This window comes from Dyadobacter soli (assembly GCF_900101885.1).
Taxonomy (GTDB): domain Bacteria; phylum Bacteroidota; class Bacteroidia; order Cytophagales; family Spirosomataceae; genus Dyadobacter; species Dyadobacter soli.
The window spans coordinates 1-230,686 of record NZ_FNAN01000010.1; the positions used below are offsets into that span (position 1 = coordinate 1).

190 protein-coding genes and 1 tRNA gene (1 of these 191 cut by a window edge) are annotated in these 230,686 nt (G+C 50.5%); 94 read left to right on the plus strand and 97 right to left on the minus strand.

Annotated features, from left to right (window positions below):
- The 3 genes from BLQ88_RS16985 to BLQ88_RS16995 all read right to left on the minus strand — a co-directional run.
- On the minus strand, positions 1-296 hold a 296-nt coding region (locus BLQ88_RS16985; RefSeq protein ID WP_143016862.1), incomplete at its 3' end, for a hypothetical protein.
- Positions 297-1,045: 749 nt separating this feature from the next.
- Positions 1,046-1,558, minus strand: a complete 513-nt coding sequence (gene lspA, locus BLQ88_RS16990) for a signal peptidase II (protein ID WP_090152442.1) — start codon at positions 1,556-1,558, stop codon at positions 1,046-1,048.
- Positions 1,558-2,247, minus strand: coding sequence for a 3-keto-disaccharide hydrolase (locus BLQ88_RS16995; protein WP_090153141.1), 690 nt, complete (start codon positions 2,245-2,247; stop codon positions 1,558-1,560). The genes lspA and BLQ88_RS16995 overlap by 1 nt, the downstream gene beginning before the upstream one ends.
- Positions 2,248-2,392: 145 nt before the next feature.
- On the opposite strand from BLQ88_RS16995, the gene BLQ88_RS17000 reads away from it, so the two are divergent.
- Complete coding sequence (locus BLQ88_RS17000) at positions 2,393-4,210, plus strand: M61 family metallopeptidase (RefSeq protein ID WP_090152444.1); 1,818 nt, start codon at positions 2,393-2,395, stop codon at positions 4,208-4,210.
- Between the two features lie 42 nt (positions 4,211-4,252).
- Here BLQ88_RS17000 and BLQ88_RS17005 read toward each other — a convergent pair whose 3' ends face one another.
- The 3 genes from BLQ88_RS17005 to BLQ88_RS17015 all read right to left on the minus strand — a co-directional run bounded on the left by BLQ88_RS17005 (position 4,253) and on the right by BLQ88_RS17015 (position 8,580).
- Positions 4,253-6,406, minus strand: coding sequence for a T9SS type A sorting domain-containing protein (locus BLQ88_RS17005; protein ID WP_143016863.1), 2,154 nt, complete (start codon positions 6,404-6,406; stop codon positions 4,253-4,255).
- Positions 6,407-6,556: 150 nt separating this feature from the next.
- A complete protein-coding gene (locus BLQ88_RS17010; protein ID WP_090152450.1) occupies positions 6,557-7,324 on the minus strand; it encodes a TIGR03915 family putative DNA repair protein in 768 nt (255 codons plus the stop codon).
- A complete protein-coding gene (locus BLQ88_RS17015) occupies positions 7,324-8,580 on the minus strand; it encodes a putative DNA modification/repair radical SAM protein (RefSeq protein WP_090152453.1) in 1,257 nt (418 codons plus the stop codon). The genes BLQ88_RS17010 and BLQ88_RS17015 overlap by 1 nt, the downstream gene beginning before the upstream one ends.
- 139 nt (positions 8,581-8,719) lie before the next feature.
- Here BLQ88_RS17015 and BLQ88_RS17020 point away from each other — a divergent pair, with 139 nt between their 5' ends.
- On the plus strand, positions 8,720-9,472 hold the full coding sequence (locus BLQ88_RS17020; protein ID WP_229212741.1) for a thioredoxin family protein: 753 nt from the start codon (positions 8,720-8,722) through the stop codon (positions 9,470-9,472).
- Here the strand turns inward: BLQ88_RS17020 and BLQ88_RS17025 are convergent, their stop codons facing one another.
- From BLQ88_RS17025 to BLQ88_RS17035, 3 genes are read right to left on the minus strand one after another with little or no spacing between them, the layout of a single operon-like run.
- Positions 9,473-10,273: a GNAT family N-acetyltransferase gene (locus BLQ88_RS17025; protein WP_090152459.1), complete on the minus strand. Its 801-nt coding sequence runs from the start codon at positions 10,271-10,273 to the stop codon at positions 9,473-9,475.
- 28 nt (positions 10,274-10,301) lie between these two features.
- Positions 10,302-10,841, minus strand: coding sequence for a hypothetical protein (locus BLQ88_RS17030; protein WP_090152462.1), 540 nt, complete (start codon positions 10,839-10,841; stop codon positions 10,302-10,304).
- Positions 10,838-11,314 (minus strand): RNA polymerase sigma factor, encoded by a 477-nt coding sequence (locus BLQ88_RS17035; RefSeq protein ID WP_090152464.1) that lies wholly within the window; start codon positions 11,312-11,314, stop codon positions 10,838-10,840. Before BLQ88_RS17035 ends, BLQ88_RS17030 begins: the two co-directional genes overlap by 4 nt.
- Positions 11,315-11,406: 92 nt before the next feature.
- Here BLQ88_RS17035 and BLQ88_RS17040 point away from each other — a divergent pair, with 92 nt between their 5' ends.
- Positions 11,407-12,243 (plus strand): sulfurtransferase, encoded by an 837-nt coding sequence (locus tag BLQ88_RS17040; protein WP_090152466.1) that lies wholly within the window; start codon positions 11,407-11,409, stop codon positions 12,241-12,243.
- Between the two features lie 40 nt (positions 12,244-12,283).
- On the opposite strand, the gene BLQ88_RS17045 is transcribed toward BLQ88_RS17040, so the two are convergent.
- Positions 12,284-13,162: a c-type cytochrome gene (locus BLQ88_RS17045; RefSeq protein ID WP_090153143.1), complete on the minus strand. Its 879-nt coding sequence runs from the start codon at positions 13,160-13,162 to the stop codon at positions 12,284-12,286.
- Positions 13,163-13,339: 177 nt separating this feature from the next.
- Here BLQ88_RS17045 and BLQ88_RS17050 point away from each other — a divergent pair, with 177 nt between their 5' ends.
- Together BLQ88_RS17050 and BLQ88_RS17055 are read left to right on the plus strand one after the other, a co-directional pair.
- Positions 13,340-14,341, plus strand: a complete 1,002-nt coding sequence (locus BLQ88_RS17050; RefSeq protein WP_090152469.1) for a helix-turn-helix domain-containing protein — start codon at positions 13,340-13,342, stop codon at positions 14,339-14,341.
- Between the two features lie 16 nt (positions 14,342-14,357).
- Positions 14,358-14,888: a YceI family protein gene (locus BLQ88_RS17055; RefSeq protein ID WP_229212721.1), complete on the plus strand. Its 531-nt coding sequence runs from the start codon at positions 14,358-14,360 to the stop codon at positions 14,886-14,888.
- 4 nt (positions 14,889-14,892) lie between these two features.
- On the opposite strand, the gene BLQ88_RS17060 is transcribed toward BLQ88_RS17055, so the two are convergent.
- Positions 14,893-15,153: a hypothetical protein gene (locus BLQ88_RS17060; protein ID WP_229212722.1), complete on the minus strand. Its 261-nt coding sequence runs from the start codon at positions 15,151-15,153 to the stop codon at positions 14,893-14,895.
- Positions 15,154-15,293: 140 nt separating this feature from the next.
- Here BLQ88_RS17060 and BLQ88_RS17065 point away from each other — a divergent pair, with 140 nt between their 5' ends.
- Together BLQ88_RS17065 and BLQ88_RS17070 are read left to right on the plus strand one after the other, a co-directional pair.
- The gene (locus tag BLQ88_RS17065) at positions 15,294-15,992 is read left to right on the plus strand and encodes a class I SAM-dependent methyltransferase (RefSeq protein WP_090152475.1); all 699 of its coding nucleotides are present in this window, start codon (positions 15,294-15,296) and stop codon (positions 15,990-15,992) included.
- Positions 15,993-16,181: 189 nt separating this feature from the next.
- Positions 16,182-16,439 (plus strand): T9SS type A sorting domain-containing protein, encoded by a 258-nt coding sequence (locus tag BLQ88_RS17070; RefSeq protein WP_090152478.1) that lies wholly within the window; start codon positions 16,182-16,184, stop codon positions 16,437-16,439.
- A gap of 47 nt (positions 16,440-16,486) precedes the next feature.
- On the opposite strand, the gene BLQ88_RS17075 is transcribed toward BLQ88_RS17070, so the two are convergent.
- From BLQ88_RS17075 to BLQ88_RS17085, 3 genes are all read right to left on the minus strand, one after another.
- On the minus strand, positions 16,487-17,356 hold the full coding sequence (locus tag BLQ88_RS17075) for a tetratricopeptide repeat protein (RefSeq protein ID WP_090152480.1): 870 nt from the start codon (positions 17,354-17,356) through the stop codon (positions 16,487-16,489).
- A 128-nt stretch (positions 17,357-17,484) separates the two neighbouring features.
- Positions 17,485-17,718 carry a hypothetical protein gene (locus BLQ88_RS17080; protein WP_229212723.1) on the minus strand — a complete coding sequence of 78 codons (234 nt, stop codon included), beginning with the start codon at positions 17,716-17,718 and terminating at the stop codon, positions 17,485-17,487.
- Between the two features lie 78 nt (positions 17,719-17,796).
- Complete coding sequence (locus BLQ88_RS17085) at positions 17,797-18,426, minus strand: pyridoxamine 5'-phosphate oxidase family protein (RefSeq protein ID WP_090152486.1); 630 nt, start codon at positions 18,424-18,426, stop codon at positions 17,797-17,799.
- A gap of 80 nt (positions 18,427-18,506) precedes the next feature.
- Between BLQ88_RS17085 and pdxR the strand changes: the two genes are divergently transcribed.
- Both pdxR and BLQ88_RS17095 read left to right on the plus strand, forming a co-directional pair.
- The gene (gene pdxR, locus BLQ88_RS17090) at positions 18,507-19,976 is read left to right on the plus strand and encodes a MocR-like pyridoxine biosynthesis transcription factor PdxR (protein ID WP_090152489.1); all 1,470 of its coding nucleotides are present in this window, start codon (positions 18,507-18,509) and stop codon (positions 19,974-19,976) included.
- Positions 19,973-21,184 carry an MFS transporter gene (locus BLQ88_RS17095; RefSeq protein ID WP_090152491.1) on the plus strand — a complete coding sequence of 404 codons (1,212 nt, stop codon included), beginning with the start codon at positions 19,973-19,975 and terminating at the stop codon, positions 21,182-21,184. The genes pdxR and BLQ88_RS17095 overlap by 4 nt, the downstream gene beginning before the upstream one ends.
- On the opposite strand, the gene BLQ88_RS17100 is transcribed toward BLQ88_RS17095, so the two are convergent.
- Positions 21,179-21,547 carry a helix-turn-helix domain-containing protein gene (locus BLQ88_RS17100; protein ID WP_090152494.1) on the minus strand — a complete coding sequence of 123 codons (369 nt, stop codon included), beginning with the start codon at positions 21,545-21,547 and terminating at the stop codon, positions 21,179-21,181. The two genes, BLQ88_RS17095 and BLQ88_RS17100, sit on opposite strands and share 6 nt — an antisense overlap.
- Positions 21,548-21,671: 124 nt before the next feature.
- On the opposite strand from BLQ88_RS17100, the gene BLQ88_RS17105 reads away from it, so the two are divergent.
- A complete protein-coding gene (locus tag BLQ88_RS17105) occupies positions 21,672-21,950 on the plus strand; it encodes a hypothetical protein (RefSeq protein ID WP_090152497.1) in 279 nt (92 codons plus the stop codon).
- Between the two features lie 187 nt (positions 21,951-22,137).
- On the opposite strand, the gene BLQ88_RS17110 is transcribed toward BLQ88_RS17105, so the two are convergent.
- Together BLQ88_RS17110 and BLQ88_RS17115 are read right to left on the minus strand one after the other, a co-directional pair.
- Positions 22,138-22,689, minus strand: a complete 552-nt coding sequence (locus BLQ88_RS17110) for a pyridoxamine 5'-phosphate oxidase family protein (protein WP_090152499.1) — start codon at positions 22,687-22,689, stop codon at positions 22,138-22,140.
- 23 nt (positions 22,690-22,712) lie between these two features.
- Positions 22,713-24,734: a heavy metal translocating P-type ATPase gene (locus BLQ88_RS17115; protein WP_090153149.1), complete on the minus strand. Its 2,022-nt coding sequence runs from the start codon at positions 24,732-24,734 to the stop codon at positions 22,713-22,715.
- A 220-nt stretch (positions 24,735-24,954) separates the two neighbouring features.
- On the opposite strand from BLQ88_RS17115, the gene BLQ88_RS17120 reads away from it, so the two are divergent.
- Entirely contained in the window at positions 24,955-25,215 is a 261-nt protein-coding gene (locus BLQ88_RS17120) for an AbrB/MazE/SpoVT family DNA-binding domain-containing protein (protein ID WP_090152501.1), read from the plus strand.
- Positions 25,209-25,529 (plus strand): type II toxin-antitoxin system PemK/MazF family toxin, encoded by a 321-nt coding sequence (locus BLQ88_RS17125; RefSeq protein ID WP_176885013.1) that lies wholly within the window; start codon positions 25,209-25,211, stop codon positions 25,527-25,529. The genes BLQ88_RS17120 and BLQ88_RS17125 overlap by 7 nt, the downstream gene beginning before the upstream one ends.
- Here the strand turns inward: BLQ88_RS17125 and BLQ88_RS17130 are convergent.
- Positions 25,522-26,976 carry an aminotransferase-like domain-containing protein gene (locus BLQ88_RS17130; protein ID WP_090152507.1) on the minus strand — a complete coding sequence of 485 codons (1,455 nt, stop codon included), beginning with the start codon at positions 26,974-26,976 and terminating at the stop codon, positions 25,522-25,524. The genes BLQ88_RS17125 and BLQ88_RS17130 overlap by 8 nt on opposite strands.
- A gap of 102 nt (positions 26,977-27,078) precedes the next feature.
- On the opposite strand from BLQ88_RS17130, the gene BLQ88_RS17135 reads away from it, so the two are divergent.
- Genes BLQ88_RS17135 through BLQ88_RS17165 form a run of 7 tightly spaced genes read left to right on the plus strand, consistent with a single transcriptional unit; the run spans position 27,079 to position 34,481 of the window.
- The gene (locus BLQ88_RS17135) at positions 27,079-28,008 is read left to right on the plus strand and encodes a DMT family transporter (RefSeq protein WP_090152510.1); all 930 of its coding nucleotides are present in this window, start codon (positions 27,079-27,081) and stop codon (positions 28,006-28,008) included.
- On the plus strand, positions 28,001-28,471 hold the full coding sequence (locus BLQ88_RS17140; protein ID WP_090152513.1) for a mycothiol transferase: 471 nt from the start codon (positions 28,001-28,003) through the stop codon (positions 28,469-28,471). The genes BLQ88_RS17135 and BLQ88_RS17140 overlap by 8 nt, the downstream gene beginning before the upstream one ends.
- A gap of 5 nt (positions 28,472-28,476) precedes the next feature.
- Complete coding sequence (locus BLQ88_RS17145; protein WP_090152515.1) at positions 28,477-28,839, plus strand: nuclear transport factor 2 family protein; 363 nt, start codon at positions 28,477-28,479, stop codon at positions 28,837-28,839.
- A 3-nt stretch (positions 28,840-28,842) separates the two neighbouring features.
- Entirely contained in the window at positions 28,843-30,237 is a 1,395-nt protein-coding gene (locus tag BLQ88_RS17150; RefSeq protein WP_090152518.1) for a pyridoxal phosphate-dependent decarboxylase family protein, read from the plus strand.
- 52 nt (positions 30,238-30,289) lie between these two features.
- On the plus strand, positions 30,290-30,784 hold the full coding sequence (locus tag BLQ88_RS17155) for a hypothetical protein (protein ID WP_090152521.1): 495 nt from the start codon (positions 30,290-30,292) through the stop codon (positions 30,782-30,784).
- Positions 30,785-30,786: 2 nt separating this feature from the next.
- The gene (locus BLQ88_RS17160) at positions 30,787-32,598 is read left to right on the plus strand and encodes a M64 family metallopeptidase (RefSeq protein ID WP_090152523.1); all 1,812 of its coding nucleotides are present in this window, start codon (positions 30,787-30,789) and stop codon (positions 32,596-32,598) included.
- 50 nt (positions 32,599-32,648) lie between these two features.
- The gene (locus BLQ88_RS17165; RefSeq protein ID WP_090152526.1) at positions 32,649-34,481 is read left to right on the plus strand and encodes a T9SS type A sorting domain-containing protein; all 1,833 of its coding nucleotides are present in this window, start codon (positions 32,649-32,651) and stop codon (positions 34,479-34,481) included.
- A 50-nt stretch (positions 34,482-34,531) separates the two neighbouring features.
- Here the strand turns inward: BLQ88_RS17165 and BLQ88_RS17170 are convergent, their stop codons facing one another.
- From BLQ88_RS17170 to BLQ88_RS17230, 13 genes are all read right to left on the minus strand, one after another.
- Positions 34,532-34,840: a hypothetical protein gene (locus BLQ88_RS17170; RefSeq protein ID WP_090152529.1), complete on the minus strand. Its 309-nt coding sequence runs from the start codon at positions 34,838-34,840 to the stop codon at positions 34,532-34,534.
- Between the two features lie 5 nt (positions 34,841-34,845).
- Positions 34,846-35,610 carry a ParA family protein gene (locus BLQ88_RS17175; protein WP_090152530.1) on the minus strand — a complete coding sequence of 255 codons (765 nt, stop codon included), beginning with the start codon at positions 35,608-35,610 and terminating at the stop codon, positions 34,846-34,848.
- Between the two features lie 311 nt (positions 35,611-35,921).
- On the minus strand, positions 35,922-37,181 hold the full coding sequence (locus tag BLQ88_RS17180; RefSeq protein ID WP_090152533.1) for an MFS transporter: 1,260 nt from the start codon (positions 37,179-37,181) through the stop codon (positions 35,922-35,924).
- Positions 37,182-37,202: 21 nt separating this feature from the next.
- Entirely contained in the window at positions 37,203-37,442 is a 240-nt protein-coding gene (locus BLQ88_RS17185; protein WP_143016864.1) for a hypothetical protein, read from the minus strand.
- A gap of 39 nt (positions 37,443-37,481) precedes the next feature.
- Positions 37,482-38,069 (minus strand): TetR/AcrR family transcriptional regulator, encoded by a 588-nt coding sequence (locus BLQ88_RS17190; protein ID WP_090152539.1) that lies wholly within the window; start codon positions 38,067-38,069, stop codon positions 37,482-37,484.
- Positions 38,070-38,202: 133 nt separating this feature from the next.
- Positions 38,203-39,684, minus strand: a complete 1,482-nt coding sequence (locus BLQ88_RS17195; protein WP_090152541.1) for an HsdM family class I SAM-dependent methyltransferase — start codon at positions 39,682-39,684, stop codon at positions 38,203-38,205.
- Positions 39,685-40,131: a type II toxin-antitoxin system VapC family toxin gene (locus BLQ88_RS17200; protein WP_090152544.1), complete on the minus strand. Its 447-nt coding sequence runs from the start codon at positions 40,129-40,131 to the stop codon at positions 39,685-39,687. It abuts the gene before it with no gap.
- Complete coding sequence (locus BLQ88_RS17205) at positions 40,128-40,355, minus strand: hypothetical protein (protein WP_090152547.1); 228 nt, start codon at positions 40,353-40,355, stop codon at positions 40,128-40,130. The genes BLQ88_RS17200 and BLQ88_RS17205 overlap by 4 nt, the downstream gene beginning before the upstream one ends.
- Before the next feature lie 41 nt (positions 40,356-40,396).
- Positions 40,397-41,059 carry a hypothetical protein gene (locus BLQ88_RS17210; protein WP_090152550.1) on the minus strand — a complete coding sequence of 221 codons (663 nt, stop codon included), beginning with the start codon at positions 41,057-41,059 and terminating at the stop codon, positions 40,397-40,399.
- The gene (locus BLQ88_RS17215) at positions 41,041-41,541 is read right to left on the minus strand and encodes a hypothetical protein (protein ID WP_090152553.1); all 501 of its coding nucleotides are present in this window, start codon (positions 41,539-41,541) and stop codon (positions 41,041-41,043) included. Before BLQ88_RS17215 ends, BLQ88_RS17210 begins: the two co-directional genes overlap by 19 nt.
- Positions 41,542-41,669: 128 nt before the next feature.
- Positions 41,670-42,692: an acetate and sugar kinases/Hsc70/actin family protein gene (locus BLQ88_RS17220; protein ID WP_090152556.1), complete on the minus strand. Its 1,023-nt coding sequence runs from the start codon at positions 42,690-42,692 to the stop codon at positions 41,670-41,672.
- Between the two features lie 51 nt (positions 42,693-42,743).
- Entirely contained in the window at positions 42,744-43,757 is a 1,014-nt protein-coding gene (locus BLQ88_RS17225) for a hypothetical protein (RefSeq protein WP_090152558.1), read from the minus strand.
- Between the two features lie 20 nt (positions 43,758-43,777).
- Complete coding sequence (locus BLQ88_RS17230) at positions 43,778-44,476, minus strand: hypothetical protein (protein ID WP_090152561.1); 699 nt, start codon at positions 44,474-44,476, stop codon at positions 43,778-43,780.
- Between the two features lie 191 nt (positions 44,477-44,667).
- On the opposite strand from BLQ88_RS17230, the gene BLQ88_RS17235 reads away from it, so the two are divergent.
- Entirely contained in the window at positions 44,668-45,588 is a 921-nt protein-coding gene (locus BLQ88_RS17235; RefSeq protein ID WP_090152564.1) for a sugar phosphate isomerase/epimerase family protein, read from the plus strand.
- A gap of 784 nt (positions 45,589-46,372) precedes the next feature.
- Here the strand turns inward: BLQ88_RS17235 and BLQ88_RS17240 are convergent.
- Both BLQ88_RS17240 and BLQ88_RS17245 read right to left on the minus strand, forming a co-directional pair.
- Positions 46,373-47,374, minus strand: a complete 1,002-nt coding sequence (locus BLQ88_RS17240; RefSeq protein WP_090152567.1) for an alpha/beta fold hydrolase — start codon at positions 47,372-47,374, stop codon at positions 46,373-46,375.
- A gap of 82 nt (positions 47,375-47,456) precedes the next feature.
- Positions 47,457-48,620 (minus strand): MFS transporter, encoded by a 1,164-nt coding sequence (locus BLQ88_RS17245; RefSeq protein WP_090152571.1) that lies wholly within the window; start codon positions 48,618-48,620, stop codon positions 47,457-47,459.
- A gap of 311 nt (positions 48,621-48,931) precedes the next feature.
- Between BLQ88_RS17245 and BLQ88_RS17250 the strand changes: the two genes are divergently transcribed.
- The 3 genes from BLQ88_RS17250 (at position 48,932) to BLQ88_RS17260 (ending at position 51,971) form a co-directional block, all read left to right on the plus strand.
- Complete coding sequence (locus BLQ88_RS17250; protein WP_090152574.1) at positions 48,932-50,437, plus strand: serine hydrolase domain-containing protein; 1,506 nt, start codon at positions 48,932-48,934, stop codon at positions 50,435-50,437.
- Positions 50,438-50,512: 75 nt separating this feature from the next.
- Complete coding sequence (locus tag BLQ88_RS17255) at positions 50,513-51,160, plus strand: hypothetical protein (RefSeq protein ID WP_090152577.1); 648 nt, start codon at positions 50,513-50,515, stop codon at positions 51,158-51,160.
- 193 nt (positions 51,161-51,353) lie between these two features.
- Positions 51,354-51,971 (plus strand): DUF6134 family protein, encoded by a 618-nt coding sequence (locus BLQ88_RS17260; protein WP_090152580.1) that lies wholly within the window; start codon positions 51,354-51,356, stop codon positions 51,969-51,971.
- A gap of 5 nt (positions 51,972-51,976) precedes the next feature.
- Here BLQ88_RS17260 and BLQ88_RS17265 read toward each other — a convergent pair whose 3' ends face one another.
- The 7 genes from BLQ88_RS17265 to BLQ88_RS17295 form a co-directional block, all read right to left on the minus strand.
- A complete protein-coding gene (locus tag BLQ88_RS17265) occupies positions 51,977-53,107 on the minus strand; it encodes an efflux RND transporter periplasmic adaptor subunit (RefSeq protein WP_090152582.1) in 1,131 nt (376 codons plus the stop codon).
- Positions 53,108-53,131: 24 nt separating this feature from the next.
- Complete coding sequence (locus BLQ88_RS17270; protein WP_090152585.1) at positions 53,132-56,392, minus strand: efflux RND transporter permease subunit; 3,261 nt, start codon at positions 56,390-56,392, stop codon at positions 53,132-53,134.
- 24 nt (positions 56,393-56,416) lie between these two features.
- Positions 56,417-57,808, minus strand: coding sequence for a TolC family protein (locus BLQ88_RS17275; protein ID WP_229212724.1), 1,392 nt, complete (start codon positions 57,806-57,808; stop codon positions 56,417-56,419).
- A 147-nt stretch (positions 57,809-57,955) separates the two neighbouring features.
- Positions 57,956-58,867 carry a helix-turn-helix domain-containing protein gene (locus tag BLQ88_RS17280; protein WP_090152591.1) on the minus strand — a complete coding sequence of 304 codons (912 nt, stop codon included), beginning with the start codon at positions 58,865-58,867 and terminating at the stop codon, positions 57,956-57,958.
- Between the two features lie 158 nt (positions 58,868-59,025).
- Positions 59,026-59,439, minus strand: coding sequence for a hypothetical protein (locus BLQ88_RS17285; RefSeq protein ID WP_090152594.1), 414 nt, complete (start codon positions 59,437-59,439; stop codon positions 59,026-59,028).
- Positions 59,440-59,749: 310 nt separating this feature from the next.
- Positions 59,750-60,631: a bestrophin family protein gene (locus BLQ88_RS17290; RefSeq protein ID WP_090152596.1), complete on the minus strand. Its 882-nt coding sequence runs from the start codon at positions 60,629-60,631 to the stop codon at positions 59,750-59,752.
- Positions 60,628-61,215, minus strand: a complete 588-nt coding sequence (locus BLQ88_RS17295; protein ID WP_090152599.1) for a 3'-5' exonuclease — start codon at positions 61,213-61,215, stop codon at positions 60,628-60,630. The genes BLQ88_RS17290 and BLQ88_RS17295 overlap by 4 nt, the downstream gene beginning before the upstream one ends.
- Before the next feature lie 123 nt (positions 61,216-61,338).
- Here BLQ88_RS17295 and nspC point away from each other — a divergent pair, with 123 nt between their 5' ends.
- The gene (gene nspC / locus BLQ88_RS17300; RefSeq protein ID WP_090152601.1) at positions 61,339-62,496 is read left to right on the plus strand and encodes a carboxynorspermidine decarboxylase; all 1,158 of its coding nucleotides are present in this window, start codon (positions 61,339-61,341) and stop codon (positions 62,494-62,496) included.
- Positions 62,497-62,648: 152 nt separating this feature from the next.
- On the opposite strand, the gene BLQ88_RS17305 is transcribed toward nspC, so the two are convergent.
- Positions 62,649-63,545, minus strand: coding sequence for a PIG-L deacetylase family protein (locus BLQ88_RS17305; protein ID WP_090153151.1), 897 nt, complete (start codon positions 63,543-63,545; stop codon positions 62,649-62,651).
- A 194-nt stretch (positions 63,546-63,739) separates the two neighbouring features.
- On the opposite strand from BLQ88_RS17305, the gene pyrG reads away from it, so the two are divergent.
- The 5 genes from pyrG to BLQ88_RS17330 all read left to right on the plus strand — a co-directional run bounded on the left by pyrG (position 63,740) and on the right by BLQ88_RS17330 (position 71,682).
- Positions 63,740-65,404 carry a CTP synthase gene (gene pyrG / locus BLQ88_RS17310; RefSeq protein WP_090152603.1) on the plus strand — a complete coding sequence of 555 codons (1,665 nt, stop codon included), beginning with the start codon at positions 63,740-63,742 and terminating at the stop codon, positions 65,402-65,404.
- A gap of 87 nt (positions 65,405-65,491) precedes the next feature.
- On the plus strand, positions 65,492-67,300 hold the full coding sequence (gene yidC, locus BLQ88_RS17315; protein ID WP_090152607.1) for a membrane protein insertase YidC: 1,809 nt from the start codon (positions 65,492-65,494) through the stop codon (positions 67,298-67,300).
- Between the two features lie 121 nt (positions 67,301-67,421).
- Entirely contained in the window at positions 67,422-69,125 is a 1,704-nt protein-coding gene (locus BLQ88_RS17320) for an ABC transporter substrate-binding protein (protein ID WP_090153154.1), read from the plus strand.
- Positions 69,126-69,145: 20 nt separating this feature from the next.
- Positions 69,146-70,438: a glutamate-1-semialdehyde 2,1-aminomutase gene (gene hemL, locus BLQ88_RS17325; protein WP_090152609.1), complete on the plus strand. Its 1,293-nt coding sequence runs from the start codon at positions 69,146-69,148 to the stop codon at positions 70,436-70,438.
- Between the two features lie 227 nt (positions 70,439-70,665).
- The gene (locus BLQ88_RS17330; RefSeq protein WP_090153156.1) at positions 70,666-71,682 is read left to right on the plus strand and encodes a glycosyltransferase family 2 protein; all 1,017 of its coding nucleotides are present in this window, start codon (positions 70,666-70,668) and stop codon (positions 71,680-71,682) included.
- Positions 71,683-71,867: 185 nt separating this feature from the next.
- On the opposite strand, the gene BLQ88_RS17335 is transcribed toward BLQ88_RS17330, so the two are convergent.
- Positions 71,868-72,638, minus strand: a complete 771-nt coding sequence (locus BLQ88_RS17335) for a class I SAM-dependent methyltransferase (RefSeq protein ID WP_090152612.1) — start codon at positions 72,636-72,638, stop codon at positions 71,868-71,870.
- A gap of 110 nt (positions 72,639-72,748) precedes the next feature.
- On the opposite strand from BLQ88_RS17335, the gene BLQ88_RS17340 reads away from it, so the two are divergent.
- Positions 72,749-73,075, plus strand: a complete 327-nt coding sequence (locus BLQ88_RS17340) for a hypothetical protein (protein ID WP_229212725.1) — start codon at positions 72,749-72,751, stop codon at positions 73,073-73,075.
- Between the two features lie 35 nt (positions 73,076-73,110).
- Here the strand turns inward: BLQ88_RS17340 and BLQ88_RS36750 are convergent, their stop codons facing one another.
- Positions 73,111-73,263: a hypothetical protein gene (locus BLQ88_RS36750; RefSeq protein ID WP_015810647.1), complete on the minus strand. Its 153-nt coding sequence runs from the start codon at positions 73,261-73,263 to the stop codon at positions 73,111-73,113.
- Positions 73,264-73,407: 144 nt separating this feature from the next.
- Between BLQ88_RS36750 and hisS the strand changes: the two genes are divergently transcribed.
- From hisS to BLQ88_RS17410, 14 genes are all read left to right on the plus strand, one after another.
- Positions 73,408-74,778 carry a histidine--tRNA ligase gene (gene hisS / locus BLQ88_RS17345; protein ID WP_090152617.1) on the plus strand — a complete coding sequence of 457 codons (1,371 nt, stop codon included), beginning with the start codon at positions 73,408-73,410 and terminating at the stop codon, positions 74,776-74,778.
- Positions 74,779-74,825: 47 nt separating this feature from the next.
- The gene (hisG, locus tag BLQ88_RS17350; protein WP_090152618.1) at positions 74,826-75,689 is read left to right on the plus strand and encodes an ATP phosphoribosyltransferase; all 864 of its coding nucleotides are present in this window, start codon (positions 74,826-74,828) and stop codon (positions 75,687-75,689) included.
- Positions 75,690-75,713: 24 nt separating this feature from the next.
- On the plus strand, positions 75,714-76,982 hold the full coding sequence (gene hisD, locus BLQ88_RS17355; RefSeq protein WP_090152620.1) for a histidinol dehydrogenase: 1,269 nt from the start codon (positions 75,714-75,716) through the stop codon (positions 76,980-76,982).
- A gap of 69 nt (positions 76,983-77,051) precedes the next feature.
- Positions 77,052-77,480, plus strand: coding sequence for an Xre family toxin-antitoxin system antitoxin (locus BLQ88_RS17360; RefSeq protein ID WP_090152622.1), 429 nt, complete (start codon positions 77,052-77,054; stop codon positions 77,478-77,480).
- Positions 77,480-77,932 (plus strand): RES family NAD+ phosphorylase, encoded by a 453-nt coding sequence (locus BLQ88_RS17365; RefSeq protein WP_090152623.1) that lies wholly within the window; start codon positions 77,480-77,482, stop codon positions 77,930-77,932. Before BLQ88_RS17360 ends, BLQ88_RS17365 begins: the two co-directional genes overlap by 1 nt.
- A 36-nt stretch (positions 77,933-77,968) precedes the next feature.
- On the plus strand, positions 77,969-79,042 hold the full coding sequence (gene hisC / locus BLQ88_RS17370; RefSeq protein WP_090152626.1) for a histidinol-phosphate transaminase: 1,074 nt from the start codon (positions 77,969-77,971) through the stop codon (positions 79,040-79,042).
- A gap of 43 nt (positions 79,043-79,085) precedes the next feature.
- A complete protein-coding gene (locus BLQ88_RS17375; protein ID WP_090152628.1) occupies positions 79,086-79,607 on the plus strand; it encodes a hypothetical protein in 522 nt (173 codons plus the stop codon).
- 93 nt (positions 79,608-79,700) lie between these two features.
- Positions 79,701-83,024: a UvrD-helicase domain-containing protein gene (locus tag BLQ88_RS17380; RefSeq protein WP_090152631.1), complete on the plus strand. Its 3,324-nt coding sequence runs from the start codon at positions 79,701-79,703 to the stop codon at positions 83,022-83,024.
- Positions 83,025-83,161: 137 nt separating this feature from the next.
- Complete coding sequence (locus tag BLQ88_RS17385; protein WP_090152634.1) at positions 83,162-86,596, plus strand: response regulator; 3,435 nt, start codon at positions 83,162-83,164, stop codon at positions 86,594-86,596.
- 2 nt (positions 86,597-86,598) lie between these two features.
- Positions 86,599-87,414: a CheR family methyltransferase gene (locus BLQ88_RS17390; RefSeq protein ID WP_090152636.1), complete on the plus strand. Its 816-nt coding sequence runs from the start codon at positions 86,599-86,601 to the stop codon at positions 87,412-87,414.
- Entirely contained in the window at positions 87,411-87,995 is a 585-nt protein-coding gene (locus BLQ88_RS17395; protein WP_090152639.1) for a chemotaxis protein CheB, read from the plus strand. The genes BLQ88_RS17390 and BLQ88_RS17395 overlap by 4 nt, the downstream gene beginning before the upstream one ends.
- 17 nt (positions 87,996-88,012) lie before the next feature.
- A complete protein-coding gene (locus BLQ88_RS17400) occupies positions 88,013-89,956 on the plus strand; it encodes a response regulator (RefSeq protein ID WP_090152642.1) in 1,944 nt (647 codons plus the stop codon).
- 86 nt (positions 89,957-90,042) lie between these two features.
- A complete protein-coding gene (locus tag BLQ88_RS17405) occupies positions 90,043-90,810 on the plus strand; it encodes a hypothetical protein (protein WP_090152644.1) in 768 nt (255 codons plus the stop codon).
- A gap of 431 nt (positions 90,811-91,241) precedes the next feature.
- The gene (locus BLQ88_RS17410; protein ID WP_090152646.1) at positions 91,242-91,676 is read left to right on the plus strand and encodes a MarR family winged helix-turn-helix transcriptional regulator; all 435 of its coding nucleotides are present in this window, start codon (positions 91,242-91,244) and stop codon (positions 91,674-91,676) included.
- Positions 91,677-91,769: 93 nt separating this feature from the next.
- Here the strand turns inward: BLQ88_RS17410 and BLQ88_RS17415 are convergent, their stop codons facing one another.
- From BLQ88_RS17415 to BLQ88_RS17445, 7 genes are all read right to left on the minus strand, one after another.
- The gene (locus tag BLQ88_RS17415; RefSeq protein WP_090152649.1) at positions 91,770-92,600 is read right to left on the minus strand and encodes a DUF4097 family beta strand repeat-containing protein; all 831 of its coding nucleotides are present in this window, start codon (positions 92,598-92,600) and stop codon (positions 91,770-91,772) included.
- Positions 92,601-92,604: 4 nt separating this feature from the next.
- Positions 92,605-93,471 (minus strand): DUF4097 family beta strand repeat-containing protein, encoded by an 867-nt coding sequence (locus BLQ88_RS17420; protein ID WP_090152652.1) that lies wholly within the window; start codon positions 93,469-93,471, stop codon positions 92,605-92,607.
- A 21-nt stretch (positions 93,472-93,492) separates the two neighbouring features.
- The gene (locus BLQ88_RS17425; RefSeq protein ID WP_090152655.1) at positions 93,493-94,332 is read right to left on the minus strand and encodes a HEAT repeat domain-containing protein; all 840 of its coding nucleotides are present in this window, start codon (positions 94,330-94,332) and stop codon (positions 93,493-93,495) included.
- A complete protein-coding gene (locus BLQ88_RS17430; RefSeq protein WP_090152658.1) occupies positions 94,319-94,843 on the minus strand; it encodes an RNA polymerase sigma factor in 525 nt (174 codons plus the stop codon). The genes BLQ88_RS17425 and BLQ88_RS17430 overlap by 14 nt, the downstream gene beginning before the upstream one ends.
- A gap of 314 nt (positions 94,844-95,157) precedes the next feature.
- Positions 95,158-95,640: a PA2169 family four-helix-bundle protein gene (locus tag BLQ88_RS17435; RefSeq protein ID WP_090153158.1), complete on the minus strand. Its 483-nt coding sequence runs from the start codon at positions 95,638-95,640 to the stop codon at positions 95,158-95,160.
- 53 nt (positions 95,641-95,693) lie between these two features.
- A complete protein-coding gene (locus tag BLQ88_RS17440; RefSeq protein ID WP_090152660.1) occupies positions 95,694-96,806 on the minus strand; it encodes a hypothetical protein in 1,113 nt (370 codons plus the stop codon).
- Between the two features lie 104 nt (positions 96,807-96,910).
- Complete coding sequence (locus BLQ88_RS17445; RefSeq protein ID WP_090152663.1) at positions 96,911-99,346, minus strand: ABC transporter permease; 2,436 nt, start codon at positions 99,344-99,346, stop codon at positions 96,911-96,913.
- A 234-nt stretch (positions 99,347-99,580) separates the two neighbouring features.
- Between BLQ88_RS17445 and BLQ88_RS17450 the strand changes: the two genes are divergently transcribed.
- The 3 genes from BLQ88_RS17450 to BLQ88_RS17460 all read left to right on the plus strand — a co-directional run bounded on the left by BLQ88_RS17450 (position 99,581) and on the right by BLQ88_RS17460 (position 101,433).
- Entirely contained in the window at positions 99,581-100,150 is a 570-nt protein-coding gene (locus BLQ88_RS17450; RefSeq protein WP_090152664.1) for a Crp/Fnr family transcriptional regulator, read from the plus strand.
- A 75-nt stretch (positions 100,151-100,225) separates the two neighbouring features.
- Positions 100,226-100,882 carry a metal-dependent hydrolase gene (locus BLQ88_RS17455; RefSeq protein ID WP_090152667.1) on the plus strand — a complete coding sequence of 219 codons (657 nt, stop codon included), beginning with the start codon at positions 100,226-100,228 and terminating at the stop codon, positions 100,880-100,882.
- A 332-nt stretch (positions 100,883-101,214) separates the two neighbouring features.
- Complete coding sequence (locus BLQ88_RS17460) at positions 101,215-101,433, plus strand: hypothetical protein (RefSeq protein ID WP_090152669.1); 219 nt, start codon at positions 101,215-101,217, stop codon at positions 101,431-101,433.
- A gap of 87 nt (positions 101,434-101,520) precedes the next feature.
- Here BLQ88_RS17460 and BLQ88_RS17465 read toward each other — a convergent pair whose 3' ends face one another.
- The gene (locus tag BLQ88_RS17465) at positions 101,521-102,492 is read right to left on the minus strand and encodes a methyltransferase domain-containing protein (RefSeq protein ID WP_090153160.1); all 972 of its coding nucleotides are present in this window, start codon (positions 102,490-102,492) and stop codon (positions 101,521-101,523) included.
- Between the two features lie 162 nt (positions 102,493-102,654).
- Here BLQ88_RS17465 and BLQ88_RS17470 point away from each other — a divergent pair, with 162 nt between their 5' ends.
- Both BLQ88_RS17470 and BLQ88_RS17475 read left to right on the plus strand, forming a co-directional pair.
- A complete protein-coding gene (locus BLQ88_RS17470) occupies positions 102,655-103,557 on the plus strand; it encodes a helix-turn-helix domain-containing protein (protein ID WP_090152672.1) in 903 nt (300 codons plus the stop codon).
- Between the two features lie 87 nt (positions 103,558-103,644).
- The gene (locus BLQ88_RS17475) at positions 103,645-104,490 is read left to right on the plus strand and encodes an oxidoreductase (RefSeq protein ID WP_090152675.1); all 846 of its coding nucleotides are present in this window, start codon (positions 103,645-103,647) and stop codon (positions 104,488-104,490) included.
- A gap of 9 nt (positions 104,491-104,499) precedes the next feature.
- Here BLQ88_RS17475 and BLQ88_RS17480 read toward each other — a convergent pair whose 3' ends face one another.
- The 7 genes from BLQ88_RS17480 to BLQ88_RS17510 all read right to left on the minus strand — a co-directional run bounded on the left by BLQ88_RS17480 (position 104,500) and on the right by BLQ88_RS17510 (position 112,024).
- A complete protein-coding gene (locus tag BLQ88_RS17480; RefSeq protein ID WP_090152677.1) occupies positions 104,500-105,135 on the minus strand; it encodes a hypothetical protein in 636 nt (211 codons plus the stop codon).
- A gap of 191 nt (positions 105,136-105,326) precedes the next feature.
- Positions 105,327-105,713, minus strand: coding sequence for a DUF5618 family protein (locus BLQ88_RS17485; protein ID WP_090152680.1), 387 nt, complete (start codon positions 105,711-105,713; stop codon positions 105,327-105,329).
- 146 nt (positions 105,714-105,859) lie between these two features.
- A complete protein-coding gene (locus BLQ88_RS17490) occupies positions 105,860-106,207 on the minus strand; it encodes a DUF5618 family protein (protein WP_176885018.1) in 348 nt (115 codons plus the stop codon).
- Positions 106,208-106,294: 87 nt separating this feature from the next.
- Positions 106,295-109,441, minus strand: coding sequence for an efflux RND transporter permease subunit (locus BLQ88_RS17495; RefSeq protein WP_090152685.1), 3,147 nt, complete (start codon positions 109,439-109,441; stop codon positions 106,295-106,297).
- Position 109,442: 1 nt separating this feature from the next.
- Entirely contained in the window at positions 109,443-109,742 is a 300-nt protein-coding gene (locus BLQ88_RS17500) for a DUF190 domain-containing protein (RefSeq protein WP_090152688.1), read from the minus strand.
- Positions 109,743-109,754: 12 nt separating this feature from the next.
- A complete protein-coding gene (locus tag BLQ88_RS17505) occupies positions 109,755-110,765 on the minus strand; it encodes an efflux RND transporter periplasmic adaptor subunit (protein ID WP_229212727.1) in 1,011 nt (336 codons plus the stop codon).
- Between the two features lie 2 nt (positions 110,766-110,767).
- A complete protein-coding gene (locus BLQ88_RS17510) occupies positions 110,768-112,024 on the minus strand; it encodes a TolC family protein (protein WP_090152691.1) in 1,257 nt (418 codons plus the stop codon).
- 221 nt (positions 112,025-112,245) lie between these two features.
- Here BLQ88_RS17510 and BLQ88_RS17515 point away from each other — a divergent pair, with 221 nt between their 5' ends.
- Genes BLQ88_RS17515 through BLQ88_RS17530 form a run of 4 tightly spaced genes read left to right on the plus strand, consistent with a single transcriptional unit; the run spans position 112,246 to position 115,629 of the window.
- On the plus strand, positions 112,246-113,607 hold the full coding sequence (locus BLQ88_RS17515) for a sensor histidine kinase (protein WP_090152694.1): 1,362 nt from the start codon (positions 112,246-112,248) through the stop codon (positions 113,605-113,607).
- Positions 113,608-113,624: 17 nt separating this feature from the next.
- Positions 113,625-113,996 (plus strand): response regulator, encoded by a 372-nt coding sequence (locus tag BLQ88_RS17520; RefSeq protein ID WP_015810614.1) that lies wholly within the window; start codon positions 113,625-113,627, stop codon positions 113,994-113,996.
- The gene (locus BLQ88_RS17525; RefSeq protein WP_090152698.1) at positions 113,993-115,039 is read left to right on the plus strand and encodes an adenylate/guanylate cyclase domain-containing protein; all 1,047 of its coding nucleotides are present in this window, start codon (positions 113,993-113,995) and stop codon (positions 115,037-115,039) included. The genes BLQ88_RS17520 and BLQ88_RS17525 overlap by 4 nt, the downstream gene beginning before the upstream one ends.
- A gap of 2 nt (positions 115,040-115,041) precedes the next feature.
- Positions 115,042-115,629 (plus strand): HD domain-containing protein, encoded by a 588-nt coding sequence (locus BLQ88_RS17530; RefSeq protein ID WP_090152702.1) that lies wholly within the window; start codon positions 115,042-115,044, stop codon positions 115,627-115,629.
- Here BLQ88_RS17530 and BLQ88_RS17535 read toward each other — a convergent pair.
- The 10 genes from BLQ88_RS17535 to BLQ88_RS17580 form a co-directional block, all read right to left on the minus strand.
- Entirely contained in the window at positions 115,624-118,896 is a 3,273-nt protein-coding gene (locus BLQ88_RS17535; protein WP_090152705.1) for a cyclic nucleotide-binding domain-containing protein, read from the minus strand. The two genes, BLQ88_RS17530 and BLQ88_RS17535, sit on opposite strands and share 6 nt — an antisense overlap.
- A gap of 103 nt (positions 118,897-118,999) precedes the next feature.
- The gene (locus BLQ88_RS17540) at positions 119,000-121,267 is read right to left on the minus strand and encodes a cation:proton antiporter (protein WP_090152709.1); all 2,268 of its coding nucleotides are present in this window, start codon (positions 121,265-121,267) and stop codon (positions 119,000-119,002) included.
- An 84-nt stretch (positions 121,268-121,351) separates the two neighbouring features.
- Positions 121,352-122,836: a mandelate racemase/muconate lactonizing enzyme family protein gene (locus BLQ88_RS17545; protein WP_090152712.1), complete on the minus strand. Its 1,485-nt coding sequence runs from the start codon at positions 122,834-122,836 to the stop codon at positions 121,352-121,354.
- 256 nt (positions 122,837-123,092) lie between these two features.
- A complete protein-coding gene (locus BLQ88_RS17550) occupies positions 123,093-124,025 on the minus strand; it encodes an RraA family protein (protein WP_090152715.1) in 933 nt (310 codons plus the stop codon).
- A 31-nt stretch (positions 124,026-124,056) separates the two neighbouring features.
- Positions 124,057-125,589 (minus strand): SusD/RagB family nutrient-binding outer membrane lipoprotein, encoded by a 1,533-nt coding sequence (locus BLQ88_RS17555; RefSeq protein ID WP_090152718.1) that lies wholly within the window; start codon positions 125,587-125,589, stop codon positions 124,057-124,059.
- 151 nt (positions 125,590-125,740) lie between these two features.
- The gene (locus tag BLQ88_RS17560) at positions 125,741-129,118 is read right to left on the minus strand and encodes a SusC/RagA family TonB-linked outer membrane protein (RefSeq protein WP_229212728.1); all 3,378 of its coding nucleotides are present in this window, start codon (positions 129,116-129,118) and stop codon (positions 125,741-125,743) included.
- A 304-nt stretch (positions 129,119-129,422) separates the two neighbouring features.
- Positions 129,423-130,508: a FecR family protein gene (locus BLQ88_RS17565; RefSeq protein ID WP_090152723.1), complete on the minus strand. Its 1,086-nt coding sequence runs from the start codon at positions 130,506-130,508 to the stop codon at positions 129,423-129,425.
- Between the two features lie 431 nt (positions 130,509-130,939).
- Positions 130,940-131,548 carry an RNA polymerase sigma factor gene (locus tag BLQ88_RS17570; protein ID WP_090152725.1) on the minus strand — a complete coding sequence of 203 codons (609 nt, stop codon included), beginning with the start codon at positions 131,546-131,548 and terminating at the stop codon, positions 130,940-130,942.
- Between the two features lie 172 nt (positions 131,549-131,720).
- Positions 131,721-133,733 carry a plastocyanin/azurin family copper-binding protein gene (locus BLQ88_RS17575; RefSeq protein WP_090152728.1) on the minus strand — a complete coding sequence of 671 codons (2,013 nt, stop codon included), beginning with the start codon at positions 133,731-133,733 and terminating at the stop codon, positions 131,721-131,723.
- A gap of 25 nt (positions 133,734-133,758) precedes the next feature.
- Positions 133,759-135,486: a 3-keto-alpha-glucoside-1,2-lyase-like domain-containing protein gene (locus BLQ88_RS17580; RefSeq protein ID WP_090152733.1), complete on the minus strand. Its 1,728-nt coding sequence runs from the start codon at positions 135,484-135,486 to the stop codon at positions 133,759-133,761.
- A gap of 625 nt (positions 135,487-136,111) precedes the next feature.
- Between BLQ88_RS17580 and BLQ88_RS17590 the strand changes: the two genes are divergently transcribed.
- Together BLQ88_RS17590 and BLQ88_RS17595 are read left to right on the plus strand one after the other, a co-directional pair.
- Positions 136,112-139,429: a SusC/RagA family TonB-linked outer membrane protein gene (locus BLQ88_RS17590; protein ID WP_090152739.1), complete on the plus strand. Its 3,318-nt coding sequence runs from the start codon at positions 136,112-136,114 to the stop codon at positions 139,427-139,429.
- 18 nt (positions 139,430-139,447) lie between these two features.
- Positions 139,448-140,974 carry a SusD/RagB family nutrient-binding outer membrane lipoprotein gene (locus BLQ88_RS17595; RefSeq protein WP_090152741.1) on the plus strand — a complete coding sequence of 509 codons (1,527 nt, stop codon included), beginning with the start codon at positions 139,448-139,450 and terminating at the stop codon, positions 140,972-140,974.
- Positions 140,975-141,106: 132 nt separating this feature from the next.
- Here the strand turns inward: BLQ88_RS17595 and polA are convergent, their stop codons facing one another.
- A complete protein-coding gene (gene polA / locus BLQ88_RS17600) occupies positions 141,107-143,992 on the minus strand; it encodes a DNA polymerase I (protein ID WP_090152743.1) in 2,886 nt (961 codons plus the stop codon).
- A gap of 463 nt (positions 143,993-144,455) precedes the next feature.
- Here polA and BLQ88_RS17610 point away from each other — a divergent pair, with 463 nt between their 5' ends.
- On the plus strand, positions 144,456-146,540 hold the full coding sequence (locus tag BLQ88_RS17610; protein WP_218132919.1) for a S9 family peptidase: 2,085 nt from the start codon (positions 144,456-144,458) through the stop codon (positions 146,538-146,540).
- A gap of 147 nt (positions 146,541-146,687) precedes the next feature.
- Here the strand turns inward: BLQ88_RS17610 and BLQ88_RS17615 are convergent, their stop codons facing one another.
- The 6 genes from BLQ88_RS17615 to BLQ88_RS17640 form a co-directional block, all read right to left on the minus strand.
- Positions 146,688-147,971 carry an O-acetylhomoserine aminocarboxypropyltransferase/cysteine synthase family protein gene (locus BLQ88_RS17615; RefSeq protein WP_090152750.1) on the minus strand — a complete coding sequence of 428 codons (1,284 nt, stop codon included), beginning with the start codon at positions 147,969-147,971 and terminating at the stop codon, positions 146,688-146,690.
- 118 nt (positions 147,972-148,089) lie between these two features.
- Positions 148,090-148,620 carry an NADPH-dependent FMN reductase gene (locus BLQ88_RS17620; RefSeq protein WP_090152753.1) on the minus strand — a complete coding sequence of 177 codons (531 nt, stop codon included), beginning with the start codon at positions 148,618-148,620 and terminating at the stop codon, positions 148,090-148,092.
- Between the two features lie 47 nt (positions 148,621-148,667).
- Positions 148,668-149,192: a DinB family protein gene (locus BLQ88_RS17625; protein ID WP_090152756.1), complete on the minus strand. Its 525-nt coding sequence runs from the start codon at positions 149,190-149,192 to the stop codon at positions 148,668-148,670.
- A 68-nt stretch (positions 149,193-149,260) separates the two neighbouring features.
- Positions 149,261-150,208, minus strand: coding sequence for a helix-turn-helix transcriptional regulator (locus tag BLQ88_RS17630; RefSeq protein ID WP_090152759.1), 948 nt, complete (start codon positions 150,206-150,208; stop codon positions 149,261-149,263).
- A gap of 36 nt (positions 150,209-150,244) precedes the next feature.
- The gene (locus tag BLQ88_RS17635; RefSeq protein ID WP_090152761.1) at positions 150,245-151,258 is read right to left on the minus strand and encodes an LLM class flavin-dependent oxidoreductase; all 1,014 of its coding nucleotides are present in this window, start codon (positions 151,256-151,258) and stop codon (positions 150,245-150,247) included.
- A 116-nt stretch (positions 151,259-151,374) separates the two neighbouring features.
- Positions 151,375-151,746 (minus strand): DUF2147 domain-containing protein, encoded by a 372-nt coding sequence (locus BLQ88_RS17640; protein ID WP_229212729.1) that lies wholly within the window; start codon positions 151,744-151,746, stop codon positions 151,375-151,377.
- Positions 151,747-152,006: 260 nt separating this feature from the next.
- Here BLQ88_RS17640 and BLQ88_RS17645 point away from each other — a divergent pair, with 260 nt between their 5' ends.
- The 4 genes from BLQ88_RS17645 to BLQ88_RS17660 all read left to right on the plus strand — a co-directional run bounded on the left by BLQ88_RS17645 (position 152,007) and on the right by BLQ88_RS17660 (position 155,198).
- Positions 152,007-152,303, plus strand: a complete 297-nt coding sequence (locus BLQ88_RS17645; RefSeq protein ID WP_090152767.1) for a hypothetical protein — start codon at positions 152,007-152,009, stop codon at positions 152,301-152,303.
- 22 nt (positions 152,304-152,325) lie between these two features.
- Complete coding sequence (locus BLQ88_RS17650) at positions 152,326-153,555, plus strand: GAF domain-containing sensor histidine kinase (protein WP_090152769.1); 1,230 nt, start codon at positions 152,326-152,328, stop codon at positions 153,553-153,555.
- A 115-nt stretch (positions 153,556-153,670) separates the two neighbouring features.
- Entirely contained in the window at positions 153,671-154,897 is a 1,227-nt protein-coding gene (locus tag BLQ88_RS17655) for an RsmB/NOP family class I SAM-dependent RNA methyltransferase (RefSeq protein WP_090152774.1), read from the plus strand.
- 70 nt (positions 154,898-154,967) lie between these two features.
- Positions 154,968-155,198 carry a hypothetical protein gene (locus tag BLQ88_RS17660; RefSeq protein ID WP_090152776.1) on the plus strand — a complete coding sequence of 77 codons (231 nt, stop codon included), beginning with the start codon at positions 154,968-154,970 and terminating at the stop codon, positions 155,196-155,198.
- A 54-nt stretch (positions 155,199-155,252) separates the two neighbouring features.
- Here the strand turns inward: BLQ88_RS17660 and BLQ88_RS17665 are convergent, their stop codons facing one another.
- The 3 genes from BLQ88_RS17665 to BLQ88_RS17675 form a co-directional block, all read right to left on the minus strand.
- Positions 155,253-155,702 (minus strand): SRPBCC family protein, encoded by a 450-nt coding sequence (locus tag BLQ88_RS17665; protein ID WP_090152779.1) that lies wholly within the window; start codon positions 155,700-155,702, stop codon positions 155,253-155,255.
- A 203-nt stretch (positions 155,703-155,905) separates the two neighbouring features.
- On the minus strand, positions 155,906-156,811 hold the full coding sequence (locus BLQ88_RS17670) for a helix-turn-helix transcriptional regulator (RefSeq protein WP_090152781.1): 906 nt from the start codon (positions 156,809-156,811) through the stop codon (positions 155,906-155,908).
- Positions 156,812-156,817: 6 nt separating this feature from the next.
- Positions 156,818-157,675, minus strand: coding sequence for a ThuA domain-containing protein (locus BLQ88_RS17675; RefSeq protein ID WP_090152784.1), 858 nt, complete (start codon positions 157,673-157,675; stop codon positions 156,818-156,820).
- A 137-nt stretch (positions 157,676-157,812) separates the two neighbouring features.
- Here BLQ88_RS17675 and BLQ88_RS17680 point away from each other — a divergent pair, with 137 nt between their 5' ends.
- The gene (locus BLQ88_RS17680; RefSeq protein WP_090152787.1) at positions 157,813-159,930 is read left to right on the plus strand and encodes a Tex family protein; all 2,118 of its coding nucleotides are present in this window, start codon (positions 157,813-157,815) and stop codon (positions 159,928-159,930) included.
- A gap of 53 nt (positions 159,931-159,983) precedes the next feature.
- On the opposite strand, the gene BLQ88_RS17685 is transcribed toward BLQ88_RS17680, so the two are convergent.
- Complete coding sequence (locus tag BLQ88_RS17685; RefSeq protein ID WP_090152790.1) at positions 159,984-160,430, minus strand: SRPBCC domain-containing protein; 447 nt, start codon at positions 160,428-160,430, stop codon at positions 159,984-159,986.
- A 95-nt stretch (positions 160,431-160,525) separates the two neighbouring features.
- Here BLQ88_RS17685 and BLQ88_RS17690 point away from each other — a divergent pair, with 95 nt between their 5' ends.
- A complete protein-coding gene (locus BLQ88_RS17690) occupies positions 160,526-160,981 on the plus strand; it encodes an SRPBCC family protein (RefSeq protein ID WP_090152792.1) in 456 nt (151 codons plus the stop codon).
- Here BLQ88_RS17690 and BLQ88_RS17695 read toward each other — a convergent pair.
- From BLQ88_RS17695 to BLQ88_RS17730, 7 genes are all read right to left on the minus strand, one after another.
- Positions 160,978-162,300, minus strand: coding sequence for a putative porin (locus BLQ88_RS17695; RefSeq protein ID WP_229212730.1), 1,323 nt, complete (start codon positions 162,298-162,300; stop codon positions 160,978-160,980). The two genes, BLQ88_RS17690 and BLQ88_RS17695, sit on opposite strands and share 4 nt — an antisense overlap.
- Before the next feature lie 42 nt (positions 162,301-162,342).
- Positions 162,343-162,690 carry a hypothetical protein gene (locus tag BLQ88_RS17700; RefSeq protein WP_090153165.1) on the minus strand — a complete coding sequence of 116 codons (348 nt, stop codon included), beginning with the start codon at positions 162,688-162,690 and terminating at the stop codon, positions 162,343-162,345.
- Positions 162,691-163,221: 531 nt separating this feature from the next.
- Positions 163,222-163,875, minus strand: a complete 654-nt coding sequence (locus tag BLQ88_RS17705) for an NAD(P)-dependent oxidoreductase (protein ID WP_090152797.1) — start codon at positions 163,873-163,875, stop codon at positions 163,222-163,224.
- Positions 163,876-163,942: 67 nt separating this feature from the next.
- A complete protein-coding gene (locus tag BLQ88_RS17710) occupies positions 163,943-164,353 on the minus strand; it encodes an Rrf2 family transcriptional regulator (RefSeq protein ID WP_090152800.1) in 411 nt (136 codons plus the stop codon).
- 347 nt (positions 164,354-164,700) lie between these two features.
- A complete protein-coding gene (locus BLQ88_RS17720) occupies positions 164,701-166,386 on the minus strand; it encodes a SusD/RagB family nutrient-binding outer membrane lipoprotein (RefSeq protein WP_090152803.1) in 1,686 nt (561 codons plus the stop codon).
- Positions 166,387-166,428: 42 nt separating this feature from the next.
- Positions 166,429-169,824, minus strand: a complete 3,396-nt coding sequence (locus tag BLQ88_RS17725) for a SusC/RagA family TonB-linked outer membrane protein (protein ID WP_090152805.1) — start codon at positions 169,822-169,824, stop codon at positions 166,429-166,431.
- A gap of 445 nt (positions 169,825-170,269) precedes the next feature.
- Complete coding sequence (locus BLQ88_RS17730) at positions 170,270-172,477, minus strand: T9SS type B sorting domain-containing protein (protein ID WP_090152807.1); 2,208 nt, start codon at positions 172,475-172,477, stop codon at positions 170,270-170,272.
- 64 nt (positions 172,478-172,541) lie between these two features.
- On the opposite strand from BLQ88_RS17730, the gene rlmD reads away from it, so the two are divergent.
- Complete coding sequence (rlmD, locus tag BLQ88_RS17735) at positions 172,542-173,939, plus strand: 23S rRNA (uracil(1939)-C(5))-methyltransferase RlmD (RefSeq protein ID WP_090152809.1); 1,398 nt, start codon at positions 172,542-172,544, stop codon at positions 173,937-173,939.
- A 278-nt stretch (positions 173,940-174,217) separates the two neighbouring features.
- On the opposite strand, the gene dnaB is transcribed toward rlmD, so the two are convergent.
- Positions 174,218-175,837, minus strand: coding sequence for a replicative DNA helicase (dnaB, locus tag BLQ88_RS17740; protein WP_090152812.1), 1,620 nt, complete (start codon positions 175,835-175,837; stop codon positions 174,218-174,220).
- A gap of 247 nt (positions 175,838-176,084) precedes the next feature.
- On the opposite strand from dnaB, the gene BLQ88_RS17745 reads away from it, so the two are divergent.
- From BLQ88_RS17745 to BLQ88_RS17755, 3 genes are read left to right on the plus strand one after another with little or no spacing between them, the layout of a single operon-like run.
- Complete coding sequence (locus tag BLQ88_RS17745) at positions 176,085-177,032, plus strand: PhoH family protein (RefSeq protein ID WP_090152814.1); 948 nt, start codon at positions 176,085-176,087, stop codon at positions 177,030-177,032.
- On the plus strand, positions 177,013-178,290 hold the full coding sequence (locus tag BLQ88_RS17750; protein ID WP_090152817.1) for a T9SS type A sorting domain-containing protein: 1,278 nt from the start codon (positions 177,013-177,015) through the stop codon (positions 178,288-178,290). The genes BLQ88_RS17745 and BLQ88_RS17750 overlap by 20 nt, the downstream gene beginning before the upstream one ends.
- A gap of 6 nt (positions 178,291-178,296) precedes the next feature.
- Complete coding sequence (locus BLQ88_RS17755; protein ID WP_090152820.1) at positions 178,297-180,078, plus strand: ComEC/Rec2 family competence protein; 1,782 nt, start codon at positions 178,297-178,299, stop codon at positions 180,076-180,078.
- A 36-nt stretch (positions 180,079-180,114) separates the two neighbouring features.
- On the opposite strand, the gene BLQ88_RS17760 is transcribed toward BLQ88_RS17755, so the two are convergent.
- Complete coding sequence (locus BLQ88_RS17760) at positions 180,115-181,200, minus strand: DUF922 domain-containing protein (RefSeq protein WP_090152824.1); 1,086 nt, start codon at positions 181,198-181,200, stop codon at positions 180,115-180,117.
- Positions 181,201-181,272: 72 nt separating this feature from the next.
- On the opposite strand from BLQ88_RS17760, the gene BLQ88_RS17765 reads away from it, so the two are divergent.
- The gene (locus BLQ88_RS17765) at positions 181,273-181,752 is read left to right on the plus strand and encodes a deoxycytidylate deaminase (RefSeq protein WP_090152828.1); all 480 of its coding nucleotides are present in this window, start codon (positions 181,273-181,275) and stop codon (positions 181,750-181,752) included.
- Positions 181,753-181,841: 89 nt separating this feature from the next.
- On the opposite strand, the gene BLQ88_RS17770 is transcribed toward BLQ88_RS17765, so the two are convergent.
- The gene (locus tag BLQ88_RS17770) at positions 181,842-182,357 is read right to left on the minus strand and encodes an FKBP-type peptidyl-prolyl cis-trans isomerase (RefSeq protein ID WP_090152831.1); all 516 of its coding nucleotides are present in this window, start codon (positions 182,355-182,357) and stop codon (positions 181,842-181,844) included.
- 96 nt (positions 182,358-182,453) lie between these two features.
- On the opposite strand from BLQ88_RS17770, the gene BLQ88_RS17775 reads away from it, so the two are divergent.
- From BLQ88_RS17775 to BLQ88_RS17785, 3 genes are all read left to right on the plus strand, one after another.
- Complete coding sequence (locus BLQ88_RS17775; protein WP_090152833.1) at positions 182,454-183,056, plus strand: acyl carrier protein phosphodiesterase; 603 nt, start codon at positions 182,454-182,456, stop codon at positions 183,054-183,056.
- A 60-nt stretch (positions 183,057-183,116) separates the two neighbouring features.
- On the plus strand, positions 183,117-184,136 hold the full coding sequence (gene holA / locus BLQ88_RS17780; RefSeq protein WP_090152836.1) for a DNA polymerase III subunit delta: 1,020 nt from the start codon (positions 183,117-183,119) through the stop codon (positions 184,134-184,136).
- Positions 184,137-184,240: 104 nt separating this feature from the next.
- Positions 184,241-185,152, plus strand: a complete 912-nt coding sequence (locus BLQ88_RS17785) for a DNA-3-methyladenine glycosylase family protein (RefSeq protein WP_090152839.1) — start codon at positions 184,241-184,243, stop codon at positions 185,150-185,152.
- Here the strand turns inward: BLQ88_RS17785 and BLQ88_RS17790 are convergent.
- The 4 genes from BLQ88_RS17790 to BLQ88_RS17805 all read right to left on the minus strand — a co-directional run bounded on the left by BLQ88_RS17790 (position 185,141) and on the right by BLQ88_RS17805 (position 188,237).
- On the minus strand, positions 185,141-185,401 hold the full coding sequence (locus tag BLQ88_RS17790) for an Ada metal-binding domain-containing protein (protein ID WP_090152841.1): 261 nt from the start codon (positions 185,399-185,401) through the stop codon (positions 185,141-185,143). The genes BLQ88_RS17785 and BLQ88_RS17790 overlap by 12 nt on opposite strands.
- A 42-nt stretch (positions 185,402-185,443) precedes the next feature.
- Entirely contained in the window at positions 185,444-186,145 is a 702-nt protein-coding gene (locus tag BLQ88_RS17795; RefSeq protein ID WP_090152844.1) for a 2OG-Fe(II) oxygenase, read from the minus strand.
- A 111-nt stretch (positions 186,146-186,256) separates the two neighbouring features.
- Positions 186,257-188,035: an ABC transporter ATP-binding protein gene (locus tag BLQ88_RS17800; protein ID WP_090152846.1), complete on the minus strand. Its 1,779-nt coding sequence runs from the start codon at positions 188,033-188,035 to the stop codon at positions 186,257-186,259.
- A 128-nt stretch (positions 188,036-188,163) separates the two neighbouring features.
- A tRNA-Met gene (locus tag BLQ88_RS17805) sits at positions 188,164-188,237 on the minus strand.
- Between the two features lie 198 nt (positions 188,238-188,435).
- Here BLQ88_RS17805 and BLQ88_RS17810 point away from each other — a divergent pair.
- The 6 genes from BLQ88_RS17810 (at position 188,436) to menD (ending at position 195,665) form a co-directional block, all read left to right on the plus strand.
- A complete protein-coding gene (locus tag BLQ88_RS17810; RefSeq protein WP_090152849.1) occupies positions 188,436-188,828 on the plus strand; it encodes an START-like domain-containing protein in 393 nt (130 codons plus the stop codon).
- Complete coding sequence (locus tag BLQ88_RS17815) at positions 188,828-190,324, plus strand: LptF/LptG family permease (RefSeq protein ID WP_090152851.1); 1,497 nt, start codon at positions 188,828-188,830, stop codon at positions 190,322-190,324. The genes BLQ88_RS17810 and BLQ88_RS17815 overlap by 1 nt, the downstream gene beginning before the upstream one ends.
- 103 nt (positions 190,325-190,427) lie before the next feature.
- Positions 190,428-190,703 (plus strand): 30S ribosomal protein S15, encoded by a 276-nt coding sequence (gene rpsO, locus BLQ88_RS17820; RefSeq protein WP_090152853.1) that lies wholly within the window; start codon positions 190,428-190,430, stop codon positions 190,701-190,703.
- Between the two features lie 112 nt (positions 190,704-190,815).
- Positions 190,816-192,957, plus strand: coding sequence for a polyribonucleotide nucleotidyltransferase (pnp, locus tag BLQ88_RS17825; RefSeq protein WP_090152856.1), 2,142 nt, complete (start codon positions 190,816-190,818; stop codon positions 192,955-192,957).
- A gap of 63 nt (positions 192,958-193,020) precedes the next feature.
- Complete coding sequence (locus BLQ88_RS17830) at positions 193,021-193,884, plus strand: sigma-70 family RNA polymerase sigma factor (RefSeq protein ID WP_015810559.1); 864 nt, start codon at positions 193,021-193,023, stop codon at positions 193,882-193,884.
- A gap of 98 nt (positions 193,885-193,982) precedes the next feature.
- Positions 193,983-195,665, plus strand: coding sequence for a 2-succinyl-5-enolpyruvyl-6-hydroxy-3-cyclohexene-1-carboxylic-acid synthase (menD, locus tag BLQ88_RS17835; protein ID WP_229212731.1), 1,683 nt, complete (start codon positions 193,983-193,985; stop codon positions 195,663-195,665).
- Between the two features lie 5 nt (positions 195,666-195,670).
- On the opposite strand, the gene BLQ88_RS17840 is transcribed toward menD, so the two are convergent.
- On the minus strand, positions 195,671-196,705 hold the full coding sequence (locus tag BLQ88_RS17840) for a tetratricopeptide repeat protein (protein ID WP_090153168.1): 1,035 nt from the start codon (positions 196,703-196,705) through the stop codon (positions 195,671-195,673).
- A gap of 28 nt (positions 196,706-196,733) precedes the next feature.
- Here BLQ88_RS17840 and BLQ88_RS17845 point away from each other — a divergent pair, with 28 nt between their 5' ends.
- From BLQ88_RS17845 to trmB, 7 genes are all read left to right on the plus strand, one after another.
- Positions 196,734-196,985 carry a hypothetical protein gene (locus BLQ88_RS17845; protein ID WP_090152862.1) on the plus strand — a complete coding sequence of 84 codons (252 nt, stop codon included), beginning with the start codon at positions 196,734-196,736 and terminating at the stop codon, positions 196,983-196,985.
- A gap of 160 nt (positions 196,986-197,145) precedes the next feature.
- Positions 197,146-200,154, plus strand: coding sequence for a tetratricopeptide repeat protein (locus tag BLQ88_RS17850; RefSeq protein WP_229212732.1), 3,009 nt, complete (start codon positions 197,146-197,148; stop codon positions 200,152-200,154).
- A 45-nt stretch (positions 200,155-200,199) separates the two neighbouring features.
- Positions 200,200-201,870 (plus strand): TonB-dependent receptor, encoded by a 1,671-nt coding sequence (locus BLQ88_RS17855; RefSeq protein WP_090152866.1) that lies wholly within the window; start codon positions 200,200-200,202, stop codon positions 201,868-201,870.
- Between the two features lie 30 nt (positions 201,871-201,900).
- Entirely contained in the window at positions 201,901-202,968 is a 1,068-nt protein-coding gene (locus BLQ88_RS17860; RefSeq protein WP_090152868.1) for an HU domain-containing protein, read from the plus strand.
- Positions 202,969-203,074: 106 nt separating this feature from the next.
- Positions 203,075-204,001 carry a hypothetical protein gene (locus tag BLQ88_RS17865; protein WP_090152870.1) on the plus strand — a complete coding sequence of 309 codons (927 nt, stop codon included), beginning with the start codon at positions 203,075-203,077 and terminating at the stop codon, positions 203,999-204,001.
- 7 nt (positions 204,002-204,008) lie between these two features.
- Complete coding sequence (locus BLQ88_RS17870; RefSeq protein ID WP_090152872.1) at positions 204,009-205,310, plus strand: bifunctional folylpolyglutamate synthase/dihydrofolate synthase; 1,302 nt, start codon at positions 204,009-204,011, stop codon at positions 205,308-205,310.
- 14 nt (positions 205,311-205,324) lie between these two features.
- The gene (gene trmB, locus BLQ88_RS17875) at positions 205,325-205,984 is read left to right on the plus strand and encodes a tRNA (guanosine(46)-N7)-methyltransferase TrmB (protein ID WP_090152873.1); all 660 of its coding nucleotides are present in this window, start codon (positions 205,325-205,327) and stop codon (positions 205,982-205,984) included.
- Positions 205,985-206,054: 70 nt separating this feature from the next.
- Here trmB and gap read toward each other — a convergent pair whose 3' ends face one another.
- Entirely contained in the window at positions 206,055-207,068 is a 1,014-nt protein-coding gene (gene gap / locus BLQ88_RS17880; RefSeq protein ID WP_090152877.1) for a type I glyceraldehyde-3-phosphate dehydrogenase, read from the minus strand.
- Between the two features lie 391 nt (positions 207,069-207,459).
- On the opposite strand from gap, the gene BLQ88_RS17885 reads away from it, so the two are divergent.
- The 11 genes from BLQ88_RS17885 to BLQ88_RS17935 all read left to right on the plus strand — a co-directional run bounded on the left by BLQ88_RS17885 (position 207,460) and on the right by BLQ88_RS17935 (position 228,824).
- Positions 207,460-208,275 (plus strand): 2,3,4,5-tetrahydropyridine-2,6-dicarboxylate N-succinyltransferase, encoded by an 816-nt coding sequence (locus BLQ88_RS17885; RefSeq protein ID WP_090152880.1) that lies wholly within the window; start codon positions 207,460-207,462, stop codon positions 208,273-208,275.
- A gap of 243 nt (positions 208,276-208,518) precedes the next feature.
- Positions 208,519-208,908: a helix-turn-helix transcriptional regulator gene (locus BLQ88_RS17890; RefSeq protein ID WP_090152881.1), complete on the plus strand. Its 390-nt coding sequence runs from the start codon at positions 208,519-208,521 to the stop codon at positions 208,906-208,908.
- A 614-nt stretch (positions 208,909-209,522) separates the two neighbouring features.
- Positions 209,523-212,699 carry a SusC/RagA family TonB-linked outer membrane protein gene (locus BLQ88_RS17895; protein WP_090152884.1) on the plus strand — a complete coding sequence of 1,059 codons (3,177 nt, stop codon included), beginning with the start codon at positions 209,523-209,525 and terminating at the stop codon, positions 212,697-212,699.
- An 11-nt stretch (positions 212,700-212,710) separates the two neighbouring features.
- Positions 212,711-214,216: a RagB/SusD family nutrient uptake outer membrane protein gene (locus BLQ88_RS17900; protein WP_090153169.1), complete on the plus strand. Its 1,506-nt coding sequence runs from the start codon at positions 212,711-212,713 to the stop codon at positions 214,214-214,216.
- Positions 214,217-214,537: 321 nt separating this feature from the next.
- Positions 214,538-216,847 (plus strand): DUF1549 domain-containing protein, encoded by a 2,310-nt coding sequence (locus BLQ88_RS17905; RefSeq protein ID WP_090152887.1) that lies wholly within the window; start codon positions 214,538-214,540, stop codon positions 216,845-216,847.
- Positions 216,848-217,034: 187 nt separating this feature from the next.
- Positions 217,035-218,462 carry a DUF1501 domain-containing protein gene (locus tag BLQ88_RS17910; RefSeq protein WP_090152890.1) on the plus strand — a complete coding sequence of 476 codons (1,428 nt, stop codon included), beginning with the start codon at positions 217,035-217,037 and terminating at the stop codon, positions 218,460-218,462.
- 553 nt (positions 218,463-219,015) lie between these two features.
- Positions 219,016-222,261 (plus strand): SusC/RagA family TonB-linked outer membrane protein, encoded by a 3,246-nt coding sequence (locus tag BLQ88_RS17915; RefSeq protein WP_090153171.1) that lies wholly within the window; start codon positions 219,016-219,018, stop codon positions 222,259-222,261.
- Positions 222,262-222,299: 38 nt separating this feature from the next.
- Positions 222,300-223,811, plus strand: a complete 1,512-nt coding sequence (locus BLQ88_RS17920) for a RagB/SusD family nutrient uptake outer membrane protein (protein ID WP_090152893.1) — start codon at positions 222,300-222,302, stop codon at positions 223,809-223,811.
- A 270-nt stretch (positions 223,812-224,081) separates the two neighbouring features.
- A complete protein-coding gene (locus BLQ88_RS17925) occupies positions 224,082-226,778 on the plus strand; it encodes a c-type cytochrome (protein ID WP_090152895.1) in 2,697 nt (898 codons plus the stop codon).
- Positions 226,779-227,021: 243 nt separating this feature from the next.
- Complete coding sequence (locus BLQ88_RS17930) at positions 227,022-227,918, plus strand: hydroxypyruvate isomerase family protein (RefSeq protein ID WP_090152898.1); 897 nt, start codon at positions 227,022-227,024, stop codon at positions 227,916-227,918.
- A gap of 24 nt (positions 227,919-227,942) precedes the next feature.
- Positions 227,943-228,824, plus strand: a complete 882-nt coding sequence (locus tag BLQ88_RS17935; RefSeq protein ID WP_090152901.1) for a hydroxypyruvate isomerase family protein — start codon at positions 227,943-227,945, stop codon at positions 228,822-228,824.
- 246 nt (positions 228,825-229,070) lie between these two features.
- Here BLQ88_RS17935 and BLQ88_RS17940 read toward each other — a convergent pair whose 3' ends face one another.
- Positions 229,071-229,562: a hypothetical protein gene (locus tag BLQ88_RS17940; protein ID WP_090152902.1), complete on the minus strand. Its 492-nt coding sequence runs from the start codon at positions 229,560-229,562 to the stop codon at positions 229,071-229,073.
- 26 nt (positions 229,563-229,588) lie between these two features.
- Positions 229,589-230,686 carry the 3' portion of a C10 family peptidase gene (locus BLQ88_RS17945; protein ID WP_176885015.1) on the minus strand. Its footprint extends 234 nt past the window's final position, so only the last 1,098 of its 1,332 coding nucleotides appear in the window; its start codon lies beyond the right edge, outside the window; its stop codon occupies positions 229,589-229,591.

Here is a 230,686-nt window from a genome sequence, read left to right on the forward strand (position 1 = left end):
TCCAACTGGATTGTTTCGGAAGGTGTACTATCGGAAACAACCTTTTTCTTTTCCTGTTTTCCCTTTGCCATACTCCTAGGCCTCAACCCTGAATTACCTTTTAAAACTTTGGTTTTTGAATCGTAGCCCAACTTTCGCATCCAGCGCAGCAGATGGCCGCGTTCTTTGCTCTGGCTCGTATATTTCTTCCAAATTTCAAGCTTTGAATAGTCAGTCGAAAGATACTCCTTGATGATCTGGTGCCGCTCCTCATCGGTAAACAAATTACCGTCCTTTTTGAAAAATATCTTACCCATTTTGAAATTGGTTGGTGTAAACCTATTTCAGGACAAGACAATAGCTACCTGGATACGCCATGGTTCGCCGGCCCCAGCGGGGCCACCTGCGTTCTTGCTATAAAATGCCTGACAGCATTTTAATCGTGCGATGAATGCGTCTTTTGCTACCAATGTTACGTGCCTGACGGCACTTGAATGGAATATGGGAGGCGTAACTTTGCAAGGCAACGACCAATCGCGTTAGCGATGTAACCTTGGTAGTAAAATCAGGGATTCAATTTAGGGGCAAATGCCGTCAGGTATTTGATAACAATGCAGCCGACTAGCGAAAGTAGAAAGCCCCGGCGGGGCCTACTGTTTATGGCTACGCGGATACGCCTTGGTTCGCCGGCCTCTGCGGGGCCATCTGCATTCTTGTTGTTACATGCCTGACTGCATTTTAATGAGGCGATGAATGCGGCGTTTGCTACCAATGTTACGTGCCTGACGGCACTGAATGGAATATGGGAGACGCAACCTTGTAATGCAACGACCAATCGCGTTAGCGATGTAACCTTGGTAGCAAATCAGGGATTCAATTTAGGGGCAAATGCCGTCAGGCATTTAACAACAACGCCTAACCGTGAATACAGGAGGCCCCGCCGGGGCCGGCCAATACGGAGAAATCCGGGGAGCTATAAACAGGTAGCTCCTCCGGAGCGGGCGTTTGCTTCGTAAGCGGTTATTTTGCAATTACTTACATTACATGCAGGCATCACGGCCCTCAATCAAATCCCCGGAAAGCGGGACTTCTGGCGGGTGTAGGATTGGTATAGGAAAATGAACATCCCGGTCATGATCGAGACGTCGGCCATATTGAAAATGCCGGTTTGGAATAGCCCGAAATTGATGTGCATGAAATCGGTTACCGAGCCGTGGACGAGGCGGTCGTAAATGTTGCCGATGCCGCCTCCGATAGCGAAACTCAATGCCAATGCACTCAGCCAGGTCAGATTTTTTTTCGTGAGTAAATAAATAATGCCGAAAAGGAGCGCAATCAGCGGGATTACGGAGAGTACGAAAATTTTGATCGAATCGGGTAACGAGCTGCCGATGCTCAGAAATGCACCCGTATTTTCGACGTAGGTGATGGTGACGTAGTCCTTGATCACGTGGATCGTTTGGTAAAAGCCCACATTCTCCCTGACCACGCTTTTCGAGATCTGGTCGCAACCAATGTTGGCGATCAGTATCACGACGATGGCAATATTTCTGACAAGGCGGTTTGATTTGAAATTCATTATTTGGACAATGCTTTAATCGGCGTCAGTTTCACATCTTTGAACTCAACTTCGGAGCCTTCCGACTGCAATGCGATCTGTCCTTTGGAAGCAGTTGCATCATAGCCGTAGTTGACGAGCACGCCATTGAGCCACACCTTAATTGAATTCTTAACACATTCGATCACCATCGAATTCCATTCGCCGAGCGGCTTTTCGGTGCCGTCGGTAAGGTTGGGAATGCGGCGGAGCTTGTCGCCGTTTACGCCCCATTTTTCCTTCGGTCCGCGGCGTTTCTCCATGTCGGGCACGGTAATGTCTTCCTGAATGCACCAGAAATCGCCGGCGTTTTGGTTCATAAGTTGTATTTCAATGGATTTGGGAAACATTTCATACAAATCGCGTGGCTTTGAAACGAACACCAGCGCACCGCAATTGCCCGGCTTTCCTGCGAAGCGGTACTGAAAGGTAAAGCGGAAGTTTTCGTGCTGCGCGTCCGTGATCAGGTGCCCGCCGGGTGTTCCCAGGCTCACGAGCAGGCCATTACGCACGAGAAACGGATTGATGACATTCGGGTTTTTGTCCATTTCCGGCACGTCGATATGCCAGCCTTTGAGGTCTTTACCGTTAAAAAGTGCCTTCGTCTGGCTGAATGCGTGCTGGGATGTGATGGCGAGGGTTAGCGCTAAGGGAAGGAAGAGTTTCTTCATGGACGTCGGTACTATTACGGTTTTAATGGGATTTGAATCGGAAAAAATAAGCAATAATCGGGTTAGTAGGTGTATGGGCGCTTCAAATGTTCGGTTATTGGGTTAAATTGGCGCCTTATCACTTCAAAAAACACTTCATTAGTCCATGAAAAAACTGGCCGCTTTGCTCGCCACGCCCATGTTTTGCTCGTATGCTTTCGCGCAGACGATCCGTTACGACGTATCTTTTCCCAACATCGTCCACCACGAGGCCCGCATCGCATTGAGCGTTTCCGACGCGCCTCAGAAGGAGTTGTTGTTCAGAATGTCGCGCTCGTCGCCGGGCAGGTACGCGACGCACGAGTACGGGAAGAACGTGTATGATGTGGCCGCCGTCGATAAGTCGGGCAAGCCGGTTCCGGTGCAGCGCGTGGACGGCGATGTTTATAAAGTAGCCGGTATCAACGGTTTTGTAAAAGTTGAATACACATTATACGCCAACCACGCCGACGGTACTTATGCCGGGATTGACGCGAGCAGCGTGCATTTGAACATGCCTGCCGCATTCATGTGGGTGAAAGAGCTGGAAAAGGCGCCGATTACCGTGGCATTCAATCTGCCAAAAGCTAATGACTGGACGATCGCTACCCAGCTCAAAACAACCGGCGAAGCGAACGTTTTCACTGCACCCGATTTGCAATACTTCATGGATTCGCCCACCAAAATCGGGAAGCTGACTATCAAGGAATGGACGGTACCGAATGCGGACAACAAGCCGTCGCAATTCAGGCTTGCGTTGGAAGCCAAAGCCAGCGACTCGCTCGCTACGGCATTCGCGAACAAAATAAAACGCATTACCGAAGAAGCCAGGATGGTTTTCGGGGAATTTCCGGCATTTGACAATGGCCACTACACATTCCTGGCGAGCATTAATCCCTATGTAAAAGGCGACGGCATGGAGCACCGCAATAGTACAATGATCGCGCTCCCGGTCGCATTCGATGGTTCGGACAATCTGCTGGGCGTGTTTTCGCACGAGTTCTTCCACACCTGGAATGTCGAGCGCATTCGGCCGAAAACGCTGGAACCCTTCAATTTCGAGAAGAGTAATATGAGTTTCGAGCTCTGGTTTGCCGAAGGGTTTACCCAATACTATGGCGAGCTGTTGCTAGAAAGAGCCGGTTTCGACTCGCTCGAAGAGTATTGTAAAACGCTGACATCCCTGGTAAATACAAAAGAGAACACCGCCGGTGCCAAGCGCATTTCGCCCGTACAGGCCAGTAGCAATGCTGTTTTCGTAGACGCAGGCGTTGCGATCGATAGGACGAATTACCCGAATACTTATACTTCCTACTATCCTTACGGTGCTTCCATAGCGCTCGCATTGGATCTTCAATTGAGAAGTAGAGGGCTGAATCTCGATGATTTTATGAAAGCAGTTTGGGCAAAACATGGCAAGCCGGAGATTGCTTATAATGTATCAGACCTGGAAATTGTTTTGGCAGCATACACCAAAGACAAAGCATTTGCACAGCAGTTTTTTGCCAAATACATTACCGGACATGCGTCGCTGGACTATGGCCCGCTATTGGCGCATGCGGGCCTGCTCTTGAAAAAGCAATTCGAAGGTCAAGCCTGGATAGGCGATATGCACTACGCAGAAGGTGCGGGATTGACGATCACATCCAATACCATCGTGGGAAGTCCGCTTTACGAGGCTGGATTGGACATCGACGATGAAATTTTGAAAGTGGATGGAAGACTGGTATCTAAAAACGACGAGTTGATTTCAATACTCAAAAACCACAAACCCGGCGACCACATCGCCGTTGAATACAAGCACCGCGGGGAACCCAAAACTGCGATGCTGGAATTGGCCGAAAATCCGCGTTTGCAGGTGGTCACAAATGAAGACGCTGGTAAACCGGTGTCCGCCGAAATGACGGCCTTCCGGAACGCCTGGCTTGGAAGTAAATGGAAATAAGCAAAAAAGCGGTTGCCCGTCCCCAGGCAACCGCTTTTGCATTTAGCGTGTGAGTAAAATCTTCTTGGTTTCTACCGAATCCGGCTTCTTCACTTGCAGCAGGTAAATCCCGGCAGGGGCATTGTCGAGGGTAATGCGTTCCTCGTGCGCGCCCTTGCCTCTGACACTGCGCGTATGCCACACTTTTCCTTGCACGTCGGTCACCTTAATGGTACCGGTTTCACCTGTTTTTAGATTAAATGTCGCTTTGAACTCGCCGGGAGCCGGGTTAGGGAAGGCTTGCAGGAGCGGTGGATCGCTTTGATTCTGAACAAATTCCGGCGCGGCCATTCTTGCGTTGCTCTCGCTGTTTCCGACGCAGATTTTATCCTGGCGTGTGGCAGTACCAGGTAATCCCTGAATGCGGATAGTGTTGTTACCGGCCGACAGATTGAGATTGAATGTTTCTTCGCGCCAAACGATGTTCCAGCTGTAAGTAGGGGGCAACTGCAATGCCGGGATCGCGATATTTCCATTTACCGATACACTTACTTGTGCATTCGGCTCGGCGTAGTAACGTAAGGTCACCGGATACATTCCCGAGGTAGGCACGTTCGGGATGTCGTAGTCGACATAGTAATCGTAATTGTTTTGTGCACCTTTGGTCTGGCCGTTCGATGCGTTTGGATCACTGCTGTTAGGACCGTTGCCGGCCGACCATTCGGATTCCTTACACACGCTGAACGGTCCGGATGGAGCGTCGCACCCGCTGACGGTTATATCAACACCCAGGACAACTGACACACAGCCATTCTTGGAAGCTACCAACGAGTAGGTATATGTACCGTTGCCGGAAGGCGGCAAAATTGTAGTGGAAGCGGTTGTTGCATTTATGCCCTGCCCGAGCCATTTGTAGGCCACCGATCCGCAATCCGGACCCACGCAGGTCGAATTCAGGTCTACGGTCGTCGAGCATGCTGGGGTGAGTGTTGAGGCGGAGGCAGACACAATGAAGTTACACGCCGACGGATACACAGGTCCGCTGCTTCCCGTAACGCATATTTTGTCCTGACGGATAACCGGATAGCCGAACCCACTCCAAATTTTAATCCTGTTATTACCTTCCTTCAAATTGAAAGTATAGGTCTTCTCAGCCCAAACGACATTCCACGAGCCCGATGCTTCCAAGCCTGTCAGCGGCGCTGTTTCTTCACCATTCACGCTGATCGTAATGCCGGTAGGATGGGTAGAATAGTAGCGCAACGTTACCTGGTGAGGTCCGGTTGTTTTTACTCCGTTAATTTCATATTCAACAGAGTAACTCGGACCATTCTGCGTGCCGCGGGTTTTGCCGTTCGAAGCATTGGGGTCGTCGGTGATTTCCCCGTCGCTAATGGAATTTTCCGCTTCCACGCACGTAGTGAAAGGCCCGGAAGGGACCGGGTCGCAATTGACCATAACTAGTACCCTGGACGCCATCAATCCGCAACCTTCTTTGGTGGCGGTAAGAAAATAATTATATCCCGCGCTCACCTTGGGCGCCGGTACAGAAACGGACTGGCCCGTAAAATTCAGCCCGCCGCCCGACCAGTCGTATGCTACGCCGTCACAGGCACCTGCGCATTGCGCCGTAAACGTAAGGGTTTCCGAGCATTGCGCATTAGGTTTGTCCACCGTTGCATATACATCGAAATCGCATTCTGGCTCGCTGGGGCCATTTTCCAGCCAGCAGGCCTTATCCTGCCTTACATTGTATCCGGGCAGCTCTGCAATCTTCACCGTGTTACCGCCCGCCCGCAGGTTTACCTCAAACGTATGCTCGCGCCACGCGATGTTCCAGGAATGCGAAGCAGGAAGTGTTACTTGCATCGATGACAAGGTATCATTATTGACTGTGACCATTACCGGCGAGTCCTGCTCCGCATAGTACCGAAGCGTAATCTGATACTTGCCGGGGACATAAACGCTGGTCGAATACGAAACCCAGTAATCCGACCCGTCACGGGCACCGCGAGTCAGATTATCGGAAGCGTTCGGGTCCGAAGAAATGGGGCCATTACCATTGGACGTTTCCGCTTCGAAACACATTGAAAACGGTTCAAAGGCAGGAGCAGCATTAACTTTGGATGAATTACCGGCGTAACCGCCGGCGGGAGCGGCAGCATGAGAAGCAATCGCTGAGAGCAGCAAGCAAAGAATGAACGTAAAGGTTTTCATAGCATGCAGGAAAATGTGGATGAATGGACCTTCCAATGGGAATCATTGGAAAAGACAATCGGGACTTGAATTGTCTACATTTCCGGAGACACGGGCGGAAATGTAAACCGTGGCGACATGCTCAAAAAAATTAATGATTATCAGGCAAATCTATCCCTGCTTTTCCGAAAGGTACTTCCAATAGCGCCTGGGGACGTGCCTTACGTGCAGGCGTGTGTTCTTGCGCGCCTGAATGTTGGTACTTTTGAAATATTCCTGCCAAAGTAAACTGTATAACTGCTCTTTCGGGTCGAGCAAATCAGCGGGGAGCGCGTTCACGATCGACATCTGCGGAGCTTCGTCGAGCTCAATCTCTTCCGTTTTTTCCAGATCGTAATACAGCCCGTATTTTCTCTTCAGATCATAAATAATCCATCGCTGGTCGGCATAGCGGTTCTGAAAATGCTCGGGGAGGAGGGGCAGCACGTCAAAATCAGGTTCTATGTGAGCATAGTAAATGCCGTCACCGGTCTTTTGAAACCGTATGAATGCCTCCATCCGGTGTTTTTCACGATGGACTTTCTGTGCCATTTGAGAAACGGCGAGCACGTCGGGGTGCGCAAAATTTTCAGTTGCTCCGGGAGGCTGATCGATGATGTATCGGGCAAAATTGAGCAAATGCTGAAAAGTCTCCGGCTGTTCGGAAAGAAATGCTTTATAAAACCGGAACTGCCATTCTTTGCCCAGTTTTTTACAAAGCCCTTTCCACACACGCTTGCCTTTTTCACGGTCCGAAACGACGCGAAAGCCCGAGTCGAATACGTCGGGAACATAAAGCGATTCGGTCACCAGCTTCACCACCTTCGATTTCCGTTGGTAGCATTCAAAAACGGCAGTGAGTAACCCTTCCAGCGATCCGTCGAAAATATAGAGCTCCATCAGAAAAGCGACAGTTGGTTGTTCGGGTTCGAGAGGTATTTGCTTTTGCTTTCGGAAAGAATCAGGCCTTTGATATGCCCCGCTTCATATTCTTTGAGCTGCATCGGGCTGTCGGCATAGCGGATAAAATGGCGCGCCTTGCGGAATGCAATGCCCAGTTTTCGCAAATGGTTTTCATACAACCGGTTAAACTTCCGCGCCTGAACGATTTTTAATGCAGAAGCGACGCCAATGCCGGGTACCCGCAAAATCATATAGTAATCGGCCGTGTTAATGTCCACCGGGAATTGATCGAGGTTACGCAATGCCCAGCTGAGTTTCGGATCGACGTCCGCTTCGAGGTTCGGATGAACGTCGTTGAGGATTTCCTGTACTTTGAAACCGTAGAACCGCATGAGCCAATCGGCCTGGTAGAGACGGTTTTCGCGGATCAAAGGTGGCTGCGAACCAATTACCGGCAACCGGGCGTCGTTGCTGATCGGAATGTAGCCGGAGTAATACACCCGTTTCAGGGAAAAACTCTGGTAAAATGCATTCGCGGTATGCAATATCTCCTTATCCGACTCCGGCGTAGCGCCCACGACGATCTGCGTGCTTTGCCCGGCGGGCACGAATTTCGGTACGCTTTTGATCAGCGCCTTTTCGTTTTCAAATTGCGTAATGTTGTTTTGAATGTATTTCAAAGGCTTTTTCACCTCGGCATGCGACTTTTCGGGCGCGAGAAGTTTCAGCCCAGTCTCCGTCGGCATTTCAAGGTTAATACTCATCCGATCGGCATACATACCCGCCTCGCGTAGTAACTCGTCGCTCGCGCCAGGGATCGTTTTCAAATGAATATAGCCATTGAAACGTTCTTCCTGCCGGAGTTTTTTCACAATGCGGACCAGCCTTTCCATCGTATAATCGGCATCTTTGAAAATGCCCGAGCTCAGAAACAGCCCTTCGATGTAGTTGCGCCTGTAAAAATTCATGGTCAGCTCCACGACCTCTTCCACGGTGAATGCGGCACGTTTTATATCGTTGCTGCGCCGCGACACGCAGAATGCGCAATCGAAAATGCAATGGTTGGTAAGCAGTATTTTCAGCAGCGACACACACCGGCCATCTTCGGTGTAGGTGTGGCAAATCCCCGTTCCTTCCGCATCTCCAATTCCTTTGTTCTCATTTTTCCGGTTACTGCCGCTCGACGAGCAAGAAACGTCGTATTTCGCAGCATCGGCCAGAATCCCCAACTTCTCACGGATCCGCTCGTACATACCCAATTTGCAATTAGTTAAATTTGTCTAAAATATTGATCGGCATTAACCTGTTATTAGGAGGTCGTGCTGAGTGAATATTTGTGCATGAAAATACCAAAAATATGATACTAATACAATCTTTCGGGACGGAATGTTGGTGAGACGTTTGAATAAATTTGCTATATGTTTGCTGGTGGTGATCGGAACATCCAGTTTTTCAGCGTTTTGCCAGTCCGACGAGCCCAAAGTGACCCGCTACAATGGCAAGGTGAGCCAGCAGATTGTCATGACCCGAGAATCGCCGATTATTGACCACGCCACCGGCAAGCGGATCAGTTACGAAACCTACGACAACATGCTCCGGCGCAATCCGGGACTGTACAAGACGCAGCCGATTTTTGATAAATTCGGGAAAGCCTCTTCATTTGAAATCATCAAAAGGAGCCAGTTGCACATTCAATCCGACGGTTCGGTCATGAACAATCCCGACCTGATGCCGGAAATAGGGGAGCCCATTGCCCCGTTTGTCATGCGCGGGCTCGATGGAAAGGAATACGATTCGGAGAAGTTAAAGGGCAAATACATTCTGCTGGGCTTTTGGGTGAGGTACGAAAAGCCGCTGTACACGTTCGCCAGCACGAAAGTGATCTCGAATTTTGTCGATGAAAACAAAAAGAAAGGTGTCGAGATCATTTCCCTCGGCACGACGCTCAACACCGAGGAAGAATGTTTGGAAGCGATCCCGAAACGGAACTGCGGTTTCATTCCCGTTCCGGAATCGTATGGTTTCAACCATCGGTACAAGATCAGCGAGACGCCCTATTTCATATTGGTCGACCGGAAAGGGATCGTAAGGGCTATGGCGCCGCATACCGAGTTTTCCAAGATCAGCGACCTGGTGCTGCGCTGACTAGCCCAATGCGCCGCTGATGCGGTTGTAGAGGCGTTCGGGATGCCACACCCTGCGCGGGCCGAGGATCATGCGCCGCGACGTCCGGTACATATCGTAACCAATTTCATTGAGGTATTTCAAGCCTGTGGTGTTGCCCATGGGCAGGATCGCCACAGGCCGCGTCGCCGAGCGGAATAGTATCAATGCAAATCCGGCTTCGTCGCTCGCCGCTATCACCGGGCCGTCGCTCCAAGTGGGCAGGTACACGCCCTGCAAATGGCCATTTGAATCGATATACAGGAATGCTTCCGGGAGAAACTCGGCCATTACGCCGCGCCGGTCTTCACCGGACACCATGCGGTCGATTGCGTAGGCAGCCTCGCGAAATTGCTCGCTAAATGGCTGAATGTGAATAGAATGTTGTTCTGCAACAAGCTCGGCCCTTCTCAAATGCGCATATTGCCCTTCGACTTCGAAGCCCTGTTTCAAATATACGGGGTATCCAAACTCCGTAGCGTCGAGGTAAATGGTCGGGTAGCGGTTCCGGTCGACGCTTTCGATCAGATTCCGCGTGATAGCGCTGCCGAGGCCTTTGTTCCGGTGCTCGCCATGCGTTATAATGCACGCAAGCCACACCGTATCGTTGTGATAAATAGCGGTGCCGACCGCAACAGGCTGACCGTTTTCGGAAATCTTGATCGGCTTGCAGCAGTCAGATTTTAAAAAGTAACTGAATCGGGGGCGGATATCGCCCCAGCCCTCCGGTTCGAGAGCGGGTAGGTAGGCAATGTCGTCTTCTGTAAATTCCTGGCAAATCATGGCATGGATCGTTAGTCCCGCTAAAATGTCAAAAATCTGCTTCCAACTGTCTGAAATGTGCTATTTTTCTTTGCCAGCTGATCCATGAATAAGCGAACAGCAGGATGAAAGTGATGATCAATGCGCTCAAAATGATGTATTTACGTTGCGTAAAAACCGTTTGATAAGTAAGAAAGCGCAGCAGCGCAGCGGCATACACTACCGACGATACCAGGGAGAATGCCGCCATTCGCCTCAATGAATGTACCTGCCTGGCCAACGCCTCGCGGAGATTCCCGCTTACCATTGGATTTTGAATGTGCAGATAGCCCAATGCATTATTAGTAATGTAAAGAGCGATGCTCAAAATCAGCATTGCATTTACGGCCAAAGGCTTTTGAGCCCCATCAAACCCATCATAAAAAAGAAGCAGGAGCGCGGTAAGAGCAACCATTTCTGTCATGAACTTAATCCGCAATTTGCGGAGTGCGGGGTGGTTGCGGACGCGTGTCATAGCGGCAAGCTCCTTTTCGGAAAGTGATTCGTGACCGGCATTGCGCCAGTCGGATTTCAAATCATCGATATTCATAAGTTCGTCGAAGTTGAAAGAGTTCTGAGTTTTTCTTTGATGCGGTTGAGCTTTACGCCCACGTAGTTTTCGGAAATGCCTGTTATTGAGGCGATTTCGGCATAGGAGTAATCTTCGAGATACAAGGAAATAAGTGCCCGTTCGGGCTCGCTCAGCGTGCGTAATGCGCGGAAGAGCCATTCTTCCCGTTCCGAAGTGGTTTCACTCGTGTCGGCGAGGTCGGGCGGATGTTCGGAAAGTGAAACGGGAGGCCGCTGCTTGCGGTAGGACGCCATAGCCGTATTGAGCGCAATGCGGTAAATCCAGGTCGTGATCTTTGCCTCGTGACGGAAACCGGGGAATGCGCGCCAGAGCTGGTACACGATTTCCTGAAAAAGGTCCTGCTGATCCTCGGGCGTGTTGCGGTACATTCTGCTCACCTTAAAGATGATCCGCTGATGCGCCCCGATCGTTTCAAGAAAAATTTTCTCCATAAAAATCAAATCTTTCCCAATAGGTTGCGAGGATTGGGAAAAACTTATCAAAAACAACGTTATTTACCAAAGTTTTTTCAAAAGACCCGGAGATGAATATCATTACAGCAGACCAGCTCAGAACGATTCTGGAAAATGAAGACCCTATTGTGATCGATGCACGGGGTGGGACCGATGCCCTGGAACGGTACAACCAGGCGCATCTCGAAAATGCCCAGTTTGTAGACCTTGAAACCGATTTGTCGGAGAAAGCCGGCGATCCGGCTGATGGCGGGCGGCATCCATTGCCCTGGCCGGACGATTTCGGGCGTTTTTTAGGGATTCTCGGCATTAGCCCTTCATCCACGGTGGTTGTATATGATGATAAAAAAGGCGCCAATGCCGCAGCGCGTTTCTGGTGGATGCTCAAAGCGGCTGGTCATGAAAAAGTATATGTAGTAAGCGGCGGGTTGGACGCGATCACCGAAGCCGGGATCGATTTAACCCAAAAAACGGCCTCGCTGCACGCATTGGAAGAATACCCTATCAAAGGCTGGCAAATGCCGCTGGTGGATGCGGACGATGTGGCGCTTGCTGCGGCCGATCCGGAGTCGATGGTAATCGATGTGCGCGAGCATTATCGCTACCTGGGCGAAAGCGAGCCGATCGACCTCGTTGCCGGACACATTCCGGGCGCTGTCAATATCCCTTATACTTCCAACCTCGACGGAAAAGGCGAGTTTATGCCACCGGCCGACCTCGCTGCGAAATACAAGGAAGCACTGGCCGACAAAGATCCCCGCAAAGTGATCGTGCATTGCGGCTCGGGTGTGACCGCATGCCACACGCTGCTCGCGCTTGCGGAGGCGGGTATGCATGGCGCGAGCCTGTACGTGGGCTCGTGGAGCGAGTGGTCGCGTACGGAGCGACCCATTGCCACAGGCGAATGATATCAGTACCGGGCCGGACCTCAAAGTCCGGCCCGGTCGTTTATTGGATCGATTGCAGGTAGTCGTAGAGCGAAGAGAGCTCACCGCGCGTGTATTGCGCAGTCATTTTCCAGGGCATATCCTCATTTTTCAATACATGGCCTTCCGGCGTCTTTCCGGAGGTGAGCGTGGCGATGAACTGTGCTTTCGTCCATTGACCGAGGTGGCCTGCCCGGGTAATGTCGGGTACCGGCGGAAAGCCCGGCGCGAGCGGTTCGCCACCTTTGAAATTCTCGCGATGGCATCCCGAGCACGACACCGCCAGGTATTTACCCTGTGCCGCACCTTCCGCCGAGTCAGCCCGGGCGATCATCGGTTTGTCGTGATCGATCTTTTCTACGGATAGCAGCGGCATTTTCCCTAGATAGCTCATAATTACCGCAACCGGCCCCAGATCATTTTCAGGAAGCGTATTGTCGATCTTCGGGATCTGGCGGCAATAGGCGATCAATGCGGCCATATCCTGCTGCGAAAGCAATGCGGTTTCATGGGACGGCATAAAAAGCAGCGGCTTGCCGTCCTGGTGAACGCCGTGCCGCAGCGCCACAAGCCAGTCGGACACTTCGTAACTCGCAGGTAAACCTCCCGCTCCCTTTGTAAGGTTGCCCGCAACGAGGCGGCCGATCGCGCCGTCGTCGTTCATTACTTTACCTTCCAAATTACTCCCATGGCAATCCTGACAACCTATAATGGCTACCAAATGCTTTCCTCGGGCAAGGGCAGCGCTGTCCGAGGGGATTTCAATGCTTTCTTTTTCAAAAACATACGCTTTGTTCATCCGGCTTTTCATGGAAACCGAGATGTAGGTGTAGGTACAAATTGCTGCAAGCAGGACTACGGCCAGGACAATGCCCGTCCATTTCAAGATTTTTCTGATCATGGCTTTTGAAGTTTTGAACAAAAGTGGGGAGTGCCACATTGCATTGGCCTACGCAAAACGGATAAAAATCTACGACAAACGGATTTTGTCGATTAATCGGGCCGATCACTCAATAAGAAGCGGGTGGGAGGCGGTAACAGGCGTATTTTCGTGCTGTGTTAAAACCGTTTAAGTCGTATGGGAGCCACATTTATCCATTCCGCTGATATCCTCGATTTCAATCCGATCCCCAATCCGCAATCGGTCATTCCGGGCGTACCTGTGGATAATCAGGGAGAGTTTCTGACGCGTTACCATCCCAAAGTGGGCGAGATGAAGTTCAAAAGCTTGCTTTTTCCGCATCTGCACCTGATGAACCTGCACTGGACGTCGCGGGAGGATGTGGTACTCTACGATAGCACGCCGGTAGATACGATTAATATCAATTTCCACATGGCTGGGAGGCTCGATACCAAGTTTGAAGGACTTTCGCACGACCTCAACATGCGCCCGGGCAAGCATAACCTCGTTTTTTCGCCGGAAGGTGCCGATACCAACCGGGTGGCAGCTAATGACTCGCTCGAAATGTTCCATATCAGCCTCGACAAGGCGTTTTTTGCCAACCTGATCGGTTGCGACGATCATTGGAGCGAGCGCATTCACAAAAATTTGCTTCATAACCGGCCGTTTTCGGGCATTACCGGCACGGCTGACACGACACCGCTGATGCACAGCCTGATCCGTGAAGTGAAGCAATGCAGGCAAATGGGCGCAATGCGTAATCTAATGATCCAATCCCGCGTGTTGGAGTTGCTGGCTTTGCAGATCGAACAGTTCCGCGGACCGGAACGGGTAGAGGGCATTTCGGCAGCCGATACCGATAAACTGTATCAATTGAAATATTTCCTGGACACCCATTTCCTCGAAGAATTCTCCCTCGCAGAGCTCTCGCGGGTTTGCCTTTTGAATGAGTTTAAGGTTAAAAAAGGGTTCAAGGAACTGTTCGGTAACACGGTTTTCGGCTACCTGCGCCAACTACGGATGGGCTACGCGGAACGGTTGCTGCTGGACGCATCGTGTTCAGTGGAAGAGGTTTCGGATCTCCTGGGATATGAGCACGCGCAGCATTTTTCAATTGCCTTCAAAAAGTACCGGGGAATAAATCCCTCGATGATCAGAAACAAGCGCACAATAGCATAATTGCATTGAAATGACGATGAGAAAATATTTAACACTGGTCAGTTTATTGATAATGAGCGGGTATGTATTTGCCGTTATAACCGGCTGGCGCATTGCCGAAGGTTATCAAATCCGGTTCGACGGCAAGTATGCGCATGGCTCTTTTCAAAAAATGGAAGGAAATATCCGCTTCGATCCGGCTCAGCCCGAGGAATCCCGCTTTGAGGTGTGGGTAGATGTCGCGTCTATCGATACGGGTATCGAGCTTAAAAACAAACACGCCAGAAGCGACAAGTGGTTCGATGCTGAGAAATACCCGCGCATTAGTTTCGTCTCAACGTCCGTCAGCCGGACTGACACCGGTTTTGTGGTGCGCGGCGATCTGGAATTAAAAGGTATTAAGAAGGAAGTCGCCATTCCCTTCGCATTCGCGAGCGAGGGCGGGCAATATGCTTTTTATGGAAAGTTTAAGGTTAAACGGGGAGATTTTGGCATTGGAAAGTTAAGCGGCAAAGAGTCGGATTCCACTGCCGTGGAAGTCTCTGTCCCCGTCTTCGCGATCGAATAGCATTTTATTGCTCCCGAAGCGCTTCGAGCTGAAAGAGCAAGTCCTGCAACTCCTGCTCGGCCGCCCTTAGCGACCGCATTTCCGCACTTTCGACCACATTCTGCGCCGGGTCGTCAAAGTTCTTCGTTTCTTCCATCACCTCAGGGTTCTCGCGGTTTTCAGGCGCGAATGCGATGCTTTCTTCCAGATTTGTACGCTCGAAGTCGATCTGTTGCCTTTTTGCAAGAATTTTATCTTCCAGTTGTTGCCGTTCGGTTGTGCTCATAGCCATCATTGTTTTTGAATATTGCCTTAAAATAACCGATCCAGGCAATTTACTCAATAGAAGAGGGTAATTTCATCTACGAACTTATCTTGACGATCATTGAACAGTTCAGATACATCTAATGATAACTTAGCAAAACTATGGACTACGTAAATGGGTCGTCTGATTACCTGAGCGCCAATCCGGGTTGGCATGTTGAAGATTCGCCCTGGAAGGCCTCTCAGATCATCAAAATGCTGAAAAGAAAGAGCCTGCACCCCAGATCGATCGTGGAAATTGGTTGTGGTGCTGGCGAAATCCTCAACCAGCTTTATGAACGCTGGGACGACAAGGCCGTAAAGCTTTGGGGTTACGACATCTCGGCGGATGCGTATGCATTTTGTAAACAGCGTGAAAAGGATCGTTTGAAATTTGTTCACGGCGACCTGCTGAAAACGGGTGAAAGGTTCGACGTACTGCTAATGATCGACGTTTTCGAGCATGTGGAAGATTACTTCGACTTTATCCGTAAAAGCGCGCGTCACGCCGAATACAAGATTTTTCACATCCCGCTCGACCTCTCTGCTTTGGCCGCAATGACCGGTCATCTGATGAAATTGCGGCATTCTGTTGGCCATATTCACCATTTCAGCCGTGAAATGGCGCTCAACACGTTGAAGGACTGTGGTCTCGAAGTGGTCGACTGGTTTTATACCCTTTCGGAATTGGAATTGAACTACGGCCGGCACAATTTCAATGGAAAGGTCGTCAATTCATTTCGAAGAGCTTTGTATACCGTCAATCCGGAGCTCGCCGTGAAAACGGTAGGTGGATTTTCACTTTTGGTTTTAGCAAAATAAGAAAACACACAGCTAGTTTACCCCGTCTAGGCGCGGCCCGTTCGTTCGGGTCGCGCTTTTTTTTCCGTTCGGTCATTGCTTTCAAGCCGGTTGAACAACGTATTTGACGTAAGGAAAATGTCTTTACACATTGCACGCATCATTTCACACTTTTGTCGGGGTGCGCCCGGCAGCCACACAGAAACCAACATGAAGAAAACAGAAGATTTGAAGCGGGAGGTAACAATTAGTCCCAATCCGGCCCGGGACGAGGTCCGGATCGGCGGTGTCAAACGGATGGAAATCGCATCGATCGTCGTGTGGACGCGCTCGGGACATGCGATTACATTGCGGGAAAAGCAGAACGGGACCATTGACGTATCGCACGTCAAGCCGGGACTTTACTCGCTGGTAGTCACTTGCTGGGACGGGTCCATGATTGCGAAAAGGATTTCAATTCGCCGGTAAATGCAAGGGGCCGATGGCGGGCAGGTGCGCCTTGGTGCGCCTGTCCGTTATTTCATATTGAAAGCCCGCTTCAAAAAACCGCCCAGGAAACTGGCAGCGAATGTGAGGATCATGGAACCGTAAAGGCTGAAATTTTCAAGCTCCTGACGTGCCCCGTCGCCCGGTGGTGATGTGAACAGGAAGTAGCCTGCAACGAGGAGAATGCATTGCATGGCAGCCAGCAGCCAACCTTTATATGGCTCTGCGAAGCCGATGGAGATGGCCGCGAAAACGGCCACCAGGTAGGGCATGTGAATGCTTTCCGCATTATTAATAACGTAAAGCAGCAATGCGCTCGTCAGTATGATCATGGCCATGTTAATGACCAGCCTTTTGTCGAAGAATGGCGTTTTGGATGCCGCATGTGTACCAGGCCTGCTTTTCAGCTGCTCCGATAATTCGTTTGCATGGTTAGCGTCGGCTTCTGCCTCGTTTGTGAGACCAAGCAGGACAAATGCTTTCGAGCGCCATTCGTAAGGTGCGGCGCTGGTTTCTTCGGAAAGCGTTACGGCCCGGTTGAAAGCTGCCAGGGCTTGTTCCGGTTGGTTTTGTTCCAGGTACAGCTTGCCGAGTTCGAGATGAAGGGTAAATACCTGATCGTCGTAGCTCTGGCCAGCCTGGAAGTCGGTTAATGCTGCTTCCGTATTCCCGAGTTTTTTCTGACACATGCCGCGGTACAGGTACGCAATGCTGGATTTGGGTTTTTGCCTGATCCTCGCATCAAAATAGTCGAATGCTTCGCCGGTTTGGCCACTTTCAAAAAGTTTTATTCCCTCCGCGAGAGCCGCAGCCTCTTTTTCGCTGGGCGTGCGCAGGTCGGCGTAGTTGCGGAGGTAGTAGATATAGCCGAAAAAGGCGATTACAACCAGAAATTCCATATTGTTTGTAATAAATCAGCGCATGACAGTCCAATGATGGCGCCAAAATTCGGTACCGACGGCCGCAAATCAAAAAGGAACTTAGTGGATTGTTCAATGAAAAGTGTGAATGGTAGCAAAGTGCCCTTTCAGACGAGGATCACCGTATTAGGTTCGCCGCCATTTTCGGTACTCAGCGCGGAGTAGGTCAGGGCAATGCGTTTGCCGGTATTTTCGGCCATTTCAAGCAATTGGAAAACTTTTTCCTCTCCCTCGATTCGCAGCGCCTGGTACAAAATGTTCCCGTAATTGAACTCGCGGGAACCCAGTCCATTCTTTAAAGCCGCCAGCTGATACCGGTCGAATATTTCCTTTCCTGACATGAAGTGCAACATTTGGGTGTGATATTGCAGGTGAATTTGCCCGAAAGATGCTCGAACCGGTATCAAAGTTGCATGCGGTTAACTTAAATGTTGAGGAAGTGGAATATTTTGGCTCGTCGCGTCGGCAATTGGTTGGCCGCGCTGGGTTTCCAGCGGTATTAAGCCCGACCAGATAGGCAGTTCCAGGTCCTCCGGCTCGTCCTTCGGCATTCCGTCGCGCATTTTGGCGGAAGCTTCGTCAAAAGAAAATGCCAGGGCGGTCGTTTTCCGCACTTCACTGTCGGTCATCGGGCGCAGGTAATCCCAGCTGTCGGGTACTATTTTATTGGTAAGCCATTCAAATGCCGCCCGTTTTGTCTCGATATCTTCTATCTTTTCCGCGTTGGAAAAAATAACCACCGACCGGTAGTTCACTGAATGGCTGAATGCCGATTTCGCGACAACGAGCGAATCGGTAAGCATCACGGAGATACAAACCGGTATTCCTTTCTCGATTTCCCTGATAAAATGGCTGCCTACCGAGCCGTGAATGTAAATTTTGTCTTCATAGCGGACAAAAGCCGTTGGAATGGAGAACGGCTTATTGTCCACCGCATAGCTAATAGTGCAAAACAATGCTTCGTCGAGGATCGCACAGATTGTTTCATGCTCGTAATATGTGCGTTTGGCGAGCCGGCTGGGTACGAGATAGGGTGGTAGCGTATTCATTGGGCTTTGTTTTTCTTCAAAATTATCGTTTAATTGGCCTATCTCTTTAATCCAATATTTTAAATGATGGTAGTCCAATCATGATGAATGTGCTATCGACGCTGATCACGCCGGAAAAAGGCGGAAAGCAGCCCGTGTACCTTCAAATTGCCAATCAGCTTATGTCTCTGATCAAAAATGGTACGCTGCAATCCGGTTACAGATTGTTGAGCACGAGGCAGCTGGCGACTATTTTAAAGGTGCACCGGCGAACGGTCGTGCAGGCGTACGATGAGTTGCTCGCGCAAGGTTGGCTGGAAAGCCAGACCGGGAATGGGACATTCGTTGCCCGCAACCTTCCCGATTTGCGTCCGCTTCCGCTTCCCGTGGAAAAAGCGGCTGACAGGGACCCGCTTAAAAAGGCTGGTTTTCAGTTTGAAAAGCCGGTTCATTTAGACAGGCCCGTGCTGAAAGCGGGTTTCCGGCTCCACCTGGACGACGGCTTTCCCGACCCGAGACTAGCGCCGCTGGAAGACCTTTCGCGTGCGTACAGGAGCCAGCTGTTGCATGGTAATTCCTACACGCGGCTGGGCTATGGCGAAACCAGTGGTACCAACTGGCTGCGGCAGGAGCTGTCCACCCATTTGAACGAAACGCGCGGGCTCAAAACTTCTCCGGCCAACATCCTGATTACGAGGGGAATGATAATGGGAATGTACCTAGCTGTAACGAGCCTCTTGAAACCGGGGGATTGCGTAATCAGTGCTTCGCCCGGTTGGTTTGGGGCGTCGATGAACTTCACGCAGGCGGGTGCGAATGTGCATTATCTGCCTGTGGATGAGCATGGTATGGATGTCGATGCGGTGGAAGAAGTATGTTTGAAACAGCCCGTCAGAATGGTGTACATTACATCACATCACCAATATCCTACCGCCGTCGCATTGCGGCCCGATCGCCGGATCAAGTTGCTGAAACTCGCTGAAAAGTATGGTTTTGTGATTTTTGAGGATGACTATGACTATGATTTTCACTATTTAAGCAAGCCGCTCCTGCCGCTTTTCGGGGCCGATCAGGCCGGTATGGTGCTGTATTGCGGCTCGTTTACCAAAACGATTTCTCCCGCTTTCCGGATCGGTTACCTCGTGGGGCCGGAGGACGTGATTGCACATCTGGCCTCGCTGCGGCGCATTATCGACCGGCAGGGCGACACGATGCTCGAAAATGCAATCGCGGAGTTGCTTCAAGCGGGTGTCATTCAGCGGCATTTGCGGAAGTCGGTGCGCGTTTACAAGCAGCGCCGCGACCTGTTTTGTGATTTGCTTAAAACAGAACTTTCCGATCACGTCAGCTTCGATATTCCCGACGGCGGAATGGCGGTTTGGACGTGTTTTGACCCTAAAATCGATATTGCAAGGCTTGCAGAAAGGGCCGCGCAAAAGGATTTGTATTTCTCAAACGGAAAAGTTGCGGGATATCCGCCGAAGTTCAGGAACTATATACGCCTCGGATTCGCTTCTTCTAACCCGGACGAACTGGAAGAAAGCGTAAAGATTATCAAGGATTTGTTATGATCAGGAAAGTTATCGGTGCTTACAGGGCATCTTTCACTGGCCTCAGTCGGGAAACCTGGCTGCTGAGCGTGGTGATATTGGTGAACCGCTGCGGGTACATGGCCGTGCCGTTTATGAGCATGTACATTACACAAAGCCTGCATAGGAGCATCGAGGATGCCGGGCTGATCATCACGCTGTTCGGCGTAGGTTCGATGCTGGGTGCGATGGCGGGCGGCTATCTTACCGACAAGCTGGGTTTTCAGCCCGTACAGATTGGCAGCCTGATACTGAGCGGCGTATTCTTCATTCTTTTCAGCCTCGTAACCGATTTCCTGCTGCTTTGTGGGCTGATCGTCGTCCTCAGTTTTTTTGTAGAAGCATTCAAACCGGCCAACCAGACGGCCATCGCGGCCTATTCAACACCTGAAAACCTTATACGGTCCTATGCGCTCAATCGCCTGGCTACCAATATCGGTTTCGGGTTCGGTACCGGTGTGGGAGGGCTGCTGGCGGCGATTAATTACCATCTTTTGTTCTGGGTCGACGGTGTGGTATATGTGCTGGCCGGATTGCTTATCGTGTTGCTGCTGCCTAAAAGAAAACATGTTACGAAAAACGACTTCCCCGTGGAGGCGGACGTGAGCACCGGTTCTCCCTGGAAAGATGCCTTTTTTGTGCGCTTCCTCGTAATGGTCACGCTTTATATGTTGTGTTTTGTGGTGCTGTTCAGGCTTGTACCGGTGTATTGGAAAGAGGAAATGGGCATTGGAGAGTCTACCATCGGCATCATGCTGGGCATGAACGGGCTGATCATTGCCTTGTTCGAAATGGTGCTCGTGCAAAACCTTGCTAATCGGAAACCCGACTATTTTTATATGGTTGCAGGGCCGATTTTCAGCGCATTGGCGTTTCTGGCGCTCGTGGTGCCGCACGTTTTGCCGGTGATTTTGGCAGTTGCGACCGTCGTGCTGTTCACGACGGGTGAAATGCTGGCTTTTCCTTATCTGAGTACTTTTGTGATGAGCCGGGCCAGCGATCTCAACCGCGGCAAATATTCCGCGGCCTACTCGGTATCGCAATCGGTGGCTCAGATCATCGGCCCCGTCATCGGCGCGTACGTGGCCGGGCATTGGGGGTACAGCGCATTGTGGATGCTGCTGATCTTGACCAGTTGTATTTGTGCGCTGGGTTTCCGGTCGCTGTTCCAGCGAAACCTGGCCTTATGAGGCAGGCTCCTCGCCGGGCTCTTCCACTTTCTGTACCTGGTCCAGTTGTTCTTTCAGGGTCGTGATCCGGTCAGCTTCGAGTTCGAGCGCCTTGCGCTGGAGGTCGATCAGATCGTCCTTCCTGATCATAATATATTGTTCGCGGGGTTCCTCGAACATCGGCGCTTCACCTACCAGTTGCGCGACCGTGGTATCGAAGAGTTCGGCCATCATCCGGAGCTCGGCGAGGGACGGATCGTTTCTTCCGTTTTCCCAGTTTGATATCACTGCCTTGCCCGATTTTTTCAAAGCCTTGGCCAGCTTATGCTGGTTCCAACCCGCCAATTCGCGGCATTTTCTTATTCTTTCGCCAACAATGGACATTAGTTATAAGTTTGATATAAAAATACTTGACTATTGTATACTTAATCTGTACCTTTGTTAGGTACTTTACTTAGGAGCTTCTGTAAAGCGCAAATTACAATTTTTTTATACACACCTACATCGTATGACCGAGTTACAAGCACGAGTCGCTGAATTTGGCGGCTTATCCATCAAAGAGCGCCTCCTTTCAAGATTTATCAGAGCCCGCAATATCGTGGGCAAAGGCTGGCGCGGAATTCTCGCTGATAGCGACCCGTTTTTCAACACCAAGCTTGGCGGGGATTTCTTAACATCAGTAGCACAGGCAGTTTCGGACAGCAGCCGAGGGAACGTCGACCGTATCGAACGTGTGACCGTTGCCTTGGAAAAGGTGGCAGGCATTACGCCGGTCTCCGTCGTTTGACCAATTATTTTTCGGTAGGTTTCATTGATTCACCGGAGGCTATTTCTGGCCCTTAGAATACGTGTACTATCGGAAAGGCCTGATTGGATTTGCGCATTCGAGGACTCGAATGTGTAAGGAAACCTGTGCTGAATCGCGCAGCAGGTACAGAACTACTGAACCTGCTGCGTATTCATTGACCTTCACCCTATGGCGTGGAGGCAAAGATGCCTGTGTCGAAACCATCGATACTGGCCATGTTTTTGCGTGCCCAATAGTCGTGGATGCCGTCTGGTCCTTGTTTTCTCGCCCATGCGTTTAGCTCCTCCCGTTCGCGGTTGTAATCCATGAACGGCACAGCCATGCCGCAGGAGGTCTGGACCAGGTCTACCTGTATGTCTATCAACTGTCGCGCGCCTTCGAGCGGGGGAAAAAGCGGTGAGTATTCGTGCCATTCGGGGTCGGCCGGATGGTAGGCTTTGCCATGCCCGTACAGCCTCAGGATGAGCGGCTTGCCTTCGAATGCGCAAAACATGATGGTAATGCGGTCGTTCAGAAGCAGATGCGCGGCAGTTTCGTTGCCACTGCCGGTCACGTTCAGCCACATCACTCGGTTCGGGCCGAGGATACGGAACGAGTCCATGCCTTTCGGGGAAAGATTAACGGTGCCGGTTTCAGCCGCAGTCGCGACGAAGTAGATATTTTGTTTGTCGATGAACGATTGCAGTTCCGGCGTGATCCGGTCGAGTTGCTTTCCCATTTTACTTTATGAATGCAGGCTAACTAAATTTTCTTTCCCTGGATGCGATAGGCATTCAGAATGGCGAGCAGCGCAACGCCTACGTCGGCGAAAACGGCTTCCCAGAGTGTAGCGACGCCGCCCGCGCCGAGGGCCATCACTGCTATTTTAACTCCCATAGCGAGTGAAATGTTCTGGTAAACGACAGATTTGGTGACTTTTCCGATCCTTACCGCCGCGGCAATGCGGGACGGTTGGTCATTCTGGATTACAATGTCTGCGGTTTCAATGGTGGCGTCCGAGCCGAGTGCGCCCATTGCTATACCCGCGTCCGCGAGGGCGATCACCGGCGCGTCGTTCACGCCGTCGCCCACGAATGCAATGTGTTTACCCTGATCTTTGAGCTCCTGCACGATCCTCACCTTATCCTCGGGTAACAATCCGCCATAACTTTGGCTTATACCAAGTTCTCCGGCCACCTTTTTGACAACAGCTTCCTTATCGCCTGAGAGCATGATGGTCGAAATACCCAGACTTTTCAATTCGGATACCGCTTTGCCAGCATCTTCCTTGATCTCGTCGGCGATCAGGAAATAGCCTGCGTATTGGTTGTCGATCGCGACTACGACGAGCGTTTCGACGAGGGAAGCCAGTTCGGCAGGATAGGTCACGCCGTGTCGATGAAGTAATTTCGTGTTGCCTGCGAGCACCGCTTTTCCATCCACATTACCTTTCAACCCATGCCCTGCGATTTCCTGCACGTCGGTTGGTTTGGTCAATGCAAAAGCCCCCGCTGATGCCACCACCGCTTTGGCGACCGGATGCGTCGAGTAGCTTTCCAGGGATGCGGCAATGCGGATAAAATCGGGCTTCGCAATACTTGTTTCAATCTTTTGAACTTCAAATACGCCTTTGGTAAGCGTACCGGTCTTATCCGAAACAACCGTATCGATTTTTGTAATAACATCCAGAAAATTAGCGCCTTTGACCAAAATTCCATTGCGGGAAGCAAGCCCGATGCCGCCAAAGTAGCCGAGCGGAATGGAGATCGTGAGTGCGCAGGGGCAGGCGATCACCAGGAAGACCATGCCACGGTAGAGCCATTGATCAAAATTGTAATCCGCCACAAAAAGCGCGGGGACCACGATGATAAGCAGTGCCAGCAGAAAGACCGCGGGCGTGTATACGCGGGCGAGGCGGCTGATCAGCAGTTGAGTAGGGGCTTTCCGGGCGCTCGCTTCCTGCACCATTTCCAGTATCCGCGAGAGTTTGGAGTCCTTGAAAAGTGCTTTCACCTCTATCTCGACCGACTTTTCGATGGAGATCATACCCGCAAGCACATTTTGACCTTGTTCGATGGTCTGCGGTTTGGGCTCGCCGGTCAATGCGGCGGTGTTGAAGATGCCTGATTCAGAATGCATTTCACCATCCAGCGCCACTTTTTCGCCCGCTTTTACCAATATTTTTTCACCGATCCGAACCTCGTCCGGCGCGATTTGCACAGGTTGGTCGTCACGCAGAACGGTCACCATATCGGGACGGATATCGAGCAGCGCTTTGATCGACCGCTTCGACCGGCTAACGGCAATGTCCTGAAACAGTTCACCGATCTCGTAAAAGATCATCACCGCGACGCCCTCCGAAAATTCCCCGATGTAGAAAGCGCCGAAGGTAGCGATGGTCATCAATGTAAATTCATTGAAAAAATCGCCCCGGCTTGCTTTGCGGAATGCCAATGCTACGGTTTTGTTTCCCGCCAGCACATAAGCGACCAACATCATCGCGATTTCGACCGGACGGGGAAGTTCGATTTTGAAAATGAATGTCAGAACGAGAAACACGGCCAGAATCGCCAGACTCAGCCACAGCATCCAGCGGCTTTTGAGAATGCCGGCGTCGCCGCCAGAGCCGTGGTTATGGTCACCGTGGTCATGATCATGATCGTGATCATGGTCATGTGTGTGATCGTGGTTATGCTTATGCTCCGAATGTTTGCCGTGTTCATCGGATTTTGCCGAGCAGCAGTCGTCGTGCGCGTGGGAAGAGGTATGTGCGTCGAGTTTCATAATGCAATTATCAAATACAAATGCGCCTGCGGTAATGCGCAGCAACCGCGCCGCAGGATCATTACAAAGGTAGGTTACAAAGCCATGCAACAGGGTTACAGGTGCTGAAAATCAAGTAATTGCAATATTGTTGCGATTGTTTTTAAGCTCTTGATCAGCCGCTTGCGCATTGGAACGGGTTGAAGTTTTGATTCGTTATAACAAATTATAACTTTGTATTATGCTGACCAAAATTCGACGGATCGGAAATTCCCAGGGAATTTTGCTTTCCAAAACCATGCTGGACCAGGTTGATATTGAAGAATATGTCAATGTCGAGATTAAAGGAAATGCTATCATGATTTTCCCAGCAAATATCAACCCGCGTGAGGGGTGGGCTGAGCAGTTTCGTTTGGCCAATAACGATGCAGCCGCCGACGAGGATGAAAATCTGATGAATGATGTTCCGAATGCTTTTGATGATTCGGAGTGGACATGGTAATAAAAAGATTTGAAATCTATTTCGCGTCGCTAGATCCTACCTTAGGAAGTGAAATCAGAAAAACACGACCCTGCCTGATCGTTTCTCCGGATGAAATGAATGATCACCTCAATACGGTCATTATTGCCCCTTTGACTTCTACTACCCGCAGATATCCAACCTGTGTTAACTGCCATGTTGACGGCAAGGACGGCCAAATCGCGTTGGATCAGATGCGGGCCATCGATAAGACCAGGTTGACTAGAAAAATAGGACAACTTGATCCTCCGACGGCCCAGCAGGTTTTGAGTTTGCTGAGAAAAATGTTCAGTTAGCAACACATGATTGTCCCAGTCCCGTCACCAACTCGCCCAACTTCCTTAACCCCGCATCGATCACCGTGTTGTAGGGCGCGCCGAAGCTGATGCGGATGTAGTTGCTGAACCGGGCATCGGTACTGAAAATTTGGCCCGGGGCAATGCTGATACTCTCCTGAATGGCGCTTTCGAACAGTTCGAATGCGTTGATGCCCTTGTTCAGCTCGATCCAGAGCACATAACCGCCCTGCGGCCTCACGAGCCGGGTGTCGGGCGGGAAATAGTCGCTGATCGCCTGCACGTAACGCAGGCATTGTGTGTGCAGCGACTTGCGTAAATGCCTCATATGCAAGTCGTAACGACCGGTTTCAAAGAAATTGGCGACTGCCGCCTGGGTAGGCGTGGCCGATGAAACCGTGTGGGTTATCTTGTTGCTCAATACTTTGTCCTTGAACCGCCCGGGAAGGCACCAGCCCACGCGGTAACCCGGCGCCAATGTCTTCGAAACGGACCCGCAGAGCATTACCAGCCCGTTTTTATCATAACTTTTGCAGGTACCGGGCCTGGTTTTGCCGAAATACATTTCCCCGTAAATATCATCCTCGATGAGCGGGATCTGCCTCGCTGCCAGCATTTCAACCAGCTTTTTCTTGCGATGATCGGGCATAAGCGCGCCTGTGGGATTGGAGAAATTGGGCACGAACAGCACCGCTTTGATGGGAATGGTTTCGAGCGCTTTTTCAAGGTATTCGAGATCGGCACCTTCGTCGGGGTGGCAGGGAATTTCGAGCGTTTTCAGGCCGAGTGTTTTCATAATATTGAAAATCCCGAAATAAATCGGGTTTTCGATCGCGACGGTATCGCCGGGCTCGGTGACGGCTTTCAGGCAGAAAATCAATGCCTCCATGCAGCCCTGCGTGGTGATAACCTCGTCCTCGCTCACATTTCCTTTCCAGTTGAATGCGTATTTGGCAATTTGTTTACGCAGTGCCAGGTTACCCTGCACATCATCGTACTGCGTGCAGCTGTGCGGGCTTTTCCGGAGCGCTTCGATCATCGCCTTGTTAAGTTTTGCTTCCGGTATGAGCTCGGGAGACGGGGCAGCGACGGAGAGCCGGATGATCCGCTCGTTGGTGATCGTTTTATAGACTGTCCGGATCATGTCATCGACATTCGCCTTTTCTATGACCAGGCGCGGTGGCGTATTATGAAGCCGTTCCGGAGCATTAATCGGTGAAAAGCGCACGAAATAGCCCGATTTGGGCCGTGCTTCGATAATGCCCTTGTTTTCCAGTTCCACGTATGCCTTAAATGCCGTGCTGAGACTGATGCCCTGTTCCTTGCTCAGCGCCCGCAGCGACATCAGCTTGTCGCCTGCTTTCAGAATGCCTTTCTCGATCTGCGCCGCAAGCCGATCGGCAATTTGTGAATAGAGAAAATCCTCGCGAATGCCTTCTTCCACCATTTTCTGTAAAATTTTAATCTGTTATGCTCAAAAATAACAAAAGTGAATCTGTTTTTTAGTATTTGAAAGCCGGAATTTTGTGGCGTTCAATGTAAAGCAGCTATGAAAAATAATCTGACGGCCTATTTAGCTTTAATAATGGTGTGTTTCTTCTGGGGTACTACCTACCTGGCGGCACGCATCGGGGTGTCGGGTTTCCCGGCGCTGTTTTTTATGGGTTTCAGAAACGTAGTGGCCGGTGTATTGTTACTGTTTTTTCTAATTCTTAAAAACAGGTCATTTCCCTGGAAATGGGCTGATATAGGCCTTCAATTGGTTCCCGGCTGGTGCATGATCACGTTCGGGACCGGGCTGGTAGGCTGGTGTGTCCAGTTCATTCCGAGCGGTTTGGCGGCATTACTGTATGCAACTGTACCGCTTTTTACGATTTTGATCAACATCGCCGCCCGGAAAGAGGAACGTCTGAATGCGCATGTGGGAGCAGGCGTGCTGCTGGGACTGGCGGGTGTAATGCTCGTTTTCAAGGATAATCTCGAATACCTGGCCGACCGGAATTCGTTTCTGGGGATCTGTGTAACGCTGGCTTCGTGCGTGTCGTGGTGCCTGGGCGGGCTGTATACCAAAAGTTTCCCCGGCAGAACCGACTCCTTCTTCAATGCGGCGATCCAGATGACGGCGGGTGGGATCGGGCTTTTTGTGTTGAGCGCATTCAACGAGGACTGGACCAATTTGCCGGTGATGCAGACCCAATCGGTGCTGGCGCTGCTCTACCTGATTTTTTTTGGCTCCATTCTCGCTTTTGGTTCGTATCTGTTTGCCATGTCCAGGCTGCCCGCAGGATTGGTGTCGATTTATGCGTACATTAATCCGCTGGTAGCGCTGGTTTTAGGCTTTTTTATATTGGATGAGAAAATCACCTGGCTGACTACGCTCGCGTTTGCCGTGACGCTGGGTGGTGTTTTCCTCGTAAACCGCGGCTACCAGGTTCAAAAGCGAAAAAATTCACTAACACTCATCAACTCCCATGAATAGCCAGGTATTCGTCACCTTGTTCAGCCGCGACATCCAAAAGCTCCGAAAGGAAGTTGAACAGTACCATTCGGAAGATGCATTGTGGGAACCGATTCCCGGAACCATCAATCCGGGAGGGAACCTTTGCCAGCACCTGATCGGCAACCTGCGTACCTATGTGGGCCGGACGCTCGGCGGGTATGCGTACGTACGCGACCGTGAGGCGGAGTTTCGCCAACGCACGTTTACACAAATCCAAATGCTCAGGGAAATCGACCAGTTGCATGAGATCGTGATCCGCACACTGGAAATGCTGGACGAAACGAAAATGGAAGAAGCGTATCCCAGGGAAGTGCTGGATATGTTTCCGGAACAGCCTGTGCGGCTGGTTCTCACACATCTGCTCGCGCACCTTTCCTGGCATTTGGGACATCTGAATTATCACCGCCGCTGGATTACGCAGGTTCGGCCGGCACAACCATAAGCAACATGCATTTGACAGAACAAGCGGCGCAATCCTTTGCAACACAATGGATTGGTGCCTGGAACCGCCATGACCTTCCGGCAATCATGGCATTGTATTCAGAAGACATCCGGTTTTATTCACCGTACATTATTAAGCTGGAAATGAATGCGGAAGGAATGATCAATAGGAAGGCTGACCTTGAAAAGTACTTCGGAAAAGCCCTCGGCATTTACGCGGACTTGCACTTTGAGCTGCATCAGGTACTTACCGGCGCGGATTCTGTGATTTTGTATTACAAAAGCGTCAACAATCGGATGGCTGCGGAGCTGATGCAGCTCGACGAATCCGGTAAAATCAGTTTGGTAAAGGCACATTATAATGCTTAGTATATGTTTGAATTATTTGAAAATGAATTGAATAAACTGGAATCGGTTCTCGATCAGGTTAAAAATACAAGTCTGGATTTTCTTGAAAATCTGCGTGAAAGACCTACTTACATTGTCGAGCAATTGGCAAAATCCTATGATCTGGCGGATTCAGGCGGCGGCGCACTGGCGAGCCTGGAGATTTTCCGGCAGCATTACGAAAAGCTGATGGTAGCCAGCCCGGGGCCGCGCTATTGGGGTTTTGTAACAGGCGGTGCAACACCCGCTGCTATTGCGGGCGACTGGCTTACAGCGGTTTATGATCAGAATACGCAAAGTTTGCAAGGTGCGGGAGATGTATCCGCAATCGTTGAAAAGGAGACGATCCGGTTACTATGCCAGCTGTTGCATTTACCGGATGATTTCACGGGCGGTTTTGTAACAGGCGCCACGATGTCAAATTTCACGGGACTGGCCGTAGCAAGGCAGTGGGCTGGTGAGCAATCGGGGCGTGACATTTCGCGGGAGGGTACGTCTGGTGAACTGGTGGTAATGGCCGCCACGCCGCATTCGTCGGTCATTAAATCGTTGGCGATGCTGGGGATAGGTAGTAACAATGTGCTTCGCATTCAAGTCCTGGATGGCCGGGAGGCAATGGATCTGGCAGATTTCGAGCAAAAACTCATTGATAACCAGGATCGTCCGATCATCGTCAGTTGCAGTGCGGGAACGGTAAATACCGTCGATTTTGACGACATTAAAGCCATTGTAGCATTAAAAAAGAAACACAAGTTTTGGCTGCATATCGATGCGGCATTCGGCGGTTTTGCGGCTTGTGTGGCGTCTCAGCGCCATTTGCTCGAAGGCTGGGAGCAGGCCGACAGCATTACCATCGACTGTCATAAATGGATGAATGTGCCTTACGACAGCGCGGTAGCCTTGGTGCGGAAGGAGCATAGTCGGTTGCAGGTGAGCACTTTCCAGAATTCCAATGCGCCTTATCTGGGTGATCCTTCGGAAAATTTTTCCTACCTCAATTTTCTCCCTGAAAATTCCCGCAGGTTCCGCGCGCTACCTGCCTGGTTTAGCCTCACAGCTTATGGCCGGAATGGTTTCGAATGGATCGTGCAAAACAGTATTGATCGCGCCCGGGAGTTTGAGAATTACATTGAATCCAGCGGGCATTTCGAATTGCTTGCTCCGGTGCGGCTAAATGTAGTCTGTTTTCGCCTCAAAACCGGTACCGAAAGAATGTGCGTTTTTCTGGATCAATTAAATCGTCGCGGAAAAGTTTTCATGACGCCGACTTTGTTATCGGGCGAGCCAGCTATGCGAGCTGCGTTCGTGAATTACCGAACGGAAAAAGAGGATATTCTTATAGCCATTCGGGAGATGGAAGAAGTAATGCAAGCCTTGTGAAAATCGTTAATTAAGCTGTAAATTGACTTCCGTACAGCTTTTTTCGGAACACATGCTACGTTTTTTTTCCATGGCCGCCATCGTGCTCGCCGGCTTGCTGATGCTCGAATGCAGGTCGGGGCGTGCGGTGCTGGCAGTCAGTGAACTACCTGATTATAATAAGCAGTCGGCAGACCATATTATCTTCTTAAACTTCCGCATTACGGGTAAGCCGGGCGGAAATGAGCGGGTGGAGCTGGCATCCGCTAATGTCGGTGACGGGAAAATGAAAGACATTTCCCGTCCCGTCCATTCTCCTTATCAAATCAAAGCAGTTCCCCGCTACAAGACCAGCGCAATCGAGCGCGAAATGGTATTTGAACATCCATTATTGAGAAACGCTGAGGTTAGCGATCCCGGCGGCCATATCCGGCAGGTGGAAGCGACGGCCAGCGAGGGTAGCTTACTCGTCCGCTTGCAGCAGCATGCGGGCCTCAACCAATTGGAGCTTTTTAGTGTCAGTCCTGAAAGCGGAACTGTAAAAATTTACACCCTCGATTTCAAATAGCCATGAAAATCATTTTTACCACACTAATTGCCATTTGCATTGCCAATGCTGCCTTTTCGCAGCATTATCAGGTCGATACCCTCTATAAAAATGGTCCGTTGGATAACCGGATCAACGTCGTCATTCTCGGCGACGGCTTCACGCAGGAGCAGATGCCGACATTCGCGGCGGAAGCCAAAAAGTTCGCCGACTTTTTCCTCGCCTATAATCCCTATCAGGCTTACCGCAGCTATTTCAACTTTTTCGCCATTCGCACTCCTTCCAAAGAAAGTGGTGTTACCAACCCCGGAAATGCGCCGGATGCTTACAAAGATCAACCGGTGGGTAACAAGGATACATTTTTTGGCGTGTCGTTCGGCAGTCAGATACACCGGCTGGTCGAAGTTCGTAAATGGGATGTGCTTTACAGCGTGATGGCGAGCAACTTCCCTGAATACGATTTGATAGTAGTGCTTGCCAATACGGATTACTATGGCGGCTCCGGCGGCCAGATTGCCGTTCACACATTGCATAAGGATGCAAATACGATAGGCGTGCATGAGATCGGGCACACTTTCGGGCGTGTGAGCGATGAATATTGGGCAGGCTCTATTTATGGTACGGAGGCGGCAAATATGACCGCCAATAACGATCCCGCGACGATCAGATGGAAAAACTGGCTGAGCAACCCGCCGATCGGCATTTATAAGCATGGCCCGGATGGTGACGCGGCAAAATGGCACAAGCCTGCCAATGGAACCTGTCTGATGGAATATCTCAATCAGGAATTTTGTGCTGTTTGCAGCGAGGCTACCGTGGAAAGGCTTTTAGAAATAGTTAATCCAATTGAAAAATTCGAACCGGGCACAGCCGGAAGAGTCGATATCGACCAGCACAACACATTTAACCTGAAACTATTAAAACCTGACCCGAGCACATTGCAGGTAGCGTGGCGCCTGAATGGCAAATTGCTCCCTTTTTCCGGGGAGGAGCTCACGCTAAAAAGCAGCGAGGTACCCGATTCGGCGGCGTTGACAGCCTCCGTTTTTGATAACACAATGCTCAGTCGGAGGAATGACGCGCGGGTAAACCGTACGCGTGAGATAACGTGGTCGCTCAAATCGTCCGTTCCGGCAGAATTCAGAATTGTAACATCCGCGGATTCCGTGTGCGCTGGTGAGGAAGTTGTTTTGACCGCATTAGGCTGCCCGGTAGCCCCGAGCTGGTCGACAGGCGAAAAAGGTAAATCCATCACCGTGAAGCCCGAACAAACAACCACCTTTTCTGCAACCTGCAATGCACAAGGCGCCCCGATCAGGACAGCGCAGGCGCTCGTGAAGGCAATGCCGCTGCCGAACGCCACTGCCACCAATGGCGGACCTTATACCGTGGGGCAAGCTATCGAACTCACCGCAACAGGCGGCGTAACGTATTTGTGGCGCGGCCCTATGTTTTTCGCCTCCACATTTGCGCATGTATTTTTGAATGGCGCGAAGCTCGAACAGGGCGGCCTTTACGAAGTTGTTGTGACAGATGTAAACGGCTGTTCCAAAACGGCACAAACGGAAGTTACCGTCGACCCGATTCTTTCGGCGCCAAACGATCCTGCTGTAATGGTTACCGTTTCGCCTAATCCGGCGCGGGATTATATTTCAGTGGAAACCAGTCTAGCCGGTAGATCCAATATCACATTGTACGACCAGGCGGGCCGGGAAATGCGTTCGAAATCGTTTGTGAAGAAAACCGATATGAAGCTGGATGTGGCGGCGGGGATGTATTTGTACCGGTTTACAAATGGAAGCAGGGAGATTTCGGGGGAAGTGGCAGTTCAGTAAGCGGCCGGGGAGCTTTGGGAATTTTATTACCACACTATAAATAAATAATAATGAAGACATTAATCGCCATCATTTGGATGTCGTGCGTGTATGTGAACACGCTTGGGCAACACTATCAGGTAGATACGCTCTACAAAACCGGCCCGCTTGACAATCGCATTAACGTGGTCATTCTGGGCGATGGTTTCACCGAAGATGAAATGCCAAAGTTCGCTGCTGAGGCGAAGACGTTTGCTGATTTCTTTCGCAACTTCGAGCCCTACGACCGCTATCAGGCGTATTTCAATTTTTTCTTAATCAAAACCCCTTCACAGGAAAGTGGTATCACGAATCCCGGTACTGCTTCTGACGCTTATCCGGACCAGCCGGTTAAGACAAAAGATACATTTTATGGAGTAGCGTTTGGTGAAAGCATTCATAGAATGCTTCATGTTACAAAAAACGATGTGTATCAGGATGTTTTAACCAGGCATTTTCCTTCATACAACCTGGTTATTGTAATAGCCAACACTGAGTATATGGGAGGGGCAACCGGCCCTGCGGGTGTTGGAGGCGCTGCTGCTATATTCAGTCTTCAGGAGAATGCAAACCGTGTCGGTATGCATGAAATAGGGCATCTATTTGCAGACCTCGCGGATGAATACTGGCAGTATCCGTATGGTTTTTATTTGAGAGAAGGTCCTAATATCACGAGGGATAGCTTGGAAACAACGGTTAAATGGAAGAATTGGCTGGAAAATCCTGCTATCGGGGTTTACAGGCATGGTGCTGAGGGTAATGCGGCAGAGTGGTACAAACCATCCTCGGGTACATGCCTGATGGAGGAAATGGACAAAGCCTATTGCGTTGTCTGCCGCGAAACTATCGTGGAAAAGATCCTGCAACTCGTCAATCCGGTCGAAAGCATTGAGCCGGATACCACGTTTGAAATTAATGCCGACAAACAGCGGACGTTCAGACTAAATCTGTTAGAGCCCGATCCTAATAGCCTCCGAACGGAATGGTACCTCAATGGAAAGAAAATCGGTGGCAATCCCGACCAATTGGTGATACCCGATGGGGTTCCTGACCGTTCGGAACTTGTCGCGATGATTTTCGATTCGACCTCGATGAGCAGGAAGGATAATGCGGGAAAGTTTCGCGAAAAGACGGCTCGCTGGGTTTTACGGTCGGATAATCCGCCTCGTTTTGAGGTGGTTGCGTCAAGGGGAACAGTTTGTGCGGGTGACACCATCGTATTAACGGCTTATGGCTGCGCAGGCGAGGTAAGCTGGTCGACAGGAGATGCAGGTAAGTCGCTCATACTGGCAGCATCCAGCAGCGAAGTCTACAAAGCGGAATGCAAAACTGTTGGAAAACCAGCCTTGCATGATGAAATACCTGTAATCGTCAAATCACTGCCGCCAGCCACAGCAGGGAATGGCGGCCCTTATGTAATAGGGCAGACGATCGAGTTAATCGCTTCTGGCGGCGTAGCTTATCAATGGAGCGGTCCGAGAAGATTCTCCGCAGATACACAAACAGCCACTATACCGGGCGCCAGCATTCACAGCTCTGGGACCTACGAAGTAAAAGTGACTGGCGAAAATGGTTGTTCGAAAACGGCTACCACCGAAGTGAAGATCGAACCCATTTTGTCCGTTGGGAGTCACGAACAGGGATGGTTTAAAGTTTTTCCGAACCCGGCCAAGGATCATATCACGGTTGTGACAACGCTGCCAGGCAAATCAGAAATTATGGTGTACAATGCATTAGGCAAAAAGGTGCTTACAAGATCATTTCAGTCTAGCATTAACATTAATGTAGATTTACCAGACGGAATTTACCTGTGCAAATTTAGAAATGGCAACAGAGAGGTTTCGCGAAAGGTAATTATTGAATAACTTAAAACACGATACAACAAAAAAGTCTCCTTTTGGGAGACTTTCGTTTTCTATACCAATGCCGATTTAGGCTTTCTGCCGACTTTCGTTCGGTTGCGTATCTTGTCGGGGCGGGGGCGGATTTCTTTGTCCTGAAAATACAGCTTTAAGGATTCGATGATGATATCTTTTTGCGTCAGACCTTCCCAGTAGCCGTAATCCTTCATATTTTCCATCAGCACAAAATCACAATCGAAGGTAACTTTGGTGGCCGCTCCGTCAATGACTTCGGCGGGTGCCGGGGTGATTGCTACGACGGGCTCTTCCTGTACTTCGGGTAGCGGTAGTGGCGCAAAATCAAACTTTCTCTCCTTAGCCATACGTGTCAGTTATTTATTCGTTCCAGTATTTCTTTTGTTAACTTATAATAATCTTCTGCTCCGTTACTTTGTGGTGCGTAATCGAAAATCGTCGTTCCGTTGGCCTGCGCTTCCGACAATGCAATGTTGTCGCGAATGTACGCTTCCATGAAAACCTCGCCCAACTGCTCCCGCGTCGCCATGATCAGTTCGTGGCTGATCTTCTTCCGGATCTTCGGGTTGTAGCGCGTAGCGAATACGCCACCGAGGTTGGTGCTCGGGCTGATCTTTTTAATCTCAGCCGAATACACCAGGAAGTTCCGCAAACCCTCGTAGCTCAAAAACTCCGCCTGCAACGGTACGTAATACTGGTGGCATGAAACCAGCGCCAGCCTCGTGTTTCCGTAGAGGGCGGGAGGGCAGTCGATGATCACGAAGTCGTAACGGTCCTTCACTTTTTCCAATGCAATTTTCAGGTTGAAAGGAAAAACGGGCGCCGACTTGATCGTGTCTTCCCGGTGGATCATTTCGGCTGATCCGGGCAGTACATCAATGTCTCCAACTCGCTTGACGATCTCATCAAATTCGTATTCGCCGGTGATGAAAGAGCCGCTGTCTTTTTTAAGCCCGGCATGATGGATACCGAAACTTTTGGTAAGACTAGCCTGCGCATCCAGGTCAATTACCAGTACTCGTGCATTGGCAAATTTGCTGAGACCGGCAGCAATACTCTGGGCAGATGTAGTCTTTCCCACACCACCTTTGTTGTTGACAATACTGATGATTTTCATTTAAAAGTATTATAAGTATAAAAAGTTAATAGTTTATTTCACGTCCGATACGTAAATAAACGTAAAATAATTTTAACCCTAATCCTTATAAATAGAAAGTCGTAAAAGTTTTTGTCGTGGTAAATGTATCAATCATTTTAAATGAATAAAAAGTATTAAAAGAATTTTTTTATAAATATTTACAATTTATTGATTTTGAGACGTGTATAAACGGCTGTCACCCTGAGCAAAGTTGAAGGGCAAATGCGATAACGTCGCCGCACTGCCCTTCGACTTCGCTCAGGGTGACAAATCAACTAGATCAAAAACCTCTAAACCGCCGGATTAGGCGCATTCGCAGGCGTTACCGCTGCCAATTTTGCCGTCACATACTTGTGAATGCGGTACATCAGCAGCGCCGTTACGATCACCGCGAACACCACCACGTCGCCGAGCAACGGATAGTTTTCGATGAACCCTGTGCTCGTTTCAGAAACGATAAACCCTGCGAGTAGCGACGCAAGCCCACCGGCGATTTGCTGGATCGACGAATTGATACCCATATAGGCGCCGCGGTCGGCGGGGTCGGGGACGGCCGTCATGAGGGCCGAAGCGGAGATCATCCGGCCGGTGATCCCGATAAAAAGCAGGACATTCAAACCGATGATAATCCAGAGCGGCGTCACGCTGAGATTGCAATAGATAAGCGTCATGATACACGTCACGGTGGAGCCCATCAGGAACACTTTGTACTTCCCGGTTTTGTCGCTCAGCTTCCCGATCATCGGACTAAACACGAGCATCGAAATGCCGGTCACCATATACAATGTCGGGAGGGATGCTTCGGCAATGCCGAGGTTGTGTACCCCGAATGCAGTACCAAACGGCATCAGCATAAAGCCGCCGGTAGCGAGCAGTGCGGTGGCCGCAAAACCTTGGAGGTACTCGGGCCGCGATAGTGTTTTACCGAGGTGCTGGAATGCATTACCTTGTCGTGGAATTTTCAAATGCGCGTCGATTGGTTTCATTCGGGTTACGATGAAGACCCCGACGATCAGCCCCAGCCCGACGATCATCAGGAATGGCGCGTGCCAGTTGAACTGGTTGGCAAGGTATAGGCCGATGGGGATGCCCAATACCTGGCTGCTTGCGAAAGCCATTTGCACAAACCCCATTACCCGACCGCGAACATCGATCGCAAAAAGATCGGTGATAATGGCAAAGCTGATCGAGCCGATAACACCGCCGAAAATGCCGGTGAATACGCGGGCAGCAAGCAGCAAATGGTAAGTAGGGGCAATCCCGCAGAAAAACGTGCCGACCAGGAAGCCGACGTAGAAGAACAGCAGCAGTTTTTTGCGGTCGAATTTGTCGGCAAAACCGGCGGTAAGCAGGCCGGAAGCCCCGGCGCTGAATGCATATGCGGACACAACGAGGCCGAACTGGCTGGTGGTAATGGATAGTTTGTCGAGCAGGATGTAGCCTAACGGCGATAGTACCATGAAATCGAGTACAACTGTAAACTGCAAAGTGGCTAAAAGCGCTATGATGAACTTTTCATAGCCGGTAAAAGTGGGTTTGGTTTCGGACATAAAGTTTGATTTTGTAAATTTTTAGTCTGTTAATTCTTCGCATACGTAACCTGCGCGGGTAACCAGCTCGATCACCGGCCCGCAGTGCGCATGTGTGGCCTCGATACGCAATACCTTGTCGATATCGCCCAGATCGACGTTCCATTTCAGGATTTCCGGGCAGTTGTCCAGGGTACCGGCGATCGATTTCACTTGTTTGGGATTGTTGATGTTGGTCTTGAAAACCAGCACAAACGCCTCGGTCATTCTATGGTCGTTCATGGCAAACAAATTAAGATGTGGACCGGTTTCAGCTTTTTGCTAAGGTTTTAAAGCTTTTAACACCAATCCGAGTGTCAGATTGATTTTCTCTTCATCGAAAACAAACGGAGGGCGGCCAGGCATACTTTTGCCCGCAATATGGAACTTGACGAGCTGGTAAAGCGGTGCAAATGCAATGGACCAGTAAATTTCAACCGGTAATGGGACAATTTCCCTGCGGTCGATCGCATTGTGTACAAACCGCTGCATTGCCTGCAAAAACCGCGTATCTACCGTCGAACGCTCCACCAGCGGCGAATGCTTCACCTGCTCCATGAACGTCATGCTGTACGGATTTTCGAGGCAATACGTCATGCGATTGATCCACTGCCGCTTCAAACCTTCATCGAAATGTGCGTCCGGATCGAAATTCAGCAATGTAGCTTCGGTCATTTTGCGCGATTCGTCGGTGTACACCTGCTGGATCAGGTCTTCACGATCTTTGAAATAAATGTAAATCGTCGCGACCGATACGCCTGCGGCTTTTGCAAGTTTGTGCATGCTCAGCCCGTCGAAGCCGTGGTTCACAATCAGTTCTATGGCTTTTTCACGGATCTGCGCCTCCTTGTTAGCGTCTCTGATTCTCAATGTTCAATGTGTTTTTCATCATGCAAATATAAATGAACGTTCGTTTATTTATAGGTTTTTGGATTGATATTTGGGTACTATCTTGAGTAAATTGAAGTTGGAAAACGCGGGGATACCGTAATGCTTGCTCGGCTCAGAAGTGATCCGTAACGATAAAATTCTCGATTACTTTCTTGTTGTAACCCTTGTATCCACCCTGGAAATCCCGTCCCGCAACGGCGACAAAATTGGCCATGCGCTGGGAGTTAAGTTGTTCCAAAAGTTGCTGATAATCACCATCGTATTTAATAAAGTAACCTGAATACACAGTAACATCCGGGTTTTCGTACAAAATGAAATTGGGCTCGCGGTTCATAGGCGAGAAAATGATCTTCTTTCCAAAAGCATTATCGAGCCCCTGCGCCCGCCCGAACGCGTACCACGCCACCGCATTAGGCTTCCCGTTATCACGACGATCCAATTCGGATTTTACTTTAAGCAGATAAGAAAATGTTTGCGGAAAATCGGTTTTAAGTGTTTCCTCTGGGATAATGCGCTGTTTATCAGATGCATCTTTTTGGTAGGGAAATAGAATATATTCGGTCACGTCGTCGTCCGCGCCTTTCAGTTTGGAGCCTTTGATAATCGGTTTCAGCAGGTCTTTTTCCAGGTGTGTGAAGAAGCCATTCTTGTTTTTAGCATACACCACACCATTTTTTTCACTAATAATATTGAACAGGTACAATCCATCGGCCAATGTGGTAAGGCCTACGGAGATTTTACAAATGTCACCCAGGCGTTGCCCGTCCGGCTCGTTCTGTGCCTGGACGGACAGCTGCCAGGGCAAATCCTTCTTCAACTCCGAATGCGGAATAGCGCGGCCTTCATATTCAAACCGGTTATTCACACAATGCTCGAACCAAAACGGATCGCCCGGTTCGCCGCCGAAGATGGTGATGGCAGGGTAGGTCGAAGCCGCGCCAAAGACCGGTACCGTGCGATAATTGGTAATGTGCCGTAGGTTGCGATTTTTAAGAAAGTATTTGCGTAGCGGCCCGCCCGATTCCGAAACCAGGTAGGAATTTGGCGTTATCATCGCACAAATGCCGTTGACCGCCAATAGTTTCGATGCCAGTTGAAAGAAGGCGATGAATGCATCGGTCGATCCGGTACTGCAAAATGAATAATGTTTTTGAATGTATTTCCGCTGAATTTCCGGCAAATGCTGAATGCGGATGTACGGCGGATTCCCGACGATCAGGTCGAATTTTTCCTTCGAGCGCCATTGCTTTAGTGCGTCACACTTCTTCAAATTCCAGTTCACTTCGATACCGAGTGGCGCCACGAGTGCATCGAGGTTTTCACGGCATCGTGCAAGGGCATTTTTATCGATATCCCATCCGTGCAGATGTTGCAGTTTGTCAACCAACTGATCAACAGGCGTGGTACGGATGATAAACTCCGCCATAGGAACCAGAAAGCGCCCATCGCCGCACGCAGGGTCGAGCATGCGTTTTCTACTCAGATCAGCCTCATAAAAACCGCAGTGCCCAAGCATCTTATCGACGATATGAAAAGGCGTATAAACCTGGCCCAGCAATTTCTTGCGCGCATACGTGCGGGTTTGTGAAGCCATTTAGAAGTCGATACCTGGTTTTTTGTGTAGTGTTTTTATTACGAACTGGGATGGCGTCAGAATCCGGATATTTTCTGCGAATGGTTCGAAATCCGCTACATTGGATGTAATCAAGTAATCGCAATGTTCTCCCAATGCGGTTGCATACTGGAATGCATCTTCCAAATCTTTAAAACCTGCCGCCATACCCTTGGTAAAGACCGATTTGTCAGAAATACTGATATTTAAGAAGGAAAGATAGGCCTCCAACCTTGCGCAAAGCGCTTTCCCACGTATGCCATTTTTGCTCATGATATACACAAAAGTATACAATGAACCCGGTGAAATAAAAACCGGGATTTGATCTTTTCGTGCTTTAAAGAGAATGTAAGCAATTTCAAGGGGTTGGCCAGTCTGTCTTTCCAGCGCATGGTCGAGTAATGCGTTGGTATCCAGAAATAACCTCATAAGCGATGTTTATCGGCGATCATCATTTGTTTGATTTGAGCATCCGACAGCTTACTGAATGGCCCTTTGGCGCAGCCCATGAGTAGAAACGGCAGTGAGTTTCGGAATTCTTCTTTTTCTACCGACGTGGTGGCATGGTAGGGCGCCCTGAAATCCTCGAACCGTGCAATGTTCTCGGGTTGTTCGGGATATTGTTTGGCAGGTGTCTTTTTCAGATTTTTCATAAGGTTGACGAGTGTGTTACAAATGTACAACCGCAACATACTCATTTCAATTCACACAATCTGAATCCCTTTATCCTGCGGAGCGAATGAGTTACTACCGGTGGCGCGATGTCGGAGAAAGGCACTTCGTAAGTCGATTCGTTAAAGGAAAAGGTGGTTCCGTCTGTCCGGGTACGCTTCGTGCCTTTGTGAAAAAGCATGCCGATGTCGCCGTTTTCCAATGCCGCTTTATCAATAAACCCAAGTAAAGAGGCAATGGTGCCGTCGGTTTCGGATTGGTGGAAGGAAATGCAGAAGTAATGCGAGGTCTTGGAACCTGGCTTGTGAAGCTGCGATGAAGGGATATTTAAAACGTAGTCACCGGCGAGGATGCCGGAGCGGCGTTTCATGGATTTGATGTCGACGGCGAAATCTTCGGTGTCGGAGCGGATGAGGAAGTCCTGGCCCCAGTCCTGGCCATCGGTAGCGCCGAAGGAGCGGGTTGGGCGGGGTAGGTGGTAGCAGTCGGCGAAGACGATTTCCCCGAGCGTGCCCGTGAAGCGCATCATGCGCGTCTGCGCGAGGCGGTCGGCATTTTTATCCCAAATGTTCGAAATGTGGTGATGCTTTATCGAATGGTCGACCAGTTGACGGGCAAAAAGCTTCTGCTCGTCGCTGACGGAGATTTGAATATACGTGCCGTTGTTCAGAACAATTTGCTCCATGCAAACCTGATGGCTAGCAAAGTGAGTACAAAACCGATTAAAATGACCGAAAATGGAACGTAAGTAAATGCTACTAAGTGGATTCTATCGAAAAGCCACATTACGCCGATGAGCGCGGCGATTAAGGTAAGAAATCCTGATATTTTCCCAAAACCGGGTATCAGGGAGAATGGGATCTTGCTTTTGATCAACATCAGCGTGATCGCCATCGAAATGATGGGCAAATACTGTAAAACGATGTCGGCTTTCCAGATACTCTGGCGTTCGAAGAGGAAAAGATAAATGTTGAGCGTCACCGCGAAGATGCCCGGAATGCAAACGGCGTAAACGAGGACCGCGTAAACAATGCTCCAAAATTTAACATCCCGGCTTCCGTCGGCCATCATGCCTACCACCCACGCCGTAAATGGCAATATCAAAAAGTAAACTACCGCAGGCCAGGGATTAGATGAAACGGAGGCGAAGAATTGTTGGAGCGTCATGATTTAGGGAAGGAAAGGAGGAAAGGGATGAAGGGGATAAAAGGGTGGATGGAAGAAGGAGGAAGGAGAATAGGGCCGAGAGAAATTCCCTTCGTCCCTTTCCTCCATCCTCCCTTTCCTCCCTTATTTCAAAGCCCTAATAAAAACCCGATCGTAAAATTGGCATCCCAATCGAATACGAATTGCTGGCAGCCTGTGGCGTCGGTTACGGCTTTATAAATGTTAACTCCGGCTTTGGATTTGGCGTTGGTTAGTTTGGAATAGGCCAGGGGAGCGCTCAGTGTGGTGTAGCGTTCTTTGCCTTTGCGTACTTCCTTCGCCATTTCGAAAGGTACGCCGCCGATGATAAAGCAAGTATTGCGCAGGTTGGCAGGTACTTGTTTGGCCTTCGCGCTTACTTCCTGGTACACTTTCGAATCGTCGGTTCCGTCCTGGAAATATTTGGCACCGTAGGATTCCAGGGCTGAAATTTTGCCGCCGTTGATCCACGAGATCTTGGTGTTGCCCGAGCCAATGTCCACGACAAATGCCTTGTCCGCATAGTCGGCCGGCAATACCGATTTCAATGCCAGCTGGCCCTCCTGTTCGGCGGTAACCTGGTTCACCACATAGCCGAGCGACTTCAGAACGCGGGTAATTTTAGTGGTAACATCCGCCTTCGCAGCCCCTGAACTTACCACGAAATGAATGTCCTTGCTACCCACACCGTAGTCGAGCATGGTGCCAATGTACTTTTTCAAACCAATGCGCACGTCTTCGTCGGTGGCCATATTCTCGGTCACAAGGCTATTGCCGAACTCCGATTTTTCGAGTTTCCAGCGTTTTTCCTGATCGACAGTTATAACAAATGAGTTGAAACCGCTCGCGCCAAGCTCTACGACGCCTTTCAATTTGCCATCCACGGGCGCGGGCGACGTGTACGTAAATGCGCTCTCGCCCGAAGTGGTTGCTTCACTATTGGATGATGTGCCCGGGTCGGACGCGGTGCTTTCTGCCTCGCCGGTCGTGGCTTCCGTCTGAGGGCTTTGTGCCTGATCTTCGGCCATCTGGTTCAGGGCTTTCTGCCCGCCGAGGTACTTGTACCCAACGAAAATGGCCCCCAAAATAAGCGCGGTGATGATCAACCGGCCGGCAACTGTTAGTCTTTTCATGTAGTTATGATGTGTAAAATGAGAAATATGAAGCGAATAAATGAAGAATTATCAGTCGAGAAGCCCTTTGTAGCTGGAATCTTTCGGCGTATCTATCGATCGGGTAGTCGGCGCGGGCGAGTCCAGCTGGATCAGCCTAAACTGACCCGAGTTGTAAGCTTCCAGCATCGCCTGGCCTTTGTCGGATAGCAAACCATTCTGCACGTCCACGCCGTTGATAAAGTCCAGTGACAAATCCATCGCTCGTTTCATTTCCCCCAACTTCTGGCTCATATCGTCCTGAATGTATTCCATTGATTCGTCGAAATAGAACTTTTTATCAGGATTACCCTTGAAAATGCTGATCGCGGTACGCAATGCATTGGAGCTCTCTTTTACAATTCTATATTCAGCTTCTTTGAGTTTAACTTTTATCTCAGTCTCTTTAATAATGTAATCTGCGCTCTTGTTTACCTTTTCCATAAATTCGAGCACCGTCTTCATATTCCGCTGTAAGGGAAGCAGCTTCTCATTCATTTCCTGTAAACCAGCGCCTTCGATGGTCGCGAGCGATGCCGTTTCCTTCATACCCGGGCGGTCGAGCATCGTGCTCGCCTTATTAGCTTCGGCAAATTTCTGTTTGATGCGCTCGTTGTTTTCATTGATATTCTTGTTGAGCTTCACCAGTTGGCCCGCCAGCGTGTTAATCTGCCCTTGCATTTTCTCGCGCTTCTCTTTCAGGTCGTCGACGTAAATCTTCATGATCGCAATCGGGTCGAGCTTGATGATGAGGCCGGTAACGCTGCGCATTAGCGATTTGAAAAGGAAGAATGCTGCGGTACGAACATCTTTGCTGGTCAGCAGGAAGATCACGAGCGCGAGTACGGCCATCAGGAAGCCGAGATATAGCGTATTTTGGGTTACTTCGATCAGGAAAGCCGCGATTTTGTTCCAGAAATAGAGGGCCACGGCCCCGACACCTCCCAGGAAAAGGAGGGAAGTAATGCCTTCCGGTCGGCTCCAATAGGACTTCTTGGAGTTGTCCTCCTGCGAGCCGCCGATCTGGGTGAAATCTGGTGTTGCCATTTGATTTAGTTGTCAGGTTTTTATTGAAGATATTGATTGATTTTCGCCAGATCGGACTGGATCTGGTTTACAAAACTTACATACGTGACCTCGAAGCTGTCCTTGTTGGAATTGATCTTCGCGGTTTGCTCCGAAACTTCGCCCGAAATCTGCCCCAGGCGGTTCTTATTATCGTCGATTTTCTTTTGTAAATCAATGATTTGCTGCGCATAGGCCGCATTCGTGTCTTCCAGCTTTTTGTGCTCGTCCTGCAATGCACCCACCCGTTCCTTGATCGCCTTTTCGACGTCTTTCAGGAATGCATCGCGGTCCTTATTCAGGATTCCCAGATATTGATCGGCGGAAGTTTTGAGAACAGTGGTGTCCTTGGCGCCACCCATTGCCTTGAAACTCGCCCAAGCCGCCTGAAACTGCTTTTCTTCACCCAGGCCCAACCCATCCATGCTTTGCAGCGCCTGTTTGTATTCGAAATAATCGGGGCCAGGCAGGTTTGCTTTTTCGAGGAGGGTGACGAAATGCTCCGTAAACTTTTTGTCGATCTGGCCGGTTCCCGCCGCGTTCGTGACCGTCGCGGGAGCGGGCGTGGGTGCAGGCCGGGGAGATTCGGGAGCAGGTGTTGCCGCCGGTTTCGACGTTGCCGTGCCGGTAGCCGTTTCTTCTGCGTCTTTGATAAAAAAGCTGAGTATCTTCTTACCGATACCCGGTTCGGAGTCTGCCATGGGTGATAAAGTGTTTAGGTTCATTGTTTTTGTCGGATCAATATTACTAAAATTCGCATGATTTCATAGGGGGCGATATTTACCGGCGGTGCCCTGCATGGATGAAGCCGCTGAAATTTTGGATGGGATTTTCCGGTAATCCTTGAAAGCCGGTCGTTTTTTGTGGATGTTTGCCAAAAAACTGGATCCTTATGCTGAAATTAGGTTTTAATAGTGCAATCCTCGCCGATTTCGGCTTTGAACACGTCGTTCAATTTGCCGGAAATAATGGCTTTTCATGTGTGGAAATGATGTGCTGGCCGGCCGATAATGCCGACAGCCGCCGGTACGCGGGCGTGACGCACATCGATGTCAACAACCTCACCGACCATAAGGTATCGACCATCAAACACCAGCTCAGCGAAGCGGGCATCTTCATTTCGGCGCTGGGCTACTATCCCAATCCGCTCGATCCCGACCCGAACCGTTCGGAATATTACCTTGAACACATCAAACAGGTGATCCGCGGGGCGGCAAAGCTCGACATCCCCGTAGTGACCACCTTCATTGGCCGTGACCCTTCTAAAAGCATTAAGGACAACCTCGCGCGCTTCGCCGATGTGTGGCCTTCCATTGTAAAAGTAGCAGCGGAAAACAACGTGAAAATCGGCATCGAAAACTGCCCGATGTTTTTCACCGACGACGAATGGCCGGGAGGGAAGAATCTCGCGATCAGCCCCGCGGTATGGGACCGCATGTTCGAAATCATCCCCGACCCGCTATTCGGCCTGAACTACGACCCGTCGCATATGATCTGGCAAATGATGGATGAATTGCTGCCAATTTATAATTATAAATCGCGTTTACATCACGTCCATCTGAAGGATGCGAAAGTTTACAAAAATAAATTAAGTAATGTGGGCATTATGGCCAACCCGTTGGAGTATCATTCGCCCAAACTCCCTGGCCTCGGAGACGTAAACTGGCGCGGTTTCTTCGCCGCGTTGACCGATGTGCGCTATCGCGGACCGGTTGTGATTGAGGTAGAAGATAAGGCCTACGAGGGGAACATTACGGACGTGAAAAGCGCCATTCTCACCAGCAGGAACTATGTTAGCCAGTTTCTCGGATGACCGCATGGTCTAGAAAACGTTATAAGTGTATGGTTGCTCAATGAATTTCAATCAAAACCTACATTCGCTTGAAGTTACATGCCTGACGGCATTGACATCCTTCATGACTTCGTTGCTGTTGCTACCAATGTTACGTGCCTAATGGCACTGGATTGAGAATGAGCCCAATCGCGTAGCGATGTAATCTTGGTAGTAATGGAAACCTCCGGCGAGGAGGGAAATGCCGTCAGGCATGCAACAGCAGCGCAGGGGCTGTGCGATGTTGCGTTTTATTTAGAGTTGAAACACTGCAACAAAGCGTGTAATTTGTCTTTGCTTGCGTATGAAAGGCGACGTTTATACTTGCAGGAAGGCGCCTCTTGCGCTTACTTTGCTGTCGTGTCTCTGGCGTATCTCGTGCACTTACTTTGCTGTTACATGCCTGACGGCATTGACATCCGTAATAAATTCGTTGCCCTTGCTACCAATGTTCCGTGCCTAACGGCACTTGATCGAGAATGAGCCCAATCGCGTAGCGATGTAATCTTGGTAGTAATGGAAACCTCCGGCGAGAAGGGAAATGCCGTCAGGCATGTAACAACGGCGCTGGGGCTGTGCAACGCTGCGCTTCATTCAGGCTTGTGAAATGCCTCAACCAATGGCATAGCTCAGCTTCGCATGCGTATGTAGAGCAGCGTTTGTCACTGCCGCGACCGAAAAATGCCGCACGGTCAGCGATCCATACGGCATTGATAATAATTTATATTTGTAATTTACGTAATTAATAATTGTAAATCATAATTTACTACTTCTCCAAAAACCGCAATAACGGCGTTATAAACCTTTTAAAATCCTCGACGTGCGGCAAATGCCCGATATTGTCCAGCGCCACTAATTCACTGTTGGTGATCTTCGCCTTCGTTTGTTTACCCAGCTCCGGATAATTTCCAAGGGTTTTTCGCACATTCTCAGGCGCCAGGTTCTTGCCCACGGCGCTGCGGTCGCGCTGGCCGATGATGAGCAGCGTGGGAGCCTTAATCTGCCCGAATTCATAGCAAACTGGCTGTGTATAGATCATATCATACGTCAATGCGCTGTTCCAGGCCACTCTGGGATAGTCTTTCCCCAGCGTCCAGCCGGCGAGAAGGTTCGCCCATTTGGTATAAGCGTCCTTCCATTTGCCGTCGTAGTAGCTGTTCAGCTGATAGTTTTTAATGGAATTGAAATCGCTTTTCAGCTCGCTCATGTACCATTTGTCTACGGGCTGGAACGGCACTTTCACCTTGTAATCTTCCAGGCCGATCGGGTTTTCGAGGATGAATTTTTCGACCATTTGCGGGTACATCAATGTGAAACGGGTAGCCAGCATTCCGCCCATCGAATGGCCCAGAACGGCCACTTTGGTAATGCCCAGCTTATCCAGGATCTTTTTGGTATTGGCTGCGAGATCATGAAACGAGTACTGGTAATGCAGTGGTTTGGTCGATTTGCCGAAGCCGATCTGGTCGGGGATGATCACGCGAAAGCCTTTTTCGGTTAATGCTCTGGCCGTTTCTTCCCAGTAGGCGCCGTTGAAATTTTTCCCGTGCAGGAGCATAACCGCCCGCCCGTTCGCGTGCGTAGGGCGCACGTCCATGTACGCCATGCGAAGCTTTTCGCCCTGCGATTCGAATTCCAGGTAATCGACTGGAAAAGGATAGGTATACGCTTCCAGGTTCATATCCAGCGGCCGCAGCGAGTCGTTTTGCGCATTGACGGCCGTAAGCGAAAGGAATAGCAGGCCGATGCCCAGGCTGAGTTTTTTCATAGGTTTTGAGCTTTGAAAAATAAAAAGAGGATAACGTCGCCGCTATCCTCTCCCAGGAGTGAAAAATATGTACCAGTATGTCTTAGTCGATCAAACGGGCTTTGGTTGACAGATAGGCCGTCAGCGTTGCCAGTACGCCTACGATCGCGAACGACCAGCGGAGGTTGGCAAATTGCGCAACGATACCGATCAACGGCGGGCCGATGAGGAAGCCGATGAAGCTGATGGATGAAACCGCCGCCAGCGCCATTCCTGCCGACATGGTTTTAGATTTGCCGGTAGCGCTGTAAACCAGCGGAACAACCGATGATACACCGAAACCTACCAGCAGAAAACCGATTGTTGCAGTAATAAGGTAGGGGAATGCAACCGCGATGGCAAGTCCGCTACCCATCAATGCACCGCTCAATTGCAGCATTTTACGACGTCCGAGGCGGTTGGCAAGCCAGTCGCCGGCGAAACGGCCGCCTGTCATGGTGCCCATAAATGCCACGTAGCCGAGGGTAGTCATCGAAGACGGCACGTGAACCGCTTCCTGGAAATAAACGCCGCTCCAATCGAACATCGCACCTTCGCAGACCATCGCACAGAACCCGATCAGGCCGAGTGTAAGCAGGTCGCGGTCGGGCTTGACGAACATCGGCTGTGCTTCGTCCGAGTCTTTTTCCGTATCCGGCATCGTGTGCTTGTAGGCCGTGAAAATAACGGCGAAAGCCAGTAACGCAATGACGATGAAGTGAATATGAGGAGGAATGTGTACCGAAATGAACAGCGAGCCGATCATTGCGCTCACAAAGCCCGCAAGGCTCCACAAGCCGTGAAATGAGGCCATAATCGATTTTCCGTAGACTTGCTCCACCGCCACAGCCTGGGTGTTTACCGCAATGTTCGTAAGGTTACCCCAAAGCCCGAATGCGAACAAGGCGATTACGAGTTGCTCGGTGCGGGTTACGAAACCGATGAATGTCAGTGTAATAGCATACAGAACGGCGCCGATCAGCACCATTTTCTTGCTGCCGTAATGCGTTACCATCCAGCCGGAAATGGGCAAGCTCGCCATTAAACCGAGCGGAAGTGCCAGGAGCACGGTACCAAGGCCGCCTTCTGTCAGGTGCAGCATGTTTTTAATGTCCGGGATCCGGCTCGCCCAGGCGGCGAAGCTCAGGCCTTGCACGAAGAAGAAAGCTGCGACGGCCCATCTTAAATATTTTCTGGAATCGGAAGGGGCGAATATTGAATAATTCATGAGTGGTGTGATTCTTAGGTCTTTTATATAATTTTTTTAATTTTCTCTGGATTTGGCCAAGTGACTTGAAAATTGCATTCTGAATAGTTTTCAATCCTTAGTACTGCAAAATTAACGCATTTGACAATCATTAGATTCAATCGAATTGTACTTTTTTGATGATATAAAAAAGTATGTATTGTACTAATCTAAGAATCGAGCGACTTGAATTATTTACCGGCTGATAATAGGGCAGTTATCAGGAAAAAAGTAGGCAAAACGACCTGCGTTTTTTAAATTCACCGTTTCCCTAACCAACCCCTGCATCAACAATGCGCATCATTTTTACCACATTCTTAAGTTTACTCACCCTTCAAGCCTGGTCACAAGCGGGCTCGCCGGAGCGGCTGGAAAAGATCAAAGCGACCTTACCGGTGATGGAACGGATGTACCAAGATTATTCAGAGAAAAACCATTTCCCAGGTCTGGCATTCGGGCTGGTGGTGGATGGGAAGCTGCTGCTGTCCGGCGGTAATGGCTTTTCTGAGATTGCTACTTCCACGAAAGCAAGCCCGAAATCGCTTTTCCGCATTGCCTCTATGTCGAAAAGTGTGACGGCCATGGGCATTCTCGCATTGCGGAAGGAGGGGAAGCTGAAACTCGATGACCCGGCCTACCTCTATATTCCGGAATTGAAAAATATGCCGTCGCTTACCAAAGATGCGCCCTCAATTACCATTCGGCATCTTCTCACACACATGGCCGGCTTTCCGGAGGATAATCCGTGGGGCGACCGCCAGCTCGATACCAAAGACGAAGACCTGATCACATTGATTTCCAAAGGCATTTCCTTTTCCAATGTGCCGGGTGTGACTTACGAATATGCCAACCTGGGCTTTGCCATGCTGGGGAAGATCATCACCAACGTGTCGGGCAAGCCGTATCAGCAATACATTAATGAAGTGATTTTCAAACCACTGGATATGACCAGTACCATCTGGGAATACACCGAGGCACCCAAAAATCTGCTGGCGCACGGTTACCGCTACGAAGACGACATCTGGAAGGAAGAGGAGCTGGAACACGACGGGACCTATGGTGCCATGGGAGGGCTCATTACTTCCATCGACGATTTCAGTAAATATGCAGCCTTCCATTTGTCGGCCTGGCCGCCTTCTTCCGGGGCTGAAACCGGCCCGGTACTGCGCAGCGATGTGCGGGAAATGCAAATGCCCTGGAATTTCAGCAGCCTCAATGCCTCCTATAAATACCCGAACGGACGCCCCTGCGCGATGGTTTCCGCTTACGGGTACGGGCTGCGGTGGAGCAGGGACTGCGAGGGCAGGACGGGCATCGGTCACACGGGCGGGTTGCCGGGTTTTGGCAGCCAATGGCAGATATTTCCGGAGTATGGCATCGGCATCATCGCCCACGCGAACCGTACGTACGCGGGCATGGCGACCATTAACACCGCTGTGCTGGACACGATCATTGCATTAGCCGGGCTGAAACCGGTGCCGGTCTCCGTTTCGAACATTTTGAAACAACGAAAAGAACAACTTGTAAAGCTGCTGCCCACCTGGCTGAATGCGGAGCAAAGCGGTATTTTCGCGGAAAATTTCTTTCCCGACCGCTCCGTACCGCACCGCCGCAAAGAGTTGGATGCATTGCTCGCCAAAGCGGGTACCATGACCGGTTCAACCGAAATGGTGGCTGAAAATCAACTCAGAGGCACATTTATGCTGAAATGCAGTTCCGGAAACATCCGCGTGTTTTTCACGCTTTCGCCCGAAAACCCTGCATTGATCCAGCAGCTCGATTTTTCGTTGGCAAAATAATGTTTTGAGAAAAAATGAAGAGCGCATAGGGGGATCGATGGGGCCGGTTGTCTCGGAAGAAACAACTTAGCAATCATGAAAAGGACTCTTTTATCACTCATCTTCATGCTCGGCCTCGGTGCCACCGTAAGCACCTTTGCGCAGGATAACCAAACGCTATTTCAAAGCCGGGGAATTTATCGCTCGGGAGGCTACGCGGCCATTTCCAATAAATTCACGAAAATCAATGGCGATTACGCGAATATGGCCGAGTTGTACGGCGGCTGGTACATTAACCAGCGCTTCTTGGTGGGAATTGGGGCTTCTGCAACGACCAACTACATACCCGTGCCTGCATTGGAACAGAATTTCCCGGCCCGTAAGATGACTTATCAGTACGGCCAGTTCGGGTTAATGACGGAATATGTGTTCGCGTCGACGCGTAAGGTGCATTTCACAGCCAATTTGCTGACGGGCGCGGGATTTACAATGCAATACGACCGTCGCGATTTCGACGACTGGGACTGGGACGATTGGGATGACCGCCACGACGACGACAGAGACCCTAATTGCTTTTTCGTGATGGAACCCGGCGTGCAGGTGGAATTCAACCTGTTGAAATGGATGCGGTTCAGTCCGGGCGTATCGTACCGTAAAGCATTTAATGCAAAAGGCAATGGCCTTACCGACAGTGATTTGAGTAATGTCTCGTACAATCTGACCTTGAAACTCGGGCGGTTCTAAGCACGGAGGGGGATTGGGTGCCGTTCAGTAACTGGTGTGGCATTTAATCCCCCTTTTTCCTAAACGGTCATCACTCTTCGAATGCATTCTGTTAAGTTAACATCTTGATAATCTTTGATCAAGGGCAATAGGAACGGAAATAATGAAGTTATTAAGGGATTGCAAACGATTGGGAAACAAAACAAAAGGAAAGATGCGTGTATCGGGATTTGCAGTGATCGGGTGTTTAATGCTCGCTATTTCAGCTGCCAGCGGGCAGAATGTATACGATGTGATCGTAGCGGGCCGCACCATTGGATCTTTGAAAGTATTCGATGAGAAAGGCGCAGAGGATACCGAGACACACCGTATCGAGTCGGATTTCAAAGTGATGTTTTACAAAGGTTCCTACTCGACACAAACCAATTATATTCAGGGGAAACTCGTCTCCGCTACCTGCGCGCACCACGTCAACGGCGATCTCAAAGAGAAAACGCTCACCAAAACCAGCTCCAAAACGCTTTATGAAGTGCTGTTCTCCGGCGAGGATGTGGAGGACAAACCCAATGTTCTGGTGAACAAGCCCATTAGCAGCACCATTACCAGCCTTTATTATAAGGAACCCATCAACATTACGGAGGTGTATTCCGAACGTTATGGCAAAATGTGCAACATCCGCAAGCTTTCTGAGGGCAAATACGGTGTAACGCTGCCGGACGGGAAGGAAGGGGTTTATTCCTACAAAAACGGCCTTTGCCGTGAGGTAAAGACCGATCTTGCAGGTTTTAAACTAAGAATTGTATTGAAAGAGGGCAAAACCGCGATGCGCTGAAAGCCCTAGATCGTTTCCTGTTTCACATTCTTCAAATCCGAATTGTCGCGTATTTCTTCATTGGCGACTTTCACCAGCACATCACCTTCTTTCACATCGCCGAAAATTTCGGTTTTTTCGGTACTGCTGCTGCCCGTTTTTACCGGTACCCAAACCGCCCGTTTATCCACTACCTTAATCACGTAAGTGCCTTGTGTAGAGTTCAGTACCGCTGTTCTTGGAACGGCGAATGTGCTGGCATCACCGGCCAGTGGGATCGAAACTTCGGCGATCATACCGGGTAAAAGTTTTCTATCAGTGTTAACTACATCCATTTCCGTGCGTTGCGAGCGCAAACGCGCGTCCAGCGCACCCGCAAGGCGGGTTACCTTGGCCGGGAACTGCTGGTTAGGCAGCGACTTCACCTTGAATGTTACCTGGCTCTGGTTTTTGAGGTAGCTGGTATATTGCTCCGGTACACTCACCACCAGACGCAGCTTGCGTTGCTCCACCAATGTAAAGAGCGGGAACTCCGATCCTTTGCCCGACGGGCCCACGTATGCGCCCGTACTCACATTACGCGCAGAGATAATGCCGCTGAATGGTGCGCGTATTTCGAGGTAATTGCGGGTGTCCGTGATTTCGCGGCTGGCCGAGCGCGCCGCGTCGAGCTGGGCGAGGTCGGAGCGCTGTTTGGCTAATGCTACGTCCAGGTCGTTTTGCGAAACGGTGCCTGGCGTTTTGCTGGTTTCGAGCAAACGGTCGTAATTGGCTTTGCTGGCCTGGTAAATGGCTTCGAAAGATTTCAACCGCGATTCGCTCGTTACGAGCTGGGAGGTGAGCTCGGGCGCCTCCATTGTGGCCAGCAGCTGGCCTTCGCGTACCTCGGTACCCACGTCCACGTGAAGTTTCTTGACAAAACTGCTCACTTTGGCATAAATATCCACATGCTGGAACGCAATCAGTTCACCGGGGATCTGAATGTTCGATACGAGTTGCTCTTTTTTAAGAGGGAATGCGTCTACCACATGCGCGCTGCTTTCGGCTGCCGCTTTTTTGCCTTCTTCTTCTTCGGCCCGTGACGAACCGCAGCTTTGCAGGACCGTCGCTGCACCTGCAACGAGTACGGTCATGGCGATTTGATGAATATGTCTCATAGTCGGATAGGTTCGATGTTGTGATTAACGGGTCATTGGAATATAAAACTTGCTTTCTTCATCCTCAGGGTCGAGGGATACGCTTTGCGTCGATGCCTTGCCTTGTCCCCATGCAAATACAAGCGGGAGAATGAACAATGCCGCAAATGTGGAGGCGATCAGCCCGCCGATCACCGCGCGGCCCAGCGGCGACGACTGGTCACCCGCTTCGCCAAGCCCGCTCGCCATCGGGATCATCCCCACCACCATCGCTACGGCGGTCATCACGATAGGGCGAAGCCGCAAACCAGCCGATTCTTTGGCAGCTTCAATGGCATTGCCGCTGTGCCTGCGCAGTTGTTCGGCATTTGTTATCAAAAGCACGGCATTGGAGATCGATACCCCCACGGACATGATAATGCCCATGTAGCTTTGAAGGTTCAATGTGGAACCCGTCATCATCAGCAATGCGAGGGAGCCGAGGATCACCGCGGGTACCGTAGCCAGTACAATCGCTGATACTTTAAACGATTGGAAGTTGGCTGCAAGCATCAGGAATATTACGATGATGGCGACCACCAAGCCATTTTGAAGGCTGTCGAGGGTGTCGGTCAATGTCTGGCTCAGACCCACAAGCTCTACGGTAAGCCCGCGCGGCAGTTCGCCGAGGGAAGCCAATGCTTTACGCACGTCGGCTTGTGCTACCCCGAGGTCGGTATTGTTCAGGTTGGCGGTTACTGATAGCACGGGCATGGCGCCGAGGTTGTCGTTTTCGCCGTAAGTTGTGTCGGGCGTAATGGTGGCAACGTCGCTCAGCACGGGGCGGTTGTTGTTTCTGAGCAATGGAATTTCACCCATTTCCTGGATGCTGTTCATTTTGCTTTCCGGTACTTGTACCTGCACCGCGTAGCTGAAACCGCCTTTTTCATCGACCCAGATATTCTTGTCCGTGTATCGCGACGAGGAAGTCGAAGCGATCAGCGATCTCGAAACATCATTCATATCCACGCCCAATTGCGCTGCCCGAATACGGTCTACTTCGATTTTAATCGCCGGGTATTTGGTGGATTGCCCGAGCTGGATGTCGCGCAGGTAGCTGATTTCTTTCAATTTAGCTATAACCTTTTGCGCATATTGCTCGTTCAGCTTCTTATCACGCCCCGACATCCGTACTTCGATAGGAGTAGGAGAGCCCTGGCTGAGGATTTTATCGGTCAATTCAATCGGTTCAAATGATGGCGTTACGTCCGGCATTGCCAGTTTCATTTCCTTGCGGATCTTTTCTTTCAGTTCATCCAGATTGGCATGAAACCCTTCATGCAAACCTACCTGCAATGCCGCCTCGTGCGGGCCTGCCATGAACAGGTAAATAGGGCTTACCGAGAACAAACCGGGGTGCTGACCGACGTAAGCGGAAGTCACCGACACATTCTCAGGACCGACGAGTTTCTTGATGATTTCAATTGTTTTCAACGTTTTTTCCTCCGTCCGCTCCATACGCGTTCCTTCGGGAGCACGCAGGCGCACCTGGAATTGGCTGCCGTTTACTTTGGGCAAAACATCCTTTCCAATGCTGTTCAACAAGAATGCGGCCAATGCCGTGGTGATGATCAGGTAGGCAGCCACTATGGGTTTGCGGTAAGGCATTACCCGATTGATAAAGCGCATAAAACGTGCCCGTATCCGCTCGAATGCGCTGATTTTGCCATTCTGGTCGGCATCGGCCCGGTGGATCAATGCTTCTTTTTGGGCATCGGGATCTTTGCTGAGGCCCGAGGCTGCAAACTCTTCGGCATCGGTCATTTCCGAGCCGTCGGCTTTTTTGTGGTGCTTCACTTTCATGATCCAGTTGGCCATCACCGGCACGAATGTCTGCGCCAGGAAATAGGAAACGATCATACTGAAACCGATCGCCAATGCCAGCGGCAGGAACAGCGAGCCTGGAATGCCGCCCATCGTAAATGCAGGGGCGAATACGGCGAGGATACAAAAGAGGATCAGCAACTTGGGAAATGCGATTTCCTTACAGGCATCCCAGATGGCGAGGGCCTTGGGCTTGCCCATGTCGAAATGCTGGTGAATGTTCTCGATCGTCACAGTACTTTCATCTACCAGGATACCGATAGCGAGTGCTAATCCGCTCAATGTCATGATGTTGATCGTTTGTCCGAACAGGTTCAGGAACAAAACGCCGGAGATAATGGAAGTAGGGATGGTCAGGATCACGATCAACGCACCGCGCGGGTCGCCGAGGAAAAGGAGTACCATCAAGCCTGTGAGGATGGCGCCGATGGCCCCTTCCGTAAGCAAGCTTTTCACGGAGTTCATTACATAGGTCGACTGGTCGAACTCGTAACTCACCTTCACATCTTCCGGCAATGCATTCTGAATGCGTGGAAGGGCCTTTTTCAGGTTTTGAACCACCTCCCAGGTAGAGGCGTCGGCTCCTTTGGCAATGCTCAGATATACGGAACGCTTGCCATTTACCAGGCCGTAACCTGTGGTAATGTCGGCGCCGTCTTCCACGGTAGCCACATCGCGAAGGTAGAGATTTTGCACGCCGCCCTTGAAAAGCGGGATATTCTCGAAGTCCTTCACATTGCGGACCGTCGTGTTGGTAGGGGTAATGTAATTCTTATCGCCAATGCGCACATTCCCCGAAGGCGCCGTCTGGTTATTAAGCCGCAATGCTTCCACGAGCTGGTCGGGCGTAAGGTTATGGGCGCGCAGGAGTTCCGGATCGGCCTTCACGACGATCGTACGAATGTTACCGCCAAAAGGAGGGGCCGAAACCAGACCGGGGATCGAGGTAAATGTCGACCGCACATACACGTTCGCGAGGTCGAGCAGTTCGTTGTTGCTCCGTTTGTCGGAGCTCAGTACCAGCTGGCCCACGGGCAACGTCGAAGCATCGAAGCGGATAATGAACGGCGGGTTGGAGCCCGGCGGGAAAATGGCCTGCGCACGGTTGGTGAATGCACTAAGCTCCGCCGATGCCTGTGCCATATTGGTGCCGGGGTAGAAGTTCACCTTCATCAGGGTGAGGCCCTGGATGTTCTTGGTTTCAATGCTTTTAACACCGTTTACGTATAAAAGGATGTTGATATATTGTTTGGCGAAGAAGGTCTCCATCTGGTCGGGCGTATATCCCCCGAACGGGTGGGCAATGTACATCACCGGCAAATCCAGTTTCGGGAAAATATCGACCTTGATCTTCCGCACCGCATCGATACCGAAAAAGAATAAACCGGCCACTATCACCATGATGGTGATCGGTTTACGTAATGCAAAACGTATTAAATCCATGTTACGAAAATGTAAGTTGTAACGCTACTGATTCAGAAAAATACCGATATCGCCTGCGGCCGCAGCTTTGAGCAGTATCGCCTGCCAGATGTTCGTTGCGGCGATGTCGCGGCTGGTTTCGGCCCGGTTCAGGACGTAGAGTGCCTGCGTCATGTCCACGATATTGCTCAGGCCGTTTTTATACAAAACACTCTTCTGCAAATAGGCGTCGGAAGCCGATTGTACCTGCACAGGCGCCTCACGATAATTGGCAATGGCGTTTGTGATCTTCGTTTCCGAAAGAATGAGCTGGTTTTTAAGCTGCTGGTCGGCCAGGTCGTATTCTTCTTTCAATGCATTGGAAACAAACTTTTGCGACATTACCTGTTGTCGGGTCCGTAGAATGCTCGTCATATTCCAGCTGGCACCCACACCGAGCAGGTAGTTATACCGCACCGGCTTGATCCCTTCGAAATAATTCTGGGTATAGGCCGTCTGGTCGCTCGCATAGCGTGAGGAGAATCCGGCTCCGCGTCCCTGAAACACCCCGAACAGCGAGAATGTCGGCATTCCGAGGGTATGAAAATATTTGGCCTGCTGCTCGCTTACGGCAATACGGTTGGCATAAAACTTCAACAGCGGATGGTTCCCGGTCTTGTTAAGAGAATCTGCGATGGTGCGCGGAATGCGGGTCAACAGCATCGTATCGAGCTGGAAACGTTGTTCGGTAATGCCCATGAGCCGGGCCAGGTTGTTGGCCTGCTCCTGTTCAAAATCCCTGGCCTGGGTAATGCTGATCTTTGCATTGGATACTTCCGCATTGGCCAGCGACGAATCCACGCCGGGTATCAGCCCGTTTTTGGCGCGGGTTACCACCACCGTTTTCAATGCATTGGCGCGTTCCAGGTTGTTCTCCCAGGAACGGATCAGGCGCTGGGCGGCTAGCACGTTCAGGTAGGCAGCTGCCACGCGCACGCTATGCTGGAACTGTTCCTGTTCAAGGTCGGCCCGGTCGCGGTTCACAGCCGACTGCGCCACGTTGATACGCTCGCGAGCGCGGCCAAACGCAAAGAAGTCCCAATTGACGTTGGTCAGGTACATCGCCCCGAACGCAGAATTCCAGTTCTGGCCAGGTAGGGGCAAACCCGACGATGCTACCGAAAGCCCGAGGCCGTAAAGCGGGCCGTTCTGGCCGTTCACCGTACCATAGTCCTGCTGGGCCTGTAAATTGAGATTGGGTAAATACTCCTTTTTGCTTTGCAGCACGGTCGCCTTGGAGGCGCTGAGGTAGTTGTTTTTGGCTTTAATGCTCCCGTAGTTGGAGACTGCCGTTTCCACGGCCTGTTGTAACGTAAGTGTTTGGGCACACAGTTTTTCACCGGCTCCGACCAGCGAGAGGGTCAGAAACAGGGAGGGGAAATACTTCTTCGATGTCATTTGCATTCAGAATTATATGGCAACTGAACCGGGGCGCGTGTGTGGGGATTGGCTGCAGGGCCCGTCGAGTTGCTTCGCAAAGGTAATCCGACGTACCGGGGCAATGTTTATTACTTTCAAACAATATCTTATAAAATTCAAACATCCCTAGCGTTCGAGGACCCGGTACGATTTGGGAGTGGTGCCGATTTGCTTCTTGAAAAGATTATTGAAGTAGGCGGGGTATTCGAAACCAAGGCAGAACGCGATCTCGGCAATGCTCCAGTTGGAATGCCTGAGCATTACCTTGGACTGCGCCAGCACACGGTCGATAATGTGTTCGGTGGTAGTTTTCCCGGTGATTTCCTTCAAGGCCCGGTTCAGGTGGTTCACGTGTACGCCGAGCCTGTTGGCATAGTCCTTGGCGGTTTTCAGTTGGAGCTTATGCTCCGGTGATTCGATCGGAAACTGGCGTTCGAGCAGGTCCTGGAATTGGTGGGAAAGCTTCGCAGAACCATTCACATGTACGTCGCTGATCTCGGAAGGCTGCATTTTCATCGCCTCGTGCGCGAGCACGTTCACGTAGTTGCGCATCAGGTCATACTTGTGCACGTACCCCGACGCGATATCGGTCTGCATTTTACCGAAAATGCTGAGCAGGTACTCTTGCTGTTCAGCATTGATAAAATACACCGGGATGGAGTCGGTGCGCTGAATCGGGCAGTCGGCAACCGTCGCCGAACGGTTGATCGTGCCCAGGAACTGATCCGTAAACAAACAGAAGTAACCCGATTGCTCATCCGAAAGCGCCTGCCACGAATACGGTACATTTCGGTTGAAGAAAACCAGTGCATTGCGGTTGATCTCGATCTCCTGGTTGCCGTAGGTAATTTTCCCTTTTCCGAGGATAAGCGAGATCTTGTAGAAATCCCGCCGGGCATAAGAAGTGTACTTGTTGCAGAACACCCGGGAGAATACATTGAAATGACCTTCATCCCCGGTCGTTTTGTCGGGACCTTTCAATCCTTTTGCTGCGGGGTGTGTTTGGTAAAAATGCGCTACGGTCTCATTCGGTATCATGGCCTGAAATTATGAAATTCAAATATCGGGCACAAAGCCGAGGGGTTAAAAATTAATTAAATAGGTCGGGCGCTTGATATCGTCATAAAATTTCAGGTTTAAACAAAAAAAAACGCCGGCCTCAATCGAAGCCGGCGTTTTCAGCAACTATACAATGGTTAATCTTGCGTCGGATAGGCCTTATCCGGCGTGTTATAGTAGTCAGCCAGCTGCGCCGTGTCCTTGTTCACACTGATAGTGGGGGTTTTGTAGTTTCTCGGCGAGGTGAGCGGGTTGATTTCCACTCCTTCTGGCTTGTATTCGCGCATGATCACGAGCGAGGCCGGGCGCGGTGCATATTTGGGCGTCGTGCTTGCATATTTCGTCTGGTACTTGCCGAAACGTTCGACAGTCCTCAGGTTCGCGACGCGTATCGTATTCTGGTCCTTGCCGGCAGCTTTTGCCTGTGCGGCCTTGTTAGGATGCTTGTAGTTATAAACCGAAATGCCCGGATCAACGATCGACTGCGCATTGGCAGTGATGGTGAACAGCCCGGCAATCAGTATGGCGATTAAAAAAGTGGCTTTTTTCATGTCGGTAATCGTTTATTCTTCCCTTCATGGTGAGGGGTTGAATGAAAATTAACAACAGAAAATACCAAAGCCAAATACTCTAATAAGTATCAAAACCGGGCATTTTTGCAAAATTGGGTGTGGTTTTGAGCTGGTTTCGGGAGAATATTTGGTATTTGTCGAAAATCAGGTTTGCGGAAAAAGCAGTTCCGTACCAAAAACCAAAACGTTTCAGGAAACCATGTTAAATGTAACGCGACGGCAACAGCGGAAAAATTTTTGATTTTAATGACTTTCTAACCAGTTTCTAATTTTTACTGGTTTCTGTGTTTTATTTGAGCAATGCGTGGGTGGAAGTTTGAATGCCCTTGCATATGCGTTCCATCGGCAAATCGTTGCTATCCTCGCCGAAAGGGTCCTCAATTTCTTCCGCGATCACTTCGAGACTTGCCAGAATGTAAAACACGAACATCACGAAAGGTATGACGAGGAAATGCAGGCTGAACACGTACCCGATGGGCAGTGTAAGGCAATAAATAAAGATGAATTTCTTAATAAAAGAGCTGTAAGACAGCGGGATAGGCGTGTTCTTGATCCGCTCGCAGGCGCCGCAAATATTGGTAAAACTTTCGAGCTCGTGATTGAGCATGATGGCATGCTCGGGGAGCAAAGCGCCCTTTTTTTGCAGCTCGATTACTTTGGCAAACACGGCAGCCGCGATCTGGTTCGGAACGTGATCGGTCGTGATCAATGCGGATCTCTGGTAGAGCTCAGTATCCTCGAATTCCTCCGAAATGAAGCGGTTGCGCAAATGGTTTTTCAATGCAAAAGCATAGTTGGGGATCATCTTCGCAAAGAATTTTCGCTCCACGGCATATTCCGGGCCGATCAATGCAGCCAGTTTCAATGCAAGGTTACGGCTGTTGTTCACCAGCGAGCCCCATTGTTTGCGGCCTTCCCACCAGCGGTCGTAGGCGGTGTTGGTGCGGAACACGAGCAACATCGAAATCACGAAACCGAGCAGCGAGTGCATCAGCGAGATGTTTTTCAGGTCGTTGTTCTCGGTGATTTTTAAATGTATAATAATAATGTAGGCGATCGCGCTGGAATAGGCCGCCATGATAAGGATCATAGGCGCGAGCTTGCGCACGGTGTCGGCCTTCTGGAAATAGAAAATGTAGCGGAACCACTCCTTGGGGTTATAGTCGATCATACAAGTTTGACCTGGTCGATGAGCTTGAAAAATTCTTTAAAGCATTTGGCGGTAAGGCGCGCGTCTTCCAATGCGTTATGCGTTTCCTCTTCCCGCTCGAACCCGAAATAGCTCGCGACAGAGCCCAGGCTTAGCGAACGCGGGACCTGTTTGCCGTTTTTTTCGAGGATCTGGAAAAACAAATAGGAAACAGTGTGGAGGTCGAGCTGCTTGTTGGAGAAGCCCCACTTCATTTTCTCATTGCGGTAAGCGAAACGGAGGAAGTTGATATCGTTGATCACGCTCTGGCCGCAAATGATCACATTCGCGAGGCTGGGTTTGCCGGCGTTGAGTTTTTTGATCCATTTCTCAAATTCGGGCAGCACGTCGTAAATCATCGGCGCATCTTCGAGGTCGTCGAGCGAGAGGCCGTGTACTTCTTCCGATTTGACGGAAAATGCTTCTTCGTTTTCGGGATAGACATTTTGCAGATAGGTTCCCAGCGAGCGCCAGTTGTCGTCGAAAAACTCCGCACCGATCTGGATAATCTCGTTCCAACCCGGTTCCGGCCCGGTCATTTCGATATCTAAAACAAGGAAGGACATAGGCGGATTAGCGGGGCTGTGTGAAAAATGGTCATGATTTGGAAACTCAAACTTATAGTTTTGTGTACAAAATTATGCAATCATTGCATGCAAGAAGATTCTAAAAACACTCATTTATAGCAAATGGCTATCGATTTTAAAGAAATTCCGTCCCCGTGTTTCGTATTGGAAGAGGAATTGCTCCGCAAAAACCTCGAACTCATCGACTCGGTGCAGCAAGCGGCGGGATGCCAGATTATCCTCGCATTGAAGGGTTTTTCGATGTACAGCGCCTTCCCGATCGTGAAGGAATACCTTTCCGGCGCCACCGCCAGTTCGTTGAACGAGGTGAAGCTGATCAACGATTTCATGGGTTACCAGTCGCATACCTACATGCCTGCGTATCTCGACAATGAGTTTGAGGAGATCATGCAGCGCAGCAGTCATATTACCTTCAATTCGCTGAGCCAGTGGGAGCGGTTCCAGGGCAGGGTAGAGGCCTACAAGGCAGCGAATCCTGATAAGACGCTTTCGTGCGGTATCCGCGTGAACCCGCAATACTCGGAGGTGGCCACGGACATGTATAACCCTTGCGTACCCGGCTCGCGCCTGGGCGTTACGCGCGATAAGCTACCCGACGAGCTTCCCGCAGGGATCGACGGCATTCACTTTCATACGCTCTGCGAAAATGGCAGCGACACTTTGGAGCGCACACTCGCGGCATTGGAAAAAAGGTTCGGCGATTTACTGCATCAGGCCAAGTGGCTCAATATGGGCGGCGGTCACCTGATGACAAGGGAAGGATATGATATTAGTAAGCTAATAAAATTAGTTAGTACTATAAAGGAAAAGTACAATCTGGAAGTGATCCTGGAACCCGGCTCAGCCATCGCCTGGCGCACCGGAATTCTGTACACGACAGTACTGGATGTGCTCGACAGCCAGGGCATCGACGTAGCCATTCTGGACACCTCTTTCGCCGCCCATATGCCCGACACCCTGGAGATGCCTTACAAGCCTGCGATACGTGGCGCGCACCAGGAGCCGGTCGCAGGAAAACCGACGTACAGACTAGGTGGAATGACCTGCCTCGCAGGCGACTACATGGGCGACTACTCGTTCGACAAGCCGCTCGAAATTGGGGATAAAATCATATTTGAGGATATGATCCACTATACCATGGTGAAGACTACAACATTTAACGGTGTTAATTTACCTTCCATCGGGATATGGAAAACTGACCAGGAATTTCGACTCGTACGCTCGTACGGCTACGAAAGTTTCAAGGACAGGTTATCGTAGTAAGAGTAAACGGATTTGTGAGTGTCGGTTACTTGTTGCCTGAACGAGTTCTCGGAAAAATTATAATGATTGAATGACCGAATGATTGAATGATTGAATAATTTTTCTCTGGATACTATTCAATCATTCCATCATTCAATCATTCAAAATTCCTATCGCGGCAGCATCGGAAACAGCCGTCTCACCTCCTCGGCAGAGGGCTGTTTTCCATATTCTGTGATCTCGAAAACTTCCACATATTTCACCTTTTCTGATTTCTCCGCACCGTACCATTTGTCGAGGGATGCCTTGATTTCCGGGGTTACTGATGAGCGTCTTTCCATGGATGTGAAGAGCCATTTTTTGCGTTCCGCGACATCTTTGGGAACATTAGCAAGATCGCCATTTGTCCAAGGGAGCCACTCATAAAATTGGGAAACGTGTGCGTCCAGTCCATCCACTTTTTTAGCAAGGGTTTCGGTGAGATCGATCGCAATATCGGGGCGGAATGGGTTGGGTCTTTGGAAACGGTCGCGGAAATAGAGGAATACCGGGTTTTTGGTGAGCGGAGGAACGCTGCTTAAAATATTGGGCACAATGACCAGATATGCAGCATCTTGCACGACCACGCCCGTGTTGCGGTGATCGGGGTGGTAATCGTTCGTGCGCGGGGCAATGACTACGTCCGCATTCCATTCACGGATTTTACGTATCACGGCCAGGCGGTTTTCGAGGGTAGGGAAGAGCTCGCCGTCGTGGTTGTCGAGAATGTCGTATTGGATTCCCCAGCGGCGTGCAGCTTCCTGTGCTTCCTTGTAACGGCGATTAGCCAATTCTCCGCCGCCGATGTCCTGGTGGCCTTTGTCGCCATTCGTAAGCGAAACGAATTTCACTTTGTGGCCCATGGAAGCGTAAATGGAGGCCACGCCCCCGGCACCCAGGTCGCAGTCGTCGGGGTGGGCACCGAATACGATAATGTTGAGTGTTTTCTTCGAATCGTTCGATTGTTGCGCCCAGGAAGCGGTTATGCAAAATAGCAATGCGGGAAGGAAAAGTAGCTTTCTGATCATTTTCATTAAGGTTTTTAAGGTTTAGAACAAGCGCAAAATAGAAATTAAATATTTGAAAAAATTATATTTGATAACCTGCCAGACAGCCAGGGGCTTATTGTGTTCCAGCCAAATATTTAAACAGGCCCCGCTTAGATTCTTCTAATAATCCTGTATCTTTGTATCCCGTAATCATAGAAAAACAGCAAAGTCTTATGGCTTCCAAAGCACGAAAGACCGCTAAGTACATTTTCGTTACGGGCGGTGTTACATCTTCACTTGGCAAGGGAATCATTGCCTCATCACTAGCTAAATTACTACAAGCGAGAGGTCTCTCAGTCACAATCCAGAAATTTGACCCGTATCTGAACATCGATCCGGGTACCATGAATCCCTACGAGCACGGTGAATGCTACGTAACCGACGATGGAGCCGAAACCGATCTCGATCTGGGCCATTATGAGCGTTTTCTCAACGTTCGCACTTCACAGGCAAACAACGTCACGACAGGGCGTATCTACCACAACGTTATCACGGCCGAGCGCCGCGGCGATTTCCTCGGGAAAACCGTTCAGGTGGTTCCGCACATTACCGATGAGCTGAAAAGAAACATGCTGTTGCTGGGCCAGTCCGGCGATTACGACATTGTGATTACGGAAATCGGTGGCTGCGTAGGGGATATCGAGTCACTGCCGTTCCTGGAAGCGGTTCGTCAGGTGAAATTCGAAATGGATCACCAGGATACATTGGTAATCCACCTTACACTGATCCCGTACCTGAACTCCGCCGGCGAGCTCAAAACCAAGCCGACGCAGCACTCGGTAAGAATGTTGCAGGAATCGGGTATCCAGCCGGATATCCTCGTATGCCGTACCGAGCACCCGCTGCCGTACGATATCCGCAAAAAGATCGCATTGTTCTGTAACGTGCAGGTGAATTCGGTGATCGAGGCGATGGACGCGGACACGATTTACGCCGTGCCTTTGCTGATGCTCAAAGAGCGCCTCGACCAGCGTGCATTGTATATGCTCGACATTTATAATGACAAGGACGTGGACCTCGATTCCTGGAAGACTTTCCTTTCGAGACTGAAAAACCCGATCGACTCGGTTCGCATTGGTCTGGTAGGTAAATATGTAGAGCTGCACGACGCTTACAAATCGATCGTGGAATCGTTTATCCACGCCGGTGCCGCCAATGAATGCAAGGTGAATATCGAATGGATCCATTCAGAAAGCCTGACGGCCGAAAATGCGGTGGAGAAACTCGAAAACCTGGATGGCGTACTGGTGGCTCCCGGCTTTGGCGAGCGTGGTATCGAAGGTAAAATCGCGGCTATTCAATATGTACGCGAAAACAACATTCCTTTCTTCGGAATTTGTTTGGGTATGCAAATGGCGGTGATCGAGTACGCACGTAACGTGATCGGCTGGCAGAACGCGCATTCGGTGGAAATGGATTCCACTACCGACCATCCGGTGATCCACCTGATGAAAGACCAGAAAGATGTTTCCAACAAAGGAGGTACCATGCGTTTGGGCGCATATCCGTGCCGCATTAAGAAGGACACTCTGGCGCACAGAATCTACGGCAAGACCAACATCAGCGAACGCCACCGTCACCGCTACGAGTTCAACAATAAATATTTGAAAGAATTCGATGAAAAGGGCCTGATTGCTACGGGTATCAACCCCGACAACAACCTGGTGGAGATGGTCGAGCTGCCTTCGCATCCGTTCTACGTGGGCGTACAGTTCCACCCGGAACTGAAAAGCACGGTGATGAACCCGCACCCGATCTTCGTCAATTTCGTGGCTGCCGCATTGAGCTATTCATTGCAAAAAAGATCGGTAGAAACCCTTAACCCGGTTTCCCACTGATCACATTTTAAGGCCTGTTAAGCGAAAAAACTTGTTACCTTTGCCGCCTTACAAGCGGTATGTTATTTCAATAATTTAAAGTAAATAATGGATAAAAATTTTGTAATCGGCCTGGTCTTGATCATGCTGATGCTGATAGGCTACCAGGTACTGGTTCCGAAACCTGTGGAACCAACCCCGGTAGCGGAGGTGAAGAAGGAGGCTGCCAGGCCCGCATCTGTCACTTCGGATACCACCCAAAAATCCTCACAATCAGTTGATTCCCTAGCAATTCCTCAAAAGGACCTGGTGATCGAAACAAAGGACGCCCGCGTGGTTTTTACCAACAAGGGTGGGGTAATGAAAGAGGTAATGTTGAAAAACTACAAAACCTACGATCAGAAACCGCTTTACCTGATTGCCGATAAGCACAACAACTTCCAGATCGACCTGCCGACGCAAACCGGCGACGTGAGGCTGACAAACCAGACCTTCACGACCGACGCGCAGGACCGTACATTGGCTGAAAAAGATTCGGCGGTGATCACTTACCGTACGACGCTTAAAAATAATCAGACGGTTGAGCAGACTTACATTGTTCGCGGTACAGGTTATGTGATCGATTACGGTATCAAAGCCAGCGGCGCACTGCCGGCCAACAAGGCGGTAGAGTTCCATTGGGACAACGACCTGCTGCAACTGGAAAACGATATGAAGAAAAACCGTGAGGTGGTTACCGTTAACTACTACACGGACGAGCTGAAAAGCCTTCCTACGAGCCCTACTGCCAACGAAGAGGAGAAAACGGCAGACCCGGTGAAGTGGTTTACCATTAAACACAAATACTTCCTGGCAGGTCTGATCGCCGAAAAATCACCGCTCACCAACGTTACCATGCATGCGAACGTGAATGTGGAGGACTCGGTGATCGTGAAAAACATGAACATCTTCGCGGGCATTCCGACGGCTGCGGTACAAAAAGGGGAGGCCAACTTCCAGTTTTACCTCGGACCGAACGAATACCACATTGTAGATAAAGTAAAAGCAGAGAATTTCGATCAGAACGTATACCTCGGTTACGCATTCCTGAAACCGATCAACAAGTTCTTCCTCGTTCCGCTTTTCAACCTGATCGAAGGATTTGTGAGCAACTATGGCTTGCTGATCATCCTTTTGGTATTGTTTGTAAAAACATTGCTCACGCCGCTGACCTACAAATCGTACATCAGCATGGCGAAAATGCGTATCCTGGGCCCGGAACTCGAACAGATCCGCGAGCAGAACAAGGATGACGTTGCGAAGCAGCAGCAGGAGCAAATGAAGCTTTACCAGCAGGTAGGCGTGAGCCCGCTCAGCGGATGCGTGCCCGTACTTGCGACGATGCCGATCCTGTTCTCGCTCTTCTTCCTCTTCCCGAACCTGATCGAGCTGCGCCAGCAATCGTTCCTGTGGGCAAGCGATCTTTCGACCTACGATTCGTTCTTCAAGCTGCCATTCAATGTGCCTTTCGGCATCGGTAACCACGTCAGCTTGTTCACGATCCTGATGACGGCTTCCAGCATTGGTTACGCCTACTACAACAACCAGAACACGCCAACGCAGCCAGGACCGGTGAATATGAAGGCGCTCGGTTATGTAATGCCGCTGATGTTCATGTTCATCCTGAACTCGTTCCCGGCTGGTTTGACGTTCTATTATTTTGTTTCAAACATCGTGACTATCGCGCAGCAGCTGTTGATCAAACGTTTTGTTAATGAGGATAAAATCAAAAATATCCTTGAAGAGAACCGTAAGAAAAACGCCACCGGCGAGAAGAAGCAGAACAAATTCCAGAAATATCTCGAAAAGTCGTTGCAGGCTGCGGAAGAGGCGAAAAAGAAACAGGCTGACTTAGAGAAAAAGACGAAAAAGAAATAAAAGCTTTTTCAGATCGTAATTAATAAAGGGCAATGTTCCATTGGGATATTGCCCGTTTTTTTCCATTTTAGGTTGATTTTTGCAGCCAGAAGATCACCACAATCTTGACCCCGAAATCCTGATGAAAGTTATCTTTTTTTTGATTTTGACAGTTCATATCGGTTTGTATCAGCCGTCGTTCGGGCAGGCTAATGCTCAGACGGAAAGCAGGTACCGGTCGGCCCTGGCAGATTACAAACAAGGTAAGTACGCCGCGGCGATGCAGAAATTCTATCCCATGACGAGCGTGAATGCGAAAACGGCCTATTCGCCCTATGCGCATTACTATTACGCGCTGAGCGCGTACCAGCTGAAACGCTACAAGGACGCGAAGCCGATGCTGCTGCAATTGCAAAGCCGGTACCCCGGTTGGAATAAGATCAATGATGTGTATTACCTGCTTGGGGCGGTTAGCTTCGAGAACGGGCAGCTCAACGAAGGCCTCGATCAGTTGGCAAGGATCAAAGAATCAGGCCTGAACAAGGACGTGCAGGCATTGAAACAGCACCATCTGGCGTCGATTACCGACTTTCTGAAACTCAAAGACCTGCAAAAACAATATCCATCTGACCGCGACATTGCATTGATGGTGTACCAATCCATCCAATCCACACGCACGCCTGCACAGGGCGACCTCGCGTATGCGGAGCAGCTCGACAAGCAGTTCAAATTTAAAAAGAGTGAAAAGGTAGAAGAGGCGCCGAAACGCAGCGCGCCGAAGTCGGATACACAATGGACGAAAGGGTACCTGGATGTGGCGGTGCTGCTTCCCTTCCGCCTGGATGAGTTCAGCACTTCCAAACGCCGTTCGAACCAGTTTGCATATGATTACTATCTCGGGTTAACAGTGGCCAAAGAGCAGCTGCAAATGGAAGGAATCACCGTTAACCTGTGGGCTTACGATGTTAGCAACGATGCGAAAAGTATGCAGGGCATCGCGGATAACAAAAACTTCCAGCTTTCGGATATGGTCATCGGCCCGTTGTATGCCGGTTCATTCGATGTGGCGGCCGATTTTGTTTCCGGAAGCAATGCGATTATGCTCAACCCGCTGTCCACCGACGCCAGCCTGATGAAAAGCGGGAACATTTACCTCGGGCATCCATCCATTACCTTCCAAACTCAGAGAGCTGCGCAATGGATGCGGAGTCTTTCGCCGGGACTTAACACTGTGATTTACTACGGAAACACCGTTAAGGACTCTGCGATGGCCGCTTCCTACGCCGCCGAATGGAAAGCGAAAGGAGGGAAGGTAACTTCGATCACCAAAATTCAGCCCGACCGTGAGTCGCTGGAAAGTATGGTGCCTTCATTTGAAACCAACAAACCGGCGCATATTGCATTGTTTTCGTCGGACGGAGAATCGGGCGGGAACCTGATCGAAGTCCTGAACAGCCGAAAATTGAACACCCTGCCGGTTGTAGCTACTTCGACGAGTTTCAATGCCCAGCAATCACGGTTGTCGCGCTACGGTGCGCGTTTGTCGCTCATCGACGCCGATTATGTGGATCGGGAGAAAGAAACGATCCGGCAGTTCCAGAAAAATTATTACAACAAAACCAGCACATTCCCTTCGGTATATTCCTACCAGGGTTACGACCAGCTTCTGTTTTTTGCAAGAATGCTTTCCAAATACAAGGACAAGCTACCGTCCGGTCTGCAATCGCGGAAATACGGCAGTGAAGAATACCTGCTTTCGGGCTTTGATTATACCAAATCGAATGAAAACCAGATTACCCCTGTCCTCAAATACAGCGGCTCCAAATGGGTGCCGGTGGACAAATAGTACCAACCTTTTTTAACAGAATGAATACTTCCACAAGCCAGCAACTTTTCGAAAAAGCACAAAACTATATTCCCGGCGGCGTAAACTCGCCCGTACGCGCATTCCGCGCGGTAGGCGGCAACCCGATATTTGTCAAGTCGGCCAAGGGACCTTACATCTACGACGAGGACGGCAACGAGTACATCGAGCTGATCAACTCCTGGGGGCCGATGATCCTCGGGCACGCGCATGAGCTGATCCAGAAGGCCGTTTCCGACGCCATTCAGCATTCATTTTCTTTCGGCGCTCCCACGCGCAGAGAGGTTGAGATCGCGGAACTGATTGTTTCGATGGTGCCTTCCATTGAAAAGGTGAGAATGGTCAATTCCGGTACCGAAGCCACAATGTCGGCCATACGCGTAGCACGCGGGTACACAGGGCGCGACAAGATCATCAAGTTCGAAGGCTGCTACCACGGCCACGGCGACAGCTTCCTGATCGCCGCCGGCAGCGGTGCCGTAACATTCGGTACACCGGACAGTCCCGGCGTGACCAAAGGCGTAGCCAACGACACATTAACCGCGCCCTACAACGACCTCGAAGCCGTTCAACAACTCGTAGATGCCAACAAGGGCCAGATCGCCGCATTGATCCTCGAACCGGTTGTTGGTAACATGGGCTGCGTGTTACCCAAAGAAGGCTTTCTGCAAGGATTGCGCCGCATTTGCGACGAAGAAGGCATCGTACTGATCCTCGACGAAGTAATGACGGGCTTCCGCTTATCAAAGGGCGGCGCGCAGGAAAGATTCGGCATTACGCCCGATTTAACGACGTTAGGAAAGATAATCGGAGGTGGAATGCCCGTAGGAGCCTACGGCGGCAAAGCCGAGATCATGAACTACGTTTCGCCGGCCGGTCCGGTTTACCAGGCGGGGACGCTTTCGGGTAACCCTATTGCCATGGCGGCAGGCTACACCATGCTCACGTATCTGAACGAGCATCCGGAAGTTTATACGCAATTGGAAAATTCAGGCAGCAAGCTCGCCAATGGTTTCCGCAGCTCGATGGAGAAATTAGGTTTGAAATACACATTGAACCAGATCGGTTCCATGTATACGCTGTTCTTTACGCCGAGTGCGGTGACGGATTTCCCTTCGGCGAAATCTTCGGATCTGCCGTTGTTCGGCAAGTATTTCCACGCGATGCTGAACCGAGGCATTTACATGGGACCCAGCCAGTTTGAAGCGATGTTCCTTTCAACCGCGCTGACCGATGCGCATTTGGAGCGAATTATCGCGGCGAATGAAGAGGCGTTGGTTGAGATAACAGCCTAATCGCGTAGCGATGTAATATTGGTAGCAATAGAAATGTTAGGTAGTGACGAAAATCCCGTCAGGGATGCAACAACAATAATAATGCGCTTGTTGCCGTCAAAGTATTGTTGTTACATGCCCAAGGGCATTTTCAAAATACGGCCACGTTCGTTTGCTACCAATATTACATGCCTAACGGCATTCAATTGTCCGATTATTCAATCATTCAATCATTCACTCATTCAAAATTGAACCCGCGCCGCTACACCATCATCATCCCTGTCTACAACCGTCCTGACGAGTTGGAGGAACTACTCGGCTGTCTGGCTGTACAGACTTACAAGAACTTCGAAGTAGTAATCGTAGAAGACGGCTCGAAAATCAAGGCGGACGGGGTAGTGCAATCCTTTTCAGACAGGCTCGATATTCATTACCACTACAAAGAAAATGGTGGCCAGGGCTTTGCGCGTAACCAAGGTTTTGAACGTGCAGCGGGCGACTACTTTATATTGCTGGATTCGGATGCATTGATTGAGCCAAACTACCTTTCAATCGTCGAAAACCGGCTGAATACGGATTATGTGGATTTGTACGGCGGACCGGATACGGACCATCCTTCGTTTACGCCTATTCAAAAGGCCATTAGCTATTCTATGACTTCCGTGTTTACAACCGGGGGAATCAGGGGAAAGAAGAACAATATGGGCGGCACCTTCCACCCGCGGAGCTTCAATATGGGCCTCTCGCGTAAGGTGTGGGAGCGTACGGGCGGGTTCCTGACGAGCCGGATGGGAGAGGATATCCTGTTCAGCATCGCGGCGCTGCGGCTCGGTTTCAAATCCGCATTGATCCCCGAAGCATTCATTTACCACAAACGCCGTACGCAATTCGGGGCGTTTTTCAGGCAACTGAAGTTCTTCGGACGCGCACGCATTAACATCGCCCGCTATTACCCCGACGAGCTAAAACTCGTGCATACATTCCCGTTACTATTCACGCTGGGTGTTTGCAGCATTCCGCTGTGGTACTTCATTTTCGAACCGTTCTTTTACCTCGGATTGTGGTTCCTGGGCATTTACATTGCATTGCTGTTCATCGATGCATTGCGTAAAACCAAGAGCGCTGAGGTAGCATTCCTTAGCATTGGAGCTGCATTCACACAGCTTTTCGGCTACGGGATCGGTTTTGTACAGGAAGGCTGGAAACGGCTTTGGGAAAACAAATCACACCGCGAGACGGGCGCGGCGATTGAGTATCCTTCTTGATGGAGTTTATGAGTTTAGAGTTTAGGGTTTATGAGTTTAGAGTTTATGAGTTTAGAGTGAAGTTTAAAGTCGAGAGCTTTATAGTTAATCATAAATCAAAGAGGCAGCTTCCCCCGAAACTGCCTCTTTTACTTTTTACTCTAAACTCATAAACCCTTAACTCATAAACTCCTTAACTCATAAACTCATTTCTGACAGAAGTACACAATCTCTTCCCCAGGCAATGAATACCGCTGCACTTCTGCTTTCGTGAGTTCATCCATCACAAACCGGTCCTCGGTTACTTTGAAACCGCCCTTTTCGAGCTCGCGGCCGTAGTTGCGGCCGAAGAGGCGGAGGTGGTCGTTTTGGAGGAAATGCTTTTCGCGTTCCTTTGGATCGGTGATGGTCGGGTCTTCGTAGGTTACTTCGTATTTCATGTCCTGCGGCGATTGGATCAATGCCCAGCCGCCCGGTTTGAGGACGCGGTGGAGTTCGCTCATGGCGAGAATATAGTCGTCTACGTGCTCCATGACGTGGTTACAAAAAGCCACGTCGAACGTATTGTCTTCGAAAGGGATCTGGTGAATGTCCATTTTCACCTTCGCGAGGGGCGATTCGATGTCTGCCGTAATGTAATCCAGATTTTTCATCTGCTCGAAACGGTCGATGAAGCAGTATTCGGGCGCTACGTGCAGGACGCGGAGGTTGGCGGTGTAAAAATTGGTTTTCCGCTTCATGTAAAGCGCCATCAGGCGGTGGCGTTCGAGCGACAAACAGCTGGGACACAATGCATTCTCGCGGCTCGACGTGTTGCGGCCGTAGGGGAGGAACTTGCGGTATTTGCTGTTGCACACCGGGCATTCCACCTTGTTGCCGATATAGAAGATGCTGAGTCCCCGCGCTGCCCAGTGTCCGACGAGTTGGAGGTAGGGACGCGGAATGTAGCGCAGAACTAAACTAATGATGGATTTCATTAAACCAATTAACTAAAAATTAATAATTTTAGGATCATAACATCGAATAGCCTGAATAAATGATCCCCTCGATTGACCCGAAACCACCTGGTAAGCGACTGATAAAAAGAATGTCGACACGCACGAAATGGATGATTCTCGCTCCATTAGGCTTGTTGCTGTTCAGTTTTGGTCTTACCGTGCTCAGCGAAGCGGCGCATCAGCGTCGGATCGGGGAGCCCACGCAGGTTTGGGTCGTGTTGGGCCTTTACAGCCTTGCATTAATCAATGGGGGCCTCATTATGTTCGGAGAAGCGCTCCGCTTCCGTATCCTGCTCGATGTCCGCCGCGAAACGCGCCGTAGTATGCGCCAGCTGCTGCGGAAGGTCAATCTGAAAGCTGCTTCCGGAAAACATAAATCCGGTAAAAAAGCAAAAAGCCCTACCAAAACAGATTGACAGGACTAGTTGGATAACATTCCGAAGAGGCTCTATTATTTTTTATTTGCTTCGAATTGAGCCTTGATAGCCTCAACGTCAACATTGCGCACTTCTGGTTTGCGTAGAAGGTTTTTGATTTTGGCAGTGCGGTTGTTAGCAACTGCTTTGTTTCTGCGACCTTTACGTTTTAATTCCGTAACTCCCATTGTAAAAGTTTGTTTTGTGAAAGAGCCGCAAAATTAAGCATTTTAACGTAAATATTGCACGCAATAGTCATAAATATTGCATAACCTCTCCTAACTTTACGGTTTCATAGGCCATTCGAGGCCCAATTTCACAGCATTATTAGAATGAGTAAACCATCTCTTGCCCGCGGGACCCGTGACTTTGGTCCGGAGCAAATGGCAAAGCGTACTTTCATTTTCGACACCATCCGACGCTCTTTCCAACGATACGGCTTTCTGCCATTAGAAACTCCCGCATTCGAAAACCTGTCGGTGCTGATGGGGAAATACGGAGAAGAGGGCGACCAGCTTTTGTTCAAAATCCTTAACTCGGGCGATTTCAGCGGCAAGCTTACCGACGCCGACTGGCAGGCAGGCTCGAAGCCTTTAACGACCAAAATTTCGGAAAAAGGCCTGCGTTACGACCTTACCGTGCCATTCGCGCGCTACGTGGTGATGAACCGGGGTACTTTGGCGATGCCTTTCAAACGGTATCAGATCCAGCCCGTATGGCGTGCCGATCGCCCGCAGCGTGGCCGTTACCGCGAGTTTTACCAATGCGATGCCGACGTGGTAGGCACCGACTCGTTGCTTTGCGAAGCGGAAATCGTAATGCTTTTGCATGATATTCTGCCCGCATTAGGCATTCAAGATTTTACAGTAAAGATCAATAACCGTAAAATCCTCACCGGAATCGCCGATATGATCGGGGCGCACGGAATGGAGGGGCCGCTCTGTGTGGCCATTGATAAATTGGATAAAATCGGGAAAGAGAAAGTGGTTGAGGAACTCCTTGAACGCGGTTTCGCTTCTGATAGTATCTGCAAGCTTGAACCGATTTTCAGTCTTTCGGAAAATGACGATCCGTTTACCGAACTGAAAAGCTGGCTGGCCGAATCGGAAGTGGCATTGAAAGGTATCCAGGAACTGGAAGAGGTGTGGGCGATGGTGAAAACACTGGGGCTGGAAAATGCGAAGATCGAATTCGACGTCACGCTCGCGCGCGGGCTCTCGTATTATACGGGCGCGATTTTCGAGGTGAAGGCCAATAATGTGCAGATCGGCAGCATTTCGGGAGGTGGGCGTTACGATAACCTGACAGGCACATTTGGAGTGCCGGGCATTTCGGGCGTGGGCATCTCGCTCGGTGTGGACCGCATTTATGACGTAATGGAAGAGTTGAACCTTTTCCCGGAAAGCCAGAAGACGAGTACCAGAGTAATGATCTCGAATTTCGATCAGGAGGCATTTACATATGGGTTGTCGATTTTGCCGAAATTCAGGAAGGCGGGCATTAATTCAGAGATTTACCCGGATTCGGTGAAGCTGAAAAAACAACTCGATTACGCGGACCGCAAGAGCATTCCATTTGTGATTTTAATTGGTTCGGATGAAATGCATTCGGGTTTGCTGACGCTGAAAAACATGAAAACCGGCGAGCAGCAGAAACTGAAAGCGGAAGATATTATAACTTTGCTCAACCGGGAAGACCAATAACCCTAATTCAATACCGACAAACGGCTGCGTGAGCAACCTATAACTTTATGAATGATAATATTTTAAGAATTGCCATCCAGAAATCGGGCAGGCTTAGTGAAGATTCTCTTAAACTGATCAAAGAATGCGGCATCCGTTTCGACAACGGCGCGGGTAAGCTTAAAACCGACGCGACGAACTTTCCTGCGGAAATCCTTTTCCTGCGCGACGACGATATTCCCGGTTATGTGGAAGACGGCGTGGCGCATCTGGGCATCGTAGGAGAGAATGTTTCGGAAGAATCCTGCAAAGACGTGGATACCGTGCATAAGCTGGGCTTCTCGAAATGCCGGTTATCGATCGGTGTTTTGCGCGAGGCGGAGTATCATGGCGTGCAGGATTTGCAAGGCAAGAGCATTGCGACTACTTATCCTCGGTTGCTGGAACAATATCTTAAATCTCATGATGTTACGGCTGATATCCACGAGATCAGCGGTTCGGTGGAAATTGCGCCGAGCATTGGTCTGGCCGATGCCGTTTGCGATATCGTAAGCTCCGGCAGCACATTGCTGAGCAACGGTTTGAAAGAAGTGGAAACGATTTTCCGCTCCGAGGCCGTGATGATTGCCAGCAAACACCTTTCACCTGTGCAGCAAGACCTGCTGGACCAGCTTTTGTTCCGTATCAAATCGGTGCAGGTGGCTAAGAACAATAAATACATTTTGCTCAATTGCCCGGTGGATGCGGTGGAGAATATCACCAAATTCCTGCCCGGCATGCGTTCCCCGACGATCCTGCCATTGGCGACGGAAGGCTGGTGCTCGCTGCATTCGGTGATCAACGAAAACGAGTTCTGGGAGAATATCGAAAAGATTCGCCAGGCTGGTGCAGAGGGTATCCTGGTGATCCCGATCGAGAAAATGATTGTTTAAGTACGGGGTTTTGATTCTGACATTATGAATATCATTCCATTTCCGGAAAGGGAACAATGGCCTGCATTGCTGGCACGGCCCGTTCTGGAAGCCAAGGATATCGAAGCTCGGGTAATGCCCGTGCTCGAACAAGTGAAAAACGAAGGCGACGCCGGCATTAAGGCCCTCGCACTGAAATTCGACAAGCTGGAACTGACCGAACTCGCATTTTCGGAAAAGGCTATTGCCGAAGCGGGCGATAAGCTGGACGATGCCTTGAAAGCGGCGATTGGTCAGGCTTACGAGAATGTCTACAAATTCCACAAAGGCCAGCTGCAAGCACCCGAAAAGGTGGAAACCATGCCCGGCGTTACCTGCTGGCGCAAAAGCGTGGGGATCGAGAAAGTGGGAATTTACATTCCCGGCGGCTCGGCGCCATTGTTCAGCACGGTTCTGATGCTCGGTATTCCTGCTCAAATTGCTGGCTGTAAGGAGATTGTGCTTTGTACGCCGTCGGATCACCCGGCGATTCTGTATGCTGCCAAACTGGTAGGCGTTACCAAAGCATTCCGCATTGGCGGCGCGCAGGCGATTGCGGCGATGGCTTACGGCACGGAGAGCGTTCCCAAAGTTTACAAGATATTCGGCCCTGGAAACCAGTATGTTACCACGGCTAAGATGCTCATTAGCAAAGAAGGCGTCGCGATCGATATGCCTGCCGGGCCTTCGGAAGTGGCTATTTTCGCCGACGATACCGCATTGCCTTGCTTCGTAGCGGCCGACCTGCTTTCCCAGGCAGAGCACGGCGCCGATAGCCAGGTTCTTTTGGTTTCTACCAGTAAAAAGCTCCTCGCTTCGGTGAATATCGCATTGGCAGAGCAGCTGGAAGCGCTTCCGCGCAAAGAGCTGGCGTCCCAGGCGATGGCGAACAGCAAAGCGATCCTCGTCGAAACCGAGGAAGAAGCCATTGAAATACTCAATCAATATGCAGCCGAGCATTTGATCCTCAGTATTGCCAATGCGGAAGCGGTGATGGAGAAAATCTATAACGCCGGTTCGATATTCCTGGGCAACTACACGCCCGAGTCCTGCGGGGATTATGCCTCGGGTACCAACCACACATTGCCTACCAATGGCTACGCGCGGGCTTACAGCGGCGTTTCGGTGGATAGTTTTGTCAAAAAAATCACCGTACAGCACATTACCGAAGAGGGGATCCGCAACATCGGGCCCACCGTCGAAGCTATGGCCGCAGCCGAATCGCTCGATGCCCATAAGAATGCTGTGACCATCCGGTTGAAAAATTTGTTGTGAAAATTTCAGGTTCGGGAAATTTGTCCTAAATTAGAGGACAAATTTCAACGTCTTTAAAATTACTGGAATATGACAGCATACATGGTTAACGAACGTTTGGGAGGATATGAGACCCTCAAACATGCTGTAAAAAACGACTTCGACCTGGCTTACCTGGCCGAAAACGGTGTTCCGAAAGCCTCTATTCAGCACCTGGCCGACTCTATCGGAATGGATATTAAAGATGTGATAGCGCTGTTGCCTGTTACTTCCAGGAACTTGCAGCGTTACAATGATATCGACCTGCTTAGCAATGTGGTTTCCGATCATCTGATCGCCCTCGCTGATCTGTTCTCGGTAGGGAACAGGGCTTTGGGAAAAGAATATTTCCTCGATTGGCTGAACAACGAGGTGCCTGCGCTGGGTAGTGAGAAACCGATCAGCTTTTTACGGACCCATGCGGGTATTGAGCTGGTCAAGACCGAATTAGGGCGCATGGAACACGGTATTTTCGCTTAATGGAGCTATTCAGGATAACACGATCGGAATATCAGGAGGATTTGAGTGGGATAGGGGCTTTTTACAATGGAGGACGATGGAACTCCCCCCGAAATGCCATGCTATACACATCGTCGCATCGCTCACTGGCCATGCTCGAAGTACTCGTTCACTGGCACAAAACGGTGACACCTCCCAATTACGTGATCGTTTCCCTGGAACTCCCCGATGACCTCGCGAGCGTTACCGACCCGCATCTCGTGCCCGAATGGTACGAAGACCAGCAATGGAGCAAGGAAGTGGGCGATTCGTGGCTGAAAGCGGGGAACAGCCTCCTGCTGCGGGTACCCTCGGTGGTGGTCCAGGCCGAGCAGAATTACCTCGTCAATCCCATGCATCCGGACGTGCTTTCCCTCCGGATTACCGACATAGCGCCGCTGACTTTCGACAATAGGCTCTTCAAAAAGATTTAGAATCCACACAACGGCAGCCGCCGTAATTTTTTCAGTATGAACACCAGTTTCGATTTAAACAAAATCCTTCGCCCGCACATTCTCACGCTGGCCCCGTATTCATCCGCCAGAGACGAATATACCGGCCATGTGGGCATCTTCCTCGATGCGAACGAAAACCCTTACGGATCGGTGACGGGTGCGGATTATAACCGCTATCCCGATCCCTACCAGGCCGAAATCAAGCAGAAACTGAGCCCGATCAAGCAGGTGAGCCCCGACCGCATTTTCCTCGGAAACGGCAGCGACGAGCCGATCGACCTGCTCACACGCGCTACCTGTACGCCTGGGCAAGACCATGTGATTATCCTCCCGCCGACTTATGGAATGTACGAGGTAAGTGCTTCGATCCATGATGTGAAGATCGATAAAGTGTCGCTTACCCGCGATTACCACATTGATACACAGGCTGTTTTGAATGCGGTAACGCCGCAGACGAAGATTATCTGGATATGCTCGCCGAATAACCCGACGGGTAATGTCATGCAGGCAGACGCTATCCAGACTATCCTGGAAAATTTCAGCGGTCTGGTAGTTGTGGATGAGGCTTATATCGATTTTACCAACGAGCCTTCATGGATACAGCATCTGGACAAGTACGCTAACCTGGTGGTATTGCAGACTTTTTCCAAAGCGTGGGGCCTTGCGGGCATTCGTGTAGGCATGTGTTTTGCTTCACCCGAGCTGATCCGCATTCTGAACAAGATCAAGCCACCTTATAATATCAGTTTGCCCGCCCAACAGGCATTGCTCGAAGGCTTGAACGGCATCGAGAAGAAGGACAAAATGGTGGCCGACATTCTCGATCAGCGTGATGCATTGACGGCTGGTCTGCAAAGCCTGCCGATCGTGTTGGAAATCCACCCGACGGACGCCAACTTCCTGCTCGTGCAGTTCGAAGACGCGAAAGGCGTGATGGATTACCTGATCCGTGAGACGATCATCGTGCGCGACCGTTCGCGCGTGCATTTGTGCGAAGGATGCCTGCGCATTACCGTTGGTACAAAAGAAGAAAACGAAGTTTTGATCGAATCATTAAAGAAATACCAGCCTAAAAGCGTTATTGTATAGCTGCTATCAGCGTTCCCGGAACATTTCCCCGATTTAATTAACTATGAAGAAATTAGCCTTAACTTTTATTTGCGCACTTTGCTTCGGAATGGCACACGCCCAATACGACAACTGGGCGGTCGGTTTCAAACTCGGTGAACCCACCGGCGTCAACATCCGGAAGTACTTCAACAACATCCACGCCATAGACGTGACCATCGGCACTTACGGCGGTATCCTTGGCAACGACCGCAAGTACCGCGGCGACAATGGAATTTACAAAAACACGGGTATTTCGCTCCAAGTGCATTATTTGTGGCACACGCCATTGTTCAACTCCGAAGCGGTGCATGTGTATTACGGCCTAGGCGGGCAGCTCAACAACCGTCGCTCGTACCCGAACCGCCTGAATGGACAATATGAAAAGAACCTTACGCTGGGCGGCTCGGTGCTGGGTGGTTTCGAATATTACATTCCCGACAACCGTATCTCCGTGTTCCTGGAAGGCGGTACTTACGTAGAGCTGCTGAGGAAGCCGTTCTTTTTTAGTCCCAATATCTCCGCAGGCCTTCGCTTCAACCTTTAAGCGGTACTTCTTTCAAAAGCATACGAAAAGCAGGTTTACGCCTGCTTTTTTTATTTAATTTGACCTGCGGTTTCACCATTTTATCAGCGCAACGTGTTTAAAGTTTACAGTTCATCGGCAGGCTCGGGTAAAACTTATACCCTTACCAAAGAATACCTCAAACTGGCCCTGCATTCCAATTCGGAGTTGTATTTCAGGAACATTCTGGCTGTGACGTTCACCAATGCGGCTGCCAACGAAATGAAGGACCGCATTCTGCTGATGCTGCGCACCTTCTCGGCTTACACGGAAAACGACGCGAAGCCGCACCCGATGATGCGCGATGTGGTGATTGAAATGTACCCCGATACGGAGCACGATGCAGCGCTTTTCGCAGGCGCCTGCCAGCTCATCGCCGCCCGTGCGCAAATGGTTTTCGGGCAAATACTGCACCGCTATTCCGACTTTTCGGTGATGACGATCGACAAGTTCACACAGCGGCTGATCAGCAGCTTTACCGACGAACTGGGCATTCCATTCGTATTTGAAACCCAACTCGACGCCGACCTGCTCGACGACGCCGTAGACCGGCTCCTGGCCCGCATTGGGCAGGAAGGCGAGGAAGTATTGACGGACATTGTCGAGAAATATTACCGCGAGAATGCCGAGGAAGGCAAAAACTGGGGCGCATTGCCGATGCAGTTCCGCGATACGGCAGGCACTTTGCTGAGCGAGCAGAGTTATATGCAAATGAAGCGCGTTGAAGACCTCAAAATGGAGGACTGGATCGCGGTACGCAGGCAAATGCGCGAATTCGTACGCGGGCGCGAGGAAATGATGACCAAAGACGCGAAGCATGCATTTGAACTGATCCAATCCACCTATTTGAGTGAAAAAGACTTCCACCAGAGCGGCAGAGGCATTTACGGCTACTACCGCGACCGCGCCGAGGGCAAGAAGCTCTGGATGGAGCCGAATTCCTACGTTTACAAAACCATCGGCGAAGGTGTATGGTACGGGGCCAAAACACCCGCACCGATCCGCGACGAGATCGAACGCCTCCGCACCGATCTGGAAAACTACTTCCACCAGATCGAGAACATACGCTCGGCCGAAACCGGGAAAATTACATTATACAACCAGCTCGACAGGCACATTTACAACCTCTCGCTCCTGGGCGAAATCCGGAAGGAATTCGATGCATTGCTGAAACAGAACAACCAGGTCCATATTTCGGACTTCAACCGGAAAATCGTCGATATCGTGGCGCGGGAGCCGGTACCCTTCATTTTTGAAAGGTTAGGGGAAAAATACAACCACATTCTCGTCGACGAGTTCCAGGATACTTCCAAACTGCAATTCGCGAACCTGCTGCCGCTGATCGAGAATGCATTGTCGGGCGGGTACTTCAACCTGATCGTAGGCGACGCGAAGCAGTCGATTTACCGGTTCCGGGGCGGGGATATGGATTTGATATTGCATTTGGCGCAAAACCAGGTCATGCGGCTGGGTAGCATTCTCGGGAACAGCCCGTTCAACGACGAGCGGCTGTTTGCATTGGATAATTACCTGCATATCAATCACCTCAAAACCAACCGGCGAAGCTTCCGGGAGGTTACCGAGTTCAATAACAAGTTCTTCGGCTTCATTGCCGAATCGCTGGGCGACGAATATCCGCTGATCCGCGAGGTGTACGACGAGCATTTCAGTCAGGAAATACCGGAAGGAGTGGCCGAGGGCGGGCATGTGGAAATTGAGTTTCTGGAAATGAATGAGGCTACGGAGGAAGGCGCCGAAGAATCCTCTTCCGACGCGATTTCCCGGCGCGCGCTCGAACTGGTTCATTCGCTTCGGCAGGAAGGTTACCACTGGCGCGACATTGCCATCCTATGCCGGAAGAAAAAAGAGGCTACGACATTGGCCAATACCTTGAAAGAGGCCGGTTTTCCGCTCATTTCAGACGATGCATTGTCGCTGGCCTATTCGCGCTCGGTGCATTTCATCATTTCGTTCATGAAGGTGCTGCACAGCTCCGACCACCGGCTGGCGCGGTACGAGGCGGCCTACCTTTTCCACCAGGTGATCCGCCGGAAGAACCCGGAACCACATGAATATGAGGAGATCAGGGTGCTTTGCGAAGCGCGCGGGCTCGACAGTTTCCTCGAATATTTCCGGAAATGGGACATTACCATTACGTCGTTCAAAATGCGGCAGGTGTCGGTTTTTGAATTAACCGAGCTGTTAATGCAGCAATTCGGGCTTTTCAAACAGCAGCTGGAAAGCGAATACCTGTTCCGGTTCCTGGATGTGGTACTGGAATTCGGTAACCGGAAGAGCAACCACCTCGGCGATTTTCTGAACTATTGGGAATCAGCGAGATACAAGTTTTCCATCACTGTGCCCGACGGCACGGACGCTATTCGCATTACCACCATCCACAAATCGAAAGGGCTGGAATACCCGATTCTGCTCATTCCCTATGCGCAATGGAAAGTGACGCCGAATGCACGCCTCGATCGCCTTTGGGTAGATATGGATGATGTTGATTACGAGGAAATTAATATTCAGGATAAACCTCATTATACCAATCCCAAACTCCGGAGCTCGATGGTTTCGGTGGTGAAAGAGCTTGAAAATACGGTGGTAGGCGAGCAGTACCGCGAGGAGCGGATGCGGACGCTGATCGAAAACCTGAACCTGCTTTACGTCGCATTCACGCGGCCGGTGCAGCGGCTGTATGTACTCGCGAAGCGCGAGCGCAGGTGGGAATCCGGGCAGCAGATCAACCATTGGCTGCGCGATTACCTGAACCAGGAAGGTTTTACCCCTGCCTGGGACGAAACCATTTCGAAATATGTGATTTCAGAGTCGTCAGGCAGTCTTCGTCACGCCCACGTGAGCTCGGGTACGACGCCTTTTGTATTAAAAACCATATTGAGCAACGACCGCACGGAATCACTGCGTCTCCGCCGCATGGCCGACCGCATTTTCGACGTGCAGACCTTCGAACCGCGGCACGACCGATTGCAGAAAATGCGGTACCTGCTTACCCGTTTGAAAACCGTCTCGGACCTTCCGGAAGCATTGGAAAAGCTCGTAGGCGAGGGGATATTTACCCGGAAAGAGACCCGGGAGATCGAAGCGCTGACCATTTCGCTCTTGCAGGATCCTTCGTTGCAGGTGCTTTACCAGGACGAAAACCACATTCAGATCAACAAGGAATTGCTGGTGCCGGGCGGCAAGATGCTGCATATAGACAGGGTCGTTCAGCGGCCGGGCGGCGAGTATATTTTCATGTCTTTTGTAGGTGGCAACAGCCCCGACGAACCCCGCAGGCATTTGAAAAAACTGATCAAGGCATTTTCCGAAAACGGCAAGCCTTCACGCGGGGTATTGATTACCCTTGAAGACGAACTGGTTGAATGGGTAGAACAGTAGAAGTATTTTGTATGATTTGAATTATAATCCGGTTAAATGCTATGAAAAAGGGCCGAAATACGGTCAAAAAGCATTATTTTTCCGGATATTCCCCCAAATCGTCATTTAGTAGTATTTCTACTTGATATTCAGCGTTTATGCAACTTACATTTCAGCGTCAGGTCTTACTTGGGATCTCATTTTCAATTCTTTTGGTGCTAGTGGTAGGCTATGTATCCTACAATGCGATCCTGATCCAGCAGGAAAATGCAGGCTGGGTCGACCACACGCGGGAGGTAATGCGCGTTTCTACTTCCGTTAAAAACCGCCTGCTGACCGCCGAAGCAAATGTCCGCGGGTTTGCGATTACCGGTAACGGTTCTTTCGAAACGAGCTACCTGCAAGCTTCCAACGACATGTGGAAAGATGTAGAAGCATTGAGAAAGCTGGTGAAGGACAACAAAACACAAAGCGCACGGGTTGATTCGCTGTCCAACCTCCTGGAAGCGCGGGTAGGCCTTATGAGCCGCCAGTACGAGATTCTGAAAGTAGGCAAATACAGCATCGATACCATCCAGCAGATTGTTTTGCAGGGAAAAGAAGTTTCTTCCAAAATCGAATTCAGCTTTCGCCGCATTGAAAACATGGAGGAAGGTTTGCTGACTGAGCGCGAACAACTTGCTTCGACGAGTTCGGCCCGCGCCAAGCAATATATCGTGCTGGGTTCGCTGCTGTTTTTCCTGGTGATCCTTTTGCTCTATTATTTTATCCGAAAAACATACCTGGCGCAGATTGCAAGCGAGAAGGCTATTCAATTGGCTAACAGCCGGTTGGAAGAGCTGGCATTGGAAGACCAGGAGAAAAACTGGATATTGAACGCAGCCATGGAGGTATCCAGCGCCGTGCGCGGTGAGCCCACGCTGACCGAACTTTCGGAGCGGTTGCTGAACAAATTTTCGAAAGTGACTGGCTCGCAGGTCTCTGCAATGTACCTCGTCACCCGCTCGGGCAATTTGCTCGAACGTTCGGCAGTACACGGCCTTTCGGCTGTGGAGTCGGCACCGGCATTTGTTTCGTTCGGAGAAGGGTTACTGGGCCAGTTTGCCGCGGATAGGGGCGATATCAAGCGCCTGGACGTAGCGCAAGGCTATTTGCAGGTGAAGACAGCCACCGGTAATGCAGCGCCTGGTGTCGTCCTAATGAAAAACATCAGCTTCGATGGCTCGGTAGCAGGTCTTCTTGAAATTGGTTACCTGAAAGACCCGGGACCGAAGGTGATCAAGCTGCTCGAAATGATTTCCGATAATGTAGCGGTGGCGATTATGGCCGCCCGTGCGCGCGAGATTGCCAACGAATTGCTCGAAAAAACGCAGTTGCAGGCCGAAGAGCTGGAAAGTCAGCAAGAGGAACTGCGGGTTACCAATGAGGAACTCACGCGGCAGACATCGCTTTTGCAGGTTTCGGAAGAGGAGCTGCGCGTACAGCAGGAAGAGTTAAAACAGATCAATACCGAGCTGGAAGAAAAGGCTTTTATGCTCGAAGAACAGAAAAGCACGATCGAAGAGGCGCGTGATCAGATCCAGATCAAAGCGGATGAACTCGAACGCAGCGGGCGCTTCAAAAGTGAGTTTTTGGCCAATATGAGCCACGAGCTGCGGACGCCGCTGAACAGTATCCTGATTTTGTCACGCATCCTGGGCGAAAACAAAGGAGCCAGGTTGAATGAAGAGGAGCAGCGCTATGCTTCGGTGATCTACAATTCCGGCAACGATTTGCTGACGCTTATCAACGATATCCTCGATCTCGCGAAGGTGGAAGCCGGGAAAATCGAGCTAATCCATGAAAATATCAGTGCCGAATCCATTTTGGCCGAAGTCAAAAGTACTTTCCAGAAGGTTGCCGAAAACAAAGGCCTTTCATTGCAGGTCGAGAAGACCGATTCGTGCCCTGCGACGCTGTTTACCGACCATACCCGTATGTTACAGATACTTAGAAATTTGATTTCTAACGCCGTTAAATTTACTTCCGCTCCTGGAAAGGTTTCGCTGCTGATCTCAAAAGAAGATAACCAGCTGCATTTCGAGGTCGCCGATACAGGTATTGGCATTCCTGCCGAAAAGCAGGCGTCGATTTTCGAAGCATTCCAGCAAGCCGACGGTTCTACGAGCCGGAAATATGGCGGTACAGGGCTCGGGTTATCGATCAGCCGCGAGCTGGCCGGCCTTTTCAATGGGTCGATTTCGCTGAAAAGCACGCCGGGCGAAGGTTCGGTATTCACATTGAAAATCCCTTACCTGACTGAATCGGATGAGCAAACCACTGTTATCGAGCCGGAAACTGTGGTGGAGCCGGTTAAACGGGAACAGCAGGAGGAAAAACCGCCGGTAGCCGAGAATGGCAAGGCGCGACGCCTGCTGCTGATCGAGGACGACAGTATTTTCGCGGCGGATATGGCCGCCAAGGCGAAGGGAAGTGGTTTTGAAGTGCAGATAGCCGCTAGCGGCCGGGAGGCGCTGGAAATGGTAGGCGCATTCAATCCGACCGCGATTATACTTGACATGCATTTGCCCGATATGGCGGGCGAAGTGGTATTGAAGGAGCTGAAAAGTGACACACGCACGCGGCTAATCCCCGTGCATACGGTGTCGTCGGGCGATTATTTCGATGAAGAAATGGTGAAAAACGGGGCGATCGGTTTTATGCAGAAACCGGTTGACGAGCGGTCGGCCCAGCACATATTCACCGCATTAAAACTGGAAGGAAAGGACCTCGACCAGCAGCGCATTCTGCTCATCGAGGATGATGCCTACCAAAGCAAATACCTGGGCGATTTCCTTGCGAGCAATAACATTTTCGTACTGTATGCCTATTCCGCAGCCGAAGCGCTGGCGATCCTTGAATCGGATCGGGTCGACGGCATTATCCTTGACGTGCGATTGGCGGATATGAACGGGCTGGATCTTTTGGATAAAATCAAAGAAAACGCGCAATGGAATGAGCTGCCTGTGGTGGTCAACACGGCAGAAGACCTTACCCAGGCCGATTTGGGGCGGGTAATGAAGTACGCGCACCCGGTGGTGATCAAAACCAAGAAATCGAACGAGCGCCTGCTCGACGAGGTGAAGCTTTTCCTCAAAAAAATACAGCCGAAAGCGCCGGAGCCGGAAGCACCGAAAGAATCGTTCAGCAATGCGGTAGTGAATGCGGAAAAGCTTTTTGTAGGCAAAAAACTGCTGCTGGCCGACGACGATATGCGCAATATTTTTGCATTGAGCGCCGTGCTGGAAGACGCCGGGTTCAGCATTGAAATCGCTACGAATGGTAGGGAGGCGATCGATAAATTGGAAGACAATCCGGAGATCGAGCTGATATTAATGGATGTAATGATGCCTGAAATGGACGGTATCGAGGCGACGCGGCGTATCAGGCAGGTACCGAGATGGGCCAATATCCCCATCATCGCGGTGACCGCCAAAGCCATGCAGGGCGACCGCGAGCAATGCCTCGAAGCCGGTGCGAACGATTATATTTCAAAACCTGTGGATGTTGACAAGCTGCTTTCGCTGATCAAGGTCTGGTTACAAGCTGCGTAGTTATGGTGCTGATAGAATATGCGGAACTGGAAATACTCATCGTGCGGATCAGGGAAATATCAGGTTTTGATTTCTCCGGGTACGCGAGGCCGTCGCTGCTGCGGCGGGCGAGCAGGTATTTGACGACCCACAAAATGGATTTCCCGCAATTGCTCGTGCATATCGAACAGGGCGGGAGCGTGGTATACGGCCTGATACAGGAGTTGACCGTCAACTATTCGGAGATGTTCCGGGACGCGGATTTCTTTATGAAAGCGAAGTCGGAGGTGTTTACTTACCTCGAATCGTACCCGACGCTGCGTTTTTGGGTGGCGGGATGTGCAACCGGCGAAGAGGCTTATTCAATGGCGATTTTTCTCAAAGAGGCGGGGTTTCTCGGTCGCTCGCTGATCTACGCCACCGACCTGAGCAAGAAGGCGCTCACGGCCGCGCGCGAGGGCGTGTTCACGCTCGGGAATGTGCGTACGTACTCGGAGAATTATCTGGCGGCAGGCGGAAAGCATTCATTGTCGGATTACTACCATGTGGCTTACAACAAGGCGGTGATGCTGCCGGAGCTGCGGCGGAACATTGTTTTTTCCATGCATGACCTTACCGGCGACGGCGTGTTCAACGAGTTTCAGTTTATCAGTTGCCGGAATGTGATGATCTATTTTACCCTGGAACTCCGCCAAAAAGTATTCAGGCTTTTGTATGACAGTCTCAGTATGTTGGGTTTTCTTTGCCTGGGGAAGCGCGAAACACTGCGCTATTCGGGTCTGGAAGAAAACTTCAAAGTGATCGATAGCACGTTGAACATTTACCAGAAGATCAGATGAGCAATGCGACGGATAATGGTTCACTCAGTTTGGTGCTGGTCGGCGGATCGTCGGGCAGCTTTGCGATTTTCGAGGAAATGCTCAGGCTGGTCAGAAACCCGATTTCGTTCGCATTGATTTTCGTATTGCACCGCGGCAAATCCAGTACCGCGGTTTTGCCGCAATTATTTAAAAACAAGACAAATGTAGCTATGAGCGAGCCGTACCATCTGGACCCGATCGAGGAGAATTCCATTTATTTCGCTTACCCGGACTACCACCTGCTGATTGGTCCCGACAAACGGTTTCACTACGATTGTTCCGACAAAGATTTCTTTTCACGCCCATCCATCGACGCAACCTTCATTTCTGCCGCCGTTTCCGGCATTCCCGTGAAAGCGGCCATGCTCTTTTCCGGTTCCAGTGCCGACGGCGCTTTTGGAATGAAAGCATTGGCAGAAAAAGGGTTCCCGACCTACGTACAGAACCCGGCCGAGGCGGAGTCGCCGCGCATGCCCGAGCAAGCCCTTTTGGCCTACGAAAAACACCGGGTAATGGTCGATGGAAACCTGTTTTCGATCATCAACGATATCCTTCAATAGCTACTCAACGATAACCCATGGAAAATACAAAGATTTTGCTGCTGGACGACCGGGAAGAGAACCTGATCTCACTCAAAGCGATCCTGAACCGCGACGACATTGAAATTTACGCGACTACGTCACCCAACGAGGCATTGCGCATTGTCTGGGAAAACGAGATTGCCGTTGCGCTGGTGGATGTTCAAATGCCGGGAATGGATGGTTTCGAGTTTGCGGAGACACTTTTTTCAAACCCCAAAACCCGCGAAATCCTGATCGTTTTCGTGACGGCAATTTCCAAAGAAACGACTTATGCGGTGCGAGGTCTCAAAACCGGGGCCATCGATTACCTCTACAAGCCGCTCGACCCTTACATTACCAATGCGAAGGTCGATTCGCTGATCAAGCTCGCGCGCAGCCAGCGGGAGATACGCGAGAAGAATAAGCTGCTGGAAAACTACGCGACGATCGTGCTTAATTCTCCGGATATCATTGCTACCGTGGAGCCGGATACCGGGTCGATATTATCTATCAATCCGTCCGTGGAGACCATACTAGGCATTTCCGCTGCCTCGCTGATACGGACTTCGGTACTCGATCTGCTGGTAGATCCCTTGAAATCAAGCCTGCGCGAAGTGCTTGTGAAGCGCAGTTTCGTAGGCGGGGAGACCATCGTCGTGGAGGATCAGTTCTACGGTCGGCTGCGGCAGCCGGTATGGCTGGAATTGAGGATAATGTATAAAAACAGGCTATTGTTCGTAAACCTGCACGATGTGGAGAAGCGGAAAGCGCACGAACTGGCGCTGATCGACGCACAGACGCAGGCGGAAAAGGCGCGGAAAACGAAGGAATCGTTCCTCGCTAACATGAGCCATGAGATACGGACGCCGCTGAACGGTATTATCGGCCTGGGCAACCTGCTGGCCGCAACGGAACTAACCGACGGGCAGAACGAACTCGTAAATATGCTTCGCCAATCATCGGGATCGCTCCTGAATATCCTGAATGACATCCTCGATATTTCCAAAATCGACGAAGGCAAGTTCTCGATCATCCCGACGTCTACTGACCTCCGGCTACTAGGCAAGCAGATCATCGATTTAATGCAGTTTAAAGCCGATGAAAAGAAACTGGAACTGCGGCTGGAAACCGGCGACAAAATTCCCGAATGCGTGACCGTAGACGGTATGCGCCTGAACCAGATTTTGCTGAACCTGATCGGTAATGCATTGAAATTCACCGAAACGGGCAATGTGACTTTGAAAATGGAACACCTGGCCGAAACACCGGCGGGGCACCGGATCCGGTTTGCGGTGGAGGACACGGGTATAGGAATGTCGGACGAGCATCTGGCCAATATTTTCTCCGAATACGGGCAGGCTTCCGAGAATACTTCGCATCAGTACGGCGGTACCGGCCTCGGTCTGACCATCTCGCAGAAACTCGTGCGGCTCATGGGCAGCGAGCTGGAAGTGAACAGCCGTTTCCACCAGGGAAGCCAGTTCTTTTTTACATTAATCCTCCAAGATGCCAACGAAAAGACCGGCGACGCAAAGCCCGTGGTGTCATTCCAGAACCTGCCGTCTTTCGACGGCAAGAAAGTGCTGGTAGCCGAGGATAACCCGATCAATGCATTGCTTTTGAAAAAATACCTCAAAGCATGGCAGCTCGATGCCGTGATCGTAGGCAATGGAAAAGAGGCCGTGGACCAGCTGCGCGAGGAGCTTTTCGACCTGATCATCATGGATACCCGTATGCCCGAAATGGACGGTTTTCAGGCCGCCCGCATGGCGCGTGAGGAGCTCCGCATTACCACGCCGATCCTTTCGCTTTCGGCCACCGTGCTGCCCGAAGAGGTGGCCCAGGCACTGGAAGCAGGTATGAACGATACGCTTTCCAAACCGTTCGAACCGGAGAAGCTGCACCAGAAAATAGACTTGCTGCTTTCAACCATCGCACCTGCAAACGTGTCACAAGTTTGAAGTGCAACGATTTCCGGCAACTTTTCGTAATGATTATTTGCAGGAATTCGTTCTAGAAAGAGTAATTCTAATTGATAAAACAACAAATGAAAACGATCAGAAACAGTTGGTCATTACTGCTGTTAATAGCCCTCGGCGGTTGCAGTTCGTCCAAAACGATGCCTTATGCATCCAAATGGAATGCGCCGTTCTCCTATGTAGATGAAATCAAACCCGACCAGCAGGACCAGCGGTCGCGCCTCAGATACGGAATCATCAACGACGACCAGTACGTGTACATCACGCTCAAAACGAAAGACCCGAACACGATCCAGAACATCCTGAGCAGCGGCCTGAAAATCGCATTCAGTCCGGAGGGCCAGAAGAAGGAAGGCTACGCGCTGACTTTCCCGGTGGTGATGAAGGAAGATCGCAAGGCATTACGCCGCGTAGAAACGGATTTGCCTAACAGCCTCGGCCTCGGGCTTCTCTTGGATTCGTACAATAAAGAGGCCGTTTGGAAAGACCGCGACGGTCAGCATTTGATCGACCTCGTACGGCCTGATGGCAGCATCAAATCGCACATCTCGATGGACCGCGACGGCGAACTTACCGAGCAAATCGCGATCCCTTTCGCACTCATGAATGTGAATGCGCGTGAAACGGGAATGATGGGCATGAGCATTAAGGTCGATGGCCAATCATCGTCGAACTCCGGTTTCAGCCCGCGTATTGGTATCGGCCTTGGGGGCGGTATCGGCATGGGCGGCGGTATGGGAGTAGGCATCGGAACCGGCGGGTATAACTCGCGCTACAATGGTAATGACCGTAACGTAGACATCCGCCTGGAAGTGCAACTGGCAAGAGCTAACTAAACCAGTCTTTATCAGGATTTTAAGCCCGCTGTGTAATGCAGCGGGCTTTTTTTGTGGTGTGTTCGTCGGGTGTGGTTAGGGGTGCATTGTTGTTGCATCCCTGACGGGATTTTGATCTTCATGCTCAATTCTTCATTACTACCAATATTACGTCGCTACGCGACTTTGATTGCCGCCCCAAAATGCCGTTAGGCATGTAATCTTGGTAGCGCATTAATTTTTCCGACACCTTCCGGGCGTGCCGTAGGTACGCGACAACACGGCTTATTCCGGATACTAGCGCCTTGCATTGACTTGAATATCATCGAATTGTAAAACATTTCGACATTTTGTAACTAATTGTTTTTTAAATACTTATAAGTAGCATATATTTGCATAATACTTGACTAATCAAATATATATCAACTATAAATCAAATACTTTTCAAATTTATGTCAACTATTTCCCAGGAGCTGAAACTGTTTTTGAATCTGACCATTATCCAGACTATCACCGCGAAACGCTTTGATGCCAAACTTCAAAACCACGGTATCAGCCTCAATGAATTCATGATTCTGCACCATCTGGCGAATGCGCAGGATGAGAAATTGCGGCGTACGGATGTGGCGGAAAAGGTAGGTCTGACGGCCTCCGGAATTACGAGAATGCTGTCGCCGTTGGAGAAGCTGGGGTATGTGAAAAGAGAGGCAAACAGCCGCGACGCGCGGGTATCGTATGTGAAGCTGGCGAATGCCGGGAAGAAGATTTACCTCGAAGCTATTGCTACCGCCGAGTCAACTTCGGAGCAGTTGATGATCCCGGTAAAGTCCAAGAAGCTGGAAGACTTGCAGCGCGTGCTCATCGAGCTCGGCGGGACGATCGAATAGGGCTTATGGTGCCAAATTTTGAAAAAGCACCCCTCAAAAAAACGCCTCTGACAGACGATCTGTCAGAGGCGTGGGTCTTACCTCATGAAGCGCTTACTTTGCCTTCCTGACGTAGATATTGCCGTTCATATTCTTCATCATGATCTCGCTGCCGCCGCCGTTGACTTTGCCTTTCACCCAGTCTTCGATGCTTACCTTGTACATGCCGTCTTTGGCTGTTTTGGTCGCCTGCGGTGTGGCTTTGTCGACGTCCACATCGAAGTCGCTGAAAATGTCGCCCTGATCGGATTTAGCCTTGATGTCGAACTTGGCTGTGGCAGGCAGGGTAATGTCCACATTTCCGTTCAGCGTGGAGAATGCCATCGGCGATTTCGCGTCCAGCGTTTTGAAATTCGCTTTCAGCAAACCATTCACCGTGTTGGCAACGGCCGAGCCCGAAATGTTCGTCAGCCGGATGTCGCCGTTCACATTGGTGATTTCCAGCACGCCATCCACGTTTTCGATCGTTACGTCACCTTCATTGATCGTTCCGACATTCAGCGAGAACTTCGTCGGGACTTTGATATTCAGTTCCATGTGCGAATTGAAAAGCTTCGAGCTCACGTTCACGACATTGTTTTCCTCGGTAGCCGAAATATCCATTGCGCCGCTTTTGGAGATGCGCCGCATTCCTTCGGCATTTTCCTTCGGCTTCTCCTGTTTATCGGACTGTTTGGTAGTCGCATCGATCACCACCTGGTTTCCGTTGTAGCCTGTCACGCGGATGGAGCCGCGGATCAGGTGTACTTTCAGCGTGCCGGGTTTGCCGGGGTCGCTCAGGGGGATCGTCAGTTGTTCTTTTATATCGCCCTGGGCCAGCAATGGTGCCGAAATTGCGGTAAATGCTGTGAACGCTGCGAGGGCTAGAATGCGCGGGGTTTTCATTTTGCTAAGATTGTTTTTTAAGATAGATATTGCCATTGAATGTTTCGAATTTGTAGGTTGGGCCGCCGCTGCCGATACGGATGAACGTTTCGGTACTCAGCTTGTAAACCGTTTTGTTCTCGCGGTTTTCCGAGTTTTTGACTACCCGCACCGGGAGTGTTTCGACGTTCGGGAAATCTGTAAAGAAATCGCCGTTGAATGTTTTGAACTGGCAGTCGACGGACAGTGCGGCCGGGTAGCTGATCTTGACGTCGCCGTTCAGCGTTTTGAAATCCGACTCGCCGGGCGGAACGGTGAGGTAGTTAGCCTCTACATTCCCGTTGATCGTGTGCATATCCGCTTTTCCTTTCGCATTCACGACCTTAATCGCTCCATTCACATTGCGGATACCGAGTGAGCCGGTGACGTCGTTCACGTTGATATCGCCGCCATTGACCGTGGAAACGTGCAAATTGAGCGAGTAGGGCACCTTAACCGTAAAATCCAGTTCGAAATCGTAATGGATTTTCGGTCCGTCCCAGTTACGGCGGCTGCGGTTAGGCCGCGAGTCGAACGGGTTGGCGATGTAAGCGATAATGCTGTCGGCATCCTGCTCGATTTCAAGTTTAAACTCGGCCTTGCCCTGATCCAGCACGTCCTGTGTTTTGGCCCTGATTTTCTTATCGATTTCCAGCACCACTTTATCGCCGTTATAGCCTTCCACTTTGATAAAACCGTTGATATTGTAAATCGCGAGCACATTTTTGGCCGCCTGGCCGGCGCTGATCGTAAATTCCTTGCTGACGTGCTCTTTGTGTTCCAGCTTTTGCGCCGGGGCCTGGGTACAGCAGAGCACTGCTCCCGCCAGCAGGGGGATTGCAAAATACTTCATGGCTAATAGTTGATTTAAGGTTTATGAAAGGTCTTTGATTGTCTGTTCTATTTTGACTTTCACGAGGTCGTTCAGGTCTTCTTTTTGCAGCAGGGTTTTCAATGCTTTTACCGAACGTTTCTCCTGCAATTTGACCATCACATCCGCCAGGGCCACCTGTACCATCGGCGAATCCTGCAATGCAAGCGATTTCACCAGTCCTTCCCGTACGGACGCGTCGCCCGCATATTGCGTGAGCGCTTCGAGCGTTACGAGCCGCACATTTACGTTAGGGTCGTTGTTTAAGGTGGCAAAAAGCGCTTCTAAGACGCGATCGTCGGCCTGCGCGATCTCACTAGTGTAACCTACCGCCCGGAGCCGCTCCGTGGCCGAAGGGTTTTCGAGCAGCGAAAGCATCATCGTGCTCTTCATGTCCTGCACCTGGCTCGCCAGCGTTTCGATCCGCTGCTGGTAGGCCACCGCATCCACTTTGCTGCGGCTCGTCCGGTTGCCGATTACCCATCCCAGTCCGACAAGCAATAAGCTAAATCCGACTTGTACCGTCCATTGCGGCAGTACAAACTCGCGGATACTTTCCATCATGCTATGGAACGAGAACCGCGCCGCGGCTTTCTCGGCTTCTTTGAACTCGTCGAGCATGGTGTAAAAATTCGTGCGCATGGCTTCCTTAGGCTCAGGCACCCTTATTTTCGCCATGTTGTCCCAGATCTGCTTATCGGCCGCGAACTCCTCCTGGCAATGTTCGCATTCGGCCAGGTGGCGGTTCACCTCCATTTGCTCGCCTCTTTCGAGGTTATTGTTGAGCCATTCGGTCAGTTTGCCTTTGGTATAGTCGCAGTTCATTTCCTTATCGTCTTTCATTTGTAAAAAACCTTTTCTTCAATTCTCCCAATGCCCTGTGGACCCGCACTTTCACCGTTCCTTCATTGATATTCAGTACTTTGGCGATCTCGTCGTATTTCATCTCCTGGAACCTGCTTAAAATCAGCACCTCGCGGTATTCGGGGCTTAGTGCGCCCATCGCTTCGTGCAGAAACTCGTTGTCCTGCTGCCGTTCCAGGCTTTCATCGGCGCGCATTCCGCCTTCGATCCGGTCGGCGACCTCATTCACATCATAAAAGTTGAACGACCTGTTTTGCTTCACCGAATCATTCAGCACGTTCCTGGCCAGGTGGTACATCCACGTCCTGAACTCACCGTCGCCCGTAAACGTGTGACGGTATTTTAGCATTCTGTAAAACACATTCTGAACGAGGTCCTCACTGAGATCGGCCTTGTGCGTCATGTGGTAAAAGAACCCGAAAAGCGGCCGGTTGTACCGTTCGAAGAGCAAGCCCATCTTATCCAGGTCCCCGGTTTTTACCCGGAGCATCAGCGAGTTGTCGGTTAGGGTATTCAAGGCTCGGCGCTTTGTTTTCGTGATTTTGATGTGGTAACTCCGGGGAATGGGAAAGGTTACAGGAATTTAGGAAAAAAGTCGAAAATTTTTTTTAACTGTTTTCCTGGGGCGTTGGAGTGTCTTCGGCTGAAGCCGGTGCGGTGCGTAGTATTGTGCCGTGGAGATGGGATGTGGGGGGCCCAAGTCTGAAGACCTGGGTTAGGGTCAGGGGTGACGGGGTCAGTTTAACCCGAGGCTTCAGCCTCGGGATAGGCATGCACTAGGTCTGGCTTGAGCCCAAGCTCGGGCTAAGTCGTCAGCGGATACTTCGAAACGTCTCTTTGCCTGTCGCGGTCGGTTTTGATGGTGTCGTGGGCAGTTTGGATGGCGGTGAATTGGCTCAGGATCAGCTGCCGGACATCAGCAGGCAACTCATCTGATTTCAGCGCTTCTTCGTAGGCCTTTTTGGCGGCATCTTCACCCATTTCGGCGTTTTCGAGCACGGCCCGGCGGTTGTCGGACGTGAATGTGGCCCGGATATCCATCCATACGCGATAGAGTTTGCCCGACAGCATAGTACCCGTCGCAGGCTCGCCTCCCAGGTGCGTTACGTGCGATTTCAGGTCGAGCACATTCGCGCGGCTTGCTTCCGCCAGGTTGTGAAACATAGACCTGAGATCGTTTTCCAATTCGCCGGCTTCGGCTTCCGCTTTTTCATATCCCGCGATCCGGTCGTTGTTGATCAGAATCAGGTCGTTCAGGATTTCGATGGTTTCTGAATTCTGTGCCATTTTGGTCATAGTTTTGATGATGGGCCTTTAACATCAATAACCATTCCAAAACCTCAACGCACAATGCTGATCGCGTCGTCGTACATGACGGGATGGCAGCCGCGCGCCTGGTCGCGGATAACCTGCTGGCAAAGAAAGTCCAGTATTTCATCCCGGCGCGATAGTGGCGTTCCGGTTTGCGCTTCCCAATATTTTGTTTCAGGAATAAAAATAATGACCACGGTATTGCCGCCGCCGAACTCCCAGCCGAACTGGATGCTGATTTCACCTTCTTTGTAGTAAATGCTGCCTCCGCGGCCATCCTGGGTATATTCTAATTTGGGGATAAATCGGCTCATAAGTTGTTTTTTAAGCTTTTCAATGCCGGTATAGTCAAGGAAACGGTCGTCGTCGCTGTCACGGGCGATGTGCAGGCTACACGCGGGCGAGGTGTAATCCCAGTCGTCGTCGCGCCGGAAGGAAGTGTCCGGGATCGGCCTGCCGTCGGCGGTATATCCTTCACGAATTTCCGGTTCCGGTTCGTAGAGTAAATGCACTTCTTCATTCCGGATAGCGCGGCGGAAGTTGGCAGGAGCATTTTCAAACGGGAATTTTGGAAAACCTTCCGTGAATTTGATAAACTGTATCCGGTGCGTCCAGCCATCCGGCCAGTCGGCTTCGATGGTATAGCAGCCCGGCGGGTAGGGTAGTGTGTTGGTCAAAATCATGGTACCGCCGTTGAGTCGTTGTCGCACGGGCTTTTCTTCGATGATTTCCTCCGAGCAAGCATTGGTAAGGCGAAATGTACCGGCGTCCCAGGCATATTGCGGCATGTGAAACACGAGCTGCTGGCAATCGGGGTAATGGATGACGCGCACTTTTTCCGGCTCCACCATACCGGTTGGTGAAGGAGCGGTGTTTTCCGCAGGGTTTTGCCAAAAATTCGAAACGCTCGTCAGCACGCATTTGCCATAGTAGGCTTCCTCAGGTGCGGGTGCGTCCGTGAGCGGTTCAGCGGCATCCAACGGGATGATACCCGGCGTACCATTTCCGATATCAGGGACAAAATAGCCGGACACCGGAAGATTTTCAGATTTTTCCAGAATGCGGCGCCTAACCTCGACGATATTGCCAGGCTGAAAAACGTGTGCTTGCCGGGTGACTTTGCAGCGTATTGTAGCTTCCATTTCAATTCATTAAAACACAAAACCCTGGCCAACGCTTTTGCACTTGACCAGGGTCCTAATGTAGTAACTATTTGTTATTCAAATGGTTTATTTCGAGCCATCGGCTACTCCGAGCGCAGCGATTCGACCGGGTTCATCAACGCGGCTTTCACCGACTGGAATGAAATCGTGCATAAAGCCACGAGCACCGACAATGCACCCGCCAATGCGAACATCCACCACGTAACATCGATTTTATAGGCAAATTCCTGCAACCAACGGTCCATCAGCCACCAGGCTGCCGGTGTGGCGATGAGCAATGCGACGATCACCAGTTTCAAAAAATCTTTCGAAAGTAATGCGATAATGCCCGCTACCGACGCACCCAGCACTTTCCGTACGCCTATTTCCTTCGTACGCTGCTCAGCCGTGAATGTGGCCAGCCCAAACAAGCCAAGACATGCTACGAAGATCGTCAGCCCGGCGAATGTGCCCAATATCTGGCCGGTTTTCTGCTCAGCCTTGTAAGTTTCGTTAAATCGCTCATCGAGGAACGAGTAGCTGAATGGCATATCGGAATGAAAGCCGTCCCAATTCTTCTTCATCGACGCCAGTAATCCGGAGACTTCCGCACTTCGGGTTTTAATCAGCATCCAGCCCCAGCCGTTATTGAGCGTCATCACCAGCGGTCCGATCTGCTCGCGCATGGACTGGAAATGGAAGTCTTTTACAATGCCTATAACGTGGTAAGTCGCTTTTTTTCCTTCGTTGTTATTGCGGGTAATGGTTCGGTCCAATGCATTTTCAGGCTTCCAACCAAAGGTTTTTACGGCCGTTTCATTGATGATAATGGCCGTTGAATCAGTGCCATAATCGTTTGAAAAATTGCGTCCACGGGCTATTTCCATGCCCAGCGTCGCCATATAATTGTAATCGACTTCGTAGCGGAGCGTTTTCACCATCCGGTCGGTTTTGCCGTCGGGGTTTACCGTGAAATTGTTATTGTCGGAAGGCCCTGCCGGTACATAGCCCGACAAGCTCACATTTTCAATGCGCGAGTCGCTGGTCAGGCCTTCGCGGAATGCCTGCATATTTTTTCCCAAAGACCAGACGGGGATCACAATGACCTGATCTTTGTTATAACCCAATTTTTTGTTTCGGATAAACTGTAATTGCTGGAAAACAACCGTCGTGCCAACGATCAGAATTATCGACATAAAGAACTGAAAAACAACCAGTCCGCTGCGGAGGTTGAAGCTTCTGCCGGAAGAGGTGTATTTGATGACAGACAAGCCTCCTTTCAAAACTGTAATGGGTTTGAACGACGAAAGGAAAAAAGCCGGATAGCTTCCCGCAAAAATGCCGACGAAAAGCCCGAAGCCGATCAAGGCGGGAATAAGCCCCGGCACCGCATCCCATTGCAGGGAAAGGTTTTTACCCGACAGCTCATTGAAAACCGGCAATGCGACAACGCCCAGCAGGATTGCCAGTACCATCGCCAGTGAGGTCAGCAGAATGGATTCGGTGAGAAACTGACCCACCAGCTCGCTTTTTTCGGAACCCATGACCTTGCGTACGCCTACCTCACGTGCACGTTTGGATGAGCCTGCGGTCGAGAGGTTCATGAAGTTGATGCAGGCAATGAGCAGCATCATCACGGCCACCGCACCGAAAATGTATACATAGGTAATGTCGCCGTTCACATCCAGATCATATTGAAAATCAGAATGTAAGTGAATGTCTGTCAGCGGTTGCAGTTTCAGTTCGAGGTTGTTGCCTTGCTTGCGAAACTCGGCCATTGTCACGCCCATCGACTGTTTCAGCTGCGGGCTAATGTATTTATCGATCGTTGCGGGCAGTTTCGCTTCTAGCTTCTTGTAATCGTAACCTTCCGGCAGCACGAGGTAGGTGAAGAACTCGGAAGTCATCCAGGAGGTCGATTTGGCTTCGTCCAGCGTAGCCATCGAGCCCAGCAGATCAAACCGGATATGCGAATTGGAAGGCATATCCTTCATCACGCCGGTTACGCGCAGGGTTTTGTTCCAGTCTTTGAAAGTGATGATATTACCGATCACGTCCGTTTTACCGAAGTACTTTTTGGCAGTTGTTTCCGACAAAATAATGGTATTCGGTTCCAGGAGTGCGGTTTTTGCATTACCCTCTATGAAAGGCAGCGTGAATACCGAGCAGAAATTGGAATCTACGAAAGCCAGTTTTTCATCATTGTAAAGCTGGTTGCCGAGCAAAACCAACGGTTTTCCACCTTGCCGGAGCCGTGTAGATTCCAGCACTTCCGGGTAATCGGCCTTCAATGCGGCTGCGGTAGGCGGCATCGCGTGCGATTCGTTGATGATCCCGCCCTGCATTGTACCCTTAAATGTGGTGCGTACAATGCGGTTTGCTTTCTCGTGGAACCGGTCGAAACTCAGCTCGTCGATCACGTACAGGCTGATGAGCATGCAGGAAGCGAGGCCGATTGCCAGCCCTGCAATATTGATGGCTGAGAAGACCCGGTTACGGACAAGGTTTCGCCAGGCGATTTTAAAATAGTTCTTCAACATAGGAATGGAGGCGACTGGGATTCGTAAAGAAATTCAATTTTCATGGCTAATAGACGGTACATTGTAATACATAGTACATTGTATAAAATATATGCCAAAATTGTATCGTGTTGTTTTACTGCATTTTAACGTATAATCCGGCAGGCAACCCGTTCGCATTCGGACACTTTTGTACGATAACGACCGTGCGGGGAGTGCGTTCTTTGTTACATTTACGATTGATTTCAGCGCATTATGACAGATCTTGAAAATTACCTGCAAACCTATTTCGATTTCGATCAGACCGATCTGGTCAAAGTAGCTTCTTTTTTCAAACCCGAAATACTGAAAAAAGGTGACTACTACCTCAAAACAGGGAAACCTTGCAATAAACTCAGCTTTATTAAATCCGGCCTGCTGCGAATTTACGTGGATTTAGAGGATAGGGAGGTGACGCAATGGATTTGTACGCAGGGTTATTTTGTGACCGATCTCGCAAGCCTTGTGTTTGCCAGTCCTGCCCGCTGGAACATTCAGGCGCTGGCCGACACGGCAATTTACACCATCGAAAAGCAGGATTACGACCGCCTCGGCGATTATATTCCCAAATGGCCAGTGACCGAGAAACTGTTCATCGCGCATTGCTTCACTACGCTCGAAGACCGTGTGTTTTCCTTCCTCTCCATGACGGCCGAACAGCGCTATAATCTGCTTTTCGAGAGCCATCGCGACATTTTCACGCAGGTACCGCTGCAATACATCGCCTCCATGCTCGGCATGACGCCCGAAACCATCAGCCGCATCCGCCGCAAGCAGCTCAGCTGATTTCTTGATCTAGGTCAAGTGTGTTCGAAAATGGCCCAAATACCTTTGTAAGGTCACTAATCAACCACTTGTATTATGTTTTTAGGTCATTACGGTTTAGCATTCGGTGCAAAGAAAGCCGCTCCCAAAGTTTCGCTCCTGACGCTCTTTGTCGCCGTCGAGTTTGTCGATATTCTCTGGCCATTTCTGCTTTTGCTGGATGTCGAGAAGGTTAAAATCCATCCGGGATTCACAGCGGTCACGCACTTTGAATTCTTGCATTACCCTTACACGCATAGCCTCGTGATGGGCGTAGTATGGGGGCTCGTGTGCGGGGCGGTATATTGGTTATTCCAAAAAGATCTGCGCAGTGCGCTGGTCGTCGGCCTGGCTGTACTAAGCCACTGGTTCCTCGACGTCATCGTCCACGTCCCCGACCTTCCGCTGACACCTTTCGGAGGCATTAAAGTCGGGATGGGCATGTGGAACTCGCTGCCCCTGACCGTGTTGACAGAGTCGGTCATCTTCATCGCCGGCGTCTGGATTTACATTAAAAACACCCGCGCCATAAATGGCAAAGGCAAGTGGGGCCTTTTTTCGCTGATCACCTTCTTCGTCATCGCCGAGCTATTCAACATGTTCGGCCCGCCGCCGGAAGACTCCATTCCCGCATTGCTGGGGTCGTTCGTGGTTTTGCAGGTGATTGTGCTGGGGCTGGCGCATTTGACGGATCGGAATAGGGAAGTGGTGTAACGTCGGTCCCCTAACCGTTGAGTCAGCCGCAGGATCATTGGTGATGAAAGTAATGGTTTTTGAATTGACCGTCATTTGCAAAAAACCTAACTTTAAGCTTTACACACTATGATATGCGAAAAAAAAGCCGGCGGGCCGAATTGGTTGAAAGACTCAGGAGTAGGTTAGATTTTCTTGAAAACTTGATGGCCGCGCCCTCGACGGGAATAAGTGATGCTAAATTCGAAGAAATCCGTGCAGAAGCGGTGAAGGTGAGAGATATGTTGAAAATATTGCAGTGTTTTCCATAATAGCGTATGAGAGCAGAACTTAGAAATCGTGTTGACACTTACATGGCGCAAATCAGGGCCGCGGATATTTCCGAAATCCCGGAAATCAAATCTACATTTTTCGAATGGTACAACTCAGTTTCAGATGAGGATAGAACCGAAATGGAGCCGTTTTGGGACGAAGTCAAAAAAGAAGCGTGGGAAGTAATCAACGAAATCAAAGAATTGATCGAGGAGCTCAAAGCCCTGAAAGAAGAGGAGCTCGCCGAGGCACGGAAGTGATTGACACGGCGAATACATATAATTGACCGCCGATTGCCATTTGATTAGAAAAATCGGCGGTCGGCGGTCAATGGTCGGCGGTCCAAACTACTTCTGAAACCCCTTATAATGCGCCACAATATCTCTGTCGCGGAACTTGTGACTGGGATCCTTCCGCCCCAGGAAGAATACGCCGCTTGCGGTATCGATATTGAATGACTCGGGTACGAGGCGATCAAAGAGTTTGATCCAGCCGAAGGCCAGGGAAACCGCGATCGCCACTTTTTTGCTTCGGGTAAGTCCCCAGGCCGCGTACCGGATGTTCCAGTGAAGCACTGTGCCAATACCGGTCAGAAAGCCCGAATCAATTAATTTAAAATCCTTGAAAAGCAAACGGTGGCCGCTTTCCGTAAAACGGGTAAAGTCGTACGCGCCCTCGTGTACGTGTTGCTGAAACGGCGTTTCTGCATAAACGACGCCACCCGGTTTGAGCACGCGGTGCATTTCCGCAGCCACGCGTTGCGGGTACATTACGTGTTCGAGAACCGCCTGGATCCAGATTCCGTCGATACTATTATCGGCGATGGGTAATGAGTGGCCGTCGGCAATGAAATCAGTATTGGGAGATGCATAGATATCGAATGAAAGAATTTCAACGCTCTTATCGTCGTACATTCCCCCTGCGCCGTTGCCTACCGCTCCTCCACCAATGATGAGTACAGTAGCTTTTTTACCGACATGCTTCGGTACGTTGTCGAGGAATTTAGCAAGATTGAGCTTCGTTTTTCTATCGTCTCTCAGGAAGATCCTTTTGATTATATCATATTTGTTGCCGCTCCTTGGTATCAGGCTTTCGCCTCCGGTGGCAAGCAGCGACGCTTTATCCAGAATGGATTCTTCGAAATTGACAAGAATAGGTATTGTTTTTTGAATCAGCGGTATTTCGTTCGTTGAATGCGAGCACGTAGCGTTGGTACAGTAGATGTGATCGTCCGCGATTCGCAAATGAGATAAGCATAGAGGACAAACCAGTGTTCCGGTTTCAATATGCCTGGTGAGCAGTGAACTGAAAGGATTCATCGATAGCTGTGTGTAGAGGCGATGGTGATAGGTGACACGGTTGGAAAAGTAATGTATTTCAAACCGGTGAAACCCGATAAATGATTTAACAGCACAGTTCAATTAACTATCGGTAAATGGAGATCGTTGTAGTGAACCTATTTGATTTTCGTAACTTTGTTTATGGAAAAGCCGGAAACACTCGAAGAATTCTATCAATACAAGTTCAACTGGATGCCTGAGAACTTGCAGCGCGACATCGGGCACTTCAATGTGTTCGCAATGCGAGAGAATTTCATCACCAACCCGGAGCCGGCGGCGTACAACCGGAGGGATTTTTACAAGATCGCATTGATCCGCGGCAAAAACGTGTACCATTACGCCGACAAGAGCCTCGAACTCGACGGTACCGCGCTGATGTTCTTCAACCCGCTGGTGCCTTACACCTGGGAAGCGGCCTGCGACGTGGTGACGGGTTATTTCTGCATTTTCAAAGAAGGCTTTTTCTCCGAAAAACTGCGCGGTAATGTAGGCGACCTGCCCATGTTTGCTATCGGTGGAAAGCCGTCCTATGTTCTGGATGACGTCCAGGATGCACACGTGAGCCAGATTTTTGAGAAAATGGTAGAAGAAATTGCTTCCGACTATCCCTATAAATATGATCTGCTGAGAAATTACGTGACCGAGCTCGTGCATTATACCCTCAAAATGCAACCCAGCGAGGCACTCTACCAGCATCCTAATGCGAATTCGCGGATCACAGCCGTGTTTACCGAATTGCTGGAACGTCAGTTTCCGATCGAAACGCCGTCACAACGGTTTGCACTGCGGTCGGCGAATGATTTTGCACAGCATTTGTCGATGCATGTCAACCATTTGAACCGGGCAATCCGCAAAACAACCGGGAAAACGACGACTACGCACATAGCCGAGCGCATTACCTCCGAGGCTAAGGCGCTTTTGCGGCATACCAACTGGAATATTTCGGAGATCAGCTATTGCCTCGGGTTTGAAGAGCCGTCGCATTTCAACAACTTTTTCAAGAAACAGACCACTCAGACGCCTACGGCATTCCGGATTGTTTGAATTTTGCAAGTATCTGTTTGAACCACGTAATGACCGGGCGTGGTGGCCATTTTACCTTTGTCTTGTTAAAACAATCAACAGAGAATAATGGAAAACAGAAAAGTATGGTTTGTTACCGGCGCCTCCAAAGGCCTGGGACTGGCACTCGTGCAAAAATTATTGGCCAATGGCTTTACCGTAGCCGCCACATCACGCTCGATCGATGAGCTGAAAGCCGCTGTTGGCAGCACAGGAGGCCAATTTTTGCCCCTTAGCGTGTCGCTTACCGACGAGCAGAGCGTAGGCAAGGCGATTGCCGATACGCTGGCTGCATTCGGGCGTATAGACGTGGTCGTTAACAATGCGGGTTATGGGCTTGCGGGGAGTCTCGAAGAGCTTTCGGACGCTGAATCGCGCGGTAATTTCGATGTCAATGTGTTTGGTATGCTGAACGTCGTTCGCGCCGTCATGCCGCATTTGCGTGCGCAGCAATCGGGGCATATCCTCAACATTTCGTCGATCGCCGGCATCACGGGCGCATTCCCTGGTTTCGGGATCTATTGCGCTACCAAATTTGCCGTGAACGGCCTATCGGAATCACTGGCGGCGGAAGTGGCCGATTTTGGCGTGAAAGTAACGATCGTCGAGCCGGGCTATTTCCGTACCGACTTCCTTACCGCAGGATCATTTGTAACACCCAAAAACGGCATTGCCGCTTATCAAAAGGTACGCGATTCGGAGGCATTGCACCAGCAGCAGATCAACGGTCAGCAGCCCGGCGACCCGGATAAGGCGGCCGATGCGCTGATTCGCATTGCAGGTGAGGCTAATCCGCCGCTGCACCTCATTTTGGGCGAAGATGCGTTCGGTTTGGCGCAAAACAAGATCGCCGCATTTACGGAAGAGCTGGAAAGCTGGAAATCGGTATCGGTTTCGACAAATTTTGATGCGTAAACCGTCTGATCACTTCATCTTTTCATAAGAAAATGCATCGCCTTTAAGCAGCGGATGTTCACCTTTCAAACCGTCGTTGTCCGGTTTTAGGCTGATGTTTTCGACGAAAATCTCGATGATCCAGGGTTCGATGCGGAATTCGAAATAATTGTCTTCCGACTGCACCGGGAATGAAGTGTAGCGTTCCGGCGCGAGTGTAAAGAAAAGGTCGATGCCGGTGGTCTTGGTTTTGGGTATTTGAAATATGCCCTCCTGGTTCATTTTGCCGTACTTTTCGCCTCCGGCAGTTTTGATGAGTGTTTCAAAAAACGGCAGGATTTGTACATTGCTATCGACGATTTTGACGGTTGTGAAGTCATCGGATGCAGTTTTGCTCGTCACAAGAGCGAAATCCTTCTCAGGTCTCGGCCGACTGTTGAGCACGATCTTTCCGTCGCGGAATTGCCATTTCCCGTGCCCCTGGCGGTCCATGGCACCGTAAGAGAAGTAGAGCTCAAAAGTACTGTCGGGTTTGAGCAGGATGGCCGAGGCGGTTTCCATAACACCTGTTAAATGATATTCTCCGGGAATGGAATCTGGCGACTGCGCGGCAGCCAAGTGGCAGGGGATCATCAATAGAGAGAGGACGTAATGTTTCAGCTTCATGAAAGGATAGTTTAAAGTGTATAGTTGAGTACGCCGCATTCCGCTATGGACATACGGCTTAGGAAATTTAGCTAAAAACAGCCGTTTTATCCATTGGATAGTTATTATAAGGCTGAAATAGCAAGCGTGTAGAACAACGAAGCCGGACCCATCGCTGGATCCGGCTTCACTTTTCTATCGGTAGTTGTTATTTAGCAGGTGGCAGTGCGTTGTTCTACCCAATGGATGATCTCGTCGGCGTGCCAAAGGCCCGATTTGGCCGTAGAGAAGTCCGCGTTGCCGTCGTAGCTCATCGACAAATGTAGCAGTTGGTAAGCACTCACGAAGTTGTCAAGCACCTTTTTGTCGGTAGAAGCAAGCTGCTCCTGATACCAACTAACATCCTTCCGTCCCTTTTTTTTGCCTTTGAAAAAGCTGTCTAGTGCTACCAGAACACCGGTATAGGCCGCGTGGCCAGCCAATTTTACATACTTGGGATCGTTGTAACGATAATCCTGCTTGCCAGCCATCTCCCGCAAGATGGTACGCGCATTTTCAACATAGCGTTTTGCTTCGAGAACAGGGTTTTCATTTTTCATAGTCTGTGCTTTTAGAATGTTTTAGTTATATCAAAAATACGACTTAGACCTACCCATTCCAACTCCGAAATCTAGCTGCATTCGTCTTTTACACAGGCCTTCATACTCAAATGCACTGCACTAATTATCCACCGGCAATCTCTCAATTAGCAATCGGCAGTATGATTTTCCACCCATTGAACTACCTCGTCGGCGTTTTGAAAAGCAAGGCTGGCTATTTCTACACTTGTAATTCCTCTGCGACCCATAGCATCGTATAAAAGCAGACGAGTAGTCTCGAAACTAACACTGACGCTTTTGTCTAGTAATTCCAGGTGTTCTTCGTACCACCAAATGTTTCGTTTTTCCCTGCTTTTAAGCTCGAACAATGCTCTTACGGCAATCAAAACGCCCTTAAACGCGGTGCGAGCTGCCATTTTTACAAAATCAGGGTGTTCGTAACATCCATCTTGCTCGTCAGCATATTCAGCCAGAATTATCCGTGCATTGGCAATGTGCTACTTGGCATTTGTAATTGGATCGATCCTTGTCATAGCGGTGTTTTTATTTTCAGATTACCTGAAAATACGCTGTTCACCCCTCTATTCCAATTCCAGCACCTCCCTCGGCTTCTGCGGTTTGCGGCGTTTTTCGCTCCACAAATACAGCGGCGGAATGAGTACCGGCGCGAAGAGCAACGTGCTCGTTAAACCACCGATGATCACGGTTGCGAGCGGGCGCTGCACGTCGGAACCGATGCCGGATGAGATGGCAGCTGGTACCAGACCGATAATGGCCACAACGAGAATGGAAAGCATGGCGCGCAGCTGCTCCGATGATGCTTCCAGTACATGGCTTTGGAGATCGCCCTCATTGCCTTGTACGGTACGGTTCAAAGCGGAGACGAGGAGCACACCGGCCATGACCGAAATACCGAAGATGCTCACGAAACCCACGCCTGCCGATACATTGAAGTAGTACCCGCGCATCAGCAATGCCACAATGCCGCCGCCGAGCGCGAAGAGAATGCAGCTCATGGTGACCATCGTGTGCGGGAGGTTTTTGAACAACATAAACAGGAACAGGAATACCATCACGATGGTCAGCGGAATGGTGAATGCCAGCTGCTTACCGGCGCGTTCGAGGTTTTCGTACTGGCCGCCGTAAATGATGCTGTAACCTTTCGGTACGTGCACCTGCGCATTGAGTTTTTTCTGCAATTCCTTCACAAAACCTCCCTGGTCGCGGCCACGGATGTTAGTGCGGACGGTTACCATGCGTTTGCTGCCGTAGCGATAGATATTCGTCTGACCTTCAATAAAATGGATGTCCGCCAGCTGGCTCATGGGTATGAGTGCGCCCGTGAGCGAGGGTACCTGAACGCTCTTGATCGCGTCGATGGAGTTGCGGTATTTGGGCAGGAAGCGGATCACAATGTCGTAGCGTTTGGTACCGTCGTAAAGCGTGGAAATGGTCTTGCCACCGATGGCCGCTTCGATCATATTCTGAATGTCGGCCACGTTGATACCGAAACGGGCGGCTGCTTGCCGGTTAATATTGATCGCCAACTGTTCCTGAGGGCCTTCCTGTTCGATGTTTACATTATCCGCGCCGGGCGTTGCCTTCACGATTTTGGCGATCGCTTCCGCTTTTTTGCGCATCATATTCAAATCATCACCTACCACAGACACGGCCAGGTCTGCCGCGCTACCGGTTACGATTTCCATTACCTGGTCGATAATGGGCTGGCCGGACGAGAATGCGACGGCCGGAAGCTGGGCCTGTAAATCGGCTTTGATTTTTTCCACCAGCTCCTTTTTGGTTATCGTGTGGCTCCAAAGGTCGTAATCCTTTAAACCGACGAGGATTTCGTTCCGGTTGGCCGGGAATGGGTCGGTACCGTCGTCGTTGCGACCGGTTTGGGTGATCACGAATGATATTTGAGGGTATTTGGCAATGATTTTTCGGATTTTAGGCGCATAGCTGGCATTTTCCTGAATGGTAATGCCGGCCGGAAAGTTGCCGCGCAGGAATATCGAGCCTTCGTCCAATGTCGGTAAGAACTCGGTCCCCAGTTTGATCCCAAACAAAACCAGCACGGTTACGACACTGAAACCCACAAGCACAGTCGTTTTGTAATTCTTTAAAAAGCCGCCCAATGCTTTGGAATAAGACTTTGTAAGGAAATCCAATACAAAATTCTTATGCTCCTTCATCGGCTTGTCGGGATCGGCCAATGCTTTTTTGTAGGCGAATGAAATGAGCACGGGAATGAAAGTCAACGCGGCCAGCATGGAACCGATCACCGCGAATGCGAGCGTCAGCGCCATAGGGGAGAAGAGCTTGCCTTCCACGCGCGTCATGAGCAGGATGGGCATGTACGCGAGGATGATAATGGTTACTGAGAAAAAGATCTCGCGGCCCACTTCCTGCGCGGATAGCAGCGTGATTTTGACAATTCCCTGCTGCTTTTCTTCCGGACTGGCAGTTCGATATTTGCGGATCAAATGCTCGGCCATCACGCACGCACCGTCGACGATGATACCGAAGTCGATCGCGCCGAGAGAGAGCAAATTCGCCGGAATACCAGTCAGACGCATTAGGATAAACGCAAACAACAGCGAGAATGGAATGGTAAGCGCTACCACCAATGCGCTGCGGATGCTGCCCAGGAAGAAGATCAGCAATATTACGACGATAGAAATGCCTTCAAACAACGTGTGCGCCACGGTTTCGAGCGAGTGATCAATGAGAAAGCTGCGGTCGTACAATGGCTTCAAATGCACGCCCTCTGGCAATTCGCTGGTTTCGAGCTCAGTAATGCGGTCTTTCAGGACTTTCAAAACCTCGCTGGGGTTTTCATAGCGGCGGAGCAGGATAATACCCTCCACGCCGCTGCTAACATCCACTTTATCAGCAGTGATAGTATAACCCATCACCCCGCTTGGCGGCGGAGGCGTGATTTCGACAGTGGCAACGTCCCGTACAAATACGGGCACCCCATTATCGGATTTCAATACGATATTCTGGATATCCTGCTCATTCTTAATAGCTCCAAGCCCGCGGATCGCAAAGCCCTGGCCGCCGCGCGCGATCACATTACCGCCGGTATTCTGGTTGTTGGCATTGATGGCGTCGATCACGTTCTGCATCGACAGGCCGTATTTGACCAGTTTTTCGGGTGAAGTAATGATATGGAATTGCTTCAAAGGCCCGCCAAAAGTGGTAACATCCGCAATGCCAGGCACTTGCAGCAATGCAGGCTTGATCACCCAATCCTGCAAATCGCGGAGCTGGGTAGGGCTGTAACTGGATGGTGCTTCCACGACGTAACGCAGGATTTCACCCACAGCGGTCGACAATGGAGCCAGCTCCGGCGCGACGCCGTCCGGCAGCTCAGCGGAGGCTAGCCGTTCGGTAACTTGCTGACGGGCGAAATAATCGTCTGTGCCGTCTTTGAATGTCAGCTGCACTACCGACAACCCGAATATCGTCCGGCTGCGTCTGTCGAGCACATTAGGGGTATTTTGAAGGGCCCTTTCGATGGGAACGGTCACTTGCTGTTCCACTTCCTCGGCGGCCCGGCCGGGATATTGGGCTACGACGATCACATTGGTATCGGCAATATCGGGGTAAGCCTCTATTTTGAGCTGTGTGAAGCACCAGTAGCCGGCGCCCATCAGCACTATGCTCACAGCGATCACCACCCACCGGTTGCGAAGGCTGAAAAAAAGCAGGTTCTTGATCATTTTAAATCCACTTGTCTACATGGTTGGTGACTATAAACCCGCTTTTTACCTCTCTGCGAAGCAATGTGAGTGCGGATTTAACTTTTTCTTCCTCGTCGATGAAGGAAATGACCATGGGCGTTTCGTCGAAACTGAACAGGTCGTTGGGGCGGCTCAGGTGCTTGCCGTCGAAGCCGAGGCGGCCGCGGTACACCGTCGCACCCTGCACTTTCTGTCTCACCAGAAACTGCATAATGTATTCAAATAGGGGAACTTCGTCTTTCCAGTGGTCGGCACTGATGAAGATCTGGGCTTGAAGCATATCCGGAGGGGGTTAATAGCCGAACGATAAACCTTTGAGCTGCATGACGCCCTTCGTCACCACATTCTCGCCATCTTTCAGGCCGCTGAATGCGACTATACGGTCGCCGATCTGGTCGCCGATATTCACCTCACGGCGTTCGAAAACCTGGGGGGCGGTTTTGAGAAACACATAATTGCGACCCTGAATGGTTACCAATGCGTCTTTGTTGATACTGAGCTTTTTACCTTCGCTCAAACCGAATGCAACAGTACCGAACATGCCCGCTTTCAGCTTGCCATTTGAATTGTTGATGCTCACGCGGAGCTTGATCATCCGGGTGGTCTGGTCTACCAGATCGGCGATATCGTCGATGGTACCGGTGAGATTTTCGTTCGGGAATGCTGTGAATTGAATGGTGCATTTGCTGCCCTTTTTCACCTGGCTGATGTCGCTCTCGGGCACGTCGCAGATAATGTACGCGGTACCTGCGGGCGCTTTACGAAGTTGTTTCGGTTCGAAACCACCTGCTTTCAGTTTCGTTTCATGCTCTATGATAGCCGCACGCTCGTTGATCAGATTGGTTTCTTCCATCGACAATGCGGTCTGCGATTCGAGCAGGTCCTTGCCGGTAGCGGCTCCGTGTTCCTGCAAATCCTTAATGCGGGAAAGCTCGGTTTTGCGCTGGCGGATATTGATGTTCTGGATCTGGCTCACCATGGTCAAATGCTGCAAAAGCTGGGTATAGTTGCCGGCCAGCTCGGGATTATCGAACAGGACGATATTGCCCGAAGCGCCTTCATCAGAGCGCAATACGGTAGCCGAGACCTTCGCGGGCGCAGTTACATTCGCCATGAGCGACGAGCTGGAAATCTTTTCGGTCTGGAAAAAATTCGCGCTTTCGGCCAGCGGGAAGGATATTTTGGTGCCCGACGCATTCACTACCGGCGTGGAATTGTCCTGTACGGGCTTGTTGGCGGCTTTGTTCTTGCAACCCGCCATCAAGGTCATGGCCAGGCAGGTGCAAACGAGTATGTTTTTCATGATTATTGCGCGATTTGATTGATCATTCCGGATGCGTAAAGGAGATCGATGCAGCTCTGGCGATATTGCCCGAGTACGTCGTAATACTGCTGCTGCGTATCGAGCCAGCTGCGCTGGGCTTCCAGGAAGTCGATGATCGTCGTCCCGCCACGGAGGTAAGAATATTTAACACTGTTCAGGATTGTTTGGGATTGAGTTAGTAACTGATTGAAATTCTGTAAGTTATTTTTGTGTGTGACGTAGCTTTTGTATGCGGTCATGATTTCCGTCTGTGCCTGCGTTTCGGTGGCGCGGAGGTCTTGCTCGGCCTGTTGTTTCAGTACCTGCGACTTTTTGATCTCACCCTGGTTTCTCGAAAAAATGGGTATTTCCACGGTTCCGTACACGCCCATGTAGTGCGCCTTGTTCTGCGGGTTGTATATCAAACCGAGCTCGGGTACGGGTAACGCGCTGGATTTTTGAAGCTTGATATTGGCGTCGGCCACATCCATGGTCGATTTGATGGCCTCGATATCCGTGCGGTTCTGCAATGCCTGCTGCACAATAGCATCCATCTGGTCGGGGAATGCGAAGGCGAACTGGTCGGTGGTATCGATGCGGATCGAGTCCTGCACGCCCATGAGAAATTTCAGATTCGACAATTCATTGCGGTATTCCTGCGATGCCGATTTGAGTTGAATGTCGTACTGGTTCGCGAGCAGTTCCGTACGCGCGAGGTCGGTGGTGGTGATCACCTGGTTTTTCAGGCGCAACCGGTTGATATTGGCCAGCGAATCGATGTTGGCCTTCGCAGTACCCAATAAATCGAGCTGCTTACGGGCTGCCCAAACGTCCAGCCATTTCTGCGCAACTGTTTGAAAAAGATGGCGTTCCGTGTCCGCATATTGCTTCTCGGTAAGCCTGACATTTTGCTGTGCGAAATTAATCTTGTTCTCTCTCTGTACAGGCAACTGAAAAGGCTTGGTAACCTGCCACCAAACCTGCCGGTTGGCCCCATTGAACCAGCCGGTATTTTCCGGAAACTTGGAGGTCTGCACCAGCTGCAACGACTGGTTGTTCAATATCACATTGGGGCGTAGTTGCGCGGTGGTAATGTCGGCCTGCGAGATGTCGACATTGAATTGCTCGCGTTTCAGGATGGGGTTATTGGACTTTGCCGTTTGCAGGGCTTGCTGCAAATTGTAGGTTGTCTGAGCCCTCGCCGACGCCATTCCCACCAGAAATAGGATGAGAACCCGCTTTAAAACTGGATAGCACATGTTCGTTTAGTTTGAATTACCTGCGGGCAAAGGTTCTCAGCTGTGCTAAAAATGGTATTAAAACAGTTTTATAATTAGATTAAAAATCGGTTAGAAATAAATTAGAGGAACTGCTAATGTGCCCGTTCGGGCTTCCCGACTGAATTTTCCGGGGAAAATAGCTACTTTGCCGGTTCAACAGGTCTTTGGCCAAATCGAACAAGTATATACGGAATCTCTACATGCATTTTATCGTAGCCTTCTTTCTCGTCCAGTTTGCCCAGCAGGCCATGCAGCACACCGACAAGCTGCCGAAATGGGCCAATTTCTTCAAATATGCCCGTTATTACGTGTTTATGCTGCTGGCGGTGTACTACATCGCGAAGCAGCCCGATATGTTTACGTGGGTGTGGAATGTCTCGCTGCTAGGGCTGTTGTTGGTATTTTATAAAGAGGAGGATTTTCAGCCGATCCGCTCTACGGCACAGTCCATTGTCCCTTTCGTGGGCGTATCCATGCTCAGCGACTTTTTGGAGCTGGTCTTCCCGTCGTTCCATAAAAGCTACGACGACTTTTTCGGTATGGCGCTGCTGTTTGCCTGGATTTTCTGTTTTGTAATATGGTTTTATGCCAGAAAACAGCAGAAAGCACTCGCCCAGGAGCGGCGCGACAGGCTTCGTGACGAGGAAATAGCCCGTGAGCAGAAGCAATCATTGGAATACCTCGTAGCCGAGCGCACGCAGGAATTGACCCAGCAAAAAGAAGAGCTTCAAAAGGCCATCGAAGAGCTGAAAGCGACGCAGAACCAGTTAATACAAAGCGAAAAAATGGCCTCGTTGGGCGAGCTCACGGCCGGTATCGCCCATGAAATCCAGAACCCGCTGAATTTCGTCAATAACTTCTCGGAAGTATCGGTAGAGCTTTGCCAGGAGCTGGACGAGGAGATCGATAAGACGGGAATCGATGATAACGACAAGGATTATATCAAAGGCATTATCAGCGACCTGAGCCAGAACCAGCAGAAGATCACGCACCACGGTAAACGTGCCGATTCGATCGTGAAGGGAATGCTCCAACATTCGCGGGCATCGTCGGGCGAGAAGGAGCCTGTGGATGTGAATGCGCTCGCGGATGAGTACATGCGCCTCGCGTACCACGGCCTGCGCGCGAAGGACAAGGAGTTCAACGCCGCATTGACCACCGATTTCGACGCCACTATCGGCACTGTAAAAGTGCTTCCGCAGGATCTGGGACGCGTTTTTCTGAACCTTTTTACCAATGCATTCTACGCAGTGGCGGAGAAAAAGCGGAAACTCACCGAGGCCGGACAGCTGGGCGATTACAAACCCGAGGTAAAAATCAGTACCAAAAAATTTGATAACAAACTATATATCAGGGTTTCAGATAATGGAACAGGCATGCCGGAACACGTAAAAGCGAAGATATTTCAGCCGTTTTTTACGACCAAACCTACCGGCCAAGGCACCGGCCTGGGCCTTTCGATGAGCTACGATATCATCACCAACGGCCACGGCGGCGTGCTCGAAGTCGACACGATCGACGGTGAAAAAACGGAGTTCCGCATTACGATACCCATTGCCTGATTAACCCTGAATCCGATATGAAAATACTGGTTGTAGACGACGAAGAAGACGTCAAATCGCTGTTCGAGCAGAAATTCCGTCGCGAGATACGTGGCGGCCAATTCGAGTTTTCGTTCGCATTTTCGGGCGAGGAGGCTTTGGAATACATGCAAAACCATCCTTCCGAGGTCGTCATGATCCTTTCGGACATTAATATGCCCGGTATGAGCGGTATCGAGCTGCTCAAACGTATCCGCACCGATCACCCGTCGGCGCCCCCGCAGGTGATGATGATCACCGCCTATGGCGACGCGGCCAACCACGACCAGGCCATGCAGCTCGGCGCAGACGATTTCCTGACGAAACCCGTCAATTTTAACGAACTGAAAGAGAAACTGCTCCTGTTATGAAAGCCAAAATACTCGTAGTGGACGACGAGGCCGACCTGCAACTGCTCATCAAGCAGAAGTTCAGGCGGCAGATCCGCGAGCAGCAATACGAATTTGTTTTTGCTGAAAACGGGCTGCAAGCGCTCGAAGCGCTGGCGGAGCATCCCGACGTCGATATGGTATTGAGCGACATCAACATGCCCGAAATGGACGGTTTGACGCTCCTCGTGCGGCTTGGGGAAACGAGCCCGCTCCTGAAATCGGTGATCGTTTCGGCTTATGGTGATATGGACAATATCCGCATGGCCATGAATCGCGGCGCATTCGATTTCCTTACCAAGCCCATCGATTTCCGCGATCTGGAAGTCACAATGGAAAAGACGCTGCAATACGTGTCGCAGTTGAAGGATACCCTGAAAGCGGTGCGTGAAAACGACATTCTGCGAATGTACGTCGACGCGTCGGTGCTGCAATTCATGACGCAGGAGACATTTGAAAAGTCGCTCATGACGAGCGAGAACATCGAAGGATCGGTCGTTTTTATGGATATGTGCGGCTTTACAGCAATTTCCGAGAAGGAACAGCCCGATCGCGTGGTGAAGCTCATCAACAAATATTTCGATGTGATGGTGAAGGAAATCATCGCCCAGGGCGGGCATGTCGATAAGTTCATGGGCGATGCGGTAATGGCCGTTTTTCGCGGCGAATATCACCTCGACCGCGCCGTAGAATGCTCGCTGGCCGTGCGTAATCATATCAATGGCTTTAAAGAAGAACTGTCGGACCAGTCGGGTTACTTTCCCAAGGTTTCGATCGGCATTAATTCGGGTGAAATGGTCTCGGGTAACATTGGTTCCGCTGCATTGAAACGGCTGGATTACACCGTGATCGGCGATGTCGTGAATGTGGCGCAGCGCCTCCAGTCCATCGCCAAACCCGGCCAGGTAGTCGTGCCGGATTCGGCCTATGAAAAGCTGAAAGAGGCATTTCAATGCAGTCTGGTAGGGGAAGTTAACCTCAAAAACAAGTCGAATCCGGTATTGATCTACGAAGTGCTCGAATAGCCATGCAAATCGAAAAGGCGGAACAATATGTGCTCGGACAACTGGAAAACCGGCTTGACCGCACGCTTTTTTACCACGGAATCCATCACACGCTCGATGTCGTAAATGCCGCGGCCGAGATAGCCGCGTTGGAAGGCATTACCGACGAAGAATCACTCGCATTGCTCCGGACGGCCGCATTGTACCACGACGCCGGTTTTATGGCCACCTACCAGGGCCACGAGGAAGCCGGTTGCGCGCTTGCCCGCGAGGTTTTGCCCGGTTTGGGCTACAATGCCACGCAAATTGAAGCGATATGCGGGATGATTATGGCTACAAAGATCCCGCAAAGCCCCAAAAACACGCTGGAAAAGGTCATTTGCGACGCCGACCTGGACTACCTCGGCCGCGAGGATTTCGAAGGCATTGCGGCCACATTGTTCGAGGAATTGAAAATGCGGGATATGGTGGAGGACATTCCCGCCTGGGATGCGGTGCAGGTCAGGTTCCTGGAAGCGCATTCCTACTGGACGGCTTCCGAACAGAGGCGCAGGGATGCCGCCAAGCAACGGCATCTCCAACACCTCAAAAACTCGGCGCGCTCCTTATAACTGGCGCATTTTCTCGTTCTGCACGCGGATGCGCTGGCAGAGGATACGCAGCACATTGCGCAGGATCTCGTCGCGTTCTTCCATTAGTTCAAAGAAATCTTCCTGGTCGATGCGGAACACGAGTGCGTCGGTTTCGGCCACGGTGGCAGCGGAGCGCGGCTCGGTATCGAGCAATGCGAGCTCGCCGAAAATCTCGCCTTTATCGAACAATGCGAGCTGTTTCGGGCCGTCGTAAATGCCTACCTGGCCGGTGTAAATAATGTACATCGAATCGCCCAGGTCGCCTTTGGCAAATATCTCCTGGCCATCGCTGTAAGTCACTTCCTTCATAATCGGGGCAATCGAGCTGAGCACATTTTCGGGTGTCTGCGCGAAAAGCTGGGTGTTTTTAAGGACGATCACCCGTTCCATTTCGGAAATCTGCTGGGCAGGTTCGGCGTGTTTCATAGGGATTCGAAGCGAAAATTTAAGTTCGGGGCGCTGGGCGAGGATGGCGTAACGTTCGTGCACAGCCTCGCGTACCAGGCGCGATGAATGATTGGCTAGCTTTTCGAGGTGGATCAGGTCTGCCTCGGCAATGTCGCATTTACCCACGGCCAGTGCGATGGTCCAGGTAGTGAACGAGCGCTCGGCCTGCGAGAGAATGGTCGTGATCAGCGAAAGGCCCGGATCGACATTACCCATGTACTGCCGCAGCGCGTCGCGCTTTTTCTGAATGGTTATATTTTCAAATAATGCATGCAGCGAGGGGTACAACATCCGCGGCAGGAGGCTCTCGATCAGTTCGAGCGAGTTGGCCCGCTTCTCCTTGCCCGCGTGCCGGATTCCCTTCCAGGCACTCTGCACAGCCTCCTTATCATACTGCATCATGAAGAGGTAGAACAGCCTTTGCGCGGTCAGTTCGAGCTCGTACTCCAATGCATTATTCCAGGTAATATCGTTTTCGGAAGCATCCATACCATTGAGGAGCTGCCCGGCGTGGATGAGTTCTTTCTCTACAAATTCAGGGATAAGTGTTTTATAATCAGTGATTAATGTATAGTGACTCAATGCTTTCAATGCCGCTATATGGGTAAAACTATCTATATTTTCGATATGAATCTCACTTTCTTTCCTTTTGATATTAGTTGTATTATCAGTATTAATAGAAAGTTTATTTTGGTAAATATTTTTAATAAGGTTAAAAAGTATTTGAAGTATAAATTCATGCCTACCTTTTTCAGCGGTTTTAATGAAGATCCGAACGCGTTCTCCGGTGGTATCCTGCCGCAACCATTCCTCGATAATGCGGATGCCGAGGTCGCCGGAATTGATCATCGCGTGGATGGTCGCGGGCGTCAATGTGCCCGTGAGTACGAGGCGCAGGTCGCGCAGGAGCGTAGGGGAGCCCACGGTAGCGGCCACTTCGATGGCGTAGTTGCGCACGCGTTGCGAGCCGTTGTGAATGCAGCTTTTGAGCAGGTTTTCGTAGGAATTGATGCCCGTAACTTTCAGGCAGTCGAGGGCGGCGAGCTGATGGCTTTCCTGCTCCGAACCGAACAGCCTTTGTAATGTGCCGTGGATTAAAGGCAACGCTTTTCCGGCTTCCCAGCAACCGATAATGGTACCCTTCACAATGTCGAGGTCGCTGTGGGCGAGGAAGCGGGCGGTTTGCTCGTCGTTCAGGCGCCCGTTCGCGCAGGCGAGGCGCACGGCGAGTACCTGGCAGGTGGCGTCGGGTTCGTTTTCGATGTACTGGATAAATGTGCCCGACAGCTCCGGTTTATCGAGGGTCGAGAGCGTTTGCAAAGTTTTCAGCCTTACCTGCACGAAGGGGCTTTTTAGCAGCTCGTCGGCGTGTTTACGGAAGAGTGAAACCTTGTTCCGCGCCAGCCAGTCGATCGCATTCAAAACCTCTTCCTTGCGGTCGCTTTGCAGGTTTTCGGTGATGATCGGCAATGCCTCGGCAGGGGAGGCCATTTCACCGCTGCGGATGAACCGCTTGCTGATCGCCGATTTCAGTTCCTGCATGTAGTGCCGGTAGGTTTTCCGGAACACCACCAATGCACCCACCGCGAACAGCAGCGACAGGTCGAAAGTAAGGCTGATATCGCTCCAATGCTGCGTGTAGATAATCCAGAGCAACGCACCGGCAATGAGCATCCCTAGCGGTTCAAAAAGGCCTTTGGCAAGCGTATGGCCTTTCAAACGTGTTTTGGTGGAGAGCGGCTGGAACAAGACGAGGAAAACAGGGTCGAAGATCGTTCTCCTGACCAGTTCGAAAAGGAGGTAGGCAATGCAGTAGTAAACCAGCAGCGAAGGCTCGTCCTTGCGGAAATACGACGACACGAGCAGCCCGAGCGAGATGGCGATGGTCGTCAGCGGCAGCAGGTATAATGTCAGTTTGATACCGAAACGCTCCACGGTTTTGCTCGAAAACAACATTTTCACGAACGTCGAAATCACATACGTGAGCGTCAGCAGCGAACCTACAAACACGATCACATCATGCTGGCTGTGGAATTTGTATTTGACATTCACAAAAAAGTGGTACTCGATCCACGTGGCCGTTGCGGCAATGGCTACCATACCAATGCAGAGCGAGGTAAGGAGCTTGTTGCCGCCGAAGTATTTCTGAATAATGCGCGAATCGGATTCGGCGGCCCGCGTACGTGCGTGGTGCGGGTTGGGAATGTCGGTGTGGCGGAATGTGAGGATTTGCGTGTAGAATGCCAATGCGAAGAATACCAGCGAGATAGCCAGCAAAATGGCCAGTACGGAAGGCGAATGGATCAGTACCGCGAGCACGGCACCCAGGGCTTTGGCGGGCATATCGCCCGAGCCAATGACGCTGAACAGCCTTTTGCTCTGCCGGACATCGAACACCAATGCCGATAACCCCCAGAATTCCAGGTTGATAAGTAGGTAAATGATCCGGTAACCGACCATCACCGCAATGGCGGTGGCTACCCCGTGCCCGACCAGCAGCAGCCCCATCACCACGATCACCATGAACAGCGAGGCCATCATCGTGCCGAGGCTCAGCTTTTTCAGTAAAAGGTGGTGTTCGAAATATTCGTAAATCTTGCCGGAAGCCATCACAGCCAATGCGGCGGCGATGTAGGCGAGGGGTAACGAGTATTCGGGATGGTTTTCGAGCAGGAGCACGTTGGCGGAAACATACACCAGCGTGGTACCGACATTCGTAAAGAAGTTATGGAAGAAAAAAAGGAATGTTTGCGGGTTAATGGACTTCGTGAAGCGGTTTTGGCTTAGAAATGGGATCATAGAGTTGGAATGCTAGCGCTACTGTAAAATAAACACTTATTATTCCTTTTAAAAACCCGCAGCGGTGACTTTCCGGCCTGTAAAAAACCGGAAAGTCTGAATATCAGCTCCGTATGATAAGCACGGAAGGAGAGTTGGATAGCCATACACTGTGCGATTCCACGGCTTTGATCCAGCTTTCGAGGCTGATCACCATCAGGTCCTGGCTTTGCAGAAAGTCTTTTTCGAGGACATTTTCATACAGCATATTCACATTTTCAGGTGATCTTTCCTGCAATGCACCCAATGCAACGCCGGTTTCCACGTGCTGGCTTACGGCCTGCGACGGGTCCATGATCGTCATTTGCAGCCCGTGTACAGCAGAAAGGCGCTCGGCGAAAGTGAGCAGGCGACGATCTTCCGGCGTGAAAAGCGGCATGAAAACGTGCCTTACCTGTTCGAGATTTTTCTCGATCAGAATGCCAACGGGCACTTTCACAGAGCGGATAATATGCGTCGTCCGCTCGTCGAACACGTCGGAATGGAAGAGCTTTTCCTTACCGGTAATGGTGTCGAGCAGGCGCTCGCGGCTTACGAACTTGGAGGTGAAGCCCAATATTTTGCCCAAAAAAGTACCTTCAAAAACCGACTTGCCGATCCCGATCAGGAGCATATCAAACTCGCCGTCGTTGGCGGTTTCGATAATGTCGTGCTCGATGCTCTGCGATGGTTTGAAGAGCGACGTAAAAGTAGTATTGAGCTCACGGGCCTCTTCATTGATCGGCCGGAAAGTTTCGTACTGGTATTCTTCCGTATTCACCTGGTTGAGATAGCTGCTCGGCGAAAGGTGCAATGCGGTGATATTCTGTTCATCGGGTTCTCTGGAAGCGAGCTTATCGGCCACGCGAAGCATTTTACGTCCGCCTTGCGGGCTTGCGAACGCGATCAGGATAGAAAAGCGCGAGGGCTCGTGTATCAGGTTCAGGTCTTCTTTCGGCGCGGGAAGGAATTTGTCGATCAGATCGAGCGCCGGGCCTGTCATACAGGTGGTTGCGAGGGCCATGATCACCATCATCGTGAAAATTTCGGGCGAGAGCACGCCGATATCGTACCCGATGTTAAGTACCACCAGTTCCACCAGCCCGCGGGTGTTCATAAGGGAGCCAATGATGAGGCTGTCGCGCCACGATTGCTTCATGAAAAGGGCCGCCACCGTGCTTCCAAAGAACTTTCCGAATACCGCCGCTGCGATGATGAGCCCGGTTACAGACCACAAATGCGGATCGTTCAGCAGACCTATTTGTGTTCTTAAACCTGTAAAAACAAAGAACAGCGGCAATAGCAGTACCAGCGCGACGTCCTCTACTTTTTCAATGAATATATTACGGAAACGCTGGTTGGCGGGCATGATTACCCCGGCCATAAACGCCCCGAAAAGCGCGTGGATGCCGATTACTTCCGTGAGATAGGAAGAAACGAGCAATACCAGGAAGAATATCGCCACCACTGGCTTGGTAAGCCCTTCTCGGTAGGCATAATGGTCGCCCAGGCGTTTGAGCATGGGTTTTACCACTTGCAGCATCAGCAAAACGTAGGCGACGGAAAGTATGATCGTGTAGATCGCGCTCATAAATTCACCTGCTTTCACAATCGCGATCACGGCGGCGAGGATGCACCAGGCGGTAATGTCGTCGGTGGCGGCGCAGGTGATCACCATCATGCCCAGGCGCGTTCGGGAGAGCCCGCGCTCTTGTACAATGCGAGCGAGTACGGGGAATGCCGTGATACTCAATGCAATGCCGGTGAAAAGCGCGAACGAGAGGAAGCTGATGCCTGCCGGTGCAAACTCGGTGTACATATACAATGCCAGCCCCACACCGAGTGCAAATGGCAGGATAATGCTCGCATGACTGATCACGATCGCTTCCTGCGCTTTGGTTTTTAGTACTTTCAGGTCCAGCTCCATTCCGATGATGAACATGAAGAGGATTAGTCCAATCTGACTGAGAAACTGTAAGTTACTGAGTGAAGTTTTTGGGAAAATAAATGCCGAAACCTCGGGGTAGAACATTCCGAGCACCGATGGCCCCAGGAAAATCCCCGCTGCGATCTCGCCGATCACCGTCGGCTGGCGGATGGCTTTGCAAATCCAGCCGAAGAGCCGGGCAACTATGATAATGGTGACGATTTGGGCGAGGAGCGTGGCGAGCGGGTGGGTGAGGTTGTGCCCGAAGGTGTCTGTAAATTGCTCCCAGGAAGAGATGTTTTGCGCTTTTTGAGGAATCTGGCCGGCTTTTTCGAGGAATGTGCCCTGGCGGATAAAGAAGTAGAGCAGGGCGGCGAAAACTCCGATGGTAATGCAGTAAAAGAGTACGTTGCGAATATTCTTCATCAGTACAGTTGAGAGTGAAGCGCGCAAAATACTGAAATAAGGCGAAAAATGGTAGGACTTTACGCCCTACCATTTTTCAAAAACCTAGCTCCACAACCGGTCGTGCGAACGTTTTTCGTTCCAGTCGGGCGTCGGTGCGAAGAAGGATTTATCCTTCGGATGCAAATGCTTCTTCACCTCCTCGTCGACCAGCTCGATACCAAGGCCCGGCGCTTCCAGCGGCACAGGCGCGTAGCCTTTGTCGATGAGCTTGCGGCCGTCGGTGGTTTTCACGAGGCTTTCCCACCATGGCACATCCACCGAGTGGTGTTCCAATGCGAGGAAGTTCTGCGTAGCGGCGGCGCAATGCACGTTGGCCATGAAACTCACCGGAGTGCCTGCGAAGTGCATCGCCATCGCAATGCCGTGGTCTTCGGCATAGTCGCCGATGCGTTTCGTTTCCAGCAAGCCGCCCGACGAAGCGAGGTCGGGGTGTACGATGTCCACCGCACGCTGCTCGATCAATGCTTTGAAACCTTCTTTGAGGTAAATGTCCTCGCCGGTCAGCGTCGGCGTTTCCAATGCGTCGGAAATGGTTTTCCACTGGTCGGTGTACTCCCAGGGTACCATATCCTCGAACCATGCAAGGCGGTATTTGTCGAGCGCTTTTCCGAGGCGGATGCCATTGTTAAGGTCAAAATGGCCGTAGTGGTCGGAAGAAAGCGGTATTTCATAACCTACCACGCCACGCACCTCTTCCACTACTTTCGCCATTTCGTCCAATCCTTTCGGGGTGATCTGGATCGCCGTGAAAGGGTGTTTGGTATTGGCATAGGAATGATAATCACCCGCCCATTGCGAGAAGCCGCCGCCCCAGAATTTGTTGTTTACCACGCCGCCTTCGCTATTCCGCAGCATACCGATGGAAATATCCATTTTCAGCCAGGTATAACCCTGGTCCTGGGTGCGGTATTTGATTTTTTGCTTAAACTCGTTGATATCGTTCGACTCGGGCGTATCCGCGTACAAGCGAACCTTGTCGCGGTACCGGCCTCCCAGCAGCTGCCAGCAAGGCACGCCGTAGGCTTTTCCGCAAAGGTCCCAAAGCGCCATTTCCACCCCGCAAACGCCGCCAGCCTGGCGTCCATGGTAACCAAACTGCTTGATCGATTTGAACAACTGCTCCACGTTGCATGGATTTTGACCCAGCAAATGGCTTTTCAGGAACAATGCATACCGCTCGTCGGCGCCGTCGCGCACCTCGCCGAGGCCGTAAATGCCCTGGTTGGTATCGATACGGATAATGGGCGTCCGGCCCACGTTCTGCACAATGCAATACCGCAAGTCGGTGATCTTCAATTCCGAAGGCTTCGAGGCGCGGCTTACCTTGGAAGTGGCCTGCGCAATGGTATCCTCCGTCGACATCGACATAAAACCGCCCAATGCAATCCCGCCGACAGCCGTTTTGCGCAGGAAGTTCCGGCGGCTGTCTTTGGTAGTTGGATTAGCGATTTCCGCCGCTGCCGCCGCTTTTTCGGCGCTTTCTACTTGTTTATTCGACTCAATGATCTGCTTTAAGATGTTTTTCATGTTGGATTTTGAGTTTAGTAACGTTAGTTTTTTTGACCGCCGACGGCCGACCGCTGACCGCCGAGGGTTGTGAGATGACTTGCAGCATTGGAACCATTGACGATAGACGATTGACCATGCTAAGCTTTTTTTTGACCGCCGACGGCCGACCGCTGACCGCCGATGGGTTGTGAGATGACAGAGGACCCATGGTCCATGGTCATCTGCATAGTGATCGCAATCAAGAGGTCGGCGGTCGGCGGTCATCGGTCGGCGGTCAATAATTCCTCTCCTTCAAATAATCGTCCAGCTCCTTCTTGGTCATCGGCAGTTTGCCCGGATAGTTATTTACCCAGTTCAGAAAATCCTTCTGGATCGCGTCCGACCATTTGGTATCGATTTCTCCGGGCGTGTATTTGCCCTCGCGGAGGCGCAGGTGACCGAATTCATCGCGCAACGCGGTTACCTCGGAGGTAATCACCAAATCTTCCACCAAATGCGCCGGGATGAAGATCGTACCGTATTTTTTGGCTAGTACCACGTCTCCCGGAAGCACCACCGCTCTGCCGATGCGGATCGGCGTGTTGATGTTCGTGAGCATCATTTGCTGGATGTACGAGGGGTCCTGCCCTTTGATCCAGGCATTGAAACCTTTGATCTCGCTCAGACCTTCCACATCGCGTACCGAGCCGTAAAAGATCACCCCGCGCTTGGATTTGGCATAAATGGAGTTGCCCAGGTTGTCGCCGATGAGCGTACCGTCGGCGATTTTGCCGTAGCCGTCGGCCACGTACACATCGCCTTCTTTCAGCACGTCGATCGGCCAGGAGTTGGTACCGCCGGTTTGCACGCGGCCTTCTTTTTTACCGGTTTCCTTCACCAGATCCTGCAAATCGGGGCGGGCGGGCATGTATTGCGCCGTCACCACGCGGCCGGTCATGGTGCTGTCGTTGTGGATCAGCTGCCATTCGCCTTCAAACTGGTTGTGGTAACCTTTGTTGCGCAGCACGCCCCAGGCTTCTTCCATCGAAATGTTTTTCAGGCGGGCCAGGATCGCGTCGGACACCTTGGGGCGGCCGTCTGGCATCCGTTCGCCTTTCCAGCCGGAAGTGTAGGCTTTAATCTGATCGGGAGTTGGCGAGATCGCCTGTGCGTAGGAAGCGACGCTCCCCAGCACAAACGCTCCCGCAAGCAAGGTTTGTTTAAGCATAAAAAAACAATTAAGGGTTGGTATTGATTAATTATTTATCCCAAAAAACAGGTGTTCCAAGCTCGTCAGGGCCCATTCTTGCGACGGCCTCATTGTAGTTGGCCTCGTTTACGGAGCGTTCACGGACGGGGTACACCAGCCTTTTGATAAAGTCTTTCACGGAAGGGTCTTTACCCGGATAAGTATTCACCGGTAATGCCGGGAAGCCGGATCTGCGGAAGTTTGCCCAGGCCTCGGAGCCGTTCAGGAAGGAGGAGATCCAGTACTGCTCGTTGATCTGCTGCAATGCTTTGGCCGGAACAAACGGGTTGGCGGTCAGGTAGGCGGTCTGGCTGGCATCGGGGATCGTCGCCGACACGTCATAACTAGCCATCTGCGCCATATGCGCCTTCACGCCGGCCTCGTACAATGCTTTCACATCACCGGTTGCCCAGCCCCTTTGCACGGCTTCCGCCAGCAAAAGCGAGGTCTGGGAATAAGTAATGAAGAACTCCGGCGCGTCGATCTTGCCGAGGGTACGACGGTTGATCTGCGAATATTTGAATGCGGAACCGATCTTGCCCGGGAAGCCCGGCGCATTGGCGATCGTCGATTCGTTGTATCCGTACGGCATGCCTTCCTGGTTGGCCGGGTTGGTATCTTCCGCGCCGGCGGTGGCGATGGGGTTACCCGGTGTTTCATATTTCACCGAGATTACGCGCAAACGAGGATCGGCAGTGGTTTTCAAAGACGAAACAAATGCCGCGCCCAGGTACACATTGCCCCGCTCGGTACCCTGGAAATAGTTGGCCAGCGGGTGGTTGAATGTACTGTTGAATGCGATCAGGGCATTGTCGGCATTAGCGCTCTGCAAACCGCCGTTTGCGGCATCGGTCGCGACGGCTACATATTGTTTCGCCTTCGCCTGGTCGATTTTGGAGTAACGCATTGCGGCGCGTAGGAGCAGCGAGTTACCGAGCTTCTTCCACTGTGCGATGTTCCCTTTGAAAAACAGATCACCTGCTTCGATAGGCTTGGCGGCGTCGAGGCCCTTGGTACCTTCCGACAACTCTTTCAGGATGTCATCGTAAATAGCCTTCTGATCGTCGTATTTAGGCAGGTTAATTTGTTCCAAAAAGCCCTTTCCAGCCTGGAAATAGGGCACATCCCCGTAAGTATCGACCAAAACCATAAATACGTACGCTTTCCAGATGCGCGACATGTTGTACAGATTGCTGCGCGCCGGAAGGTCCTTCGTCTGCGCGATCACGGTTGTGAGCAGGTTTACCGGGCCGTTTTGCAGGTACAGCGAGTTGAAATTCGCATTCGAGTTCGGGTCGGACAATGCATTGTGGTTACCGCCTTCGAGTACACCGGTGTAGGGTGTGTTGATCTGCTGCACGATCTGCAACTGGTAATTCTGCGTCGCGATAGCCGAGGAGAATTCGGCATTCGAGAACAGGTAGATCGGATCGATGCTCGTCGCGAGCACCGGGTTTTTATTAACTTCCTCGAACCCGCTATCGCAGGAACTGGCGCCTGCAAGCAATGCGAGCGTTGCGGCATATATGAATAATCGCTTCATAATTTAATGATTGAATGACTGAATGATTGAATGATTGAATTGTGACCGGGTCGCCGGTGCGACGAGTGAATTTTCCCCTTCCTCCTTCCTCCCTTTTCTCCGTTATTCCCTCGCCGGTCAGCGGTCAGCGGTCGGCGGTCGGCCGTCCAACTCACAACTTCACGTTCAAATTAATCCCGTAACTTCTCGTCGTAGGCAGCGTGTGCGTTTCGATACCTTGTAGGTTATCAGAGGCGGATACGGCTGCTTCGGGATCGAGGTTATCGATATACTTCTTGATCATCAGCACATTGTTGCACATCAGCGACACGCTCAGGCCTTTGATAAAGGTGTTGTCCCGCACGAAACGCGACAGGTCGTAGCTCACCGAAATGTTTCTCCAACGCACAAATGCACCATTGTACACGAAAGGCGTCGCGAGGTTGGTACTGCGGTATTGCGTGTAAAACTGCTGTGCTTCTACGCGGGTCGTGTTAGGCGTGCCCTCGGCCGTAACGCCGTCGAACAACACACCGCCGTCCCGGCCTACCAGCGACGGTTTTGAAATACCCTCGCGCAGGAAGTTCAGGTTGGAGTTGGAAAGGATTTTGTTACCCGCCTTAAAGTCGATCTGCGTGCCGATACGGATGCCTTTCACATTGAATGTGTTCACCCACGCACCGACCCACGTAGGGATGGCGCTGCCGAAAGTGGTGAGGTTACCTTGCTGGAACAACCCGCCCGAAGTGATAATGCGGCCTTGCGCGTCTCTTTTGTAATCAAAACCCCGCAGCGACGCCAGCGGCTTGCCCACCTCGTGCGAGACGATCCCGAAGAATTCACCCGTACCCACATCGAAGCGCGGTTGCGGCGGAGGACCAGCCGCCAGCTCGATCACCTTGCTTTTGTTATAACTTCCGTTAAAGCTGGTTTCCCAGGTGAAATTGTCGTTGCGCACCGGCACGACGGTCAGCAAAAACTCGATACCCTGGTTCCGAAGCTTGCCCACATTCACCTTCGTCTGGCTGAAACCCGAAGTATTTGAAATATCCACGTTCAGGATTTCGTCCACGGTGTTTTTGCGGTAAACTGAAAGATCGAGGTTCAAACGGGCGTCGAAGGTTTTCAATTCGAGGCCTACTTCCGTTTCTTTCACTTTCAATGGCCTCAGGTTCGCATTAGGCGCCACAGTGGAAGGCAGGTTGCCCAATGCTGTTCCGTTGAACGGGTTGGCATTGATTCCGTAGTACAAGTTGTTCGAATAAGGGTCGGTATCGCCACCCACTTCCGCGTATGCAGCCCGAAGTTTACCATAAGTGAGCCATTCGGGTGCATTGTTGAATGCCTGGCTGAATACGAAGCTTCCGCTCACGGATGGGTACAAGTAGCTGTTGGACTGCGGGTTCAATGTAGAGAACCAGTCATTGCGGCCTGTTACATTCACAAACAGGAAGTTTTTGAAAGAAAACTCCGCCGATCCGTAAATGGAATTCACCTTCTTCTTGCTGTAACCGTAATTCGGGTTCTTGACCTGGCCGTTGGCGATCGTGTAGAGGTCGCGCACGTAGAAGTTGGTCACGGCAGTCGACACGTTGTCGCTTACCTGCAACATCTGGTTGCCTCCCAATGTAATATCGATGCCGAAATCGCCGAACGATTTGTTGGCACCGATGAGGATGTCCATGTTACGCTCGCGGAAAGTGGACACGTCCTGGTAATAATAACCATTGAAACCGGTTGCTACGGCACCGATCGAACGCGTTCCCGTCGGACGGTTATAATTGTACGGCCGGGTGTAGTAATCCTGGCCGATCCGACCTTGCACGAACAGCCAGTCGGTGAAATCGTACCGCACGGAAGTATTACCAAAAATCCGGTCGCGGCGCACGTTTTCGAAGCGGTCGTAAGCGACCCAGTAAGGGTTGTTACGGTTGGTGAAACGGGCCAGGGGCATTTCGTTGCCGTTGGCGTCCTTGCGGTTTTTGAGCCAGTCGGTGTCGATGCTGGTGGCCAGGGTATAAATGGTGGTGTTCGCATTCATGTCCTGGATACCGATCTGCGGCGGGTTCTTGTTGTATTCGTTGGAATAGTTTGCGTTCAGTTGCGCGGAAAGCTTTTTGGTAAACTTGTAATTCAACCCGAGGTTGAAGATTTTTTTATGATAAGCCGAATTCGGCATGATCGCATTGGCATCGGTATTCGCAAAAGAGAGGCGGAAATTTCCTTTTTCATTGCCGCCTGATAATGCAACTGAATTGGTAAAACTGGTTCCTGTGCGGTAAAACTTTTTGATACGGTCCTTGTGGGCCACGTAAGGCTGCATGCTGCCGTCAAACTGGGGCGTCATAGCGCCGTCGAACTTCTCTCCAAATGCAAAAACGCCGGAGCTTTGCGCTTCGCCGACATTGGTAGGGCGTTTTCCAAACTCTCCCTGGCCGTATTCATACTGGAAATCCGTGTAATCCAATGCTTCCTGTGCCTGGAAATTCGAGTTCAGTTCTACACCGATGCCGGTTGTTTTGCTGCCGCTTTTGGTAGTGATAATGATCGCCCCGTCTTTGGCACGGAAGCCATACAATGCCGCCGCCGCTGCGCCTTTCAGCACTGTCATCGACTCAATATCGTCCTGGTTAATGCTTTGCAAACCATCACCTGCATCGGAAGAGCCGCCCGTGGGGTTACCGGTGCCGTTTCCGCTCGAACCGCCCGCCGAAACGCTGCTGTTGTTGATCGGAATGCCGTTTACGATGATGAGAGGCGAGTTATTACCCCCAAAAGACGACTGGCCGCGGATACGGATCTTGGTAGAACCACCCGGCCCACTCGCAGGCGGTGTTACGTTCAAACCGGCTACTTTGCCTTGCAAACTGTTACCGAGGTTGGTCGTGCGGTTGGTGGTTAGCTCTTCGGTATTGACAGTCGCCGTCGAGTAGCCCAGCTTCTTCGCATCGCGCTTGATACCCAATGCCGTTACGACCACCATTTCGAGGTTACGGACGTCGGGCGTCATGGAAATGTCATAATTCGACTGATTACCCAACGGTATCTCCTGAGGTGTGTAGCCCACGTACGAGAACACGAGCGTACCGCCCGCGTCGGGGACGCTCAACTGGAATGCACCCTCGGTATCCGAAGCAGTACCCGCTTTCGTGCCTTTCACCACAATGCTGACACCGGGCAGGGGAGCACCCTTTTCGTCGGTTACCTTGCCGGTAATGTTCCGGTCGATGTTGCTTTGGTCGCGGAGCATTTCGGGCAATGCGCTGCCGGGTTCGGCCATGTTTTTGATGAGTACAACCTGCTTACCCTCAATTTTGTACGTGATATTGGCAGGTTTGAGCAGATCGTCCAGGATGTCGCCCAGCGGCTTGTCTACCGCGTTGATGGATACCTTGCGCTGCGATTTGATCAGTGAAGAGCTGTACGTGAAACGCAACTGTGTCAGCTTGTTAAGTTTGCTCAGTACGGCCTTCATTTCCAGGTTACTAACCTGTATCGTGATCTTCTGGTTCAGAATATCCTGTGCCCCGACGGTGCCAGCTGCTGACACAGTAGCGAAGATTAGGGCAATTAATACTTGGTAAAGTGATATTCTCATAGCCCTGTAAAGTAGCCGGGATAGATGTCGGTGTTTTTTCATACTTTTGAAAGTTTTGTTCAGTATTGAAATGATGGGACAAAATGCTCCTGTATCGCCGCAGATTCCAGTCCGGGCGAGGGGAGGCGCAGGGCCGGTGATGGCGCAATCATCACTGGCTCTTTATCATTCAAAGGGGAGCAGAGTCAATTGTATCTCATAGGCAAATCTGGGATTAATGGTAGTTGATTTTAGTCCTGAAAAGGGTTTAGATACATTAATTACAACCTTTGGAACTGATCACAACGCGACCATTCTCCATATCATAGCCGGCACCAATCGCCTGGCAAATTGCATTCAATCGTTGTTTCAGATTTTCTTCGCTAAACTGCGCGCTGATCACGCAGTTGGAAAGCGTTTCGGGCTGGTACACGATGCTGATCCCGTAAGCCTTACCCAGCGCATCGAACGCCTCTGTCACCGGCTTGTCGTCGAACACCTGCTCTTTTTGCACCGCCGATTCCGTCAGCAGCACCGGATTGGCCATCATCGCCTTTTCCAGTTTGTTATCCCGGCGGTTGAACACCACCTGCTGGTTCGGGTTCAGGATCACGCCTGCCGGTTTAGTCCCTTGCGAGGTTTCGTATTCTTTCTTGGCATACACCGACACCCGACCCGTTTTAACGGCCACCATTTCGGTATTATCGCCTTCAAATGCTTTGATGCGGAAGCTCGTTCCGAGGACCTTGGTTACTGTTTCGCTCGTGTAGACCAGGAATGGCTGTTCGGGGTTCCTGGCCACATCAAAAAACGCCTCGCCGGTAAGGTAGACGCGCCGCTCGTTCCCTGAGAATTGCCGGGGATATTGGATGCTGCTGCCTTTCGCAAGCGTAGCCACGCTGTTGTCGCTCAGTAGCACCGTTATTTCTACCTCACTCCGGTTGGTTTGGACAAGCATTTCGCTTTCCAGCGTGATCTCAGTCTTTTTTCCGGCCGCCGGTGCATTGCTATGGGAGGTATAGTACAGCCAGCTCAGCCCGCCGGTGAGCACCAGCACCGCAGCCGCCCGCCATATCGCCCTATGGTAGAACGGAACACGTTCTTCCGCTTTCCGCTCTTCGGCAATGCGCGTGATCTCAGTAACCTCATGCCGCAGCATTTCATCAGAAAGATCATCCTTGTAAAGTTCGTGCACGGCCAGTACGAGCTCCCGTGCCCGCGCCGCGATGCCTGCCCGGTCGGGATTTTCTTGCAGCCATTGCCGCCAGTATCGGTCGAGTTCCGGGGTAGGCGCCATCACCCACTGACGAAACGATTCGTCAGTCGCCAGTTCCTCCACGGTAAAGATTCGGTGTAAGCTCATCGGTAAAACAAAAACATACGTCTTGGAGCGTTAGCAGGCTCTTTGAAATGGTATGTCGGTTTGGAAGGCAGTTATAACCAAAAAAGTCAAAAAAAATTTTGAAAAGTTATAGAAGGGAGGGGAAAGGGGGAATAGTGGGAGGAAGGGGAGGAGGCAGGGGAGGAAAGGGAGAAATGTTTTAAAAGGTAGATATTTATAAAAAGTATTAGATGTATAATTAGTTTAAAAAGTCTATATTGTTTTAAAATTATTAAAAGTATCATATAGCGATGCCGAACCGCTCGCGCAAATCTCTTGATTTGAGTGTACTATTTGCAGGCCTCTGGCCGGTCAGTAATGCAAAATGGTTCTGGTATCGTTTGTGCCTTAGATCCCGGCCGGAGGCCTGCGAATAACATGCACGAAGGTGACCTTCGCGCCATTTGGCCATTTCACAACATCATCAAGACAAACACCCAAAAAAACTCCGCCGGTGCCCAGATCTCCTTGATCTCCTTCAACGTCCGGTAGAGCAGGTTAGAGACGCTTTGGCGGCCCAGTCCCATGACGCTGGCGATGTCTTCGTTGTCGAGGTTTTGGTAGAAGCGGAGGTAGATGATCTCCTGCTGGCGTTTGGAGAGCAGGGAAATGATGCGTTTGAGGTGGCCGTTCTGAAAGCGGATGTGCTCGGCTTCGATGATATTGGTTTCGATGGACGGGTCCGAGGGGTCGGTGTCGAAAATGGCGACTTGCGGTTCGTGGAAGCGTTTGAGGCGGATGCTCTCTTTGATGAGCTTGTGGCGCAGCGCTTTGAGTAGGTAGGATTTGACGAATGCGGTTTCGGAGAGAAAATTGCGGCGCTCCCAGAGTTCGAGGTAGAGTTCCTGGATAGAGTCGCGGATGAAATCGGGGTCGGAGGAGAACTTGGTGGCGTAGTTGTACAACGCCCGGTAATGCGTTTGGGCGAGTTGCCCGAGCGCCTCCGCGTCGCCGGCTTTGAACCGCTGCCAGAGCCTGATATTCAGGTCATTGGCATTAGATATGTTTTCTTCCTGAATCAAATCCTTGATGTAACGGCAATGTTGTATTAAATCAATGAATTATACCAATCAAAGCGGCCTATGGCGGCATTCTCCTTGTGAATTGACGGTAATTATTCAGCGTTCGGAATGTCGGGGAAATCAAAAGGGAGCGGCGAAACACCGCCCCCACGGGAAGCGCACGAATGCGCCGTTACTTCACCACTTTCAGTTTCCCCTGCATCAGCGAGTAGTGGCCGGGAAAAGTGCAGACGTACTGGTAGGTGCCGGCCTGTTTTGGTGCTACGAAATAGATCGCTTCCGACTTTTCGGGTTCGACGATGTTGGTATGGAAGAGCACGTCGTTCGTTTTGGGCACATAATTCAGTTCAGTACCTTTCAAACCGAGGTTCAGACCGGCTTCGCCCACGGCATTGGCAGCGCCGGGCTTGGTGATGACGAGGTTATGCAGCATATCGTCGTTGTTGTTGAACACGACTTTGATTTTGCTGCCCGCCTTCACCTGGATTTCGGAAATATCGAATTTCAAACCGGGCACAGTTCCTATGGTAACCACCTGATCAGGTCCGTTGGTCCAGCTGGCAGGCATGTCGGTGACGCGTTTGGCCGATGTAGCCGTGCTTGCGGTAGTTTCGGGCGTTGCCGATCCTGAGGCAGCGCCATGTGCGCTGTGGTCCATTGCCGCCGTTGCTTTCACAGTGGTAGTGAATTGCGACGCGTTGGCGGCCTGTCCACCGGCGATTTCATTCAATGTATAATAGCCGGTTGAATGCAGCAGGTTATTGCCGTCCGGCGATTTTACACCCTCGGCTTTGATTTCGTGGATGTAACCTTTGCGCAATGCCGCGGGATCGACCACCAGACGTACGCGAAGGCCGTCTTCCGACACGATAATGCCTTTCAACGGCACTTCTTGTGTATTGATGATCGGGCTGCCGTAGGTGCGGTGGTAGCGGTAGGTGAAGCTGTTCATTTTGTATGCATCCTGCTCAGCAGCTGCTTTTTTATCGACTGGGCTGGTGAATGTGATTTCAAAACCATCCGGCGTCGAGCGTACAGTCTTCATTTCGAATGGCATTTTACCGGTCCACACGAGTCTTTGAATACCAAATTCAGACTTACCCGTTGCCGACCATCCGCGGCTGGTCTGGCCTACGAACATCGAGCCATCCAGGCCCCATTCCATACGGAGGATACCCGACATGAAACCTTCGCGGAAGGGGAAAACGGTTCCCTGCCACACGCCATTCACTTTTTCGAGGTCTACACGGGTGATAATGCTGTGTCCCTGGTCGCCCACGAACATTTGCCCGGTAAAGGGCCCGAATGCGCCGTGGGTAACGTCTTCCTTGAAATCGGACGTCGAGATACCCACCAATGTGTGCGGGAACCATACAGCAGGCGGTTTCAGGCCGGGGACTTTTTTCGCTACGTCATAAAGCGGTTCACCGGTATTCGGAACATCTTCCGGCGTCAGTTTCACCGGCGATCCTTCCTCTTTGCTCCAACGCAAGCCAGCCGGGTTACCCGCGAAATCACCCTTTTCAAGGTGCGTCATGCGGCCCGAACCCACCCAGTCGCCCTGGTTTTCAGTGTAAAAAATATCGCCCTTGTACGATCCGAAGCCGGAAGGGGAGCGCAAGCCGGTGGCCCAGGGCGTCAGCTTGCCGTCCTGGCCGAGTTTGAGCATCCATCCGCGCCATTTCGATTGGCTGGCACCGCGGCCTACCCAGTCGAGGTTGAGGGTGACCAGCATTTCGCCGTTCGGCATCGGCACCGGGCCGTAGGAATACTGGTGGTAGTTGCCGGACAATGGCCAGCGTGAAAACGAGTCGTACACGTCTGCTACGCCGTCATTGTCGGTGTCTTCGAGACGGGTAACCTCGCCGCGCTGCGACACCAGGAAGTCTTTGCCGCGGTAATACAACCCCAGCGGCTCGTGCAGGCCCGTTGCGAAACGGTGGAACGAAGGTTTTCCATCCCCTTTCAGGTACGGGTTACCGATCATCCACACTTCGCCGCGGCGCGTGGAGGTAGCCAGGCGGCCGTCGGGCAGGACTTGCATACCACCGATTTCCATTTTGATGTTTTCGGGAATGGGAATGGTGATAATGCGGTAGTAATCATCGATTTTATTGGGCTTCTGCTGTGCGAATGCACTGGCACAGCCGGCGGTAATCAGGGTAGTTAAAAGAATATTTTTCATTGATACTATTCAGATAATGAGGTTTTTACCAAAACATGGAGTAGCTGGTCGCATTGGAAACGGGAAGGATGAGCTCCTTCATTTCGCCAGCCGGACGTACCACCGCTTTGGCTTTTTTATCCACCTGCACATAATATCGGTCGTCGATCTGGTAAAGTCCTTTCTCTATTTCGGTGATTTGCTTGCCGCTTGCGAGCAGCGAGTACAGCGAGCCTGATGGCGTCCCATCCACGCGGAATGTGCGCGAAAGGCTGTTGCCGCCGGATACCAGTTCGTCGCTTACCGTAGCCGAGCCGATGGCGTACCGGAAAACCGGGTAGCCTTTCGGGTCGATTTTATAACCGAGGAAATTGATATTGGAAGAATCGGGCCAGGTTGCATTTGCATTGTCGAGCAAGGCCACGCTGCTGCGGCCGGAAACATGCACTTTCAATCCTGCGGGGAAGAGGAGTTGCGGCTCGCCGCGTTCGTACCACATTTCGGTAACGTCGGCAAACTGTCCGCGCCATGCCTGTACCAATGCGCCGCGGTTGAGATCGACGGTGTAGTTCCATCCGTCGGGGCTGCCTACCGAGATACAATGCGTGCGCTTGTACTTTTCATTGTCCAGCAGGATGAACGAGCGTACCATTTCGGGACGCATTTCGGGCGTTACGCTGATGTAGGGCTTCGGTTCGGGCTCGGGCAGGGACGACAGCGCGTGCAGGTCGTACGGGCGCACACCCGACTTCTCTACACGCAGCCCCAATGCAGGCTGGCGCCATGGGAAGCGCGAGTAGTAGATTTTAAACTTGTGCTTGCCTTGCGTCAGGTTTACGGCGCCTGTGTGCGTTTCCTGCGAAGTAGCCTCGCCGGACGATACCACATTTCTGCCATCGATATCAACCGACAGAACAGGACCCGAGTAAATGGTGGTGAAAATATAGTCGCCGGCCTCGGTAGCGTCGATGTCTCCCTCGTAAACCAGGTGAAACTCACGCATACCGTTGGTCACTTCCTGCGTTAGCACAGGCGACTGACCTTCGTGATCCAGCTTGCTATATTCTTTGGCATCCCATTTATCGCCATATACTTTGTAATTCAAATTGCTGATCGACAGTGGCTTGCGATTAGCAAGGAGCTGGTAGCCCACGTTGCGGAACGCGATACTGCCTTTGGTAACCTCGAATGCGATGGGCTGACCGTCGCCTGCGGCTTTGGAATTAGGAAGATAAACTGTTTCGAGCACTGTCACGCCGTTTAGCGAAAGCGTGTTCAGGCGGGCGGAGTTAGGAATGTGTTGTACGGATGCGTCATAGGAAATTTCGAGCGTCTGCCAAAGCCCGGCCGATTTGGCGGCATTCTGGCTGGGGAACTGGCCGACATACCCGGAAGTGGATGCGTCCGCAGTCTTTTGTTTGCTGCTGTCGGAGATTTTCACCTTTTGCCCGCCGGGAAGTATAATGTTGCCCTCGGCGCCGGGCGACACGTTGAACTCGATGTAGAGCCGTAGGTCGCTTGCTTTCAGTTTCGTGGTGAGCACCGTCCCGGCATCTCCGATCAGTACGCCGTCACCTGCCAGTGTTTTGGGCTTCGATGCGCCCGACGGGTGTATGGCAATGCCACCTTGTATCGACCAGTTCGGGGCGGCGCTTTCAAATGCGCTGAGGTCTTTGAGGGGAAGCGGAGAATAATTTCCCTTCGATGTCTGGCCCAGTACCATCACCGGACAAGCCAGCAACAGCAGGGAGACTTTCTGAAACAATTGATGCATTGGAATCGATTAAGTGTATTGTTTACAATTAAACAGCGAAGTTCGGCATTTTTTTACCATTATATCCGGAAATAGTATGAATTTTTTGAAGCGTTTTAAGGCTTTTGGAAAAGTTTACCAATGATGAATTTGTGCTTTCCGGCGTATAGCGGCGAGGGTTGATGTATGACTGTTTGAAAGGGACTGCCTTACGTATCTGTATTCCAAAGTATTTAACCTTCAATAGTCCTCATCAAAGATTTTTCTGTACTATTTCAAAATTACAGCAGCTTTTTGTAGCTTTTGTTGTCCTTGTTGCGTGTAAGCGGTTTAAATACAGCTAAATAAGGTAACAATCGGTTGCATTTTTTGTGAATCTGATTTTGTACATTTAAGGGAATACCATTTTGGGTGCGCATTCGCGGCGCGCGTGTGAAGGAGGTAGCGGAAGCCATTAGTAGTGAGATTTTCAAGCATTGATCAATAGTCGTTACCGGCCCTCCGGGATGTAACTCCACAGCCGGGATTTGTTTATAGTATGTTAATAAATACTTAACATAACAGACTGTATTTAACCGGATTTTTGCGCTTTGTAAGGCGTATTTTGCCTATTCCATTCTTTTCTCACCTAAATAACCAAGTGCTCATGATCAAAAAATTTTACTTATGCTTCCGGCTGAGTATTTTCAGAAGAAGCGCGTACACGGGGCTCATGCTCACGGGGCTGCTTTACTGCCACGCGGGCGTTGCGCAGTCGGTCGTTACCGGGCAGGTGATCTCCAACGATGACAAAGCACCCCTCGCTGGTGTGAGCGTCATCGAAAAAGGTACTAACAATGGTACTGTGACCGATTCGGACGGTAAGTACCAGATCTCGGTAAAGGGCGCCAGCTCCGTACTGACATTCTCGTTCCTGGGCTATGTTTCGCATGAAGTGACGGTCGGCGGCCGTGCGGTTGCCGATGTGACGCTTTTTGCCGATTCCAAACAACTTTCGGAGGTGGTGGTAACCGCCCTCGGTATCAAAAAGGACGTCCGTAAACTCGGCTACGCGGTGCAGGAGCTGAAAGGCGAGAGCATTGTTACGGCACGAGAAACCAACATTGTGAACCAGTTGGCCGGTAAAGTGGCCGGTGTGACGGTCGTAGGGAGCCCGTCGGGTATCGGCGGCTCGGCGCGGGTTACGATCCGGGGTGAACGTTCGGTGGATTTGAACAAAAACCAGCCGCTGTACGTGATCGACGGGGTGCCTATCAGCAACTCCATTACGGGCGGTTCGGGCCAGGGTAACCTCGAAGTCGATTTCGGAAATGGCGCGAGTTTTATTAACCCGGACGACGTGGAAACCATGAGCGTACTGAAAGGGCCTGCCGCGGCGGCTTTGTACGGTTCGAGAGCGGCGAACGGGGTGATCCTCATCACGACCAAATCGGGCAAGGGTAACAAGGGCATCGGCGTGGAGGTAAACAGCAACACTACTTTCGAACGTGCATTGAAACTGCCTGAATATCAAAACAAATATGGCCAGGGCAACGGTAACGGCGGCGATTTTGCATTCGTGAATGGTGCCGGGGGTGGTCTCACGGACGGTACCGACGAAGGCTGGGGGCCCGAATTTAAGGGTCAGCTCTATCCGCAGTACAACTCGCCACGCACATTGAACGGCCAGCCAATCCCTTACCTCGGCGGTGACCTGAATGCGCCGGCAGGAAGTGTGATCACACCGACTCCCTGGGTTCCGGATGAAAACGGTTTGAAGGACTTCCTCCAAACGGGCCGCACCTTGACGAACAACGTCGCGTTGATCGGTAACAACGACCAGGGTAATTTCCGCCTATCGTATACCAACCTCGACCAGACGGGTATCGTGCCAAACACCGATCTCAAACGCCATACCGTCTCATTGAGTGCAGGTTACAACCTTACCAAGAAGTTTTCGGCGAAGACATTCGTGAGTTATATCAAAAGCGCGAGCGGTAACCGCCCGTCGATCAGCTACGGCACGGAGAGCATTATGTACCTCTTCAACTGCTGGCTGCCGCGTTCGGTAGATGTTTCGGATATGAAACGTTTATGGATGAACGGACTGGAAGGACAGCGGCAGTTTGGCTGGAACTACAACTACCACGATAACCCTTACCTGACGGTTTTTGAAAACACCAACGGGCAGGACGTCAACCGCATTATCGGTAACGTGATCCTGAAATACGATTTCACCGACTGGCTGAGCCTGCAAGTGCGTACCGCCACCGACTGGGGCAACGAGCGCCGCGAATACCGCCGCGCATTCAGCACGCAGCGTTTCCCGTTCGGTCAGTTCCGCGAAACGAAGATCAATACCGAAGAGCGTAACAGCGATTTCCTGTTGTCGTTCAACAAGGATGTCAGCAAGGACATCAACATTTCGGCGACATTCGGCGGTAACCAGAACCGCCAGAGCTCGATCTACGATGAAGAGAATGCGGGCCAGCTCAACCTGCCGGGCATTTATAACCTCACCAACTCCCGCATTGCGCTCGTAGCCTCGCAAAGTAAAGTTGGCAAGCGCATCAACAGCTTGTACGGCTCCGCGTCGGTTTCGTTCCGCAATTACCTGTTCCTCGACGTCACGGCGCGTAACGACTGGAGTAGCGCATTGACGCTCCCGACAGCGCTGAAAGCGTTCGGTACCGAAAACAATTCGTATTTCTATCCTTCGGTGGCTTTGAGCGCCGTAGTGAGCGATATGACCAAGCTGCCGGAAGTGATTTCCTTTGCCAAACTCCGCGCCAGCTTCGCGCAGGTGGGTAACGATACCGATCCGTTTACATTCACGCAGGCCTACAATCCGAGCACGCCTTACGGAAGCTCGCAGATTTACGGAGAAACCGACCGTCTGGCCAACCTGAGCCTAAAACCGGAGATCAGTACAGCTTATGAACTGGGCGCGGATCTGCGTTTTTTCAAGAACCGGGTAGGGCTGGATTTTACATTCTATCAAAGCAAAACCAAAAACCAGATCCTGCAAATCCCGCTTTCGCAGACGACCGGCTACAATGGCCGTTTCTTCAACGCGGGTGAGATCAAAAACTGGGGTTTTGAAACCATGCTGAACGTAACACCGGTGGAAGTCAATGATTTCAAATGGAATGTGGGTATCAACTTCTCGGCCAACCGCAGCAAGGTACTCGAACTTTCCGACGGCATTACCAACTTCGTAATGGCGAGCAAGGGCGTGAGCATCGAGGCACGCGTAGGCGAGCGTATGGGTGATATGTACGGGATCGCATTCGCACGCGTGCAAAACACCAATGCTTCGGCTCCTTACTACGACGCGACAGGCCAGAATGTAGGCCAGATCGTTTACAAAGACGGTCGCCCGGTGCCTACCACCAACGTTCAGAAAATGGGTAACTATAATCCCGACTGGCTTGCAGGTATCTCCAACCAGTTCAACTACAAGAATGTGAAATTGAGCTTCCTGTTCGACGTTCGTCATGGCGGAAAGATTTTTTCTGAAACACAAGTAGTTGGCCGTGAGGGCGGTATCATCAAAGAAACCCTCGAAGGACGTGCCGACGGCTATGACCTGAGCAAACCGGGCAACGGGGTGATCGGCGATGGCGTGATCCAGAATGCGGATGGTTCTTTCACCAAAAACGACGTGAAACTGACTGCCCGCGCGTGGCATACCGCATTCACCGGCGGCCGTAACATTGCCGAAGGTACAATGTATGACGCTTCATTCGTGAAACTGCGTGAAGTACAGGTGAGCTACTCGATCCCTAACCGCATTCTCGGCCGGTCACCGATCAAGAACATCACGGTTTCCCTGGTTGGACGTAACCTCGCATTGTGGTCGGATGTACCGCACGTGGACCCTGAAACAATGGCTTACAATGGCGGAACCGCATTGCCGGGCATCGAATACATGTCGATCCCTTCGAGCCGCAGCTATGGTTTCAATGTAAGTTTCAAACTGTAAAATTTCAATTGGAGAACAATGAAAAAGCTACTTCCGATATACCTCATGGCTGCGCTGACGCTTTCGGCGGGGTCATGTACCAATGATTTTGAAGAGATCAATACCAATAACAACGTACCGAACGACGTCACGCCCGACCTTTTGCTGGCTGGTGTGATCCGGAACATGATCAACAGCCAGGTGAGCGACGCCTGGGGGATCGGCAACATCGTGGTGCAGCACCACGCCAAGATCCAGTTCGTGAACGAGGACCGTTACCTGTGGGGCCAGCAGAACGGCGTCTGGGATAACGTGTACAGTAATATGCGTAATGTCAAAAACATCCTCGACCAGGTGGGTACCGACGACGCCAACGGCTACAAAGGCATTGCGCTGATCCTGAAATCGTGGATGTTCGCGCTGGCTACCGACGCTTACGGCGATATTCCTTACACCGAGGCGACCAAAGGCAAGACAGACGGCGTGTATTTGCCCAAATACGACACGCAGGAGAGCGTTTACGCAGGTGTGCTGGCAGATCTCGCGACCGCCAACGACATCCTTTCCAAAAGCTCAACGGCGGTTTCAGGTGACATCCTGTTCGGCGGTGGTACCGGTTCGCTCATCAAATGGCGGAAACTGGCCAATTCGCTGCGCCTGCGTTACCTGATGCGTATTTCGAAGCAGAAGGACGTGAAAGCGGAAATGCAGGCGATACTCGCCGATCCTGCCAAAAATCCGATTTTCGAAGGAAATCAGGACAATGCGGAGCTGAAATACCTCGCCTCTGCGCCTAACCAATGGAGGATGTACGATTCACGCGTTGGTTCGTTCGATGAATTCCGTGTGAGCAAGACGCTGAGCGACCGCCTTACGGCATTGAAAGACCCTCGTCTGACGGTTTTTGGCCGCCCTTCGCAATCGTCGGTAACCGCTGGCAAGCCCGTTATCGAAGGTGTTCCGAATGGCCTGGGCGATGTGCCTGCACTGAACTACAACGGTGGTCCTCAGGGTGTTTCGCGCGTAGGTTACACGTTCGCATGCCTCGTGTGCAACGATCCCGGCCAGGCGCCGCCAGATCCTTCGGCACCACGCGGAATCCTGATGAACTACTCGGAATTACAGTTTATCCTCGCCGAAGCGCGTGAAAAAGGCTGGATCACCGCCGGCACAGCCGAAGGTTATTACACCAAAGGCGTTCAGAGTAACTTCGAATACTGGAAAAGCGTGGTACCGTCGTCGTACGGCATCAACGTAACGCCAGACGCTTCGTACTACACGCAGTCAGGGGTGGCTTACACGGGCACGAGCGCGGAAAAACTCGCCAAAATTGCCTTGCAGAAATGGATTTCCTATTATTTCAACGGCCTGGAAGCCTGGTTCGACTGGCGCCGCACGGGAATGCCCGAAATCAAACCCGGCCCCGATAACCTGAACCAGAACCGCGTACCGGTGCGCTTCATTTACCCATTGTCCGAACAGTCGCTCAACGGCGCAAACCGCGAAGAAGCGGTGAAACGCCAAGGAACGGATGATTTGAATACGCGTACTTGGGTGGCTAAGTAGGGAGGAAGGGAGGAAAGGAGGATGGAGGAAGGGGAGGAAAGGGAGGATTTAATCCGCTCTTTCTTCCCCTTCTTGTTTTTTGTATTCCCTATTTTTCTTCCTCCCTTTCCTCCATCCTCCCTTTCCTTCCTTTTAATGCGCCTCCAACCAATTCGCCCCAACGCCGATCCCTGTATCCATTCGCACGGCCATCGGGATTGCATTGCGCATTAGTTCATCTACTTTTTCTTTCAACAAGTCGATCTCGCTGAGGTGTGCGTCGAAGACCAATTCGTCATGCACTTGGAGGATCATGCGTGATTTAAGCTTTTCGCTGGCCATCCAGTCGTGGATGTTGATCATCGCTACCTTGATCATATCCGCCGCGGAGCCCTGGATCGGGGCGTTAATGGCGTTACGTTCGGCATAGCCGCGGTTGGTCTGGTTGCGGGAGTTGATATCCGGCAGGTAGCGGCGTCGGCCCAGGATCGTTTCTACATATTCGCGTTCGCGGGCGTCGTTTACTACCTTGTCCATATAACCCTTCACAGCCGGGAATTCCTCGAAATAGGCCCGGATGATCTCGCTTGCTTCCCCGCGCGGAATGCCCAGGCGCTGCGCGAGACCGAATGCCGAAATGCCATAAATGATCCCGAAATTGACCATTTTGGACTTCCGGCGCATATCAGAAGTGACTTCCTCCAACGGCACGGCAAACACCTTGCTCGCAGTAGTAGCGTGAATATCGCGGCCCTGGTTGAATGCCTCGGTCATACTCGCATCGCCGCTGAATGCCGCCATAATGCGCAGCTCGATCTGCGAGTAATCCGCGGAAAGTATCTGATAATCACTGTTATCCGGCACGAATGCCTTGCGGATCTCGCGGCCGCGCGGCGTGCGGATCGGAATGTTTTGCAGGTTGGGGTTGGTGGAGCTCAAACGTCCCGTTGCCGCAACTGCCTGGTTATACGACGTATGAATGCGACCGGTACGGCTGTTTACCATCGTCGGCAATGCGTCCACGTAAGTCGATTTGAGCTTCTGTAACTCGCGGTAATCCAGTATTTTACGGGCAATGAGGTGATTGGCTTCCAGGTCCGAAAGAATTTCCTCGCCGGTAGCATATTGTCCGGTTTTGGTCTTTTTCGGCTTTTCGATCAGCTTCATTTTCTCAAAAAGGATTTCTCCCAATTGCTTCGGCGAGCTGATATTGAACGACTGGCCGGCAGCTTCGTAAATCTCCGATTCGGTCAGGCGGAGGTCGGATTCCAGCACGGCCGACATTTCTTTCAATGCATTGATATCCAGCCGTACGCCGGTATTTTCCATTGACGCAAGTACCTTGGTCAAAGGCATTTCAACCTCATTGAAAAGCTTCGCCGCATTCACTTTCGGTAGTTCGCGGCTGAAAATCGTATTGAGCTGGAAGGTAATGTCGGCATCCTCGCCCGCATATTGCGTGATCTCCGGGATCGCCACGTCGCGCATATTGCCCTGTTTTCCGCCCTTTTTGCCGATCAGTTCGGTGATCGACACCGGCTCGTAGTTCAGGTAGGAAGCCGCCAGGATGTCCATTCCGTGGCGCTTGTCCGGTTGCAGCAGGTAATGCGCGAGCATGGTGTCGCTCAGTTTGCCGTGAACTTCGATACCGTAGTTTTTCAGCACCAGCAAGTCGTACTTGATGTTCTGACCGATTTTTTCAATGTTTTCATTCTCGAAAACACCCCGAAAATGCTCGACGATTTCCTGCGCTTTTTCGCGGTCTGCGGGCACGGGAATGTAGAATGCCTCGCCAGCCAGGTAGGAGAACGAAAGCCCCACGAGCTCGGCGTCGGTGGTATCCAGTGACGTAGTTTCGGTATCGAAGCAGAATGCTTCCTGCAAGCCCAGGTAATGCGCAAGGCTGGTCATCAGCTCCGGCGTATCCACGGTGTGATAGCGATGGAATGTATTCGCAATGGTCTTTTTCGACGTCGGGATGGTGATTCCCTCGGTATCTTCGGTGAGTTCGCCATCGGCCAGGTCGCCGCTCACGACCGCCGGTTGCTTTCCGATCTCTTCCGTTGGATTGCCGAAAATATCCAGCTGTCCCTGGGGGGATTTGCGTGCTTGCGCCGCACGTCCGCCCGGAGCAGGGGCTCCCGACGATCCGGCCGAGCCTGCACCCAGTACACGGGTTTTTAAGGTTTTAAATTCAAGTTCGTCGAAGAGTTCCGCGATCAGTTCCGCATTGGGTGAGCAAACGGTGAGGTCTTCTGCGTCGAACGGCACAGGCACTTTGCAATCGATCGTTGCAAGCTGCTTGCTGAGCACGGCCTTATCGAAGTTCTCGCGGATCTTTTCGCCGAGTTTACCTTTGATCTCGTCGGCGTGGGTAATGATATTTTCGATCGTGTCGTACTCCTGAATGAGTTTTTGGGCCGTTTTTTCGCCCACACCGGGAATGCCGGGAATGTTATCGACGGCGTCGCCCATGAGTCCGAGGATGTCGATCACCTGGTCGATGCGCTGGATCTGCCAGCGGTCGAGTATTTCCTGGACGCCCAGCACTTCGGCACCCTTACCGAGAAATGCGGGCTTGTAAATGTGCACGTATTGTTCGACCAATTGCCCGTAATCCTTGTCGGGCGTCATCATGAAAACCTCGAAGCCTTCCCGCGACGCTTCCTTGGCAATGGTACCGATAATGTCGTCGGCCTCGTAGCCATCGAGTTCGAGAATGGGGATGCACATGCCGCGTAGCAGCCGCTTCACGAGCGGGATCGCCACGGTAATATCTTCCGGCTGTGCCTCGCGCTGGGCCTTGTAAGCCTCGAACTGCACATGGCGGAAAGTAGGCGCGGCGGTGTCGAATGCAACGCCGATATGGGTTGGTTTCTCTTTTTGCAGTACTTCGAGCAGTGTGTTGGTGAAGCCGAAAACGGCGCTGGTATTCAGTCCCTTTGAAGTGATGCGCGGCGCCTTGATGAACGCGAAATGCGCCCTGTAAATCAAGGCCATAGCGTCCAGAAGGAATAGCTTGTGAACGGGTTTTTCCATGAGGTAAGTTTATGATCGAAACTCAAATATAATGCAACTACCGGCACAGAAGGGGTTTGCCGGCCGTTTTTTGTCGATTTGCAGGAGAAGTATCGAAAGGGCGTTACTATTGGTATTAATTAAAAGTTTTATACAATTTAAAAGAATGGTACTATTTGATTTGTGGCTAGCCTTTGAGATGTACTGTAAATTTGATATTATTAGTATTAACATAAATTTTAAAAAGTATTAAAAGAATAGTATTTATATAATAAAAACAATGTATTAAAAGTATAGTTAGTATAAAATGAAATATATGTATTATAAATATCAAAAGATACTGCAAAAGGGTAGATCATTTAGTACTTAACATTCATATAAAAAGTATTTAACTAATTCACCTAAACAGCCCATTTGAGCGCATATGAGAAATATTTTCTTACTTTTAGCTGTTGTCATTTTTTCCTGTAACCAAAATAAACCCGTGAAAAAAGCATATCAATGGCCGGGAGCCACACCGCCCGTAGCCGAAAAGAAAGACCATGAAACCGGAATGCATGGCGACAAACGCAATGATGAATACTACTGGATGGGCGATTTCTTCCGCGAAGGCCCCGATAGCGACAAGGTTGTGGCATACCTGAACGCCGAGAATGCCTACACCGACACGATGATGGCCGGCACCGCAAAGTTTCAGGAAGCGCTGTTTTCGGAGATGAAAGGACGGATCAAAGAAAAGGACGAGTCGGTGCCGGTGTTCAGTAACGGTTATTGGTACTACACCCGCAGCGAAGAAGGCGAGCAGTATTTCAAGTATTGCCGCAAGAAAGGCTCGCTCGAAGCGTCGGAAGAAATCCTGCTCGACGTCGATAAGATGGCAGAAGGGCATTCTTATTATTCTGCGGTTGGTTTTAATGTAAGTCCGGATAATAGGCTGCTAGTATACGGCGTCGACACCGTTTCGAGGAGGCAGTACACGCTTTATATCAAGAACCTCGAAACCGGTGAGCATTTCGAGGATACGATTTACCCCGCGAGCGGCGGTTCGGAATGGGGGAATGATAACAAAACGCTGTTCTACACGGCCACCAATCCCAAAACGCTGCTGAGCGAGAAGATCAAACGACACACGCTCGGAACGGATTCGAAAAAGGATGTGGTTGTTTACAATGAGAAGGACAAGAGCAATTACATCGGGGTAGGGAAGACGAAGTCGGACAAATACATTGTGATCGCATCGTCGGCCACGATGTCGTCGGAATACCTGATCCTCGATGCCGATAAACCCGAAGGGAAGTTCGAAGTATTCCAGCCACGCATGAAGGATGTGCTGTATGATGTTGATCATCAGGGAGATAAGTTTCTGATCGTGACCAACAAGGATGCGCTGAATTTCAGGCTGATGGAAACGCCGGTGAACGCAACGGGTGTCGGGAACTGGAAAGAGGTGATCCCCAACCGCGCCGATGTGCTGCTCGAAGGGATCGATGTTTTCAAGAATTACCTCGTGATTACCGAGCGGCAGAACGGCCTTTTGCAGCTCCGGATTCGCAATATCAATACGAATGGGGAACATTATGTGGATTTCGGCGAGCCTGCTTACACTGCTTTCGCCGGTTCTAACCCTGAATACAACAGTTCCAGCCTGCGCTACGTCTACACGTCGCTCACGACCCCGAGCTCGGTGTACGATTACGACATGGAAAGTCGCGAAAAGGAGCTGAAAAAGCGGCAGGAAGTGGTAGGTGGCTATAATACGGAGGAATATGTGACGGAGCGCTTGTACGCGACCGTACGCGATGGCGTGAAGGTCCCGATTTCGATAGTATACAAAAAAACGACCGCTAGGAGCGCCGAAACGCCACTTTTGCTTTATGCATACGGCTCATACGGCAACAGCATGGACGCCGCATTCAGTAGCACGCGCCTGAGCCTGCTCAACCGCGGGTTCATATACGCACTCGCACACATACGAGGAGGACAGGAAATGGGGCGCCAATGGTACGAAGATGGCAAGATGTTCAAAAAGAAGAACACGTTTAACGATTTCATGGACTGCGCCGAGCATCTGATCAAGGAAAACTATACTTCCAATGCTCATTTGTTCGCGGAGGGCGGCAGTGCGGGCGGCCTGCTCATGGGCGCGATCAGCAACATGCGTCCCGACCTCTGGCGCGGCATTATCGCCGATGTGCCATTTGTGGATGTGGTAACGACCATGCTCGACGAAAGCATTCCGCTGACTACCAACGAGTTCGATGAATGGGGGAATCCTCAAAACAAGGAGTCGTACGACTACATGAAGTCCTATTCTCCTTATGATAATGTGGAGCCAAAAGCATACCCCAACATGCTCATTACCACCGGCCTGCACGACAGCCAGGTGCAATATTTCGAACCCGCCAAATGGGTAGCACGCCTGCGCACGCACAAAACGGACCAGAATGTGCTGCTGCTAAAAACGAATATGGAAGCCGGCCACGGCGGCGCGTCGGGGCGCTTCGATTATTTGAAAGAAATCGCGTTGCAATTCGCGTTTTTGTTCGCGTTGGAAGGCGTTACGGAGTAGGGCGAGCGTCCGAGAGTATTAATGATTGAATGACCGAATGATTGAATGACCGAATATTTTTTATTCAATCATTCAATCATTCAATCATTCAATCATTCAATCATTCAATCATTCCCCGTTCCACGGCGGATCATTCAATCATTCAATTCACGCCCCAATCGCCTGCTCCACATCCGCGATGATATCGTCGATATGCTCGATACCTGCGGAAATGCGTAGTTGCGTTGGCAGTACGCCGGCTGAAATCTGCTCTTCCTCAGAGAGTTGCGAATGCGTTGTGGATGCCGGGTGGATGATCAGCGTTTTGGCGTCGCCTACGTTGGCGAGGTTGCTGATCAGTTTCAGATTGTCGACAAATTGTTCGGCGGTCTTTTTGTCGCCCTTCAATGTGAATGACAAAACACCTCCGAAACCGCGTGTGAGGTACTTTTTCGCGAGCTCGTGGTATTTGTTGCCTTCCAGGCCGATGTAGTTCACGCTTTCCACCTTCGGATGTTTTTCAAGCCATTGCGCGAGTTTCAATGCATTCTCGGCAATGCGCTCTACTCTGAGTGAAAGCGTTTCAAGTCCTTGAAGGAAGAGGAACGAGTTGAATGGTGAAAGGGACGGGCCCCAGTCGCGCAGGCCTTCTACGCGTGCGCGGATGATGAACTGGATGTTGCCGAATGGCCCGCCGATACCGAAAACGTCGTTCAGAACGAGGCCGTGGTAGCTTGGCGAAGGTTCGGTAAACTGTGGGAATTTGCCGTTACCCCAATTGTACGTACCCGCATCGACGATCACCCCGCCGATGGAAGTACCGTGGCCGCCGATCCATTTCGTGGCCGACTGCACCACCACGTGTGCTCCGTGCTTAATAGGCTGAAAAATCGCCCCTGCGGCGCCGAATGTGTTATCGACGATCAGTGGGAGGTCATATTTGTTTGCAAGTGCCGCAAATGCCTCAAAATCGGGTACGGAATAGCTCGGGTTTCCGATGGTTTCCAGGTAAATGAACTTCGTTTTATCGTCGATCAGCTTTTCGAAGCTGCTCACATCGTCGCCATCGGCAAAGCGCGCTTCCACGCCGATGTTCTTGAATGAATTTTTGAACTGGTTGTAGGAACCGCCGTAAAGGAAGGAGGTCGTTACAAAATTGTCGCCGACGGTGGTGATATTATTGATCGCCAGAAACTGCGCCGAATGCCCCGATGCGGTCGCCAATGCAGCCACTCCGCCTTCCAATGCCGCTACCCGTTTCTCGAAAACGTCGTTGGTAGGGTTCATAATGCGAGAATATATGTTACCAAACTCCTTCAATGCGAACAAGTTAGCGGCATGCTCGGCGTTGTTGAACACGTAGGACGTGGTTTGGTACAAAGGTACGGCCCGCGAATTGGTGACAGGGTCGGGCTGTTGACCGGCATGAAGCTGCAAGGTTTCAAATTTCATTTGGTTAGAACGTTTAAGGTGGATAAAGCCCAAATGTATCAAACTAAATGATTTTTACTCTACAAAAATTATAGTCTTTTGCTTGCCGGATAATAAATTGGATTTTAGAAGGGTGGTGTCAGCTTTTGACCAGGTTCAGGAGATTCGCGCATTGCGCCCTGAGTTCGCCAAGCGTGTGTGCATCGGTTACGACGCCATCGGCAATCTTGCCTTTCACATTTGGAATAGAGAGGGCAGAGGCTTCATTTTTCCTGGTACCCAGCGCCGTGAGCGTTAGCAAAAGTGAGGCCAATGCATTGTTACCCCCGGAGTTGAGCGGGGAAGCGCTGATGACCGATACCGGCTTGTCGCTCAGGTCACCGGTACCGACAGTCCAGTCGAGTGCATTTTTGAGCGTACCGGGAACGCCGAATGCATACTCGGGCGTGCAGATCACCACGGCGTCGGCCTGCTGAATCGCGGTTTTGAAACGCGTAACAGCTTCCGTATCAAAAAGGCCCGGAGAGAAATGTGGTATCTCGTCCAGGCCTTCGAAAATTTCAAAAGTGAAGTCGGAAGGCAAAAGGCTTCCCAAGGTTTTTAGGATGACGGTGTTGGTGGAATCGGCGCGCAGGCTGCCCGAAATGCCCAGAATGTGAATGCGTTTCATAACCAGCAGTACAAAAGTTGGGCCGGGCAGGTTTCCGTACTGCCAATTTATTTAGCCATAACATTATAAAAATTGTAATCGGTCATGGGCGCGTCGGTGAAGCCGAGGTTGCGGCCCATCGTGATCACCTGCCCGCGGTGGTAGGTAGTATGGTTGACAACGTGCATGATGTATTCGAAGTTGGCGAAGTTGCATTGGAACCACTGGCTTTCCACGAGCGTCGGGCTCTGAATCTGTTCGGCGGAGAGGGTCTCGATGTACTCCGCAAGCTCCTGAGATTGCGCCATAAGCGTATCAAATGTCGATTCGAGATCTCCATCAAAATCCTGGCCGGTATAAACGCGCTCGGTATTGATGATTGAAAGCCAGTAGCGCTGTGTTTCAAGAATGTGGATGAGTGTCAGCCGGATCGTCGTAAAGCTCGATTTCAGCTCCGTTTCGAGGATTTCGGCCGGTTTTGTGCGCAACCAGTTCACCAAAGTACAGTTGGCCCAATGGTTATAATCTGCGAAATTTTTCATCGCATAAGCCAAACTTTTTTCGGCGGTCGGAATTTCAATTATGGCTGACATAGTCTCTTTGTTTAAGTGCATTGCAAAGAAAACAGATGCTTGTGACAGCCTATTGTCAGCAGGAAAAATCAGTGATTCAAATTTTCCAGAATTTGTTCGCTGAGCTGTCGCACGATCGTTTTGAGGGACTCGGGTTCCATAATGCAGGCCTCCGGGGCGATCATCAGGTACCAGCGCGCGAAGCCTTCGAGCGAGGCGCTGAGGAAAGTCATTTCAATGTAGTCGTCCGTCTCCACCTCGGAAGCGAAGCCGTAGTAACTCCGCTGTTCACGTATGTACCGCGCCACACGCTTGTTCACGCGCACACGCACGAGACGCATGTTATCGTTCTCCCAGCTGTCGTGCATGAAATCTTTGAGCGGGGCATGCTTGTGGACGAACGGACGGTCGGTAATGTCGCATTGCATGATCCGGTCGGAGCGGAAGTTGCGGTAATCGTTGCGAAGGTGGCAGAATGCGATCGTGTACCAATAATTGTTTTCGTGGTAAACACCTACCGGCTCTACCACCCTTTCCACCGGCTCGGAAGCGCTTAATGCAACGTAGAGGATTTTGGCGATTTTGCGCTCGGAAATGCTTTTGAGCAGCACATCGAGCGTGTTGCTATTGGACTGGTGAAACGCCCGCGGCCGGCTGCGTACCTCTATGTGGTTTTCCAGGTTCTCCACCATCGATTTCTCGGTACTTCTCAGCACGGCTTTGATCTTGTACATCGCCGCCTGATAATGCGATTGTGTCGAAAAATCAGTGAATTTCTCCATGAGCTTTTCCGCGGTGATGAATGTACGCGCTTCTTCCTTCGTAAACATAACGGGAGGCAGGCGGTAGCCGTCCATAATGGAATAGCCTACGCCTGCCTCGCCGATAATGGGAACGCCCGCTTCTGCGAGCGAATTAATGTCGCGGTATACCGTCCTCAGACTGATCTCGAAGCGCTCGGCCAGGTCCTGGGCTTTGACAATTTTGCGGGATTGAAGCTGGATCAGGATGGCGGTAATGCGGTCGAAACGGTTCATGGGTGTCGGCTAAGGAATGTCCGGCACAAATTAAGTTTAAAGAACCGGTTCTCTCAAATTAAATGCCTCCGAAATCAGTTGAAAGGATTTGATACGGTTTTCAAAAGTATCCGCCATAGTCGAAACCATGATCTCGTCCGCATCGAAATCGGTGGCCAGTTTGGTAAGCTGCTCTTTCACGGATTCCGGCGTGCCGGACACAATGCGGCCGCTGTTGTAACGGATGCGCTCCAATTCGCCGAAATTGAACTCATATTTGCGCACGGTTTCGGGGTCGGGGAAAGGACCGAATTTACCACGTTCAAACTCGACCAGCACATAATCCATCATTTTCCGCATGGCAGCGGCCTGTTCTTCCGTTTCACCGCATAATGTGAATGCAGAGATGATGACCCTCGGCTTTTCAAGCTGATCCGACGGCCGGAAATTTCGTTTGTACTCATCCACTACATCCGGCTTCACAAAGCCGTTGATGAATTTCGCGACAGCAAGGCCCATCCCGAAACGCGCCGCGATGTTGCTGCTGCCTCCGCTCGAACTTAGTATCCATTGCTCCGGTATCGTGGCCGACTGCGGCGTGGCGTAAATAAACCCGCGCTCCGTGCCTGCGGTATCCCTAAAAAAGTGCTGCAAATGTTCGAGCTGACGCAGGTAGCTGCTTTCACTGAAATCGTTGGACGGGTTCAGGAGCGACGAGGTGATGCGGTCGGTGCCGGGCGCACGGCCCATACCGAGGTCGATGCGGCCCGGATAGAGCGTTTCGAGCATGCGGAAGTTCTCCGCGACTTTCAATGCGCTGTGGTTGGGCAGCATTATCCCGCCCGAACCGATGCGGATCTGGCTCGTTATGTCTGCCAGTTTGACCATCAGCATCTCCGGCGTGGAGCCTGCGATAAAGGTAGAATTATGGTGTTCTGAAACCCAAAACCGGCTGTAACCGAGTTCTTCCGCCAGCTTTGCCGTGGCAATGGTTTCGTGAATAGCTTCTTGAACGCTGGATCCGTGCCTTACCACGGATTGGTCGAGAATACCCAGTTTAAAATGCTTCATTATAATCGATGCGTGATTTTGAAGCATAACACGGCAAAGGCCGTTTGTATTCAACTTTGAGACCAGGAATGTCCTTTCTGCGGGGATAGTAACGTTCGCGGCAGGGTGGGGGAGGCTCAGGGCACGCGGTCCCAGTAGGTGCTTCTACCCAGCAGCGGGATGCCCACGTAGCTGCGTACTTCGAGTTTCTCCTTGCGAAGCTTAATGAGGCAGTTGTAGGTTTTGCCACTCTTGGGGTCGTACATTTTACCATCGTCCCAAAGGTCTTCGCTAAAGACGAAGTTGTTTAGCAGGTTCAAGTGGAGCAGGTTCCGCCCGCGAAGTTTCTCGTCGGAGTTGCGGGTGTCTTTCCGGGAGGTTTTTCCATCGGCTTCGAAGAGGTCCTCGGACCAAAGCAGGCGCCCGAAATATTCTTCACCGTTTTTATAAATCTCGATCCGTGTATCTTTTTCTTCATTGATCCACTCGCCAACGACCTTATCTGCCACGATAATCTGTGATCCGGCGGGGTTGAAACTCGCGAAAAAAAATATAGTAAAAAGTATTTTATACATTACTGATGACGTGCGTCGGGTTAGTTTATCGTGGCGGCAATGCCTTGAAAATATACAAAGTTAAAAATACCAAAATTTAACGATGTTAGGTTTTGGAAAAATCAAATCTTTCAAATCGAGCCGATTTTGAATTATTTGATCGTTGGTAAAAATATTAACATTGATAGATTTACGTGTTAACACTGTAAACTATCTTGATCTACTTCCGATTGCCTGATAAAATCCAATTTATGTTGATAGTTGGTGTGACAATATACGACAGTTCGTCAAAATACAAAACAGAATTATTCCAAGAAGCCCCCTCATGGGTCGGCTGTGCGTCCTTTGACCAGCCGTTTCAATTGCTGCGCTTAATGTCAGACAATGCAAAAGTTATTCCGCCTTGTGCGTTGTCTCCGGTGGTTATTTTACGGCCGGTTGCTTTCGATATTGCCACGGCCCTGGTATTGCTTTTTATAGAAGTAGTTCTCTTCTTGTATTATTATTTGTAGAACCGGATAACCGCTTTTGTATATGAGTATTTCCAATGCACCCGTTCCTGCAAATGAATTGGAACGTCTGGTGGGGCTTTCAGAATTGGATATCGACTATTCCGATCATCAGATCACGTTTCAGGACCTGGCAAAGTTGGCGGCGAAGGTGACAGGCACTCGAATTTCCCTGGTGAACCTGATCGATTCGCTCACGCAATGGACTATTTCGAATTATGGGCTGGATATCGAGCAAATGCTTCGGGAAGATTCGGTTTGCCAGTACACGATCATGGAATCCGATCACTTCGAAGTGGGCGATTTGACCGAGGATGATCGGTTTAAGGATAAATTTTATGTGACCGGCGAACCTAATGTGAAATACTATTACGGTATCCCGCTCAAAACCAGCGATGGCTTGCAGATCGGCGCATTGTGCGTGCTCGACCATGAGCGCAAGACGCTGGAACCTGAGAAAATCGAGCTGCTGAAAATCATTGCCGACGAAATCGTGGCGCGTTTGAAAACGCATAAGGTAATGGAAAGCCTCAAATCGAGGTTGCTGGAAGCGCGGCAGACCCAGAAAAAAGTTGCACACGACATACGCGGGCCATTGGGCGGGATCGTAGGTCTGGCACAAATTATCCGCGACCAGGGCGATCAGAACCGTATGGACGAAGTGCTCGAATTCATTAACCTGATCCACAAAAGCGGCAATTCGATCCTCGATCTGGCCGAAGAGATCCTGGATTCGCATAGGGAGAAAGGCACAGCGACCAGCACACCAGTGGCTTCCAATGGTCACGGCTTCACACTGATGATTTTCAAGGACAAGCTCGAAAAGCTCTATGGTCCACAGGCCAAGCACAAGAGCATCCGTTTTAGCGTGCAAACAAGCCCATTGACCGAGAATATCCATTTTTCAAAGAGCAAATTGCTCCAAATCACGGGCAACCTCATTTCAAATTCCATGAAATTCACCCCGGCCGGCGGTGAAGTAAGCGTTGATCTGCAATTATTGATCGATCAGGCGAAGCCCGTGCTGCATATTTCGGTGCGGGATACCGGTGTGGGCATTACGGAAGAGAATATCCAGGCCATATTGTCGGGCAATGCGTCTTCGACGGGCGGTACCGGTGGCGAGCAGGGCTTCGGGTTCGGGCTTGCGCTTGTGAAGCACCTGGTCGACAGCCTCGGGGGAAAAATTGCCATTACTTCTGAGCCGGGTGTGGGCACGAATTTCGAGATCGATCTGCCGCAAAATATCTATTAATGTATTGATTATCAGTTTTATACTAGGTATGTAGCATTTGCGCCCTGCAAATGCTTTTGCTTTGTAGCCGATCCGTCGCCAATTTTGTCGTCTTGTTTCACCTGATTTTTAAATTTTGAAACTATACCGAGGACTTGTAGCGGCTACTGTCGAGGCATTGCAGGATGTTTTTGTGAAAAACCGGCAGGCCGACCGCGTCGTGGAGCAATTGCTGAAATCCAATAAGAAATGGGGCGCGCGCGACCGGGCATTCATCGCCGAGAATGTGTACGAAATCGTGCGCTGGTGGCGGCTGGTAAAATACGTCGCACAAGTCGAAAAAGCGGTGGAAAGCGACGATTTCTGGCGCATTGCCGGAGCTTGGCAGTTGATTAAACCGCAACATCTCGAAGGACGTGAGGCACCGGAATCTTTGCCTGAATGGCCCGAATTTGAAGCTATGAACCCGGAAACTATTGCGGAACGCTACCAGGAAGGCCTGCAAATCCGGAAAATCGCCCAATCTATCCCCGACTGGATAGACGTCACAGGAGAAGCCGAGCTCGGCGAGCAATGGCCGGCAGAACTTGCGGCCCTTAACAAAACCGCGCCGGTAGTGTTACGCGTCAATTCCCTGAAAACCAACGTCGATACAGTGCGCGAGCAGCTCGGTACCGACATTACCGAACCTGTACCGGGCGTACCCCAAGCGCTGGCACTCAAAAAGCGTATCAATGTAGCGGCGCTGGAAAGCTTCAAAAGTGGCTTTTTCGAAGTGCAGGACGCCGGATCGCAGCTCATTGCGCCCTACCTGGACGTACGCGAGGGCGTGTCCGTGATCGACGCCTGCGCCGGCGCGGGCGGGAAAAGCCTGCACCTTGCCGCATTGCTCGGAAACAGCGGTTCAATCCTTTCGATGGACATCGAGCACTTCAAATTGCAGGAACTGGAACGCCGCGCCGCGCGAAATGGCGTCACGAACCTCACCACAATGCATATCAGCTCAGAAAAAATCATCGAAAGCCTGGCAGGAACGACAGACCGGCTCCTTCTCGACGTACCTTGTTCGGGATTAGGTGTGCTGCGTAGAAACCCGGACAGTAAATGGAAACTCAAACCTGAATTTCTCGACAAAATCCGCAAGGTACAGGCGCAGATTCTCGAAAACTATTCGAAAATGGTCAAGAAAGGCGGTAAAATGGTGTACGCCACGTGCAGCATTCTGCCGTCTGAATCGGAGGAGCAGGTACGGGCATTCACGAAGCGCCATAAAGTGGATTGGCAGTTTGTTTCCGAACACCGCACCTCGCCCGCACGTGACGGTTTCGACGGTTTCTACATGGCATTACTCGAACGTAAATAGTCTTTTCGGTTAGGCTGAACACCGAAAGGCATGGTTTTTTCCTGATTACACCAAATCAACAGACAAAACCATGGACTTTCAAAACCAATATGCATTCCCGGTTGCAGAAATGCCGGACGACCAGCCGCCTGCACCGAGCTATCCCGAAAAACCGCGCGAAACCGGCCCATTGAACCCAACGCCCGATGTGCCGGGCACCGATGCACCGGAAGTCAATACCGGTTCTAGGATGGACGAAGATGAGCCGGCAGCGCCGACGGAGGAAGATGAAGTAGGGGATATTGAATCTCAAAACCCCTGAACAATAAAGGGTTACCGAGCACCGGTAACCCTTTATTGTTGACCAGATCCTACATTACTGCGCTTCGACCAGCTTTTTGATCTCGACCAAAATCGGGTTCCAGCCTTCGCCGTTGTTGTAAGAATCCTGGTACCGGCGCTCACCTTCGGCCACTGTGCTGTAATCGCCTTGGGTGACCTTCAAAAGTGTCTTTTCGCCTTGCGGAATGAGGTCATAGGTGACTTGGAGGTAGTTTTCGGAAACATCGTCGATGTTCGAATGCGGATCGATGGTCGTGTACCGCAGGAATTTTCCGGGTTCGATGGCCAGAATTTCTCCTTTTACCCAGACAATCTCTTTCCCTTCATGCTCGCCTTTCCAGAGCAGTTTGCTACCTACATTCCAGTCCGAAACTGTCTCACAGCCAAACATATACTGTTTCGTTTGTTCAGGGTTCACAAGGGCATCCCACACACGGGACGCCGGCGCATCGATGGTGATTTCGTTTTTGATGATGAGTGACATATTAATGATTGAATGATTGAATGATTGAATGATTGAATGATTGAATGATTGAATGATTGAATGATTGAATGATTGAATGTTGAATGTTTGAATGAGTCGCCGTGGAACGGGAATGGCTGAATAAGTGAATTAGAACGTATATTCGGTCATTCAATCATTCAGTCATTCAAAATTACCGCCCCCAGGCGTCCCCCGATTGCGTTTTACGGATTATTTCTAACCGAAAAGGGAGTGACGCCGAATTTCTTTTTGAATGCATTGTTGAAATGCTGGGGCGTGGCGTAGCCTAGTTGCGTCGATATTTCTGCGGCTGTCTGTTGTGTGTCCAGCAGATATTGCTTCGCGAGTTGCAGGCGCTGATCGGTGAGGTAGCCGAAAATGGTGTTGTTAAATGTTTCTTTAAAGCCTTTTTTGAGCTTATACTCATTTAAACCGACGTGCTGGGCGATTTCCGAGAGGTTGGGTGGGCAATGCACGCGGTCGTTGATGAGGTCGCGCACGGCGATGATCTTCTCCTTGTCGGATTTGGTTTTGATAAACGTCTCCGTCTTGCGTTCCGAGGCCTCGCAAGCGTCTGCGCATAGCACGAGGAGTTCGATGCTTTTGGACAGGAGAAACAGCTTTTTAAGGCTTTCGGAATACTTACAATGGATAATCTGCTGGATCACTTGCTGGATCGGTGAGTCGATCGTACCCCAGCTGTCGGTCAGGATCGCGCTTTTACCGAGAATGATGGCTTCGGAAAAGCGTTTCAGCGTATCACTCGCATTTTGAGTGAATTGAATGAAAACCTCTTTGGGAAACTGAATGCCGAATGTCTCGATTTCGAGCGTCTTGGCCTGGACGGTCATTTCGAACTCCCTCGAATACATGATGTTGTGATGTCCGCCGACGAGGTCGAATGTTTTTCCGAGCTGATCATAGGTAAACAAATAGTCGCCTTTCAGCCCGAAATGCATACGCACAACGTCAACATTGGCGCTTTTGGAATGGAAACCCGACAATTCCGTGAACCGGGAAACGGCATGGCCGAGCAGGATGCCATCGCATTGCCAGGTAATGCCGGTCATTTGGCCCTTGTCGAAACTGCGGGTTTGCCTTGCTTCCATAGTCGGTTATTTCTTACGGTTTGCGAGCCAAAGGATCGAGTTCACGAGGAACTGGTTTTGCGCGTCGTTGTCAAAGGTAAACGATAATTCCTTGTTCGTTTTGTTCTCGTAATCGATATCGTTGTGGCCCATGTTCATGTACAGCATTTTGTATTTTTTATTCGTCCAGGCAACTGGATAATAGCCGCTATGCCATATTTCATGCTGTTTTGGTCCGGTACCTAGCGGAAAACTCGCGGGGTCGATCGATAGCAGGATTTGAATGTCAGTATTTTGGGTTAAATCCTTTTCCCATCGGTACCATTCGTTGGGCGATGCCTTAAAAGTGCTGCCCAATCCTTTGGTAGCGGGACTTTTGGCATCTTCGACTTTCAAAATAGCCGAGGTAGGTCGCCACGTGTTGCTCTTGTACTGCCCCGAGCCGAGAAATTGATCGTGGTACCAGTCCCAGTTTTGCGGGTAAGCAGAGGGTGTCAATGCAAAAGCCGAGAAATGAAAGCCGATCCAGCCGCCGCCGTTTTCCATATACTTCTGAAATGCAGCACGTTGTTCCGGCTTTTCCGGGCGTGTATCGAGGAAGAGAACGACCTGGTATTTCGAGAGAAATTCGGCATTGAGATTATCCCAATTGCTGGTCGAATCGTAGGTAAAACCGTTTTTCGCGCCCAGTTCCGGCAATCGTTTATGGGCTTCTCGTACAAAACTAATGTGTGCCCTGTCGTTTTTGCCGGTAAAAAAGGCTACTACTTTGAATTTGGGCTTTTGCTGGGCGAATGCAGGGCTCACAGCGAGCAGAATGCCCAGCATGGCAATGCCCAGCATGGCGGTAAGGACAGCCATCGGCTTTCCGGATACGTACTTCATTGAATAAGGGGTTAGGTATGAGGATTAATATATGCCAAATATAAACGGTAAAATGCGTACGTCGCTCGGCCGCTAATTTTAGTTTTGAAAACCGCGAATATCCGCTTTATTTGCCGGTTCCAATTTCATTAGTAATCATGAACTACACCCTTATTGCACAACAGGCCGCCGTCAGCGACAAGCAGGCGAGGAACACCATCGCATTGTTCGAGGAAGGCGCTACGGTGCCGTTTATCGCGCGGTACCGGAAGGAAGCGACGGGCGGGCTGGATGAGGTCCAGATCGGCGCCGTCAAAGAGGCATGGCAGAAACAGCAGGATGTCGAGAAGCGCCGGGAAGCCATTTTGAAAAGCATTGAAGAACAAGGCAAGCTCACGCCCGAGTTGAAAAAGAAGATCGAGGGCGTGTTCTCGATGACCGAACTGGAAGACCTTTATCTTCCGTATAAACAAAAGAGAAAAACCCGCGCGACGATCGCCATAGAAAAAGGCCTCGAACCGCTCGCAAAGCTGATTTTCGAAGGCAAAGAGCGCGATCCGCAAGGCAAGGCGGCGACGTTCCTGAACGACCAGGTGGCCAATGCCGGCGATGCATTGCAAGGTGCGAGGGACATTATCGCCGAATGGATCAACGAAAACCAGGAGGCGCGTACAAAAGTCAGGTACACTTTCCAGCGCGGGGCCATCATTACTTCGAAAGTCAAGAAGAAAAAGGAAGAAGAAGGTGCCAAATACCGCGATTATTTCGAGTTCTCGGAGCCTTTGGCCAAAATACCTTCGCACAGGCTGCTCGCATTACGCCGGGGCGAAGAAGAGGGCATTCTGAGCGTGGATATCTCGCCAGACGAAGATGCGGCGCTCGAAGCGTTGGACAAGCTATTTATGTTTGGTACGGAGGCTTGTAAAGACCAGCTCGAACTGGCGATCGGAGACAGCTACAAGCGGTTGTTGAAGCCGTCCATTGAAACGGAGTTCTCCAATCTTTCCAAAGAAAAAGCGGATGTAGCGGCCATTCAGGTATTTACCGAAAACCTTCGTCAGTTGCTGTTGGCTTCTCCATTGGGCCAAAAAACGGTGCTGGCGATCGATCCTGGTTATCGTACGGGTTGCAAGGTGGTGGTGCTGGACAGCCAGGGCAACCTCATCGCCGATCACGTGATTTATCCGTTCGATAAACCTTCCGAGGCGGGCGCACGGGTGAGCGAGCTCATACGGAAGTTCAAGGTGGAAGCGATTGCGGTTGGTAATGGTACCGCGGGGCGGGAGACGGAAGATTTCGTGAAGAAGCTGCTCGATGGTTCGGGACAATCGGCGGACATTGGCTTGTTCATGGTGAGTGAGCAGGGCGCGTCCATTTACTCGGCCTCGGAAGTTGCGCGCGAGGAATTCCCGGACAAGGATGTGACAGTCCGCGGTTCGATATCGATCGGGCGCAGGCTAATGGACCCTCTGGCGGAGCTGGTGAAGATCGATCCCAAGTCGATCGGCGTAGGGCAGTACCAGCATGATGTGGACCAGAATTCATTGCGAAATGCTTTGGACGTAGTCGTAGAAAGCTGCGTGAACTCCGTAGGCGTAAATCTCAACACGTCGAGCAAGCATTTGCTGCGCTATGTTTCAGGTCTTGGACCCGCTTTGGCGCAAAATATCGTGGATTTTCGGGCTAAAAACGGGAATTTCAAATCGCGGCAGCAATTATTGAAAGTTCCGCGCCTGGGAGCGAAGGCTTTCGAGCAGGCGGCTGGTTTTCTGCGCATTGAAGGTGGTGCTAATCCTTTGGATAACAGTGCTGTACACCCTGAAAGATATGATTTGGTAGCGCAAATGGCGAAGGATGCAGGCGCTACGGTGAAGGATTTGATGCAGAAGCCGGATGTCCGCCGCCAGATCAAAATAGAAAGGTATGTTTCAACCGCCGTGGGCTTGCCGACTTTGAAAGACATTCTCGCGGAACTTGAAAAACCTTCGCGTGACCCGCGTGCGGAAATGAAGAAGTTCGAGTTCGACGCCACGGTAAGGAAGCCGGAAGATTTGAAGGTCGGAATGATCCTGCCGGGAATCGTTACGAACATCACCGCATTCGGTGCGTTCGTCGACGTCGGTGTGAAGCAGGACGGGCTTGTCCACGTGTCGCAGATGGCCGACAAGTTTATAAAAGATCCGAACGAAGTAGTGAAGTTACAGCAGCACGTCACCGTGAAAGTGACCGAAGTTGACCTCAGTCGGAAGCGGATCGCATTGTCAATGAAACTTTGAAAAATACAAAACCCGTTGGTTCTACGCCAACGGGTTTTTTTGTAAATGCATTGTCAAAGTACGTGCAGCCGCTCTTCCTCCACAACCCTTTTCAGATCGTGCAGCACGTTCAACCAGTTGCCTTCGGCTTTCACCACGGCTTCGTCATCTTCAAGATTATCCTGCGTAACCACCAGCGTGGTATGCTCGTGGTAATCCGACAAGTGGAAGGTCACATGCGTATAATTATCCTCAAAATCTTCCGTGCCCGACAGCGGACTCCAGAAGGAATAGCTTAGTTCGCGCTCGGGCGTGATCCGGAGGACTTCGCCCTTATCGACGTAGTGCTGGCCCTGCCATTCGCCTTCGAAAGTAATCGGGCTTCCGATTTCAAAGTCCGAGCGCATTTCAGTGCCGTGAAAATACTTTTTGACGAGTTCGGGTTCTACCAATGCCTTCCAAACGGCAGAAGGGCTTGCATGGATAGAAATGGTTGTGGTTGCAAGCTGTTTTCTGTTCATATTACTCGGAGTTAGTACTGTGATAAATGCTGAGAAAACTATGCCAGGAGATCGCCGGTTACACATTTAACGTATATTCGGCCAAATGAGTTGACATGCGAGAGCTATATTTCAAACAATGGATGCCCATCAGCCTCGACGAGGCCTGGGCTTTCTTTTCCGACCCGGCCAATTTAAAGGAAATCACGCCCGCGCACATGGGATTCGTGGTAACGTCATCCCAACATAGGGACAAGATGTACGCCGGGCAGATTATCCGGTACATTGTTCGGCCGTTATTCGGGATACCCTTGAAATGGTGTACCGAAATTACACATGTGGTTGATAAGCAGTATTTTGTAGACGAGCAGCGCTTCGGGCCGTATGCTTTCTGGCACCATCAGCACCATTTCACCGAGCAAAACGGCGGCGTGCTGATAGAAGATATCCTGCATTATAAGGTGCCATTAGGCATTCTGGGAAGTTTGGTGGACCGGATGATCGTGAACCGGGAGGTGAATACGATTTTTGCTTACCGAAAGAAAGTCCTGGCCGAGCGCTTCGGGACTTAGAAGTTGTATTGAACGCGGGCAGTGAACACGTCGTCGGAAACATCGCTTTCGTAATTCTCCAGCGCCGATTTCTCGTTGCGCACGAATTCATAGTAGAATGTGAATTTCAGCGATTCGTTGGCCATATATACATAGCCCATTCCCAGCGTGTTATAACGCAGATCGGCCTTGCCGAAGCCGTTACTGGCCGATATTTGCTTTCCTGAAACCTTCGTATTTGGGTCATACCAGTCATACTTCATCACAAACTGGTGATCGAGGCTGCCGAGATGTTGCAGGAAGTAGAAATAGGCCCCGTCGAAATTGCGGCTGTACAGCGGGTCTTTCACACCATTGGTCACCGGGTAAGTGCCGGGCGTCTCGCTTGTGCCGAAAGTCGCTGTCTGCTGGCCTTTGATATATTCCGCGCGGAATTCGGTTTCTCCTTTGCTGTTTGGAAATGATAGCTGAAAATCTGCGCCGGCATAGTTACGGGGCCGGGTTTTGTGCAGGTTGGTCGACGAAGAGTCGCGCACGGCCTGGTACTCGCTGCCGCGACGTTCGGTTTTATAAAGTATCTCGGACTGGCTCACGATCCCACCCGCGTAGCCCGACACTGCCGCCGATAATGTGGCATTGCCCATTGCACGGATCTTCGTGGGTTTAAGGCTGAACCGGCCGATCACATCCTTATGGCTGTCGTAATCCATCGGCCCCGACATTCCCTGTCCGTTGAAGACACCCACATCGAATTTCAGTTTCTGGTGCCATTCCTGCGTTTTGCGGCTGGTAACGGTCAGCATTACACCGATGTCCCGCTCGGTTTTCATCAGGATCTGCGACATTCTGCCGCGCTCGGGCGTTTCCCGGTTGGCGGACGAAAGGTTTACCTCGTGCCCGAAAGGCCGCGCGAACATCCCGGTGGTCAATGCAAAAATCTTGAACTTGTTTTCATAGAACCGGCCCCAGAAATCCCGGATGGCCACGCCGCGCTCGGTACCGTCAAACTGGAATACGAAATAGGACGTCGGATCGTCGTTCTCGTTCAAATGCGCATAGTCTACACGCAGGCGCCCGCGGCGGAGCATGAAGCGGTTATTGGAAAGGCCCGAGAAATTTCCGCCTGCATAGGTTTCCGCACCTTCTTTGGAAATGACCTGGAACTGTGGTTGAATATATCCACTGATTCTCACGCGGTTATAGCGCTCATAGATAGAGAGCATACCTTTTCCCATCTGGTTGGTTGTATCCACCAGGTCCATAAGGAAGCGCTGGGCAAAAAGGTCTGAATGGCTTAAAAGTATAAAAAGTAATAATAGGCCGGCAACACGGAACTTCATCAGGTTTATAATTGGTGGCTGTAAATCGGGGTACAAAGAACCTTATTTTCCCTTAATTATTTCAGCCAGCAGCGATAGTTTTTCTTGCCAATACCTTTTCATGGCGTCACGATCGGCGGCTCTGGGGAGTTTGTATCCCGACGAGAGCTCTCCCGTCTGTCGTTGCCCCATCGCCTCGCGGTAACCCAACGCAATTTTCTGCCGATACCATGGGCTGGTGACGTGGTCAGCCAGCAATGCAATGAGATCCTTCTGCGACCTGATGTCGGATCTCACATTGTCCAGCCATTCGACCCATTCCGCCCAATCGCGTCCGGTCTTTTCCTTTAATGTTTTTGACGACAGTTTGGCAAGCTGGTCAGTCATTGATAATGCATCATTTGTAGCCATGATTTCGACAGGTTTAATCATTGCAAAATAAGCCAAAAATCAATGCCTGCGCGACCGGTGACCGATTGCCGGGCTGTAAGGAGCGAGAAATGAGTAGGAGCGGAACTGACCGTGACAACCGGATGCGATGAATTATTCTACGGCTTCAAATGTCTGGTAATCAGTACTATGTATGTTTAAAATATTTAATACTTAAAATACTTTTAAAATGTCAATACATATTTTAAGTATTAAATGGAGTATAAGTACATCCTATGAAAGAATGGAAAGGTATAAATGTGAAATACTTTTTAAATGTATATTAAGTATATTAAAGTCGCATACATTTCCACGTGTTGTGCCTTTCCATACATAGTATATGTTAAAAAAGTATAGTTAATATAAATAGTATTTTAATTTTTATATTAATGAAGTATATATTAAAGTATAGTATGGAGAATACTTTAAGTATGTTATTATCCATTAACATATATAATACATTACATATGTATAATGCATATGTAATGTATTATATATGTCAAAAGTATATACCTAATAGGCTGCCGTGAACCGCTTCCTGATGAAGTTCCCTTGCTCGATTTCATCGACGATTGCGACAGCGGTGTCCTGCACAGATAGTCGGCTATGGTGATGCTCATCGAATACCGGCGTGTCAAGCGCAGTGCGATATGTGCCGGTGCGCTCACCCGGGTGTGCGGGAGACATCTCGATGGCGGGACTTAGAAAAGTCCAATCTAGCTCAGTCTCCGTTTTGAGAAAATTGAGGTAATCGCGGGCCGCTGTGGCGCCGGCTTTGTATGCTTCGGGGAAGTTTGGAGTGTCGACCAATTGCAGGCCCGGCTTGATTTCCAGGCTACCCGCACCGCCCACGGTCAGGAAGCGTTTTACACCCGCTTGCTTTACACCAGCCTGGACGGCCTTGGCGCCTGCTATGAAGTCGTTGTAAATGTTCGGGTTTGTCCAGCCCGCATTGAAGGTGCTAATTACCGCATCTGCTCCTGCGACGGCAGCGGCAACCTCATCGATATTGGTTACGTCTGCCGCTTTTGCGCTGACGAGGTCGCTGCTAGTATCGATTTTATCGGTATTTCGGGCGATGGCTACAACCTGGTGGCCGCGCGAAACGAGTTCTGTCAGGACGTGTGTGCCAACAAATCCAGTGGCGCCAATCAATGCAATTTTCATAAGTATTTGTTTTTAAGATGGATATTCTATTCTGAAATAAATATTGTTACAGTTTTATTCAAAAAGATCAGTCGAATTTCTTGCAAAACTCCGCCAGTGATACTTTGCCAAGACTTGTCAGCAACGTTTTTTCCGCTTCATCGTAAAGGTTATCGAGGTGGTCGTTGATCTTGCGGCCGACCGGACAGTCAGGGTTAGGAGAGTTAATGCCTTTTCCAAGCAAATCCTTCTGTTTTACAGCCTCATACACTTCCGACATGAAGATTTTATCCGCAGGTTTCGCCAATCGGCTCCCCCCGGATTTTCCTTCCTTACTCAACACCAGTCCCCGTTCCCGCAGGTTGCCAAGCTCCTTCCGGACGAGTACCGGATTGATATTGATGCTACCCGCCAAGTACTCAGAAGACGTCCATTCGTCCTCGGAAAAGGTCAAAAGCGTTAAAATGTGCATGGAAATAGCAAAACGGCCGCTGTTCATACTGTAACTTTTATTATTACAGTACAAAGGTGGGGAATGTTTGGGAGAAATGCAAGCGGGGGGCTTTTTTTGGAGGAAAGGGAGGAAAGGGAGGAAAGGGAGGAAAGGGGGGAAGGGGAGAAGGGGAGAAAAGGAGGAATGAGAAAAATTGGCATCGGACGCATGAGACCCCAGTGGGGCGTAGTCTCAGACTACGTCCGAGCGAGAGCTGGTCTCTGACCAGCAAGCAACATCAAAGCGATGTTGCACAAGCCGGTCGTAGACCGGCACTCGCTCGGACGTAGTTAGAAACTACGCCCAACGGGGGGAGGAAAGGCCATTCTCCCTTTCCTCCATCTCCCTAGCATCTAATTTCCCTGCCCAAATGCCGGGTTATTCTTGTCAAACCACAGGCGCTGGCTGTTCAGCGTGGTGGCGGTGCGGTCGTTGGGGGTGAATCCTTGCTCTGTCTGCGCTTTGAGCCAGTTGGCGTTGTTGGTGCCCAGCGGCGGCTCGTCTACCCAGTAGCGGCGCGGAATGGCTTCGTTAAAGGCGTCCCTTGGGTAGTAAGCGGAGTTGTTTTTAGGATAACCGGTCCTGCGCACGAACGTGAACGCTTCCGTAGGCAGACGCATAAAATTCAGGTATTCCTGGGTGTAAATGCGTTCGAGGTTGTTGGTTCCATTCAGTTTGACCTGCGGTTGGGCAAGATAGGCCGCGATTTCCGCATCTGCATTCGCCGAAAGGCCGGTCGTCGATAATGCGGCCTGGGCGATGGAATTCATGGTCCGCATCGACGACGCGATACCCTTTTTGTACCAGTCCTCGGCGGTGCCGGTGATTTTCGTGCCGGTTCCATAACCTTTCTGGATCATTTCGGCGATGTAAAAGCAACCTTCCGCGCTCGTGATCATGTAATCATGGAATGTGCCTTTGCCGCCATTGCGGGTAGGCGCGAAGAAGACTTTGTTGATCGTCGACATCACGACATACTTGTTGGCGCCCGCATTCAACGGGTTTTTGTAGTACTGGGCAACGGTCGGGTTAGTCGTCCAGTCTGCCGGTCCGCCCTGGAAGCGGATCTGCGGATCGGCCGGGTCGATGAACGCCGGTAATGCTTGTTTGTACTTTTTAAGCGAATCCAATGCGTTGGCAGTCAAATCGTTCGGGCTGAAATAGATCACCATCCGGGGATCTTTGGTCTGTTTCAGGAAAGTCATGATCGACTTGGTGGCGAAACGCGTGCTCCGGTAATCGACATCGCCGCCAACCGGGCCCCAGTCGGGATCGAGGTAGGCAAACTGGTCGGCATCCTCCACGATCGGCCCGATCGCATTGTCGGCCACTTCCTTGTAAATCTGCTGCGTTTTAGCCTTGTCCTGGCCTTCGTAGCGCAGCGCTATGCGCAATTTGAGGGTATTGGCCGCCTTTACCCATTTCGCCCAGTCACTGTGGTAAATGATGTCCGCATTGCCGAACCCTTCCTGGTCTTCCGAACCAGCGCTCAGTGCCGTGATCGACTCGTTCAATTCCGCCAGCCAGGTATCGTAAAGCGCCTTCTGGGTGTCATATTCAGGCGTAAAATTCTGCTCGTCGCGCGCTTTGATGGCTTGCGTGTAAGGTATCGAGCCGTTCATGTCCGTCACGCGCAGCCCGTGCAGGACGCCTACGACGTACGTGGCGGCACGCATGTTGCGGAAGCGTTCCTTTTCCGGTTTCGCGTCGATTTGCTTGCGGATTTCCACCAGATTGGGCAGAATATTCGAGTAGTAGGCCGAATAACGCGAATTGATGTTCGTCGAAAGCTCGTAAGGATCGGTCGTCAGGTGCTGCGAAAAGCGCAGGAGCTGTTCGAGGTTTTCCCAGATCCATTCGGTGCCCTGGTAAGTTTCGAGGCTGTTGAGCGAATGCGTGAAAAGAAACTTGGGGTCCGGCGTGAGCACAATGGCCGGGTCGGTATTGATATCGCCGAAATCCTTTTCGCAGGAAGTAGCCCACAGCAAGCCGGTGGCGAGCACGGTACCGGCGGCGCATTTGGTGAATATATTTTTCATTGGAAATGTCTGTTAAAATTGGCTGAACTGGAACCGGTTACATCAGAATGCGGCGCGCAGGGTAACGCCCAGGGCGCGTGTCATCGGCGGTATGAAACCGACCTCTTTCTGCACGGCGGTGCTGTTGGAGAAGTTCGATGCCGGGTTGAAGTTCAGGGGCAATGTGTTGTACAAGTAAATTAAATCGCGGCCTACCAGGTTGATAGACAATGCATTCAGTTTTATTTTCTCGCAAAGCGACTGCGGAAACTGGTAGCTGAGAGAAACCTGCCGGAGGGAAATCCAGGAGTTTTCCGAAACCCAGTAATCGCCCACGGCGGTCGAGAAGGAGCCGTAGCGGTAGTTGTACTGCGGCAAATGCGTGGGTTCGACGAGCCCTTTTTCGTAAGCCTCCTTGAAAGTCATGCCGCCTACGTCCACGTTCGAGCCGTTGGGCTGGGTAACGGTTTGTCCCGCTGCGAAAACGCCTTCGGGCAGAATGCCATCGTCGTAAGTTTTACCATCGAATTTGCTCTGGAACACGATCCCGCCATGGTCGGCATCGCGGCCTTGCAGCGTGTTTTTGAAGACACCGGTGTGCGTTCCATAACGCAGGGAGGTAATGATCATATCCCCGCCGATTTTGGCATCGAACAACACATTGAGCGATAGCCGTTTGTAGCTGAAAGTGTTATCCCAACCACCGCGGAATTTGGCATTGATATCACCCACATCCTTCCACTCGTTGCTGCGTGCGGGGAAAGCCGCCCGCGCATCGCCGCGCCAGGAGAGGATCGGCATTCCGTTGCGGGGATCGCTCGCATCGGTACCCTGGAAGCGTGCAGCGGCTATTTTGGTGCGGATCACCCCGTAAGTACCGCCCACTTTGGCGTAAGGGATCAAATCGTTGCCGCCGCCCGCTTCGTCCGCCAACGCGTAATATTCGCGGTCGCCGTACAACTCGATGATTTTGTTGCGGTTGCGGGAAAACGTAACGGTGCTGTTCCAGGTAAATGAACCCACCTTAATGGGTGTCGCGTCAAGGGCGATTTCGATACCGGTGTTCTGAATGTTACCCGCATTGATCAAAATGCTATTCACGCCGGTTTCAATGGCGGCCGAAATAGGAATGGGCTGGTTGCGCGAATTGTCGCGGTACACCGACAAATCAAGGCCCAACCGGTTGTTCAATACTTTCACCTCCAAACCGATTTCCTTTGCGATTTTCCGTAGCGGCTTGATATTGGTCTGCAGAGTCGATTGTGCGCTGAATGTCGATAAAGCCTGGTCACCGAATCCGCCCGCATTGGTATAACCGCCGAATTTGAATCCGGGGTTTAGCAGGAACGGCTCAATATCTCCACCCAATGCTGCCAAATTTCCCCTTAACTTTCCATAAGTGAGCCAGTTAGGCAATGAGGAGTGGAAGGATTGGGTAAAAATCCACGACAAGCTAGCCGATGGATAATTGTAAAAGTTATTTCCCGAGCCGTCGGAGTAAGTCAATGCCGACGACCAGTCACCACGCCAGGTAGTTTGCAGGAAAAGCTGTTCGCGCCACGCAAAATCCGCACTGGCATACAGCGACTTATAGGATCGACGCGTCTTGATACCACCTTCCGATTTTTGGGATTGTACCGAGTTGGCCAGGAAGAAATTGCCCGGGTACGAAAGCCCGCCTACCGTCTCCGCATTGTTAAACGACAAGCTGTATTCCTGCGATTCGCCTCCAACATATCCGTTGAAATCCAGGTCTTTGGTGATAGGCTTGTTAAAAATCGCGAGCCATTTCATGAAATTCGTCTGCTTCGTCGAATGCTCGAGTGCGTAGCGGCCGCCGGTGAAGTTAACGCCCTGGCCGAGCTCCTTGATCTCGCTTTTTGTGTAAAGGTTGTTAAAATTGCCCTCGATCTGCAATTTGAGCCAGTCGGTGACAGTAGCGGTGAGCGCCAGCCGCCCGCGCACCATTTGCTCGCGCTGGCTGTAATTATTTTCGAACATATTGAACCAGTAATCGGCGCCGGGCACGAAATTCGGCTCATTCACATCGCTCACATTGCGCAGGCCGCCTTTGTAACCGAGGTAATTAGCACGCTGCATCCAGTAGTTGGTATTGTAGTTGCGCGGGAAAATCCAGGTGTAATTGTTCAGCGTAAGCGACGGTGGGTTGGTGCCCTCGGTGGTGGTGTAGTCGGCGGTCACGTCCGCCACCAGAAACTTGTTCAGGTTTTGCGTCGCACGCAGGTTGAACCCATTCTTGTCGAGGTTGTTTTTGAAGTTGATACCCCGGCTATCGACGCGGTTGTAAGAGAAGCGGAATGTCGAACGCTCGTTTCCGCCATCGATCGCCACGTTCGTCAGGCTGCCCTTACCGGTCTGGAATGCATCGAGGTAATTGTTCGGATAGGCCTGGTAAGTGGTCATTTTACCGTCGTAATCAACTACCTGCTGGTTGTTGAAGCGCGGGCCCCAGTTTTCGAGCTCGCGGTTCACCTGCCGGTCGATATACGGCTGGCCCTGCGCATTGGTCGGAAATACCTTGGTGGTCCAGCTTTCGTCGGGTTTGTAATTCGGGTCGCGGGTATCGGTGAAGAATGCGCCCACGGTGCCGCCGCCGAATTCATTCTGGAAATCCGGCCCGCGGTAGGGTTTCTGCATGTTGAAAGTCTGCGAAACGCTCACGCCGATGCCTTTGCGCTGTGCACCCTTTTTGGTGGTGATCAGAATCACCCCGTTGATCGCCCGGGTGCCGTATAATGCCGCGGCCGCGGAACCTTTGAGCACCGAAACGCTTTCAAAATCCTCCATATTGAGGTTTTTAAGCGAGTTACCAAAGTCGCGCGGGCCGCTGCTGCCGTCGTACACATCGTTGTCAAGGATCACGCCGTCGACGACGAAAATAGGCTGGTTATTGACGCCGAGCGTGGAGTTACCGCGGATCAGGATTTTGGTATTACCCATCAAACCGCCCGCGCCCTGGTCGATCTGCACGCCCGGAATGCGGCCCTGCAATGCGCTAATAGGGCTCAACTCGTTCGTAGCGGCCATTTTGGCACCGGAAATCTCCGATACCGTGTAGCCGAGTTGTTTTTTCTCACGTTTAACACCCAATGCGGTAACGACCACCTCATTGAGCTGCTGATTGTCTTCTTTCAAGACAACATTGATCACGCTTTGATTATTGACCTGCACTTCCTGCTTTTCAAAGCCGACAAACAAGAACACCAGCGTGCCGCCGGAAGGGGCGTTAATGGCATACTCGCCGGCAGCATTGGATGTAGTGCCATTATTGGTGCCTTTCACAAGGACGGATATCCCGACTAATGCCGAGTTGTCGGAAGCAGAAGTGACCGCTCCCGTAACCCTGACATTCTGGGCTTGGAGGGAGAGGCAGCTTCCCAGGAACAGGCACAGCAAGTGTAACAAGTACGCGCTGTGCAGAAGGTACATTTTCTTCATACTAAATGAGATTTAGAGGTACGAGCAGTAAAATGGGACTTTGTAGAAAAAGATGAATTAGTTGATAGAATTACTGGGCTTAAAGTAGTGTATAAATTAATAAGAATTTTTATTAATATAAGGATAATTTTTTATCTTTTTAAAAGACGATTGGGTTTTGGAAACGTTGCATATATGCTGTTTATGCGCTAAAAATAGAGGTACTGGACGGCGCCAGTGGGTTCGGAATGTGAGATAAGTTTTAAAAGTTTAATAAATATGATATTTATTAAATGTATTAAAAGTAATTAACTAAAATATGCTATTATACTTTTAAAATGTATTAAAAGTATAATTCTAATAATACTAATAAATAGTGCTAATAAAATTTTAAGTATATTACTTTTAAAACAAATAACCCGTAACATTCATATTAAATGCTACGGGTTATTTGTTTGATTATTAACTATTTAAGAACTGTCAATCCGCCTTTGTAGGTACGTTTGGTGTACTGGACAACGAAGTAGTAGTAGCCGCCGGAGATCTTGTCGGGGCACCAGTTGTTGGGTCTGAATTTGGAATAGTACACCTGCTTGCCCCAGCGGTTGAAGACCGTGATGTCTTTGAAGTAGTCGTCGCAATTGTCGGCGGGCAGTTCTTGGAATACGAGGCAGTCGTTCTTACCGTCGCCATTCGGCGTAATTACATTCGGGAATTCGGGGAATGGGGTGGAGCCGTTGTCTTTGATGGTTACCTTAACCGTGGTGGTATCGGTGGCGGCGGCGCAGCTTTTGTCCTGGGTTACGAAGTCGACCAGGAAAGTCTGTTCGGCCTGACCGTTGAGCACGGCGCATTCAGGGTTCCAGGCGTAAGGAGACGTGACCGATTTTACACCTGTTTTGGCCTCGAAAATCATCCCGGCATCCTTCATGTCGAATCCGCGGCCGGCGGCCGTCAGAACGATCATATTCGTATCGGGGTCGGAAGCGAGCACGTCGAATGTAATGCCCGGCGAAGTGCCGATCTGGTAAGTGATCTCCTGAATCGGCAGGGAGGTCTTCACGGCGGGGGGGCGGTTCGGCGATTCGTCTACGATAAAATAGACCGGCTTCGAAACCGGCATCGGGTTACCCTCGCAGCGCATGTCTTCCACTTTGAAATCTACGGCCAGCGTGTCGCCCTTTTTAGCATTGCACGGCGGTACCCAGGTAAATTTCTGCTGCACGGTAGCCTGTCCACTGGCAGGTTTGAAATCCATGCCCATATCATTCATATTAAAATCCTGACCGCGGCCGGAGAGGGCGAGATTATCCTTGTCGGGATCTTTGCCGTACACATCGAACGTCACGGGCACACCCGCGGTCACGTGGACGTAGTCGCCCGGGAGCGAGGTCGATACGGTAGGGGCGTTGTTACCGTTGCTTTCGCGGCGGATATAGATGTTCAGCGTGTCGGTAAGCGGGAATGGACAACTGCCGTCCTGCGCTATGAGCTGGATCTTGATCGGGCGGTTGTCGTACGTTACAAAGCAGTCTTCCAGGCAGACCTGGAATTTGAGCGTATCATTCGGAACGCGGGTGGTGAATTGCGCCGGAAGCAATGTAAAATAGTCTTTTGAATTATTCACCGCTTTGCCATCGATCGCCACGATCTGGTTCACAGTCGGGTCGGTTACCATTACTTCGAAACAGTCCGGATCGTCTTTTTTAATGGTAATAATCTCATTTTCAGTATACCAGGTATTCTTTCCCTTGGGTTTGAACAACAGCTTCGGCGGGTCCATCTTAGGGCAATCGACCACTTTAAGCTGAAAGTCCCGCGTGAGCATTCCTATTTTTACCCCATTACGATACTCTTCCACCTGCACTGCGAACACATACAAGCCAATCGAACCGGCCGTTACCGACAGCATTCCGGTCGATTTGTTCACCTTCAACGGGTCGGGGCCGGGTATCATATTACTCACCGAAATGCCATCCACCCACGTCAGGCGTGGGTAGTTGGAGGAACCGCGGGCCGGGGCGCTGGGGTTAGATTTATCGGCATAGCCTTGCATAGGGGTAACGAGCGAGTACACGAGGCTGTCGCCATCGGCATCGGTACCCCCGAAATCAAAGAGAAAGGGCGAGTTTACGCAGGCATAGTCGCCCTTGATTTCCGGGAAAACCGGTGAGGAGTTCTTGAAATTGGCATTGTTCTTGAAAAGCGGGGGAAATTCGAGGTAGAAAAGACTGCCCGCATCGCCGGGTGCCTGGATGTTGGTGATCGTACCGTTGCGGCAGCATCTGTCCCATACCATATAATAGCCCTGGGAATCGTCAAAATCGGTCGGAGTGAGGTGGACGGCGGAGCTGTAAGTGATCTGCCAGGTCTGCAATGTGGAGATTCCGCAGAGCGGGTTTGCGTAGTTGACCGATTTTCGTTCTATTTTTGGGGCTTCAAGATAGCCAATGGCCACGTTGTCGCGCTTTCTGAATACATAAATCGTGACAAACGGATCTTCTGCGCCAGGATTACCGTTGAGGGCATCGAAGTACATCGTGAGACCCATGTTGTAATTGTAATAATTATCCTGGTTTTGCGTGATGAACAGCTGCCCGCCGACGATGTGCGTCGCTTTGGCTTCGCAAATGGCAAACAGCATCAGAATTAATAAGATGAACCGTTTTTTCATGGAATAATGCGGCAGTAAAATTGATCCGATAGGATATTGGGATTAGAAATTAAAACAGGAAATAATGTCTAAGAGTAACAAGTACGAGTACGTTGAAATTACCGATTTTGCGGCAGAAGGCAAATGTATATTTAAATCGGAAGACGGCGTAATCTTTGTAGAAGGTGATGTGGCACCCGGTGACATCGTCGATCTTCAGGTGGTCCGCACCAAGAAGAAATTGAAGGAGGCCATCGTTACCAAAATCCATTCACAATCGGCTTTACGTACAGAACCCTATTGCGAACATTTCGGGGTTTGCGGGGGCTGTAAGTGGCAGCATATCAGCTACGAACACCAGCTCAGGTTCAAAAGGCAGCAGGTAGTGGATCATTTTGAAAGGATAGGAAAGATCAGGAATGTTGAGATTAGCGACATTATCGCTGCTCCCAAGACGGAATACTACCGGAATAAGTTGGAATTTACTTTCTCAAATTGGCGCTGGCTGACCAAAGAACAGCTCGATTCGGGACAACCTTTTGCCAAAACCGCGCTGGGTTTCCACGTGCCGAAGCGGTTCGATAAGATCTTCACCGTCGACCATTGCCATCTCCAACCGGACCCGTCGAATGCGATCCGCAACGCATTGCACCGTTTTTCGGAGGAAAAAGGGTACCCTTACTACGACGTACGTTTCAATGTAGGCGTAATGCGCAACGTGATCATCCGTACAGCCAATTCTGGCGACGTGATGGTGATCGCGCAATTCGGCGCGCAAAACGACGAGATTATCGCGGAAGTGATGGAATTCTTGCACCAGAACCATCCTGAAATCACTTCTTTGAACTATATCGTGAACCTGAAAGGAAACGATTCCTACCAGGACCAGGAAGTGATCCACTATGCCGGGGAGAAGGTAATACGTGAAACGATGGAGGATCTGACTTTCCTTGTCGGGCCAAAATCGTTCTACCAGACGAACTCCGAGCAGGCTTACAAGCTATTCAGCGTCGCACGTGAATACGCCCAGCTGACGGGCAACGAATCCGTGTACGACCTTTACACCGGCACCGGCACCATTGCCAACTTCGTAGCCCGCAGCGCGAAGAAAGTGGTAGGCGTGGAGTACGTGGAGGCGGCCGTACAGGATGCCCGCATCAACTCGCAATTGAACGGCATTACCAACACCGCATTCTTCGCGGGCGACATGCGCGCGATCATGAACGAAGGCTTCCTGCACACGCACGGCCGCCCGGACGTGATCATCACCGACCCGCCTCGCGCCGGCATGGATGTGCCCGTGATCGAAACGATCCTCAAAGCCGCCCCCGACCGGGTCGTGTACGTGAGCTGCAACACCGCCACACAGGCGCGGGACCTGGCATTAATGTCGGAAGATTATGAAGTAACACGCGTCCAGCCCGTGGATATGTTCCCGAACACGCACCATGTGGAGAATGTGGCGCTGCTAGTGAGGAAATAGTTTGGCCAAGTGTTGTCAGGAATTGTCAGGCGTAGTTGGGCGTAGTCTCCGACTACGTCCGAGCGTCACGCGGTCTCTGACCGCCACGTAATGCAAAGCCGGTCGGAGACCGGCGTGGACTGGGACGTAGTCACAGACTACGCCCAACTTTCGAGTGCATCCGCCCAATCGCAACAACTGACAACACTTGACAATAAATGACTACAAATGACAAAAGAAAAGGCCGGAATGAGCGATCATCTCCGGCCTTTAAAATATGTCTTCAATTTAGTAGCGCATTAAAACGGCGGCTCCGAATCCGGGCCTTTGTAATCGAAATTGCTGAGGTCGTTCGCGCGGCTGCGGAGCGTCCCGCCTGTCGGTGGTGCCGTCGGTTTGGCCTGGCTTTCGAAGGATGAGATCGGGTTCGAGGTCTGGATCGGGCGGTCGATGGAGAATGGGGCAGGAGTGAAGCCCGAATCGAGATCGGCGAATTTGGTGTATTTACCGATAAAGCGCAGCTGGATCGTATCCAGCGAACCCGCACGGTTTTTGGCTAGAATTACCTCACCTACACCCGCTACTGAATTCCCTGCTTCGTCCTCTGTAATGCCGTAATATTCAGGACGATACAAGAATATTACCATATCCGCATCCTGCTCGATCGAACCGGATTCCCTCAAATCGGAGAGTTGCGGACGCTTTTCACCGCCACGGGTTTCCACGGCACGGCTCAGCTGCGAAAGAGCGATTACCGGCACGTCAAGTTCCTTTGCAAGGTTTTTCAATGACCGGGAGATCATCGCAATCTCCTGTTCGCGGTTACCTGGGCTTTTACCGCCCGTATCGCCGGTCATGAGCTGCAAGTAGTCGATTACGATCATCTGAATGTCGTGCTGCGCTTTCAAACGGCGGCATTTGGCACGGAGTTCGAGAACCGAAAGGGCAGGGGTGTCGTCGATATAAATGGGGGCATTCGTGAGCCGGTGAATGCGGTGGTGCAGCTGTTCCCATTCGTGCGGCGCGAGGCTTCCCTTACGGATTTTCTCACTATCTATCTCGGCCTCAGCGGAAATCAAACGATTGACGAGCTGTACCGAGGACATCTCCAAAGAGAATATCGCCACAGGAATATTGAAATCCACCGCCGCATTCCGGAGCGAGGAAACGACGAATGCCGTTTTACCCATACCGGGACGTGCCGCGAGGATCATCAATTCCGTTTTTTGCCAGCCGGACGTCAGCCTGTCGAGCGCGCTGAAACCGGATGGTACACCTGTAAGACCGTCCTTGTTATTCTTTTTCTGGTCGAGTTCGGCCAGCGCCTGGCGCATGAGCGCGCCCATATCGGCGTAATTTTTCTTGATATTGGATTCCGAAATCGCGAAAAGCGACTGTTCCGTTTTGTCCAGAAGGCGGAACACGTCGGTAGTATCTTCATAAGCCTCACGCTGGATCTCCGAGGACACTTTAATGAGCTCCCGTTTGATATAAGCCTGCGAGATAATGCGGGCATGGAATTCGATGTTGGCCGCGGAATTGACCTTGCTGGTCAGCTCCATGATGTACGACGCCCCGCCCACCAGTTCAAGTTCTCCGGTACTGCGCAGTTTGGCCGTCACCGTGAGCATATCGATCGGCTCCGAATCGGCGAAGAGCGTGACGATCGCAGTGTAAATGCGAACGTGCGACTCCTTGTAAAAACTATCCGGACGGAGGATATCCGCCACCGCCGTGAGGGCATCCTTTTCGATCATCAAAGCACCCAGAACCGCCTCTTCAAGATCGATTGCCTGAGGGGGTAATTTGCTGAAATTCTGATCGTTGGATGGCGTTCTGGGAGCGAACGCACGCTTGGTACCGTTGCCGGTTTTGGAGCCGCTCCTGGGGTAGTTGTTTGGGGCCTTTTCGTTTTCCATGTTAAGACAAAGTTAATCATTGGAGGCCTTCAACGAAAGCTACGGCGTGGAGTTTGGCGGATTAATTTTTTTTCTTCGGACATACTTTTTTGTGCATGTCTGATAATGAAAGACTTGGTCAGAAAAGAGTTATTTTCCGGGCTTGTATTTGACAGATTAATTGTTTTTTCGACGATTATGTTTTACAAATGTTGGTTATTATTACTAAATTTTACAAACAATAGACAAACATTAAACATCGATTCATTTGCTGGAAAAAATCATCACACTCGAAGACGTATCCATGGTCGATTTTCTCGGGATTCACAACTCGAATATCAAGGAAGTCGCCGCAGCTTTCCCCGAAAGTAAAATCATTTCACGCGGAAACGAGATCCGCATCCAGGGGACTGCCCCCGAAATTATCCGAATCACAGATGTAATCGACTCACTTCTGGCGCATTACCAGAAGTATGGAAAAATAACGAACGACAACGTCAAAGGCTATCTGAACGGCATTTCGAAAATGCCCGTAGCCACCGGCGAGGATGACGATGACGTGATCCTTTATGGCAACAAGGGCCTTGTCGTGAAAGCCAAAACGACTAACCAGAAGCTCCTGGTAGAGCAGGCAGGCAAATACGATCTCGTGTTCGCGATCGGCCCGGCCGGTACCGGTAAAACCTATACCGCCGTGGCCATTGCCGTGAGGGCATTGAAAAACAAGGAAGTACGGAAAATTATCATTACCCGTCCGGCCGTTGAAGCGGGCGAGAACCTGGGTTTTTTGCCGGGTGATCTGAAAGAAAAAATCGACCCGTACCTGCGCCCGATCTACGACGCGCTGGACGATATGATCGCGCCCGAAAAGCTGAAATTGTACCTGGAAAGCCGGGTAATCGAAATTGCCCCGCTCGCATATATGCGGGGACGTACGCTAAACAACGCATTCATCCTGCTCGACGAGGCGCAGAACACGACACCGATGCAAATGAAGATGTTCCTCACCCGGATGGGCCCGAGCTCGAAGGCGATCATCACCGGTGACAAATCGCAGATCGACCTTCCGAAAAACCTGAAATCGGGCCTAATCGACTCGTTGACGGTTTTGAAGGGTATCAAAGGCATTAGCTTTGTAGAACTGGATGGTTCGGACGTTGTAAGGCACCGTTTGGTGAAGGACATTCTTGCTGCCTATGAAAAATCGGAGAAATAGCCTGCTGCTGGCCGGCCTGTTGCTGGTATCTGTGCTGGGAAAGGCGCAGGATTCGCTCGTTACGCGGTGTGCGAGCACGGAGCGCGATGCTGTGAGGCTATCGAAAAATCCGTCGCTGCGAAACCTGCGGATGCGATCCGAATCGGCCATTCAGAATTACCTGCGCGCCAATACCGGTGTACGAACGGCTGCGAACGAGATTGTGACGATCCCCGTCGTGGTACACGTCGTGCATAACCGGTCCGATAATGTTGTTGGCGGTGCAGGTAACGGCAATATCTCCGACGCGCAGATCCAGAGCCAGATCGACGTTTTAAATGAAGATTATGGCAACACGTCCGGCTACAAGGGCTTTTACACCGATTCATTGGCTGTGGATACAGGCATTCGGTTCAAACTGGTTTCGGTGGTAAGGACTTATAATGAAACTTCGCAGTTCAGTCCCATTACCGATGCCGACGATCTGGCGGACATTTCACCGGCCTGGTTTACAAATCGTTACCTGAATATCTGGGTGACGCGGCTGAACGATCGTTACCTCGGAACTTCGCAGTTTCCTGTCGTTACCGAGCTCAATGACCTCACCGCCGGCCTGGCTACCGCCGAAAATGGTGAAATCGACGCATTGACCGACGGTGTAATCATCGATTACCGCTATTTCGGCCGTAACTCCGACGCCATTACAAGCCGGATCTACAACCTGGGCCGCACTACGACGCACGAAGTGGGCCATTGGCTTGGTCTGATCCATATCTGGGGCGATGCCACCTGCGGCACCGATTATTGCGACGATACGCCGATGGCTAACACCAAAAATGAAACGACGGACATTTCGTGCTCGCCCGTCTATTCGCAATGCCGCCCGGGCGTGACCACGCGCAACATGATCGAAAACTACATGGATTACTCGCCGGACGTTTGCATGAGCATTTTTACCAACGACCAGAAGGAGCGGATGCATGCGGTATTGGCTCTGAGTCCAAGACGTGCAAAAATGGTGGAGTATTCGAGATTCTCGACCTCGGAACTTGTAGTGGAGATCTATCCGAATCCAGTCCGTGAGACATTGACAGCCAATGTATTCACCCCAAATTTTGAAAATTATACCGTGTCCGTTTATAATCAGAAGGGACAAAAGGTGACAGCGGACGCCGTCAACCGTGCTTATCTCAACGTTAAAAATTTTCCCAGCGGTTTGTACTATTATAAGGTAACAGCTGCTGATAAGACAATTACGAAACGTTTTGTTGTACGATAAACACACATGCTCTCACGCGCTCCGTTTGTCAGCGTAGTACTATTCCTTGCAACCGGCATATTGGCGGGCGACGCATTGCGTACGGTCACTAATATGCCGGTTGTTTTTGTTTTCGCCGCTTGGGTGCTGGCGACGATTGTTTGTGTATTGATGCACCTCTTTCGCAGGCAAACAGGCTTCGCTACCGGACTGGCGATCTGGATGTTGCTGCTGGGAAGTGGTATTAAAATGGCAGTCGAGGACGAGAAAGACGCTCAAATTGCACAACTGAATGCATTGGAATACACCTCCTACATTGCCGAAGTAACAACGATACCTGAAAAACGGAACAATTCCATTCGTTTAGAAGTACTTACAAAACAATTCCGAAACGCAAATGAATGGATTAATAACCCTGCGGAAGCATTGATTTACTTGCCGGATAGCCTTTCGGTAATTCCCCAGCCCGGCGACCAGCTTCTCATTCGCGGTCGGTTGGCGCAACCTGCACCACCGCAGAATCCCGGACAATTCGACTATGCGCGGTATTTGCGGAATAAAGGCATCCTGTTCACTGCATTTGTGAATGGACATGCTTGTCAACTAATTCCTCGACAGGCAAACGCAAATCCAGCCTATTGGCCCGAAACCGTTTCTCAATTGGCCGACAGCCGCTTTCGCGCGTACGTGAGTGATCCGGCCGCATATGGGCTTGTGAAAGCAATGCTACTGGGCCGTCGGGACGACCTCGCGCAGGAGCAGGTGGGCGATTATGTGATTTCCGGTGCCGTACATATTCTTTCGGTTTCCGGAATGCACGTGGCGATCATTTTTCTGGCTATCGGTGCCGCTTTTGGTTGGGTGAAGCGCTGGCGGTTTGGCAAATGGGCCTATCTGCTCATAATGGCCGCATTGCTCGGTTTTTACGCGCTGGTAACCGGTTTACCACCTTCGGTGCAGCGTGCTGCATTGATGTGTATGGTGCTTGTCATCGCGGAGGTGGCGGGAAGAAGGCATTACCCGATGAATACGCTGGCGTTTTCGGCGCTTGTGATTCTGCTGCTCGACCCGTGCGCATTGTACGATGTCGGTTTTCAGTTGTCGTACCTCGCGATGACGGGTATTTTCCTGCTCTATGAGCCGATTTACAGCATTTACATGCCGGGAAACCGCATTTCAAAATTCATCTGGCAGGTAACCGCTCTTGCATTCGCGGCGCAGATCGCCACATTTCCGCTTAGTCTTTTCTACTTTCATCAATTTCCGACCTACTTCTGGCTCGTGAATCCGCTTGTCGTCACATTCACGAATATCCTGCTGCCGGCTGCCCTGGTTCTGCTTTTGGTGAGTCTTTCCGGCATTACATGGCTGGCATGGCTGGCGGGTCAGGTTGTGACATTTTCTGCGAAACTTACAGATTGGTCGGCGTCGATCCCGCGATCGTTGCCGGGTTACCTGGTCGAGAACCTGCATTTAAATGTTGTGGAAGTGATTATGCTTTACAGCATTATGCTTCTCGTGTGGTATGCTTTGCATTCCCGCTCGATGGGCTATCTAAAGTTGGCGTTTGCGGGGGTGTTTTTGTTTGCAACAGTCTCTATGACAAATAGTTTGAATATGTATTTGAAATCCGAATCTGTCAGCTTTCAGGTTCCGAAGCATCAGGTTGTGAGCTTCAAATCGGGGAATATACTTTACCTTTTGAGCGACAAAACATTTGCGAAGGATTCGCGCGCATTTGATTTTAATGTAAAAAACTATACGGTAAGTGCTGAAATACAGGATGTTATATACATTGCGGCACCCTAGCAGCTTTGTATAATACATTTTGATTATCAAAAATCATTATTGCACAGAATACAATGCTTCGATCTGCTGTGCAACCTTTTTGTCCCAGGCAGCCTGGGCGCCTGCATTCAGGCCATGACCGGTTTCGCCGTCATATTGCTCCTGATCACGGTTCATTTCCCGAAAAGCTTCCAGAAACTGGTATTGAATTTCGCTGTCATAATCTTCGATCGTCAATTCCGCCTTTCTGAGCCGCTCCTTAAATTTCTCAACCACCAGCCGGGTGACATCGAAATGGATCTGCTCATGGCGCAATGTGCCCGCATTGCGCGATTCCGGACGGCCCCACGACATGCTTTTGACCATGAATATCTTCAAACCTATTTCCACCACGAGGTCGTCGTTTTTCGGGTAGGAGCGTCCCTCGTAGCCGAAACTCGTAAAAACCGCCGCCGCATACCGGCTGCCGGGTTTTGCGCTCCGTACCTTGAAATCGTCCCAGATTAACGGCCGTTTAGGCGAATAGAAAACCGTGTCTTCCGAGGCGGTGTTGTTGATTTCCTTGAACGTCAGCACCAGATTCCGTGCCAATGCCGGCGTTTTACCCGCATTGGTAGTCATCCATTTTTGAAAATGGCCTAATGCCTGGTCTACAAGCTGCTTGATCAATTTCTCGTGCGTAAAAGCCGTTTCAGGGCGCGTATAGTTAGCCGCCGTTTGGTAACCCGTAAGTTCCACTGGTTGCATATCGCGGTACCAGCGGAAACGGACATGCAGCTTTACCTCACCGGTTACGCGGTTAGGACCGATGCGCTTTTCGTTTACCGATAGCTCCTTAATCGTAATGTAGAGCGGCAGGTAAGTCTGTTCTTTTTTCGGCGCGAGGTACGACCAGTAGCTGAAAAGTTCGCTTTCGGCTTTTCCAGGTAGTACCGCCGGTATTTCTTTACCCAATGCGATCACTTTGCCTAATGTGGCTCCCGGCTGAGTGCGCTGGTCTTCGACGTTTTGGATGAAGAATTTATAGGACTTGAACAGACCCTCCGGATCTTTGGAAAGGGTAACAACCGACTTGTCCTGCTGTGCGAAAAGCGGGCTAATGGTGGAGATCAGGAAGAAAATAAGCGAAATGCTTTTAGTCATACTTTTCAAACTGCGTTGAATCCAGCCGTCATTTCCCTAAGTTTGTACCCTGAATTTTGGATTGAACAGAGAATGACAATACCTACAACGAATTTGCGGCCGGAATTTGATGACATTTATATGGACCTGGCAAAAAATCTTGCCAAGCGTTCGCATTGTATAAAAGCGCAGGTGGGTGCGGTGCTAACGAAGGATACGCGGATTATTTCAATTGGCTACAATGGCCCGCCCGCGGGTACGCACAACTGTGACGAAGAATTTCCGGGAGTAGGGTGTCCGCGCGATGCGAAGGGAAGCTGCTCACTGGCATTGCACGCCGAGCAGAACGCGATTCTTTTCGCTGTGAAAAACGGTTCAAATATCGAAGGATCGACACTTTTCGTCACGCTGGCGCCTTGCATTGCGTGCGCGAGGGTAATCTACACGATGAAGATTAAAAAGGTAATTTTCCTGCATTCATATGCCGCTTACAAGGGCATTGCCGTAGAGGAAGGCGTGGAGTTTTTACGCCGCTTTGGCGTGGAGGTGGAGCAGTACAGCGGAGTTATATAGTGAGTTTATAAGTTCATGAGTTGAAAGTTCATGAGTCAAAAACACGCTCATAGACTTTAAACTCATGGACTCATAAACTCATCGACTCATTAATGATGATGCACCCCACCCGCACCGTGCACATGCCCGTGGTCGAGCTCTTCGCGTGTGGCTGCGCGTACGGAAAGGATTTTGCCTGCGAAATGCATTTCCTTGCCTGCCAGCGGGTGGTTGAAGTTCATGATTACGACTTCGTCCTGGATTTCGACGATCTGGCCGTGGAGCCTTTCGCCGTCTTCGTTCGTCATCGGGATGATGTTGCCTACTTGCAGCAGTTCGTTCTGGTCTACTTCGCTGTTCTGGAACACCGATTTAGGCAGGTCTACAACCGCTTCTTCATCGTATTCGCCATAACCTTCTTCCGGAGCTACCGTAAACTCAAAGGTGTCACCGGCTGAAAGTCCTTCGATCTGGTTTTCGAAACCTTCGGGCAGGCCGCTGATGCCATGGATAAAGTACATCGGATCGTTTTCGCTGACCACTTCCACTACGTCCGTTTCGCCTTCCGAGTCTGGAATGCTGAGGCTATATGTGAGTGCTACGACGCTATTTTTTTCGACTTTCATTTGCTAGTTTGATTAAAATAATGGTTGTTGTAAAAGAATTGTTCCCAGGAAGAGTATGGAACAAACGTACGGTAATTTTGTCAAAATGCCATTTAGATGAATTTTTTAGCGCATATTTTGCTGTCGGGCGAGAACGAGGGAGTGATGATGGGCAACTATGTCGGTGATTTCATTAAAGGGCGCCTGACTCACGAGAAAACCGCCACCTGGAATCCCGATTATGTGGTGGGATTGAAACTGCACCGTTTTATTGATTCATTTACCGACACCCATCCGGAAGTATCGGAGGCCAAAGATGTGGCGGCCGTTACACAAGGGAAACTGGCGGGCATTGTAATGGACATTTACTTCGATTACTTCCTGGCCAAAAACTTCGAACATTACCATAAAGAGCCGCTCTTTGTATATGCCCACCGGATGTATTCGGTTATCCAACGGAACGAGCATCTGATCCCGGAAACCATGGTGCCGATGGTACGCTCCATGATCCGCCAGGATTGGCTCACCACTTACGCTACGCTCGACGGTATCGATACTACATTTAAAAGACTTTCCCGCCGGGCCGAATTTCTGGCGCCTATCTCCACGGCAGTGAGCGATTTGCAGGCAAACGAGGAGTTTTACTACACCAGGTTCCTTTCTTTTTTTCCGGAATTACGCCGTCAGGCTAGTCAATTTATCGCTGAAAACTCGGCATAAATCAATGCAGAAAGGTAAATTTGATGTCCGGACCGCATTCCGGGACCAATCTGTAAATCCATGGCACAAACACCCGATACTATTCTTAAAGAGCTCAGAGGCAAGAAGTTCCGCCCGCTGTATTTCCTGCACGGCGACGAACCCTATTTCATTGATTCCATTGCCGAAGAGCTTGAAAACAAGGTAGTTCCGGAATCGGAACGGGGGTTTAACCAGTTTGTACTTTACGGGAAAGATACCGATGTGGCGGGGGTGCTGAGCTATGCGCGGCGGTTTCCGTTCATGGCGGAGCGGCAATTGGTGTTGGTTAAAGAGGCGCATCGTTTGAATGGCATTGAGCAGAAAGAGCAGCAACAGCGCCTGGAAGACTATGCATTAAACCCGGTGCCGAGCACGGTGCTCGTATTCTGCTACCATGCCAATGCGGACGAGCGGAAGTCGTATCTGAAAGCCTGTAATGCGAATGGGGTGGTGGTGCAGTCGAAAAAGATGTACGACAACAAGCTGCCCGACTGGGTAGGCTCATTTTGCCAGCATGAAGGTGTGAAAATCAGCCCGAAGGCGGTACAAATGCTGGTCGACAATATTGGTAACGATCTGAAACGCCTGTCGAACGAGATCCGCAAGATCATGGTGAACCTGCGTGTGGACGAAGGTATCGACGCAGCGGCGATCGAGAAGTTTGTGGGCATCAGTAAAGAGTATAATGTATTCGAATTTCAAAAAGCGTTAATGCACCGCGATGTGCTGAAAGCGAACCAGATAGCTGCATTTTTTGCTTCCAATTCCAAGGACAATCCGCTGGCTCCGGTGCTGATCATCCTCTTTGGTTTTTTCTCTAAACTCCTTCTAACTCACGCTGCACGCGATAAGTCCGAAAAAGGGCTGGCCGCGGAGCTGGGAGTGAATCCGTATTTTGTTAAAGATTATCTGTTGGCTGCACGCAATTATCCAATGGGTAAGGTCGCCAACATCATCCATTACCTGCGCGAATGCGACGGTCGACTAAAAGGCCTCGACGGCACGAGTATCCCGGAAGGCGAGTTGCTGCGGGAACTGGTTTTCAAAATCGTGCACTAGGTTAATGAGTTAATGAGTGAATGAGTTAATGAGTGAATGAGTGAATAACTTTCAAACAGCATTCACTCATTCGCTCATTCACTCATTCAAAATTAAACACCCACATGCATCAACAAACAATCCTCATCCCAACCCCGCCGCTTTTCAGTTTTCAGGAATGCCTGTGGTTTCTGAACCGTAATTACGACGACTGTCTGCATTTGGTGACTGAAACGGCGGTTTTCAAAGCGATCGCGACGCCTTTCGGGGATGTGCTGTTTCGGGTAAGTGAGCGAAGCGGTTTTTTGCAAATTGATGTGCTGGAAGGCGCGTCAAGTTCTGAATGTGGCGATTTTCTTACGGACTATGTAAGAGAGTGGTTCGATATGGACCGGGATCTTGCTCCGTTTTACGGGTGCTTGGCGCAGGATAGCCGACTTGCTTACATGGCGGACGATTTTTCCGGGTTGCGGCTGATGGGCATATCCGATATGTTTGAAGCGCTGTGCTGGTCTATTATCGGTCAGCAGATCAACCTCACATTTGCTTACAAAATGAAACGCCGCATGGTGGAGCGGTACGGCCGGCATATCGAATGGAACAATCAGGTTTTTCATATTTTCCCTGAACCCGAAGTGCTGGCTAACGCGGAGGTAGCAGTGCTGAGGGAAATGCAGTTTTCACAAAAAAAAGCGGAATACGTGATCGGCGCAGCCCGTGCATTTGTGGAAGGTACGCTGAGCCGTTCGCTAATCGACGCGCTACCGGATTTCGAGGCGCGGCAGAAGGCTTTGGTAGCGCATAAGGGAATCGGTGTCTGGACGGCTAACTATGTGCTCATGAAGTCGTTTCGCGCGCCCGAGGGTATTCCGCATGGCGATGTGGGACTATTGAATGCGCTCGTTGGCCACGGTATCATTGCCGAGCGCAGTGAAAAGGACAAAATCGAAGCTTTTTTCCAGGATTACGCGGGGTGGGAAACTTACGTTACGTTCTATCTATGGCGGAGCCTGGCGGTAAAGCCACTAGTTTCCTGATTTCCATTTCAAATACGCCTCCCGCATGCAATGCCCGCACGGACGGTACGCATGTGCGAGCGCGTCATGCTCGCTTGCGAAGAATACACGGTTGCTGCGTTTCATCCGTTTTCCCGAACCGCAGGATAACTTCCCGTAAATTTTCAGGTTACGGTTGCCACTCAGGTTGATTTCCCCGCTATCGATCAGATGTTTTAGTTTCCGGCTTGTTGCGAAGCTTTCCGGGCCTATTTCTTCGTGCGTTTTCATCGATGTGTTTGAATGCATTCGTTTTATGTAAACGCGCTGGTTTCAGGTTAATGCATCGTGAAAAATAATACCTAATGTATAGCGCTGGCCGTCGTGCACCTCGCTCACGCCATGTTTCATATTGACGCGGTAATAACCTTTGCTGCCTTTCACCGGCCTGAAATTCGTGGTAAAAAGCAATGCGTCGCCTTTGCGGGGCTTTAAAACTATGGCCTTTGATTGGGCGCGTGGTATTTGTTCAGTCAATACGAATTCGCCGCCGGTATAGTCTTGTTCAGGCTCGTTGAGGAATAGCACCATTTGGATCGGGAAGAACAGCTGGCCGTAAAGGTCCTGGTGAAGTGTATTGTGGCCACCTTTGCCGTATTTCAGGATAAGTACCGTCGGTTTTGTCTGTTCCTGGGCGCGGCACAGTTCCTGGAAATCTTCGAAATCAGCGGGGTAGGGATGTCCCATTTTCAGTACTTCCATCCATTGATTGGCTACCGGTACCAGCCTGGGAAAAACGCTTTCGCGCAGCCGTTGGGTAATTGGCGGCAATGGATAGGTGAAGTATTTGTACTCCCCCAAACCGAACCGGTACCGTTCCATAACGATCATCTTGCGGTAATGCGACGGGTTATCATATTCCGCTATTAGCTGTTCGCATTCTTCCGCATTCAGTATTTGATTGAGTTGCGCATAGCCGCGCTCGTGAAGGTTTTCGCGAATGGACGCCCAGTCGAGGTTTTCGATGTTGATCATAACAGGGGTAATTTGATTTGTTGTAACCAAAATTACCCCGCCGGAATGCGCATTGAAACCCGATTCTTGCGCATTGGCGCAATGGCGCGAAGGTCAACCTTCGCGCCTGCGTCACGCAGAAAGCACAGTCTCGTCCTTCCTTTCGCCAATCTGCTGGCGCCACATCGCGTAATAGAGGCCTTTTTCTTCCAGCAATGCATGGTGGTTACCGGTTTCGACGATACGGCCTTTTTCGAGCACGTAAATGCGGTCGGCGTACATGATAGTCGAGAGACGGTGGGCGATCATGACCGTAATGTGCTGGCGCTGGTCGGTAATGGCGCGGATCGTGTTCGATATTTCTTCTTCTGTGAGTGAATCCAATGCGGAGGTGGCTTCGTCGAAGATGATCAGGTGCGGGTTACGCAGGAGCGCGCGTGCAATGGACAAACGCTGGCGTTCGCCGCCAGATAATTTCAACCCGCCTTCGCCGATCACCGTGTCGATGCCATTCTCGGCACGTGCGAGCAGGTTGTAGCAAGCGGCTTTCATGAGCACGTCGTTGATCATTTCGTCGGTCGCTTCCGGGTTTACGAAAAGCAGGTTTTCCTTGATCGTACCTGAAAAAAGCTGCGTATCCTGCGTCACAAAGCCGATTTTGTGCCTGATTTCGTCAAAATCGATCTCTTTTCCATTCACGCCATTGTAAAATACGGTGCCTTCGATGGGCTGATATAATCCCACGAGCAGCTTCACCATCGTAGTTTTACCGGAGCCCGACGGCCCCACGAACGCAATCGTTTCTCCGCGTTTTACACCAAACGAAATGTCCTCCAATGCAGGGCGTTTTGCCGTCTGGTGCTGGAACTTCACATGGTCGAATTGCAGCTCCCTGATGTCGGTAATGCTTTCAGGATTAGCCGGTTTGTGTTCGACGGGGCGTGCGAGCAGTCCCTGTAAGTTGTTCAGCGAAGCCTCGGCTTCGCGGTAGGAGAGGATCACATTGCCCAATTCCTGCAACGGCCCGAAAATGAAGAAGGAGTAGAACTGCATCATCATCATTTGCCCCACGGTTATCTTATCGCGGAACACGAAAAACAGCAATGCAAACATCACGCATTGTTGCAGGAAATTGACGAACGTTCCCTGAATGAAACTTACCGAACGGATGCTTTTGACCTTTTTCAGTTCCAGTTTCAGGATTTTATAGGTAGTAGTATTCAGTCGGCCGATTTCCTGCTGTGTTAACCCAAGGCTTTTAACCAGTTCTATATTGCGTAGCGATTCAGTAGTGGAACCGGCCAATGCAGTGGTTTCTTTGACGATATTCTTCTGAATCGTCTTGATTTTCCGGCTCAAAACACTCGTCAGGAACGCCAGGATCACCGAGCCGACCAGGTAAATGAGCGGTAGCCAGGGGCTCAGCCTGAATGCGACAATTACTACAAAAACGATCCCTACCGAAGTAAAAAACAGTACATTAACAAAATTAAGAATGAACTTTTCGCAATCCGCACGGACTTTCAGGAGCACCGAAAGTGTTTCGCCGGAGCGCTGGTCTTCAAAATCCTGAAATGGCAATCTCAATGCGTGCCGCAGGCCGTCCGTATAGAGTGCGGCGCCGAACTTCTGGATCACCACATTCACCAGGTAATCCTGGAATGCTTTCGCAATGCGGGATACCATCGCCACGCCGATGATCATCAGCAGGCCTATCAATACACCTCTGAAAAATTCATTATCAAGGCCTTTTGAGCGAAATTCAACGGCCTTGTTAGCATAAGGGTCGATCAGGAAATTACCGAGGATGTATGGATTGAGCAGGGAAAACGTCTGGTTAATGGCCGCCATCAGAAGGGCCAGGAATATGAGCGCCTTGTACCTGGTCAGGTATTGGAGTAATAATTTCATACAGTTGTGAGGTGATTCGGTGGTGTTACCAATTACTGTAAACCCAAACGCCCTGAATTTAATTCTCGTAAAAGGGCAAAAATGAAGGAAAACAAAAAAGACATCCGGAATGGATGTCTTCAACAATGTAGCGGGGAGCAGGATCGAACTGCCGACCTTAGGGTTATGAATCCTACGCTCTAACCATCTGAGCTACCCCGCCGTTGTATTGTGGTGCAAAAGTATGTTAAAGAAAGTTATGATGCAACCCATTTGCCCATTTTTAGCTTAAATTTCGCATATTTTTGAAACAACAAATTTAAATTTACACGCTTTTATTGTCGATTTATGTTATATTACAACTTTTAAATCAGCACATAAGGCAAGCGCTAACGAGGCCGCTCCTTTAATTTCAGCACATATGGAAAAATATAAATTTATTACCGAATTTGAATTGCGATCCTCCCCTAAAGTTCTCTTTCCATATATTTCCACGCCCTCGGGCCTCCAACAATGGTTCGCCGAGAAGGTCACTGTGCTGCCCGACCACCGTTACGATTTCCAATGGGACGGGGAGAGCCACATCGCCCGGCAGACTGGGCTGAGAATTAATAAGGCAGTGCGTTTCGATTTTGAGGATACCAGTGATGATAATTTAGATAACAACCACCTGGAACTAAAATTAGAAGTTAGCGAGTTAACCCAGACAACCTTTTTGCGCGTGATAGACTACTCGTCGAATAAAGACAAGGACGAGCTGACGTCGCTGTGGGAAGGATTTATTGATAGTTTAAGAGAAATAGTTGGTAGTTGATGAAAAAGCTGGATAAGCTTATTTTAACGTCCTTTTGGGGACCTTTTGTGATTACAATGTCGGTCGTGGTGTTCGTCTTCCTGATGCGGATCATGATCTTTTATATAGATGACTTCGTGTCCAAGGACCTGAATGTCATAGACTATGCACAGCTATTCTTCTTTTTCAGCCTCATAACGGTGCCCACCGCATTGCCGCTGGCGATGCTGCTTTCCTCGCTGATGGCATTCGGCAACCTGGGTGAATTCTTCGAGCTTACAGCCATTAAAAGTGCCGGTATTTCCGTGGTACGGGCCATGGCGCCGATGTTTGTCGTCGCCGTAGGGATCAGCATTTTCTCGTTTTATTTCAATGACCGCGTCTCGCCCTGGGCTAACCTGAAAGGGTATAGTTTGCTGTATGACATTAAAACGACCAAGGCTACATTGAAGATCAAGGAAGGGATTTTTTACAATGATTTGCCCGGTTACAGCATCAAAGTCGATGAAAAGCTGGATAATGGCAAGATGATCGGTATGGTGATTTACAAGCATCACAGCCGGTCGTACGAGCTGGGAAACGTGGAAATCATCCTCGCGGATTCCGGAAGAATGTATTCGATTAATGAGAACCGTTACCTCGTGATCGAGCTATATAACGGCACCCGCTATACCGACGAGCAGGGTTCGGGGAGTTCGCGGCCGGTGTATATATCTTCGCCCGCCGGCACGCCGACGCCTTATTCGAATTTCAACCGCCAGTCGTTCAAGCATTACCGCCTGACGGAAAGTCTTGCGTCGTTCGGTATGAAGCGTACGGACGAGGGGCAGTTCAAATACCACGAGTTTATGAAGAACATCGATGATCTGACTTCTACCGCGGATTCATTGCGTACTTCTTACCAGGAAACGAAGAAAAACCTGGTGGCCGGCAGCCAGCAGTATTATTCCTACAACTACCGTGAAGGCACCGATAAAACGGTGAAGTCCGGCAAATGGATCGATTCGCTGCTGACCAAGCCCGTTTCCGATAGTTTGAAAAAAGAGATTCTGGTGAATACCAAGGCGGCTTCGAACAGTATGCTTAGCTACATTAAGTCGCAGCAGGAATATTTGCAAACCAAATTGAAGGACGCGAGCAAATATGAGCTGGAACGTCACCACAAATACACCAATGCGATTTCCTGCCTGATCATGTTCCTGATCGGCGCTCCGCTGGGGGCCATTATCAAGAAAGGGGGCTTTGGGGTACCGGTGCTGGTTTCGATCCTTTTCTTTATCCTGTTGTATGTATTGACTAACCAGGGGGATAAATGGGTGAAGGAAGGGTTGGTAGCCGTTCCGATCGGCGCGTGGATGGCGAATGCCATTCTGTTTTCGGCGGGTATTTACTTTATCGACCGCGCCAGAAGCGATTCGCGACTTTTCGATAAGGATGTTTACCAGATGTTCTTCAAAAGAATTAAGTCAAAATGGACAAGTAGATTTGGCAAAAGGGAGCTTATCACTCATAATTAATTTAAATTATTTTAAAAACCGGTTTAAAAGGCCTACTTTTGCAACCTTATTTGCGGCAAGGTGCCGTAATTACTACATATTACTTTAATCTGTTGTTACAATCATGTATTTAACCGCGGAAAAGAAGAGCGAGATCTTCGAATCGAAAGGTTTTAAAAAGGAGGGCGCCGACACGGGCTCTGCTGAATCACAAATTGCTTTATTTACGTACCGTATCAATTATCTGAACGAGCACCTCAAAACGCACAAGAAAGATAATGATACACGTCTGGGCCTCCTCAAAATGGTAGGAAAGCGCAGAAGATTGTTGGATTATCTTTACAAAAAAGACATCAATCGCTACCGTGCGATCATCGCCGAATTGAACATACGTAAGTAATTTGAAATCAGGGAACTTGACATCATGTGAGAGTTCCCTGATTTTTTGCGGAAAACAGAACATTACCGGGGCGTCAGGACGGCGTTTCACAGCTACAAAAATCAAATAATCTATGCTCTTTAATATAGTTACCAAGACTATAACCTTACCGGACGGCAGGGAAATCACAATTGAAACAGGAAAATTAGCAAAGCAAGCCGACGGATCGGTGGTGGTCAGAATGGGTAACACCATGTTGCTGGCTACGGTTGTGGCTAATAAAGATATTAAGGAAGGCCTCGACTTCCTGCCATTGTCGGTTGACTACCAGGAAAAATTCGCGTCTGCTGGACGTATCCCGGGAAGCTTCCAGCGCCGCGAGGGCAAGCTGTCGGACCACGAGGTGTTGACAAGCCGTTTGGTGGACCGCGTTCTGCGCCCATTGTTCCCCGAGGATTACCATGCCGAAGTACAAGTAAACATCCTTTTGATCTCTGCCGACGCGGAAGCATTGCCTGACGCACTCGCTGCATTGGCGGCATCTGCTGCATTGGCGGCATCCGATATTCCTTTCGGCGGACCGGTTTCAGAAGTTCGTGTTGCGAAAATCGACGGCGAATATGTGATTAACCCGGGAACCACTGCATTGGCAAATGCAACCCTCGACCTGATGGTAGGCGCGACGTATAACGATATCGCGATGGTGGAAGGTGAAATGAGCGAAGTTTCGGAAGAGGAAGTGATCGAAGCATTGAAAATCGCACACGAAGTTATCAAAACCCAATGCCTGGCTTTGAAAGAATTCGAAGCAGCGGTTGGCAAAACAGAGAAAAGAGAATACGTAGGCGATCCTGCGGACGAAGCGCTCGAAGCACGTCTCCGCGAGTTCGCTTATGGCAAAATATATGCGGTAACGCAATTGGGTTCTACCAACAAGACTGTTAGAAAAGACGGTTTCAAAGCTGTTTGGGAAGAATTCAAAACAACCATTACCGAAGAAGAAAAAGAAACGTTCAGCGAGAGCCTGGCGAAACGCTATTTCAACGATCTCGTTTGGGAAGCTTCACGCCGCCTGGTACTGGACGAAAGAAAACGCCTCGACGGCCGTGCGCTGGATCAGGTAAGGCCTATCGCTTCGGAAGTGGATTACCTGCCGAACGCACACGGTTCTGCATTGTTTACACGTGGAGAAACGCAATCGTTGACCACGGTAACGCTTGGTACAAAGCAAGACGAGCAGATCGTTGACACCCCATTGAAATACGGTTACAGCAAATTCATGCTGCACTACAACTTCCCAGGTTTCTCAACCGGCGAAGTGAAGCCTAACCGCGGTCCTGGCCGTCGTGAGGTAGGCCACGGTAATCTTGCATTGCGGGCGCTTAAAAAAGTGTTGCCTGCGGTAGACGACAACCCATATACTATCCGTATCGTTTCAGATATCCTCGAATCAAATGGTTCGTCGTCAATGGCGACAGTTTGTGCAGGTTCTTTGGCATTGATGGACTCAGGTCTGAAAATCAAAGCGCCGGTATCTGGTATCGCCATGGGCCTTATCTCGGATGAAGCAACCGGTAAATACGCGGTTCTTTCCGACATCCTCGGTGACGAAGATCACCTGGGCGATATGGACTTCAAAGTGACCGGAACCGAGCAGGGTATTACCGCTTGTCAAATGGATATGAAAGTGAACGGACTTTCATTTGAAGTGCTGACAGAAGCATTGATGCAGGCCAAAGCGGGCCGTCTGCACATCCTCGGTGAAATGAACAAAACCATTACCGAAAGCCGTCCTGACCTGAAACCACATACACCACGTGCGATCGTGATCAAGATCGACCGCGAGATGATCGGTGCGGTGATCGGACCAGGCGGAAAAGTAGTTCAGGACATTCAAAAAGAATCCGGCGCAACGATCTCTATCGAAGAGAAGGATGGCGCGGGCTTCGTAAGTATATTCTCTGCCGATAAGTCTTCCATGGATAAAGCGGTTGCACGGGTTAAAGGCATTATCCTCGTGCCTGAAATCGGTGAGCTGTATACCGGCAAAGTGAAGTCGATTATGCCTTTCGGAGCGTTCGTTGAATTCCTCCCCGGCAAAGACGGTTTGTTGCACATTTCCGAGATCAAGTGGGAACGCCTCGAAAAAATGGACGGCGTTCTGGAAGTAGGAGAAGAGGTGCAGGTGAAGCTCGTCGAAATCGACAAGAAAACCGGCAAATACCGCCTTTCACGCAAAGTATTGTTACCAAAGCCTGAGAACAAAAAAGATTAATTCAGTGTTCTTCTAGGCAGGAACGGTAAACGTCGTTATATAACATACTTAATAAAGACATAGATGAGACAGCTAAAGATCAGTAAGCAAATTACCAACCGTGAAAGTCAATCGTTAGACAAGTATTTGCAGGAGATCGGTAAGGTGGATTTGCTAACGCCGGATGAGGAGGTGACGTTAGCTCAGAAAATCAGGGATGGAGACCAGCTGGCTTTGGAACGTTTGACCAAAGCGAACCTGCGTTTCGTGGTGTCCGTTGCTAAGCAATATCAGAATCAAGGCTTGTCGCTGGGTGACCTGATCAACGAGGGAAACCTCGGTCTGATCAAGGCAGCACAGCGTTTTGACGAAACAAGGGGTTTTAAATTCATTTCATACGCGGTTTGGTGGATTCGTCAGTCGATCCTGCAAGCGTTGGCGGAGCAGTCACGTATCGTGCGTTTACCCCTCAACCGTGTAGGTTCACTGAATAAAATTTCAAAAACTTTCTCCGAGCTGGAACAGCGTTTCGAACGCGAACCATCGCCGGAGGAGTTGGCGGAAGTACTGGAAATCTCTTCTTCCGAGGTAGTGGATACGATGAAGATCTCCGGACGCCACGTTTCCATGGACGCGCCATTCGTACAAGGCGAAGAAAACAGCCTTTTGGACGTTCTGGAAAATGACCTGGAAGACAAACCGGATTCCGGCCTCGTGAACGAATCGCTCCGCAAAGAAGTACAACGCGCATTGTGCACGCTTACGCAACGCGAAGCGGACGTAATCGCCTTGTATTTCGGCCTGAACGGCGAGCATGCGATGACTTTGGAAGAGATCGGGGAGAAGTTCAACCTCACCCGTGAACGCGTGCGCCAGATCAAGGAAAAAGCGATCCGCAGACTGCGCCACGTTTCCAGAAGCAAAGCTTTGAAAACTTATTTGGGTTAATGCATATTCCAATGCAAACCTTCTAATTTCATTTAAATAGCCTCTTTCGGGAGGCTATTTTCATTTGTGATATGGCTATTTTACAACCTTTGATCGACATGGCCGAGATCTGCTACCAGCAGGGCATCCGGCACGTCGTAATATCTCCCGGCTCGCGCAGCGCCGCGCTGACGCTCGCATTCGCGCGGCACGGGGGCTTCCAGGCGCACGTATGTATAGACGAGCGCTCGGCCGGCTTCATTGCCCTCGGAATGGCCCAGCAAATCGATTCTCCCGTGGTTTTGATATGCACCTCGGGCAGTGCGGCCTACAACTTCGCTCCGGCCGTTTCTGAGGCGTTTTTTCAGCAAATACCATTGCTCGTGCTCACGGCCGACCGGCCAAAGGAATGGCAGCATCAATATGATGGCCAGACGATTTACCAAACGGGCATTTTCGGCCCGCATGTGAAGCGTTCGTTCGAAGTTTCACCGGATTACCAGCATCCGGACGTGCAATGGGCGATTAACCGCGTAGTTAACGAGGCTATTAACCTGTCTTCCATAGCTCCAAACGGGCCTGTTCATATTAATGTGCCCATTCGAGAGCCGTTTTACCCGAAATCTGACGAAGATTTCAGGGCGTCGACAGCGGTAAGGGTTATCAAAAGGCAGGAAAAAGAGACTGTGTGGCCGCAGAACGTCTGGGAAGAGCTGTTGGACGAATGGGGGAGTGCGCCGAAAATCCTGATAGCAGTCGGCCAGGGCAAGCCTGACGCTGCATTGAATGCGGTACTGGGCCGCATTACGGAAGAATGGCAAATACCGGTACTGGGTGACTGTATCGCGAATCTATCGGGTAACGAATTCATCCGTCATCACGACCTGTTCATGGGCAGGCAGGACTCTGAAAATCTCCGTCCCGATTTGCTGATCACATTTGGAATGTCCTTTCTATCGAAGGAATTCAAGCAATTTATCCGCAAAAATCCTCCCAGACACCATTGGCACATTGGGGAAGATGCGTTCCTGGCCGATGCGTTCCAGTCTGTCACACGGGAAATCCCCGGCAAGGCAGTGGTATTTTTTGAAAACCTATTTGAAAAACTTGATTATCAATCATTTGTCGAAAATTCAGACTTAGGTCATGACACATCTTTTTGTTCACTATGGCTGCAAAACGAGCGAAATGCGCAGAAATCAAAGTACGAAATGCTTCAAAATCTATCAATGTTCAGTGACTTAACTTTGTTAGATTCAACTTTTAAGTTTACAGAAAATAATATTCAGTTACATATTGCCAACAGTATGTCGGTGAGGTACGCGAATGTACTTGCGACCGAAAACCAATGGTCAGGCGTATTTGCGAACCGCGGTACGAGTGGAATCGATGGCTGTGTAAGTACCGCCATAGGTGCGGCGAGGGTGAATGATCAACCGACATTATTGGTCGTCGGCGACGTGGCGTTCCTGTACGACCGGAACGGCCTGCTGATCGACAATCTGCCGCCGAACCTGAAAATCGTGGTGCTGAACAACGCCGGCGGAAACATCTTCCGGATGATCGACGGCCCGGGGAGCTTGCCGGAGCTGGAAACCTTTTTTGAGACGAGACATTCGTTTTCCGCGCAACGCACGTGCGAGGATTCGGGAATTGCATATTTCCGTGTTTCAGACCTGTCAGGGACCGAAGCAACCGTGAAGGAATTTTTGAATTTCAACGGGACCGCCCTGCTCGAAGGGTTTACCGATCCCGTTGAAAACACAAGAGCCTGGAAGGAACTCAAACGCTCGGCACATTAGGCTTACTACCGACAATATTTAGCCGCCTCGGCTATTGCCAGGGAGTCTTTCAAGACGACTCCCTGCTTCCATATTTTACAGGCTTCTGCGGTGTTCTTTTGAAGGAAGTAGGCTTGCCCGGTCAATCCGTAGAGCAATTCCACAGGCTCGGCAATGTCGATGGCCTTGTTGAAAGCATTCAATGCTTCCGAAAGGCTTCCCTTCTGTTGATAATAGATGCCCAGGTTGCGCAATGCATAGCCGTTCTTCGGCAGTTTATCCAGCGACTTTTCGATAAGCGCGTGGGCATCTTCCGCCTTACCGGTTTGCAGCAATGCATAGGCTTTGTTGTTGAGCGAATAGGGCTCGGTCGGGTCGCGGCCCAGTACCTGGTCAAAGTAGGCGATGGCTTTCGGCCATTGCTTGCTTTTCGAAGCGATAAGGCCGAGGTTGTTCAATGCTTGCGGCTGTGCAGGATCGAGCGCCACGGCAGTTTCGAAGTCCAGCCTGGCCTCGGCGTAAGAACCCATCCGGTAATACACTGCGCCGCGGTTCACATAAGCTTCTACGTTCGTTTTGCTCAACCGGAGCGCCGCGTCGTATTCCGGAATGGCGAGCGAGGGATTACCTTCCGCATCGAGCAGGTTGCCTTTCACGAGGTGGAAGCGGGTGGAGTCCTGGTATTGCTTTTCGATTTGTGACAAATCTTCCCGGGCCTCCTTCAAGCGGCCCAAATCGAGCGCTGCTTCCGAGCGCACGAGATTTGCCTGTGTGAGCGTAGGATCGATGCCGATCGCCTCTGTCAAAATCTCGTACGCATCTTCGACACGTCCCAATTTCAACAAAGTTATTCCCTTGTTGAGATAGGCGTCCGAAAAATCTGCATTTTTGGCAATCGCTTCGTCGTATAGCCTCAGCGCTTCGGCATAGTTCTTTTGATTTAGTGCAAGGTTGCCTTTCAGGAAAAAATCGGCAGCATCCTTTTTATTCTGACCAGTGCAGTTGAATAAAATTAGTACTAAAATTAGTATCCGAGTTAATGTATTGAATTTGAATAACATATAATTAGTAACAGTAAGAACACCAGTTATGAGGTACATCAAGGACATCCCTAATCCTCGCTACAAAATCGGTCTTTACCAATGGAACAGCAAGTACATCGTTAAGATCGAATCCGGAATGTATGAGCAAACTTACAAAATCGATGATTACGAAGTAGCTTCGACCGACGAGTTGGAAGGGTGCATGGACGAAGCGTTCACGCAGGCTATCGCCGACCGGTTCGATGCCATGCACGCCGATTTTAATGGAACGCTCGTACGCAATAATGTGCTTTTTTAGGCCAGACAGCGTATTCCTGACGCGCGCACGTATACGGTTTTAGTATGCTTTTCGTTAGATAGCAAACAATTTTAAGCGGTAAGTGAGCACCAAAATATTCTTTTGTCAGGATATGGCAGACCACAACAACTTAATTCAAAACTCCACCAACTCAGTATCTATGGTTTTTAAACGCAGCGCCTCCACGATCGGCATGTTTGTATGTGTAGGCGCGTCTTCCGTAGTAGCCCAGAATACGCTTAGTATTACGGAGCCGGAAGCACACTTTCGCAACGGCCTCGAATATTACGCAAAGTCCAATTACGTGGCTGCAAGGCAGGAATTCGGCGAGTTCCTGAATACGCAGGATAAGTTGCTCAGCACGAGCGATTACAATAAGGTTACGGCCGAGTATTATGTGGCGGTAACTGGGCTCTATCTCAATTACCCCGAGGCCGAAGTGCAGGTTGACCGGTTCGTAAAGAACCACGCAGAACACCCGAAAGCACAGCTTATTTACAGTGATTTGGGTAAATATTATTATGAAAGCGGCAATTACGAGAAGGCTATCACTTACCTCGAAAAGGCGATGAATACGCCGGGAGCAGGGGTGGGGAGACTGGAAAGTACCTATCGCCTGGCGATGTCCTATTATAATACCAAACAACCGGACCTTGCGCTTCCGTTGTTCAACCAGGTAAAAGGCGAGGCAGGTTTCGAGCATGCGGGCGACGCTTCTTTCTACGCTGGTGTGATCAATTATCAGAAAAACAATTTTGAGGAAGCATACCAGGATTTCAAGCGGATCGAAGATCATCCGTATTATAAGAACGAGGCGCCCAACTGGATCATTTCTTCACTTTATCAGCTCAAAAAGTTCGATGAACTGCTTGCATACGGTGAGCGGATTCTCGGATCACAGCGCGGCAATACCAAATTGGATGATGTGGCTTTGTACGTGGCGGAGGTGTATTACGAGAAGGGTGACTATGCTAATGCGGTAAAAGCTTACGAGCGCTACAAGCGTATGAGACCAGGCGCGATACCTCCTACGGTTGCCCTGCATTACGGCCACGCACAATTCCGCAATAACAACTTTGAGGGCGCAATAACCTCATTGAAGCCCATCGGAAACGGCAAGGATTCTGTTTCGCAGTACGCATCATATATACTGGGTATCAGCAACTTAAAGACGACTAATTTAAGTAATGCTTTAACATCATTCGGCAATGCAGCAGCATTGGACTTTAACCCTGTGGTGAAGGAAGAAGCTACTTATAACCACGCCAAAGTGCAGTTGGAAATGGGTAACAACGCGGATGCCGTAAAAGAGCTGAATAACTACATCGCCAAGTACCCGGAAAGCAAGCATACCGAGGAAGCCACGGAATTAATGGCCGAAGGATATGCAAGTGCGAACAACAGCTCACAGGCAATAAAGTACATTGAGGGGCTAAAATCGCGTAATACTAAAATAAATAGTACGTATCAGAGGCTTACCTATAACCAAGGTGTGACGGATTTCAATGCCGGTCGGTTTGATCAGGCCATTGAGATGTTCGAAAAGTCGATCAAATTCCCGATCGATGTGGAGCTCTACAATTCGGCATCGTTCTATAAAGCGGAATCTGTTTACGGTTTGAAGCGTGTGGATGAAGCAGCGGCATTGTACAACCAGATCGCCAAGAACCCGAAAGCAGGTATTTATTCCAAAAAGAGCCTGTACGCTTTGGGATACATTTATTATAACCAAAAGAAATACAGCCAGGCGCTGCCTTACTTCCGCGATTTTACCAATAATATCGAAGGAATGGAGGCAGATATGATCGAGGACGCGCATGCGAGGCTGGCCGACTGTTACCTGGCCGCCAAAAATTATAACGAAGCCATCCGCACGTATGAGCAGGTAGCTGCGAAAGGCAAAGTCGATAAGGATTATGCGCTGTTCCAGAAAGCCCGCGCGTATGTATACATGAACCGCGAGGCAGAAGCAAAACGCCAGTTTGAATTGCTGATCAGCCAGTACCCGCAGTCGAAGCACCTGGATAATGCCTATTTCCAGCTTGCCGACATCGATTTTCAGAACCAGAGCTACTCTGCGGCTGTGAAAGGCTTTACCCGTATGATCAACGAGAAGCCGAAAAGCACGCTCATTCCGGCCGCATTGCTTCGTCGGGCACAGTCGTACTACAACTTGCAGGTGTACGAACAGGCGATCGTCGATTTCCGCAAGATACTGACCGAATATTCCGACTCACCTTCTGCGGAAAGCGCATTGGAAGGTATCCAGGAGAGCTACTCGGCCGTCGGACGTCCGGAAGAGTTTAACCAGGTGCTGGGTGTAGTGCGTAAAAGCAACCCCGGTAACGAGAAACTGGAAGGCGTGGAATTCGATAACGTGCGTAACCTGTATTATGCAGAGAAATACGAGAATGCGATCGCCGCATTGCAGTCGTTTTTGCAGAGCTACCCGGCCAGCAAGCATCAATACGACGCTACCTACTTCATCGCGTCATCCTACGATAAGACCAACCGCGTGAATGAAGCACTCCAATATTACGGTAAAGTGGTTCAACAAAACCGCTCGCAGTTTGTAGGCGCAGCCGCGCAACGTTCAGCGGAACTGGAAATCGGTCGTGGTAACTTCAACAATGCGGTGTCGAACTTCCGGGTTCTTTCGCGCAATGCTGAAAACAAGAAGGACCAGGCGACCGCATGGACAGGGCTGATGGATACTTACTTCACTTTGAAAAGCTACGACTCGACGCTGTATTACGCGAAAGAGATCATTAATATGGGCAACATCGTTCCAGCCAGCCTGGGCAAGGCTCAGCTGTATCTCGGAAAGGTTCCGTACGAAAAGGGCGATTTGAAAAAGGCCGGCGAGGAATTTAAGAAGGTATCCGCTTCGTCCAAGGATGAATTTGGTGCGGAAGCGGCGTACTGGTCGGCAATGGTGCTTTATAAGGAGAAGAAATACAAGGAAGCGGAAACGGCCATCATCGAACTGGGGAAAAATTTCGAGGGATACGACTTCTGGCGCGCCCGCTCGTTCATTCTGCTCGCGGACGTGTACGTGGGCATGAACGAGAAGGTTCAGGCGAAGGCGACGCTGAATTCCATCATCGATAATTCCGATGATAAGGAAGCGGTGCAAATGGCCAAAGAGAAGTTGGACAAAATTCAATAGTAACCCGTGCATTACGGTTCCATTAAACAGAAAAACTCGTTATCCATGACGCATTCCAAGATATTACGTTCCTCACTGTTTCTGCTGGCACTGGGTTTCTCTTCCCAGTTCGCGATCGCGCAACGAGGGGAGATCGAAAGCCAGACTTACGAAATTTTAAAGGATAAAAGCATAGAATTTGCCCCGGCCGACCGGGTTTTCGACAAGGTACAGCCTGTGAAGGGCGAAACCGGTAAAAAGAAGGTGTCGTACCAGATCGTTGACCCCGAAATCAATATTGCTTCCCCGAAACTGACTCCGGCTGTGGCCGCGTCGTCGGATGAAGAAAGCCGCAAGGATGAGCCGGATGCGCTGAACAATTACATTAAAGCAGGCGGCGGTAACTATGGCCGTTTTCTCGGTGAGGTATTTGTAGGCGGAAGACCGAAGGAAGACCTCGCATTTACCACGCAGCTGAAACACCTTTCGGCAGCCAACGGCCCGGTAGACGGAAAGAATTCGGCCAATGCCGCTACGAGTTTCAAGATCGGAGGAAAGTATATCCGCTCGAAGTACAAAGTCGATGCAGGCTTCAATTTTGACCGTAAAAACTATTATTTCTACGGCTACAAGCCACAGCCGGAAGGTGTGGTGGTGGACCGTGACACGATCCGCCAGACGGTCAACCAGTTTGGCTTTAACCTGGGTTTTGAAAACACCGACGCTTCGGTACTGGTGGATTACTCGGTGAAAACGGCATTCAATACGTTGAAAGACCGTTACAATGCGTCTGAACTCGACTGGGGAACCAACCTCACGGCCTCGGTACCCATTTCGGAAACATTTTTCGCATTGCTGGAAGCCGATGCCTACGTTTCTCAGCGTGTCGACTACTTTACCTACAACCGTAACCTCTTCCGCGTTAAACCTACATTCAAGTACGTGAACGATATGTTCTCGGTTTCTGCGGGTATCAATGCTGTAAATGAGACGGATAGCCAGCTTGACATTAACCGTACCAGAGCGTTTCCGGCGGTAAACCTTGACGTAACCCCGATTTCAGGCGTACACATTTTCGCAGGCTGGAACGGTGACATCGTCCGGAATACTTTAAGAAGCATGCTGAGTGAAAACCAGTGGCTTGGGCCGAATGTCCTTGTCATGAATACCGAAAAGACGTCGGATATCAGCGCAGGTGTGAAAGGAGAAATGGGTTCCGGTTTTAATTATGAAGGAAAAGTGGCCTACACGTCGTACAAGAATTTTTATTCCTACAACAATTCGCTGACGGACACTTCCCGTTTCTCCGCTATTTACGATCCGGGCAAGACCAAAGTGCTGACGATTTCCGCACAGGCAGGCTACAATTTCAACGAGTTGTTCAAAACATCGCTCAAAGCCAATTTCTTCGACTATGCGGTTGATATGGTAGAAGAGCCGTGGCATCGTCCCGACCTTACTTTGAACTGGTTCAATGCCCTTACCATCAGCAAAAAGCTCTTCGTAACAGCCGATTTTTACATGCTGAGAGGTATGAAGGCGAAAAATTTTCAGACAGGAGTTGTTACAAAATTGCCGGTGGTTGCGGACCTGAATTTGAAAATCGATTACCTGTTAACCAGGAACTTCTCGGCATTTGTGAACCTGAACAATGTGTTGGGCAAGAACTATCAGCGGTATCAATATTACCCGCAACAGGGGCTGAACTTTATTGCCGGTTTGTCTTTTTCTTTTTAACTTCGCTCAGTTAACACCAAACTTCGCTTCATGATAGCAGTCGAAACAGTCATCCGGAAACTCATTGGAGAGTACGAATTCGTGATCATCCCCGGCTTCGGTGCCTTGCTTTCGCACCAGGTACCGGCGGTTTTTGACGGCAATTCGGGCATTTTCGCGCCGCCTGTGAAGAGGCTGGCATTTAATGAGTACCTGAAACTGGACGATGGCCTGCTCGCGAACTACATTTCGCGCCATGAAAAGGTAACGCATGCGGATGCGGTGGAGTACATCAAAGGGTACACCGACCGGCTGAGATCGGGCCTGGATGTGAACGGAGAAGCCAGCATTACCGGCATCGGCGAGTTCAAACAGAATGTAGAAGGCAAGCTGGTTTTCGAACCTAACACTGGTAAGTACTTTAAAGACGAGTGGTTTGGCTTCGAAAAGATCAAAGCGGTTGAAGTACAGGCTCGTCCCGTGGCTGCATTAAACTCGGCCCAATACATCAGTGACGACGTTGAAGTGGTTGAACTGGAAACAGAAGCACGGCCACGTCGCTGGACAGGCTGGGCTGCGGCAGCGGTCATTGCGGGTTTGCTTTGCGGATTGAGCTTTTTTCTGGTTAACACTGAAAACGAATACATCAAAAGCACATTGAACCCGTTCGCGGACATGTTCAGCCGCAAAGAGGCTGTGGAAACGACGGTTGTCAACAATGAAGAAGCTAAAACGCCTCAGCCCTCACCGGTAATGGAAGAAGTTGTTGCGAAGGTGGATTCAATGCCGGTTGATTCGGCACCAGTGAATGCGGTTGAACCTGTTGCGACAACCCCGGCGCCAGCTCCTGTGGTTGCTGAAACAAAACCTGCAGAGATAGCTACGGCGAAGTTTTATGTGATTGCCGGCGCATTCAAAGGCACGAAGCAGGCAAATGTTTTGCTCGCTCAGCTGAATGAAAAAGGATTTACAAAAGCATTGATCATCCCCGGCGACGAGCGCAGCAAAAAAGTGAAGGTTGCTGTGGATGGATTTGACAATGAAACGGATGCCTATCGTGCTTCGGCCAAACTCAAAGCGGTAATCGGCGAGGCAGGTTGGGTTTACAAGAAAAAATAAGGTTTTAAACCTGAAAATAGAGAAAGGAGGTCTTTGGCCTCCTTTTTTTGTTGCATACGTTTTTTACTACTTTTACGTTTTCCGAAAGAAAAACCCAGATTAATAAATGATCACATTACAGGCAGAAGACCGGCAGCGAATCGCAATATCATGGGCGTGGTCCTTTGGGATTACGATTGCCATGTTGGGCTTATTCTTCTTCATCCGGCTAAGCTCATCCCTTCCGAAAGTCGAACCCATGGAATTGTTCGTGGAAGTGAACTACGGGACCAGCAAAGTGGGTAAAGGCGATGTTCAGACCTACAATAAACCCAATGACAGCAAGGTAAGAGAGAACATGAAAGCGGATGCTGAGGAGGTCAAAAAAGTAAAATCGGTGGCTACGCCGAAACCGACTCCTCCGACGCCACCCAAAATAGAGTCGCCAAAGCCCACAAAAACCGTCGCTGAGAAGCCTGCGATCACTTCGAAGGTAGAGAGCCCGGTGGAGGCGCCCGAAAAGACTGACGTCAAAAAATCGACGGGAAGCGAAAATGCATCGGCACCCGTATCCAAGCCAGCACCTGAAAAGGCGGTTAACAAGGATGCATTGTTCAGCAAATCTTCCGGTGCGAAATCGGGAAGCAACGGTACCAATGGCACCAAAACCGGCATTGGCGGGAACAACAACGGCGACGACGCGGAAGGTGTGGGCGATAAAGGATCCAAAACAGGAAGCCTTTTTGCAAAAACCTATAAAGGAGAAGGCGGCGGTGGAGGGACCAATGTAGGTCTTAACCTCTCCGGTTGGAGCTGGTCGAGACGGCCGGTTGTAGACGATAATTCGGATGCGACGGGTGATATTACATTCAAAATTACGGTTGACAAGAATGGCCGTGTGAAAAGTGTCATTACCCAGGCAACGACGGTTACCGACTATGCGGTTGTCAATAAATACAAAAGTGCCGTAAGAGACCTTACTTTCGTGCCGAAATCAGCCAACGTACCGGACGAATCGATCGGTACTATCACATTTAAAATACGTTCACGCTAATACTTAAATGACATATCAGGAAACGATCGGGTATCTGTACGACAGGTTACCGGTTTTTCAGAATATCGGGGCCCGTGCTTTCAAGCCGGGCCTTCATACTACCCGGGAGTTATGTAAAGCCCTCGGTGATCCACAGGACAAATACCCCACGATCCACATCGCCGGTACCAATGGAAAAGGGAGTACATCCCACATGCTGGCAGCGATCCTGCAAGCGTCGGGATACCGGGTGGGGCTGTATACTTCGCCTCATTTAAAGGACTTTCGCGAGCGGATACGCGTAAACGGGGCATGTGTACCCGAAGATTTCATCATTTCATTTGTCGCTGATCAGAAATCTAACATCGATAGATTATCTCCATCCTTCTTTGAAGTCACAGTTGCGATGGCATTTTCCTATTTCGAGCAGGCAAATGTGGATGTGGTCGTTATAGAGGTAGGCATGGGTGGCAGTCTGGATTCCACCAATATCATTATGCCGGAACTTTCGGTCATCACGAATATCAGTTTCGACCATATGCAGTTCCTGGGCGATACGCTGGGCAAAATCGCTGCTGAAAAGGCAGGTATCATTAAAAGCGGCGTTCCGGTCGTGGTGAGCGAGTACCAGAATACGGAAATTGGTGATGTGATTACGACTGCTGCCAGGGCTGCCAATGCACCGCTGACCTTTGCCTCCAATGCGTTCGAAGTTGTATTTAATGCATTGCACGAAGGAAAAATGCTCGTGGATGTGAAGGAAAAAGCCTCCGGAGCGATTTTAATGAAAGACTTGTTGGCGGACCTGACGGGTTCTTACCAATTGAAAAATATTGCGGGCGTGTGGGCTGCGGCAAAAGCCTTGGCCTCGAAGGGTTGGAACATAACGGATGATTCGATCAGGAAGGCAATGCAGTCGGTGAGTGCAATTACGGGCCTGAAAGGGCGCTGGCAGCAGCTTCGCCAATGTCCTGACGTTTATTGCGATACGGCACATAATACCGCTGGTCTTACAATGACTTTGGCACAGTTCGACTCGGTTTGCAAGGGAGTTAAGCGGTTTGTTGTCGGTTTTGTAGGGGATAAGGACATCTCGACCATGCTGTCGCTGTTTCCGCAAGACGCGGAATACTATTTTTGCGAACCATCGAACATGCGGGCATTAAAAGCGGAAGAACTGCAATCCAGGGCCCTGGAACACGGTTTGACAGGCAAGGCCTTCCGAAATGTGAATGAAGCCCTTGAAGAGGCTATTAAGGATTCTGCACCGGCCGACGCAATTTACGTTGGGGGTAGTACCTTTGTGGTTGCAGACATTGAAAGTTTATAGAGCATACAAGCATAATGGCAAGAAGAAAGTTACATCATTACCAGTTTAGTGAGCAGGCAGAAAATGTAGTCCAGGCGGGCAAACCGCTTTATTCGGAAATAAAAGGCAATTGGAATAAGCTATATTTTAATAACGAAAGCCCGATTGTGGCAGAACTGGCATGCGGCAAAGGAGAATACACCGTTGGGCTAGGCAAAAAATTTCCTGAGAAAAACTTCATCGGAGTCGATATCAAAGGTGACCGGATTGCGCGCGGAAGTGCATTGGCTACGGAGCAGAACCTGACGAATGTCGCCTTTCTGCGCGCAGGGATTCAATATTCCGAGGAATTCTTCGGGAACGGCGAGCTGAGTGAGATCTGGCTCATACACCCGGACCCGCAAGTACGCGACCGTAACGAGAAATACCGGCTGACAAACCCCACTTTTTTAGCCAGGTATGCAGCATTTTTGAAAGAGGGAGGTATGTTTTTCCTGAAAACGGACAGCGACTTTCTTTACGATTATACCTTGCAGACGCTCGGCGAGGCTCCGAACTTCCGCATTATCGAACATACCTACGATTTGTACCAGTCGCATTTGCTGGATGAGCATCATGGCGTGCGCACACATTACGAGGGCATTTTCACGGCCAAAGGTTATACGATCAAATACATTAAAGCGCAGCTGGTTTAACACCGGCGCAAAAGAAAAGGGCCCGTTCCAGCATTTGCCGGAACGGGCCCTTTTACATTAAAGTATGTTATTACTTCTGGATCAAACCAGCGAAGTAGTAAACAGTTCTTACGAGCTGAGATACATATGACATCTCGTTATCGTACCAAGAAACAGTTCTAACAAGCTGAACGTCACCTACTTTCTGAACGCGTGTTTGCGTAGCGTCGAAAAGTGAACCGTAGCTGATACCGATGATGTCGCTGCTCACGATTTCATCTTCAGTGTAGCCGTAGCTCTCGTTAGCAGCAGCTTTCATGGCAGCATTGATTTCTTCAACGCTTGTTTCGCGGCCCAAAACCACTGTCAATTCAGTGAGTGAACCTGTGAGAGTAGGAACGCGTTGTGCAGAACCGTCGAGTTTACCTTTCAATGAAGGCAATACCAGACCAATCGCTTTCGCAGCACCAGTGCTGTTTGGAACGATGTTCTGAGCAGCAGCTCTCGCTCTTCTCAAATCGCCTTTCGGGTGCGGTGCATCCTGGGTGTTCTGATCGTTGGTGTAGGCGTGGATGGTAGTCATCAAGCCGTTCACGATACCAAATTTGTCTTCCAATACCTGCGCCATTGGAGCAAGGCAGTTGGTAGTACATGAAGCACCGCTGATGATGGTTTCAGAACCGTCGAGGATGTCGTGGTTCACGTTGAAAACGATTGTTTTCAGGTCGCCGGTAGCAGGAGCGGAGATAACCACTTTTTTAGCACCCGCTTTGATGTGTGCACTTGCAGACTCTGCGCTGGTGAAGAAGCCTGTACATTCAAGTACTACGTCTACATCGTGTTGTGCCCAGGGAATTTGTGCGGGGTCACGTTGTGCGTAGATTACAATGTTTTCGCCATTAACGACAACTGAGTTGTCAGTCGACTTAACGTCAGCATCGAAACGTCCTTGTGCAGTATCGTATTTGAGAAGATGTGCTAATACTTTTGGACTGGTCAAATCATTGATGGCTACGATATCGATGCCCTCCATGTTGTAGATTTGACGGTAAACAAGGCGGCCGATGCGGCCAAATCCGTTGATTGCGACTTTTACTTTTGACATATCGAGGTAGATTGGTTATTTCAGCCGCAATATTAATAAAAATGTACGCGGATGAAAAGGATTGAGGGAAATATAAGCAGAGAAGTAATCAAGAGAGAGAATAGCTACCATTTTTAGCAAAATACCCAGAAAATAGCCAATTAGTTAGTATTTCAGGTTTTGGATTTGCTAATTTAAATAGTATGCATTAACTGTCTATTGTTACTTACTGTATTGTTATAGCACTCCCAGGCTCGATTTTGATGCTATCTTATTATGGATTATACTTGTATTAACGCTTTGTTTTTGCACTCGCGGTCCATAATGATTTTAAAGAATTTTATTCTTATCATACACGTAAGTTTCTATAAAACAGAGCATTAAATGTCATTTATTAATCTTTTGCTTTAACATGAATTTTACTGAACAAATTGAGAATTACTGGACCAACCGTGAATTATTAAAAGAGGAGTCCACAAAAAGTTTTATACGTGAAATAATTGAAGAAGTGGATAAGGGTAGGCTTCGCGTAGCCGAACCGGATGCTAATGGCGGATGGCTCGTAAACGAAGCGCTAAAAAAAGCGATCATCCTTTACTTCCCAATCCAGCAAATGCAGATTAGCGAAGTCGGGATTTTCGAATACCACGATAAAATGAAACTAAAATCGGGCTATGAGCAACTTGGCGTACGGGTAGTACCACCGGCAGTGGCCAGGTACGGTGCCTATATTTCAAAAGGAGTAGTGCTCATGCCTTCGTATGTAAACATTGGCGCCTATATAGATGAAGGTACAATGGTCGATACCTGGGCGACGGTGGGAAGCTGCGCGCAGATCGGCAAGAACGTTCACCTGAGTGGCGGCGTAGGAATAGGAGGGGTGCTCGAACCGGTTCAGGCAGCTCCCGTTATCATAGAAGACGGCGCATTTATCGGCTCTCGTTGTATCGTTGTCGAAGGTGCACGCGTAGGCAAAAGAGCGGTTCTGGGCGCTGGCGTAACGATTACAGGTAGCTCAAAGATCATCGACGTTACCGGTAGCGAGCCCGTGGAATACAAAGGATATGTGCCTGAGGACTCCGTAGTGATCCCTGGAACACTGCCCAAAGAATTTGCCGCTGGTACTTATCACGTACCTTGTGCGCTGATTATCGGCAAGCGTAAACCAAGCACAGACCTTAAAACTTCCCTGAACGACGCACTCCGCGACAATAGCGTAGCAGTGTAGTTCTACCGGAAATCTTCCGAATAATTAAACCTGGGTGCGGCATGAAATCTTTTCGTGTCGCACTTATTTTTTTGCCCAAATCTGTCATTTACAATTCTCAACAACGCCTACGAAACGTTCATTCAACTGGATGTAACATTTATTAATTACATAGTTAAATTAAGGAAGTTAGATATTTACAAATTTCAATTGTTTACTACTTCATTGTGATTTACATTTGTATTGACAATCATAAACCACAGCATGGACTTGACCGATAAAATCAAACAGATATTAGTTGACAAAAATATCACCCCTTCACTTTTCGCGGATGAGATCGGGATACAACGTTCGAGCATGTCGCATATACTTGCCGGACGAAACAAGCCGAGCCTTGACATGGTGCAGAAGATTGTGAAGCGGTTTCCCGATTTGGGTATCAGTTGGATTCTCGATGACGAACCATTACCGGAAATAGCACCGGAGCCGGCAAATGAACCGGTCTTAGAATCGCGCAAAAAAGTAACTTCCGCGCCACAACCCGCACAACCAAACCTCGTAAAGGAGAAACCGGTTGTTTTACCTGAGAAAAAAATAGAAAAAGTGCTTATTTTCTATTCTGACGGCACTTTTCAGGAGTACAAGCACGCGTGAGAAAAATCGGGAATGAAATTCAAAAATATGGAATGTGTAGTAAAAGCAACGCCTTGATCCACAAAACGTATTAGGATAACCGTCATCACTCAATATAAAACCTTCAAGTAGCCTGGCCTCGTTTGCGGCCATCTCGGATTTCCCATCTTGTGCTATGAAATCTTCCCCTCAGATTTTGTAGCATTTCCATTCAACAGGAATTCACTGTATGCCATCAGCTTACCTGGGCGAAAGTAGTCGCGCCGGGGCTGATGGCATTTTTTTCGTTCCCGACTAATAATTTTCAAAGTATACCGGACAGCACAGGATAGTAGCGACTCCAAATACCGATACTATTGTAAAATAATATAATTCAAATCATTAATTGTACATATCAAACATAGTGATGTGTATGTATGTTAAGGTCAATCAATTGTCTCCCGGCAACAGGTTTGAATTTATTGTCCCGTTCCGGCCATTCTGGCCACCATGTTCCACTCAAACCCGCGCATATGAAGAGAACCAAAGCATGAGCACCATTTTGCAAACAAATTATTAACTATTCCAATCCTAAACGTATGAATCAACCTCGACAATTAAGATTCGATACAGGACTGCGTCCGCTCCGTAAGCTGATGCTCGGCCATGTATTATTAGGTGTAGCGTTCGCCGGCTTCTGTGAAGCACCGGCAATTGCCGCACCGATGAAATATCCGATTCTGGTGACCGCCGACCGGTCGCTCGGCGGAAAAGTTACCGATGAAAATGGCGCCGGGCTCCCGGGGGTAAGCGTCGTTGTGAAAGGTTCCAGCACCGGAACCGTGAGCGACGCCGAAGGCCGTTATACCATCAATGTACCCGAAACGGGCGGCCCGGTTTTAGTTTTTTCTTTTGTCGGGTACGTACCAAAAGAGATTACAGTCGGAAATCAAACTACTTTGGACGTTCAATTAGCCGTGGATAACAAAGCATTGGAAGAAGTAGTGGTGGTGGGTTACGGTACCCAGCGCAAGCGCGACATTACTTCGGCCGTTTCCAACATCAACATGGAGGATATCGGTGAAGTGCCCAAGTCGAACGTTACCCGGATGATCCAGGGCCAGGCGCCAGGGGTGATCATCAAACAGAAAAGTGGTACGCCGGGCCAGCAATTTGAAGTGAAGGTCCGTGGTATCAGCTCGCTTGGTGCCGGTAGCGATCCCTTGTATGTTATCGATGGGTTTCCGGTCGGTATCTCGGTCGGTCAAAACCTTAACCCGAACGATATCGAAACCATCACCGTGCTGAAAGATGCGGCTTCTACGGCCATTTATGGTGCCCGTGGTTCCAATGGTGTGGTCTTGATTACCACGAAATCGGCCAAGGAAGGCAAAACCAACCTGAACATTTCGGTCGATTATGGTATCCAGAATGTACCCGATTCCAGGAAAACCAAAGTGCTGAACGGCCAGGATTTCGCGCAGTTCAAGAAGGAGGTTTTTATCGGACGTTTCGTGCTGGCTAACAAACGGCAGCCGAGCGTTGAAGAGATACCCCTGGATTTCCGTAGCCCTGGCGATACCAAGTATTCTACCAATTGGTTCGACCTCATCCTGAACAACAATGCACCTTACACAGATGTAAACCTGTCGCTGTCGTCCGGAAAAGGGCCTATCAAATCAATGGTCTCCATCGGCTATTACAAGGAAGAAGGTGCTTTAAAATACACCGATTATGACCGGGCTTCCATTCGTACCAACCTTTCCGGTGACGTTAACAAGTTCATTTCCATGGGTGTAAATATTGCCGGAAGTTATTCTCGTTCGAGCCTGGCTGCCACGGATGGTCGCAGCGCGTTGGTCGGCCTTACGCTGATCAGCGACCCGCGTTATCCGGCCTACGATGAGAAGGGCGATCTGATCCCTTACTACAATGGTGTAGGTGATATTTTCGGTTTTCCAAACCCGCTTTACCTGCTCAAGGCTATCAGCCGCGACCGTAACATCGCCGATGTGCTGGCCAACGGTTACATTGAGTTCAATATCGCCAAAGGATTGAAATTCAGGACTTCGGTGAATGCAAAGATCAATTATAACAAGTACAAGGAATATGTTCCTTCTACGATTGGTCTGGCCATCGCAACCGGCACGAATGGCGCGCCTCCGCGTATCGCAAGCGAGCGCGACGATGTGGAAGAGCTGCGTAACTACACTGCTGACCAGTTACTTACCTATAATGTCAACTTTGGGGAGAACCATCACCTGGACGCCATGCTCGGTTATACGGCCCAGCAGGAAATCGTGAAAGGTTTGTATGGCGCCGGTAATACGTTCCCCGACGACCTTGCGCCATTCCTCGGTAATGCAACCATCCGTTCGTCCAACTCCATCGAGCGTAAATGGACGATGCTCGCTTACCTGGCTCGTTTGAACTACTCATTCAAAGACCGCTACCTCCTCTCCGCATCATTCCGCAGGGAGGGTAGCTCGCGTTTCAGCGAAGGCCATAAATTCGGTAATTTCCCCGCGGTATCCGTAGGTTGGAGGTTGTCGGAAGAACCATTCATTCCCAAAGCAGCATGGTTGACAGACCTGAAACTCCGTGGTAGCTGGGGTATGACGGGTAACAACACGTACCGGGTGACTGCCAACAACAACTTTGGCACAGGGCAAAATGCAACCGACGACGGTAACTACGCCAGTCTTGCATTCCTTGGTCTGAACAACTACGTGTTCAACAATGCGCTGGCTTCCGGTAAAACGGTATCCGGTTTCGCCAATTCGCAACTGACCTGGGAAAAATCCAACCAGTTGAACATTGGTCTCGATCTGGCGACATTCAACAACCGTCTGGTATTTACAGTGGAATACTACAAAAAGATCACAGACGACATGTTGCTGGGTTATAATATTCCGGCAGTTTCCGGGTTTACATCGACCCTCAAAAACCTGGGTAAAGTGCAAAACCAGGGTGTCGAAATCGCGGGTAGTTACCGGGTAAAAATCGGTCAGGTGAGTTTCAGAACCAATGCAAACATCACCTTCAACCGCAATAAGATCCTGGAAATCCGCGGGCAGAACGATTTCATCCTGCAAGGAAGCCAGTATGGCGGTTACAACATTCAGCAGGTTGGCCGGCCGATCGGTATGATTTTCGGTTACAAAAAGCTGGGTATCTTCAACACCCAGGCGGAAATAGACGCTGCTCCATTGCAGGAGGGTGCCGTGCCGGGTGCTATGAAGTTTGCGGATCTCCACGGAGCCGCGGATGGCGGTCCTGACGGCATCGTTTCCTACGATACCAAAGACATGACCGAAATCGGCAACCCTAACCCGAAATTCAACTGGGGATGGACGATCGGCGCCGACTACAAGCGCTTCGATGTAAGCGTTCTCCTGATGGGAGCGCACAAATTCGACATTTACCGGAACATCGAAGCTTCTACGATGAATATGGACGGTGTTTTCAACGTACTCGAAAAGGCGAAAGATCGTTGGCGTTCAGCTGAAAACCCGGGATCAAACCCCAATGCCAAGAATTCACAGGGGGGTACCGACTATTTCAAATGGTCACGCGAGAGCAGCGAGCGCTATGTGTACGACGGAAGCCATACCTGGATCAAGAATGTGACGATCGGCTACACGCTCCCCAAAGTGGATGGTATTCTTTCCGATGCGCGGGTCTTCATTAATGCAGCGAACCTGTTGCTGATCACCAAATATCCGGGTAACAACCCTGATGCGGGTGTGCGTGGCGGAACCGAGCTCAACAACGACGACGAGTCGTATCCGGTGCCCAGAACATTCTCAGCAGGTATTAAAGTTAACTTCTAAAAATGACGAAGATGAAAAAAGTAACGATACTGGGAATTGCTCTGGCACTGTTTCTGTCGTCATGCAGCGAAGATTTCCTCAACCAGACAGACCCGACCAAGGTGGGTGTCGATGTGTTTTACAAAAATGAAGAACAGGTAAAACAGGCGCTGAATGGCGTTTACAGCCAGGTACAAACGCTCACCAACACGGGTTATTTGTTTGGTGAATTTCAAACGGATAACACGACCATCGACCTGAACCCGTCGGACCGCGGTGGTGCCGGCGGCTGGGAAGCATTTGAATTCGGGACAGTTAACTCCGGAAATGGCGAGATCAATACGCTTTGGAACAACTACTACGCCACGATGTACAACTGCAACCTGACGTTGGAGAAAATGGTGGCTGCTACCATGACCGACAATGGGCGCAAGGAGGTGGAAGGGCAGCTCAAATTCCTGCGTGCCTACCTCTATTTCAACCTGGTGCAATACTTCGGCGATGTGATTATCGTAACATCCACGCTCGATACGCCCGATCCCGCATTCGACCTCGTACGCTCGCCTCAGGCGCAAGTATGGGCGCAGATCGAGAAAGACCTGCAAGAAGCAGCCGCAGCATTGCCGGACAAATATGCCGCCGCCGCCGACAAGGGGCGCGCTACCAAAGGCGCCGCATTGAGCTTGCTGGGCAAATCGTACCTGACGCAGAAGAAGTACGCCGACGCCGTCACCACTTTGAAACAGGTTACCACGCTCGGTTATGCGTTGAATGCTAACTACGCCGACAATTTCGATCCGTCCCCGGCCAAGAAAAACGGCGTGGAGTCGATTTTCGAAATCCAGTACCAGGGCGATAATGATCTTGGCGAATGGAGCAACTTCGAATATGTTTTCGCGCCGCGGGTGTCGAAAGGTGCCGTGACAGGCTACACAGCCGGCTCGAACGGCGGCCGTAACGTACCGACCAACGACATCATGGCGGCCTACGAAAAGGGGGATTTGCGTAAGGATATTTCGTTAAAACCCGACTTCACGCTGGATGGCAAGGTCTATCCGGTACCGTACGTTTTCAAATACAACTACCCGCACACGATCGTGAACCGGACGAATACCAACTGGCCGGTGCTCCGATATGCGGATGTATTGCTGATGCTAGCCGAGTCGATCAACGAGCAGTCCGGCGCGAATGCGGAAGCTTTGGGGTATGTTAACCAGATCCGGAAACGCGCCGGGCTGGCCGACCTCGCCATTACGGATAAAGTAGCGTTCAGAACGGCTGTTTTGAAGGAAAGAAGGTTGGAACTGGCGTTCGAAAACCACCGCTGGTTTGATCTGAAAAGGACCAAAACACCAGCCGAATGGGCAGCATTCATGAATGCACATGGTGCGCAGGAACGCGCGAAGCCGACCGTGGACAGAGGTAACGTACCATTCAACTCGACGGACTATGTCTATACCGAGAACGAGTACTTCCTGCCTTTGCCCGCGCCGCAAATTCTGATCAACCCTAAACTGGCTCAGAACCCCGGTTACTAATCCGGTTTAGTGTTTTTAATGCACAGGAGAGACATCGAATATGTCTCTCCTGTTAAATTTTATAACTAATCCGGGAAGAAAAACGTTATAGTCCTAATTGGCGTTTCTGTACTCCAATCCGCATTTATATAAACCATTTTAGAAATTCATGAATATTTATCATTTACAGCAAGACAGAACAGGATACTATTCCCTTCGCTGCATTTTAGTATTGTATGATATTGCGGAATGTCGTCACCGGTATTCCTGAACCACTAACCCCTTGAACTTGTGTTACTCCAATCAACCGAAACATTTTGGCTTTGGCAATTTTTAGGACGATTGCACCCTTTACTGGTCCATTTTCCCATTGGGCTACTCTGCATTGGATTGCTTTTTGAACTCATCGACTGGAAGCACAAGTCGACAGTCCTGCGCGATGGTACGCGCATTATCACGTGGATCAGCGCGGGAAGTGCCGTACTTGCGGTCGCATTCGGGCTGCTGCTGGCCAGCTCCGAAGATTCCAGCGGTACCAATCTTGAAATCCACCGTTGGGCGGGTATCGCTACGATGGTGCTTTCCCTTGTTACCGCATTCACATTGCGTTCCGGCAACAGGAGCTTGTTCCGCGGGTTGCTTTTGACGACGGTATTCGGCGTGTCGTTCGCGGGCCACTACGGCGCAATGCTCACGCACGGTGAAGACTACTTGTCGAGCGTATTGCCCGGCGGTGATAAACCAGTGGAGCCGGAAGGAGCGACCGAGGCTGATTTTGTACTGACTAACAATGGTGCATTAAGTGCCGAGCAAATACAAAACCTGAATGTGGAAGTCAGGACGATCCTGGCGCACAACTGTTACAGCTGCCACAGCGAAACCAAAATGAAAGGCGACCTGCGCCTTGATAGTAAAGACGCCATTATGAAAGGCGGCGAAGATGGCGTGGTAGTCGTGCCGAATCATCCTGATAAAAGCGAGTTGATCCGCCGCATTTCGCTTCCCAAAGGCGACAAGGAGGCAATGCCTACCAAAGGCAAGCGCCTGACGGAGAAGGAAATTAAAATCCTCTCATACTGGATTGAGAAAGGTGCTCCCTGGCCGGATGGCAAGGAAAAGAGTATTTATCGTGTGGCTGAGCTTGGTCCGCGGGCGCCGCAAGTACCTGCTGCAACAGCCGAACTGAATAAGCCGGTCGATCTTTTTGTAAATGCGTATTTCCAAAAAAATAAAGGCAGCTGGAAACCGGTTGTCGACGACCGCACCTATATCCGCCGTGTTTCCCTTGACATTACCGGGCTGCTTCCGACACCGGAAAAAGTGGATGCGTTCGTGGCCGACACCCGTCCCGACAAGCGTGAACAGCTCGCGAAAGAGCTCCTCAACCAGAACGACGCCTACGCCCAGCATTGGATGACATTCTGGAACGACGCGCTCAGGAACGACTACGACGGTACCGGCTACATTACCGGCGGGCGCTTTGGTATTTCCAAATGGCTCTACGCCAGCTTGCTCGACAACAAGCCTTACAACTGGTTTGTGAAGGAGCTGATCAGCCCGAATAAAGAATCAGAAGGTTTTATCAAGGGTATCAAATGGCGGGGAACGATCAATTCCAGCCAGCGCACCGAAATGCAGGCTGCGCAGAATGTAGCCCAGGTATTTTTAGGTTTGAATTTGAAATGCGCTTCCTGCCACGACAGCTTCATCAGCGACTGGAAACTGGCCGACGCTTACGCATTTGCCAACATTTTTGCCGATACACTACTTGAAATCAACCGCTGCGATAAGCCTACCGGTAAAATCGCCGGAACCCGTATGCTATACCCCGAACTCGGCGAGATAGAGGTGAATGCGGATACTGAAAAACGCCTTCGCCAGCTCGCCGACTTCCTGGTACAACCGAAAGACGGAAGATTGTACCGCACGCTCGTGAACCGTGTGTGGGCTCAGCTGATGGGCCGTGGCATTGTGGAGCCGGTGGATGCAATGGACAATATGCCATGGAGCCAGGACCTGCTCGACTGGCTGGCGTCGGATTTCGTGACGAATGGTTATGATGTCAAAAAACTGATTTACACCATTGTCACCTCGAAGACCTATCAACTGCCGTCCACGTCGGCAAAGGAAGCGGGGGACATTATGGCGAACGACTACAAATTTACCGGTATGGTGCGCAGAAGGCTGACCGCCGAACAATTCGCCGACGCGATCAGCACGAGCTTCACGCCGATGTACGCCGATACCGCGCTTGCATTGAAGAAGCTTCCGGAAGATATCCAGTCACGCCTGCCATTCCCGCGCGCGGCATTCGTGAAGAACGATCCGTTCCTGACTTCGCTCGGTCGCCCGAACCGCGAGACGGTGAGCACCGGCCGCACGTCTCAGGCAAACCTGCTTCAAGCATTGGAGCTGACCAACGGGTCGAAATTTACCGCGACACTTAAAGCGGGAGCGAAGACCTGGAAGTCGCAATATCCGACGTCCGACTCGCTCGTGACGGCACTTTACCGGAAGGCCTTGGGCCGTTCGCCTGTACCGAAAGAGCTCGCGGCCGCCAAGAAAATACTCGGCCCGACACCGAGCGAAGAAGGCATTCAGGACCTGGTTTGGGCGATCGCGCTCGTTCCGGAATTTCAGTTGATATATTAAATGTGTAATATAAATCACACATATTCATAATATCAAATGAATGGCACTTTAAATACAGATACAGCATTTATAAAATATAGTAAGATTTAAAATTTTAGTATTATTTATAAATATTAAAAGTATTTAAAGTATAAAAAGATAACAAATATAACTTATTGAAATACAATCATTTAAAATAAAATAAGAAATGAATATCCAGTGGAATAGGAGGGAGTTTCTGCAAAGGGCCAGCGCAGCCACCATGGCAGCATTGGCAGCCGGAGCGCCCATATCAAACCTGCTTACCTCGTGCAGGGGCAAGGCGGGAGCCAATTCTTCGGCGGACACAGTGATACTTTTATGGATGGCCGGCGGTATGGCGCACACGGAAACTTTCGATCCGAAAGTGTACACGCCATTCGAAAAAGACATGGAAGGCAACCGCGTTCTGAGCACATTCAAATCGCTCCCGACCAAGCTTGACGGCATCCATTTCTCCGACGGTTTGCAGTCGATAGGGCAGGTGATGGACAAAGGTACGCTCATCCGTTCGTACGTCGCGGCCGACATGGGGCACATCCTGCATTCGCGTCACCAGTACCATTGGCATACCTGTTACGAGCCGCCTCAGACCGTTGCCGCACCGCACATCGGTTCGTGGATTGCCAAGGAACTCGGCCCGAAAAATCCGGTGATCCCGGCATTCGTCGACATTGGCCAACGGTTCACGGTAGGCGAAGCCGAAGAGCTGAAAGCATTCCATACCGCCGGTTTCCTCGGCAATGAGTTCGGTCCATTCTTCATTCCCGACCCGAGCCAGGGCCTCGATAGCGTGCGCCCGCCCGTGGGAATGGACGCAAAACGTTTCGAGCGCCGCAACCAGCTGTACAATGAGCTGATCAACAACAGCCCGGTAGGAGAGTTCGGCAGCGACTACCAGCGCGAGTCACTGAAACGGTCGATGGAGCAGGCTTACGCATTGCTCAACTCGCCCGAATCCAAAGCATTTGACCTGAGTACCGAGCCTAAAAAGAGTTACGACATTTACAATACCGGCCGTTTTGGCCTGGGGTGCCTGCTTGCACGCCGCCTGACAGAACAAGGCGCGCGCTTCATCAGCGTCACCACCGAATATGAGCCGTTCAAAGGCTGGGATACGCATGAAAACGGCCATACGCGTTTGCAGGATATGAAAAAGCAAATCGACGGACCCGTTGCCCAGCTCATCAAAGACCTCGACGAAAAGGGCCTGCTCGACCGCACGATGGTAGTGCTCGCCAGTGAATTCAGCCGCGACATGATGGTGGAAGGCCGCCCGGACGCGAAAGTGAAGGAGCAGGTCGCTCAGCCCGACATCCTCTCAGACCTCAAATTCTACGGAATGCACCGCCATTTCACCGACGGCTGCTCAATGCTGATGTTCGGCGGCGGCATTAAAAAAGGCTTTGTCTATGGAAAAACCGCCGACGAGCGCCCTTGCAAAACCATTGAGAATCCCGTGAAAGTCGACGGCATTCACCAGACGATTTACCATGCATTGGGCATTCCGCCGGATACGCAATACGAAATCGAGAAACGGCCATTCTATACCACGCCGGACGGCAAAGGTTTGGCTGTGAAGGAGCTGCTTTCGTAAACATTACCTGCATTTCCCGCCGGAGAAAACCGCTAATCGGGCCTCCGGCGGGATTATTACCTCTTACTACCTCACCACTTTTGGGTTATCTGTCAGCAACCGTCGCCAGCCCGCGAACGGACGGACGAACTATGTCCGATATAAGATATGTCCAAAAAACTCATGTTAATTAAATATTAATCAAAACCAGACAGAGCAGGACAGTCTCTTCTCGCATTCGTTCTACTATTGCATAAATGTTACTTTAAGTATGAATAATTGTCTTTTATGCGTCATTAAGACATTTATTTCTTAGAGTATTCCAACTCTTCATCAACGATAAAACTACAAGCTTTCAGGCCTCTTTGCGTGCCGGGAAGCGATGCCGATCCAGGGCCGGACGGCCCCTTGTTTTTAGGATACCTTAAACGAACTCTGCCTTATAATCCCGACAATTGTTCACTTAAACCGATTACTATGAGAATAAGAAGCTTAACCGATTAACCCCGCTTCCCGGACGTTTCAGAAAGTGTTCCGGGGCCTCTGCTAATTACTAAATCTAAAAATGAAGCTTATGAATCAATTTCGACAATCTCCCTATTGTGCCCGATTGAATTCGATCCTGAAACTTTCAGTGGGCCAGGCGCTCATCGGGGTTGCATGCGGGTTCAATGCAATGGCCGATAATAGTTTCAATCTTAACCCGCTCGTTGTGAGCAGCAATATCACTGCCGACCGGACGATCAAGGGAAGGATTACCGACGATACGGGCGAAAAACTCCCGGGCGTGAGCGTGCTTCTCAAAGGCAGTACGATTGGAACGGTGTCAGATGCCGACGGTGCGTATAGCATCAATGTTCCCGACAACGGCGCGGTGCTCGTGTTCTCGTCTGTTGGTTTTCTTACCCAGGAAGTTACAGTAGGGAGCAATGCAACCGTTGACATCAAACTTGCCACTGACGCAAAAGCGCTTACCGAAGTCGTGGTGGTGGGTTATGGTAGCCAATTGAAAAAAGAAATTACAGGTGCGGTACAAACCGTTAAAAGCGAGGAACTGAAAGATATTCCGGTATCGCAGGTTACGCAAAAACTGCAAGGACGCCTTGCGGGGGTACAGATCAACCAGACGACCGGTAAGCCGGGGCAGGGGATGGCTGTACGTATCCGCGGCCAGGTGTCGGTTACGGCAGGTAGCGACCCGCTTTACGTTATCGACGGTTTCCCGATCACCGGTACCATCGGCCAGATGAACCCCGATGAAATCGAGGACATTACCATCCTGAAAGATGCTGCGTCGACGTCCCTTTACGGTTCGCGTGCGGCTAACGGCGTTGTGCTTATTACTACCAAACGCGGCCAGCCGGGCAAGACGAGCGTGAGTTTCAATGCTTTCGCGGGTATCCAGAAAGTGCCGATGAGAGGCCGCGTTAAAATGCTGAATGCGCAGGAATTCGCGCAATTCAAGAAGGAAATGTATGAAGACGAGCTTAAACCCGTACCCGAAGCATTTCAACAACCAGAGAAATATGCAGGCAAGGATAACGACTGGTATGATGCATTGCTTCGCACGGCGCCAATCCAGAGCTATAACCTGACCATTAGCTCTAACAAAGAGAATATGCGTACGTCGCTGGTTGCAGGGGTTTTCAACCAGAAAGGGGTGGTGCTGAACAACAATTATAAGCGCTATTCTCTCCGGATGAATACCGAGTACGATATTTCGAGCAAAATCAAGATTGGTTTTAATCTGGCGCCCCAGTTTGTGTATGACAATACACCACGGACGGATGGTGACCGCGGAACCGGTGTGCTTTTCAATGCATTGCATACCTGGCCGGTAATGCCTATTTATGATGCAAACGGGCAATTGACCAAGTACAACAACTTCCCGCAAGGAACTGGTAATATCTTCGACTATCCTAACTGGGTGCGTGCAGCCAAAGAGCTTACCAATGAAACGAAGATCAACAAGTTGCTGGGTAATGCCTATATTCAGTATAACCCGATCAAAGGCCTGACCTTGAAATCGACGTTGAATGTGGAGCAGGAAAGCAACAAGTTCTTCTTCTTCAACCCGTCGACAGCTACCAGCGCGATCAACACGCCGGTTCCGACAACCGCGGTTTCCATCCGCCAGAATTTCCAGAACTTCTCGTGGCTGAACGAAAACCTTGCGACCTACGCGCATAGCTTCAACGAAAAACACAATTTCGAGTTACTCGCGGGTTTCACACAACAACGCTTCCGCCAGGAGTACGACCGTATTACCGCGAACACTTACACCGACGACCGCCTTCCGACAATCCAGGGAGCTATCAACATCGATCGCGGCGGTTCATTCAACGTGAACGGTATTTCAGGATCGAACACATTCAACGGTGCTAACGAATGGGCGCTGATGTCTTACATTTCACGTTTGACCTATAACTACAAAGGCAAATACCTGTTTACTGCGGCGGTACGTGCGGATGGTTCGTCCCGTTTCGGCTCCGACAACCGTTGGGGTACATTCCCGTCGGCGTCTGTGGGCTGGGTTATTTCGGACGAGAACTTCATGCAGTCGATCCCCAAGGTTTCATTTGCCAAAGCACGCGCCAGCTACGGGGTGATCGGTAACAACAACATCGGTAACTATACCCAATACGCGTTGGTAAATAACACAACCAATGCTGTGTTCGGAAGTACGGTTGCAACCGGTGCGCAGGTAACGTCGTTGTCGAATAGCAACCTGGGATGGGAAACAACCAAGCAATTCGACGCTGGTTTGGATGTAGGACTTTTCAATGACCGTATCCAGCTGATCTACGATTTTTATACCAAGCGGACAACCAATCTCCTTTATGCCGTTCAGATTCCGCAGGAATCAGGGTTTACCAACTACAACGACAACATCGGGGAGATCAAATTCTGGGGACACGAAATCTCGCTTACCAGCCGTAACCTTGTGGGTAAACTGAAATGGACAACTAACGCTAACATCTCATTCAACCGTAACAAAGTGCTGGAACTCGCCCCAGGCATCGACCGCGTGTATGGTTCTTTCCACATCACGCAGGTGGGCCAGCCATTTGGTCAGTTCTATGGTCTGGTGAAGGAAGGCTTCTACATGAGCAAGGAAGAATTGGCTAAGAGCCCCGTCATTCCGGGTCGTTCCGCGATCGGTACCATCAAGTTCAAGGATGTTAACGGCGACGGTATCATCACCAACGGAGGCGACGCGGATGACCGTACGATCATCGGCAGCCCGTTCCCGAAATTTACCTACGGCCTTACCAACACCCTGAGCTACGGCGGATGGGACCTGTCGATCACCGGATCAGGCTCGCAGGGTAACCAACTTTGGGTACGTCACCTTTACAGTACTGCCAACCTCGACGGTGTATTTAATATGGTGGCCGGAGCCAAAGACCGCTTCCGCGTGAAGAATGCCATCAATCCTGTTACCGGTATGGCCGAAGCTACTACGGTTATCAACCCTGGTAAAGGGATGTATGGTGCTACGAACAACGGCGGTAACTTCACCGGTGTAGAACGTGACTGGAACAGCTCTCACTTCCTGGCGAATGCATCCTACTTTACACTCAAGAACATTACATTGGGCTACAATGTGGGCGGTATTAATAAATTCTTCAAGTCGGCGCGTGTGTACGCAAGTGTGCAGCAAGTTTATGTTTTCACAAAATACTGGGGTGGACCTAACCCTGAAACCAGCGCACAAGGCGACGGCCAGGGTGATGGTGGTAACCTGAGCCAGGGTGTGGATCTTTCGAACTACCCTGTACCACGTACCTGGACATTGGGTGTGAACCTGAACTTCTAACCTGACTTGTAAAACAGTTCCATTAAATTCCGACAGAAATGAAAACAAAATATATAGCGGTGTGGATGCTTGCAGCGGGCCTGATGGCGGGATGCGGAGATAAGTTCCTGACAGTAAACCCCGAAACTGCATTAAGCTCCAACAACTTCTTCACCTCGGAAAGCGATTTCAAACAGGCCGTGAATGCAACTTACGAGCCTTTCCGCCAGATGTACAATGAGCGGGCGTGGGTTTTGGAAGAAATGCACTCGGACAATACCTATTATGCACGTAACGTGCTGTATGGTGCGGTAGACCCGACCGAGAACGTGGCGGACTTCGCTGTTCCGACCGCGAACGGCATTACGGCTAATGATAACGTGCTAGTTCAATACCGTCTTAACTACCGCGTCATTGCACGGGCTAACCAGGTCATTGCGCTGATCGATGGTATCGATTTTGACGCTAAATCCAAAGCGAACCTCAAAGGCCAGGCCCAGTTCCTCCGCGCATTCGCATACTTCGACCTTGTACGCCTCTTTGGTAAAGTGCCGCTTCACCTCGTGCCTGCCACGGGACGCGACGATGCGCCACAGCCATTGGCTACCACCGAAGCGATTTACGATCAGATCGAAAAAGATGCCAAAGATGCCATCGCAGGATTGTACGACAAGTCGGTGCAGGAAGCCGGACGTGTTACTTCCGGTACTGCTAGGCTGTTGCTGGCCAATCTTTACATTACCCAGAAGAAATGGGGTAATGCGGAAACTTTGTTGAAGGAAATCGTAACCAGCGGCCAATACTCGCTGATGCCCGACTACAATGATGCATTCTCATTCACCGGCTCGAACAAAAACAACAAGGAATCGTTGTTCGAGATCCAGTACATGGAAGGATCAGCGGGATACAATGGTAACCAGATTTACCGTTTCATTCCTTCACCGATCACTGCCGCCGAGATCGCTCCAATTACAGGAACGGCCAACCCGCAGCAGACTTCACAGGAAAGTAACAACATTCCAACGCCGGATCTGATTGCCGCCTATGAAACCGGTGACAAGCGAAAAGATATTTCGATCGGATATGTAACACTAAGCGGTTCGGCGGTTGAGAATAAAACTTATCCTTACATCAAAAAGTACGCGCGCCCGCACGCGATCCATCAGAACACCGGTCAGAACTGGCCTGTTTATCGCTACGCCGAAGTGTTGCTCTTCCTCGCCGAAGCATTGAACGAGGGTGGCAAACCGGCTGATGCGGCCACTTACCTGAACCAGGTTCGTACACGTGCGGGACTCGCTGCTTCCAAGGCTTCCTCCCAAGCTGATATGCGTGAGGCGATCTTTAAAGAGCGACGTGTTGAACTCGCGTTCGAAAACAAACGCTGGTTTGATCTTACACGCACCGGCCGGGTGAAAGAAATCATCGGGGCTTACGGCGCGAAAGTGAAAGCCAATCCGGCGGCATACTATTTCCCTAAGGGAGCTGTACCACCGCCAAATGCATTCACCGTGCTGGACGACTACTACGGTCTGCCGGCTGTTGAAGCTGCATTGACGCCACATTTCTGATGGATGGAAACCGATAAAAAAGTGCAGCAGGCGCAAGCTCGCTGCACTTTTTTCATTATAAGCATACTTATCCGTCCGATACCCCACAGAACAGGATAGTAGCGTGGATGTTTCAATCTAATATTGCAATATCAGATTATTTGAAGTTTTAGTTTGCTTTATTTAAGAACAACAATCTGCTAACCAATGCCCAAGCCAGGGCATACTAGCCAGGCACCAGCGCTTCATCCTTTTTTATCAATCATATTTACTTAAACTCTGAGCTGTAAAATGTACACAAAAAAACAATGGTTAAAACTTCCGATGACGCTCGCGGTGCTTGTCTCCGTGGGGGTTTTCAGTGGAGTGATGCTAAGTAACCGAACTGCCCAACACCGGCCTCCCGGCTCGAAGGTCGATAAGCTCAAACTGCCGGATGGCTTCAAAGCTGAACATTTATACAGCGTATCGGAAGAAAAAGCCGGCTCATGGGTATCGATGACATTCGATAACAAAGGCCGGATGATCACGTCCGATCAATACGGCGGCCTGTATCGCCTGGAATTGCCCGCTATCGGCTCGACAGAGAAACCAAAGGTGGAAGTTCTTAAAATTGAGGGAGATACCGCAAAAGTGGCGATGGGTTATGCGCACGGTTTGTTGTATGCATTCAACAGCCTTTACGTGATGATCAACAACCGCTCGAATGCGCGTTTCCCGAAAGGAAGCGGCCTTTACCGTTTGCAGGATAGCGATAATAATGACCAGTATGACAAGATCACGCTCATCAAACCATTGACGGGTGAAGGCGAGCACGGACCGCACAGCATTGTGATGGCGCCGGATCAGAAGTCGCTTTTTGTGGTAGCCGGTAATTTCACCGACTTGCCTAAAATGGACATTTACCGCCTGATGCCGAACTGGAAAAACGACAACCTGTTCCCATTCATCAAGGACCCGCGCGGCCACGCGACGGACCGCAATGCACCGGGCGGCTGGATTGCCCACACCGATCCGGAAGGAAAGCAATGGGAATTGTATACAGCCGGTTTCCGCAACCCGTATGACATCGCATTCAACGAGGCGGGCGATCTTTTCGCTTATGACTCGGATATGGAGTGGGATTTCGGAACGCCCTGGTACCGTCCGACCCGCGTTTGCCATGCGGTAAGCGGCGGTGAGTTCGGTTGGAGAACAGGTTCTGCCAATACTTCACCTGCATTTGCCGACTTCCTTTCTCCGGTTATGAACATCGGCCAGGGATCGCCAACCAACCTGATTTACCTGAAAGACGCCCGTTTCCCTGCGAAATACAAAAACACATTGCTTGCATTCGACTGGTCGTTTGGAATCGTTCACGGCTTGCACCTGAAACCTAGCGGCTCTACTTACACCGCAGATCACGAAGAATTCCTTTCTGGCGCGCCGCTTCCATTGACGGATGGTGCTATCGGCCCTGATGGTGCATTGTATTTCCTGACTGGCGGTCGTCGCCTCGAATCGGATCTGTACCGTGTGTATTATGGTGATTATAAGAACATTGCACCGGGCTCTAATGTTGCAACTCCCACCGTTACCAACGAGCACAAGCAGCGCACCGCGATTGAAGAATACCATGTTAAAAAGGATCCAAAAGCAATCGACCAGGCATGGCCGTTGCTGAAAAGCCCGGATCGTTTCCTCCGCTATGCTGGCCGTTTGGCTATTGAACACCAGCCTGTTAGCCAGTGGGAAAGTAAAGTTTACGCTGAAAAGGATCCTCAGAGCATTATCTATGCAGCGATCGCATTGGGCCGCCAGGGCGATTCCTCGAAAGTAGGAGGGCCACTGTTGAAAAAACTGACCACAATCGATTACGCCAAACTCGACGACTTGAACAAACAGGCGCTTTTGCGTGCCGTGGAAGTGATCTTGTACCGTACCGGCCAGCCGGATGCTGCAACCAAAGCTGCATTGATCGCTTACATGAATCCAAAGTATCCTTCGGCTAATGCTTTGCAAAACAGATTTTTAGCAAAAATCCTTATTACCATCGAAGCGCCGAAAGCCGTTGAGAAGACGCTTACGCTGATCGCGAAAAACGAGAAGTTCGATGACAAGGATAACGAAATGGTAACCGCTTCCGCCGACCTGATCCTGCGTAACCCGCAATACGGTCTCGACCTGGCTGGATTGCTGGAAAAGATGCCGCCACAACAGCAGACTTTCTACGCGATTATGCTGAGCAGCGCCAAAACAGGCTGGACACCCGCGTCGCGCGAAGAGTATTTCAAATGGTTCCACAAAGCATTCAGCTACCAGGGCGGACGCAGCTACATTGGTTTTATAGACAAAGCGCGTCAGCTTGCATTGAAGAATGTACCTAGCGACAAAGTGGCTTACTATAATAAACTTTCTGGTTCTGAACTACTTACAGGAACAGGTAACGACCTCGTAAAACTCTATACGCCAAAAGGCCCTGGCCGTGCATGGAAAGTAGAACAGGCTGTTGAGCTGGTTCAGGATAGCCTTGCCAACCGTGATTTCGAACGCGGCAAGCAGATTTTCTCCGCTGTTCTTTGCAGCCGTTGCCACACCATTCAGGGCGAAGGCGCGGACGTTGGTCCTGAACTGACGCAGTTGGGAACCCGTTTCTCGGTGAAAGATATGCTCGAAGCTATCATCGTTCCCGACAAAGCGGTATCCGATCAATATGCGTCGATCTCGTTCCAGATGAAAGACGGACAGTCGATCGTAGGCCGCGAGGTTAACCAGGATGCTAATTTCTACTACGTATCTCAAAACCCGTTTGATCCGAAAACGATCCGGAAAGTAGCTAAGAAAGAAGTGGTGTCCAGCAAAATTTCACCGGTATCGATGATGCTCCCAGGCTTGATCAATGGTTTGAATCCTAATGAACTGAGAGATCTGGTAGCTTATCTGATGGCTGGCGGTAACAAAAATAACCCGATCTATTCCGAATCCGGTGCGCCGAAAAGCGGAAAATAGATCACATGATTTTTTGAGTAGATTATAATTAATTAGGCTTAAGATAGTGGTGCTGCGTGTTGATCCTGATGCTTTCAAGCAAATACGGGTCCGGCAGCATCACTACTTTTTTATATGGTACTGTATAACAAAACAACCGCTTGAATGGACGTATATCAGATGACGTTCATTTCTCCGAAAAGGGTAGGGGCGCCCTGCCAGAATGATCACTAACTTATATTATTTCAGACAGTTAACTATTAAATGAAGTCACTTTCAAATCGAAGAAAAGCGCTGAAAAACATGGCTGCGGCAGCAGGCCTGGGTACGTTTTCAGGTTCTCTCGCCGATGCTTTTGCCGCATCGCAAAAGGCGCTTGGTCCCCAGCTCAATGGCAAGATCAATCACTCCGTATGCAAATGGTGTTATAGTAAAATTCCTTTGGAAACCTTCGCGCAGGACTGTAAGAAAATCGGATTGACGTCGATTGAACTCCTTGGTCCGGAAGAATGGCCGGTGATCAAAAAGTACGGATTGACCTGTGCATTGCCGTGGGGCGAAGGACTCACGCGCAGCATCGATAAGGGTTTCAACGATCCCAAAAATCATGAAGAGCTGATCAAAGGATTTGAAGATGTAATCCCGAAAGTACGGGCTGCGGGCTATGACAAGATCATCTGTTTTTCAGGCAACCGCCGGGGAATGTCGGACTACGACGGCATCCGGAACTGCGCCGAAGGTATTCGCAAACTCCTCCCGACCTGTGAAAAGCACAATGTAACGCTGGTAATGGAGCTGCTCAACAGCAAGGTTAACCATAAAGACTACATGTGCGACCGGACGGAGTGGGGTGCAGCCCTTTGCGAAGCCATTGGTTCTGAGAAGTTTAAGTTACTGTACGACATTTACCACATGCAGATCCAGGAAGGCGACGTAATTGCGACGATCAAAAAATACCATAAATACATCGCGCATTACCACACAGGCGGCGTGCCGGGAAGACACGAGATCGATGAGACACAGGAGCTCTACTATCCTTCGATCATGAAAGCCATTGTGGATACCGGTTACAAAGGATTTGTAGGGCAGGAGTTTGTCCCGAGCCGGGGCGACGATCTGGCTTCTTTAAAACAGGGAGTTACCATTTGTGATATCGCTTAGTACTGATATTCAACATCTTATATTATGTCAACCAGAAGAAACGCATTAAAAAATATAGTAGCGGGAAGCGCCGCCGCAACTGCCGGGGTGATGTCCATATCCGAGGTTTTTGCAAAAAACGAATCAGTGTTGGGCGCTAAACTGAATGGTAAGATCAACCATTCGGTCTGCAAATGGTGTTATGGAAAAATTCCACTCGATACTTTCGCACAGGAATGCAAGAATATCGGAATCTCTTCCATCGAACTCCTCGGGCCGGAAGACTGGCCGACATTAAAGAAGTACGGCCTCACGTGCGCGCTGCCCAATGGCGCGGGAATGGGAATCGAAAAAGGTTTCAATGACCTCGCATTGCACGACGAACTCGTCAAAAGTTACGAGGACATTTTTCCTAAATTGAAAGAAGCCGGTTACAAAACTGTCATTTGCTTTTCGGGGAACCGTCGTGGAATGTCGGATTACGACGGCATGCGTAACTGTGCCATCGGGCTGCGCAGACTGATGCCGTCCGCTGAAAAGTACGGCATTACCATGATCATGGAATTGCTCAACAGCAAAGTCAACCACCGCGACTACATGTGCGACCACACATCTTGGGGCGCCGGGCTATGCGAGATGGTCGGTTCCGAAAACTTCAAACTCCTTTACGACATTTATCACATGTCCATCATGGAAGGCGACGTGATCGCGACGATCAAACAATACCACAAATACATTGGTCACTACCACACAGGCGGCGTTCCCGGCCGCGCGGAAATCGACGAGACGCAGGAGCTCTATTATCCGGCGATCATGAAGGCCATCGTCGACACCGGTTTCAAAGGATTCGTAGCGCAGGAGTTCATTCCAAAGCGCGAGCCGCTGGCTTCTTTGAAGCAATGCGTGGGAATTTGTGATGTTGCGTGACGATTTTTTCAAGATTTTTTACCAAAAAGAGGTGCTATTTGCTGAAATAGCGCCTCTTTTTGGTAAAAATGGATTTGAGTAGCCCACTTCGGAATACAAGAAAATCGCTCAAAACACGCTGTTTTTGAGAAAGATATACGCCAAACGCACCAAATACATACCTCCGACATTTCATTAGAACCCACAATCCCGATCCATTGGCCGTATGGCAATGTCTAGGGCGCATTACTTGATAGGTTTCAAAGGTTACTTGATAACAGGCACATACTCTTTAATAAGGCTATCCATTTCCGGATTATAGTTTAATGTGTTTTTTTGTATTGTTAGCTCCATCCGGCTTGCACTGCTTTTGTTTCTCGGGAAAAAGAATTTGAACCTGGCAGCAACAGGATTTCTATTTTTATCCAAATAATTCACGACAACCTGATTGTCCTTTTGAATGGAACTATTGTAGTTGTCAGTCGCTGGCATGAACAGTGAATCCACCTTAATGCTGTCGACGTAAAAATCCAAAACTTCACAGAATTCGGATCCATAAGGTAAAATCTTAACATCGATATGACCCGACTTAGCGGAAGAAGATGATTCGAGCACATTATAACGCCTGTCCATTGTTTTGGTCCATTTCCATGTTCCACCAATTTGAGTAACCAACGGTGCACTGGGACGTTGATCCCAGCATCCTACCATGATCAGCGGGATGGTTCTCAGAAAAAAATATCTTGTCAAACTTTTCATTTTTTCAAATTTATATGGGCGTGAATTTAAGGTTTTACGCCTAAGCGCACTCTCAACCAGCTATCATATTTACCACTTCCTCCTGGGTTCAGATTTCCCAAAGTAAACCAACCGATATCTTTCGCGCGCCAACCCCAATTGATATGATGATAAGTATTGATAATACAGTAGCAATCCTCCGGAAGTCCTGTGCTTGAATAGCAATAATTAGTTGAGTTGTACCCATCGCATACCCAGTAGTGCGCATCATTTAAATCCATTCCAGCCTTGGTACCACTCATTAGTACCGGTCGGCCGAATTGAGTTTCTTTTTCCATTAAACCTATATCTGATGACGACGAACCGGTTTGAGAATAGCCGGCCCAGGCAAATCCATTTACAATATTTCCCGGGAGCGTGTAAGTTGCGCAGGCTGACGGCGCATTACCGGAATTCATGATAGCCGACAGATTATACAAAAGTTTAGCGACTTCCTGCTGCCCTGCACTAAATCCTGTGCACTGACCAATTGGAATAGTCTGCGTCATTATCCCGAAATTATATCCGACCGATGGTTTATGATCAAAGCGCATGATCATGCCCAACGCTACTGCGGCACATCCAGTCGCTGCCTTTCCGCAATCGCCGCACCCGCGGGCCCACATCGCATTGTTGAACCCGTAACTTTGACCCCATAGCGAGTTAGGAGTAGTCACGGGACCGACCAGGATATTCCAATCCGGGTTACAAGGGCTGCATATTTGCGGATTAGGGTGGGGGCAATCGGTAGTTCTTCCAGCCTTTCTAGCCAAGTATTCTTCCAACTTTTTCCAGGATATAAAAGCTTGCTTACCCGGCTCTTTCAGCATTTTTCCTCGCTTTACCACCTCTTTTGCGTATTCCAGCCAAATTGTAACAGGTTCCGGCATTTCCGAGCCCAGTTCCATAGGGCCTTCTTCCGACCAGGCAAGTACCGGTATTGACCGTTTGTCCGCGGACATGACTACAAATCCTTCTTTATCAGCATTCGATTTTGACCGAAAATTCACAACAAACAGTAGATCAGAACCATCTGCATCATTCAGGGTATCGATTTTAACAACTTCATTTTCATTGCTAAAAAGCGACGCTTCATTAATGACGGA

Bases quoted from the DNA above. Each gene is read 5' to 3' on its own strand.
- BLQ88_RS17010 (WP_090152450.1), bottom strand. From the start codon at position 7,324: ATGGAGCTCTATATTTTCGACGGATCGCTGGAAGGGTTACTCACTGCC.
- BLQ88_RS17665 (WP_090152779.1), bottom strand. From the start codon at position 155,702: ATGTCACTCATCATCAAAAACGAAATCACCATCGATGCGCCGGCGTCC.
- BLQ88_RS17910 (WP_090152890.1), top strand. From the start codon at position 217,035: ATGAATATCCAGTGGAATAGGAGGGAGTTTCTGCAAAGGGCCAGCGCA.
- BLQ88_RS17280 (WP_090152591.1), bottom strand. From the start codon at position 58,867: ATGATACCGAATGAGACCGTAGCGCATTTTTACCAAACACACCCCGCA.
- BLQ88_RS17040 (WP_090152466.1), top strand. From the start codon at position 11,407: ATGAATATCATTACAGCAGACCAGCTCAGAACGATTCTGGAAAATGAA.
- BLQ88_RS17915 (WP_090153171.1), top strand. From the start codon at position 219,016: ATGAATCAATTTCGACAATCTCCCTATTGTGCCCGATTGAATTCGATC.
- BLQ88_RS17760 (WP_090152824.1), bottom strand. From the start codon at position 181,200: ATGACTAAAAGCATTTCGCTTATTTTCTTCCTGATCTCCACCATTAGC.
- BLQ88_RS17235 (WP_090152564.1), top strand. From the start codon at position 44,668: ATGCTGAAATTAGGTTTTAATAGTGCAATCCTCGCCGATTTCGGCTTT.
- rlmD (WP_090152809.1), top strand. From the start codon at position 172,542: ATGTCTAAGAGTAACAAGTACGAGTACGTTGAAATTACCGATTTTGCG.
- BLQ88_RS17840 (WP_090153168.1), bottom strand. From the start codon at position 196,705: ATGTTATTCAAATTCAATACATTAACTCGGATACTAATTTTAGTACTA.
- BLQ88_RS17180 (WP_090152533.1), bottom strand. From the start codon at position 37,181: ATGTCCGAAACCAAACCCACTTTTACCGGCTATGAAAAGTTCATCATA.
- BLQ88_RS17270 (WP_090152585.1), bottom strand. From the start codon at position 56,392: ATGGATTTAATACGTTTTGCATTACGTAAACCGATCACCATCATGGTG.
- BLQ88_RS17060 (WP_229212722.1), bottom strand. From the start codon at position 15,153: ATGAGCACAACCGAACGGCAACAACTGGAAGATAAAATTCTTGCAAAA.
- BLQ88_RS17535 (WP_090152705.1), bottom strand. From the start codon at position 118,896: ATGATCCCATTTCTAAGCCAAAACCGCTTCACGAAGTCCATTAACCCG.
- BLQ88_RS17940 (WP_090152902.1), bottom strand. From the start codon at position 229,562: ATGAAAAGTTTGACAAGATATTTTTTTCTGAGAACCATCCCGCTGATC.
- hisC (WP_090152626.1), top strand. From the start codon at position 77,969: ATGAACACCAGTTTCGATTTAAACAAAATCCTTCGCCCGCACATTCTC.
- BLQ88_RS17110 (WP_090152499.1), bottom strand. From the start codon at position 22,689: ATGGGAAAGCAACTCGACCGGATCACGCCGGAACTGCAATCGTTCATC.
- BLQ88_RS17050 (WP_090152469.1), top strand. From the start codon at position 13,340: ATGGGAGCCACATTTATCCATTCCGCTGATATCCTCGATTTCAATCCG.
- BLQ88_RS17785 (WP_090152839.1), top strand. From the start codon at position 184,241: ATGCATCAACAAACAATCCTCATCCCAACCCCGCCGCTTTTCAGTTTT.
- BLQ88_RS17920 (WP_090152893.1), top strand. From the start codon at position 222,300: ATGAAAACAAAATATATAGCGGTGTGGATGCTTGCAGCGGGCCTGATG.
- BLQ88_RS17485 (WP_090152680.1), bottom strand. From the start codon at position 105,713: ATGAAAAATGAAAACCCTGTTCTCGAAGCAAAACGCTATGTTGAAAAT.
- BLQ88_RS17495 (WP_090152685.1), bottom strand. From the start codon at position 109,441: ATGATCAAGAACCTGCTTTTTTTCAGCCTTCGCAACCGGTGGGTGGTG.
- BLQ88_RS17900 (WP_090153169.1), top strand. From the start codon at position 212,711: ATGAAAAAAGTAACGATACTGGGAATTGCTCTGGCACTGTTTCTGTCG.
- BLQ88_RS17675 (WP_090152784.1), bottom strand. From the start codon at position 157,675: ATGAAGTACGTATCCGGAAAGCCGATGGCTGTCCTTACCGCCATGCTG.
- BLQ88_RS17055 (WP_229212721.1), top strand. From the start codon at position 14,358: ATGAGAAAATATTTAACACTGGTCAGTTTATTGATAATGAGCGGGTAT.
- BLQ88_RS17520 (WP_015810614.1), top strand. From the start codon at position 113,625: ATGAAAATACTGGTTGTAGACGACGAAGAAGACGTCAAATCGCTGTTC.
- BLQ88_RS17085 (WP_090152486.1), bottom strand. From the start codon at position 18,426: ATGAATACGCTACCACCCTATCTCGTACCCAGCCGGCTCGCCAAACGC.
- BLQ88_RS17440 (WP_090152660.1), bottom strand. From the start codon at position 96,806: ATGGAAGCTACAATACGCTGCAAAGTCACCCGGCAAGCACACGTTTTT.
- BLQ88_RS17895 (WP_090152884.1), top strand. From the start codon at position 209,523: ATGCTCGGCCATGTATTATTAGGTGTAGCGTTCGCCGGCTTCTGTGAA.
- BLQ88_RS17285 (WP_090152594.1), bottom strand. From the start codon at position 59,439: ATGAAAAAAGCCACTTTTTTAATCGCCATACTGATTGCCGGGCTGTTC.
- BLQ88_RS17450 (WP_090152664.1), top strand. From the start codon at position 99,581: ATGACAGATCTTGAAAATTACCTGCAAACCTATTTCGATTTCGATCAG.
- BLQ88_RS17755 (WP_090152820.1), top strand. From the start codon at position 178,297: ATGCTCTCACGCGCTCCGTTTGTCAGCGTAGTACTATTCCTTGCAACC.
- BLQ88_RS17025 (WP_090152459.1), bottom strand. From the start codon at position 10,273: ATGATTTGCCAGGAATTTACAGAAGACGACATTGCCTACCTACCCGCT.
- pyrG (WP_090152603.1), top strand. From the start codon at position 63,740: ATGGCTTCCAAAGCACGAAAGACCGCTAAGTACATTTTCGTTACGGGC.
- BLQ88_RS17415 (WP_090152649.1), bottom strand. From the start codon at position 92,600: ATGAAAACCCCGCGCATTCTAGCCCTCGCAGCGTTCACAGCATTTACC.
- BLQ88_RS17790 (WP_090152841.1), bottom strand. From the start codon at position 185,401: ATGAAAACGCACGAAGAAATAGGCCCGGAAAGCTTCGCAACAAGCCGG.
- BLQ88_RS17070 (WP_090152478.1), top strand. From the start codon at position 16,182: ATGAAGAAAACAGAAGATTTGAAGCGGGAGGTAACAATTAGTCCCAAT.
- BLQ88_RS17925 (WP_090152895.1), top strand. From the start codon at position 224,082: ATGTACACAAAAAAACAATGGTTAAAACTTCCGATGACGCTCGCGGTG.
- BLQ88_RS17195 (WP_090152541.1), bottom strand. From the start codon at position 39,684: ATGGCTTCACAAACCCGCACGTATGCGCGCAAGAAATTGCTGGGCCAG.
- BLQ88_RS17260 (WP_090152580.1), top strand. From the start codon at position 51,354: ATGCGTGTATCGGGATTTGCAGTGATCGGGTGTTTAATGCTCGCTATT.
- BLQ88_RS17815 (WP_090152851.1), top strand. From the start codon at position 188,828: ATGAAAAAGCTGGATAAGCTTATTTTAACGTCCTTTTGGGGACCTTTT.
- BLQ88_RS17590 (WP_090152739.1), top strand. From the start codon at position 136,112: ATGATCAAAAAATTTTACTTATGCTTCCGGCTGAGTATTTTCAGAAGA.
- polA (WP_090152743.1), bottom strand. From the start codon at position 143,992: ATGGAAAAACCCGTTCACAAGCTATTCCTTCTGGACGCTATGGCCTTG.
- BLQ88_RS17615 (WP_090152750.1), bottom strand. From the start codon at position 147,971: ATGAAATTTGAAACCTTGCAGCTTCATGCCGGTCAACAGCCCGACCCT.
- BLQ88_RS17710 (WP_090152800.1), bottom strand. From the start codon at position 164,353: ATGAACAGCGGCCGTTTTGCTATTTCCATGCACATTTTAACGCTTTTG.
- BLQ88_RS17860 (WP_090152868.1), top strand. From the start codon at position 201,901: ATGATAGCAGTCGAAACAGTCATCCGGAAACTCATTGGAGAGTACGAA.
- nspC (WP_090152601.1), top strand. From the start codon at position 61,339: ATGGCTATCGATTTTAAAGAAATTCCGTCCCCGTGTTTCGTATTGGAA.
- BLQ88_RS17870 (WP_090152872.1), top strand. From the start codon at position 204,009: ATGACATATCAGGAAACGATCGGGTATCTGTACGACAGGTTACCGGTT.
- BLQ88_RS17765 (WP_090152828.1), top strand. From the start codon at position 181,273: ATGACAATACCTACAACGAATTTGCGGCCGGAATTTGATGACATTTAT.
- BLQ88_RS17595 (WP_090152741.1), top strand. From the start codon at position 139,448: ATGAAAAAGCTACTTCCGATATACCTCATGGCTGCGCTGACGCTTTCG.
- dnaB (WP_090152812.1), bottom strand. From the start codon at position 175,837: ATGGAAAACGAAAAGGCCCCAAACAACTACCCCAGGAGCGGCTCCAAA.
- BLQ88_RS17705 (WP_090152797.1), bottom strand. From the start codon at position 163,875: ATGAAAATTGCATTGATTGGCGCCACTGGATTTGTTGGCACACACGTC.
- BLQ88_RS17130 (WP_090152507.1), bottom strand. From the start codon at position 26,976: ATGGTGGAAGAAGGCATTCGCGAGGATTTTCTCTATTCACAAATTGCC.
- BLQ88_RS17275 (WP_229212724.1), bottom strand. From the start codon at position 57,808: ATGACATCGAAGAAGTATTTCCCCTCCCTGTTTCTGACCCTCTCGCTG.
- BLQ88_RS17095 (WP_090152491.1), top strand. From the start codon at position 19,973: ATGATCAGGAAAGTTATCGGTGCTTACAGGGCATCTTTCACTGGCCTC.
- BLQ88_RS17470 (WP_090152672.1), top strand. From the start codon at position 102,655: ATGGAAAAGCCGGAAACACTCGAAGAATTCTATCAATACAAGTTCAAC.
- BLQ88_RS17215 (WP_090152553.1), bottom strand. From the start codon at position 41,541: ATGACGCTCCAACAATTCTTCGCCTCCGTTTCATCTAATCCCTGGCCT.
- BLQ88_RS17255 (WP_090152577.1), top strand. From the start codon at position 50,513: ATGAAAAGGACTCTTTTATCACTCATCTTCATGCTCGGCCTCGGTGCC.
- BLQ88_RS17455 (WP_090152667.1), top strand. From the start codon at position 100,226: ATGTTTTTAGGTCATTACGGTTTAGCATTCGGTGCAAAGAAAGCCGCT.
- BLQ88_RS17155 (WP_090152521.1), top strand. From the start codon at position 30,290: ATGCTACGTTTTTTTTCCATGGCCGCCATCGTGCTCGCCGGCTTGCTG.
- BLQ88_RS17390 (WP_090152636.1), top strand. From the start codon at position 86,599: ATGGTGCTGATAGAATATGCGGAACTGGAAATACTCATCGTGCGGATC.
- BLQ88_RS17795 (WP_090152844.1), bottom strand. From the start codon at position 186,145: ATGATCAACATCGAAAACCTCGACTGGGCGTCCATTCGCGAAAACCTT.
- BLQ88_RS17100 (WP_090152494.1), bottom strand. From the start codon at position 21,547: ATGTCCATTGTTGGCGAAAGAATAAGAAAATGCCGCGAATTGGCGGGT.
- BLQ88_RS17120 (WP_090152501.1), top strand. From the start codon at position 24,955: ATGCTGACCAAAATTCGACGGATCGGAAATTCCCAGGGAATTTTGCTT.
- BLQ88_RS17135 (WP_090152510.1), top strand. From the start codon at position 27,079: ATGAAAAATAATCTGACGGCCTATTTAGCTTTAATAATGGTGTGTTTC.
- lspA (WP_090152442.1), bottom strand. From the start codon at position 1,558: ATGAATTTCAAATCAAACCGCCTTGTCAGAAATATTGCCATCGTCGTG.
- BLQ88_RS17845 (WP_090152862.1), top strand. From the start codon at position 196,734: ATGAGGTACATCAAGGACATCCCTAATCCTCGCTACAAAATCGGTCTT.
- pdxR (WP_090152489.1), top strand. From the start codon at position 18,507: ATGATGAATGTGCTATCGACGCTGATCACGCCGGAAAAAGGCGGAAAG.
- BLQ88_RS36750 (WP_015810647.1), bottom strand. From the start codon at position 73,263: ATGGGAGTTACGGAATTAAAACGTAAAGGTCGCAGAAACAAAGCAGTT.
- BLQ88_RS17170 (WP_090152529.1), bottom strand. From the start codon at position 34,840: ATGGCTAAGGAGAGAAAGTTTGATTTTGCGCCACTACCGCTACCCGAA.
- BLQ88_RS17080 (WP_229212723.1), bottom strand. From the start codon at position 17,718: ATGTCAGGAAAGGAAATATTCGACCGGTATCAGCTGGCGGCTTTAAAG.
- BLQ88_RS17400 (WP_090152642.1), top strand. From the start codon at position 88,013: ATGGAAAATACAAAGATTTTGCTGCTGGACGACCGGGAAGAGAACCTG.
- BLQ88_RS17030 (WP_090152462.1), bottom strand. From the start codon at position 10,841: ATGAATATCGATGATTTGAAATCCGACTGGCGCAATGCCGGTCACGAA.
- BLQ88_RS17015 (WP_090152453.1), bottom strand. From the start codon at position 8,580: ATGTACGAGCGGATCCGTGAGAAGTTGGGGATTCTGGCCGATGCTGCG.
- BLQ88_RS17515 (WP_090152694.1), top strand. From the start codon at position 112,246: ATGCATTTTATCGTAGCCTTCTTTCTCGTCCAGTTTGCCCAGCAGGCC.
- BLQ88_RS17695 (WP_229212730.1), bottom strand. From the start codon at position 162,300: ATGAAGTTCCGTGTTGCCGGCCTATTATTACTTTTTATACTTTTAAGC.
- BLQ88_RS17775 (WP_090152833.1), top strand. From the start codon at position 182,454: ATGAATTTTTTAGCGCATATTTTGCTGTCGGGCGAGAACGAGGGAGTG.
- BLQ88_RS17500 (WP_090152688.1), bottom strand. From the start codon at position 109,742: ATGCTTCAAGCCCAGATCTTCATCAGTGCCGACCACTGGAAAGACGAA.
- BLQ88_RS17430 (WP_090152658.1), bottom strand. From the start codon at position 94,843: ATGCTCCGGGTAAAAACCGGGGACCTGGATAAGATGGGCTTGCTCTTC.
- BLQ88_RS17240 (WP_090152567.1), bottom strand. From the start codon at position 47,374: ATGAAAAAACTCAGCCTGGGCATCGGCCTGCTATTCCTTTCGCTTACG.
- BLQ88_RS17685 (WP_090152790.1), bottom strand. From the start codon at position 160,430: ATGAACAGAAAACAGCTTGCAACCACAACCATTTCTATCCATGCAAGC.
- BLQ88_RS17125 (WP_176885013.1), top strand. From the start codon at position 25,209: ATGGTAATAAAAAGATTTGAAATCTATTTCGCGTCGCTAGATCCTACC.
- holA (WP_090152836.1), top strand. From the start codon at position 183,117: ATGGCACAAACACCCGATACTATTCTTAAAGAGCTCAGAGGCAAGAAG.
- BLQ88_RS17105 (WP_090152497.1), top strand. From the start codon at position 21,672: ATGACCGAGTTACAAGCACGAGTCGCTGAATTTGGCGGCTTATCCATC.
- BLQ88_RS17700 (WP_090153165.1), bottom strand. From the start codon at position 162,690: ATGGCTACAAATGATGCATTATCAATGACTGACCAGCTTGCCAAACTG.
- BLQ88_RS17650 (WP_090152769.1), top strand. From the start codon at position 152,326: ATGAGTATTTCCAATGCACCCGTTCCTGCAAATGAATTGGAACGTCTG.
- BLQ88_RS17410 (WP_090152646.1), top strand. From the start codon at position 91,242: ATGTCAACTATTTCCCAGGAGCTGAAACTGTTTTTGAATCTGACCATT.
- BLQ88_RS17565 (WP_090152723.1), bottom strand. From the start codon at position 130,508: ATGAGCTTACACCGAATCTTTACCGTGGAGGAACTGGCGACTGACGAA.
- BLQ88_RS17265 (WP_090152582.1), bottom strand. From the start codon at position 53,107: ATGAGACATATTCATCAAATCGCCATGACCGTACTCGTTGCAGGTGCA.
- BLQ88_RS17220 (WP_090152556.1), bottom strand. From the start codon at position 42,692: ATGAAAAGACTAACAGTTGCCGGCCGGTTGATCATCACCGCGCTTATT.
- BLQ88_RS17320 (WP_090153154.1), top strand. From the start codon at position 67,422: ATGAAAGTTATCTTTTTTTTGATTTTGACAGTTCATATCGGTTTGTAT.
- BLQ88_RS17660 (WP_090152776.1), top strand. From the start codon at position 154,968: ATGGACTTTCAAAACCAATATGCATTCCCGGTTGCAGAAATGCCGGAC.
- BLQ88_RS17525 (WP_090152698.1), top strand. From the start codon at position 113,993: ATGAAAGCCAAAATACTCGTAGTGGACGACGAGGCCGACCTGCAACTG.
- BLQ88_RS17930 (WP_090152898.1), top strand. From the start codon at position 227,022: ATGAAGTCACTTTCAAATCGAAGAAAAGCGCTGAAAAACATGGCTGCG.
- BLQ88_RS17335 (WP_090152612.1), bottom strand. From the start codon at position 72,638: ATGAAATCCATCATTAGTTTAGTTCTGCGCTACATTCCGCGTCCCTAC.
- BLQ88_RS17365 (WP_090152623.1), top strand. From the start codon at position 77,480: ATGGAGCTATTCAGGATAACACGATCGGAATATCAGGAGGATTTGAGT.
- BLQ88_RS17725 (WP_090152805.1), bottom strand. From the start codon at position 169,824: ATGAAGAAAATGTACCTTCTGCACAGCGCGTACTTGTTACACTTGCTG.
- BLQ88_RS17290 (WP_090152596.1), bottom strand. From the start codon at position 60,631: ATGATCGACTATAACCCCAAGGAGTGGTTCCGCTACATTTTCTATTTC.
- BLQ88_RS17550 (WP_090152715.1), bottom strand. From the start codon at position 124,025: ATGCTTAAACAAACCTTGCTTGCGGGAGCGTTTGTGCTGGGGAGCGTC.
- BLQ88_RS17445 (WP_090152663.1), bottom strand. From the start codon at position 99,346: ATGTTGAAGAACTATTTTAAAATCGCCTGGCGAAACCTTGTCCGTAAC.
- BLQ88_RS17850 (WP_229212732.1), top strand. From the start codon at position 197,146: ATGGTTTTTAAACGCAGCGCCTCCACGATCGGCATGTTTGTATGTGTA.
- BLQ88_RS17770 (WP_090152831.1), bottom strand. From the start codon at position 182,357: ATGAAAGTCGAAAAAAATAGCGTCGTAGCACTCACATATAGCCTCAGC.
- trmB (WP_090152873.1), top strand. From the start codon at position 205,325: ATGGCAAGAAGAAAGTTACATCATTACCAGTTTAGTGAGCAGGCAGAA.
- BLQ88_RS17690 (WP_090152792.1), top strand. From the start codon at position 160,526: ATGCGAGAGCTATATTTCAAACAATGGATGCCCATCAGCCTCGACGAG.
- BLQ88_RS17405 (WP_090152644.1), top strand. From the start codon at position 90,043: ATGAAAACGATCAGAAACAGTTGGTCATTACTGCTGTTAATAGCCCTC.
- BLQ88_RS17035 (WP_090152464.1), bottom strand. From the start codon at position 11,314: ATGGAGAAAATTTTTCTTGAAACGATCGGGGCGCATCAGCGGATCATC.
- BLQ88_RS17150 (WP_090152518.1), top strand. From the start codon at position 28,843: ATGTTTGAATTATTTGAAAATGAATTGAATAAACTGGAATCGGTTCTC.
- BLQ88_RS17630 (WP_090152759.1), bottom strand. From the start codon at position 150,208: ATGAACCGTTTCGACCGCATTACCGCCATCCTGATCCAGCTTCAATCC.
- BLQ88_RS17005 (WP_143016863.1), bottom strand. From the start codon at position 6,406: ATGAAAACCTTTACGTTCATTCTTTGCTTGCTGCTCTCAGCGATTGCT.
- BLQ88_RS17865 (WP_090152870.1), top strand. From the start codon at position 203,075: ATGATCACATTACAGGCAGAAGACCGGCAGCGAATCGCAATATCATGG.
- BLQ88_RS17935 (WP_090152901.1), top strand. From the start codon at position 227,943: ATGTCAACCAGAAGAAACGCATTAAAAAATATAGTAGCGGGAAGCGCC.
- yidC (WP_090152607.1), top strand. From the start codon at position 65,492: ATGGATAAAAATTTTGTAATCGGCCTGGTCTTGATCATGCTGATGCTG.
- BLQ88_RS17425 (WP_090152655.1), bottom strand. From the start codon at position 94,332: ATGAAAGACGATAAGGAAATGAACTGCGACTATACCAAAGGCAAACTG.
- BLQ88_RS17575 (WP_090152728.1), bottom strand. From the start codon at position 133,733: ATGAAAAATATTCTTTTAACTACCCTGATTACCGCCGGCTGTGCCAGT.
- BLQ88_RS17305 (WP_090153151.1), bottom strand. From the start codon at position 63,545: ATGATCAGAAAGCTACTTTTCCTTCCCGCATTGCTATTTTGCATAACC.
- BLQ88_RS17375 (WP_090152628.1), top strand. From the start codon at position 79,086: ATGAAGAAATTAGCCTTAACTTTTATTTGCGCACTTTGCTTCGGAATG.
- BLQ88_RS17800 (WP_090152846.1), bottom strand. From the start codon at position 188,035: ATGAAATTATTACTCCAATACCTGACCAGGTACAAGGCGCTCATATTC.
- BLQ88_RS17075 (WP_090152480.1), bottom strand. From the start codon at position 17,356: ATGGAATTTCTGGTTGTAATCGCCTTTTTCGGCTATATCTACTACCTC.
- BLQ88_RS17885 (WP_090152880.1), top strand. From the start codon at position 207,460: ATGAATTTTACTGAACAAATTGAGAATTACTGGACCAACCGTGAATTA.
- BLQ88_RS17750 (WP_090152817.1), top strand. From the start codon at position 177,013: ATGAAAAATCGGAGAAATAGCCTGCTGCTGGCCGGCCTGTTGCTGGTA.
- menD (WP_229212731.1), top strand. From the start codon at position 193,983: ATGGCCGAGATCTGCTACCAGCAGGGCATCCGGCACGTCGTAATATCT.
- BLQ88_RS17250 (WP_090152574.1), top strand. From the start codon at position 48,932: ATGCGCATCATTTTTACCACATTCTTAAGTTTACTCACCCTTCAAGCC.
- BLQ88_RS17145 (WP_090152515.1), top strand. From the start codon at position 28,477: ATGCATTTGACAGAACAAGCGGCGCAATCCTTTGCAACACAATGGATT.
- BLQ88_RS17395 (WP_090152639.1), top strand. From the start codon at position 87,411: ATGAGCAATGCGACGGATAATGGTTCACTCAGTTTGGTGCTGGTCGGC.
- rpsO (WP_090152853.1), top strand. From the start codon at position 190,428: ATGTATTTAACCGCGGAAAAGAAGAGCGAGATCTTCGAATCGAAAGGT.
- BLQ88_RS17635 (WP_090152761.1), bottom strand. From the start codon at position 151,258: ATGAAGCATTTTAAACTGGGTATTCTCGACCAATCCGTGGTAAGGCAC.
- BLQ88_RS17625 (WP_090152756.1), bottom strand. From the start codon at position 149,192: ATGTCAGCCATAATTGAAATTCCGACCGCCGAAAAAAGTTTGGCTTAT.
- BLQ88_RS16995 (WP_090153141.1), bottom strand. From the start codon at position 2,247: ATGAAGAAACTCTTCCTTCCCTTAGCGCTAACCCTCGCCATCACATCC.
- gap (WP_090152877.1), bottom strand. From the start codon at position 207,068: ATGTCAAAAGTAAAAGTCGCAATCAACGGATTTGGCCGCATCGGCCGC.
- BLQ88_RS17185 (WP_143016864.1), bottom strand. From the start codon at position 37,442: ATGAACGACCATAGAATGACCGAGGCGTTTGTGCTGGTTTTCAAGACC.
- BLQ88_RS17460 (WP_090152669.1), top strand. From the start codon at position 101,215: ATGGCGCAAATCAGGGCCGCGGATATTTCCGAAATCCCGGAAATCAAA.
- hisD (WP_090152620.1), top strand. From the start codon at position 75,714: ATGAATATCATTCCATTTCCGGAAAGGGAACAATGGCCTGCATTGCTG.
- BLQ88_RS17205 (WP_090152547.1), bottom strand. From the start codon at position 40,355: ATGAAAAATCTGAAAAAGACACCTGCCAAACAATATCCCGAACAACCC.
- BLQ88_RS17115 (WP_090153149.1), bottom strand. From the start codon at position 24,734: ATGAAACTCGACGCACATACCTCTTCCCACGCGCACGACGACTGCTGC.
- BLQ88_RS17245 (WP_090152571.1), bottom strand. From the start codon at position 48,620: ATGAATTATTCAATATTCGCCCCTTCCGATTCCAGAAAATATTTAAGA.
- BLQ88_RS17810 (WP_090152849.1), top strand. From the start codon at position 188,436: ATGGAAAAATATAAATTTATTACCGAATTTGAATTGCGATCCTCCCCT.
- BLQ88_RS17000 (WP_090152444.1), top strand. From the start codon at position 2,393: ATGAAAAAACTGGCCGCTTTGCTCGCCACGCCCATGTTTTGCTCGTAT.
- BLQ88_RS17165 (WP_090152526.1), top strand. From the start codon at position 32,649: ATGAAGACATTAATCGCCATCATTTGGATGTCGTGCGTGTATGTGAAC.
- BLQ88_RS17680 (WP_090152787.1), top strand. From the start codon at position 157,813: ATGAACTACACCCTTATTGCACAACAGGCCGCCGTCAGCGACAAGCAG.
- BLQ88_RS17435 (WP_090153158.1), bottom strand. From the start codon at position 95,640: ATGGCACAGAATTCAGAAACCATCGAAATCCTGAACGACCTGATTCTG.
- BLQ88_RS17230 (WP_090152561.1), bottom strand. From the start codon at position 44,476: ATGGCAGACTCCGAACCGGGTATCGGTAAGAAGATACTCAGCTTTTTT.
- BLQ88_RS17580 (WP_090152733.1), bottom strand. From the start codon at position 135,486: ATGCATCAATTGTTTCAGAAAGTCTCCCTGCTGTTGCTGGCTTGTCCG.
- BLQ88_RS17720 (WP_090152803.1), bottom strand. From the start codon at position 166,386: ATGAAAAATATATTCACCAAATGCGCCGCCGGTACCGTGCTCGCCACC.
- hisG (WP_090152618.1), top strand. From the start codon at position 74,826: ATGAATGATAATATTTTAAGAATTGCCATCCAGAAATCGGGCAGGCTT.
- BLQ88_RS17175 (WP_090152530.1), bottom strand. From the start codon at position 35,610: ATGAAAATCATCAGTATTGTCAACAACAAAGGTGGTGTGGGAAAGACT.
- BLQ88_RS17140 (WP_090152513.1), top strand. From the start codon at position 28,001: ATGAATAGCCAGGTATTCGTCACCTTGTTCAGCCGCGACATCCAAAAG.
- BLQ88_RS17510 (WP_090152691.1), bottom strand. From the start codon at position 112,024: ATGTGCTATCCAGTTTTAAAGCGGGTTCTCATCCTATTTCTGGTGGGA.
- BLQ88_RS17890 (WP_090152881.1), top strand. From the start codon at position 208,519: ATGGACTTGACCGATAAAATCAAACAGATATTAGTTGACAAAAATATC.
- BLQ88_RS17830 (WP_015810559.1), top strand. From the start codon at position 193,021: ATGAGACAGCTAAAGATCAGTAAGCAAATTACCAACCGTGAAAGTCAA.
- BLQ88_RS17540 (WP_090152709.1), bottom strand. From the start codon at position 121,267: ATGAAGAATATTCGCAACGTACTCTTTTACTGCATTACCATCGGAGTT.
- BLQ88_RS17225 (WP_090152558.1), bottom strand. From the start codon at position 43,757: ATGGCAACACCAGATTTCACCCAGATCGGCGGCTCGCAGGAGGACAAC.
- hisS (WP_090152617.1), top strand. From the start codon at position 73,408: ATGAGTAAACCATCTCTTGCCCGCGGGACCCGTGACTTTGGTCCGGAG.
- BLQ88_RS17620 (WP_090152753.1), bottom strand. From the start codon at position 148,620: ATGAAACGCATTCACATTCTGGGCATTTCGGGCAGCCTGCGCGCCGAT.
- BLQ88_RS17420 (WP_090152652.1), bottom strand. From the start codon at position 93,471: ATGAAGTATTTTGCAATCCCCCTGCTGGCGGGAGCAGTGCTCTGCTGT.
- BLQ88_RS17670 (WP_090152781.1), bottom strand. From the start codon at position 156,811: ATGGAAGCAAGGCAAACCCGCAGTTTCGACAAGGGCCAAATGACCGGC.
- BLQ88_RS17555 (WP_090152718.1), bottom strand. From the start codon at position 125,589: ATGAAGCGATTATTCATATATGCCGCAACGCTCGCATTGCTTGCAGGC.
- BLQ88_RS17480 (WP_090152677.1), bottom strand. From the start codon at position 105,135: ATGAAGCTGAAACATTACGTCCTCTCTCTATTGATGATCCCCTGCCAC.
- BLQ88_RS17360 (WP_090152622.1), top strand. From the start codon at position 77,052: ATGACAGCATACATGGTTAACGAACGTTTGGGAGGATATGAGACCCTC.
- BLQ88_RS17200 (WP_090152544.1), bottom strand. From the start codon at position 40,131: ATGAGGTTATTTCTGGATACCAACGCATTACTCGACCATGCGCTGGAA.
- BLQ88_RS17545 (WP_090152712.1), bottom strand. From the start codon at position 122,836: ATGAAAAACATCTTAAAGCAGATCATTGAGTCGAATAAACAAGTAGAA.
- BLQ88_RS17295 (WP_090152599.1), bottom strand. From the start codon at position 61,215: ATGTCCTTCCTTGTTTTAGATATCGAAATGACCGGGCCGGAACCGGGT.
- BLQ88_RS17475 (WP_090152675.1), top strand. From the start codon at position 103,645: ATGGAAAACAGAAAAGTATGGTTTGTTACCGGCGCCTCCAAAGGCCTG.
- BLQ88_RS17340 (WP_229212725.1), top strand. From the start codon at position 72,749: ATGTCGACACGCACGAAATGGATGATTCTCGCTCCATTAGGCTTGTTG.
- BLQ88_RS17465 (WP_090153160.1), bottom strand. From the start codon at position 102,492: ATGAATCCTTTCAGTTCACTGCTCACCAGGCATATTGAAACCGGAACA.
- BLQ88_RS17045 (WP_090153143.1), bottom strand. From the start codon at position 13,162: ATGATCAGAAAAATCTTGAAATGGACGGGCATTGTCCTGGCCGTAGTC.
- BLQ88_RS17855 (WP_090152866.1), top strand. From the start codon at position 200,200: ATGACGCATTCCAAGATATTACGTTCCTCACTGTTTCTGCTGGCACTG.
- hemL (WP_090152609.1), top strand. From the start codon at position 69,146: ATGAATACTTCCACAAGCCAGCAACTTTTCGAAAAAGCACAAAACTAT.
- pnp (WP_090152856.1), top strand. From the start codon at position 190,816: ATGCTCTTTAATATAGTTACCAAGACTATAACCTTACCGGACGGCAGG.
- BLQ88_RS17385 (WP_090152634.1), top strand. From the start codon at position 83,162: ATGCAACTTACATTTCAGCGTCAGGTCTTACTTGGGATCTCATTTTCA.
- BLQ88_RS17160 (WP_090152523.1), top strand. From the start codon at position 30,787: ATGAAAATCATTTTTACCACACTAATTGCCATTTGCATTGCCAATGCT.
- BLQ88_RS17210 (WP_090152550.1), bottom strand. From the start codon at position 41,059: ATGGAGCAAATTGTTCTGAACAACGGCACGTATATTCAAATCTCCGTC.
- BLQ88_RS17065 (WP_090152475.1), top strand. From the start codon at position 15,294: ATGGACTACGTAAATGGGTCGTCTGATTACCTGAGCGCCAATCCGGGT.
- BLQ88_RS17730 (WP_090152807.1), bottom strand. From the start codon at position 172,477: ATGAAAAAACGGTTCATCTTATTAATTCTGATGCTGTTTGCCATTTGC.
- BLQ88_RS17530 (WP_090152702.1), top strand. From the start codon at position 115,042: ATGCAAATCGAAAAGGCGGAACAATATGTGCTCGGACAACTGGAAAAC.
- BLQ88_RS17505 (WP_229212727.1), bottom strand. From the start codon at position 110,765: ATGAAAAACATACTCGTTTGCACCTGCCTGGCCATGACCTTGATGGCG.